The sequence below is a fragment of the Micromonospora sp. NBC_00389 genome, from assembly GCF_036059255.1.
Lineage (GTDB): Bacteria > Actinomycetota > Actinomycetes > Mycobacteriales > Micromonosporaceae > Micromonospora.
On the sequence record NZ_CP107947.1, the window covers coordinates 4,101,584 to 4,332,269 of the forward strand.

Annotated in this window: 202 protein-coding genes, 1 tRNA gene, 2 rRNA genes and 13 pseudogenes (2 of these 218 cut by a window edge); 119 read left to right on the forward strand and 99 right to left on the reverse strand. The window is 68.9% G+C overall.

Going from position 1 to position 230,686, the window contains the following annotated elements; all coding sequences use genetic code 11:
* A 23S ribosomal RNA gene (locus OG470_RS19475) occupies positions 1 to 573 on the forward strand; it begins 2,538 nt to the left of the window's first position.
* Between the two features lie 84 nt (positions 574 to 657).
* Positions 658 to 774, forward strand: a 5S ribosomal RNA gene (gene rrf, locus OG470_RS19480).
* Positions 775 to 864: 90 nt separating this feature from the next.
* On the opposite strand, the gene OG470_RS19485 is transcribed toward rrf, so the two are convergent.
* Positions 865 to 2,772, reverse strand: a complete 1,908-nt coding sequence (locus tag OG470_RS19485; protein ID WP_328414222.1) for a hypothetical protein — start codon at positions 2,770 to 2,772, stop codon at positions 865 to 867.
* On the opposite strand from OG470_RS19485, the pseudogene OG470_RS37265 reads away from it, so the two are divergent.
* Positions 2,761 to 3,397 (forward strand): annotated as a pseudogene (locus tag OG470_RS37265) (hypothetical protein); the annotation flags it as partial. The gene OG470_RS19485 and the pseudogene OG470_RS37265 overlap by 12 nt on opposite strands.
* 442 nt (positions 3,398 to 3,839) lie before the next feature.
* A complete protein-coding gene (locus OG470_RS19495; RefSeq protein WP_328414224.1) occupies positions 3,840 to 4,865 on the forward strand; it encodes an HAD-IIA family hydrolase in 1,026 nt (341 codons plus the stop codon).
* A 67-nt stretch (positions 4,866 to 4,932) separates the two neighbouring features.
* Here the strand turns inward: OG470_RS19495 and OG470_RS19500 are convergent, their stop codons facing one another.
* Positions 4,933 to 5,271, reverse strand: a complete 339-nt coding sequence (locus OG470_RS19500; protein ID WP_328414227.1) for an SCP2 sterol-binding domain-containing protein — start codon at positions 5,269 to 5,271, stop codon at positions 4,933 to 4,935.
* A gap of 111 nt (positions 5,272 to 5,382) precedes the next feature.
* Here OG470_RS19500 and OG470_RS19505 point away from each other — a divergent pair, with 111 nt between their 5' ends.
* From OG470_RS19505 to OG470_RS19525, 5 genes are all read left to right on the forward strand, one after another.
* Positions 5,383 to 5,967: a phasin family protein gene (locus OG470_RS19505; protein WP_328414229.1), complete on the forward strand. Its 585-nt coding sequence runs from the start codon at positions 5,383 to 5,385 to the stop codon at positions 5,965 to 5,967.
* 28 nt (positions 5,968 to 5,995) lie between these two features.
* Positions 5,996 to 6,316, forward strand: a complete 321-nt coding sequence (locus OG470_RS19510; RefSeq protein ID WP_328414231.1) for a hypothetical protein — start codon at positions 5,996 to 5,998, stop codon at positions 6,314 to 6,316.
* A gap of 38 nt (positions 6,317 to 6,354) precedes the next feature.
* Complete coding sequence (locus OG470_RS19515) at positions 6,355 to 7,215, forward strand: TlyA family RNA methyltransferase (RefSeq protein WP_328414232.1); 861 nt, start codon at positions 6,355 to 6,357, stop codon at positions 7,213 to 7,215.
* A gap of 106 nt (positions 7,216 to 7,321) precedes the next feature.
* Complete coding sequence (locus OG470_RS19520; protein ID WP_328414234.1) at positions 7,322 to 8,206, forward strand: NAD kinase; 885 nt, start codon at positions 7,322 to 7,324, stop codon at positions 8,204 to 8,206.
* A gap of 218 nt (positions 8,207 to 8,424) precedes the next feature.
* Entirely contained in the window at positions 8,425 to 12,153 is a 3,729-nt protein-coding gene (locus tag OG470_RS19525) for a S8 family peptidase (RefSeq protein ID WP_328414236.1), read from the forward strand.
* A gap of 51 nt (positions 12,154 to 12,204) precedes the next feature.
* On the opposite strand, the gene OG470_RS19530 is transcribed toward OG470_RS19525, so the two are convergent.
* The gene (locus OG470_RS19530; RefSeq protein ID WP_328414238.1) at positions 12,205 to 13,218 is read right to left on the reverse strand and encodes a helix-turn-helix domain-containing protein; all 1,014 of its coding nucleotides are present in this window, start codon (positions 13,216 to 13,218) and stop codon (positions 12,205 to 12,207) included.
* A gap of 101 nt (positions 13,219 to 13,319) precedes the next feature.
* Here OG470_RS19530 and recN point away from each other — a divergent pair, with 101 nt between their 5' ends.
* The 3 genes from recN to OG470_RS19545 all read left to right on the forward strand — a co-directional run bounded on the left by recN (position 13,320) and on the right by OG470_RS19545 (position 17,344).
* Positions 13,320 to 15,077, forward strand: coding sequence for a DNA repair protein RecN (recN, locus tag OG470_RS19535; protein ID WP_328414239.1), 1,758 nt, complete (start codon positions 13,320 to 13,322; stop codon positions 15,075 to 15,077).
* Positions 15,078 to 15,196: 119 nt separating this feature from the next.
* Positions 15,197 to 16,375 carry a putative cytokinetic ring protein SteA gene (steA, locus tag OG470_RS19540; RefSeq protein WP_328414240.1) on the forward strand — a complete coding sequence of 393 codons (1,179 nt, stop codon included), beginning with the start codon at positions 15,197 to 15,199 and terminating at the stop codon, positions 16,373 to 16,375.
* 27 nt (positions 16,376 to 16,402) lie between these two features.
* Positions 16,403 to 17,344 carry a copper transporter gene (locus OG470_RS19545; RefSeq protein ID WP_328414242.1) on the forward strand — a complete coding sequence of 314 codons (942 nt, stop codon included), beginning with the start codon at positions 16,403 to 16,405 and terminating at the stop codon, positions 17,342 to 17,344.
* An 80-nt stretch (positions 17,345 to 17,424) separates the two neighbouring features.
* Here OG470_RS19545 and tnpB read toward each other — a convergent pair whose 3' ends face one another.
* Entirely contained in the window at positions 17,425 to 18,876 is a 1,452-nt protein-coding gene (gene tnpB, locus OG470_RS19550) for an IS607 family element RNA-guided endonuclease TnpB (RefSeq protein ID WP_328414243.1), read from the reverse strand.
* A pseudogene (locus OG470_RS19555) lies at positions 18,873 to 19,298 on the reverse strand (IS607 family transposase); the annotation flags it as partial. The gene tnpB and the pseudogene OG470_RS19555, both read right to left, overlap by 4 nt.
* A 47-nt stretch (positions 19,299 to 19,345) precedes the next feature.
* Between OG470_RS19555 and OG470_RS19560 the strand changes: the two are divergent.
* The 6 genes from OG470_RS19560 to OG470_RS19585 all read left to right on the forward strand — a co-directional run bounded on the left by OG470_RS19560 (position 19,346) and on the right by OG470_RS19585 (position 28,107).
* Positions 19,346 to 20,212, forward strand: coding sequence for a hypothetical protein (locus OG470_RS19560; RefSeq protein WP_328414245.1), 867 nt, complete (start codon positions 19,346 to 19,348; stop codon positions 20,210 to 20,212).
* A 1-nt stretch (position 20,213) separates the two neighbouring features.
* Entirely contained in the window at positions 20,214 to 21,920 is a 1,707-nt protein-coding gene (gene murJ / locus OG470_RS19565; RefSeq protein ID WP_328414247.1) for a murein biosynthesis integral membrane protein MurJ, read from the forward strand.
* A complete protein-coding gene (locus tag OG470_RS19570) occupies positions 21,917 to 23,101 on the forward strand; it encodes a glycosyltransferase family 4 protein (RefSeq protein ID WP_442930915.1) in 1,185 nt (394 codons plus the stop codon). Before murJ ends, OG470_RS19570 begins: the two co-directional genes overlap by 4 nt.
* Positions 23,101 to 25,590: a hypothetical protein gene (locus tag OG470_RS19575; RefSeq protein ID WP_328414249.1), complete on the forward strand. Its 2,490-nt coding sequence runs from the start codon at positions 23,101 to 23,103 to the stop codon at positions 25,588 to 25,590. The genes OG470_RS19570 and OG470_RS19575 overlap by 1 nt, the downstream gene beginning before the upstream one ends.
* Before the next feature lie 163 nt (positions 25,591 to 25,753).
* Positions 25,754 to 27,505, forward strand: a complete 1,752-nt coding sequence (locus OG470_RS19580; RefSeq protein ID WP_328414251.1) for a CTP synthase — start codon at positions 25,754 to 25,756, stop codon at positions 27,503 to 27,505.
* Complete coding sequence (locus OG470_RS19585) at positions 27,502 to 28,107, forward strand: NUDIX hydrolase (RefSeq protein ID WP_328414253.1); 606 nt, start codon at positions 27,502 to 27,504, stop codon at positions 28,105 to 28,107. Before OG470_RS19580 ends, OG470_RS19585 begins: the two co-directional genes overlap by 4 nt.
* Before the next feature lie 95 nt (positions 28,108 to 28,202).
* Here the strand turns inward: OG470_RS19585 and OG470_RS19590 are convergent, their stop codons facing one another.
* Positions 28,203 to 28,460 carry a TM2 domain-containing protein gene (locus tag OG470_RS19590; RefSeq protein ID WP_328414254.1) on the reverse strand — a complete coding sequence of 86 codons (258 nt, stop codon included), beginning with the start codon at positions 28,458 to 28,460 and terminating at the stop codon, positions 28,203 to 28,205.
* Positions 28,461 to 28,753: 293 nt separating this feature from the next.
* Here OG470_RS19590 and ald point away from each other — a divergent pair, with 293 nt between their 5' ends.
* From ald to OG470_RS19635, 9 genes are all read left to right on the forward strand, one after another.
* Positions 28,754 to 29,869, forward strand: coding sequence for an alanine dehydrogenase (gene ald, locus OG470_RS19595; RefSeq protein WP_328414256.1), 1,116 nt, complete (start codon positions 28,754 to 28,756; stop codon positions 29,867 to 29,869).
* Positions 29,870 to 29,889: 20 nt separating this feature from the next.
* Positions 29,890 to 30,873, forward strand: a complete 984-nt coding sequence (locus OG470_RS19600; RefSeq protein ID WP_406081793.1) for a site-specific tyrosine recombinase XerD — start codon at positions 29,890 to 29,892, stop codon at positions 30,871 to 30,873.
* Between the two features lie 181 nt (positions 30,874 to 31,054).
* Complete coding sequence (locus OG470_RS19605) at positions 31,055 to 31,978, forward strand: ParA family protein (RefSeq protein ID WP_328426481.1); 924 nt, start codon at positions 31,055 to 31,057, stop codon at positions 31,976 to 31,978.
* Between the two features lie 41 nt (positions 31,979 to 32,019).
* Positions 32,020 to 33,093, forward strand: a complete 1,074-nt coding sequence (locus OG470_RS19610; RefSeq protein WP_328414258.1) for a segregation and condensation protein A — start codon at positions 32,020 to 32,022, stop codon at positions 33,091 to 33,093.
* Positions 33,086 to 34,120: an SMC-Scp complex subunit ScpB gene (scpB, locus tag OG470_RS19615; protein WP_328414260.1), complete on the forward strand. Its 1,035-nt coding sequence runs from the start codon at positions 33,086 to 33,088 to the stop codon at positions 34,118 to 34,120. The genes OG470_RS19610 and scpB overlap by 8 nt, the downstream gene beginning before the upstream one ends.
* The gene (locus OG470_RS19620; protein ID WP_328414262.1) at positions 34,107 to 34,877 is read left to right on the forward strand and encodes a pseudouridine synthase; all 771 of its coding nucleotides are present in this window, start codon (positions 34,107 to 34,109) and stop codon (positions 34,875 to 34,877) included. Before scpB ends, OG470_RS19620 begins: the two co-directional genes overlap by 14 nt.
* Before the next feature lie 195 nt (positions 34,878 to 35,072).
* Positions 35,073 to 35,753 (forward strand): (d)CMP kinase, encoded by a 681-nt coding sequence (cmk, locus tag OG470_RS19625; protein ID WP_328414264.1) that lies wholly within the window; start codon positions 35,073 to 35,075, stop codon positions 35,751 to 35,753.
* A complete protein-coding gene (der, locus tag OG470_RS19630; RefSeq protein WP_328414265.1) occupies positions 35,750 to 37,153 on the forward strand; it encodes a ribosome biogenesis GTPase Der in 1,404 nt (467 codons plus the stop codon). Before cmk ends, der begins: the two co-directional genes overlap by 4 nt.
* Before the next feature lie 196 nt (positions 37,154 to 37,349).
* Positions 37,350 to 37,423: transfer RNA gene (locus OG470_RS19635), tRNA-Pro, on the forward strand.
* A gap of 69 nt (positions 37,424 to 37,492) precedes the next feature.
* Here the strand turns inward: OG470_RS19635 and OG470_RS19640 are convergent.
* From OG470_RS19640 to OG470_RS19665, 6 genes are all read right to left on the reverse strand, one after another.
* The gene (locus OG470_RS19640) at positions 37,493 to 38,626 is read right to left on the reverse strand and encodes a site-specific integrase (protein WP_328414267.1); all 1,134 of its coding nucleotides are present in this window, start codon (positions 38,624 to 38,626) and stop codon (positions 37,493 to 37,495) included.
* Positions 38,623 to 38,841: a helix-turn-helix domain-containing protein gene (locus OG470_RS19645; protein ID WP_328414269.1), complete on the reverse strand. Its 219-nt coding sequence runs from the start codon at positions 38,839 to 38,841 to the stop codon at positions 38,623 to 38,625. The genes OG470_RS19640 and OG470_RS19645 overlap by 4 nt, the downstream gene beginning before the upstream one ends.
* A 67-nt stretch (positions 38,842 to 38,908) precedes the next feature.
* Positions 38,909 to 40,459 (reverse strand): replication initiator, encoded by a 1,551-nt coding sequence (locus OG470_RS19650; protein WP_328414271.1) that lies wholly within the window; start codon positions 40,457 to 40,459, stop codon positions 38,909 to 38,911.
* Positions 40,449 to 40,739 (reverse strand): hypothetical protein, encoded by a 291-nt coding sequence (locus OG470_RS19655; RefSeq protein ID WP_328414273.1) that lies wholly within the window; start codon positions 40,737 to 40,739, stop codon positions 40,449 to 40,451. The genes OG470_RS19650 and OG470_RS19655 overlap by 11 nt, the downstream gene beginning before the upstream one ends.
* Positions 40,739 to 41,170 (reverse strand): hypothetical protein, encoded by a 432-nt coding sequence (locus tag OG470_RS19660; RefSeq protein WP_328414274.1) that lies wholly within the window; start codon positions 41,168 to 41,170, stop codon positions 40,739 to 40,741. The genes OG470_RS19655 and OG470_RS19660 overlap by 1 nt, the downstream gene beginning before the upstream one ends.
* Entirely contained in the window at positions 41,167 to 41,565 is a 399-nt protein-coding gene (locus OG470_RS19665; RefSeq protein ID WP_328414276.1) for a hypothetical protein, read from the reverse strand. The genes OG470_RS19660 and OG470_RS19665 overlap by 4 nt, the downstream gene beginning before the upstream one ends.
* A 343-nt stretch (positions 41,566 to 41,908) precedes the next feature.
* Between OG470_RS19665 and OG470_RS19670 the strand changes: the two genes are divergently transcribed.
* Together OG470_RS19670 and OG470_RS19675 are read left to right on the forward strand one after the other, a co-directional pair.
* Positions 41,909 to 42,751 carry a sigma-70 family RNA polymerase sigma factor gene (locus OG470_RS19670; RefSeq protein ID WP_328414278.1) on the forward strand — a complete coding sequence of 281 codons (843 nt, stop codon included), beginning with the start codon at positions 41,909 to 41,911 and terminating at the stop codon, positions 42,749 to 42,751.
* The gene (locus OG470_RS19675; RefSeq protein ID WP_328414280.1) at positions 42,751 to 43,557 is read left to right on the forward strand and encodes a hypothetical protein; all 807 of its coding nucleotides are present in this window, start codon (positions 42,751 to 42,753) and stop codon (positions 43,555 to 43,557) included. Before OG470_RS19670 ends, OG470_RS19675 begins: the two co-directional genes overlap by 1 nt.
* Before the next feature lie 40 nt (positions 43,558 to 43,597).
* Here the strand turns inward: OG470_RS19675 and OG470_RS19680 are convergent, their stop codons facing one another.
* Both OG470_RS19680 and OG470_RS19685 read right to left on the reverse strand, forming a co-directional pair.
* Positions 43,598 to 44,362 carry a hypothetical protein gene (locus OG470_RS19680; RefSeq protein ID WP_328414282.1) on the reverse strand — a complete coding sequence of 255 codons (765 nt, stop codon included), beginning with the start codon at positions 44,360 to 44,362 and terminating at the stop codon, positions 43,598 to 43,600.
* 684 nt (positions 44,363 to 45,046) lie between these two features.
* The gene (locus OG470_RS19685; RefSeq protein WP_328414284.1) at positions 45,047 to 45,892 is read right to left on the reverse strand and encodes a hypothetical protein; all 846 of its coding nucleotides are present in this window, start codon (positions 45,890 to 45,892) and stop codon (positions 45,047 to 45,049) included.
* A 296-nt stretch (positions 45,893 to 46,188) separates the two neighbouring features.
* Here OG470_RS19685 and OG470_RS19690 point away from each other — a divergent pair, with 296 nt between their 5' ends.
* Positions 46,189 to 46,344: a hypothetical protein gene (locus OG470_RS19690; protein WP_328414286.1), complete on the forward strand. Its 156-nt coding sequence runs from the start codon at positions 46,189 to 46,191 to the stop codon at positions 46,342 to 46,344.
* 79 nt (positions 46,345 to 46,423) lie between these two features.
* Here the strand turns inward: OG470_RS19690 and OG470_RS19695 are convergent, their stop codons facing one another.
* Both OG470_RS19695 and OG470_RS19700 read right to left on the reverse strand, forming a co-directional pair.
* Positions 46,424 to 46,894: a hypothetical protein gene (locus OG470_RS19695; RefSeq protein WP_328414287.1), complete on the reverse strand. Its 471-nt coding sequence runs from the start codon at positions 46,892 to 46,894 to the stop codon at positions 46,424 to 46,426.
* Positions 46,895 to 47,016: 122 nt separating this feature from the next.
* On the reverse strand, positions 47,017 to 47,697 hold the full coding sequence (locus OG470_RS19700; protein WP_328414289.1) for a polymorphic toxin-type HINT domain-containing protein: 681 nt from the start codon (positions 47,695 to 47,697) through the stop codon (positions 47,017 to 47,019).
* On the opposite strand from OG470_RS19700, the gene OG470_RS19705 reads away from it, so the two are divergent.
* Both OG470_RS19705 and OG470_RS19710 read left to right on the forward strand, forming a co-directional pair.
* A complete protein-coding gene (locus OG470_RS19705) occupies positions 47,684 to 48,157 on the forward strand; it encodes a YxiG-like protein (protein WP_442930916.1) in 474 nt (157 codons plus the stop codon). The two genes, OG470_RS19700 and OG470_RS19705, sit on opposite strands and share 14 nt — an antisense overlap.
* 443 nt (positions 48,158 to 48,600) lie before the next feature.
* A complete protein-coding gene (locus OG470_RS19710; RefSeq protein WP_328414293.1) occupies positions 48,601 to 49,023 on the forward strand; it encodes an FAD:protein FMN transferase in 423 nt (140 codons plus the stop codon).
* Between the two features lie 245 nt (positions 49,024 to 49,268).
* Here the strand turns inward: OG470_RS19710 and OG470_RS19715 are convergent, their stop codons facing one another.
* Positions 49,269 to 50,510 (reverse strand): IS110 family transposase, encoded by a 1,242-nt coding sequence (locus tag OG470_RS19715; RefSeq protein ID WP_328414295.1) that lies wholly within the window; start codon positions 50,508 to 50,510, stop codon positions 49,269 to 49,271.
* Between the two features lie 297 nt (positions 50,511 to 50,807).
* On the opposite strand from OG470_RS19715, the gene OG470_RS19720 reads away from it, so the two are divergent.
* Positions 50,808 to 51,497 (forward strand): IS6 family transposase, encoded by a 690-nt coding sequence (locus tag OG470_RS19720; RefSeq protein ID WP_328414297.1) that lies wholly within the window; start codon positions 50,808 to 50,810, stop codon positions 51,495 to 51,497.
* A 315-nt stretch (positions 51,498 to 51,812) separates the two neighbouring features.
* Here OG470_RS19720 and OG470_RS19725 read toward each other — a convergent pair whose 3' ends face one another.
* Both OG470_RS19725 and OG470_RS19730 read right to left on the reverse strand, forming a co-directional pair.
* Positions 51,813 to 52,418: a DUF1345 domain-containing protein gene (locus OG470_RS19725; RefSeq protein WP_328414299.1), complete on the reverse strand. Its 606-nt coding sequence runs from the start codon at positions 52,416 to 52,418 to the stop codon at positions 51,813 to 51,815.
* A gap of 182 nt (positions 52,419 to 52,600) precedes the next feature.
* Complete coding sequence (locus OG470_RS19730) at positions 52,601 to 52,948, reverse strand: hypothetical protein (RefSeq protein ID WP_328414301.1); 348 nt, start codon at positions 52,946 to 52,948, stop codon at positions 52,601 to 52,603.
* 116 nt (positions 52,949 to 53,064) lie between these two features.
* Between OG470_RS19730 and OG470_RS19735 the strand changes: the two are divergent.
* Positions 53,065 to 53,268: pseudogene (locus OG470_RS19735) on the forward strand (helix-turn-helix domain-containing protein); the annotation flags it as partial.
* 67 nt (positions 53,269 to 53,335) lie between these two features.
* Positions 53,336 to 54,118: an IS630 family transposase gene (locus OG470_RS19740; RefSeq protein ID WP_328414303.1), complete on the forward strand. Its 783-nt coding sequence runs from the start codon at positions 53,336 to 53,338 to the stop codon at positions 54,116 to 54,118.
* Positions 54,119 to 54,359: 241 nt separating this feature from the next.
* Here OG470_RS19740 and OG470_RS19745 read toward each other — a convergent pair whose 3' ends face one another.
* Entirely contained in the window at positions 54,360 to 54,692 is a 333-nt protein-coding gene (locus OG470_RS19745; protein ID WP_328414305.1) for a hypothetical protein, read from the reverse strand.
* A gap of 873 nt (positions 54,693 to 55,565) precedes the next feature.
* Between OG470_RS19745 and OG470_RS19750 the strand changes: the two genes are divergently transcribed.
* Together OG470_RS19750 and OG470_RS19755 are read left to right on the forward strand one after the other, a co-directional pair.
* Positions 55,566 to 56,063, forward strand: coding sequence for a DUF2199 domain-containing protein (locus OG470_RS19750; RefSeq protein WP_328426483.1), 498 nt, complete (start codon positions 55,566 to 55,568; stop codon positions 56,061 to 56,063).
* A 220-nt stretch (positions 56,064 to 56,283) separates the two neighbouring features.
* Positions 56,284 to 56,556 (forward strand): hypothetical protein, encoded by a 273-nt coding sequence (locus OG470_RS19755; protein WP_328414307.1) that lies wholly within the window; start codon positions 56,284 to 56,286, stop codon positions 56,554 to 56,556.
* Between the two features lie 1,044 nt (positions 56,557 to 57,600).
* Here OG470_RS19755 and OG470_RS19760 read toward each other — a convergent pair.
* The 3 genes and pseudogenes from OG470_RS19760 to OG470_RS19770 form a co-directional block, all read right to left on the reverse strand.
* Entirely contained in the window at positions 57,601 to 57,945 is a 345-nt protein-coding gene (locus OG470_RS19760) for a hypothetical protein (protein ID WP_328414308.1), read from the reverse strand.
* Between the two features lie 453 nt (positions 57,946 to 58,398).
* Positions 58,399 to 58,509: pseudogene (locus tag OG470_RS19765) on the reverse strand (ADP-ribosylation/crystallin J1); the annotation flags it as partial.
* Between the two features lie 172 nt (positions 58,510 to 58,681).
* Positions 58,682 to 59,323: a DUF7003 family protein gene (locus OG470_RS19770; protein ID WP_328414309.1), complete on the reverse strand. Its 642-nt coding sequence runs from the start codon at positions 59,321 to 59,323 to the stop codon at positions 58,682 to 58,684.
* A gap of 287 nt (positions 59,324 to 59,610) precedes the next feature.
* Between OG470_RS19770 and OG470_RS19775 the strand changes: the two genes are divergently transcribed.
* Positions 59,611 to 59,895, forward strand: coding sequence for a hypothetical protein (locus OG470_RS19775; protein ID WP_328414311.1), 285 nt, complete (start codon positions 59,611 to 59,613; stop codon positions 59,893 to 59,895).
* Here OG470_RS19775 and OG470_RS19780 read toward each other — a convergent pair.
* The 8 genes from OG470_RS19780 to OG470_RS19815 all read right to left on the reverse strand — a co-directional run bounded on the left by OG470_RS19780 (position 59,869) and on the right by OG470_RS19815 (position 66,330).
* On the reverse strand, positions 59,869 to 61,377 hold the full coding sequence (locus tag OG470_RS19780; protein ID WP_442930917.1) for an ISL3 family transposase: 1,509 nt from the start codon (positions 61,375 to 61,377) through the stop codon (positions 59,869 to 59,871). The genes OG470_RS19775 and OG470_RS19780 overlap by 27 nt on opposite strands.
* 616 nt (positions 61,378 to 61,993) lie before the next feature.
* A complete protein-coding gene (locus tag OG470_RS19785) occupies positions 61,994 to 62,614 on the reverse strand; it encodes a GNAT family N-acetyltransferase (RefSeq protein WP_328414313.1) in 621 nt (206 codons plus the stop codon).
* Positions 62,615 to 62,622: 8 nt separating this feature from the next.
* Positions 62,623 to 63,285, reverse strand: a complete 663-nt coding sequence (locus tag OG470_RS19790) for a GNAT family N-acetyltransferase (protein WP_328414314.1) — start codon at positions 63,283 to 63,285, stop codon at positions 62,623 to 62,625.
* An 18-nt stretch (positions 63,286 to 63,303) separates the two neighbouring features.
* The gene (locus tag OG470_RS19795) at positions 63,304 to 64,797 is read right to left on the reverse strand and encodes an APC family permease (protein ID WP_328414315.1); all 1,494 of its coding nucleotides are present in this window, start codon (positions 64,795 to 64,797) and stop codon (positions 63,304 to 63,306) included.
* A 39-nt stretch (positions 64,798 to 64,836) separates the two neighbouring features.
* The gene (locus OG470_RS19800) at positions 64,837 to 65,538 is read right to left on the reverse strand and encodes a GOLPH3/VPS74 family protein (protein ID WP_328414317.1); all 702 of its coding nucleotides are present in this window, start codon (positions 65,536 to 65,538) and stop codon (positions 64,837 to 64,839) included.
* Between the two features lie 32 nt (positions 65,539 to 65,570).
* On the reverse strand, positions 65,571 to 65,804 hold the full coding sequence (locus tag OG470_RS19805; protein ID WP_328414319.1) for a hypothetical protein: 234 nt from the start codon (positions 65,802 to 65,804) through the stop codon (positions 65,571 to 65,573).
* Positions 65,801 to 66,076: a hypothetical protein gene (locus OG470_RS19810; RefSeq protein WP_328414321.1), complete on the reverse strand. Its 276-nt coding sequence runs from the start codon at positions 66,074 to 66,076 to the stop codon at positions 65,801 to 65,803. The genes OG470_RS19805 and OG470_RS19810 overlap by 4 nt, the downstream gene beginning before the upstream one ends.
* On the reverse strand, positions 66,073 to 66,330 hold the full coding sequence (locus OG470_RS19815) for a hypothetical protein (protein WP_328414323.1): 258 nt from the start codon (positions 66,328 to 66,330) through the stop codon (positions 66,073 to 66,075). Before OG470_RS19815 ends, OG470_RS19810 begins: the two co-directional genes overlap by 4 nt.
* Positions 66,331 to 66,721: 391 nt before the next feature.
* On the opposite strand from OG470_RS19815, the gene OG470_RS19820 reads away from it, so the two are divergent.
* The 4 genes from OG470_RS19820 to ribD all read left to right on the forward strand — a co-directional run bounded on the left by OG470_RS19820 (position 66,722) and on the right by ribD (position 70,256).
* Positions 66,722 to 67,648, forward strand: coding sequence for a helix-turn-helix domain-containing protein (locus tag OG470_RS19820; protein ID WP_328414325.1), 927 nt, complete (start codon positions 66,722 to 66,724; stop codon positions 67,646 to 67,648).
* Entirely contained in the window at positions 67,645 to 67,839 is a 195-nt protein-coding gene (locus tag OG470_RS19825) for a DUF397 domain-containing protein (RefSeq protein ID WP_328414327.1), read from the forward strand. The genes OG470_RS19820 and OG470_RS19825 overlap by 4 nt, the downstream gene beginning before the upstream one ends.
* Positions 67,840 to 68,127: 288 nt before the next feature.
* Positions 68,128 to 69,372: a hypothetical protein gene (locus OG470_RS19830; protein WP_328414329.1), complete on the forward strand. Its 1,245-nt coding sequence runs from the start codon at positions 68,128 to 68,130 to the stop codon at positions 69,370 to 69,372.
* Positions 69,372 to 70,256, forward strand: coding sequence for a bifunctional diaminohydroxyphosphoribosylaminopyrimidine deaminase/5-amino-6-(5-phosphoribosylamino)uracil reductase RibD (gene ribD, locus OG470_RS19835; protein ID WP_328414332.1), 885 nt, complete (start codon positions 69,372 to 69,374; stop codon positions 70,254 to 70,256). Before OG470_RS19830 ends, ribD begins: the two co-directional genes overlap by 1 nt.
* A gap of 395 nt (positions 70,257 to 70,651) precedes the next feature.
* Here the strand turns inward: ribD and OG470_RS19840 are convergent, their stop codons facing one another.
* The 3 genes from OG470_RS19840 to OG470_RS19850 all read right to left on the reverse strand — a co-directional run bounded on the left by OG470_RS19840 (position 70,652) and on the right by OG470_RS19850 (position 72,785).
* Positions 70,652 to 71,092 carry a hypothetical protein gene (locus OG470_RS19840; protein WP_328414334.1) on the reverse strand — a complete coding sequence of 147 codons (441 nt, stop codon included), beginning with the start codon at positions 71,090 to 71,092 and terminating at the stop codon, positions 70,652 to 70,654.
* A gap of 219 nt (positions 71,093 to 71,311) precedes the next feature.
* Positions 71,312 to 71,827: a polyketide cyclase gene (locus tag OG470_RS19845; RefSeq protein WP_328414336.1), complete on the reverse strand. Its 516-nt coding sequence runs from the start codon at positions 71,825 to 71,827 to the stop codon at positions 71,312 to 71,314.
* A 223-nt stretch (positions 71,828 to 72,050) separates the two neighbouring features.
* On the reverse strand, positions 72,051 to 72,785 hold the full coding sequence (locus tag OG470_RS19850) for a hypothetical protein (protein ID WP_328414338.1): 735 nt from the start codon (positions 72,783 to 72,785) through the stop codon (positions 72,051 to 72,053).
* 545 nt (positions 72,786 to 73,330) lie between these two features.
* On the opposite strand from OG470_RS19850, the gene OG470_RS19855 reads away from it, so the two are divergent.
* From OG470_RS19855 to OG470_RS19870, 4 genes are all read left to right on the forward strand, one after another.
* Positions 73,331 to 76,285 carry an ATP-binding protein gene (locus tag OG470_RS19855; RefSeq protein WP_328414340.1) on the forward strand — a complete coding sequence of 985 codons (2,955 nt, stop codon included), beginning with the start codon at positions 73,331 to 73,333 and terminating at the stop codon, positions 76,283 to 76,285.
* 80 nt (positions 76,286 to 76,365) lie between these two features.
* Positions 76,366 to 76,518 (forward strand): hypothetical protein, encoded by a 153-nt coding sequence (locus tag OG470_RS19860; RefSeq protein ID WP_328414342.1) that lies wholly within the window; start codon positions 76,366 to 76,368, stop codon positions 76,516 to 76,518.
* 13 nt (positions 76,519 to 76,531) lie between these two features.
* Complete coding sequence (locus OG470_RS19865; RefSeq protein WP_328414344.1) at positions 76,532 to 82,714, forward strand: S8 family serine peptidase; 6,183 nt, start codon at positions 76,532 to 76,534, stop codon at positions 82,712 to 82,714.
* A gap of 1,285 nt (positions 82,715 to 83,999) precedes the next feature.
* Entirely contained in the window at positions 84,000 to 86,933 is a 2,934-nt protein-coding gene (locus OG470_RS19870; protein WP_328414346.1) for a M20/M25/M40 family metallo-hydrolase, read from the forward strand.
* Between the two features lie 269 nt (positions 86,934 to 87,202).
* Here the strand turns inward: OG470_RS19870 and OG470_RS19875 are convergent, their stop codons facing one another.
* Positions 87,203 to 88,471, reverse strand: coding sequence for an MFS transporter (locus tag OG470_RS19875; protein WP_328414348.1), 1,269 nt, complete (start codon positions 88,469 to 88,471; stop codon positions 87,203 to 87,205).
* 57 nt (positions 88,472 to 88,528) lie between these two features.
* On the opposite strand from OG470_RS19875, the gene OG470_RS19880 reads away from it, so the two are divergent.
* Positions 88,529 to 89,506 carry an ArsR/SmtB family transcription factor gene (locus tag OG470_RS19880; protein WP_328414351.1) on the forward strand — a complete coding sequence of 326 codons (978 nt, stop codon included), beginning with the start codon at positions 88,529 to 88,531 and terminating at the stop codon, positions 89,504 to 89,506.
* Positions 89,507 to 89,858: 352 nt separating this feature from the next.
* Here OG470_RS19880 and OG470_RS19890 read toward each other — a convergent pair whose 3' ends face one another.
* A complete protein-coding gene (locus tag OG470_RS19890; RefSeq protein WP_328414353.1) occupies positions 89,859 to 92,087 on the reverse strand; it encodes a HelD family protein in 2,229 nt (742 codons plus the stop codon).
* A 429-nt stretch (positions 92,088 to 92,516) separates the two neighbouring features.
* Here OG470_RS19890 and OG470_RS19895 point away from each other — a divergent pair, with 429 nt between their 5' ends.
* The gene (locus tag OG470_RS19895) at positions 92,517 to 92,948 is read left to right on the forward strand and encodes a hypothetical protein (protein WP_328414355.1); all 432 of its coding nucleotides are present in this window, start codon (positions 92,517 to 92,519) and stop codon (positions 92,946 to 92,948) included.
* A gap of 36 nt (positions 92,949 to 92,984) precedes the next feature.
* Complete coding sequence (locus tag OG470_RS19900; RefSeq protein WP_328414356.1) at positions 92,985 to 93,161, forward strand: hypothetical protein; 177 nt, start codon at positions 92,985 to 92,987, stop codon at positions 93,159 to 93,161.
* A 40-nt stretch (positions 93,162 to 93,201) separates the two neighbouring features.
* On the opposite strand, the gene OG470_RS19905 is transcribed toward OG470_RS19900, so the two are convergent.
* The 3 genes from OG470_RS19905 to OG470_RS19915 form a co-directional block, all read right to left on the reverse strand.
* On the reverse strand, positions 93,202 to 93,960 hold the full coding sequence (locus OG470_RS19905) for a transposase family protein (RefSeq protein ID WP_328414358.1): 759 nt from the start codon (positions 93,958 to 93,960) through the stop codon (positions 93,202 to 93,204).
* 285 nt (positions 93,961 to 94,245) lie between these two features.
* Positions 94,246 to 95,082, reverse strand: coding sequence for an IS5 family transposase (locus tag OG470_RS19910; RefSeq protein ID WP_328414360.1), 837 nt, complete (start codon positions 95,080 to 95,082; stop codon positions 94,246 to 94,248).
* Between the two features lie 484 nt (positions 95,083 to 95,566).
* A complete protein-coding gene (locus tag OG470_RS19915; RefSeq protein WP_328414362.1) occupies positions 95,567 to 95,989 on the reverse strand; it encodes a MarR family winged helix-turn-helix transcriptional regulator in 423 nt (140 codons plus the stop codon).
* 134 nt (positions 95,990 to 96,123) lie between these two features.
* Here OG470_RS19915 and OG470_RS19920 point away from each other — a divergent pair, with 134 nt between their 5' ends.
* Together OG470_RS19920 and OG470_RS19925 are read left to right on the forward strand one after the other, a co-directional pair.
* Complete coding sequence (locus OG470_RS19920) at positions 96,124 to 97,071, forward strand: quinone oxidoreductase family protein (protein WP_328414363.1); 948 nt, start codon at positions 96,124 to 96,126, stop codon at positions 97,069 to 97,071.
* A 142-nt stretch (positions 97,072 to 97,213) separates the two neighbouring features.
* Positions 97,214 to 98,068: a transposase family protein gene (locus OG470_RS19925; RefSeq protein ID WP_328414365.1), complete on the forward strand. Its 855-nt coding sequence runs from the start codon at positions 97,214 to 97,216 to the stop codon at positions 98,066 to 98,068.
* Here the strand turns inward: OG470_RS19925 and OG470_RS19930 are convergent.
* Positions 98,004 to 98,864, reverse strand: a complete 861-nt coding sequence (locus tag OG470_RS19930; RefSeq protein WP_328414367.1) for a hypothetical protein — start codon at positions 98,862 to 98,864, stop codon at positions 98,004 to 98,006. The genes OG470_RS19925 and OG470_RS19930 overlap by 65 nt on opposite strands.
* 80 nt (positions 98,865 to 98,944) lie before the next feature.
* The gene (locus OG470_RS19935) at positions 98,945 to 99,277 is read right to left on the reverse strand and encodes a PadR family transcriptional regulator (protein WP_328414369.1); all 333 of its coding nucleotides are present in this window, start codon (positions 99,275 to 99,277) and stop codon (positions 98,945 to 98,947) included.
* Positions 99,278 to 99,656: 379 nt separating this feature from the next.
* Here OG470_RS19935 and OG470_RS19940 point away from each other — a divergent pair, with 379 nt between their 5' ends.
* A complete protein-coding gene (locus OG470_RS19940) occupies positions 99,657 to 100,001 on the forward strand; it encodes a VOC family protein (protein ID WP_386990657.1) in 345 nt (114 codons plus the stop codon).
* Here OG470_RS19940 and OG470_RS19945 read toward each other — a convergent pair.
* On the reverse strand, positions 99,953 to 100,900 hold the full coding sequence (locus OG470_RS19945; RefSeq protein ID WP_328414371.1) for an SDR family NAD(P)-dependent oxidoreductase: 948 nt from the start codon (positions 100,898 to 100,900) through the stop codon (positions 99,953 to 99,955). The genes OG470_RS19940 and OG470_RS19945 overlap by 49 nt on opposite strands.
* 110 nt (positions 100,901 to 101,010) lie before the next feature.
* Between OG470_RS19945 and OG470_RS19950 the strand changes: the two genes are divergently transcribed.
* Complete coding sequence (locus tag OG470_RS19950) at positions 101,011 to 101,676, forward strand: TetR/AcrR family transcriptional regulator (RefSeq protein ID WP_328414373.1); 666 nt, start codon at positions 101,011 to 101,013, stop codon at positions 101,674 to 101,676.
* A 410-nt stretch (positions 101,677 to 102,086) separates the two neighbouring features.
* On the opposite strand, the gene OG470_RS19955 is transcribed toward OG470_RS19950, so the two are convergent.
* A complete protein-coding gene (locus OG470_RS19955) occupies positions 102,087 to 103,325 on the reverse strand; it encodes an MFS transporter (protein WP_328414375.1) in 1,239 nt (412 codons plus the stop codon).
* A 410-nt stretch (positions 103,326 to 103,735) separates the two neighbouring features.
* On the opposite strand from OG470_RS19955, the pseudogene OG470_RS19960 reads away from it, so the two are divergent.
* Positions 103,736 to 104,128: pseudogene (locus tag OG470_RS19960) on the forward strand (alpha/beta fold hydrolase); the annotation flags it as partial.
* A gap of 57 nt (positions 104,129 to 104,185) precedes the next feature.
* Here OG470_RS19960 and OG470_RS19965 read toward each other — a convergent pair.
* Entirely contained in the window at positions 104,186 to 106,618 is a 2,433-nt protein-coding gene (locus OG470_RS19965) for a M14 family metallopeptidase (protein WP_328414377.1), read from the reverse strand.
* 410 nt (positions 106,619 to 107,028) lie between these two features.
* Entirely contained in the window at positions 107,029 to 107,283 is a 255-nt protein-coding gene (locus OG470_RS19970; RefSeq protein WP_328414379.1) for a LysE family translocator, read from the reverse strand.
* A 228-nt stretch (positions 107,284 to 107,511) separates the two neighbouring features.
* On the opposite strand from OG470_RS19970, the gene OG470_RS19975 reads away from it, so the two are divergent.
* On the forward strand, positions 107,512 to 108,090 hold the full coding sequence (locus tag OG470_RS19975) for a hypothetical protein (protein WP_328414381.1): 579 nt from the start codon (positions 107,512 to 107,514) through the stop codon (positions 108,088 to 108,090).
* Between the two features lie 30 nt (positions 108,091 to 108,120).
* On the forward strand, positions 108,121 to 110,640 hold the full coding sequence (locus tag OG470_RS19980; protein WP_328414383.1) for a S8 family serine peptidase: 2,520 nt from the start codon (positions 108,121 to 108,123) through the stop codon (positions 110,638 to 110,640).
* Positions 110,641 to 110,707: 67 nt separating this feature from the next.
* On the opposite strand, the gene OG470_RS19985 is transcribed toward OG470_RS19980, so the two are convergent.
* A complete protein-coding gene (locus OG470_RS19985) occupies positions 110,708 to 110,935 on the reverse strand; it encodes a dienelactone hydrolase family protein (protein ID WP_328414385.1) in 228 nt (75 codons plus the stop codon).
* 33 nt (positions 110,936 to 110,968) lie between these two features.
* Between OG470_RS19985 and OG470_RS19990 the strand changes: the two genes are divergently transcribed.
* Positions 110,969 to 112,216, forward strand: a complete 1,248-nt coding sequence (locus tag OG470_RS19990) for a putative N-acetylmannosamine-6-phosphate 2-epimerase (RefSeq protein ID WP_328414386.1) — start codon at positions 110,969 to 110,971, stop codon at positions 112,214 to 112,216.
* Here the strand turns inward: OG470_RS19990 and OG470_RS19995 are convergent.
* Positions 112,190 to 113,263, reverse strand: coding sequence for a LacI family DNA-binding transcriptional regulator (locus OG470_RS19995; protein WP_328414388.1), 1,074 nt, complete (start codon positions 113,261 to 113,263; stop codon positions 112,190 to 112,192). The two genes, OG470_RS19990 and OG470_RS19995, sit on opposite strands and share 27 nt — an antisense overlap.
* Before the next feature lie 343 nt (positions 113,264 to 113,606).
* Here OG470_RS19995 and OG470_RS20000 point away from each other — a divergent pair, with 343 nt between their 5' ends.
* Positions 113,607 to 116,546: a glycosyl hydrolase family 28-related protein gene (locus OG470_RS20000; RefSeq protein ID WP_328414390.1), complete on the forward strand. Its 2,940-nt coding sequence runs from the start codon at positions 113,607 to 113,609 to the stop codon at positions 116,544 to 116,546.
* Complete coding sequence (locus tag OG470_RS20005; RefSeq protein ID WP_328414391.1) at positions 116,533 to 117,597, forward strand: glycoside hydrolase family 26 protein; 1,065 nt, start codon at positions 116,533 to 116,535, stop codon at positions 117,595 to 117,597. The genes OG470_RS20000 and OG470_RS20005 overlap by 14 nt, the downstream gene beginning before the upstream one ends.
* Positions 117,598 to 117,690: 93 nt before the next feature.
* On the opposite strand, the gene OG470_RS20010 is transcribed toward OG470_RS20005, so the two are convergent.
* Positions 117,691 to 118,065 (reverse strand): diacylglycerol/lipid kinase family protein, encoded by a 375-nt coding sequence (locus tag OG470_RS20010; protein ID WP_328414393.1) that lies wholly within the window; start codon positions 118,063 to 118,065, stop codon positions 117,691 to 117,693.
* Positions 118,066 to 118,847: 782 nt separating this feature from the next.
* A pseudogene (locus tag OG470_RS20015) lies at positions 118,848 to 119,183 on the reverse strand (integrase core domain-containing protein); the annotation flags it as partial.
* A 321-nt stretch (positions 119,184 to 119,504) separates the two neighbouring features.
* Between OG470_RS20015 and OG470_RS20020 the strand changes: the two are divergent.
* Complete coding sequence (locus tag OG470_RS20020; RefSeq protein ID WP_328414395.1) at positions 119,505 to 121,646, forward strand: sialate O-acetylesterase; 2,142 nt, start codon at positions 119,505 to 119,507, stop codon at positions 121,644 to 121,646.
* Positions 121,647 to 121,705: 59 nt separating this feature from the next.
* Here OG470_RS20020 and OG470_RS20025 read toward each other — a convergent pair whose 3' ends face one another.
* The 4 genes from OG470_RS20025 to OG470_RS20040 all read right to left on the reverse strand — a co-directional run bounded on the left by OG470_RS20025 (position 121,706) and on the right by OG470_RS20040 (position 124,346).
* Positions 121,706 to 122,074: a hypothetical protein gene (locus OG470_RS20025; protein WP_328414397.1), complete on the reverse strand. Its 369-nt coding sequence runs from the start codon at positions 122,072 to 122,074 to the stop codon at positions 121,706 to 121,708.
* Entirely contained in the window at positions 122,071 to 122,544 is a 474-nt protein-coding gene (locus tag OG470_RS20030) for an endonuclease/exonuclease/phosphatase family protein (RefSeq protein ID WP_328414399.1), read from the reverse strand. The genes OG470_RS20025 and OG470_RS20030 overlap by 4 nt, the downstream gene beginning before the upstream one ends.
* A gap of 187 nt (positions 122,545 to 122,731) precedes the next feature.
* Complete coding sequence (locus OG470_RS20035) at positions 122,732 to 123,406, reverse strand: cytidylate kinase family protein (RefSeq protein WP_328414401.1); 675 nt, start codon at positions 123,404 to 123,406, stop codon at positions 122,732 to 122,734.
* 472 nt (positions 123,407 to 123,878) lie between these two features.
* On the reverse strand, positions 123,879 to 124,346 hold the full coding sequence (locus OG470_RS20040) for a transposase (RefSeq protein ID WP_328414403.1): 468 nt from the start codon (positions 124,344 to 124,346) through the stop codon (positions 123,879 to 123,881).
* A 181-nt stretch (positions 124,347 to 124,527) separates the two neighbouring features.
* On the opposite strand from OG470_RS20040, the gene OG470_RS20045 reads away from it, so the two are divergent.
* Complete coding sequence (locus OG470_RS20045) at positions 124,528 to 125,865, forward strand: MFS transporter (protein ID WP_328414405.1); 1,338 nt, start codon at positions 124,528 to 124,530, stop codon at positions 125,863 to 125,865.
* Between the two features lie 50 nt (positions 125,866 to 125,915).
* Here OG470_RS20045 and OG470_RS20050 read toward each other — a convergent pair.
* A pseudogene (locus OG470_RS20050) lies at positions 125,916 to 126,416 on the reverse strand (site-specific integrase); the annotation flags it as partial.
* On the opposite strand from OG470_RS20050, the gene OG470_RS20055 reads away from it, so the two are divergent.
* Positions 126,348 to 126,749 carry an IS110 family transposase gene (locus OG470_RS20055; RefSeq protein WP_328426485.1) on the forward strand — a complete coding sequence of 134 codons (402 nt, stop codon included), beginning with the start codon at positions 126,348 to 126,350 and terminating at the stop codon, positions 126,747 to 126,749. The pseudogene OG470_RS20050 and the gene OG470_RS20055 sit on opposite strands and share 69 nt — an antisense overlap.
* Before the next feature lie 45 nt (positions 126,750 to 126,794).
* Here the strand turns inward: OG470_RS20055 and OG470_RS20060 are convergent, their stop codons facing one another.
* On the reverse strand, positions 126,795 to 127,508 hold the full coding sequence (locus tag OG470_RS20060) for a class I SAM-dependent methyltransferase (protein ID WP_328414407.1): 714 nt from the start codon (positions 127,506 to 127,508) through the stop codon (positions 126,795 to 126,797).
* Between the two features lie 788 nt (positions 127,509 to 128,296).
* On the opposite strand from OG470_RS20060, the gene OG470_RS20065 reads away from it, so the two are divergent.
* Together OG470_RS20065 and OG470_RS20070 are read left to right on the forward strand one after the other, a co-directional pair.
* The gene (locus OG470_RS20065; protein ID WP_328414409.1) at positions 128,297 to 128,482 is read left to right on the forward strand and encodes a hypothetical protein; all 186 of its coding nucleotides are present in this window, start codon (positions 128,297 to 128,299) and stop codon (positions 128,480 to 128,482) included.
* A 322-nt stretch (positions 128,483 to 128,804) separates the two neighbouring features.
* Positions 128,805 to 129,410: a YdeI/OmpD-associated family protein gene (locus tag OG470_RS20070; RefSeq protein ID WP_328414411.1), complete on the forward strand. Its 606-nt coding sequence runs from the start codon at positions 128,805 to 128,807 to the stop codon at positions 129,408 to 129,410.
* Between the two features lie 429 nt (positions 129,411 to 129,839).
* Here OG470_RS20070 and OG470_RS20075 read toward each other — a convergent pair whose 3' ends face one another.
* Positions 129,840 to 130,058, reverse strand: a complete 219-nt coding sequence (locus tag OG470_RS20075) for a hypothetical protein (protein WP_328414413.1) — start codon at positions 130,056 to 130,058, stop codon at positions 129,840 to 129,842.
* A 561-nt stretch (positions 130,059 to 130,619) separates the two neighbouring features.
* Here OG470_RS20075 and OG470_RS20080 point away from each other — a divergent pair.
* The 3 genes from OG470_RS20080 (at position 130,620) to OG470_RS20090 (ending at position 133,523) form a co-directional block, all read left to right on the forward strand.
* Complete coding sequence (locus tag OG470_RS20080; RefSeq protein WP_328414415.1) at positions 130,620 to 131,150, forward strand: hypothetical protein; 531 nt, start codon at positions 130,620 to 130,622, stop codon at positions 131,148 to 131,150.
* Between the two features lie 246 nt (positions 131,151 to 131,396).
* Positions 131,397 to 132,509, forward strand: coding sequence for an RNA-guided endonuclease InsQ/TnpB family protein (locus tag OG470_RS20085; protein ID WP_328414417.1), 1,113 nt, complete (start codon positions 131,397 to 131,399; stop codon positions 132,507 to 132,509).
* A 249-nt stretch (positions 132,510 to 132,758) separates the two neighbouring features.
* Complete coding sequence (locus tag OG470_RS20090) at positions 132,759 to 133,523, forward strand: DUF427 domain-containing protein (RefSeq protein WP_328414419.1); 765 nt, start codon at positions 132,759 to 132,761, stop codon at positions 133,521 to 133,523.
* Between the two features lie 224 nt (positions 133,524 to 133,747).
* Here the strand turns inward: OG470_RS20090 and OG470_RS20095 are convergent, their stop codons facing one another.
* From OG470_RS20095 to OG470_RS20110, 4 genes are all read right to left on the reverse strand, one after another.
* The gene (locus OG470_RS20095; protein ID WP_328414421.1) at positions 133,748 to 134,779 is read right to left on the reverse strand and encodes an aldo/keto reductase; all 1,032 of its coding nucleotides are present in this window, start codon (positions 134,777 to 134,779) and stop codon (positions 133,748 to 133,750) included.
* Positions 134,780 to 134,850: 71 nt separating this feature from the next.
* A complete protein-coding gene (locus OG470_RS20100; protein WP_328414423.1) occupies positions 134,851 to 135,294 on the reverse strand; it encodes a hypothetical protein in 444 nt (147 codons plus the stop codon).
* A gap of 50 nt (positions 135,295 to 135,344) precedes the next feature.
* A complete protein-coding gene (gene mgrA, locus OG470_RS20105) occupies positions 135,345 to 136,370 on the reverse strand; it encodes an L-glyceraldehyde 3-phosphate reductase (RefSeq protein ID WP_328414424.1) in 1,026 nt (341 codons plus the stop codon).
* 31 nt (positions 136,371 to 136,401) lie between these two features.
* Positions 136,402 to 137,274, reverse strand: coding sequence for an aldo/keto reductase (locus tag OG470_RS20110; protein WP_328414426.1), 873 nt, complete (start codon positions 137,272 to 137,274; stop codon positions 136,402 to 136,404).
* Between the two features lie 126 nt (positions 137,275 to 137,400).
* Between OG470_RS20110 and OG470_RS20115 the strand changes: the two genes are divergently transcribed.
* Positions 137,401 to 138,318 (forward strand): LysR family transcriptional regulator, encoded by a 918-nt coding sequence (locus OG470_RS20115; RefSeq protein ID WP_328414428.1) that lies wholly within the window; start codon positions 137,401 to 137,403, stop codon positions 138,316 to 138,318.
* A 38-nt stretch (positions 138,319 to 138,356) separates the two neighbouring features.
* Here the strand turns inward: OG470_RS20115 and OG470_RS20120 are convergent, their stop codons facing one another.
* The 3 genes from OG470_RS20120 to OG470_RS20130 form a co-directional block, all read right to left on the reverse strand.
* A complete protein-coding gene (locus tag OG470_RS20120) occupies positions 138,357 to 138,770 on the reverse strand; it encodes a helix-turn-helix transcriptional regulator (protein ID WP_328414429.1) in 414 nt (137 codons plus the stop codon).
* 188 nt (positions 138,771 to 138,958) lie between these two features.
* The gene (locus tag OG470_RS20125) at positions 138,959 to 140,758 is read right to left on the reverse strand and encodes a glycoside hydrolase family 15 protein (protein WP_442930920.1); all 1,800 of its coding nucleotides are present in this window, start codon (positions 140,756 to 140,758) and stop codon (positions 138,959 to 138,961) included.
* A gap of 481 nt (positions 140,759 to 141,239) precedes the next feature.
* A complete protein-coding gene (locus OG470_RS20130) occupies positions 141,240 to 141,734 on the reverse strand; it encodes a hypothetical protein (protein ID WP_328414431.1) in 495 nt (164 codons plus the stop codon).
* A gap of 953 nt (positions 141,735 to 142,687) precedes the next feature.
* Between OG470_RS20130 and OG470_RS20135 the strand changes: the two genes are divergently transcribed.
* From OG470_RS20135 to OG470_RS20165, 7 genes are all read left to right on the forward strand, one after another.
* Positions 142,688 to 143,650 (forward strand): LCP family protein, encoded by a 963-nt coding sequence (locus OG470_RS20135; protein ID WP_328414433.1) that lies wholly within the window; start codon positions 142,688 to 142,690, stop codon positions 143,648 to 143,650.
* Positions 143,651 to 143,875: 225 nt separating this feature from the next.
* The gene (locus OG470_RS20140) at positions 143,876 to 144,526 is read left to right on the forward strand and encodes a DedA family protein (RefSeq protein ID WP_328414435.1); all 651 of its coding nucleotides are present in this window, start codon (positions 143,876 to 143,878) and stop codon (positions 144,524 to 144,526) included.
* A gap of 356 nt (positions 144,527 to 144,882) precedes the next feature.
* The gene (locus tag OG470_RS20145; protein ID WP_442931201.1) at positions 144,883 to 145,596 is read left to right on the forward strand and encodes a response regulator transcription factor; all 714 of its coding nucleotides are present in this window, start codon (positions 144,883 to 144,885) and stop codon (positions 145,594 to 145,596) included.
* Positions 145,597 to 145,676: 80 nt separating this feature from the next.
* Positions 145,677 to 147,050, forward strand: a complete 1,374-nt coding sequence (locus tag OG470_RS20150) for a HAMP domain-containing sensor histidine kinase (protein ID WP_328414437.1) — start codon at positions 145,677 to 145,679, stop codon at positions 147,048 to 147,050.
* A gap of 50 nt (positions 147,051 to 147,100) precedes the next feature.
* Positions 147,101 to 148,483, forward strand: a complete 1,383-nt coding sequence (locus tag OG470_RS20155) for a ferredoxin reductase family protein (RefSeq protein ID WP_328414439.1) — start codon at positions 147,101 to 147,103, stop codon at positions 148,481 to 148,483.
* A gap of 107 nt (positions 148,484 to 148,590) precedes the next feature.
* Positions 148,591 to 149,097 carry an FMN-binding protein gene (locus OG470_RS20160; protein WP_328414441.1) on the forward strand — a complete coding sequence of 169 codons (507 nt, stop codon included), beginning with the start codon at positions 148,591 to 148,593 and terminating at the stop codon, positions 149,095 to 149,097.
* Complete coding sequence (locus tag OG470_RS20165; protein ID WP_328414443.1) at positions 149,094 to 149,876, forward strand: FAD:protein FMN transferase; 783 nt, start codon at positions 149,094 to 149,096, stop codon at positions 149,874 to 149,876. Before OG470_RS20160 ends, OG470_RS20165 begins: the two co-directional genes overlap by 4 nt.
* Before the next feature lie 107 nt (positions 149,877 to 149,983).
* On the opposite strand, the pseudogene OG470_RS20170 reads toward OG470_RS20165, so the two are convergent.
* The 3 genes and pseudogenes from OG470_RS20170 to OG470_RS37275 form a co-directional block, all read right to left on the reverse strand.
* A pseudogene (locus OG470_RS20170) lies at positions 149,984 to 150,303 on the reverse strand (IS110 family transposase); the annotation flags it as partial.
* Between the two features lie 36 nt (positions 150,304 to 150,339).
* Positions 150,340 to 150,507, reverse strand: coding sequence for a hypothetical protein (locus OG470_RS37270; protein WP_442930921.1), 168 nt, complete (start codon positions 150,505 to 150,507; stop codon positions 150,340 to 150,342).
* Positions 150,508 to 150,532: 25 nt separating this feature from the next.
* Positions 150,533 to 150,652, reverse strand: coding sequence for a LysR family transcriptional regulator (locus OG470_RS37275; protein WP_442930922.1), 120 nt, complete (start codon positions 150,650 to 150,652; stop codon positions 150,533 to 150,535).
* A gap of 581 nt (positions 150,653 to 151,233) precedes the next feature.
* On the opposite strand from OG470_RS37275, the gene OG470_RS20180 reads away from it, so the two are divergent.
* Both OG470_RS20180 and OG470_RS20185 read left to right on the forward strand, forming a co-directional pair.
* Positions 151,234 to 152,238 (forward strand): LCP family protein, encoded by a 1,005-nt coding sequence (locus tag OG470_RS20180; RefSeq protein WP_328414445.1) that lies wholly within the window; start codon positions 151,234 to 151,236, stop codon positions 152,236 to 152,238.
* Between the two features lie 134 nt (positions 152,239 to 152,372).
* On the forward strand, positions 152,373 to 153,494 hold the full coding sequence (locus tag OG470_RS20185) for a PQQ-dependent sugar dehydrogenase (protein ID WP_442930923.1): 1,122 nt from the start codon (positions 152,373 to 152,375) through the stop codon (positions 153,492 to 153,494).
* A 380-nt stretch (positions 153,495 to 153,874) separates the two neighbouring features.
* On the opposite strand, the gene OG470_RS20190 is transcribed toward OG470_RS20185, so the two are convergent.
* From OG470_RS20190 to OG470_RS20200, 3 genes are all read right to left on the reverse strand, one after another.
* Positions 153,875 to 154,066, reverse strand: coding sequence for a hypothetical protein (locus OG470_RS20190; protein ID WP_328414449.1), 192 nt, complete (start codon positions 154,064 to 154,066; stop codon positions 153,875 to 153,877).
* A gap of 337 nt (positions 154,067 to 154,403) precedes the next feature.
* Positions 154,404 to 154,859 carry a GNAT family N-acetyltransferase gene (locus OG470_RS20195; protein WP_328414451.1) on the reverse strand — a complete coding sequence of 152 codons (456 nt, stop codon included), beginning with the start codon at positions 154,857 to 154,859 and terminating at the stop codon, positions 154,404 to 154,406.
* A 152-nt stretch (positions 154,860 to 155,011) separates the two neighbouring features.
* Entirely contained in the window at positions 155,012 to 155,332 is a 321-nt protein-coding gene (locus OG470_RS20200) for a DUF4190 domain-containing protein (RefSeq protein ID WP_328414453.1), read from the reverse strand.
* A 599-nt stretch (positions 155,333 to 155,931) separates the two neighbouring features.
* Here OG470_RS20200 and OG470_RS20205 point away from each other — a divergent pair.
* The 4 genes and pseudogenes from OG470_RS20205 to OG470_RS20215 all read left to right on the forward strand — a co-directional run.
* Positions 155,932 to 156,024: pseudogene (locus tag OG470_RS20205) on the forward strand (transposase); the annotation flags it as partial.
* Between the two features lie 176 nt (positions 156,025 to 156,200).
* Positions 156,201 to 156,929, forward strand: a complete 729-nt coding sequence (locus tag OG470_RS20210) for an LPXTG cell wall anchor domain-containing protein (RefSeq protein WP_328414455.1) — start codon at positions 156,201 to 156,203, stop codon at positions 156,927 to 156,929.
* A 164-nt stretch (positions 156,930 to 157,093) separates the two neighbouring features.
* On the forward strand, positions 157,094 to 157,249 hold the full coding sequence (locus OG470_RS37280; RefSeq protein WP_442930924.1) for a hypothetical protein: 156 nt from the start codon (positions 157,094 to 157,096) through the stop codon (positions 157,247 to 157,249).
* A 37-nt stretch (positions 157,250 to 157,286) separates the two neighbouring features.
* Positions 157,287 to 158,140 (forward strand): IS5 family transposase gene (locus OG470_RS20215; protein WP_328414457.1). Its coding sequence is split into 2 segments (ribosomal slippage): positions 157,287 to 157,677 and positions 157,677 to 158,140, totalling 855 coding nucleotides; the frame shifts between segments, so codons are not numbered across the junction.
* A gap of 6 nt (positions 158,141 to 158,146) precedes the next feature.
* On the opposite strand, the gene OG470_RS20220 is transcribed toward OG470_RS20215, so the two are convergent.
* A complete protein-coding gene (locus OG470_RS20220) occupies positions 158,147 to 158,878 on the reverse strand; it encodes a putative quinol monooxygenase (RefSeq protein WP_328414459.1) in 732 nt (243 codons plus the stop codon).
* Between the two features lie 413 nt (positions 158,879 to 159,291).
* On the opposite strand from OG470_RS20220, the gene OG470_RS20225 reads away from it, so the two are divergent.
* The 3 genes from OG470_RS20225 to OG470_RS20235 all read left to right on the forward strand — a co-directional run bounded on the left by OG470_RS20225 (position 159,292) and on the right by OG470_RS20235 (position 162,886).
* A complete protein-coding gene (locus OG470_RS20225; protein ID WP_328414461.1) occupies positions 159,292 to 160,404 on the forward strand; it encodes an RNA-guided endonuclease InsQ/TnpB family protein in 1,113 nt (370 codons plus the stop codon).
* Between the two features lie 367 nt (positions 160,405 to 160,771).
* Positions 160,772 to 161,719: an NmrA/HSCARG family protein gene (locus OG470_RS20230; protein ID WP_328414463.1), complete on the forward strand. Its 948-nt coding sequence runs from the start codon at positions 160,772 to 160,774 to the stop codon at positions 161,717 to 161,719.
* 90 nt (positions 161,720 to 161,809) lie between these two features.
* Positions 161,810 to 162,886 carry an MBL fold metallo-hydrolase gene (locus OG470_RS20235; RefSeq protein WP_328414465.1) on the forward strand — a complete coding sequence of 359 codons (1,077 nt, stop codon included), beginning with the start codon at positions 161,810 to 161,812 and terminating at the stop codon, positions 162,884 to 162,886.
* A 106-nt stretch (positions 162,887 to 162,992) separates the two neighbouring features.
* Here the strand turns inward: OG470_RS20235 and OG470_RS20240 are convergent, their stop codons facing one another.
* On the reverse strand, positions 162,993 to 163,850 hold the full coding sequence (locus OG470_RS20240) for an oxidoreductase (protein WP_328414467.1): 858 nt from the start codon (positions 163,848 to 163,850) through the stop codon (positions 162,993 to 162,995).
* On the reverse strand, positions 163,847 to 164,704 hold the full coding sequence (locus OG470_RS20245) for a helix-turn-helix transcriptional regulator (RefSeq protein WP_328414469.1): 858 nt from the start codon (positions 164,702 to 164,704) through the stop codon (positions 163,847 to 163,849). Before OG470_RS20245 ends, OG470_RS20240 begins: the two co-directional genes overlap by 4 nt.
* 153 nt (positions 164,705 to 164,857) lie before the next feature.
* Here OG470_RS20245 and OG470_RS20250 point away from each other — a divergent pair, with 153 nt between their 5' ends.
* Positions 164,858 to 165,571: an SDR family NAD(P)-dependent oxidoreductase gene (locus tag OG470_RS20250; protein ID WP_328414471.1), complete on the forward strand. Its 714-nt coding sequence runs from the start codon at positions 164,858 to 164,860 to the stop codon at positions 165,569 to 165,571.
* Between the two features lie 617 nt (positions 165,572 to 166,188).
* On the opposite strand, the gene OG470_RS20255 is transcribed toward OG470_RS20250, so the two are convergent.
* The gene (locus OG470_RS20255; protein ID WP_328426853.1) at positions 166,189 to 166,551 is read right to left on the reverse strand and encodes a hypothetical protein; all 363 of its coding nucleotides are present in this window, start codon (positions 166,549 to 166,551) and stop codon (positions 166,189 to 166,191) included.
* Between OG470_RS20255 and OG470_RS20260 the strand changes: the two are divergent.
* A pseudogene (locus OG470_RS20260) lies at positions 166,471 to 167,118 on the forward strand (sensor histidine kinase); the annotation flags it as partial. The gene OG470_RS20255 and the pseudogene OG470_RS20260 sit on opposite strands and share 81 nt — an antisense overlap.
* Positions 167,119 to 167,132: 14 nt before the next feature.
* Here the strand turns inward: OG470_RS20260 and OG470_RS20265 are convergent.
* A complete protein-coding gene (locus OG470_RS20265) occupies positions 167,133 to 167,690 on the reverse strand; it encodes a DM13 domain-containing protein (protein WP_328414473.1) in 558 nt (185 codons plus the stop codon).
* Positions 167,691 to 167,873: 183 nt separating this feature from the next.
* Here OG470_RS20265 and OG470_RS20270 point away from each other — a divergent pair, with 183 nt between their 5' ends.
* On the forward strand, positions 167,874 to 168,557 hold the full coding sequence (locus tag OG470_RS20270) for a hypothetical protein (RefSeq protein ID WP_328414475.1): 684 nt from the start codon (positions 167,874 to 167,876) through the stop codon (positions 168,555 to 168,557).
* 267 nt (positions 168,558 to 168,824) lie between these two features.
* Here the strand turns inward: OG470_RS20270 and OG470_RS20275 are convergent, their stop codons facing one another.
* Positions 168,825 to 169,007, reverse strand: coding sequence for a hypothetical protein (locus OG470_RS20275; RefSeq protein ID WP_328414477.1), 183 nt, complete (start codon positions 169,005 to 169,007; stop codon positions 168,825 to 168,827).
* A 53-nt stretch (positions 169,008 to 169,060) separates the two neighbouring features.
* On the opposite strand from OG470_RS20275, the gene OG470_RS20280 reads away from it, so the two are divergent.
* Both OG470_RS20280 and OG470_RS20285 read left to right on the forward strand, forming a co-directional pair.
* On the forward strand, positions 169,061 to 169,420 hold the full coding sequence (locus OG470_RS20280; protein WP_328414478.1) for a DUF1801 domain-containing protein: 360 nt from the start codon (positions 169,061 to 169,063) through the stop codon (positions 169,418 to 169,420).
* A 238-nt stretch (positions 169,421 to 169,658) separates the two neighbouring features.
* Positions 169,659 to 170,114 (forward strand): hypothetical protein, encoded by a 456-nt coding sequence (locus tag OG470_RS20285; protein ID WP_328414479.1) that lies wholly within the window; start codon positions 169,659 to 169,661, stop codon positions 170,112 to 170,114.
* 12 nt (positions 170,115 to 170,126) lie between these two features.
* Here the strand turns inward: OG470_RS20285 and OG470_RS20290 are convergent, their stop codons facing one another.
* Together OG470_RS20290 and OG470_RS20295 are read right to left on the reverse strand one after the other, a co-directional pair.
* Positions 170,127 to 170,342 carry a hypothetical protein gene (locus OG470_RS20290; protein WP_328414480.1) on the reverse strand — a complete coding sequence of 72 codons (216 nt, stop codon included), beginning with the start codon at positions 170,340 to 170,342 and terminating at the stop codon, positions 170,127 to 170,129.
* A 123-nt stretch (positions 170,343 to 170,465) separates the two neighbouring features.
* A complete protein-coding gene (locus OG470_RS20295; RefSeq protein WP_328414482.1) occupies positions 170,466 to 171,752 on the reverse strand; it encodes a S8 family peptidase in 1,287 nt (428 codons plus the stop codon).
* A gap of 316 nt (positions 171,753 to 172,068) precedes the next feature.
* On the opposite strand from OG470_RS20295, the gene OG470_RS20300 reads away from it, so the two are divergent.
* Both OG470_RS20300 and OG470_RS20305 read left to right on the forward strand, forming a co-directional pair.
* Positions 172,069 to 172,947, forward strand: coding sequence for an IS5 family transposase (locus tag OG470_RS20300; protein ID WP_442930925.1), 879 nt, complete (start codon positions 172,069 to 172,071; stop codon positions 172,945 to 172,947).
* A gap of 940 nt (positions 172,948 to 173,887) precedes the next feature.
* Complete coding sequence (locus OG470_RS20305; RefSeq protein ID WP_328414486.1) at positions 173,888 to 174,361, forward strand: hypothetical protein; 474 nt, start codon at positions 173,888 to 173,890, stop codon at positions 174,359 to 174,361.
* 507 nt (positions 174,362 to 174,868) lie between these two features.
* Here OG470_RS20305 and OG470_RS20310 read toward each other — a convergent pair.
* The 4 genes from OG470_RS20310 to OG470_RS20325 all read right to left on the reverse strand — a co-directional run bounded on the left by OG470_RS20310 (position 174,869) and on the right by OG470_RS20325 (position 177,409).
* A complete protein-coding gene (locus tag OG470_RS20310; RefSeq protein WP_328414488.1) occupies positions 174,869 to 176,206 on the reverse strand; it encodes a hypothetical protein in 1,338 nt (445 codons plus the stop codon).
* Between the two features lie 303 nt (positions 176,207 to 176,509).
* Positions 176,510 to 176,938 carry a helix-turn-helix domain-containing protein gene (locus tag OG470_RS37285; protein ID WP_442930926.1) on the reverse strand — a complete coding sequence of 143 codons (429 nt, stop codon included), beginning with the start codon at positions 176,936 to 176,938 and terminating at the stop codon, positions 176,510 to 176,512.
* Positions 176,856 to 177,053 (reverse strand): helix-turn-helix domain-containing protein, encoded by a 198-nt coding sequence (locus OG470_RS20320; RefSeq protein ID WP_328426492.1) that lies wholly within the window; start codon positions 177,051 to 177,053, stop codon positions 176,856 to 176,858. Before OG470_RS20320 ends, OG470_RS37285 begins: the two co-directional genes overlap by 83 nt.
* Before the next feature lie 98 nt (positions 177,054 to 177,151).
* Positions 177,152 to 177,409, reverse strand: a complete 258-nt coding sequence (locus tag OG470_RS20325) for an integrase core domain-containing protein (RefSeq protein ID WP_328414490.1) — start codon at positions 177,407 to 177,409, stop codon at positions 177,152 to 177,154.
* On the opposite strand from OG470_RS20325, the gene OG470_RS20330 reads away from it, so the two are divergent.
* Positions 177,402 to 177,671: a hypothetical protein gene (locus tag OG470_RS20330; RefSeq protein ID WP_328414491.1), complete on the forward strand. Its 270-nt coding sequence runs from the start codon at positions 177,402 to 177,404 to the stop codon at positions 177,669 to 177,671. The two genes, OG470_RS20325 and OG470_RS20330, sit on opposite strands and share 8 nt — an antisense overlap.
* Positions 177,672 to 178,276: 605 nt before the next feature.
* On the opposite strand, the gene OG470_RS20335 is transcribed toward OG470_RS20330, so the two are convergent.
* Complete coding sequence (locus OG470_RS20335; RefSeq protein WP_328414493.1) at positions 178,277 to 178,789, reverse strand: hypothetical protein; 513 nt, start codon at positions 178,787 to 178,789, stop codon at positions 178,277 to 178,279.
* Positions 178,790 to 179,588: 799 nt separating this feature from the next.
* Here OG470_RS20335 and OG470_RS20340 point away from each other — a divergent pair.
* Both OG470_RS20340 and OG470_RS20345 read left to right on the forward strand, forming a co-directional pair.
* Positions 179,589 to 182,969, forward strand: a complete 3,381-nt coding sequence (locus OG470_RS20340) for a ThuA domain-containing protein (RefSeq protein WP_328414495.1) — start codon at positions 179,589 to 179,591, stop codon at positions 182,967 to 182,969.
* A gap of 74 nt (positions 182,970 to 183,043) precedes the next feature.
* Positions 183,044 to 184,351: a sugar phosphate isomerase/epimerase family protein gene (locus tag OG470_RS20345; RefSeq protein WP_328414497.1), complete on the forward strand. Its 1,308-nt coding sequence runs from the start codon at positions 183,044 to 183,046 to the stop codon at positions 184,349 to 184,351.
* A gap of 109 nt (positions 184,352 to 184,460) precedes the next feature.
* Here the strand turns inward: OG470_RS20345 and OG470_RS20350 are convergent, their stop codons facing one another.
* Positions 184,461 to 184,742, reverse strand: coding sequence for a hypothetical protein (locus OG470_RS20350; protein WP_328414498.1), 282 nt, complete (start codon positions 184,740 to 184,742; stop codon positions 184,461 to 184,463).
* 436 nt (positions 184,743 to 185,178) lie between these two features.
* Here OG470_RS20350 and OG470_RS20355 point away from each other — a divergent pair, with 436 nt between their 5' ends.
* Both OG470_RS20355 and OG470_RS20360 read left to right on the forward strand, forming a co-directional pair.
* Entirely contained in the window at positions 185,179 to 186,240 is a 1,062-nt protein-coding gene (locus OG470_RS20355; RefSeq protein ID WP_328414499.1) for an integrase core domain-containing protein, read from the forward strand.
* A 243-nt stretch (positions 186,241 to 186,483) separates the two neighbouring features.
* Positions 186,484 to 186,900, forward strand: coding sequence for a hypothetical protein (locus OG470_RS20360; RefSeq protein WP_328414501.1), 417 nt, complete (start codon positions 186,484 to 186,486; stop codon positions 186,898 to 186,900).
* On the opposite strand, the gene OG470_RS20365 is transcribed toward OG470_RS20360, so the two are convergent.
* Positions 186,877 to 187,965 carry an ISAs1 family transposase gene (locus tag OG470_RS20365; protein WP_328414502.1) on the reverse strand — a complete coding sequence of 363 codons (1,089 nt, stop codon included), beginning with the start codon at positions 187,963 to 187,965 and terminating at the stop codon, positions 186,877 to 186,879. The genes OG470_RS20360 and OG470_RS20365 overlap by 24 nt on opposite strands.
* 89 nt (positions 187,966 to 188,054) lie before the next feature.
* On the opposite strand from OG470_RS20365, the gene OG470_RS20370 reads away from it, so the two are divergent.
* Both OG470_RS20370 and OG470_RS20375 read left to right on the forward strand, forming a co-directional pair.
* Positions 188,055 to 188,972 (forward strand): polymorphic toxin-type HINT domain-containing protein, encoded by a 918-nt coding sequence (locus tag OG470_RS20370; protein ID WP_328414504.1) that lies wholly within the window; start codon positions 188,055 to 188,057, stop codon positions 188,970 to 188,972.
* Positions 188,973 to 189,028: 56 nt separating this feature from the next.
* Complete coding sequence (locus tag OG470_RS20375) at positions 189,029 to 189,763, forward strand: hypothetical protein (RefSeq protein ID WP_328414506.1); 735 nt, start codon at positions 189,029 to 189,031, stop codon at positions 189,761 to 189,763.
* 219 nt (positions 189,764 to 189,982) lie between these two features.
* Here OG470_RS20375 and OG470_RS20380 read toward each other — a convergent pair whose 3' ends face one another.
* The gene (locus OG470_RS20380; protein ID WP_328414508.1) at positions 189,983 to 190,180 is read right to left on the reverse strand and encodes an integrase core domain-containing protein; all 198 of its coding nucleotides are present in this window, start codon (positions 190,178 to 190,180) and stop codon (positions 189,983 to 189,985) included.
* Between the two features lie 224 nt (positions 190,181 to 190,404).
* A complete protein-coding gene (locus OG470_RS20385) occupies positions 190,405 to 190,935 on the reverse strand; it encodes a hypothetical protein (RefSeq protein WP_328414510.1) in 531 nt (176 codons plus the stop codon).
* Positions 190,936 to 191,211: 276 nt separating this feature from the next.
* Here OG470_RS20385 and OG470_RS20390 point away from each other — a divergent pair, with 276 nt between their 5' ends.
* The 3 genes from OG470_RS20390 to OG470_RS20400 all read left to right on the forward strand — a co-directional run bounded on the left by OG470_RS20390 (position 191,212) and on the right by OG470_RS20400 (position 194,279).
* A complete protein-coding gene (locus tag OG470_RS20390; protein WP_328414511.1) occupies positions 191,212 to 193,407 on the forward strand; it encodes an EAL domain-containing protein in 2,196 nt (731 codons plus the stop codon).
* Positions 193,404 to 193,730 (forward strand): hypothetical protein, encoded by a 327-nt coding sequence (locus OG470_RS20395; RefSeq protein ID WP_328414513.1) that lies wholly within the window; start codon positions 193,404 to 193,406, stop codon positions 193,728 to 193,730. The genes OG470_RS20390 and OG470_RS20395 overlap by 4 nt, the downstream gene beginning before the upstream one ends.
* 348 nt (positions 193,731 to 194,078) lie before the next feature.
* Positions 194,079 to 194,279, forward strand: a complete 201-nt coding sequence (locus tag OG470_RS20400) for a hypothetical protein (protein ID WP_328414515.1) — start codon at positions 194,079 to 194,081, stop codon at positions 194,277 to 194,279.
* A gap of 298 nt (positions 194,280 to 194,577) precedes the next feature.
* Here the strand turns inward: OG470_RS20400 and OG470_RS20405 are convergent, their stop codons facing one another.
* Positions 194,578 to 195,327 (reverse strand): FadR/GntR family transcriptional regulator, encoded by a 750-nt coding sequence (locus tag OG470_RS20405; protein WP_328414517.1) that lies wholly within the window; start codon positions 195,325 to 195,327, stop codon positions 194,578 to 194,580.
* Between the two features lie 195 nt (positions 195,328 to 195,522).
* Between OG470_RS20405 and OG470_RS20410 the strand changes: the two genes are divergently transcribed.
* The 5 genes from OG470_RS20410 (at position 195,523) to OG470_RS20430 (ending at position 202,105) form a co-directional block, all read left to right on the forward strand.
* Positions 195,523 to 197,139: an ABC transporter substrate-binding protein gene (locus tag OG470_RS20410; RefSeq protein WP_328414519.1), complete on the forward strand. Its 1,617-nt coding sequence runs from the start codon at positions 195,523 to 195,525 to the stop codon at positions 197,137 to 197,139.
* Positions 197,140 to 197,221: 82 nt separating this feature from the next.
* Complete coding sequence (locus OG470_RS20415; protein ID WP_328414521.1) at positions 197,222 to 198,181, forward strand: ABC transporter permease; 960 nt, start codon at positions 197,222 to 197,224, stop codon at positions 198,179 to 198,181.
* Positions 198,181 to 200,145 (forward strand): dipeptide/oligopeptide/nickel ABC transporter permease/ATP-binding protein, encoded by a 1,965-nt coding sequence (locus OG470_RS20420; RefSeq protein ID WP_328414523.1) that lies wholly within the window; start codon positions 198,181 to 198,183, stop codon positions 200,143 to 200,145. The genes OG470_RS20415 and OG470_RS20420 overlap by 1 nt, the downstream gene beginning before the upstream one ends.
* On the forward strand, positions 200,142 to 201,176 hold the full coding sequence (locus OG470_RS20425; protein WP_328414526.1) for an ABC transporter ATP-binding protein: 1,035 nt from the start codon (positions 200,142 to 200,144) through the stop codon (positions 201,174 to 201,176). The genes OG470_RS20420 and OG470_RS20425 overlap by 4 nt, the downstream gene beginning before the upstream one ends.
* Positions 201,173 to 202,105, forward strand: coding sequence for a dihydrodipicolinate synthase family protein (locus OG470_RS20430; protein WP_328414528.1), 933 nt, complete (start codon positions 201,173 to 201,175; stop codon positions 202,103 to 202,105). Before OG470_RS20425 ends, OG470_RS20430 begins: the two co-directional genes overlap by 4 nt.
* A gap of 4 nt (positions 202,106 to 202,109) precedes the next feature.
* On the opposite strand, the gene OG470_RS20435 is transcribed toward OG470_RS20430, so the two are convergent.
* From OG470_RS20435 to OG470_RS20445, 3 genes are all read right to left on the reverse strand, one after another.
* Positions 202,110 to 203,102, reverse strand: coding sequence for an acetylxylan esterase (locus OG470_RS20435; RefSeq protein WP_328414530.1), 993 nt, complete (start codon positions 203,100 to 203,102; stop codon positions 202,110 to 202,112).
* An 86-nt stretch (positions 203,103 to 203,188) separates the two neighbouring features.
* On the reverse strand, positions 203,189 to 205,132 hold the full coding sequence (locus OG470_RS20440; protein WP_328414532.1) for a sialidase family protein: 1,944 nt from the start codon (positions 205,130 to 205,132) through the stop codon (positions 203,189 to 203,191).
* Positions 205,133 to 205,280: 148 nt separating this feature from the next.
* Positions 205,281 to 205,979, reverse strand: a complete 699-nt coding sequence (locus OG470_RS20445; protein WP_328414533.1) for a FadR/GntR family transcriptional regulator — start codon at positions 205,977 to 205,979, stop codon at positions 205,281 to 205,283.
* 214 nt (positions 205,980 to 206,193) lie between these two features.
* Between OG470_RS20445 and OG470_RS20450 the strand changes: the two genes are divergently transcribed.
* Positions 206,194 to 208,185: a beta-galactosidase gene (locus tag OG470_RS20450; RefSeq protein WP_328414534.1), complete on the forward strand. Its 1,992-nt coding sequence runs from the start codon at positions 206,194 to 206,196 to the stop codon at positions 208,183 to 208,185.
* A gap of 68 nt (positions 208,186 to 208,253) precedes the next feature.
* Here the strand turns inward: OG470_RS20450 and OG470_RS20455 are convergent, their stop codons facing one another.
* The gene (locus OG470_RS20455) at positions 208,254 to 209,468 is read right to left on the reverse strand and encodes a sialidase family protein (RefSeq protein WP_328414536.1); all 1,215 of its coding nucleotides are present in this window, start codon (positions 209,466 to 209,468) and stop codon (positions 208,254 to 208,256) included.
* Between the two features lie 489 nt (positions 209,469 to 209,957).
* Positions 209,958 to 211,808 carry a sialidase family protein gene (locus OG470_RS20460; RefSeq protein WP_328426494.1) on the reverse strand — a complete coding sequence of 617 codons (1,851 nt, stop codon included), beginning with the start codon at positions 211,806 to 211,808 and terminating at the stop codon, positions 209,958 to 209,960.
* A gap of 541 nt (positions 211,809 to 212,349) precedes the next feature.
* Here OG470_RS20460 and OG470_RS20465 point away from each other — a divergent pair.
* The 3 genes and pseudogenes from OG470_RS20465 to OG470_RS20475 all read left to right on the forward strand — a co-directional run bounded on the left by OG470_RS20465 (position 212,350) and on the right by OG470_RS20475 (position 215,676).
* Positions 212,350 to 214,707, forward strand: a complete 2,358-nt coding sequence (locus OG470_RS20465) for an SGNH/GDSL hydrolase family protein (RefSeq protein ID WP_328414538.1) — start codon at positions 212,350 to 212,352, stop codon at positions 214,705 to 214,707.
* 622 nt (positions 214,708 to 215,329) lie between these two features.
* Positions 215,330 to 215,473: pseudogene (locus OG470_RS20470) on the forward strand (IS3 family transposase); the annotation flags it as partial.
* Positions 215,474 to 215,547: 74 nt separating this feature from the next.
* A complete protein-coding gene (locus tag OG470_RS20475; RefSeq protein ID WP_328414540.1) occupies positions 215,548 to 215,676 on the forward strand; it encodes a hypothetical protein in 129 nt (42 codons plus the stop codon).
* 62 nt (positions 215,677 to 215,738) lie between these two features.
* Here OG470_RS20475 and OG470_RS20480 read toward each other — a convergent pair whose 3' ends face one another.
* Positions 215,739 to 216,815, reverse strand: a complete 1,077-nt coding sequence (locus tag OG470_RS20480) for a YeiH family protein (protein ID WP_328414542.1) — start codon at positions 216,813 to 216,815, stop codon at positions 215,739 to 215,741.
* A 71-nt stretch (positions 216,816 to 216,886) separates the two neighbouring features.
* On the opposite strand from OG470_RS20480, the gene OG470_RS20485 reads away from it, so the two are divergent.
* From OG470_RS20485 to OG470_RS20495, 3 genes are all read left to right on the forward strand, one after another.
* The gene (locus tag OG470_RS20485) at positions 216,887 to 217,798 is read left to right on the forward strand and encodes a LysR family transcriptional regulator (protein WP_328414544.1); all 912 of its coding nucleotides are present in this window, start codon (positions 216,887 to 216,889) and stop codon (positions 217,796 to 217,798) included.
* 547 nt (positions 217,799 to 218,345) lie between these two features.
* A complete protein-coding gene (locus OG470_RS20490) occupies positions 218,346 to 218,582 on the forward strand; it encodes a hypothetical protein (protein WP_328414546.1) in 237 nt (78 codons plus the stop codon).
* Positions 218,583 to 218,585: 3 nt separating this feature from the next.
* A complete protein-coding gene (locus OG470_RS20495; RefSeq protein ID WP_328414548.1) occupies positions 218,586 to 219,326 on the forward strand; it encodes a pyridoxal-phosphate dependent enzyme in 741 nt (246 codons plus the stop codon).
* On the opposite strand, the gene OG470_RS20500 is transcribed toward OG470_RS20495, so the two are convergent.
* Entirely contained in the window at positions 219,281 to 220,600 is a 1,320-nt protein-coding gene (locus tag OG470_RS20500) for a discoidin domain-containing protein (RefSeq protein ID WP_328414549.1), read from the reverse strand. The two genes, OG470_RS20495 and OG470_RS20500, sit on opposite strands and share 46 nt — an antisense overlap.
* Before the next feature lie 113 nt (positions 220,601 to 220,713).
* A pseudogene (locus tag OG470_RS37290) lies at positions 220,714 to 221,346 on the reverse strand (beta-N-acetylglucosaminidase domain-containing protein); the annotation flags it as partial.
* On the opposite strand from OG470_RS37290, the gene OG470_RS20515 reads away from it, so the two are divergent.
* A complete protein-coding gene (locus OG470_RS20515; RefSeq protein ID WP_328414555.1) occupies positions 221,228 to 221,512 on the forward strand; it encodes a helix-turn-helix domain-containing protein in 285 nt (94 codons plus the stop codon). The pseudogene OG470_RS37290 and the gene OG470_RS20515 overlap by 119 nt on opposite strands.
* Positions 221,513 to 221,737: 225 nt before the next feature.
* Here OG470_RS20515 and OG470_RS20520 read toward each other — a convergent pair whose 3' ends face one another.
* Complete coding sequence (locus tag OG470_RS20520; protein ID WP_328414556.1) at positions 221,738 to 222,334, reverse strand: TetR/AcrR family transcriptional regulator; 597 nt, start codon at positions 222,332 to 222,334, stop codon at positions 221,738 to 221,740.
* Between the two features lie 69 nt (positions 222,335 to 222,403).
* Here OG470_RS20520 and OG470_RS20525 point away from each other — a divergent pair, with 69 nt between their 5' ends.
* Entirely contained in the window at positions 222,404 to 222,778 is a 375-nt protein-coding gene (locus tag OG470_RS20525; RefSeq protein WP_328414558.1) for a nuclear transport factor 2 family protein, read from the forward strand.
* A gap of 77 nt (positions 222,779 to 222,855) precedes the next feature.
* Here OG470_RS20525 and OG470_RS20530 read toward each other — a convergent pair whose 3' ends face one another.
* On the reverse strand, positions 222,856 to 224,169 hold the full coding sequence (locus OG470_RS20530; RefSeq protein WP_328426496.1) for an ISL3 family transposase: 1,314 nt from the start codon (positions 224,167 to 224,169) through the stop codon (positions 222,856 to 222,858).
* A gap of 183 nt (positions 224,170 to 224,352) precedes the next feature.
* Between OG470_RS20530 and OG470_RS20535 the strand changes: the two genes are divergently transcribed.
* From OG470_RS20535 to OG470_RS20545, 3 genes are all read left to right on the forward strand, one after another.
* Positions 224,353 to 225,267: an NADP-dependent oxidoreductase gene (locus OG470_RS20535; protein WP_328414560.1), complete on the forward strand. Its 915-nt coding sequence runs from the start codon at positions 224,353 to 224,355 to the stop codon at positions 225,265 to 225,267.
* A 61-nt stretch (positions 225,268 to 225,328) separates the two neighbouring features.
* Positions 225,329 to 225,793 carry a MarR family winged helix-turn-helix transcriptional regulator gene (locus OG470_RS20540; RefSeq protein ID WP_328414562.1) on the forward strand — a complete coding sequence of 155 codons (465 nt, stop codon included), beginning with the start codon at positions 225,329 to 225,331 and terminating at the stop codon, positions 225,791 to 225,793.
* A gap of 195 nt (positions 225,794 to 225,988) precedes the next feature.
* The gene (locus OG470_RS20545; protein ID WP_328414564.1) at positions 225,989 to 226,600 is read left to right on the forward strand and encodes an NADPH-dependent FMN reductase; all 612 of its coding nucleotides are present in this window, start codon (positions 225,989 to 225,991) and stop codon (positions 226,598 to 226,600) included.
* 364 nt (positions 226,601 to 226,964) lie between these two features.
* Here the strand turns inward: OG470_RS20545 and OG470_RS20550 are convergent.
* Positions 226,965 to 227,170: pseudogene (locus OG470_RS20550) on the reverse strand (site-specific integrase); the annotation flags it as partial.
* On the reverse strand, positions 227,154 to 229,091 hold the full coding sequence (locus tag OG470_RS20555; RefSeq protein WP_328414566.1) for a hypothetical protein: 1,938 nt from the start codon (positions 229,089 to 229,091) through the stop codon (positions 227,154 to 227,156). The gene OG470_RS20555 and the pseudogene OG470_RS20550, both read right to left, overlap by 17 nt.
* Before the next feature lie 1,187 nt (positions 229,092 to 230,278).
* Between OG470_RS20555 and OG470_RS20560 the strand changes: the two genes are divergently transcribed.
* Positions 230,279 to 230,686, forward strand: partial view of an AfsR/SARP family transcriptional regulator gene (locus OG470_RS20560; protein WP_328414568.1) — the beginning only. Its footprint extends 1,302 nt past the window's final position; 408 of the gene's 1,710 nt are visible here — the first part of the coding sequence; its start codon is at positions 230,279 to 230,281; the stop codon falls past the right edge of the window.

Consider the following 230,686-nt stretch of genomic DNA (forward strand, 5'->3'; position numbering starts at 1 on the left):
ACACAAGGGAGCTTGACTGTGAGACTGACAGGTCGAGCAGGGACGAAAGTCGGGACTAGTGATCCGGCACTTGCGAGTGGAAGCGGTGTCGCTCAACGGATAAAAGGTACCCCGGGGATAACAGGCTGATCTTCCCCAAGAGTCCATATCGACGGGATGGTTTGGCACCTCGATGTCGGCTCGTCGCATCCTGGGGCTGTAGCAGGTCCCAAGGGTTGGGCTGTTCGCCCATTAAAGCGGTACGCGAGCTGGGTTTAGAACGTCGTGAGACAGTTCGGTCCCTATCCGCCGTGCGCGTAGGATACTTGAGAAGGGCTGTCCCTAGTACGAGAGGACCGGGACGGACGAACCTCTGGTGTGCCAGTTGTCCTGCCAAGGGCACGGCTGGTTAGCTACGTTCGGAAGGGATAACCGCTGAAAGCATCTAAGCGGGAAGCCTGCTTCAAGATGAGGTATCCCACCCCACTTTGTGGGGGTAAGGCCCCCAGCTAGACGACTGGGTTGATAGGCCGGAAATGTAAGCCCGGTAACGGGTTCAGTTGACCGGTACTAATAGGCCGAGGACTTGACTACTAAGCTGCTACGCGTCCACTGTGCAACTCTCGATAAACGAACAACAGACCACATGTGTGGTGTTGTTTGACATGTCGATAGAGTTACGGCGGTCATGGCGGAGGGGAAACGCCCGGTCACATTCCGAACCCGGAAGCTAAGCCCTCCAGCGCCGATGGTACTGCACTCGTGAGGGTGTGGGAGAGTAGGACACCGCCGGACAATCTTCCAGTCGAGGGCCGCCCCATCCGGGTCGGCCCTCGACTGCGTAGCGCCATTGGTGGCGCAATCAGGAAGGATGTACCTGTGAGTTCAGGACCGCAGGGCGGAGACCGTCCCCGTCGCTACGAAGACCGTACTGACGGCCCGGGTGGGCGCGACCGCGGCCCGCGCCGCGAGGACCGCGACCGTCCCCCGTACCGGGGAGACCGGGACAGCAGCGCTGGCGGCACCCGAGGCGGATACGCCGGCGGCCGCGACGGTGGCTCCCGTGGCGGTGACCGTGATGGTTCCCGGTCGAGCGCGCCTCGTGAGGGCGGCTTCCGTGGTGGCGACCGCGACGGCTCCCGCTCGAGCGCTCCGCGTGAGGGTGGCTTCCGCGGTGGCGACCGTGACGGCTCGCGTTCTGGCGCGCCTCGTGAGGGTGGCTTCCGTGGCGGTGACCGTCGTGAAGGCGGTTTCCGTGGTGGCGACCGTGACGGCTCGCGCTCCGGCGCGCCTCGTGAAGGCGGCTTCCGTGGCGGTGACCGTGATGGTTCCCGGTCGAGCGCGCCCCGTGAGGGTGGCTTCCGTGGTGGTGACCGTCGTGAAGGCGGTTTCCGTGGTGGCGACCGTGACGGCTCGCGTTCTGGCGCGCCTCGTGAGGGTGGCTTCCGTGGCGGTGACCGTCGTGAAGGCGGTTTCCGTGGTGGCGACCGTGACGGCTCGCGCTCCGGCGCGCCTCGTGAAGGCGGCTTCCGCGGTGGGGACCGTCGTGAAGGCGGCTATCAGGGTGGTGGTGACCGCACCCGTTCCGGCCCGTCCCGTGAGGGCGGTTTCCGCGGCGGCGACCGCGAGGGTGGTTTCCGCGGTGGTGACCGTCGTGAGGGCGGCTTCCGCGGCGGCGACCGCGAGGGTGGTTTCCGCGGCGGCGACCGTGACGGTTCCCGGCCGAGTGCTCCACGTGAGGGCGGCTACCGGGGCGGTGACCGCGAGGGCGGTTTCCGTGGCGGCGAGCGTCGCGAGGGTGGCTTCCGGCCCGGTGCTCCGCGTGAGGGCGGCGGTTTCCGCGGTGGCGACCGTGATGGTTCGCGTTCGGGTGCTCCGCGTGAGGGCGGTTTCCGCGGCGGCGACCGCGAGGGTGGTTTCCGTGGTGGTGACCGTCGTGAAGGCGGTTTCCGTGGCGGCGACCGTGATGGTTCGCGTTCGGGTGCTCCCCGTGAGGGCGGCTTCCGCGGCGGCGACCGCGAGGGTGGTTTCCGTGGTGGTGACCGTCGTGAAGGCGGCTTCCGTGGCGGCGACCGCGACGGCTCGCGTTCGGGTGCTCCCCGTGAGGGCGGCTTCCGCGGCGGCGACCGCGAGGGTGGTTTCCGCGGTGGCGACCGTCGTGAAGGCGGTGCGCCGCGTGAGGGTGGCGGTTTCCGCGGTGGCGACCGTCGTGAAGGCGGTGCGCCCCGTGAGGGTGGCGGTTTCCGTGGCGGTGACCGTCGTGAGGGCGGCTACCGCGGCGACCGTGACGGTTCCCGGCCGAGCGCTCCGCGTGAGGGCGGTTTCCGCGGCGGCGATCGCGACGGTGCGCGTTCTGGCGCGCCACGTGAGGGCGGCTTCCGTGGTGGCGACCGTCGTGAAGGCGGCTACCGCGGCGACCGTGACGGTTCCCGGCCGAGCGCTCCGCGTGAGGGTGGCTTCCGCGGCGGCGATCGCGACGGTGCGCGCTCTGGCGCGCCACGTGAGGGTGGCTTCCGGGGTGGTGACCGCGAAGGCGGCTTCCGCGGTGGCGACCGTCGTGAGGGCGGCTACCGCGGTGGCGACCGTGAGGGTGCTTCCCGGGCTGATGACCGGCCGCGTCGCGAGGGGGAGTTCCGCCGCGACGACCGCGGCGCGGCCTCCGAGTCGTTCGAGGGCGGGCGCAGTTCGGCCCCGGCGTTGCCGGACGAGATCGTCGCGACCGACCTGGACAAGGACGTTCGCGCTGAGCTGCTCTCGCTGAACAAGCCGGTCGCCGAGACAGTGGCCCGGCACCTGGTCGCCACCGGTCAGCTGATCGACGAGGACCCCGCCGAGGCGCTGGCGCACGCGCTGGCCGCCCGGCGGCTCGCGTCGCGCATCTCCTCCGTCCGTGAGGCGGTCGGCCTGGCCGCTTACCACGCGGGGGAGTGGCAGACGGCGATCGCCGAGCTGCGCACGTACCACCGGATGACCGGGTTGCAGAGTCACCTGGCCGTGCTCGCGGACTGCGAGCGCGCCCTGGGTCGGGCGGAGCGGGCCATCGACCTGTTCCGCGGCGCCGACCGGGAGAAGCTGGACCAGGCCGTCGCGATCGAGCTGCTGATCGTCGCCGCGGGCGCCCGGGGCGACCTCGGGCAGAAGGACGCCGCGGTGGCGATGCTCCAGGTCCCGGACCTCACGAGCGAAGCCACCGTGCCGTGGACCGCCCGGCTGCGCTATGCGTACGCCGACGCGCTGCTCGCGGTGGGCCGGCGCGAGGAGGCCCGCGAGTGGTTCTCCCGCGCCGCCGACGTGGACACCGAGGGCGAGACCGACGCCGCGGAGCGGCTGCTGGAGCTCGACGGCGTGGTCATCGAGGGTGACGACGAGGACGAACCGGCCGAGGACATCGCCGCTGGCCCGGGCACTCCCGGTGCGGTGCCGGCCCGACCGGACACCGACCTGGCCGCTGGTGACGCCGACGAGGACGACGACGAAGACCTCGACGACGACGACGACGAAGACGAAGACGACGAAGACCTCGACGACGACGACGACGACGAAGACGACGACGAAGACGACGACGACGACGAAGACGACGACGAAGACGACGACGAAGACGACGACGACGAAGACGACGACGAAGACGAAGACGAAGACGACGACGACGACGAAGACGACGACGACGAAGACGACGACGACGAAGACGACGAAGACGACGACGAAGACGACGAAGACGACGAAGACGAGGATCGCCACCCGGGCGAGAGCGCCGAGGCGGACACCGCTGGCGAGCGGGCAGTGGCGGCCGGCGACGGCGACGCGGTGAACACCGACCGGACTGCTCCGGCCCGGGGCGACGAGTCGGAGTCGACGCAGCGGTGAGCGCGGACGCCGGGGAGCGGCTGATCGACGGGTACACCCTGGTCGTCTTCGACCTGGACGGGGTGATCTACCTGATCGACCGGCCGATCCCCGGCGCCGTCGAGGCGGTGGCCCGGCTGCACGCCGAGGGACGGGCGGTGGCGTACGCCACCAACAACGCCTCGCGCCGGTCCAGTGACGTCGCCGACCTGCTGACCCGGATGGGTGTGCCGGCCCGGCCGGAGGAGGTTCTCACCTCCGCAGCGGCCTCGGCGGAGCTGCTGCGCGACCGGCTGCCCGCCGGCGCGCCGGTGCTGGTCGTCGGCGCTGAGGCGTTGCGCGCCGAGCTGCGCGCGGTCGGGCTGACCCCGGTCTCCCGGGCGGACGAGAAGCCGGCTGCGGTGGTTCAGGGCTACGGTCCGCAGGTCGGCTGGGCCGATCTGGCCGAGGCTTCGGTTGCCGTGCGGGCCGGCGCGATCTGGATCGCCACCAACACCGACCGGACCCTGCCCAGCGGCCGGGGACCGCTGCCGGGCAACGGCGCGCTGGTCGCTGCGCTGCGTACCGCGCTGGAGCGAGACCCGGACGTGGTGGTCGGCAAGCCGGAGTCGGCGCTGTTCGAGACCGCCGCCCGGCGCAGTGACGGCGGCCGGGCCCTGGTCGTCGGCGACCGGCTGGACACCGATATCGAGGGTGCCCGCCGTGCCGGGTTGGACAGCCTGCTCGTGCTCACCGGAGTCAGCGGCGTACCCGACCTGCTCGCCGCCGAGCCGAAGCGCCGTCCGACGTACGTGGCGCGGGACCTGGCGGGGCTCTTCGACCCGGCTGCGGCGGTGCGGGTCCCGGGTCCGGCGGACGCCGGTGGCTGGTCGGTGAGCGAGCACGACGGCACGCTGGAGTTGGGCGGCTCGGGTCGGCCTCTGGACGCGCTGGCGGCGCTCTGCGCGGCGGTCTGGTCGGCCCCGACGCCTCCGCGGATCCGTCCCGGGGGCAACGACGCGGGCCGCGCGCTGGAGAGCTTCGGTCTGCCCACGGACGGGTGACCCCGACCCTGGTCGTCTGGGCGACCGGCGTCGGCCGACGCCAGGTACCCGGCGGGGCCGGCGCTCGTCAGAGCAGCTTGCGCAGTTTCATCAGGTCGAAGGGGTTGGCCTTGATCGACACTCGGCGGGAGGCCACCGCGCCGGTGACGTCCAGGTCGCCGCGCACCAGGGCGAGCAGGTCGTCGCTGGACGTGCTTAGAGCGATCTTGGCTTTGGGGTCGTCGCCGTCGGTCAGCTCGAGCAGCCGGCCGTCGCTGATCCGGCCGTGGAACGCGGTGTCCAGGTCGGTGATCCGGCAGGCGAGCGTCCGGTCCAGGTCGATCCGTTCGCGGACCGTGTCGGCGTTGTGATCCAGCCGGGCGGCCAGCTCCTGCAATGCCTGTCGGCACTCGTCCACGCTGGCCACGTCTCCCCCTCGCTGATCGCCACGCCGTCCCCGGCACCGTACCGCACAGGACAGTCCGGGGTGCCCGGTAGCGTGACACCTGCACACCCCGCCCCGCGGAAGGACTCAGGCATGCAGGACGCGTGGCGCGCCTATCTCGAACTGGCCATGGGCCTGGCGGAGGCGCCCCGGAAGAAGGCCCAGGACGTGGCGCGTCGCCTCGTCGGCTCGGGCGGCGCGACCGCCGCCCAACTGCAGGCTCTCGGTGAGGAGCTGGTCACCACCGGCGCCGCCAACCGGGAGGCGCTGACCAAGATTGTCCGCTTCGAGGTCGACCGGGCTCTCGGCGCGGTCGGCCTGGCCACCGCGGACGAGGTGGCGGAGCTGACCCGACGGGTGCGCGACCTGGAACGGCAGTTGCGCGAGGCGCGGGGCGCCGAGCCGGCCATCGCGCCGCCCGCCGCTCCCACCCCGCAGGCCGCGCCGCCGGACGCCGGTCTGGTGCCGTCGGACGGCCCAGCGGGCGCCCCGGTCTCCGCGCCGGTGGCCAAGAAGGCGGTCGCGAAGAAGGCCGTGGCGAAGAAGGCGGTGGCCAAGAAGGCCATCGCGAGAAAGCCGCCGGCGACGATCAGCCGGACCAGCGACGAGGCCCCGACGCCGTCGGACATGCCGGCCAAGAAGGCGGTCCGCAAGCGGCGGCCGGACGTCACCCCGTGAACGTCGCGCCGACCTGCCGGAGCCCTCGGTGACCGGCGACGACCGCCCAGGCCCGCCGTCCGACGCCCGCCCGGGCCCGCCGCCGGGCATCCGGCCTGGTTCGCCGCCGGGTATCCGGCCCGGTCCGCCGGCGGGCGGGGCGTTCGCCGTCCGGCCGAGCCCGCCGTACGGGGCCGGCCCGGGCCCGCAGCCGGACGTCGGGGACGACACGGCGCGGCACCCGGCCGTTGACGCCGCCGTGCAGGCGATGGCCAACGCGGCGACGCTCGCCCCGGCCGACCAGATCGCGCAGTACGAGGCGGCCTACGAGACGCTGCGGGAAACCCTCGCCACCATCGACCAGACCTGAGCGGGACCACCAGGCCTGAGCAGACCGGAGAACCACCCATGGCACGTCGCAACCGGCTGGACGCCGAACTCGTCCGCCGCGGTCTGGCCCGTTCCCGCGAACAGGCCGCCGCGCTGGTGGAGGCCGGCCGGGTCCAGCTGCGGGGGGTGCCCGCGCGGAAGGCCGCCGCGATGGTCGACCCCGCCGATCCGCTGCTGGTCACCGGCGCCAACCCGACCGAGGAGTACGTCTCCCGGGGCGGGCACAAGCTCGCCGGTGCGCTGGCCGTGTTCGCGCGCGGTGGGCTGAGCGTCGCCGGCAGGCGCTGCCTGGACGCCGGCGCGTCGACCGGTGGCTTCACCGACGTGCTGTTGCGCGCCGGGGCCGCGGAGGTGGTGGCCGTGGACGTCGGCTACGGGCAGCTCGCCTGGTCGCTGCGCACCGACGAGCGGGTCCGGGTCCTGGAACGCACCAATGTCCGTACGCTCGATCCTGACGCGATCGACGGGCCGGTCGACCTCACGGTGGCCGACCTGTCGTTCATCTCGCTGCGGCTGGTGCTGCCGGCGCTGGCCGGCTGCACCCGCGATGACGGCGACCTGGCGTTGATGGTGAAGCCCCAGTTCGAGGTGGGCAAGGAGCGGGTCGGCGCCGGTGGTGTGGTCCGCGATCCGGCGCTGCGCGCCGAGGCGGTGCTCGACGTGGCCGCCGCGGCGGCGCAACTCGGCCTCGGCCTGGCCGACGTGGCGGCGAGCCCGCTGCCCGGGCCGAGCGGCAACGTGGAGTTCTTCGTATGGTTGCGCCGGGGTGCACCACCGGCCGACCCGGAGCGGGTGCGGACCGTGGTGGCAGCCGGGCCGGACGGCCCGACGACGGCCGGCGAGGCGCCGGCCGCGGCGGCGGAGGAGGTCGCAGGGTGAACGCGTGCAGCAGCGAGGGCTCCGGCACGGCACGCGGGACACGCGGCCGCACCGGGGCAGGGGCAACGACGGCTGAGCGCCCGGACGCGGCCGGGCGGTCGGTCCGATGAGCCGGACCGCGCTGCTGGTGACCCACACCGGCCGTCGGCGCAGCACCGAGCACGCCCGGGCGGTCGCCGCCGACCTGATCGCCGCGGGTTTCGAGGTCCGGGTGGTCGCCGAGGAGGCCGACGACCTCGACCTGCCCGGCGTGGTGCCGGTCGCCGGTCCGGAGGCCGCCGAGGGCGCCGAGATCGTCTTCGCGCTCGGTGGGGACGGCACCTTCCTGCGCGCGGCCGAGCTGGCCCGACCGGCGAAGGCGCCCCTGCTGGGCATCAACCTCGGCAAGGTGGGCTTCCTGGCCGAGGCCGAGATCGACGATCTGGACACGGCGGTCCGCGACGTCGTCGGGCGCAACTACACCGTCGACGAGCGGCTCACGCTGGACGTCACGGCCGAGTTCGACGGTGGCCCCACCATCGAGTCCTGGGCGCTCAACGAGATCAGCGTCGAGAAGGGCGAGCGGGCGCAGATGCTCGAGCTCCTCGTCGACGTGGACGGCCGGCCGCTGTCCCGCTACGGCTGCGACGGCGTGGTCTGTGCCACCCCCACCGGCTCCACGGCGTACGCGTTCTCCGGCGGCGGGCCGGTGGTCTGGCCGGAGGTGGAGGCGCTGCTGCTGGTGCCGATCAGCGCGCACGCGTTGTTCAGCCGTCCGCTGGTCACCGCCCCGACGTCCACCTTCGTGATCACCGTCGACCCGTTCACCACCCTCGCCGTGCTCTGCTGCGACGGCCGGCGGGTCTACGACCTGCCGCCCGGTGCCCGGGTCACGGTGCGTCGGGGCGCCCTGCCGGTACGCATCGTGCGGCTGCGGGCCCGCCCGTTCACCGATCGGCTGGTCGCCAAGTTCGGGCTGCCGGTGCACGGCTGGCGCGGCTCTCGTCGCTGACCACCGCCGCTCGGCACGGCACCGCCCTCGGCAGGGCCTGAGAAACCCGGATACCCGCCGGACATCCGCCGGCCCCGCACCCGCCGCCTGGATGTCCACCTGGCGACATGTCGCCGGTGCGGCGTGCCGCAGCTAGTGACCATTCGACGCGTTTCGTCGCAGACTCCGATCGGTTGATCTCCCTGAGACCGGCCCCCTGGAGTAGAGGAGCGCATCTCATGCACTGGCCCCCACGCTGGCTCAGCGCCGGCGCGGTCGGCGCGTTGGTGGTCGGACTCGCCGCACCGGCGTCCGCCGAGCCGCCCGCCCGGCCCACCGGCCCGAGCCCGGGCACGTCCGCCCCGGGCACCGCGCCCGTCCGCATCACCCTGATCACCGGTGACCAGGTCGACCTGGTGCCGTCCGCGCCCGGCCGGGTTGCCGCCACCGTCCGCCCCGGCCCCGGCCGCGAGCGGATCACCTTCCACACTGTGGAGGCCGACGGCGGGCTGCGGGTGCTGCCCAGCGACGTCGTGCCGTACGTCTCCTCCGGGGTGCTCGACCCCAACCTGTTCGACGTGCAGGAGTTGGCCGCCGACGGGTACGGCGATGCCGCGCAGAGCGCGCTGCCGCTGATCGTGCGTTACCAGGAGCAGAGCGCCGGTCGGGTCCGGCCGCTCGCTGGTGCCACCGACGCCCGTGCGTTGGAGAGCATCAACGGCGCGGCGATGCGGGTCGGCAAGGGCGACCTCGGTGGCTTCTGGACGACGCTGCGTGGCGCGCCGCTGGCGCGTACCGCCGCTGGTTCGCCGGCCCGGCTCGGCGCCGGCGTCGCCCGGATCTGGCTGGACGGGAAGGTTCACCCGACGCTGGAGCACAGCGTGCCGCAGATCGGCGCACCGACGGCCTGGGCGGCCGGCCGGGACGGCAGTGGCGTCCGGGTGGCGGTGCTCGACACCGGTGTCGACGCCACTCACCCCGACCTGGCCGGCCGGATCGCCGAGGAGCAGGACTTCTCCGGTAGTGGCAGCGCCCGGGACGGGCACGGCCACGGCACCCACGTGGCGGCGACCATCGCCGGCAGTGGGGCCGCCTCCGGCGGGCTGCGCAAGGGCGTCGCGCCCGGTGCGCGGCTGCTGATCGGCAAGGTGCTCGACGACGGCGGCTCCGGTTACGACTCGTCCATCATCGCCGGCATGGAGTGGGCTGCCCGCTCCGGCGCCAAGGTGGTCAGCATGAGCCTCGGCGGTTCCGCGACCGACGGCACCGACCCGATGAGCCAGGCGGTAAATGACCTGACCGCCGAAACTGGGGCGCTCTTCGTGATCGCCGCCGGCAACGAGGGCGCGCCGCGTACCGTCGGCACGCCGGGAGCGGCCGCGGCGGCGCTCACCGTCGGCGCGGTGGACCGCGACGACAACCTCGCGGAGTTCTCCAGCCGCGGTCCGCGTATCGGCGACAACGGCCTGAAGCCGGAGATCACCGCGCCGGGCGTCGGCATCATCGCCGCCCGGGCCGCCGGCACCACCATGGGTACGCCGGTGGGCGACGCCTATACCCAGGCGTCGGGCACTTCGATGGCTACTCCGCACGTGGCCGGCGCGGCTGCGATCCTTGCCCAGGAACACCCCGACTGGGTCGCCGGAAAGCTCAAGGACGCGCTGGTCAGCACCACGAAGGCGAACCCGGAGCTGACGGTGTTCGAGCAGGGCGGCGGTCGGGTCGACGTGGCCCGGGCGCTCGGCCAGCGGGTGTATGGCACCGCCACCGCCGACTTCGGCCGGCTGAGCACCGGTGGCGTGGTGGCCGAGCGGTCCGTGACGTACACCAACAGCAGCGCGACCCCGCAGACCCTGCGGCTGGCCCTGGAGCTGCGCAACCTGGACAGCGGCACGGCCGAGCCCGACGGGGTCACCGGTGGTGGCGGCGAGGTGACCGTGCCGGCCGGCGGCAGCGTCGCCGTGCCGCTGCGCGCCGACCCGGCGAAGCTGGGCCGTGGTGTGCACAGCGGGTGGCTGGTGGCCACCGGCGCGGACGGCATCGCGGTGCGTACCGCCGTCGCGCTCACCCTCAGCGGCCCGGTGCACACCCTCACCATGAAGGTGCTGGACATGCAGGGTCAGCCGGGCGTGTCGCCGGTGTTGACCCTGTTCGGCGAGCAGCCCGAGTCCGACTACCTCGGCTGGAGTGCCGGCGAGACGCAGGTGCAGGTCGAGGAGGGCCCGTACCTGCTGGAGGCGCTGATCGAGCACGGCGCCCCGTTGGACGAGCAGATCACTCTGGTCACCGACCCGGAGCTGATGGTCGATCGGGACATGACGGTGATGCTCGACCCGCGGAAGGGCACTCCGGTGCGGATCGAGACGCCGAAGCCGGCCGAGCAGCGCGCGACGATCAGCTTCTACGAGCACCGGGTCTTCGGCAACGGCCGGCAGGTCGACCACGGCGTGATGACCTTCAGCACCATCCAGCAGGTCAACGTCACGCCGACCCGGCAGGTGCGCCAGGGCGAGTTCGAGTTCTCCTCGCGCTGGCAGCTGGTCGCACCGATGGTGGACGCCCGGATCAGCGGGGTGTCCGGTCCGCTGGACATCAACCTGATGGGCTACTCGCCGGCACCCACCGACCGGCGGAAGCTGCCGCTGGTCTGGGCGGGCACCGGCACCGCGGCCGAGCTGGCCCGGGTGCGCGGCGCTGCGGCGCTGCTCACCGAGAGCCCGGACGTCTCGGAGGAGGAGCAGATCGCGGCGGCCGCGGCGGCCGGTGCGAAGATGGTGCTCATCGTCCGGGCTGCGGACCGGAGCGCGTGGACGGTCTGGACTCCACTGGGGGACCGGCTGCCCGTACCCGCGCTGGCGGTGGCGTACGACGACGGGCAGCGGTTGATCGCGGAGGCGCGGAAGGGCCGGGCGACGCTGGACCTGACGCTGACCGTGGACAGCCCCTACCTGTACGACGTGTGGCAGGTCTCGAAGGGCCGGGTGCCGGAGCGGATCGTGCACACGGTCACCGCGAAGAACACCGCCGAGGTGACGGCCCGCTACGGCGACGTCGGTGGTTCGGAGTGGGCCACCGAGCAGCGGTTCAGCTGGCGTCCGTGGCAGGAGACCTCCTGGAACGACGACCAGCGGCTGGTGCGTACCGGCACCACCCGGCAGGAGTTCGTGAGCGCCGGGGACGCCTGGTGGCAGCACCGGGTCCTGCACAAGATGATGTTTTCGAACTGGGGGAAGCTGACCGGTGGTCTGACCCAGCAGCCCCGGCGGTATGCCGCCGACGACCGGGACACCGAGACCTGGCACGCCCCGGTGATCCGGCCGGCCGTGCCGGCCAACGCCGGGCTGCCGGTGCCCAGCCGCACCGGTGACGTCCTGGACCTTCGGGTGCCCGAGTTCGTCGACGCCGACGGTCACTACAGCCCGGCCGGCGGCAGCGAGGAGTCGGACACCGTGCAGGCCCGGCTCAGCCGCGACGGGAAGCAGATCGCCGACCTCGCCGGTGGCTGGGCGACCGTTCCCACCACCTCGGAGTCGGCCCGCTACCGGCTCGACCTGACCACGCAGCGGTCCTCGGACGAGTGGCGCTACGCCACCCGCACGGAGACGGCCTGGCAGTTCACCTCGGCCCGCCCGACGGGGGACGCGGCTCGGCCGCTGTCGCTGCTGCAGGTGGACTACCGGGTCCCGGCCGACCTGCGCGGTGAGGTGGCCGGGCGTCGGCCGCACCAGCTCGGGTTGACGCTGCGCCAGCCGGCGGGTGTGTCGGCGCCGGTTGGCACCAGCCTGAAGGTCGAGGTGTCGTTCGACGGCGGGCGCACCTGGCGGTCGGCGCCGGTGCGCGGATCGGGTACCCGGTTCACCGCCGAGGTGCCAGCCGGGCAGGGCACGGTGTCGCTGCGGGTGCACGCCCGCGACCGGGCCGGTAACACCGTCGACCAGACCGTGGTCGACGCGTACGGGCTGCGCTGATCTGAGCGGGGTGGGGCGGCTGTGGGCCGTCCCACCCCGATCGGGTCCGACTCAGATCCAGCCCCGACGGGCGACCTGGAAGGCCAGCCCGGGCCGGGTGTCCACGCCGGCGACGGCCATCAGGTCGGCGAGTCGCCGCTGCACGGTCCGCCGGCTCACCCCGAGCTGGGAGGCGATGGACTTGTCCGGTACGCCGGCCACGAACAGCGACAGCAGCCGCGCCTCGTCGGCGTCCGGCTGGTAGCCGTCGGCGGGGCGATCGTCGGCCCGCTGGCCGTCGGTCGCCGGTTCGGTGAGCGGGTCTTCCAGCCGCAGCCGGGTGGCCACCCGCCAGTGGCTCTCGAAGAGGGCGATCAGGGCGTCGAGCAGTTGACTGCGGCCGATCACGGCGGCGCTCGGCTCGCCGCCGTCGCGGTCGGGTACCAGCGGGCAGATCGCGGTGCGCGCGTCCACGATGGCCAGTCGGACCGGCAGCCGGTCCAGGACCCGGGCGTGTTCGCCGGCGGCGATCCCCTTGGCCAGGTCGACCAGCGCGCCCGGCTCCAGCAGCATGTCCCGCTCGTAGATGGCCCGGTAGCTCACCCCGCGGGCCAGCGCGTCGAACTCCTCGACGTTCTCCGGGCCGGCCATGGCCAGGGGGTTCGCCCGGCAGAACCAGAGCACCTCGGTACGCGCCGAATTCTGCAGATCGCGCAGCCGGTCCCGGAGCACCCGGGTACCGGTGATCACCTCGACCAGGTGATCCACGTGGTGCCGACGCAGCCCGGACCGGTACTCCTCGGCCAGTTGGGTGACCCGCCGCCGGGCCGCCTCCAGGTCCTCCTGCCGGCGCAGCAACGCCGCGCCGAGGGCGACATCCGGGGCGGTCGGGCGCAGGGGAGCGTCCGGGTCGGTGTCGGTGGGCTGCACCAGACCCTTGGCCCGCAGCGCCTCGACCTGGGCGACGACCTGCTCGCGCGGCCGGTGCAGCCGGTGTGCCAGCTCGTCGATTCGGGCCGTGGTGAGCTGGAGCAGGCAGCGGTAGAGCTCCTCCTCAGCCGGGGTCAGGCCGATCACGTCCAACACGGGGCAGAACTGTACGTCGGCCAGGTCGTGGCCGTACTGCGGCCCGTCCGCGGGCCGGTCGGCTGGTCAACTGTCGGGCCTCGCGTCTACTGTCGGGTGCTGTGCTGGAAGAGCTGCGCATCACCGGACTGGGCGTCATCGAGGACACCACGCTGCCGTTGACCGGCGGCATGAACGTCATCACCGGCGAGACCGGTGCGGGCAAGACGATGGTGGTTACTGGCCTCGGCCTGCTCTTCGGCGGCCGGGCCGACGCCGGGCGGGTTCGTGCCCAGCCTGGCCGGGCTGTGGTGGAAGGCCGGCTGCGTCTGGAGGGCCGCGTCGCGGACGCGGTGCACGCCCGGATCACCGATGCCGGCGGCGAGCCCGACGAGGACGGCTCGCTGCTGCTGAGTCGCACGGTGACGGTGGAGGGCCGGTCCCGCGCCCATCTCGGTGGCCGGAGCATGCCGGTGTCGATGCTCGGTGAGGTCGGCGAGCAGGCGGTGGCCGTGCACGGCCAGTCCGACCAGTTGCGGCTGCTGCGTCCGGCCGAGCAGCGGGCCGCGTTGGACCGCTTCGCCGGCCCGGCGCACGAGAAGCTGCTCGACGCGTTGCGTGAGGCATACACCGGGTGGCGGCGGGTGGTCGACGACCTGGCCGACCGACGGCGCAACGCCCGTGAGCGCAACCAGGAGGCTGACCTGCTGCGGCTCGGCCTCGACGAGATCACCCGGGTCGATCCGCAGCCCGGTGAGGATGACGAGCTGAAGACCGAGGCGCAGCGGCTGGAGCACGCCGAGGGGCTGCGCACGGCCGCGCAGGTGGCTCAGCAGTGCGTGGCGGGCGGCGCGGAGGCGGCCGACGAGACACCGGACGCGGCGGTGCTGCTCGGCACCGCCCGGCGCACCCTTGAGGCGCAGGCCGGCACCGATCCGGCGTTGGGCGAGCTGGCGGCCCGGCTGGAGGAGGCGGCCACCCTGGTCACCGACGTCTCCGCCGAGCTGTCGGCGTACCTGGCGACGCTCGACGCGGACCCGGCCAGATTGCAGCACGTCTACGAGCGGCGTGCCGCGCTGCGCGCGCTGACCCGCAAGTACGCCGACGACGTCGACGGGGTGATCGCGTGGGCCGAGCGGGCCCGCACCCGACTGTCCGACCTGGACACCTCCGATGACCTGCTCGACGAGTTGGAGCGCGACGGTCAGCGGTTGGCCGGTGAGGTGGCCGACCTGGCCGGGCGGGTGTCGACCTCCCGACAGGAGGCGGCGGTCCGCTTCGCCGACCAGGTCACCGTCGAGCTGGCCGGGCTGGCCATGCCGCACGCCCGGATCGAGGTGGCGGTGCTGCCCCGCCCGGCGGGGCGGGCCGAGCCGGCCCTGTCGGTCAACGGCGTCGAGGTGGGCGTCGCCCCGGACGGCGGCGACGAGGTGGAGCTGCGGTTGCTCGCCCATCCGGGCGCGCCGTCGCTGCCGTTGCAGCGGGGTGCCTCCGGCGGTGAGCTGTCCCGGGTGATGCTCGCCATCGAGGTGGTCTTCGCCGGCTCGGGTGGCCCGCCCACGCTGGTCTTCGACGAGGTCGACGCGGGGGTCGGAGGTCAGGCGGCGGTGGAGATCGGCCGGCGGCTGGCCCGGTTGGCCCGCAGCCACCAGGTGCTGGTCGTCACCCACCTGCCGCAGGTTGCCGCGTTCGCCGACCGGCACCTGGTGGTGGCGAAGGACACCGGTGGCGCGGTGACCACCAGCGGGGTGCGGGTGGTGGAGGACACCGAACGGGCCCGGGAGCTGGCTCGGATGCTAGCTGGTTTACCCGATTCGGATCTGGGTATCGCCCACGCTGAGGAGCTTCTGGCCGTGGCGGCGAAGGAAAGGCGTCCGTGACGCCGCGTATTGTGATGGCAAGCACACCGGCGTGCGCCGACGTGTGCTTCCCTGGGTAGGCGGCCCTGCTCAGGCATGTCGCGACAGAAAAGCCTGCCCCACATGCCAGGATGGTCACGATGCGTCTACCCACGTTGCGCCGGCACCGGAACGCGGAGCCGGGCAGAGTCCTCGGCACCGCGCGCCTTGATCGCCGGACAAAACGCCTGGTCGGCCGGCTGCGCCCGGGTGACATCGCGGTCATCGACCACGTCGACCTGGACCGGGTGGCGGCCGATTCGTTGGTCGCCGTCGGGGTCGCGGCGGTGCTCAACGCCAAGCCGTCGGTCTCCGGCCGCTACCCCAACCTCGGCCCGGAGGTGCTGATCGCCGCCGGCATTCCGCTCCTGGACGACCTCGGGGAGGGCGTCTTCGAGCAGATCCGCGAGGGCGACCAGGTCCGGATCGAGGGCAACACGGTCTTCGCCGGGGACGAGCCGGTGGCGCACGGCAGCCTGCAGGACGCCGAGTCGGTCGCCAAGGCGATGGCCGACGCCCGGGAGGGGCTGTCGGTCCAGTTGGAGGCGTTCGCCGCCAACACCATGGACTACCTCCGCCAGGAGCGCGACCTGCTGCTCGACGGCGTGGGCGTGCCGGAGATCCAGACCCAGGTCCAGGGCCGGCACTGCCTGATCGTGGTGCGCGGCTACGACTACAAGGCCGACCTGGACGTGCTGCGCCCGTATATCCGGGAGTTCAAGCCGGTGCTGATCGGCGTCGACGGCGGCGCGGACGCGCTGGTCGAGGCCGGCTACACCCCCGACATGATCATCGGGGACATGGATTCGGTCACCGACGACGTGCTGCGCTGCGGCGCCGAGGTGATCGTGCACGCCTACCCGGACGGGCGGGCGCCCGGCCTGCCCCGGGTCAATGGCCTCGGTGTCCCGGCCGTGACCTTCCCGGCCGCGGCGACCAGCGAGGACCTGGCCATGCTGCTGGCCGACGAGAAGGGCGCCTCGCTGCTGGTCGCGGTCGGCACCCACGCCACGCTGGTCGAATTCCTGGACAAGGGTCGCGGCGGAATGGCCTCGACGTTCCTGACCCGGCTGAAGGTCGGCGGCAAGCTGGTCGACGCCAAGGGCGTGAGCCGGCTCTACCGGCAGAGCATCTCCGGTTCGTCGCTGCTGCTGCTGGTGCTCTCGGCGATCGCGGCGATGGCTTCCGCGGTGGCCGTCTCCACCGTCGGTAAGGCTTACCTGGGCGTGGCCGCCGAGTGGTGGGACAATTTCGTGTTCCAGCTGTACCGGCTTTTCTAGTTCCCGACCGATCAAGAGGCTGCAAGCGTGATCAACTTCCGCTACCACGTGGTGTCCCTCACCGCGGTCTTCCTGGCTCTGGCGATCGGCCTGGTGGTCGGCACAGCCGCCCTCAACGGCCCGGTCGCCGACTCGCTCAAGGAGCAGGTCACCGGGCTGCGCAAGGACAACCAGCAGTGGCGCCAGACGGTCAACAACATGGAGAAGCAGCTCGGTCTGGAGGAGGAGTTCGCCGAGGAGATGTCCCAGGTCGTCCTGCCGGGCACCCTCGCCGGGCGCCGGGTCGTGGTGCTCAGCCTGCCCAACGGGCGTGACCACACCGACGGCGTACTCAAGAAGCTCCAGCTCGCCGGGGCCACCATCACCGGCCGGGTCGACCTGCAGGACAAGTTCATCAACCCGGACAACAACTCCAACCTCCTGGAGCTGGCCGTCACCGCCGCCCGGCCGACCGCGCAGACCACCGGCCTGCCGGGCAACGGGCACGGTGTGGAGACCTCCAGCGCGCTGCTGGCCAGCGTCCTGCTGGACCGGGCCCAGGGCGCCGCACCGGTCAGCGACGCCGACCGGCGGGCGGTGCTCGCCGCGTACAACAACGCCGGTTACCTGACCACCGACAACAACAAGGTCACCGGCTCGGCGGAGGCCGTCGTCGTGGTCAGCGGCCAGCCGTACGTCGACAAGGACTCCGAGAAGCGGGACGAGTCGGTCGTCAAGATCGCCGAGCAGTTCGACCGCACCGGGTCGATCGTGGTGGGCGGCAACGGTTCCGTCGGCGGCAACCTAGTGGCCGTGGTCCGCGGTGACCCGGTGCTGGCCCAGACGATCTCCACCGTCGACAACGCCAACACCGTGCAGGGCCAGCTGGTCACCAGCCTCGCCCTCGTGCAGCAACTCACCGAGAAGAAGGCCGGCCAGTACGGCGTCGGCGACAACGCCGCCTCGCTGCTGCCTAGACTGCCCCAGTGAGCGAACGACGTACCCGTTGCTGATCCCATCGTCAGGTCTCAGCAATCCGTGCGTTTCCGCAGGGAAGGTCCGTAACGGTGTCACCACAACGTGAGGGTCGCGGCGTCCTGATGACGGTCTCTCGCTTCCGCCTGCCGACATGTCGGCAGGGTTGCGCCACCTGCCCGCCCCGCCCCAACCTTTCGGCCGGGGCGGGTGGCGCGGGTCTTCTGGTCGGCTCCACGAGGGTTCGGCGCTTGCGCGCCCCGGTCTCCGGCCACTGCGGTACCGGTCGAGCTGGCCGCCGCGAGGGCGGCGAGGTTGCAGGCGGCGTTAGCGTCCCGGTCGGCGACCAGGCCGCACACGTCGCAGCGGAAAGTGCGCACGTGCAGCGGCAGCTTGGCTTTCACCGCGCCGCACGTGGAGCAGGTCTTCGAGGAAGGGAACCAGCGGTCGGCGACGTGGATCCGTCCACCGTTCCAGCCGGCCTTGTACGTCAGTTGCCGCCGGATTTCCCCGAATCCGGCGTCGGCGATCTTCCGCGCCAGGCGCCGATTGCGCAGCATCCCAGCGACGTTGAGGTCTTCGACCACAACCGTGCCGTACTCGGCGCTGATCTTGGTGGTGAGTTTATGCAGCGCGTCGCCGCGCAGGTTCGCCACCCGATGGTGCAGCCGGTTTCGTTCCGCGTTGGCTTTCAACCAACTGCGGGAAGGGGTCTGGCCGGTGCGCCGGTTCGGTCCTCGGCGGCGCGAGACGCGGCGGGAGAGCCGCTTGAGCTGTTTGACCGCCGCGTCGTAGTGCCCGGGGTTGGGCACATGGCGGATCTCGCCCTGGCTGTCGGCGAGGACGGCGAGGCATTTCACGCCCAGGTCCACCCCGACGGCGACGTCCTGGCGGGTCGGGGTGCGTGCGGCGCGTTCGACCTCGACCTGGAAGGAGACGAACCAGCGCCCCCGCTCGAACCTGACCGTTGCGCAGAGGATGCGGGCGGTGTCGACGGCGATACGGCGCTCAAGCTTGCGTGTGGATTCGTGGGTGCGGATCGTGCCCAGTCTGGGCAGGGTGACATGCCGACGATCGGGCTCGACGCGGATGGCGCCGGTGGTGAACCGGCACGACAACCCCGCCCGGTGCTTGGACTTGCGCCGCGGCATGCCCATCCGTCGGCCCTTGCGCTGCCCGCGCTTCGACTTCGCGTAGTTGTCGAACGCGGCGGCGGCGTTGGCCAGCCCGGTGTTGTAGGCCTCCTTGGAGTTCTCCTCCCACCAGCCAGCAAACCGCGGGTCGGTCTTCTTGACCTGGTTGAACTCCTTACGCAGGGCGATCAGCGACCACGGCCGCCACTCGGTCAACTCCGGCTCGGCCAGCCCGTAGGACGCCTCGGCGCGGCGCTGCCACCACGACGCCGACACCCAGCCCACCGCCCAGTTGTAGGCGGCGCGTGCCGCGCCGCAGTGCGAGCGCAACGCCCGCTCCTGCGCGGCGTTGGGGTCCAGGGCGAACCGGTACGCCTGCACCACGAAGCCCGGCCGTGGCCGGAACTTCTTCACCCCACATCCCCCGCGGCCTCAGCCGCCCGCAACGCAGCGTCGGCCCGGTGTCGGGCCGAGCCGCGGCCGTACAGGCGGGCACACATCAAGGTCAGCACCTCGCTCATGTCCCGCACCGGGTCACCGCTGGCTTCCTGCGCGTCGAGGACGATCAGGCGACGCCCGGACGCGGCGAGGGCGGCCTCCAGGTGCTCCACACCGAAACGGGCCAGGCGGTCGCGGTGCTCCACCACGATCACCACCGCTTCGGGGTCAGCCAGCACGCGGGCGAGTTTGCGCCGCCGGCCGTTCAGCCCGGAGCCGACCTCGGTGACGACTTCGCCCACGGCAAGCCCGAGCTTGGTCACTCCCACAACCACACGGGCAACCTGCCGATCCAGGTCTGGATTATTCCAAGCGAAAGTTGATAGGCGATGATACAACGCGCGACTGTTACAAACCCCGTGTCCGAAACCGACGAGGCGTCGGCGTGAGTGTGCTGGGCCGGCTGCTGATCGCCGGCGCCGGTGCCGCCGCCGCCCGCTACGCGCTGCGCGAGGTCCGCACCGCCCCGGTCGCGCCCGCGCTGGGGCGCACCAACTTCCGCGGCCGGACGGTGACCCTGGCCGCCGGGCCGGCGCTCGCCGCCGGTGCGGCCGCCGCCAGCGCGTTCGGCTCCACCAGCGCCGCCTCCGGTGGGGCCGCCCTGGTCGCCGGCCTCGGCGCCGGCGGCGTCGGGCTGTATGACGACGTGGTCGGCGCGCGGCCGGAGCAGAAGGCGTCCAAGGGCTTCGCCGGCCACCTCGCCGCGCTGCGCGAGGGGCGGGTCACCGCCGGGCTGATCAAGGTCGTCGGCGTGGGCGCCGCCGGGCTGGGAGCCGCCGCGCTGCTCGCCGCCGACCCCCGGGTCGCCGCGCACCCGCGCCGCCAGCGCCACGGCGCGTTCGGCCGCGGCGTGGACGTGCTGCTCGGCGCCGGGGTGATCGCCGGCACCGCCAACCTGCTCAACCTGCTCGACCTGCGGCCCGGCCGGGCCCTCAAGTCCGGGCTCCTGCTCGGCGCGCCACTGACCACAGGCCCGCACGGCGGGATCGCCGCGGGCGCGGTCGGTGCCGCCGCCGGCCTGCTCCGCGATGACCTGAGCGAGGAGGTGATGGTCGGCGACAGCGGCGCGAACGCGCTCGGTGCGCTGCTCGGCGTCGCGCTCGCCGCCCGGACCGGCCCGCTCGGCCGGGCGGGGCTGCTCGCCGTGCTCGCCGGTCTCACCGCCGCCAGTGAGAAGGTCAGCTTCACGTCGGTGATTCAGCGGACCCCGGGGCTGCGGGAGCTTGACGCACTGGGCCGGCGCGCCGACTGACGTGACCACACCGGCACCCCTCGCCGGCGCCGGCCGGCTGGCCGGGGCAGCCGCGCTCATCGCCGTCCTCACCGTGTTCAGCCGGCTCGCCGGCTTCGGCCGTACCGCCGTGTTCACCTGGAGCCTGGCGCCCACCGACCTCGGCGGCGCCTACGTGGTGGCCAACGCGGTGCCGAACTTCATCTTCGAGATCGTCGCCGGGGGAGCGCTGGCCAGCCTGGTCGTACCGCTGCTGGCCGGTGCGGTCGCCGTCGGCGACCGCACGGCGGTGGCCCGGACCACCGGGGCGTTGCTGAGCTGGACGCTGGCCCTGCTGGTGCCGCTCGCCGTGCTCGTCGTGCTGTTCGCCGGGCCGCTGATCGGGTCGCTGGGCGACGGCCTGACCGCCGCCCAGCAGCAGAGCGGCGCCCGGATGCTGCGGGTCTTCGCCCCGCAGTTGCCGCTGTACGGCGTCGGCATCGTGCTCACCGGGGTGCTCCAGGCGCACCGCCGCTTCGCCTGGCCGGTGCTCGCCCCGCTGCTGTCCAGCCTCACCGTGATCGTCGTCTACCTGGGGTTCACCGCGACCCAGGGCCGACTGGCCACCGTCGGCGGGGTGACCCCCAGCGGCGAGCTGCTGCTCTCGGCCGGCACCACCCTCGGCGTGGTGGTGCTGTCGCTGTCGCTGCTGATTCCGGTCCGGCGGCTGCGGCTGCGCCTGCGGCCCGGGTTCGGGTTCCCCGCCGCCGCGCGGGCCCGGGTCGGCGGCCTGGCGGTGGCCGGCGCGGTCACCGTCAGCGCGCAGCAGATCGCGCTGATCGTCAGCCTCCACCAGGTCACCTACGGCGCGCAGACCAACCCCGGGGTGTACAACCTGGCGCAGACCGTCTATCTGCTGCCCTGGGCGGTGCTGGCGGTGCCGCTGGCCATCGCCGCGTACCCGACCCTGGTCGCCGCCCAGGCTGCCGGGGATGAGGACACCTACCGGGCGACCCTCGCGCCGGCCGTGCGCGGGGTGCTCCTGTTCAGCTGCCTCGGCGCGGCCGCGCTGATCGGCACCGCCGGGCCGATCGGGCAGTTTTTCTTCAACAACGCGTCGACCGCGTCGACCGCCGCCGCCGCAATCATTGGGTTCGCCCCGGGTCTGCTCGGCTACGGCCTGTTCGCGGTGCTCACCCGGGCGCTCTACGCCCGGGGGGAGACCCGGGCGGCGACCGTGGCCACGGCGGTCGGCTGGCTGGTGGTTCCCGCCGCCGTCCTGCTGCTCGGCGTGCTGCTGCCGTTGCGGGAGCGGGTGCTCGCGGTGACGGCCGCCAACTCGGTGGGCATGCTGGTGCTCGGGGCGCTGCTGGTCGTGGCGGTGTGGCGCAGCGCCGGCCGTCCGGCGTTGGCCGGCGCGGCTCGGGCCGGGGCGGCCGGTGGCCTCGGTGGGGTGCTCGCCGCGCTCGCCGGGCTTGGCCTCACCCGCTGGCTCGACACGCCGGGCGGCGGCACCCCGACGATGGCGGCGGCACTCGGTCAGGGCATGCTGTCCGGGGTTCTGGTCGGGGCCGTGTTCCTCGCCGTGGTCTGGTTCGTCGACCGGCGGGACGTACGGCCACTGCTCGTCGGGGTGCTGCGGCGCCTGGGCCGGGCGGGCCGGCGGGGGTCGCGGGACCGGGCCGGCACGCCGCCGCCGGGCACGGTCCCCCCGGAGCGGGGCGACGGGAAGGAGACGGTGTCTCGGTGAGCGCGAGGAGTGAGCCGGGTCTGCCCATTCTGCCCACCGGATGGTCGGGCACCATTGCGCTGCTGCTCGCCTCCAGCACCGGCGGAGTGGGTCAGCACGTCCGTTCGGTGGCGCGTGGTCTCGTGGCGGCCGGCGCGAGCGTGCTGGTCTGCGGGCCGGCGGCGACGCAGGAGCAGTTCGACTTCGCCGGTGTCGGCGCGCGTTTCCAGCCGGTGGAGATCCCGGCCAGCCCGACCCCGGCCGACGCGCGCGCGGTGCTCGCCCTGCGCCGGACGCTCGCCGCCGAGCAGGTCGATGTGGTGCACGCGCACGGGCTGCGGGCCGGGTTGGTGGCCGTGCTGGCCCGCCCGTCCGCCCCGCTGATCGTCACCTGGCACAACGCGGTGCTCGCGGGCGGGCTGCGGGGCGGTGTGTCCCGGCTCGCCGAGCGGGTGGTGGCCCGGGGTGCCCGGGTGGCCCTCGGCGCCTCCGCGGACCTGGTGCAACGGGCTGCCGCGCTGGGCGCCGCCGATGCCCGGCTCGCCCCGGTCGCCGCGCCGGCGCTGCCCGCGCCGCGCCGACGTCCGGCCGCCGTCCGGGCTGAGTTCGGCGTCCGCCCGGATCAGCCGCTGATCGTCTCGGTCGGTCGGCTGCACCCGCAGAAGCGCTACGACGTGCTGATCGACGCGGCGGCCCGCTGGCGTACCCGCACACCGCCGCCGGTCGTGGTGATCGCCGGGAGTGGCCCGGCCTACCTGCCGTTGGCCGCCCGGACGTCCGCGGCCCGCGCCCCGGTGACCCTGCTGGGGCACCGCACCGATGTGGCCGACCTGCTCGCCGGCGCGGACCTCGCGGTGGTGACCAGCGACTGGGAGGCCCGGCAGCTCTTCGCGCAGGAGGCGCTGCGGGCCGGCGTACCGCTGGTGGCCACCGCGGTCGGCGGGCTGCCGGAGCTGGTCGGCGACGCCGCCACGCTGGTCCCCGCCGGCGACGTGGACGCGGTCGACGCGGCGGTGCGCGCGTTGCTGGACGACCCGGCGGCCCGCGCCGAGTTGGGCCGGCGCGGCGCCGAGCGGGCGGCGACGTGGCCCACCGAGGCGGACACCGTCGCGGCGCTGGCCGCCCTGTACGGCGAGTTGGCCGCGGACCCTGCCGGTCCGGCGGCCCCGGACTCCGACGCCCCGATGACGGGACACCGGTGATGCTGCGCCGACTCGCCCCCGCCCTGTTGACCGTGCTCGTGGTGGCGCTGGGCATCACCGCGTTGGCGGCCCGCCCACCCCAGGGCACCCCGCAGCGCACCGCCGACTTCGTGGTGCTCGCCGGGATCGCGGGGCTGCGCTGGGAGGACGTGGATCCGCAGAGCACCCCGACGCTGTGGCGGATGGCCCAGGACGGGTCGATCGGTTCCCTGTCGGTGCGCTCCGCGCACCGGCCCACCTGCCCCGTGGACGGGTGGTTGACCCTGGGCGCGGGCAGCTTCGCGGCCTGGAACGGCAGCCGGACGGCCGGCGGCTGCCCGGCGACGGGGGTGGCCGTCGAGCAACCGGACGGCATCGGCGCGAACCTGCCCGACCAGGAGAGCGTGGTCCACTACAACCAGCAGGTGCTGCCCTGGGGCACAGTGCCGGGGTCGCTGGCGGAGTCGGTGCGCTGCTCGGTCGCGGTCGGCCCGGGCGCGGCCGTGGCCGCCGCCCGCCCGTTCGGCCGGGTCGACCGGTACGCCTCCGCGCTGCCGGAGGATCCGCGTGGGCTGCTCGGCTCGTGTGTGCTGAGCATCGTCGACCTGGGCACGGTCGACGGGTCCGACCCTGCGGTGCGCGCCGAGGAGGCCCGTGCGGCGGACGCTCAGCTGGCTCGGGTGCTGGCTGCCCGGCCGCCGCGGTCGCTGGTGCTGGTCGCCGGGATCTCCGACACCGCCCAGCCGTCCCGGTTGCACGTGGCGGTCGCCGACGGGCCGGGCTGGGAGCGGGGCTGGCTCACCTCGGCCAGCACGGGGCGGGACGGGTACCTGCAACTTGTCGACCTCGCACCGACCGCCCTGGCCGCGCTGGGTCGGCCGATGCCGGAGCGGCTCTTCCTCGGCCGGGCGGCGGTGAGTACGGACGGTCGTCCGGCCGACCTGGCGGAGGCGATCAACGCTCCGGCGGACGCCGACCGGGAGGCGGCCGCCCAGCGGACGGTCTCCGGTGGGTTCTTCACCCTGCTCGCCGGGGTGCAGGTGCTGCTGGCCCTCGCGGTGCTGCCGCTGCTGCGCCGGGCACGCCCGCACGCGGGCCCGAGTGGGCCGACGCCGGTGTCCGGGCGGGTCATGTCGGTGGCGGAGCTGGTGCTGGTGGCGGCGGCGTTGACCGTGCCGGCCGCGCTGCTCGCCGACGCGGTGCCCTGGTGGCGGGGCGAGCACCCCGGTTGGATCTTCGCCGGTGTCACCGCGCTGCTGGTGGCGGCCGGCACCGCGGCGGTCCGGTTCACCCCCGGGTACGCCGGCACCCTCGGCCCGTTCGGCGCGGTGGCCGGCCTCACCACCCTCGTCGTCGGGCTGGACGTGCTCACCGGCGCCCGCCTGCAGCTCAACGGGGTGGTCGGCTACTCGGCGTTGCAGGGTGGCCGGTACGCCGGCCTGAGCACGGTCGGGCTGGGGGTGTTCCTGGCCGGCGCGCTGTTGAGTGGTGGCTGGCTCGCCCAGCGGGTGCACCGCGGTTGGCGGCCGGCGGTGATGGTGGCCGTGGGTGGGCTCGCCGTGGTGGTGGTCGGGAGCCCGTATCTGGGTGCCGACCCGATCGGTGCGATCGCGCTCACCGCCGGGCTGAGCGTGGCCGCGGTGATCAGCGCTGGCGGTTGGTTGACGATCAGCCGGCTGGCCTGGGCCACCATGGCCGCCCTGGCGGTCGGCATCGGCTTCGCCGTGGTGGACCTGCGCCGTCCGGCGGCGGAGCGGGGCAGCCTGGGCCGGTTCCTGTCCGCCGTCGGCGACGGCACCGGCGGGTTCGCCATGCACCGGTCCAGCACGGAGAACTTCGAGACGTTGGTCAACAGTCCGCTGACCGTGCTGGCTCTGGCCGGGGCGCTGTTGGTGTGGTTCGCCCTGTTGCAGCCGTGGGGCGGGCTGATGCGGCTGTTCGGCATCTACCCGGCCGTCCGGGCCGCACTGGCCGGCACCGCGGTCGCCGCGGTGCTCGGTGGCGTGCTTGACGGCGCGGCGCTGGACGTCGCGGGCGCCGCCGCCGCGTTGGTGGTGCCGATGGCCGCGCTGGCCTCGCTGCGGGTGCTCGGGCACGCCGCCGACCGGACCCGTCCGGGCGGGAGCCGCGCTCGTGACGACGGTGCCGACGACGATTCTGGCTCCGGCTCCGGCGGCGCTGGTCCGGCCGGTGGTGGTGACGGCCCGACCGGCGGTGGTGGGCCCTTGGGCGCGGTGCACCCCCGTCCGATCAGCGGCGCACCCGCCGGTCCACCACGGCCGGTCGCGTCACCCGCGGTTCCCGACGTGCCGGCTGACCGGGTCAGCGACGGCTCCAGCGCTGACGAACCGGTTGAGCCGCCCTCGGGAGGGCCGATGCCGAACGCCCCGGCGGGGTCGCCCGTGGCGCCGGCGCAGCGACCGGCCGATCCGTCGGAGGAGGTCACCCCGACGGTGGCGGGGCCGCCCCGGGAGGGCACCCGGTCGTCGAGCGAGGTGGCCGCTCCCTGAGCGTCGGGCGTCGTCGTGATGGCCCGTTGGTGTCCCAGCCGGGTGCGGCCTTCGAGTACCCGCTCGGGAGGTGTTACCGTGGAATCCCGTGGATCGCGTGATCAATTTTGCTGATCAAGCACGGCGGTCTGCATGACCGCGACAGACGACACGGGAGCAGGCCTTGGCCCCATCAGCACGGACGACCAGGCACATTTTCGTCACCGGGGGCGTCGCCTCCTCGCTGGGTAAGGGCCTCACCGCCTCCAGCCTCGGCAACCTGTTGACCGCGCGCGGGCTGCGCGTGGTGATGCAGAAACTCGACCCCTACCTCAACGTCGACCCCGGAACGATGAACCCGTTCCAGCACGGCGAGGTCTTCGTCACCGAGGACGGCGCCGAGACCGACCTCGACGTCGGGCACTACGAGCGGTTCCTGGACCGGGCGTTGTCCGGTAAGGCGAACGTCACCACCGGCCAGATCTACTCCGACGTGATCGCCAAGGAGCGGCGCGGCGAGTACCTGGGTGACACCGTCCAGGTCATCCCGCACATCACCAACGAGATCAAGTCGCGGATCGTGGCGATGGCCGACCCGGACGACGACGGTCACCTGCCCGACGTGGTGATCACCGAGGTCGGCGGCACGGTCGGCGACATCGAGTCGCTGCCGTTCCTGGAGGCGATCCGTCAGGTCCGCCACGACCTGGGCCGGGACAACTGCTTCTACCTGCACGTTTCGCTGGTGCCGTACCTGGCGCCGTCGGGTGAGCTGAAGACCAAGCCGACCCAGCACTCGGTGGCGCAGTTGCGCAACATCGGTATCCAGCCGGACGCCATCGTGCTGCGCTGCGACCGGGAGATCCCGCAGAAGCTCAAGGAGAAGCTGTCGCTCTACTGCGACGTCGACGCCGAGGCGGTCGTCGCGGCGCCGGACGCGCCGAGCATCTACGACATCCCGAAGGTGCTGCACCGTGAGGGGCTGGACGCGTACGTGGTGCGCCGGCTCGGGCTCTCCTTCCGGGACGTGGACTGGGCCAGCTGGGACGACCTGCTGGAGCGGGTGCACCGGCCCCGGCACACGGTCACGGTCGCGGTGGTCGGCAAGTACGTCGACCTGCCCGACGCGTACCTGTCGGTGAGTGAGGCGATCCGGGCGGCCGGCTTCGGCCACCGGGCCCGGGTGCAGCTGCGCTGGGTGCCCAGCGACGAGTGCGTCACCCCGGCCGGCGCCGCGGCGGCCCTGGCCGGCGTGGACGGCATCCTCATCCCCGGCGGCTTCGGGGTACGCGGCATCGAGGGCAAGATCGGCACCGCCCGGTACGCCCGGGAGAACGGCATCCCGCTGCTCGGCCTCTGTCTCGGCCTGCAATGCATGACCATCGACGTGGCCCGCCACCTGGCCGGCCTGGACGGCGCCAACTCCCTGGAGTTCGACGAGCAGGCCAAGCATCCGGTCATCGCCACGATGGCCGACCAGGAGGACATCGTCGCCGGCAAGGGCGACCTGGGCGGCACCATGCGGCTCGGGGCGTACCCCGCGACGCTGACCGAGGGCTCGATCGTCGCCGAGGCGTACGGCAGCACTGACATCAGCGAGCGGCACCGGCACCGCTACGAGGTGAACAACGCCTACCGCGACGCGCTGACCAAGGCCGGCCTGCACATCTCCGGCACCTCGCCGGACGGTCGGCTGGTCGAGTTCATCGAGCTGGACCGGGGTCTGCACCCGTTCTTCGTGGCCACCCAGGCGCACCCGGAGCTGAAGAGCCGCCCCACCCGCCCGCACCCGCTGTTCGCCTCGTTCGTCAAGGCCGCCGTGGCGTACTCGCAGGCCGACCAGTTGCCGGTCGACCTGGACGCGGCCACGGAGGCCCCGACGGCGCGTAAGGCCGCCCGCAACGGCGCCGCGACGAAGGCAACGTCCGCGTCGTGAGCGCTGTCGAGCACCGCTACGAGGTGCGCTCCAGCGAGGAGCGTTACCGGGGCCGGATCTTCACCGTGGTCAGCGAGGAGGTGACCATGCCGGGCGGCGGGACCGCGCGGCGGGACCTCGTGCGGCACGTCGGGGCGGTGGCCGTGGTGGCGCTCGACGACGCCGGCCAGGTGGTGCTGATCCGGCAGTACCGGCACCCGGTCGGGCGGCACCTGTGGGAGCTTCCGGCCGGGCTGATGGACGTCTCCGGCGAGGAGTTGCCGGCCGCCGCGTTGCGGGAGCTGGCCGAGGAGGCCGACCTCACCGCCGGCCGCATCGACGCGCTGGTCGACCTGCACAGCTCACCCGGGTTCACCAACGAGCTGGTCCGGGTCTACCTGGCCCGGGAGTTGGCCGACGTGCCGGCCGATGAGCGCCACGAGCGCAGCGACGAGGAGGCCGACCTCCAGATCGTCCGGATCGACCTGGACGAGGCGGTCGGCATGGTCCTGGCCGGCGAGATCACCAACGCCTCCGCGGTGGCCGGGCTGCTGGCCACGGCCCGGGCCCGGGACACCGGCTGGTCGGCGCTGCGCCGCGCGGACACGCCGTTGCCGCGCTGAGAGTCGCCGGGGCCGCACACGTGGCACCGGCGAGGAGTACGCGCAGAGGGGCCCCGCGGCACGCCGCGGGGCCCCTTCGCTGTTGGTCCGGCGGGTCAGTCGCGCAGCGGCCGGCCCTGCGCGTCCGTGCCGCCGTTCACCAGGATGAGGATGCCGTCGATGACGCCCCAGAGCGCCCCGACGCCACAGGTCACGAGGCTCACCACGAGCTGCAGCACAGCGATCTTGGTGTGTCCGGTGTAGAACCGACCGGCGCCGAAGGTGCCGAGCAGGATGCCGAGGATGCCCGCGACGACCTTGCTCTTGTCGGAGTAACCGGGGGCGTACCCCGGCTGGTATTGAGGAGTGGTCATGGGCCGACACACTAGTGATCCACTCGCTCCTTGTCCGCACCGGTATCCGCCAGATGGGACGATAATGGGCGAACATTGTCCTGTCGGCTGAGGTGGCCTCCCACCGCCGGCCCGGTCGGTCGCCCTGACACTCCGTCAGGACACCCGGGCACCGATTGCCACTGTGCTGGCTCGCGGCGGCGCCGGGCGCGCCTAGACTGCCGCCGGCGGGACCGGTGGACCGTGGTGGCAATGGGGCCATCGCGGCACCGAGCAGTCGGGGGAGAGCAGCCCCGAAGAGAGGTGTCTGCATCGTGAAGGTCGGAATCCCTCGCGAGGTCAAGAACCACGAGTACCGCGTGGCGATCACGCCGGCGGGCGTCAACGAGTTCACCCGCAGCGGTCACCAGGTCTTCGTCGAGTCCGGCGCCGGGGTCGGCTCCAGCATCACCGATGAGGAGTTCGCCGCGGCGGGCGCCAAGATCCTGGCCACCGCCGACGAGGTGTGGGAGACCGCCGAGCTGGTGCTCAAGGTCAAGGAGCCGATCGCCGAGGAGTACCACCGGATGCGCGAGGGGCAGGTGCTCTTCACCTACCTGCACCTGGCCGCCTCCAAGGTCTGCACCGACGCGCTGGTCGACCGGAAGGTCACCGCCATCGCGTACGAGACCGTCGAGCTGCCCGACCGGTCGCTGCCGCTGCTCGCCCCGATGTCCGAGGTGGCCGGCCGGCTCGCCCCGCAGGTGGGCGCCTTCTACATGATGCGTACCGGCGGTGGACGCGGCGTGCTGCCCGGCGGCGTCTCGGGCGTGTACGCGGCCAAGACCGTGGTCATCGGCGCCGGTGTCTCCGGCATGAACGCCGCTGCCATCGCGCTGGGCCTCCAGTCCGAGGTGCTGCTGCTGGACAAGAACGTCGCCCGGCTGCGCCAGGCCGACGCCATCTACCGCGGCCACCTGCAGACCGTCGCGTCCAACGCGTACGAGATCGAGCGGGCCGTGCTCGACGCCGACCTGGTCATCGGCGCCGTGCTGGTGCCCGGTGCCAAGGCGCCGACCCTGATCTCCAACGAGTTGGTCTCCCGGATGAAGCAGGGCAGCGTTCTCGTCGACATCGCCATCGACCAGGGCGGCTGCTTCGAGGACTCGCGCCCGACCACGCACGCCGACCCGGTCTACAAAGTGCACGAGTCGATCTTCTACTGCGTGGCGAACATGCCCGGCGCGGTGCCGAACACCAGCACCTACGCGCTGACCAACGTCACCCTGCCGTACGCCTTGGAGCTGGCCAACCAGGGCTGGCGCGAGGCGCTGCGCCGCGACCCGGCGCTGGCGCTGGGCCTGAACACCCACGACGGCCAGGTCACCTACGGCCCGGTCGCCGAGGCGCACGGCATGAGCGTGCTCCCGCTGGCCGACGCGCTGGCCTGAGCGGTGGCGGGCTGACCGGCATTGCGGCCCCGGCCGGCGCGGGCGAGCAGCCCGCGCCGGCCCTGCGCCGTGCCGTGCGCGGCTACCTCGACCACCTCACCGTCGAGCGTGGACTGTCCGCGAACACCCTGGCCTCGTACCGCCGGGATCTGGACCGTTACCTCGCGACCCTGGTCGATGCCGGCGTCGCCGACCTCGCGTCGGTCGGCGCCGGCGTCGTCGAATCGCATCTGGCCCGGCTGCGCGCCGGCGACGACGCGCACCCCCCGCTGGCGGTCTCCTCCGCCGCCCGCGCGGCCAGCGCGGTGCGCGGCCTGCACCGCTTCGCCCTGCGGGAGGGCCTGGCCGGCGCCGACCCCAGCCGCGACGTCCGCCCGCCCACCCCGCCGCGCCGGCTGCCCCGCGCGTTGCCGGTCGACGACGTGGTCCGGCTGCTGGAGACCGCCGGCCCGGTCACCGCGACCGGTGACGGTGCGCCGCTCGCGCTCCGCGACCGGGCGCTGCTGGAGTTCCTGTACGGCACCGGCGCGCGGATCTCCGAGGCGGTCGGCGCCGCCGTGGACGACCTCGACACCGACGAGGGCACCGCGCTGCTGCGCGGCAAGGGCGGCCGGATGCGGCTGGTGCCGATCGGCGGGTACGCCGTCGAGGCGGTGCGCGCCTACCTGGTCCGGGCCCGGCCCGGGCTGGCCGCCGCCGGCCGGGGCACCCCGGCGGTCTTCCTCAACGCGCGCGGCGGAGCGCTGACCCGGCAGGGCGCCTGGGCCATCCTGCGCCGCGCCGCCGGCCGGGCCGGGCTACCGGTCGACGGGCCCGCCGCGGTCTCCCCGCACACCCTGCGCCACTCCTACGCCACCCACCTGCTCGACGGCGGCGCCGACGTACGGGTGGTCCAGGAGTTGCTCGGTCACGCGTCGGTGACCACCACCCAGGTCTACACCTTGGTCACTGTGGAGCGGCTGCGCGAGGTGTACGCCACCGCCCACCCGCGCGCCCTCGGCTGAGCCCGGTCGGGGTCGGTCCCGACACGCCGGGCCGGTGCCGAACCCCCTGCTGGTCGGTGGCGTACAGTCGGCATCGGCGCGGACCTCCTGGGGCGACACGACCGGGGTGCGCAGCGGCGCCGCGAAGGACGTCGGACGGCTCCGACGCCGGGTGGGTCGTCGGGAGGGGGCAAACGAGGACATGGCTGGCAACGGTGACCGTGCCGAGACCTGGACGTCGGAGCTCCGCGAGCAGCAGGCCACGCTCGGTGCGGACCTGGGTCCGGCGGATCCGGCGGCCTACACAATGCGCAAGCCCATCCCCGAGCCGATGCCCACCGATCGGCACGGCCCGGCGCGCATCATCGCGATGGCCAACCAGAAGGGCGGCGTCGGCAAGACCACCACCACCATCAACCTGGGCGCGGCGCTGGCCGAGTACGGCCGCAAGGTGCTGCTGGTCGACTTCGACCCGCAGGGCGCGCTCTCGGTGGGGCTGGGGGTCAACCCGCACAACCTCGACCTGTCCATCTACAACCTGCTCATGCAGGACGACATCCTCGCCGAGGACGTCGTGATCAAGACCGACGTGGCGGGCCTGCACCTGCTGCCGGCCAACATCGACCTCTCCGCCGCCGAGATCCAGCTCGTCAACGAGGTGGCCCGGGAGATGGCCCTGGCCCGGGTGCTGCGCACGGTCCGCAAGGAGTACGACTACATCCTGATCGACTGCCAGCCCTCGCTCGGCCTGCTGGCGATCAACGCGTTGACCGTCGCGCACGGGGTGCTCATCCCGCTCGAATGCGAGTTCTTCAGCCTGCGCGGTGTGGCGCTGCTGCTGGACACCATCGACAAGGTGCGCGAGCGGCTCAACTTCGACCTGGAGCTCGAGGGCATCCTCGCCACCATGTACGACAGCCGCACCACGCACTGCCGGCAGGTGCTCCAGCGGGTCGTGGAGGCGTTCGGCGACAAGGTCTACCAGACGGTCATCACCAAGACGGTGAAGTTCCCCGAGTCCACCGTGGCCGGTGCTCCGATCACCACCCTGGACCCGGCGTCCTCCGGGGCGCGCAACTACCGTCAGCTGGCCCGTGAGGTGATCGCCGCCCAGTCGGAGCGGTAGCCGGAACGCCCGGTGTCCGTCTCGTGGACTACGGTCGTCCGGTGACCGCGCCACCCCTCGACCCGCCGGCCGGGCCGCCCGAGGCCACCGCCCCGACGGTCGCCGCCGAGCTGGCCGCCGAGGTCGACGGTGTGCTGCCCGCCGGAGACGCCCCCGAGGTCAGCGGCTTCACCGTCCGGCTGGCCAACTTCACCGGCCCGTTCGACCTGCTGCTGCAACTGATCGGCAAGCACAAACTCGACGTCACCGAGGTGGCCCTGCACAAGGTCACCGACGAGTTCATCGCCTACATCCGAGCCATGGGCGACAAATGGGACCTGGACGAGGCCAGCGAGTTCCTGCTGATCGCCGCCACCCTGCTCGACCTGAAGGCCGCGCGGCTGCTGCCCGCAGCCGAGGTGGAGGACGAGGCGGACCTCGCCCTGCTGGAGGCGCGGGACCTGCTCTTCGCCCGGCTGTTGCAGTACAAGGCGTACAAGGAGGCGGCGGCGCACATCGCCGAGCTGGAGGCGGTCGGCGGTCGGCGGTACCCACGGGCGGTCAGCCTGGAGCCCCGGTACGCCGAGGCGCTGCCCGACCTGGTGCTCGGCATCGGCCCACAGCGACTGCTGAAGCTGGCCGTGAAGGCGATGACCCCGAAGCCGGTGCCGGAGGTCTCCATCGCCCACGTGCACATGGTCCGGGTCAGCGTCCGGGAGCATGCGGCGATCCTCGCCGCCCGGCTGCGCCGGGCCGGCACGGCGACCTTCTCGCTGCTCTGCGCCGACTGCGAGGCCACGCTGGAGGTGGTGGCCCGCTTCCTCGCGCTGCTGGAGCTCTACCGGGAGGGCCTGGTGGAGTTCGTGCAGGAGCAGGCCCTGGAGGAGCTGACCGTACGCTGGACCGGCCCGGCTGACGGCGACACCGAACTGCACGTCGACGAGTACGCCGGCACCCCGGCCGAGCAGGAGTCAACCGCCGCGCAGGTGGTGCCCATCGACCCGGAGCCGGATGGCGTGCTGACGGGGGTGGAGCCGGAGGCCGTGCTGACGGAGCAGGAGCCGACCGACGCGTTGGTGGGCGAGGTCGGGGGACCGGACGGGACGGAAACGACGGAGGGTGAGCGGGATGAGTGACGAGGAACGCCAGGACTCCCTGGCCGACCAGGCCGCCGCCTGGGTCCCCCCGTGGGAGCGCCCCCGCCCGCCCGCTCCCACCTCTCCGGAAGCCGACGAAGACCCCGCGGCCGAACTGCCGCCGGAGACGTCTGTCACGACCCCAACGCCCGCTGCGGAAGATCGTGGAGGGCAGCCACCCCTCCAGGGGCCGGAATTTTCCAAGATCTCTGCCGAGTCCGACGAGTTTGGCGTGGCAGATGAGCCCGCCGAGCCCATTGAGCGCGACGAGGCGGCTGAGCGCGATGCGTCCAGTGAGCCCGATGCGACAGAGACCAGTGCGGTGGCCGGCGCCGATGAGGCCAAGCCCCGTCAGCCCGATGAGGCTGGAGAGGGCGAAGCGGGCGCGGCCGTGGGGGAGAGCGGCGCTGGGGACGTACCCCATCGGCTGGCGGCGGGGCGGCGGCGGGCGCCGGTCGTGCCGGAGCCCGCGCCGGAGCTGTCCGACGCCGAGCTGCGCGGCGCGCTGGAGGCGATCCTGCTGGTGGTCGACGAGCCGGTCAGCGAGTTGATCCTGGCCCAGGTGCTGGAGCAGCCGGCTGAGCGGGTCGGGCCGATGCTCGACGAGATCGCCGCCGGCTACACCGCCGCCGGGCACGGGTTCGAGCTGCGTAGGGCGGCTGGCGGATGGCGGCTGTACACCCGGCCGGAATACGCGACCTATGTCGAACGGTTCGTGTTGGACGGGCAGTCCGTACGGCTGACCCAGGCGGCGCTGGAGACGCTCGCCGTGGTCGCCTACAAGCAGCCGGTGACCCGTTCGCGGATCTCGGCCATCCGGGGTGTGAACTGCGATGGGGTCATCCGTACGCTGGTAACTCGCGGCCTTGTCGAGGAGTGCGGCGCCGAACCGGACAGCGGGGCGTTCCTCTACCGGACCACCACGCTGTTCCTGGAAAAGCTCGGGCTGAACACCGTCGACGAGCTGCCGCCACTCGCACCCTTCCTGCCCGACGACGTAGAAGAGCTTGCTGATGCGACCCGATAACCGTTCCCCCAAACCCGACGCCCCCGTCTACGAGGGTGCCGAGCGCCTGCAGAAGGTGCTCGCCGCCGCCGGCGTGGGTTCCCGGCGTGCCTGCGAGGACCTGATCTTCCGCCGCCGGGTCACCGTGGACGGGCGGGTGGCCAAGCTCGGCGACAAGGTCGACCCGGCCACCGCGGTGATCCACGTGGACGGCGAGCGCCTCCAGGTCGACACTCGCCTGGTCTACGTGGCGATGAACAAGCCGCGCGGGGTGGTTACCACCATGGCGGACGATAAGGGACGCAACGAGCTGGCCGAGTTCATTGGCAACCGGGTGGAGCAGCGGGTCTACCACGTCGGGCGGCTCGACGCGGACAGCGAGGGCCTGCTGCTGCTCACCAACGACGGCACCCTCGCGCACAAGCTCATGCACCCCTCGTACGAGGTGCTGAAGACCTACCTCGCCGAGGTGGTCGGGCCGATCCCGCGCAACCTGAGCAAGCGGCTGCTGGCCGGCGTCGAGCTGGAGGACGGGCCGGTCAAGGTCGACTCGTTCAAGGTGATCGACACCCTGGGCAAGACCGCCCAGGTGGAGCTGAGCCTGCACGAGGGGCGCAAACACATCGTCCGGCGGTTGCTGGCCGAGGTCGGACACCCGGTCACGCGGCTGGTACGTACCTCGATCGGGCCCATCCGGCTGGGTGACCTGCGGACCGGGCGGATCCGGCGGTTGACCAACGCCGAGGTCGCCGCCCTGTTCAACGCGGTGGGTGACTGACCCCCGGGTTCGGGGTACGGCTTTCGGTAGGCTCCCCGACGGCCCGGACGCCGGCCGCGCGGGTGGCGCGGGTCGCGTCGCGCGGCACCGCGCGCGGTGCGCGGCGAGCTGCGGGCATGATTGATGACGATAAACAAACCGCTTGCGGCGCCGGAAGGCCGGCGATCCGTGAGGTACGGGCTGAGGAGGACGACGGTGGAGGAAAACGTACGGGCCGGGCGATGTGTGGTCGCCGTGGACGGGCCGTCCGGTTCGGGTAAGTCCACCGTCTCGCGGCGGCTCGCCGTCAGCATCGGTGCGCGCTACCTGGACACCGGGGCGATGTACCGGGCGATCACGTGGGCCGTGCTGCGCTCCGGCGTCGACCTCACCGACGCCGCGTCGGTGGCGAAGGTCGCCGGCGAGGTGGATCTGCGCGTCGGCACCGACCCGCAGGGGTACGGCGTGACCGTCGACGGGGTGGGCGTGGACGCGGAGATCCGCGGTGCCGAGGTGACCGGGGCGGTCTCCGCCGTCGCCGCGGTGCCGGCGGTCCGCGAGCTGCTGGTCGGCCGGCAGCGCGAGATGATCGGCAACGCCGGCCGGATCGTGGTCGAGGGCCGTGACATCGGTTCGGTGGTGGCGCCGGACGCCGACCTGAAGGTCTTCCTGACCGCCTCCGAGGCGGCCCGGGCGGCCCGGCGCAGCGCCGAGGACGCCGCCGACGTGGCGGCCACCGCCGCGGACCTGGCCCGCCGGGACCGGCTCGACTCGACCCGCAAGGTCAACCCGCTGGCCCAGGCCCCGGACGCCGTGGTGCTGGACACCACCGAGTTGGGCATCGACGAGGTCGTGGCCCAGCTGCGGGACCTGCTCACCGAGCGGAGCGTGGCATGAGCGAGGGTGCAGGGTGGGTCGAGCTGCGTGAGCCCGACATCGCCGTCGAGGAACCGACCGGCCCGCAGCCGGTGGTGGCCGTGGTCGGCCGCCCCAACGTGGGTAAGTCCACACTGGTCAACCGGATCATCGGCCGACGGCAGGCGGTCGTCGAGGACATCCCCGGGGTGACCCGGGACCGGGTGCCGTACGACGCGCAGTGGAACGGCCGGGCGTTCACCGTGGTGGACACCGGCGGTTGGGAACCGGACGCGAAGGACCGGGCCGCGGCCATCGCGGCGCAGGCCGAGACGGCGGTGGTGACCGCCGACGTGGTGCTCTTCGTGGTCGACGCGATGGTGGGCTCCACCGACGTGGACGAGGCCGCGGTGAAGATGCTGCGACGCAGCGCCAAGCCGGTGATCCTGGTGGCGAACAAGGCCGACAACACCTCCATCGAGATGGAGGCGACGTCGCTCTGGTCGCTGGGCCTCGGCGAGCCGTTCCCGGTCTCCGCGCTGCACGGACGGGGCTCGGGCGACCTGCTGGACGCCATCCTCGCCGCGCTGCCGGAGGCGCCGGCGATCGTGGAGAACCGGCCGCGCGGGCCGCGCCGGGTGGCGCTGGTCGGGCGGCCGAACGTGGGCAAGTCCAGCCTGCTCAACCGCTTCTCAGGCGAGGAGCGGGCGGTCGTCGACTCGGTCGCCGGCACCACCGTCGACCCGGTGGACAGCCTGGTCGAGATCGGCGGTCAGACCTGGCAGTTGGTGGACACGGCCGGGCTGCGCAAGCGGGTCGGCCAGGCCAGCGGCACCGAGTACTACGCCAGCCTGCGCACCGCGGCGGCGATCGAGGCCGCCGAGGTGGCCGTGGTGCTGCTGGACGCCAGCGAACCGATCAGCGAGCAGGACCAGCGGATCCTGTCGATGGTCACCGAAACCGGCCGGGCGCTGGTCATCGCGTTCAACAAGTGGGACCTGGTCGACGCCGACCGCCGGTACTACCTGGACAAGGAGATCGACCGGGAGCTGCGCCGCATCCCCTGGGCGATCCGGTTGAACCTGTCGGCGATGACCGGCCGGGCGGTCGACAAGCTGGCCCCGGCGCTGAACAAGGCGCTGGCCAGCTGGGAGACCCGGGTACCGACCGCGCACCTCAACCAGTGGCTGACCGCGTTGGTGCAGGCCACCCCGCACCCGATCCGCGGTGGGCGCGCGCCGCGCATCCTGTTCGCCACCCAGGCCGGAGTGGCACCGCCGCGATTCGTGCTCTTCACCACCGCCCCGCTGGACGCCGGCTACCAGCGCTTCGTCGAGCGCAAGCTCCGCGAGGAGTTCGGGTACGAGGGCAGCCCGATCGAGATCTCGGTCCGCCCCCGCAAGAAGCTCGGCCCCGGCGGCCGAGGCAAGGCACACGGCTGACGTTCTCTCTGCAAAGTGCCGGATGGGTCCTAGCCCATCCGGCACTTTTCTCCCCACCCTCCCACCTATCCTCCTAGGACGCTCTAGGGGTTGTGCCGTGCTTCGGTGATGCCGCGACCCGGGTGGGGCCTGTGCGGAGGGCCGAGGGCTGCTGCGCTACGCTGTACCGGCTGTCGCGGGCGAAAGCACGCGGGGGCGGGACGTGGCGCAGCTTGGTAGCGCACTTGACTGGGGGTCAAGGGGTCGTCGGTTCGAATCCGGCCGTCCCGACGTAGGTGAGGGGCCATCTCGGAAGATTGAGACGGCCCCTTTGTCGTACCTGGGTGACTAACTGAGTGACTATGCCTCAGCGTCGAAGATCCGGTCCATGGCGACTGCGCCGCTCAGGAGCACCGGCCGCAATTGGTGCCGGTAGACGCTTTCGGTGACAGTCGTACCGGAGTGGCCGCAGAGGTCCGCGATTTGTTCAAGGCTCATGCCGCTGTCCGAGAGCAGGGACACGAAGCTGTGCCGCAGCTCGCGGGGAGTCCAGTCGCGCGGGTCGAGGCCCGCTTTGGCGACGACGGGGCGGAAGGCCCGAAGCACGTTGTGCCGATCGAGGGCCGTGCCGGTGGCGGAAGCGAAGACAAGGCGATCAGCGGCAGGCTGATCCTGGCGATCCCGGTGGGTGGTGAGCGCGGTGACGCACCGGGCCGGCAGAGCCAGGGTGCGACGTGACTTCTTGGTCTTGGTGTCTCCGTCGGAACGGACCGAGCGCCAGACCTGAATGGATGGCGGCACCGGGGGATCGTTGTTCGGCTTGCCGGTGAGGTTGACGTGTGCCCAGGTGAGGGCGCGCAGTTCCTCGGTGCGAGCGCCTGTCAGCAGTGACAGCACGATGTAGGCGTGCAACGAGCTGCCCTCGGCAGCGATCAGAAGCGCCTTGGCGTGGTCAAGCGTCAGCGACTTCGATGGACGGCCGCCGCGACCTATGGGCACTTCGCAGAGTGCCACGACGTTGCGCTTGACTCTGTCTCGCGCCATGGCTCGATTGACCGCGCGGTTGAGCAGCGAGTGGAGGAGCCGCAGTGTGCGGGTGCTCAGGTGTTGGGCTTTGCCCATGAGCCAGCGGTCGACATCGGTGGCGCTGAGATCCCGTAGCTTCCTCGCGCCGAGGTCGCTGATGATGTGGGAGCGCACAAGGATGGTGTAGTTGGTCTTCGTGCTCTCGGACTGGTTGCTCAGGCCGTAGGTGAGCCAGTCGGTGAGAGCGTCGGCCACGGTGTGTCCGTCCTGGACCAGGGCGAGGCCGTCTTCGTAGTCGCGGATCTTCTCGCGGAGCTTGGTGCGGGCTTCGGTTTTGGTTCTGCCGCTTCCTTTGCGCACGATGCGTTTGCCGGCCGGGGTGTAGCCGACGGTGATGGTGGCGATCCAGCGTTGCCGGGCTTCGTCCCAGTGCAGGCCGCCTTCTCCTCGGGCGCGGCGGGTGGTCATCGGGTGCCTCCTTTCTGGGCTTCGTGTTCGAGCAGGGCGACGTAGGCGGTGATCGCAGCGGCAGGTACCAGGCGGGTGCGGCCCTGGGTGACGGTGCGAAGCCGCTTGGCGCGGATCTGTTCGTAGATCACGGAGCGGGACAGGCTGAGCAGGGTCATGGCTTCGGAAATGCGGTAGAGCGCCTTTCTCTCGGGTGCGGTCAGGGTGGTGGGCAATGGGCTTCCTCTCCTCGGTTCGGTGGTTGACCGTCAAGCCGGTCTTGACGGTGAATTCGTGGGTGGGTCAGGCCACGGCGGCGAACTCCTCGCGGGCTACCTCGTGCCTCTCGCGGGCCATGGCGGCGGCGGTGTTGGCGAGCAGTGCGTCTCCGGTGGTGCGCCAGCCGGATCCGGCGTAGGTGAGGAGGCCGACGGTCAGCGTCGTCTCGTCTTCGGGTTGGTCGGGGTATTCGTGGCCGGTTTCGGTGCGTCGCCAGATGACGCGTGCGTCGCGCAGGATGCGGAAGGTGGTGGAGTAGCGGCGGCTCTTGGTGAGGAAGTGGCCGCCGAAGCCGAGCATGTGTGCCCACCGTCGGAGGTGTTGCCAGTCGCGGTCACGGCCGAGGGTCCAGCAGGCGTCGATGAGCCTTTCGGGGTGGCTGCCCTGGTGGTTGGCGTAGAGGTCGATGACCTCGCCGTCGAGGCGGCGGGACACGTGCCCGGTGGCCTCGGTGGACTTGGTGGCGTACTTGGCGAGGTACCCGGCGACTTTGCCGTCGGTGATCTCACCGTCAGCGGCGATGGGGCGTACGTCGACCTGCTCGCCCCAGGCAATGCGCCAGCCCGCCGGCTGTGCGGGGTGCGGTCGGGTGGTGAATGCGACGGTGGCGGCGGCGTGTTCGGCGGCGGCGACCAGGTCGTCAACGCCGAAGGCTGCCGGTGGTGGGATCACGGCGTCCGGGTCGGTGGGGTGGATGCCGTCGAGGCGGATGATGGCGTGGTAGTGCACGACGGCGCGGCGTTGCATCTCGGCGACCTTGCCGAACGACGGCTTGGCCGGTGGTACGCGACGCAGCCGGCCGGAGGCGGTGACCTGCTGCACCCAGGGCAGCCCGAGCTGTCGGGCGCGGGTGCGGAGGTTGCGGGTGATGGCGATAGTGGTGCGGCGCCACAACTCCGGGGCGGAGTGGTTCCACACGACCTGGGCGCCGTAGTCGTAGCAGTCCAGACACAACGGCTGGCCGAGCCGAGGATCGGTTTCGTCGTGACGCGCCCAGCAGACCGTGGGGTGGTCGTGCTCGCAGGGGCGGGCGGTGGGGTCGGTGGCGCGGCGGGGGTGGCAGGGTTCGGGCCGGCAGTCGCAGCGGCGGCGGTTGCCGCAGGTGTGCCGCTTGACGACGCGGGTGTGCACGGTGCCGAACGACGGGGCGGTGAAGGTGACGAACACCGCCGGATGCCCGGCCACGCTCGCGGGGATGCCTTTTCCGCCGGCGAGTCCGGCGCGCAGCAGCTGGTAGGCGTCGCGTTGGTAGGTGCGGGCGCAGGAGGGGCAGACGGCGTGGCGGCGGTTGCCGCACGGCTTGTAAATTTCCCCGTCCGGCATGTCCTCGGTGCGGGCGGCGGACAGGAGTTGGCCGGTGGCCCGGTCGACGGTGGCGACTTCCCCGGCGAGGCGGATGGGGTGGGAGCAGCCCGCGGCTGCCTTCACATGGTCGAGCCAGTCGAAGACGTTCGGGTCGGTGGCGCGGTAGAACGCGGACTCGTCCCGACCCATGAAGCCGGTCGACGCGGTGGGCCGGTGCCCCGGACCAGAGCGGATCTGATCCGGGGCAACGGCGATGAGGTCAGCGGCCACGGGTGCGGGTCGCCTTCATCGGGAGATGGGTGATGGGGCCGGTGGCGAACGGGTTGGGTCCGTCGAAGATCCGGCTCAGCAGGGAGGCCACGGGTGCGGGCAGGTCGGCCCGGTGGTGCTCCCACAGGTAGATGTCGCGGACGAGTTGGTAGGTCTTCGGCAGCTCCACACCGTCGCGAGCGGCGAGGATCTTCAATCGGCCGATGAGTTGGACCGGTTCCCAGCCTCGGACAAGGCGGGGTTGACGCCACCGGTAGGCGGCAGGGGTCGAGGTGGTCATCAGGCCACCGCCGTAGCGGTGCGGGTGCCGCTGGTGAGGGCGGCGTGCCAGCGGTGGGCGACCGTGTGTGCGGTCAGCGGGGCCGGGTGGTGCGCCATAGCGCGTAGGAAGACCCCGGCGTTGGTTTTGGTCCAGTTCCACCGGTTGGTGTCGGGGAACAGATGGCCTTCGAGCTGGTAGTTGCGGGCCAGCAGAGCGTGAGCGGCCAGGTCGCCAACCTGGCGGATGAGGTCGATGCCGAGGTCATTGATCACGGCGGTGATCGTGGCCATCATGCGGCCGATGCCCCCGTCAGGAGACGTGTCGTCGTTGTAGGTGCGGTGGAAATTCGCGGCGTAGAAGATGACGCGAACCTCTGCCTCGGTGAGGGCTTCGAAGTCGACCGGTGTCGTCGTGGACCGGCTGTGCGGGCGGATCGGCGTGACGGTCATGCCGTCACCTGGCCGCGCTCGATGGCGCGCTTGAGGCGGTAGCCGAGGCCGACCGCCGTGTCTTCCCGCCGGGCAGAGCCCCAGAGCCGGCGAATGCCGTCGCGGTAGACCTTGTCGCAGTCGGCGCGGTTGACGGTGCGCCACTGCTCGTTGATCCGGTAGATCTCGGCCACGCCGAGGTGGGCGATACCGGCGACCGCGAGGGCCTTGATCTGCTCGACGGTGAGCGCGTCGGCCTTGGCCGGGATGCCGGCAGCGTAGATGGCGATGGCGAGATCGCCGTAGTTGAGTCGGTCCAGTCCGATCGGTGTCGGCATGGGGTAGCCGGTGGTGGGGGCGGGGGTGTTCGTAGTGAGCACGGACAGGGCATCCAGCAGCGCGGCACGATCGAGCACCGCAGGCAGGTTCAGCGCCTTCCCAGGGGCCAGCGCGTCCCGAAGCGTCGCCAGAGCAGAGAGCAGGCGAGCATCAGACAGCGCCGGAGAGTGGCCCGAGGCGCACAGAGCAGGGTGAACGGTAGGCTGGACAGGCATCGTCATTCCTTTCGCAGAGGGCCGATGCACCGGGCCTCGACGGGCCGCAATCCCGTCGGGGCCTCTTTGCGCTCCCCATATCCCTTGTAAAGGGGGGTTGCGCATCGATGTGTGGCCGAGGTTACGCAACCCCCCTTGCTTGGGTCAAGCCCCATCGTGAGATAAAGTGCGTTGAACGTTGGACGCACCGGATCGGAGGGGGACCGTGGAGATCAGCCCGCACGGCCTGGCTGACATCCAGGACCCGAGTGAGAGAGCGCGCAAGGCCAGTGACCTGATCGATGAGCACCAGGGGGCCGTCAACGAGCTGTCTCGGCTGCGCCGCGAGGCGTTGGACGAGATGGTGTCGCAGGGGATGACCCACGCGCAGATCGCCCAGGTCGTCGGCATGACACGCGCCCGAGTTGGTCAGCTCCTGTCGTCGGGACCCCGGCCTGAACGGGCGATGCTTGGCACTGGCCCGCTCACCGTCGCGGTCGGCGGCAAGTTCGAGGCGGGCAAGACGAACCCGTACGCGGTCGTGTCCGCCGAGATGCTCGCCGCGTACGAGAAGCTGTCCAACCTCGCCCGGGGACTCGGCTTGAAGACGGAGTACGAGGTGGTGCCGCCACCGGGCATGGTCGACCTGAACCGCACCAATCTGGTCGTGGTCGGCAGCCCTCGGATCCTGCCCTTCGTCGGGCAGGTGCTCGCGTCTGACCCCAAGCTGGGCTTCGGCAAGGACGACAACGGCGTCTACCTGGTAAACCACCAGACCGGCGAGGAGTTCCGCTCTCCATCGGACAGCGGCGAGCCGGTCGACTATGGGTACCTCGGCAGGCTTCCCCGCCCGGACGGGCGCGGCACGTTCCTGTACCTCGCCGGCATCCACGCCATGGGCACCCTTGGCGTCACGCAGTACCTGGAAGACCACCTGGACGATCTGTACCGCGAGGTGAAGAACCGCCGGTTCTCCCTGCTGGTGGCCTGCACCTACGATCCCGCGAAGCGTGCCGTGAAGAAGGTCGACGCCCTGACGCCGATCTACCGCAGCGAGGGCGTGGCTTGATGCGCGTCTCGACCGCATCCGAGGCCGGCAACCCGAAGTCGCCCAACGAGGACTGGGCCATGGCCAGCGAGAACCTGATCGTGGTTCTCGACGGAGCCACCGCCCGCACCGGCACCGGGTGTACTCACGGCATCGCCTGGTACGCCGCGAAGTTGGGTTCTGCCCTCGCAGGCCTGGCCACCGACCGCGACTCCGAGCTGGCCAACGCGCTCATGTACGGGATCCGGTTTACGGCCGACCAGCACCGTGACACCTGCGACCTCAGCCACCCCGGCACGCCCTCGGCCGCCACGGCGTTGCTGCGGCTAAAGGACACCGCGTTGGAGTACCTGGCGCTTGGTGATGTCACAGTGCTCATTGACACCACCGATGGCATCCAGGTCATCACCGACGACCGCGTGGACAAGACCGCACGCGCCGAGCGTGAGGAAGCCGACCGGCATCCGTTCGGGTCGGCCGAGAAGCAGGCTGCGTTGCTGCGGATGAAGCACGCCGAGTTAGCCGCCCGTAACCAACCCGGCGGTTACTGGGTGGCAGCGGCGGATCCGTTCGCCGCCCAGCACGCCATCACTGGTGAAGTCCCACTCGACAGCGTCCGACGGGTTGCAGTGCTGACCGACGGAGCTGCCCGACTGGTGGCCCTGTTCGGTCTGCTCGACTGGCCTGACGTGTTCGACGTTCTAGAGCAAGACGGCCCGACCGAGCTGATCAGCCGCGTCCGGGCCATTGAGGCAGCCGACCCGTCCTGCATGAAGTGGGCACGCAACAAGCGCAGCGACGACGCCACCGCCGTCTACGCCGCCTAGGCGTAGCGAGCCACTCAGGCATCGAAGCGAGACCGTCAGACTAAAGGCCAAATGCCTGGTCCCACTCCCGGTTAAAGGCATCGGCGGCTTCTTCATACTCACGAATCGCAGCCGCGTACTTAAGGTTAATTCTTTCGTGCAACCACTTGTCGAACCCGCCGGCAATCCGGGCATAGCTGTCGACCATGGGAACAATTTCTAGCTCATCGTCCTGGGCCGCAAGCCATCCTCTGGTGTCGCTGTTCCACCTCGACCACTCCAGCAAGGGTTGGCGCAAAAGTACAAATGTCACCGAAAAAGATTGCTTGGAGAATGTCTGGCGGCTCTGGGCCACGGGCAGACGGTGATGCGTCAGGTAGTTGCGAAGACCTCGTAGGAAGGCTGCTGGGGCGTAGCCATCAAAGTCCGACTTTATTCTTGCAGAGTATTCGGCAGTGAGCGCGGTGTCTGTGCTGAAATGCTCCTTCAGAAAAACGCGCTGCTGATCGATTCGGGTGCTCAGTGCCATGAGGACGTTATGGAGTAGACGTTCGACCTCGGACAAAAGCTCATCATGTGCACGAGGGTTCGATATGTCGAAAGCAGCTAGCACGTGCGTCGGGTCCTGTACCTGAGCGACGAGTGCGTTGTACTGGGCAACGTTGCCCTGGAAGACGTACCCGATGCGACGGATGTAGTCCATGAGGGCGATAGCGTGATAACCCGGAGAAGCATTGAGCTCGTCCTGCCAGACGAGTAAGCGGGGACGGCCAGCCGGATCGTCGACATCGGGCGCGTGGGCAGAGACCTCATCCTCCATCGGCATTCTCACATGCTCGCACGCCGGGCCGGCAGGCCAAACTGGCCGCCGCCGTGTGATCCGACTACTGATGTGCGACGTAGCCCTGCCAGGTGATGCGCGATGGATGTTGGACATCAGCCGACGGAGGACAGCCGGCCACCGGCCGAGGTGGTGAGAACTTTCTGTACGTCTTCAAGGCGACCCGAGACGGGCCGCAAGCGCCGCCGCCTGGGCGCGCGTCCGTCGCTCCGCTGGCGCTCCGACTCCGGCCACGCAGAACGCCCGGCGGCTGGCGCGGAGAGCGGAAAGCCCGGGGGCCGCCGCAGACGGTGGCGGCGAGAGTGGTTGAGGTTCGTGGGCCGGCAGCCGGCCGGGCCGCGCCCGAGCGGCGCGGCGCAGGGAAGTGCACGCCGGGTCCGGACGGCGGGTCGCGATGGCGGATCGGTCGCGGTTACCGCGCCTCCGGCGGGGGCGCAACGACTCCGAGATGGCCGGGGGTCCGTCGGCGCGTCGCGGTCGGTGGGTGGTTGCGCAGGGCCACCCCGCCAGCCGACGACCCGGGCGAGCCGAGCAGACCACCACCCGGCCCGCCAGCGTCCGAACGTGCGTCAAGGCCGTCTTGACGTGGCGGACCGGGCGTCGGCCCGCTCCCCAGGAGGGCGGGTCGGCGGCAGACGGGATGGCAGCATTGGATGGGTGCTGCTGCGATCACTGAGACTGGTCTTGAACCTCCATCCACAGACGGACTCGCCCGTCGATACGTGGACTTGATGACGCTTCTCCCAGTATCTTGGCCCGTTCGCTTCGCCACCAGTCATGCCGCTGAGCCATCTCGTCCGTGAATAGGAGCACCCGGCCGCCGCCGAATAAGCAACTTCCACGTATCTCCCGCAGCAGGTCGGTTTGAACTTCCCGTGAATTGTGATACGCCTTGGCTATCTCAATGTCGATGACAAATAAATCGTACTGGTGGCGGTGAAAAATGGCGCGTCCAGTTTCGGGCGAGAAGCCACGAAGTCCAGCAATTCCCTCGCCCTTGCCGAGATCTTCGGGGGAGTGGATCAGGCTGCGTCCGGCCAGGTACCAATCGCTTAGGGCGGCCACGTCTGAAGGCACGTATAGAGCCCGATCTAGCCACTCGTCGATGTGCTCAAGGCTGTTCCTGACTCTGCCTAAATCGTAAAGCGGGTAGTCCTCATTGTCGGGGAGCGCAAGTAGCCGGCGCAGTTCCTTGATCCGGGTCTTCTTGGCGTCCTTAGCCAACTTCCGGGCCTCACCCTTGGTGCCTGGCCATCCGTCCGGCTTTGGATCCTGACCGTAGGTAACCATCCTGCTCACGATTATCCCGGCAAACATCGCTGCCTGAATATTCTTCCAGGCATCGGCGTTGCTTCCAGCGGTGGCGGCTTCGACGGCCGACTCGAAGGAGTCGTTGAATATTTTTGCTTGACGTTCGATCTCGATCAGATAGAAGAGCAGTTTGAGGTTTTGCGTAGAGGTATCGTCGCCACCCTTGATTGATTGGACTGGAATTCGCCGGTGCTCTATCACCATGCCACCGCCTCAGCCGTGATCCTTCGACCGTCCAGGTACCCGTGCCCGTAGCGTGCCCGACGCAGCGGTCAATCCCGGGTAGCGATGGGCCTGCTACGGACGACGTCGACACGCTCCGTGTTCAGTGGGTTTAGGATGCCGCTACAGAGCGTGCAGATCAACCTGATTCCCAAGCTGACAGTGCGCGACCGCCCCCGCCAGGGGCAGGGTTCCGGCGGGTGGTAGAACGGGGCGTGGAGATCGCGCAGCTCAGCCAAACAACCCTCCACGCTTCCAGGGGATTGACACTTCGATCAATGCGATGCCTTGGAGAACGCGGCTTCGCGATCCTCACCGGCCGCTGGCGCACGCTGCACCACAGCACCGCCAGCCCTCGAAACCTCGGCGACATCGTCCGCGCCGCCCTCCACCTCACCCACTTCGAATACCGCTACCTACACGAATCTTGTTGAGATCACTTCACTGGACAGCCAGCTCAGACCACACGGACCTTTCCGCGCCTATGATTAGTTAGCACCACTCATGTCTGCGTCAATCCACACTTGACCGCGAAGGTGGCTCAATATCGCGATAGACCGCAATCCAATCCTTAACTGAATTCTTCGCACTTGTATCATTCAGCTGATGCACCATTGATTCCAATTGAGGCATTAACTTCTCGAAGTCCTGCACCAGATGCATTTCACTATCAGTCACTCGCTGCGTTCCATCACCGAACAATTCACAGTTGCGCCGATACCCAATTGAACGCATCTCCTCCGCGCTAAATGAAAAGCACGCCAGCGTAAGCCTGATCGCACCATCTGGAGTCATGTTGAGGGGGATGGGAGTACAAGTTCCATCGATGTTTTCGACAATAGATGACAACCGCAGACGCCAATAGCATGTCTGAAGTATCTCGCCAGTGCTTGTCGCCGCTAAGCCAAGAACTAAGTCCGCAAAATCAAGAGCACTCCCGAACCCTCCGCCAGCACGGATATCCCGCATGACCTCGGTTTCCACGGAAACTATGATCGAGAACCACCACTGTGTAGGCCTGCCCTCTGGATGTCGCTGCTGAATCCAGGCAGCCAGCTGGGCCAGCGGAAGCTCGCGCATCTCCCGATACTCGATCGAAGTTGTCATCAGCCTACCCCTCCGAAATCTCGCCAGACCCTGAATGGAATGTGAATTCCTGCCGCCATAAATGCATCAGACCCCCTCTGCAAGAAGGTTTTAGCACAAGCGCATGTCGGCGTGTAGTGCCCAGTGAAGTTGTCGAATGAGGTCACCTGGCCATTTCTGATAGTTAGCTGACCCGCCCCCAGGACCGCATCTCCGCCGGTAATGACAGTGTGATGGATCTTGTTTGCGGCAGGCACAATACCAAGATTTCCGGACTCACCCAACGCCCAAAGATAGGTGCCGTCCTGGCCCATCGCGGCGGCGAATTCACCGCTGCCGGCAGAGGCAGGCTTAATTCCTTGGAAATCTGCTTCCATCAACTCAATCGGCAACTCGTCAGGATGCTTGTTCGCAACAGGATCGCAGTTGTGCACGAGGACCGGCGTGTTGCCAGCGATCACATAGTACGTGTGGATGTCGGCGACGGTGAGGTCGCGCATGTTCTGGGCGCCGGTGTGGTTGCGGACGGCGGTGACGGTGACGGTGTCTCCGTCGGTGGTGCGTAGTTGGTGTCCGACGGTGAGGTTGGCGGCGTCGACCCATTGTTGGTTGGTCTGGTCCCAGAACGGGTGGTGCTGGGTGGTGTACAGCACCGTCACTGTGCTGTCGTCGGTCCCGTCGGCTGGGGTGGTGTCCTCCACGCGGTTGGATGACATCTTCGACGGCGCGATCGTGCATCACGGGTACACCGACTACATTCGCGATTACGAAGTCATCGCCTACGTCACCGCAGACCCGCGTACCGGCATCCCACCCGTCCACCTCCGCTACCTGTTCAAGTACTGCGTCGCAGCCGAGGTGCAGACGGCGGTGAGTCCCGATATCTGGCGTTGCTCGCTCGACGAGCGACTGACCGACCGGGAGATCGGTCCGGACCTGGACGGCTTCGTGTGGGCAGTGCGCTGGCAGCCGCTCTACCCAGGTGCGGAGGTGGTGGCGGACTCCGAGCGTGCGCGGTCGTGGACTGACAAGATCGGCATTCCCTTCCACGAGGTCCGCTTCGAGATGAACGCTCACGCCATCACTCTCGTCTTCAGCGACCTTGACGTGACGGAGGTGGGGGAGGGCTACGCGCCCTTCACAGTCACCGAGGACGACTGACGCAAGGATCTTGCAACTCGCGTGGGTGACTAACTGGGTGACGATCGGGACGGACGCCAGCGGACGAGCAGGGATACTGATGGACGGTTCCAGCAGTTCAACGCCCATGAAACGGCAGGCCAGAGCCCCGTGTTGGTTGCCTGGGGGTCAAGGGGTCGTCGGTTCGAATCCGGCCGTCCCGACAGACAAAAAGCCCTGACCAGCGGAGACGCTGGTCAGGGCTTTAAGTTTGTCTATCGGGTTTTGAACCTCCCCCGAAAACCCCCCATTTACCGGGGTCGGCAACCAGGTTTGTCATCCATGTGCATGGTTGGACGCCGCGGGTGCGGGACGCCCCCCGCGGTCGGCACCGAGTCGCTCAAGGATGTCCGAGACGTCCGGGGCTTGAGCCGGCTTGGCGATGTAGTACGTGTCGGTCACCTCCTCGCTGGAGTGCCCAAGCTGTGCTGCGGCGGGCCGGCCGGTTGCTCGCCGAGCGGCCGGTGGCCGACTTCAGCCTCAACGCCGGTGGGGACATCATCCTGCGGACCGGGCCGGGCCAGCCGGAGTGGCGGGTCGGAGTGGAGGACCCCGCCGACCCGCGCCGGCTGCTGGCCGTGCTGCCGGTACGCCGCGGCGCCGTCGCCACATCCGGTACCGGTCGCCGGGGCGCCCACATCCTCGACCCGCACACCGGCCGGCCGGTCAACGCCCTGGCCTCGGTGACCGTGATCGGTCCCTCCTTGACCTGGGCGGACGTCTACGCCACGGCTGCGATCGCCGGAGGTTCCCGCAGCCTGTCGTGGCTGCGGAGGCAGACGGGTTACCGGGCAATGGCAGTCGATGACACCGGCGAAACCGGGTCATCGACGTTAGTCCACCTTTGAAGGCAGTCGATGGGTGCGCCGGCGTCCTGAGAAGGTGGAGTTCACGACTAGACCTCGCCGGGCGCTGGCGATGCTGAACGGGCGATTACCCCGGGGCCTTCGCCTGGATCACGGCTGGACGTGACCGCAGTGGTCGCACAGCTGCGGGGTGATCCAGTCGCCGACAAACCTGTCGTGCAGGCACCGTTGCATTGAGCCTTGGCAAGATCGAGGCAGGCTTGAGTTGCCCTGTGTCAACCCCTGGGTCAGGCGGCTGTTGGTTGGTTTTGGTTGAGGAGGGTTTGGAGGGTGCCGTGGGTGGCTGGGTTGTAGGGGACGTTGTCCTGCCAGCAGCGCCAGATGATGTGTGCCCAGGCGCGGGCGAGGATGCGGACGGCGTGGGGGTGGTCGCAGCCGCGGGCGGTTGCTTTTGCGTATAGATCGGCGGCCCAGGGGTTGGCGCGGCGGGAGTCGCCGGCGAAATCGCAGAGGGCGTCGCGCAGTTGTTTGTCGGCGCCCCAGCGGAGCATGACGGTCTTGACCTTGCCCGATTGTCGGGTCGAGGGGGCGACCCCGGCGAGGCAGGTCAGCGATTCGCGGGTGGGGAACCGTCCGCGGGCGTCGCCGATTTCGGCGAGCAGCCGGGCGGCCCGGACGCTGCCGGAGCGGGGCAGGGACGTGAAGATCGGCGCGTCGGGATGCGCGTCGAGTTGTTCGCCGATGCTGGCGGCCAGGATCTGGATCTGGGCTGTCAGGGTTCGCAGGACGGCGACCAGCGCGGTGGTGGTGCCCGCGTGGATGCCGGCGGGCTCGCCGGTGACGCCGCGGGGTGCGGCAAGCAGCCGGGCGTGCAGCACGGCCGGGTCAACGCCTCCGCTGTATGAGACGGAGCGCAGCCAGACGGCGAGGCGTTTGGGCGAGAGCCAGTCCGCGGCCTGCTGGGTGGTGAACCGGCCCAGGAAGGTCAGAGTGATCGGCGAGTCGATGTCGGCGAACAGCGTTGCGGCGGCGGGGAACACGATCTGCAGGTGTGCCCGCAGCTGGTTGGCTGCGGCGACCCGGTGGGTGACGAGGTCTCGGCGGGCGCGGACGCTGCCGCGCAGCGCGGTGGTCTGCTCGCTGTCGACAACCATGGGTCGCAGCCGGCGGACGTCGGTGCGGACCACGTCGGCCAGGACGTAGGCGTCGAATCGGTCGTCCTTGTTCCCGGCCGATCCGTACCGGCTGCGCAGGTTCTTCACCTGACCGGGCGGGATCACGTACACGGTCAGTCCGGCCCGCATCAGGGTCTGGACCACCGGTCCGTCGCCGCGTTCGATGCCGACCTGCTCGACACCGGCGCGCAGCAGCCGGGCGGCCATCCGCTTCAACCCGGCCGCGTCGTGCGGCACGGTGAACCGGTCCAGGACCTCCCCTTGATCGCCGAGCACGCAGACGGCGTGGTCGTCCTTGGCCCAGTCCACCCCCGCCGTGACGCGCATGGCAGTGGGGTTGGGGTTGATACTCACAGTTGTCTCCTCGCTGTTGCATCAGTGGGAAGACACCCGGTGGTCCCGGGACACCGCAGCCGGTCGCTCACTGATCGGCGCTCATTGGCGCATAGCCCTGTAGCCAGTCGGGGTGTCCTGGGCCGCCGGGCCTCGCAGAACTCAAGCTGGACCTCGAAGGTCGAGCAGTGATGGCGATGGCACGGCGGGGACCAGGGGTGCACCCGAACCCTCCCACTCAGCGATCAAACGGGCGACTCGGATACAGGGATGCTGCACCAGTGAGCAGTGAAGCCATCGACCCGCTCTCGCCCATGGTTGCCTCCGACGTCGGCGTTCGCCGGGTTCCGGTTCCCGACCGAGGTGATCGTGGTCGCGGCCCGCTGGTATCTGCGCTTCAACCTCTCGTATCGCGACGTGGAGGAGCTGCTGGTCGAACGTGGGGTCGAGGTCGATCACGTCACCGTCTACCGGTGGGTGCAGCGGTTCACGCCGCTGCTGGCCGACGCCGCCCGATTCTCCCGCCACTCACCAGGCGACAGGTGGCATGTCGACGAGACCTACGTCAAGGTCAACGGCGTGTGGCGGTACGTGTACCGGGCGATCGACCAGTATGGGCAGGTCATCGACGTGCTCGTCATGGCCCGCCGGGACGCTGGCGCCGCCCGGCGGTTCTTCCGACGCGCGTTGTCGACGTTGAAAGTGACACCCAGCGAGATCGTCACCGACGCCGCGCCGGTCTACCCTGCCGTGCTCGACGAGCTGATCCCGTCCGCGTGGCACCACGTCGAGCAGTACGCCAACAATCCGATCGAAGCCGATCACAGCCAGCTCAAACACCGGTTGAGACCGATGCGCGGGCTACGAACGGACACGGCAGCACAAGTGATCATCGCTGGCCACGCGTTCATGCAGAACCTGCGCCGCGGACACTACGAACTCGCCATCGACACCCCGCCCGCTCGGCGGGTCGCAGCGGCGTTTGCCGAACTCGCCCAAGCGATCTGACCGCCCACCCGGCACAGCCTTAACGCGTCTTCCGATCCCACAACGCAACTGCCCCCTTGCCCTTCCCCGTCAACGACCAGGGAGTCGAGTTCGGCGATCTCCGCGGTGATCATCCCGTACCGGTCGTGGTCACGGACCGCGACGTCGACGTGATGGTAGGTGGCGGTCAGGTCCAGGCCCGTCCGGCGGGCGTTGCGGTAGGCGGCCAGAGCGATGGAGGCGAGCACCACTGCTCAGTCCGCAGCAGAGGTGCCCTTGCCCTTCCCCGTCAACGACCAGGGAATCGCCGACTCACTGAAGCCCCCTCACTGCCGGTCAACGGGCCAGCCCAGCGATGAGGTTGACACCACCCGCCACGATCACCACGCCGAATACGTACGACAGGATGGCATGGGAGAGCACGGTGCCTCGGATCCGAGGATCGCTGATGGCCGTGTCGGAGACCTGGTAAGTCATGCCGATCGTGAAAGAGACGTAGGCTAGGTCGCGGTAGGTAGGCCGCCCTTGCACAGATTGGCCGCCGAAGCCGATGCCCCCGGCTGTTGACGCGAAATGCAGGTCGGCGTAGCGCAGAGTGAAGACCGTGTTGATGACGGTCCACGAAAGCAGGACGGTCAGCGTTGCGACGCCGATGAGCAGCATCCGCACTGAGCCGCTCTGCCGGCCGGCAAGGCTGAGTGCGAAGCCGACCCCCAGCAGGCTGGTGACGCCTGCCCCTACCAGCAGCACTGCAGCGGTTCCCCGCGTCGCGTCCTCCCGGGTGGCGAACATCTCAGTATGCGAGCCGTCTGCTCGGACAATGATTGGCCAGATGATCACGAGGAACGCGAGCGCGGCGGCGTCCCAGCCCCCGACCGCGGCCAACTCCCAGGCCATCAAGGGCAGGAGCGCGAGAGCGACGATCAGCCCGATGGAGGCCACGATGACGGCTCGCCGCAGGGCGGGGGCGTGCCAGCCCAAGGAGCGGTGAAGGAACGATCTCGTGGGGATACCTTTCATCGTCCGAGTGTCTCCGACCACATCGCATGGCGGGCTCATGGCCCGCGCAGCGGAACCCGGAGATTACCTGGACGGCCCACTGAGGGATCTAGTGCAGCACCGCGTTAATCCTTCGGGGGTGCGGGTTCGGGGGTGAGGTCGGCGAGGTAGAGCCCTGCGGCGCAGTCGATGGCGTCTTCGGGGGTGCCGGTGGGCCAGCCGGTGGGCAGGATGTTGACCTCGTAGCCGTCGCGGCTGGCCAGGTAGGTGGCGAACTGCCAGTGGTCGTGGTGTCCGTTCCAGCGCAGCCGGCACAGCTGCCAGACCTCGCTGTCATCGGTGACCGCGTCGATGTAGGCGTAGTCGCCGCGCCAGCGCACGGTCAGGTCGGCTAGCTGTGGCCAGCGCAGCTTGTGGTGCTCGGCGACGCGCCGTTGCAGGGTGGTCTTGGCGGTGGCGGGCATGCGGGCCATGACGTCATCGTGCCTCGCCCGGCGTGTCGGGCTGGCGTCGACCCGCCGCCACCGGTAGGGCTCGTCCTCGCGGTCGGCCCGTGTCCCCTCCCGCCGACCGCGGGAAGGGCGATCAGATGGCCACCGCGACCGCATCGACCGTTGCCATCGACGATGATGCGCGTGGTCGGCTGACCGCGCTGGCCCGTTCCCGCACCGCACCCCACCAGCAGGTTCAGCGGGCCCGTATCGTCCTCGCCGCGGCGGCCGCCACACCCAACGCGGTGATCGCCCGCCAGCTGTCGATCAGCCAGGACACCGTGCGCACGTGGCGGGATAGGTTCGTCTCTTACGGCTTGGCCGGGCTGACCGGCCGGCCGCGTCCGGGCCGCCCGCTACGGCCCGGACGTGCACCTGCGGATCGTGGCCACCGTCACCGGGCAGCTGCCCGAAGCCGATTCGGCGTGGACACACCGGCTGATCGCCGAGCATCTGAGCGAAGACGGGATCTCCGCCTCACAGGTCGGACGGATCCTGGCCGATCTGGACCTCAAACCCCGCCGGGTCCGTGGCTGGCTGACCCGCCCCGCCGACCCGGACTTCTTCAGCAAGGCCGCCGACGTGTGTGACCTGTACCTGCACCAACCCCAAGACTCAATCGTGGTATGCGTCGATGAGAAGACCGCGATCGGCGCCCGCAGCCGCAAACACCCTGAGCAGCGCGCCCAGCCAGGCCGCGTGGCCCGACGCGAGTTCGAGTACATCCGCCACGGCACCGTGTCAATCATCGCCGCCCTCGACGTGCACAGCGGGCACGTCGTCACCGAACAAATCGCCAAGAACGACTCCGCGACGTTCATCGCGTTCCTGACCACGCGCGACGCGCACGTCGATCCGGCGCTGACGATCCACCTCGTGCTCGACAACGGATCGTCACACACATCGAAGGCCACCACGAAATGGCTGGCCGCACATCCTCGCTTCCAACCCCACTACACACCCAAACACGCGTCCTGGCTGGACCAAGCCGAGCTGTTCTTCTCGATCCTGACCCGCAGGCTGCTACGCCGCGGCGAGTTCACCTCCCGCCAGGACCTCGCCGACAAGATCGAAAACTTCACCATCGTCTACAACCGCACCGCCAAGCCCTACCGGTGGACCTACGACGGACGACCCCTCAAGGTCACCTGACCCCCGAAGAACTAACGCATTGCTGCACTAGCAATCGTCGTCCCTCTGCGCCCGTCACGCTCCGCGAGCCGACTGCACAGCCGCGACGAAGCGTCGGACACGTGCTGCTTGCGGGCGGACGCCGACGACCGGTCCATGGCCCGCCGGCATCTCCACCAGGGATCAGTTTCGGGATGGTGAGGGAGGGCCTGCGGCTGGGTAGTCTGGTGAGGAATTCCAGTGGCGGATACGGCGATCTGAGTCAGTGACAGGCGGGCAGCTGGCGGCCGGCACTGAGGACGGTGCCGTCGGGACGGACGATCGCCACCCGGGCCCCACCTGTCCTCAGCCACTGGTGTAGCTCGCCGCCGGGTTCCGCAGTCACGAGAACTGCTCCACGCCGTTCGATGTCGGCTCGTTGGGTGGCGGGCGGCTCGGTGGACGTGACGATGGCGAATCGGCCTGCGGCCACGTCGTCGAAACGGCGCTCGCCGTCGAGGATCGCGTTCGGGCACAGGCGGCCCGCGAGGGTGCGGCGCAGGCGTGGCCGGATCACCAGGTCGGACCGGTGGGGCGATGGGTCGTGTCGCCCCACCGAAACGAACCTTCATGCCTGCTGTAGGCGGGTCGCGATAGGTAGGAGCACGTCGTTCTCGTGGTGACGGGAGGTCCCGATGGCGGGGGAGCGGGGCGCGGTGGGACCTGGCGACGTCCTGTCGGCCTGCCCCCGTTTACCCCCCGAAAACCCCCGCCTGCGGTTGACAACCAGTGACAAGAACCGATCATTACTTGGTCGTGTCTGTGCAGCTCAGCGCCTATTTCTGACGGTCAATGACAAGTCGGGGTGGCTACGATTGGTAACAAGGGGTCGTCGGTTCGAATCCGGCCGTCCCGACGCAGGTGAGAGGGCTGATCCGGAAAGCGGGTCGGCTCTTTCGCCGTTTTGGGGACCAAGATCAGTCAAGTTGGAGTTGTTTGGCGCTGCTTGACCGTCGGTCAAGCTTCAGCGGCCAGTGTGGCCAGTGTGGTTGATTGCCGAATTCTTCTCTTGCTGTATCAAGGCGGCCCGCGAAGCGGGCCGCGCCGGCCCGGCCCCGGCCTGCTGGCGACCTCCGGCCGGCATCGGCCGGGCCGGCCGGCCACGTTGACGGACGACCAGGACCCTGAAGACCTCGGGGCTCCGCCCCGAACCCCGGCCCTCCTCAGAGATCTGCCGGGGATCTCCTCGACGTGCACCACGAGGGCTACCAGCTTCCCCGGACGGGGACAAGGTGGAGCGCCCTACCGGACGAACGACCTTGGCCCCGTCCGGGGAAGCTGGTAGGTCTGGCGACTGCCCGACGAGGAGATCTCGCTCCCTGCGGTTGGTACGCTGCGCGCCCACAAGAGGGGGAGGGACGTTGTGGGCAGATTCCTTGACCGGTTCCGCAAGCGCGCTGACCCGGTTGATGCCGAACCCGCAGAGGGAATGCGGCACACCACCAAGCTGTGTTCTTGCTGCGGGCAGCCAACGGATGTCCATGACCGGCAGGCCCGGTTCCGGCTGCCTGATCCTGTCCTTGACACGCGCATGCAGCACCGGGCACGAGGCGCCTGGCTGAGTCATGCGACCCCGGACGCTTCGGTGATGATGCAGGTTCCCGGGGTGGGCGCCTTCGTGCGGGCACTGCTCCCCGTGCAGCTGACCGGTGGCTTCAGCGCCACATTCGGGGTGTGGGTCGCCCTCGATCCCGCTGACCTCCAGCGCGCGTCCGCAGTGTGGTCGGAGCCGGAGTATCAGGACCTACGGCTCCAGGGTTGGCTCGCGAACGCCCTGCCGGTTTGGGGCCTGCTCACTGCCCCAGTCGAGTTGGAGGTGCGTGACCCGGAGCAGACGCCGTACTGCGCGCACAGTTCTGACCCCGGTCTGGCCAAGGTGCTCGCTGAGGTTTGGCCGCATGAGGATGTGCTGCCGAGGCTGCCATGAACTTCGTGGCGTCGACAGGGGAGCGGTCCGCATCTGGTCCGCCTAGCCCAGACTACGGACCGGACCAGAGGGCGACGGTGTGCCATCCACGTGCCAGTAGCCGGTACCCCGGACGGTCGCGAGCAGGCACGAACGAACGGTCACGCACCTGCTGGCTTGACGTGGGGCACCAGGCCCTTGTCGGCCATGATCTTCGCCCTTCCAAACTGAAGGTGTGAGTATGCGGTTGATCGACTTGGTGGAGCGCCTAGACCAGCTCCCCGATGAGGCGACGATCTACGCCGGCCGACCCTGGTCCCCGGAGGTACGCGCGGAGGCTGTGGTGGACGATGAGAACCAGCGCTCTGACTACCTGCTTGAAGTCAGCCTGGCGCGTGAGGTGCTTGAGGTCTGGTCGACGTGGCGCAGTGGCCGAACACCAAGCCCAGCCGAGGCGTGCGCTGCCGTAATCCACTACGCGGAATGGGACGCCTACTTTGCGGTGGAGGAGTAGCGGTCGCGCCCCCTTCACCGAGCGGTCCGCATTTAGTCCGCAAGAGGTCGACGGACAGCGGGGGAGCAGTGTGAGATGTCGAGAAGCATTTCCGCTGCTAGACCCCTACGCGCGCAGGTCGGCGGGGCGGGCATTTTGATCTCATAATCCCTCGGTTGCGGGTCGAGTCCCGCCCGCCCCACCACGCACCCCCTGGTCAGGCATGCTGCCCGCGACCCGTGCGAACCGCGCCGAGGTCCGGGCCAACGCCGTCAGTCCGCACACGCCAGTGACCGAACTACAAGCGGCCCTGGGAAGCTAGCGACGGCGCTGACGAGGCTCCTTCTGCACGTGATCAATCCGCCAAGTCATCCTCGGCGAGATAGCCAACACCGTCGCAGGTGGGGCAAGGCCCGAAAACGCTTCCCATTCCCTTACCCATGCCCGTGGTCTTCACCATGCCTGGAAGCCGCGCAACACCTCGGCATTCCGGACATCGACGATGAACGCCTTTGGCGCGAGACGAAGGCCGCTGTTCGTCCTGAAGATCTGGCTCCACCTCACGGATCATATGGCCGCAAGCGTGGCCCGTCTCAGTCCTCATCCGGTCCTCAAGAGGTCGAGCCCTGGCCGCTGACGCTGAGAGAGGCCGAGAGGGGTTTCCGCAGGCCAGGCGGGGTTGGGGCAGGTGGACCGTGGGTGGGTAACTTGATCTCGTAATGCGTAGGTCGACGGTTCGATTCCGTCAGGCGGCTCGGTACGGAAGCTTAGGTCAGAGACCTGGGCTTCGCCGTTCCCGAGGTCGACCAGGCTGCCGCCGCTGGTGCCAGTCCGCATCCCGCGCCGCGACCGCCTCGTTCGGGCGGTTGGCGACCGCGTTCAGGTCGTCACCGACCAGGCCCCCGTACAGTCCAGCGTTATCGACGCCGAGGCGTGCCCGAGCTTCCGCTGCACAGCCTTGACGTTCGCGCCCGCCGCCACGGCCAGACTCGCCGCCGTGTGCCGAAGATCGTCACGAGGGTTCCTCCGCTCGCCCGGTTTGGTCGCGGTCCAGGCTTCAGGTGTTCACCGGCCCACGGGCGCTGGGCTTCCATAAGCCATGACACGCAGGAAGACCACCACGATCAACAGAGGAACGATCACCCCGCCCACCATCCCGACGCCGAAGGGCCTGCGGCGTCGGCTGACGCAAAGCACCGCACCGGTGATCAGGAAAGCGGCCAGAATGCAGGGCGACAGCATGATGTAGAAGAGCCCGGTGTAGGCGGCGGCGCTGTCTGGTCCTGGGTCCGGGTCTGCCCTCTGCTCGGCACCGGCCTGGGCAGCGGCGAAGTAGACGTACGCGCCGCATGCGATGTATCCGAGAACAGATACGAAGAATCCGCCGGCTACCTTCGCCCACGTAGGCATTGACAGAGTATGACCCGAGCCGGCCGGGCCGACCGCCCCGGGCACAGCCGGCAGTATGCCAGGGGCGGTGCCCACGAGTGACCGTCCGAACGTCTGACCACGGACGACACCGGATCGAGTATGAAAAGCGAGCACGAGGTTGTACAGCCTTGCGTACAGCCAAGACGGCCGATGGTCGGGGATAAGAAGCGGCGGCAGCCGACAAACCGAGCAGGTCAACCGCAGCAGCCGACGCGAGCCGACATACCGCATGATCTTTGCAAGGCCGGGGCCGGGGCCGGTGCCCGTTGCGTTCCCGATTGGACGGTCGGCGGGAGTCAGCTGCGGTCAGGTTCGGTGCAGGGACCAGGGCGGGTAGCGCCGGCCAAGCCTGGTGATGGACCCGCGATGCGGCAGCGTATCGGCACTTCCTAAACCGGGGGCTGCCGTCGCCAGGTTCCGACATCCGACGCACGGCTCGGCGTTCAGATCTGGTGGCCAAGCCCGCCACCCCGACGCCGCCACGAGGTCAAGTTCGGCCTGCCCGGTGGGCCGCCACAGGGTGATCGTGCCGGAGTTGTCGATGGTCTACTCCTCGCCAATCGTGGTTGCGGGGTGGCCGTGCGAGCCACGCGTCCAACATTCTGGTGATCGGCCCCGAGCGTCGCCGTGGCCCGGCCGGCTCGGCCATCCGAAAGGCGTGCGCGAGCGGTCCCGCATGCGCTCATCTGCCGCTGTCGGTGCGCGATCGGCCGGGCTACAGGTTCCCGGACTCTGGCCAGTAGGACCAGTGCGTGTTGGGCGGCATGTCTGGTGCGTACCGTCTCACATCTCCTGTCGTCAACACGTCGGCGAGCTGGCGGCAGGTCATTGACTGACTGGGAACTGTGTCCTGGAGAAGGTCTGGGTGGTGCCACTGATCCAGCCGCATGATCTCTGGGATGTCGGCCGGGATCCGCCGCCGCAGCTCGACTTCGTCGGCCAGGAGCAGGTCCCGGTGGTCCGGGACGAGCCGGCGAAGCACGTCCACCAGATCCTCACCCCGCTCGGCGGCTACCGCGATCCGCCGGCCTCGTACCACAATCGACGTTCCGTGATAGATCTCAGGCTGGTCAACGTCCTCGATCTCGTCCCAGTTGTCGACCCGGCTCAGGAAGTCCTCGTTGCCGTAGCCCGGTTCGCCCTCGGTCAGACAGTTGCTGAAGACGTGAAGGACGTCGATGAGGTTGCCAGCCCTGGGCGAGTATCCCAACGCCTCAACGATGAGCGCCCAACGCTGCGCGTCTCGGTAGGCGTGAAGCCGGGCATCAACCGCGTAGTAGTAGCCGTGGCCCAGGTCCGGAAACATGAAGTCTGCGGCCGCGGTGTCGAGCTGGTCGAGAATCTCGGCGGAGCGCATGGTCGTGCAGTGTAGCCACGGGTTCTCCACCATGATCGGTGCGCGCATCTGCCGCTGTTCGAGTGGCGTGCACGGGGGCTGGCCTAGGGGGACGAGATTGGGTCATGGTGGGACCGAGCAGTATGCGCTCCCGCTGTCTGGCGCTAAGTTGAGACCTGGGATTCCGAGGAGGATTAAAGTGCCCAAGCGCGTCAACAACGGGCCGGGAGACGACCCGGACGAGTACTGGTTCGAGTGCGAGGACTGCGAGGGCACGGGGACCATAAACGTCCCAGGCGGACGGTGCCTTGCCATACCTGCAAGAAAATAGGTTCAGCGCGGACTATGAGCTACTCGAGCGGTTCGATGCAGTAGAAATTGAACGCGACTTCGAGTTGATCGCATCGTGGACCCTGTCGGCCGGACCCGGCGTTCCTGATCAGGTGACCACGACGTTCGGCCAGGACCACGCCGCTGCCCGCGCTGAGGAGGCTCGGATCGATGCGCTCGAAGGGGTCTGTAAGAAGAACGGCTCTGGCGCAGAAACGGTGGTCGGGGTGATTGGTCTACGCGAGCAGGATTCGCTGTCGTAGGAGGGCGAAGCCGGCTCGGCCGTACATTTGCCGTTTCAGGAGTTTGACCTTGGTGTTGGCGCCTTCCATGGGGCCGTTGCTGTAGGGCAGGGTCAGCCCGGCCACGACGGCGGGCAGGTCCATCCGAAGGCCGTGGACGAAGCCGTGCAGGGCAGGCAGGGCGTCGGCGTCGACAGCGGTCATCCACGCGTCGAGGTCCTCGCCGCGACGTCCGGCGAGCAGGGCGGCGAACTCACCGACCCTGCGGGCCAGCACGCTCAGTTGAGGGCAGGTGGCGAGCAGGTCGTGCAGGTGGCTGTGGTGATGAGCGGGAAGGTTCTCGGGCCTGGTCATGAGCCAGGAGACCAGGCGGCGCGGTGATGGCGGGGTGCGTTCGGCCTCGGCGCGGCCCTGGTTGAGGTAGCGGACCAGCAAGTTCGCGCTGCCGGCATAGCCGAGCTCGCGGATCTCGTCGAGCAGCCGGGTCACCGCAACCTTCGGGTCGTCGGCGCGCCGGCGGCGCAGATGATCCCGGAACGGGTCAACCAGCGTCTGCCGGTAACGCGGCGGCCGCTGCAGATCATCAGCGGTGCTCGCCCGGGCGTAACGCTTCACGGTGTTCAAGGCCCAGCCCAGCCGGCGGGCACACTCCAGCAGGCCAACGCCCTGGTCGAGCAGGGTATGCACGGCCGCATGCCGCTCGCGGGTGCGCTGATCCAGGGCCTGGCCTGGGCGGGCTGGGATGTCGTGCCAGCAGCGGCTGTGGGCGATGACGGTCTTCTCGACCGCCTTGGCCAGGTTGTTCCACAGGTGCCACCGGTCGCTGACCTGCACCGCATGCGGCGCGCCATCGCGGATGGCTTCGGCATAGGCGGCGGATCCGTCGCGGCAGACGACCTTCACCTGCGGATGCTCCCGCAGCCACGCGGCCAAAGTGGCCGCCTTGCGGTCAGGCAACACATCGACACGGCGATGGGTGACCGCGTCGATCAGCAAGCTCGCATAGCGGCGGCCCCGGCGCAGCGCGAAGTCATCCACACTCAGCACCGCAGGCACCGGAGCCTGCGAGATCGGCATGGCCATCAGCACGCGCAGCACTGTCGAACGTGAGATCCGCACGCCCAGCCGCGACAGCACCGCCGATCCTGCCCGGCCGGCCGCGACCACAGCCAGATCACCGACCAACCCGGTCAACTCACGGGTCCGCCGCGCCCACCGGTAGGTCAGCGCGGGCACCTGCTCCCGAAACGTGCGTTGCGGGCAGGACTCGGTCGGGCACAGCAGCCTGCGCACACGCAGATCGATGATCACACCCCGACCGCCGACGGGCAGATCCGCCAGCCGTCGTCGGTGATAGGCGTGCACCCGTTCCGCCGGCTGGCCGCACTGCGGGCACGACACCGCCACCGTCGGCGTCCGGGCCCGCACCCGCAAGACCGGGCCCTGATCCACCACCTCATCAATGACCAGCGAAGTCAGCTGCGGGAACAAGGTCTTGATCAAGTTACCGACACACCGGCGTCAGCCTTCCGCAAAGCGACAGACCACAATGGACCGGCCCACCACCGTTTCTGCGCCAGAGCCGTTTTCTTGACAGACCCGTTGCCCAGGGTCCGCCTGCGGCCTGTGCGAAGAGTTTCTGCTCGTCGCGGCCCGGCTGATGGTCGACGCCGAGTAGGTCGGGGAGACGACGGGTGATCTCTTGGCCAGAGCCGTCGGCGTCGTGGCGCCACCGCCGCAGGTCCGTGCGAGTGATCATGTTGGTCGCCCGGGCCCACGTCTGGATGTGCAGGTAGGTGTACGGCAGATCGGTGGTGCCGTCGGCCTGTGTGGCGTCGATGCTTTGGGCCAGGGCCGATCGAGGGCACGCTCGGCGTGGCCTCGAGTTGATTCCCCGGTGCTGGCGGTGCGGCTGGAGCCGGCGTCTGGTCCATGGGCGTGCCCGGCTGGCAGCCGGTGAGCAGGATGCTCCCGAGAAGACTCACGGCCATGCGGGGGATGGTGGCGATAGATCTGACCATAGGTCTCTGACTCCTTGCTCGTGTAAGGGCAGGTCGGGCCTGGTATAGGGGGGCATTGCACCGCCGAAGCGGCTCTGGTGTCGGGCGATATCGGGTGCTCAGCCGATCCGGCTCGACGTTGTAGGGCGGACGGCGACTGGGCGGGCGATGCGGCGCAGTGGCCAGAGTCGGGGCCCACTCGGCAGGTGCAGCGGCAGGCCGGCGAGGTAGCCGTTGGCCTGCAGGAAGTCCCGGGCGGGCTGATTGGTCACCACTGCGTCCACCGGGTAACCGAGCTGGTCAACGACTTCATGGTGACGAGCGAGCAGCTTCGCGCCGATGCCCTGCCTGCGGCGGTCCCGCGTCACGTACAGCCATGCCAGCCACTGATGCGGGGCATCGGACTGGTAGCTGCCCACCAATGCGCTGAGCTGCTGGAACCGGGGTAACGCCCGCCTCGTGAAGGTGCCCAGGTGGTGATCCGACAACACGGGCGCGTCGTCGGCTGGATGTCGACGCCACACCGCGACGCCGCTCATGTCCGGCAGCAGGTCGACGTCGCCCCACTCAACGGAGTGGTCGACTTCCATTGCCAGTAGTCCCTGGAAGACGGCTTGCCGCTCTGCCGGGTCGGGAACAAGCCACTCGGCCACCGGATCATCGGCGAGGCCTTGGGCCAGAAGAGCGGTGACCGCTGCCACATCGCCGGGCTGCCCGGGTCGTACGAGCAGGGTGTTCACCGCGGGGGTCACAGGGCCCTCCGGCGTGGGAGCGGTCCGCTCTCGGGAAAGCCCGTAGGCCGGGCGGCGTCGGGTTGCCCGCGCCACATCCGCCAGATCGTCGGCCCGGTGGTGGGAAGGATCAGCGGTGGCCCTGCTCGGTACCCGAGTCTGACGTACAACTCGCGGTTGCGCAGGTTGCTGGCCTCCAGGTACGCGGGCATGCCGAGCGCATCGAGCTGGCGGTGGTGGTGGCCAAGCAACGCGGCGCCGACCCCGCGGTTCTGCTGCTCGGGGCTGACGGCGACGTAGGCGAGGTAGTGATGTGGCTCGCTCGGGTGATACGCCTCGAACACCGCGTCGAGGAGGGAGAACTTTGGCGCGTTCACCCCGGTGGCCGCTTCCAGCACTGCCGGATGCTCCAGTGAGCCATTGGGCGGGGGTTCGGGGCGCGGGTACCAGATCGCGACGGCGGATAGGTCTGCGGTGGTGTCGACGTGGCCGTTGTCGAAGCCGTGGTTCAAGACCAGCTCGAAGTAACGGCGGTAGACGGCGCGGCGGTCGTTGTGGCCAGGGACCAGCCAGTCGGCTACGGGCCCGTCGAAGAACGCCTCGGCGAGGACGGAAATCAAATCCTCCGCGTCGCTGCGGCCTGCCTGGCGCACCGTGACGCTGGTGCCGATGTCGGTCATGGTCACTCCTGATGTAGGTCAGGCCGGCTGACGGACGGCGGCAGGGCTGCGGAGGGACGCGGTGGCGCTCTCCGCGCCGAGGCCGATGGCGTTGTAGACGTCCGGCTTAGCGGTGCGAAGGACCAGCGCCCAGGCCGCGCCGAGGAGGGCGACGATGGCGTACGTGGCAGGGAAGAGCCAGCGCAGCGGCGAGTGTGGGTGAACGCCGAGGAGGGTGTCGAACTCCTGCACGGTGACGGCGAGGATCGCCGCCAGCGCGATCGTGGCCATCAGCGGCGCGACGACGGCCCGCCAAGGCCCCTCGGTGTGTCTGATCCGGGCGAAGAAGCCGACCACCGCGGCAGAGGTCACGGTCATCAGGGCCAGGACGCCGAGGCCACCGGTCACTGTGACCCAGAAGAAGAGGTGCACGATCGGGTCGGCGTTCGCCACCGCGTAGCCGACGAGTACGGCCACCGCGACGACGCTCTGGACGATCGAACCGACCTTCGGCGCGCCGGTGCGGTGGCTGGTCCGACCCAGCGCGGCGGGGAGCACCCGCTCACGCCCGAGGGCGAACAGGTACCGGGCCACGGTGTGGTGAAACGACAGCAGGGCGGCGAACAAACTGGTGATGAAGAGGACGCGGCCGATCGTGACGAAGCTCGTGCCGAGGTGCGGCGCGACGAGGTTGAAGATCAGATCGGTCCCGTCCGCGCGGGCGGCTTCCACGATCCTGTCGGGACCGGTGGCGACGGACATGGCCCACGCCGACAGGCCGTAGAGCAGACCGGTGATCGCCACGGCGATGTACGTGGCACGCGGTACGGTCCGGCGCGGGTCCTTGGTCTCCTCGCTGAAGACGACGGTGCCCTCGAAGCCGACGAAACCCGTGATCGCGGTGACCAGTGCGGCGCCGATTCCGGCGGCGAAGATGTGCGACGGGGCGAGGGTGTCGAAGGTGACCGTCCCGCTGGCGGGGCGGCCGACCATTACCGCGTCGAAGACGAGGGCGACGGCGCACTCGGCGATGAGCATGACCGCCAGCACCTTGCCGTTCAGGTCGATGCGCAGCAAACCGAGAACGGCGACGACGGCCCAGGCGATCAGAGCGCACAGCCACCAAGTGGTGTCCCAGCCGTACTGGCTCTGCAGGAACTGGGCGAGGACCGCCCCGAACCCGCCGTACAGGCCGATTTGCATGGCGTTGTAGGCCAGTAGCGCAACCATGGCTGCGGCGACGCCGGCCGGGCGGCCAAGTCCCCGGGTGACGTAGGTGTAGAAGGCGCCGGCGTTGACGATCCGCCGGGACATGGCGACGTAGCCGACCGCGAACAAGGCGAGCACGGCGGCGACGACCAGATACGACACGGGAATGCCCGCCACACCGGTAACGGCGTACCCGGTGGTTGCTCCGCCGGCGATGACGGTGAGTGGCGCGGCCGCGGCGATCACGAAGAACACCACGGACGGGATTCCGAGTCGGCCGCGTGCCAGGACAGCCGTGACCGTGTCAGGTTTCGAGTGGGGCATGGTTTCTCTTTCGCCTGGGGGTGGTTTGTGAATCGCACATCAGGAGGTGCGGTGGCTGAGAACGCCTGCGCCGATGACGCTGTTGAGGTCGGCGAGGAGGTCACGTAGCGGTAGCCACGATTGATTGACCAGTTGGCGCAGGTGCGCCTGAGCGCTGTACGGCGCGCCGTCGAGCAGGGCTGTGTCCAGCTGGGTATGCAGCGTCAGGCCGGCCAGCGCGATGTCGAAATGGTCGAGCTGCCGGTAGTTGCGTACCTGCTGCGACAGTCGTGCCCACGACCAGGCGGCAGTGTTGATGTCGGTCGGCACGTAGACGGTGCGCTGTCGCCAGAGCCGGCTGACTTGCTGCTGTCGGAGGAGCCCGACCTGCCACATGCGTGTGGCGACCTGCTCGTAGGCGGTGGTGGCGATAAACGTCAGCCAGGTCCGGGTGTCGGTGTGCTGCGGCTGAGCGATCAACCGGTCGAGGACGAAGTGTTGCAGCCAATCCTTCGGCGGAAAGGTGTGGAGGACTTGGACCTTCCCGTGCTCGAACGTGATGCGGCGTTCGTAGTACAGCTCGATGAGCAGCGCGGCGGCGAGGCCCGAGGCCAGTCCAGTGTCGTAGAGCCGGGGCCGGCCGGTCTGGTCGTCGTGGGCCATGTAGAAGAACTCATCGGCGATGCGCGGGGATATTGCGGCAGCGGTACCGACGGCTTTCACAGGCCGATGTGGCGGTACTGGCTCGCTGTGGGCGGGCATGGCGTGCTCATCGGCCGCGCCTGGGGGTCTGTTCACCGCAGCTGGCCTTCCGGGAGTGAGTGGCTGGCGGCGGGAAGCAGCCCGAGCCGGCAGAGGAGGAATCGGCCTCCGGCGTGGCGGGTGAGCTCCTCCACCGCCCAGGCGTGCTGCTGGCATTCGTTGTCGCTGCAGTGGAAGCAGGCGCGGTCATCGACGTGCTGGATCACCGTCAGGCGGGCTGACTCGAAACGGTCGACGGGGCGAGCGCTTTCGTCGGTGCTGGTCACGGCGTCTGCGCAATCCGGCGTAGCGCGGCGACGCTGACGCGTAGCTCCATACAGGGCGGGTGTAGATCAACCTTGGGGTAGTCGCATTGGGGTCGGTGGCCGCGTACCCACATCCACTTTTCGCTGAGGTGCGCGAGGTCGGTGCGGAGCCAGGCGACGACGACGTCGACGTGCGGGCCAGGGGTTAGGTCCCGGCCGAGAGACCAATCGTCGGGGCCAAGCCTCAGCAGCGTCCCGGGCTCGGCGGTGGGCAGATTGCCTGGGTCGTTCATGGTGCGGGCTTCTCGTCGCCCTGAGGGTTGAGACGGATCTGCCAATCGGCAGGCACCCGATCAAGACCCGCCCAGAAGGCACGGTTTTCCGCAGCGAGCTCTTGAGGGGAGGGCTGGTCCGGGCCGGCCGCGCGGGTCCGGTTCCATCCGCCGTGGTGACCGAACAACGTCGCCGCGCCTTCGCAGTCGATGCCGAGCGGCCTGTACTGCTGACCGTCCTGTGCCGCGACGAACCACTTGATCCGTTTCGCCACCGTCATCTCCCCTCACTGGGTGGGTGCGCGGCCGGACCGTCCGGCCCTGGCCGCGCACCCGTCCGGCGGGTGCAGGGACCGACTCGCGCGGGGGACGCGACGGGCCCCTGCACCCTGCTTGCCTGGGTAGTGCCGAAGCAGGCACCTGTCCAGCTGGATCTCGGGCGATTGAGCAACCGCTTGGTGGGTCTGGCCCACTTGCGAACAACTGATTGCGAGTCAACGATCACGGAATGCTGTACGACTGGGAATGCCGACCTCTGGTCCGACCTCGTGTACCGACCTCCGTTCCGACCGCCCTCTGAGCTGCGAATTCATGGTTGTTTTGGAACCTCCTTCAAGATCCTTTCGCCGTTTGTCGGGGTTACATTGAGATCACCGAGCCGGCCGCATGGTCGACCGGCTTGAGACGAAGCCGTGGAGGCTGACGGTGACCAGACCCAGTCCGTACGTCCGGCGACGATGGCTTGGGCGCGAGATCAGGCGCCTGCGTAACGAGCACGGACTGGCCGCTGGACCACTCGCGCGCGCCGTTGGGTTCCCGCGGCAACAGCTCAGTGCCGTGGAGAATGGACACCTCGGCCCCGACATCGATCTGGTCAGCGCGATCTGTGACTATCTGGCCGTTGGCGCCAACCGGCGGACAGCCATCATGGACGCGGCGACCGACGGCTGGGCGCAAGGATGGTGGATGGCCGACGCGGAACGAATGGGTGCCCGGCAAGCCACCTACGCCGACCTGGAGAGCGGCACCAGAACTATCACGGAGTATGCCCTGGCGCTGGTTCCCGGCCTGCTCCAAACGACCGGGTTTGCCGATGCTCGGTTGCGCAGTGACCCTGCCCGTCACGCCGAGACCTTCGACCCCGCCGCAGCGGTCGCTGCCCGAGCGCACCGACAGCAACTGCTACTCGCCATCGGCGGGCCGCGCTACGACGTCGTGCTCGACGAAATCGCGATCCGACGCTGTGCCGCCGAACCACACATCGTCGCCGACCAGTTCCGGCACATCGTCGCCGTCTGCGCTGCACACCCGACCGTGACCGTCCGCGTGCTACCGATCGACGCCTCCATCAAGGGCCACAGCGCGCCCAGGTCCGCGTACTCGATCTACCGCTATCGCGACACGCCGGAATCCGTGGCTGTCGCCGCCGACATGCTCACGAGTGATCTGATTTACACCGAGCCGGATGAGGTCCAGCCCTATCTGAGCCTGCACAGCCGGCTGAAGGCCGCCGCGCTTGCACCTGACGTCAGCATTCATCTGCTCCGTGTCGCGGCGCAGGACCTGTCACCCATCGAAGGAGTTTCCGCATGAACTCGCGAAATACGAGGTGGCGCAAATCCACCCGCAGCGACGATGGCAACTGCATCGAGGTCGCCGACGCAGGCGACGGCACCGTCGGCGTGCGCGACTCGAAGGACGTCACCGGCCCGATACTGGAATTCCGACCCGCTACTTGGAGCGCCTTCACTGGCGGCATCCGGGCCGGCAAGTTCAGCCGTTGACCCTGGCCAGAGTGCGCTGCAGCGCCATACGGTGTGGCTCGACCTTCGACTCGAGGGCTTGATCCCAATGGAACCGTGGCCCTCTGGGCCCGATGTTGGCAACCTGGACATCGAATCCACATGGCTTCGAGTAGCCGACCAGCAGCAGCGAAGCGCCCGCTACGGGTGGACGTGAAAGGGGGAGCCAGTGTCACGTCATCCCGATACCGTTGTCGAACTCGGTCGGCAGCCCAGAGGTGACGGCGACGAAGGTCTCAGCCTTCACCTGCGAACGCGCCGGGACCGGTAGTGCCCCGCCACCCGGATACGGTAATCAGCCCGAACACCCTGCTCAGCGGTGCCCGCCGGCGTCTAGCCTCACCTCGGCGGCCGGGTCAATCACTGTCGCGCAGCGAGCTGGCCGACGCCGTCAACGCCGCTCTTGATCGGCTCTACCCCGGCAGGGTCCTCACCGCGCACTACGTCGACGCTCGCTGGATCGGCAAGCTCGAACGTGGCGAGCACCGTTGGCCCAGCGAAGAGCGTCGCGCCGCTCTTCGCCACGTTCTCGGTGTCGCCAGCGACGGCCAACTCGACCTCTACAGCCCACGGCGTACCGACGTCACCACTACCGCCAAACGGGGCACTGAGCAGCCGATGCCGGGAAGCTGGGATGAGACGATCTATCAGCTGCGAGCCCAATGGCACCTGCTGGTCCAGAACGACAAGCTGTTCGGACCGCAGTACGCCCTGATCGGGGTCACGGCTCAGCTCAATCTGCTCGACCGGCTGCTCAACAACGTGCCATCGTCGTTTCGCCCCAGCCTCGTACGCCTCGCGGCCCAGTACGCCGAATCGGCAGCCTGGTTGAACCACTCGCTCAACGACGCCCCATCCGCCCAGCATTGGACCCGGAAGGCGCTCAACTGGGCAGATCAGATCGCTGATCCAACCATGACAGCGTGGGCGACGTACCGCAGCAGTCAGCACTGGCTTATCGCCTCAAAGCCGCACCGTGCTATCGAAGTAGCCGAAGCTGCGATGCTGCAGGACAAGAAGGTACCCAGCCCGGTGCGGGCGGCACTCCGCGTGCAGCATGCCCACGCGCTCGCCACAGTCGGCGAGCATCGCAAGGCCATGCAACTCCTGGACAACGCGCATGAGTGGGCTGCGGACCGTGGCCCAGGTAAGCCCGAAGGCGAGCACGCCTCCTACTGCACAAGCGGCTACATCGAGGTTCATCGAGGCACATGCCTGAGAATCGGGCGTCGGCCAGACGAGGCCATTGCGGTGCTCGACGCCGCGTTGCCGTCGATCCCATCGCTCCACCGCCAGGATTTCACTGCAGCCCTGCTGACCAAGGCCGCAGCCCATGTAGCGGCTGACCAGCCTGAGCAAGCCGCCGCCACGGCGCATATCGCCCTACCGATCGCTCGGCGAGCTGGATCGCGCCGGATCCTGCACCAACTCGGTCAGATCGGCTCCGCTGTTGACGAGCACCGCCACTTGGCGGACGTCCGTGCGTTCCTCGACGACCTTGTGGAGACTGCCTGATGGCGTCAGACCTCGAGCTGTCCGCGATGCGGCATGCCATCACCCTCTCCGCTCTTGGGCTGGGCACCACGAGCCCGAACCCGCCCGTCGGGTGCGTGATCTTGGATCAGCATGGAACGGTAGTTGGTGCGGGGTTTCACCGCCGCAAAGGAGAGCCGCACGCCGAAGCTCACGCTCTCAACGCGGCGGGAGGTGCGGCTCGCGGCGGTACGGCTATCGTCACGCTTGAACCATGCAACCACGTCGGAGTCACGCCGGCGTGTCGCCAGGAGCTGATCAACGCCGGTGTCTCTCGGGTGGTCATCGCCGTCATGGACCCAACGTCCCGCGGTGAAGGTGGCGCCTCGATGCTCGCCGCCGCAGGCGTCGAGGTCGAGACCGACGTGTTGCGCGACGAAGCCCTGACCGTCCTTGAGCCGTGGCTGACCGCGACCGTGCGCCGTAGGCCGTACCTGACTTGGGCGTTTGCAGCAGATGGCGGGCATCAATCGGCGGCGGAAGAACGGCTCCTGCTCGACCTTCGCGCGAACGCTGACCTCGTCATCGCGGGCAAGACCCTCGACGAGGGCATCCCAGGAGGCCACGCTAGCGCGCACTTCGCACTACCCGGCGATGCCGACATCGATGTCGGCCTCTGGCAGTGGCCGTCAGCCGCCTACGAAGCCGGCGTACGCAGCCTGCTTGTAGTCGGCCACGAGCACGGTGCCGCGTTGCGACCGCACCTGCACGCCGTCGACGAGCTCGTCGTCTCTGTGCCGCGAACTGACCCGTCTCAAGCGTTGGACGTGGTCCAATCCGACCTCATTCCGATTGGCTTCCGACTGGTCGAAGTCGCGGCTCACGCGGACTCGTTGACGTCCCGCATGCGACGCCTCAGCGTGTAGCGCGGAATAGGACTCGCATCTGGAGACTTGCTGATCATCGCGCAGTATTAACCGGCAGGCACAACAAGACACGTCACGCCGAGAGTTGCGTGTCCGCGTGCGGGTTCGTGTCCATTTAGGTCCTAGCAAGACGCGTAGGCGTGTGTCGCCTGCCAACTATGACGGCCTGAGTTGGCCGCACCAGGACGGCTGCAACTGGCTCCGCCGCGAGAACGATCGGGACTGTCCTCGACACGGTGAGTCTCCGCAGCAGACGGGCCCATGCCTTCGCCGGCCAACGCCGCCGTCCGTGCGAACTCATCCTAATCTGCCGAGTTGAGTGAGTCAGCCGGTCCGTCGGAACCCGAGGCGTTCGGCCCGATCGACGTGGTTTTGCCCATCCATCTGGTCGATCGCTACGCCGCCGGCGTTAGCAGGATTCGGTGGGTCCACTCCAGCAGTCGGGTCACGCGGAACGGGCCGCTCCAGCCGACCGAGGGCGCATTGTCCTCATACTCGACCGCCGACCAGCAGTCGTCGAACGCGACTGTGTACTCGCGGTTGCCTGGGAAAACGTTGGTGACGGTTCCCACGACAACTTCGCCCTCGGGGTACCGGCGGGTGATCGCGGCCCATTCCTCACCCGACCAGCGCGAGAAGCGGGTCCTACGACTGCGCATCCCGGCGTCCAACGGAAACAGCCGCACCTGGCCGGGCCGGTGTTGCAACACCTCAAAGAGTCCAGCCTTGCCGACCGCGGGCCAGTCGGTCGGGTCGTCCGGCAGGTGCAGGACGTCGACCCACCCCTGCGGCGGCCGACCAAGGTCTACCAGAACCCCTGCCCGTCCCGCACCCATCGGGACGGCACACACGGTGCCTCGCACCCGGTCGCCCACCGGGAAGGCGAAACGTGCCGCGAACAGCTCATCAACGTTCGTCATCAACCGGCAGTCCTCGGTTTACGGCGGGTACCCATTACCTGCGTTATCAATTGCCCCTGCCCTTCGTTGCAGATGCACTCAACTGCCGCTGACCGCGCCCCGCCAGCGTCCGCTCCTGCCGATGAGGCTTGATCCTCAATCCTTGGCCGTGCCCTGGTGGTGGTGACGCTCGGCGAGTTGCTTCAGGTTCAGTAGCTGACGTCGAGCCATGATCAGGTCGCCGACGGACAGCCCGAGGGCGGCCCAGCGGGTGGTCTGCATGACGACCTTGAGCAGCAAGCGCGTGTCGTGCTCCTGGGGCACGAGGACGTAGGACATGAAGGCGCCCATGATGGTGCCCGTCAGCTGTTTCCCCGGGTCGACCGAGACGATCCTGCCCAGCTCCCGCCCGCCAGCAGTAGTGAATCTCTCTCCGACTTGCGGCTCGGGAAGGCCTACGAGCTCTCGAGGTGAACGGCAGCCGAGGTTGTCGATCCAGTCATAGGAGTACGGCGCAAGCCGCACTTGTGCAACCCACGGCCACACCACCTCGGCAGACGCCTCGACGCGCACACCCCGCCACGCCTGCAGCGCGGGTGAGACGACGAAGTCGTCGCACGGATAGCAGCGCAATTTCTCGCTGTCGGTCACGCCCCACCGGTCACCGATCATGCACCCATCCTCCACCAACGCCCGGCATCCGGATCTGCCGCGAAGCGCGCGGTACTGGGGGCCAGGTCAAGCCGTCCTGGTGGGGCTAACGCTGGCCGTTGGGTGTCAGGGAGCAGGAGACGCTCGGGCCTATGGCTACGGGTGGTGCCGAAGGTTGTGAGGCGTCAGCACTCCCGCCGTCTGTGGTTCGGGTTGCAGTCGGGGAGGTGTTCGCTTGCGTCCGTCAGAGGCGGTGGAGGCCTTTTCTCAGCTGGTGGATGACTTTCCACTGTGCTTGGTCGGCGGTGGGTCGGGGGAAGCCGCCGTGCCGGAAGGCCCAATTCAGGTAGGCCACCAGAGGCATGGCGGCCTCGCCCACGAAGTGCGCGTCGGCGGATGCGTCGGGAAGGATGATGCCGTAGGGGCCACCGCCGCTGACGTTGTCCTTGTGGAAGTGGTCGGGCGCGACGGGCAGTAGGAATGGATCGTCCTGGTCTTCCTGCCACGCCTCGATCTCTTCCGCGAAGTACTCGCGGATGTCGCTGTCCGGGTAGCGGGAACCCGCCAACTCCAGCACGAGCGGGTCAGCCGCTGCGGAACTGGGCCACTGCGGGTGCGTTCCGACCAGCCACACGTCGCCCACGATGCGGATCCACGACGACAGCGCCATCGGAAGTGGGCCGAGACGCTGTTCCAGCCAGTGAAGGTGCTCTTCCGCCATGGAACCGGGTGGCGTGTATGGCTCCGTCGAAGTCTGGTCGTCGTTGTTCTCGTGGAATCGGTAACCCTGCTCGCGCAGTCGCGCGACCAGTGTCTCGATGTTGCTCCGGGCTCGGCGGGCCATCTCGTCGCATACCGCCTGCGCCTCCGAGGCGAAGGCTGGCTCACGGACGCCGCTGCCAAGCTGCCGCATCTCATGCCATACCCGATCTTGTTCCCCGGCGACGTAGCGTTTTACCCAGTCCAGGTGCTTACTCATCGCGATCATGGTGCCGCAGGTGATCTCTTGAAGCAACGGTCCGTGCGACACGGCGCGCTCAGTCTCGCGGGACCCATCCAGTCCGCCGATCGATGTTTGGTGGAGCCGCTGACGGTCGCGCAAGGGAGGAGTTCGTCCGGACTGCCTGGCATGGGAAGCGTTTGACGATCCGCGGTAACGAGCCCGGTAACGGAGGGGATCGCAACGGGCGGATGAGGCGGTGAGCCACGGCATGGAACGGCATGGAACGGCATTTGAGGGCGTCACTCTTGTCCGTTTCTAAGGATGTTTCAACCTATCCTGGCGTGGTGTGACGGAATCGCTGTAGAACTGGAGGTCAAGGGGTTGTTGGTTCGATTCCAGCCGTCCCGACAGACAAAAGGCCCCGAAGGTCGGCGACGTCGTCAAGATCACCCGGTTGAGTGACTGGCTCCACAAGATCGCGGCGATCCGCCGTAACGCGAACTCGCCGGAGACCCGACGACAGTGAGGATCCCAACTGGCGGGTAGTTGCGCCCGAGCATCGAAAAGCGAGATCATCACGCATGCTCGACCCCTCGCCCGAGGACGACGGGACTTCACCGACCGTTTCTACGCCGCATTTCGTGGGTCGTGATCGGGAGATGGCGGCGCTTCGGGTCGCCTTGGCCCGGCCACCGGCGATCGTGCTGGTAGAGGGCGAGGCGGGGATCGGGAAGAGCCGACTGCTGCGAGAGTGGTTGGCCGCGCCGGACCAGCGCACTGCCTTGGTCTCGGTGTGCCCACCGCTTCGCGATTCGCTGACGTTGGGGCCGATCGTCGACGCGTTCCGTGGGATCGACCGCCCGGTGTCGCGATTGCGGCTCACCGAGCTTGCGGGTGCGTTACGGCCCCTGTTCCCTGAATGGTCCTCGGACCTGCCGCCCGCATTGCAGCCCTTGGACGATGCGAAGGCGGCACGGCATCGCCTGTTCCGCGCCCTGGACGAGCTGCTGCGGGCTCTGCGTGTCGACGTTCTCGTGCTCGAGGACGCTCACTGGGCCGACGAGGTGACCTTGGAGTTCCTGCTGTTCGTCGCCTCCCGACAGCAATCGCACGGGCCGAGCCTCGTGATCTCCTATCGGCCGGAGGAGGTGGACGTCGGATCGCTGTTGCTGCGGCTGACGTCCCGGTTGCCTGCTGGCGTGACCCAGCTGAGGATCGCCCTGGCGCCGATGCGACCCAACGACACGGCAGCGCTGGTGTCCTCGATGCTGGACGGCAACCCGATATCGCAGGAGTTCACGACGTTCATGCACGAGCGGACCGGTGGCGTTCCTCTGGCGCTGGAGGAGTCGGTTCGCCTCATGTGCGACCGCGCCGACCTCGTCTTCCGCGACGGACAGTGGGTCCGGCTGAAGCTGCGCGAGCTACAGGTGCCGCCAACGGTGCGCGACTCCACCCGGGAGCGGGTGGGCCGTCTGTCGCCGACGGCGCAGCAGGTGTTGCGAGCCGCGGCTACGTTGGCTGAGCGGTCATCGGTGGCCACGATCGCGGTGACCGCCGGTCTGTCACCAGCTGCGTGTCGAGGCGCTATCGCGGAGGCGGCCAACGCCGGCGTCCTGGACGGAGACGACCGCGGCCAGTGGCGATTCCGGCATGTGCTCGCCGCCACGGCTGTCTACGAAGCGATCCCGTTGACCGACCGCAGACACTTCCACCTGCTGGCCGGCCGGGCCTTGGAGGACATCCATCCGCCGCCTGTCGCACGCCTTGCCCACCACTTCCGTGAGGCGGGCGAGACGCAGTCCTGGGCGCGGTACGCCGAGCAGGGTGCCGAGCTGGCGATGGCCTCGGGTGACCACACCAAGGCGGTCGACTTGCTGGTCGATCTGTTGTCGTGGGCCGTGTTGCCGCCGACGGATCGGGCACGAGTCGCGCGCATCGCCGGAGTTGCCGCACTGGGCCGTCGTGAACCGGTCGACGAGGTCTATCACCGCGTGATCCGTACCTTGCGTTCGGTGCTGGAGACACCCGGTCTCTCCGCGCGCCAGCAGGCCGAGATCCGCAACCCCCTGGGTCGGCTCCTGATCACCGGGGGTGAGGCGCAGGCCGCACTCAGCGAGCTCGAGCAAGCGGTGGTCAACCTCGACCATGAGCCGGTCGAGGCGGCTCGGGCAATGACCTATCTGGGATGGGCGTATGCGGGGCCGTGGCCGGCGTCGACCCATCGGCGTTGGCTGGATCGCGCCGCTGAGCTCACCGCCGAATTCGATTCTCCCGCAGAGCGGCTGAACCTGGCCGGCAACCGAGCTGCGGCGTTGCTCATGCTCGGCGAAGAGGAGGCCTGGGACGTCGTCGCCGGCCTGCCCATCGACGGCGCGACCTCGGTGGAGCGTCTCGACGTGGCCCGCATCCACGCAAATGTCGGGACCGGCGCACTGATCTGGGGTCGGTACGCCGACGCGGAAGAACACCTCGCCGTGGCCATGCGCCTTGCCGAGGCCGAGCAGGCGTCCCGGTTGCAGCACAACGTCCGACTCGAACAGGCCAACCTGGCGTGGCTCACCGGCCGGTGGGAGGGTCTCGCGGAGCGAAGCGCGGCACTCGCCGACGCCGACAGAGACCGGCCGGCGCACTACCTCGGCAGTATTCGCCTCGCGGCCCGGCTGGCAGCCGCAGCCGGACGGCGGCGCGCTGCGGAGGAGCAGTTCCGGCTGGTCCTCGAGGAGTCTGCCCGTCTCGGCGCAGCCGACGACACGATGGAGGCCGCCGCTGCGCTGGCCAGACTGTGGCTGACGGACGGAAACAGCGGCCGGGCGCTGCAGATCACGAACGAGCCGATGGACACCGTCCGGAGAAAAGGCATCTGGGTCTGGGCGACGGACCTCGTCCCCGCCCGGATCGAGGCGCACCTCGCCGCGGGCGACCTGAAGGCCGCGACACGCCTGGGCGACCAGTTCGCCAGAGGACTGCGTGGCCGTACGGCGCCTGCGCCTCGCGCCGCCCTCACCGTATGCCGCGCCCTGCTGGTCGCCGCAGCCGGAGACCACGCCCGCGCGGCGACGGCATACGACCGGGCGGCGCGCGCCTGGAGCGCGTTGCCGCGCCCCTACGACGCCATGCTCGCCCGCGAGCGTCAATCCGAGGCGCTCATAGCGCAAGGCCAGATCGAACAAGGTCGAGAGCTGCTGGCCGCACAGTACGAGCAACTGTTCAGGCTCGGAGCCCGCGGCGACGCAGACCGTGTCGCACAGCGGCTTCGCGAACACGGCGCCGAGGTTCCGCGACTGTGGCGCGGCGGCCGACGAGGGTACGGCGACCAACTCTCACCGCGCGAGCTCGACGTGGTCCAACTCGTTGTCGCCGGCAAGACGAACCGGGAGATCGGCCGGATCCTGGCCAAGTCGCCGGCCACGGTGGATCAACAGCTGCGTGCGGCGATGCGCAAGTTGAAGGTAACCTCCCGGACCGCGCTCGCGGTCAAGGCGGTAGAGGCCGGAGTGTTCGCAGAAGAGGACTCCCTCGACGACCCGTCGTGAAAATTGACGTATCCGCTGGATAGCGACGGCCACTCGTCCCCTCGAGCATGACTCCATGATTCATAGCCGTAGGGCAATGTATGCCTGAGCGACCAGTCGCGCGTGACGACGCCGCCATCGAGCACCCGCCACCACCCGAGCTGCCCTGCGAGGCGCGCGTCAGCGCCCCCGACGCCGACGGTGCCGACGGTGCCGATGACCACAAGAACCACGACCCCTATCAACCCCTGTAGGCCAAGGACTCATATGAGACTCAAAGCCCTCGCGGCTTCGCTGGCCGCAGTGGTCAGCTTGAGCTTGATCCAGCCGTCACCGGCGTCCGCCGCTGAGCCGGATCCTGGCGCTGCCGCCAACAAGATCGCGTCGAACCTGAAGGACCGCTTCCGCACGGAGCCGGCGTCCGACTTCTGGATCACGTTTGACACCAAAGCCGACCTCGGGCCGGCGAAGAAGATCACCGACTGGACCGCTCGTGGTCAGTTCGTCTACGACGCGCTGACCGCAGCGGCGAAGAACTCCCTGGCATCTGTCTCCACCGAACTCGACCGGGCAGGCGTCAAATACACCTCCTACCCGATCGCCAACACCGTGTTCGTCAAGGGGGGCACCGAAAAGCTCGCCCTCGACGTGGCCTCGAGGGTGCAGGTCGCCGAGATCTACGCGACGCCGCAGGTCGCGCTGGTCGAGCCCGTGGACAAGAAGATCCCAGCTGACCAGGCTGCCCGCCCCGCCGCCCCGAAGGCCGCCGCCGAGGATGGCACCGTCTCGTGGGGTCTGGACGCCATCCACGCCCCCCAGGCGTGGGCCATGGGCGCCACCGGTGCGGGCATCACCGTGTCCAACCTCGACTCGGGCGTCCAATTCGACCACCCCGCCCTGATGCACCAGTACCGCGGCACGAAGCCCGACGGCACCGTCGACCACAACTACAACTGGATGGCCACCCGGGGCACGTGCACTGGCGCACCGTGCGACGACAACGGACACGGCACGCACACCATGGGCACCATGGTCGGCGACGACGGCACCAACCACGTCGGCGTCGCGCCGGACGCGCAGTGGATCGCGGCAAACGGCTGCTGCGACAGCAGCGGCGTCGAAACGCTGCTCCAGTCCGGCTGGTGGCTGCTCGCCCCGACCGACGTGCATGGGAACAGCCCTGACCCGTCCAAGCGCCCGCACGTCATCAACAACTCGTGGGGTCAGACCGTCGAGCACAGCTTTGACGACTTCTTCCAGGCCATCGACGAGGCCTGGAGCGCCGCGGGCGTCTTCAGCGTCTGGTCATCGGGCAACACCACGCCGTACGCGGCCTGCGACACCGTCTCCTCGCCCGGCTCCGCCGAGAGTGCCTACTCCGTCGGCGCCTACTCATCGGACGGCACGCTCGCGTCGTTTTCCCGCAAGGGCGAGGGTGAAGGTGGCCGGATCAAGCCCGAGATCTCCGCTCCGGGCGTCGCTGTCCGTTCGTCCTACCCGAACAACAGCTACACCGAGATGTCCGGCACCTCGATGGCGGCCCCCCACGTGGCCGGCGCCGTCGCGGCGCTGTGGAGCTACGACCCGACCCTCATCGGGCAGGTCGAGGAGACCCGCCGCCTGCTCGGCGAGTCGGCCGTCGACGTCGACGACACCGAGTGCGGCGGCACCGCCGACGTCAACAACAAGTACGGCGAAGGCCGGCTCGACCTCGTCCGCCTGCTCGAGCTCGCGCCCCGGCAGGGCGGCACCCTCACCGGTGTCGTCACCGCCAACGGCGTCCCGGTCCCCGCCGCCGAGGTGACGATCAGCGGGCCGTTCAGCCGGTCGATCGGAACCGACAAGGACGGCCGGTTCACGACGAACCTCCCGGTCGGCGACTACCAGCTCAGCACGAAGGTCTTCGGCTACCTGACCGCGACCGCCAACGTCACGATCTCCCTCGGCCAGGACACCGCCGTCAAACTGCCGCTCACAGCCGCCGCTAGGCACGACATCAGCGGCAGGGTTGTCGACGACAAGAAACAGCCCGTCCCGAACGCCGACGTCTCCGTCAAGGACACGCCGCTGAAGCCGGTACGCACGGATGCCAACGGCGCGTTCACGATCGCCGCTGTCCCCGAGGGCGGGTACACGCTGGGCATCAAGCCCAACGCCTGCTTCTCGCCCACAACGGTCCCGCTGACCGTCGGCGCGCAGAACGAGTCGCGCGAGATCCCAGTCGGGCTCGTCGTCGACAAGGGCGGCTACAACTGCGCCGTCTCCGACGGCGAGTACCAGCGCGGCACCGACCCGGTCGCGTTCACCAGCGGCGTGTGGGCGACGGTGAAGCTGCCCTTCCCGATCGCGCTCTACAACGGCAGCCACGACACCCTCGGCATCAGCCTGCGCGGCGTGATCTCCCTGGACACCTCCACCGGACCCGGCAGCGGCGGTGCGGGCATCTTCCCGTTCTACGTCCAGACCCCGGTCGAGTTCGCCCCCGGCGGGGGAGTCTTCACGGCAGCCACCAAGGTCAACGGCGAGGACGCGTTCGTCGTCGAGTTCCGCAACGCCAAACTCTGGGCCTATCCGGACCGGTCGGAGTACACGGAGCCGGTCAGCTATTCGGCCACGCTCACCCGCTCCGGCACGGTGATCTTCGGGTACGGCGACGGCATCGGTACCAACGACCCGGTGACCGCCGGCGCGCACGCCATCACCGGCATACAGGGCTGGGCCGGCGTCGACGGCATCCGGTTCTCCGACAGCACCCCGGTGCTGCGCGACGGGATGATCGTCACCTACGACATGCCTGACTTCGGGTACCTCGACGCGACCGTCGTCGACCAGAACGACGGGCTGCCGGTGGCCGGGGCCAAGGTCTCCTTCACGAACAAGAATGGGCTCGTCGAGACCGTCACGACCAACGGGACGGGCATCGTGCATCGCCAGCTTCCGGTCGGCGACTACACCATGACGGTCGACGCGCCGAACTACACGACCGCGGCATACCCCTTCTCCCTCGACAAGCTCTACGCGAACGCCAAGATCGACGCGCGTCTGACCACGGGTGTCGCCGGCCTGAAGGCTGACGGCCTCGACACGCTGTTGGGCACCGACCAGAACGGTGTCGGCTCGCTGACGCTGGCCAACAACGGTTCCGCCCCACTCACGTACAACCTGGGCGAGGCCGCGCGCCACCCCGACCTTGACGCCGCCGGCGCCACCGGGCGCACCGGGAAGGGTGCGGACAGCACGATCGACCTCACCGCGTGGAAGGCCGGTGCGAGCGGCATGAAGCCGTCGAACGTCGACGGCAAGGCGGCGACGGCGAGCGCCGCGGAAGCACAGGCGGCTGGCAAGGTCGGCGCGACCTCCGGCGGTGAGGTCATCACCCGGATCGCCATCCCGGGCAAGATCGAAAACAAGGAGCCCTCCGGCATCGGGTACGACGGCGACGTCTGGGTCCACGACTACAACGCGCGGACCAACACCGCCTACACGGTGACGGGCAAGCCGACCGGGAAGGTCTTCGACGCGTCGTGGAACCCCGCGTACCGGGCGTTCGACATGGCGCTCGACACGAAGACCGGTGACATGTGCCAGATGGAGGACAGCCCGGCCAGCTACATCCACTGCTTCGACCGGGAGACCGGGAAGGAGACCCGGCAGATCAAGGGTGACTGGTCCACGCTGCAGCTGACCGGACTCGCCTACAACCCGACGGAGGACGTGTTCTACGTCGGCGGTCGAAGGAACGGCATGATCGGAACCGTCGCCGGGACGTCGCACGACAACGCGGGTGCGCTGCTGTCCTTCTGCGCCCCGCCGCTGCCCGAGGTGATGGGCCTGGCCTACAACCAGGCGTCCGACACCATCTGGTACACCGACCTCACCTCGAACAGGCCCACCCGCCTGCTGCAGGTGGACCCCGACGACTGCTCGCTGGTGAACGCGTGGTGGTTCCCCGGCCAGAAGGCGGGCCAGGGCGGCGGCCTCGAGACCGACTCGACCGGGGCGCTGTGGGCGGCGGACCAGGTCGCCGATGACGTCGTGCTGGTCGACGTCGAGGACGACCTGCTCACCGACCTGCCGTGGCTGTCGCTCTCCTCGACCGGCGGCACCCTTGCCCCGGGCGAGTCGACGACCGTCAAGGTCTCGATCTCCTCGAAGGACACCAAGCCAGGAGTCCTCGGTGCGAACATCGTGGTGAGGTCCGACTCCGGACGCCAGTCCAAGACCTACGTCCCGGTGACGCTCACGACCACGAAGTACCAGGTCGGCGTCAACGCCGGCGGCCCTTCGTTCACCGACGGCTCCGGCTACACCTGGTCCGGCGACCAGGCCGGCGGCAAGGGGGCGTGGGGCTACGAGGGGAAGACGGAGGTCGCCTCCACGAAGGCCGGGATCGAAGGCACGACGGACGACGCCCTGTTCCAGTCGCAGCGCACCACGCCGGACAAGCAGTTGTTCTACCGCTTTCCCGACGCGCCCAAGGGCACCTACGCGATCGATCTCGGGTTCGCCGAAATCGAGAAGGTGGCCAAGGGCAAGCGGGTGTTCGACGTCCTCGTGGACGGAACGCTGACGGAGTACGCGTACGACGCGGCCGCGGCCGTGGGGCCGAACGCCGCCGACTGGCGCACCGCCGTCGTGAAGCATGAGGGCGGTCCGCTGACCGTGGAGCTGCGGGGTTCGAAGGGCCTACGGGCCCCGACCATTGCCGCGCTGCGTGTGACGCTCGACCCGCGCGCAGACACGGCGGAGCCGGAGCCCCAGCCCGAGCAGCCGGAGCCGGGCCCCGTGCCGGTGGCCCCCGCCGGTCGCTCGTACTCGATGAAGGTGACCGACGGGCTCTACCGCCAGGGCACGGAGGAGTCCGGGTGGCACGGCGATGACCTCTGCGGCGTGCTGTGGTTCGACTCCAGCTTCCTGCAACCGTTCTACGACACGGCCTGGGACGGGGTGTGCGTGACGACGAACGGCACGCTGACCTTCGACCGCGCCAGCACGCTGGGGAACAACACCGCACTGCCGTCGCCCAGTCCGATCGACGCGATCTATCCGCTCTGGGACGACCTCATCGTCGACGACGAGGCAGGCATCTACTTCGGCACGACCGAGGTGGACGGGCTGGCGGCGCAGGTTATCGAATGGCGCAACGTCACCTTCTACAGCGACCGGACGGCTCGCGTGAGCTTCTCGGTCACCCTGATCGCGGACGGACGGGTCCAGATCGGATACGGCGACGGCGTCGGCGGCGACAACCCCCTCACCCGAGGGTCGTCGGCGACGGTGGGCCTGGAGAGCCTGAACCGCAACCCCGCGAGCCAGTACTCCTTCGACCAGCCCATCCTCAAGGCCGGCCTGGGGCTGGAGTACACCCTCCCGGCTGCGGGCACGATCGAGGGAACGGTCACCGACGCGAACGACCGCAAGCCGATCGCGGGCGCGATCGTCACGCTCAAGGGGCCGAGCGGTGAGCGGGTCATCACCGCCGACGAGAAGGGCCGGTGGAAGGCCCAGGCGCTGGTCGGCGAGAACACCGTGGAGGTGTCGGCGCCGAACTATGTCACCGCCAGTCACCCCGTGACCATCGCCAAGAAGGATCAGGCCGAGGTGGTCGACACGGCGTTGACCACGGGCGTCGCCACCGTCACCGGAGGTGACTTCGACTGGCTCCTCGACAAGGACCAGAAGGCGACCGCCGACGTGACCGTGACCAACACCGGCTCCGCCCCACTCGAGGTGCGGCTCAGTGAGCAGAAGCGCACCAGCGACGACGGGCACGAGGCCGCCGACCTTCCGTGGCTGACCCTCACGGGCGCGGCCGCGGCCGGCACGGTCAAGCTGGCGGCCGGCGAGTCCACCACGGTCACGGCGACGGCCGACAACGCGAACGTCGAGCCCGGCGTGCTCGTCGGGGACGTGCTCGTGGCGTCGAACGCCGGCAAGGGCGAAGCCCAGTTCAAGCCGGTCCGCCTGGCGACCTCGGCTTACTGGAAGGGCGTCGACGCTGGCGGGTCCGGGTACGTCGGTGCCGACGGCTTCGTCTGGTCGCCCGACCAGCAGCTCGGCTCGCGGCCGTGGGGCTACGTCGGCGGCAAGGCGCGTGCCACCAAGGCCGACATCGCCGGCACCGAGGACGACGCGCTGTTCCGCACCCAGCGGACCGGCGAGACGTTCAGCTACGTGTTCAAGAACGCCCCCGCCGGGACGTACCGGATCGGCCTCGACTTCGCGGAGATCGAGAAGGTCAAGGCCGGCAAGCGTGCCTTCGATGTTCTGGTCGACGGCAAGGTCGTGCTCTACGACCACGACGTGCAGGTGGGTGCGCTGACCGCGGACGTGAACACGGTCACCGTCGAGCACGCCGGTGGCGATCTGAAGGTCGAGCTTCGCCGCGAGATCGGCGAGAGCGACCCAATCCTCAACGCCCTGAAGGTCCAGCAGGACCCGCGCCTATGAGATAGCCAACCTATCCGCCAGCAGTGGGCAGAGCCTCCTCGGAAAGGATCACCGGGGAGGCTCTGCCCACGACTACCGAGTGTGCGGCTTCGGACCGTACTCGCGCACGTGGTGGCAAAGAATCCGAGTTCCTCGTCAGTGGCGACGCGCCAGACGACGAAGCGCGTTGCCCGCCACGCCAGAGCCCTTCGCCACCGTCGCCCGCGCCCTCGCCCCACCGCCGCCGGATAGCAGCAGTTGCTGTCCTGGCTGCGTCCTTCGGCCGGGTCGTGAAGGTTGGGGTGGAGGGCACCGGTGCCTACGGCGCTGGCCTGGCGAAGTGCTTGAGCGTGTCGGGCTCCATCGTGGTGGAGATCGACCGTCCGGACCGCAAGACTCGCCGGAGCAAAGGCAAGTCCGACCGATGCCCTCGCCGCCGCCCGCGGCCCTGTCCGGGCAGGCCGCTGGTGTCCCGAAGATCCGGACCGGTCGAGGCGATCCGTGCCCTGCGGGTGGCCCGTCGAGGAGCGGTTAAGGCCCGGATCGCCGCCCTCAACCAGCTGCACGGTCGCAGCGCCAGCGTCATCACGCTCTCGCCGTACTCGGCCAGTCGCGTTGTCGCGGCCACCGGGTCGACGCCTCCTTGCGCCGCGCTGACCATTGCGTCGATCCACGCGGGCGCCTCTTCCGGTGTCGCCACCGATGTTGACTGGGACAGGCGGCGCTTGGTCGTCGCGTCGACCCACCGAACCCGCGCCCGGCGGGGATGTTCCCGGCCGGCCCGAACCTCCATATCGGAGGCAAGCGGTACGCCGATCGATGGCTGACGGTGTGTCGGGCGACGGTCGGCCCGCAGCGTTGACTACAGGGCCGCGCAATGGGGCGCGCGGTGGCTGTCTGCTCTGCGCAGCCGTCGAGAGGGCCGCCCCGATTCATGGGAGGCCATCGAAAAAGAGGCAACCATCTATCTTGAAGCCCTTGAATGAACGAGGTGACCCCCTAAGAAATATCGATGGGAGGCCTTGAAAAGTATCAATGGGGGGCTGGGTGGGTGCCCCCTTGAAAACCTTCGATGGGGGTACATCGAGGATCCCCCTGTTCAGTCACCCCTTGAAAAGTATGGATGTTTGTGTCCGCCGCTCGTCGTCCTCCACTTCGGACACGACCTCACCGCACCACCTGGTCACGCAGCGCTACAACCGTTGCTCAGAAAGGCTCATTGACAAGCTGGGAAGCGCCTGAAAGTGTCTCGCGTACAACGAAATTCATCCGACGTTTTTTGGTCTGACCATTCAGGGAGATCACGGTGCTGCGGAAGAAACCTCTTGCAATGACACTTGGCATGTCATTGCTCCTGTCCATGGGTGTAGCGGCTGACGCGTCCGCGACCAGCGTCGGCGAGGAGCGCTTCCAGCCGAGCGCCACCTACGATCTGTCGGTGACCGACGCCGAGCGCGACGCGATCCACGCGGAAGTCGAGGCGTTGGCTGGGCGCGTCAACAGCGCGCGGGCGGGGGACGGCACCTACGACCCGCTTAGTCTGATCGGGGCGATGCTGGACGGGTCGAGCTACGACTCCATCTCCCGAGGCGGCACGGCCGCGACGGCGTACCCCTTCCCGGTCAGCAACACCGAAGCCAACCAGAACGAGTACGACCGCAAGGTCGCCAAGCTCGCCTGGGTGGTGAAGCTGGCCACCGACCTGGGTTTCCCGGTGGTCGTCCAACGCCAGCCCGACAAGTACGTCTACGCAGAGATCGGTGACCCGGACGCCCCGGAGATGGTCATGGCGTTGAGCCACCTCGACTCGCCGACGGCTTCCGTTTCGCCAGCCCAACTGGCGCGCTGGCGGGACGCCGATGGCAACCTCGGCACTCCTGGTGCGTACCACTCGCCCTATGTCCAGGACGGCTGGGTCTACGGGGCGGGCCTGCAGGACGACAGCGGCCCGACGCTGGCGACGCTGCTCGCGGCCAAGGCGCTGCTCGAGGCGGGGTTGCCCCTCGACCGACGCATCCGCATCGTCATGGGAATCTACGAAGACGGCGGTCCCGGCACGCCCTCGACGACGAACACCGCCACCTTCCAGTCCATCCCGTACAACTCGAACCCGAGCTTCTACGACAACTGGGCCTACAAGAACCTCAACCGGGAGGAGATCCCGATCGCGGGCTACACCTCCGACTCGCGGTTCCCGGTCATCGTCGGCAACTCCGGATCGGTGACCCCGTCGGTGTTGATGAGCTTGTCCGCAGACAGCACCAAGGCCTTCCGGTTGACGGATGCCACAGCTGGCGTCACCCGGCGCGAAGGCGACCCGACGCTCAAGGACATCGCCTACGGCAGCACCACACAGATCGCCTCGCGGGCCATTTTCACCCTCGACGTTGCGGGGGCCGGCTCCGCCGTGCGCGACCGATTCGTGTCGGCGATCACCGCTGCCGCGACCACGAAGGGTTGGCTCCCGGCTGCTCCCCGCACCACGCCCAAGGTGCAGACCACGATCACCGGCGACTCGCTCACGCTGGAGATCAACACCGATGTGGCGATGGAGATGCCGACCCCGCAGTACGGCAAGAATGCCATCGTGTGGGGAATGTTCCTCCTCTCCAAGGGACTCGGCGCATTGGGAACCACGGCCGCCGACATGCAATTGAAGAAAGCCGCCGACGGCATCGCCGACCTGTTCTTCCGCGACGGTGTCGAAGGCGAAGCCTATATCGGCAAGTACATGGGCATCCCGGCGAGCCTGTTGCGCAACCCGAGCAACGGCACGCCGAACCTGACCTTTGCCCTCATGGGGGGCATCAATTCAGAGACCCCGACGAGCTTTTACACGGACGCCTCCGGCAGTCTCAGCATGCCGATGTATGTGCGCAGCATGCACGTCACCGCGGCTGACTCCGGCCAGGCAACGGCGGCGGTCACGGCCGCCTTCCAGGCGAAGGGGTTCACCATCGGCAACCTCGGCTCGCCCGTCGGCGCCGGGTTGTACGTCACTCACGACAACCCGCTGACGGCTCTTCAGTTCGGGAGCTACGAAGCCTCGATCAACCGCAATCCGGCGGAGTTCGCGGATCCCTATTCCCTCAGGGACGTGGTCTATCCGCAGGGCACGACCGGTGGCACCCTGGCCAGCAGCTTCCGCAATAAGATGACCGCCTTCGGCGCCGTCATCCCGGGTAACGAGCGCTGGTGGCACACGGCCAACGAGCGGATGAAGGTCGACTCGGCAGTGCAGATGACCAAGATCATGGCCGATGGCATGCTGGAGATGGCCCGGTACTCCGGGCCCGCCGGTGCCAAGTTCATGTCGGCAAGCATCCCTGGGCTGAACGCCGACCGGGCGGACCTCGACCTGCTCGACGTCACGGTCGGAACCTACAAGGACGCGTCGGCCGCTGTCGGCACGAGCCAGTTGGGCACCCAGGCCCTGCTCGGCGCCACCTCGTTCAACATCCCGATGTGGAACGGGCGCGGCAACTCGGCCCCGACGGCGTCGGCTTTCGCACTGGGGCACGCCCCGGGAGGGGTCTACTTGCCCCTGACCGACACCGAGTACCTGAACAACACGTACGTGGCGCCGATGCGTCTGGAGTTCAAGGTGGAGCGCCCCGACCACATGTCGGACGCGGCTTGGGCGAAGTTCGTCGCCGGCGGCTACGGCGACTTCCAGTTCAACATCCTCGTCGGCGACGCGGTTGTCCCGCTGGCCGTTCCTGCGGGGCAGAGTGCGGACAAGTACTTCTCCTCGCGCATCTCGGCCAACAACCCCGACGCCATCTACCTGTCGGTCAACCTCGCGATCACCGATGCCCCGTACACCGGGGTGCAGGGCATCCTCGCGGATTCCAAGACGGACCTGTACACGGTCAATCCAACGTACTTGGCTTCAAACCCTGATCCGTTCCCCGGGCGCGGAGCCATCGAACAACGGGGCTTCTTCACCTTCGGTGATGGGCAGAAGAACGCGGAGTTCTCTTCACCCGACGCGGTCTACGTGACAGTCGCCAACGCCGTCACCGATGCGAAGCCGTCGGCGGTGGTGAAGAAGTTGAAGGGCAACAAGAACGAGTTGACCATCACGGTGAACCAGACCCACATCGACGGCAGCGAGTCTCCTGTGACGACCACGTTCACCATCGACAACAACGCTGCTGGCACTTACACCGTCGGCGATTACAAGGTATACGTCGAAACCAAGGGCAACACCCAGGTGCGGTCGATCTCCATCGTGTGACGCGTGTGAACCGGAAGTTCAGCGCGCGGACGAGAGGGCATGCGCGGTGCAGGGCCCCGGCAAGGTCGTGAGGGTGCCCGGCTTGATGTGGTTGGTGTAGACGCGCCCGTGCTGGTGGTAGCAGGCGGGCATGACCGGTTCAGATGATCACCGAGGTTCCTACGCCTTATCGATCGTCCGAAGTGAGTCATGCCCGCGCTGCCATCAACGCTGATCTCGTCCTTGTCCGACGCACCGGCTGTCACCGTGCCCGATTGGGCCGCGCTGATTCATGCCATGCGGCCTTCGCGAGCCCTGATAAGCGCCTGGGTCATCAGCGCTGCGGCAAGAAAGACGGCGGCGAGGATGGCCCAGCCCGCCGCGCCGTATTCGATGGCGGCGGTGACGACGAGGGGCGCGAGCATGGCACCGAGTGCTGCGCCGGTCTGGCTGACGCCCTGGTAGGCGCCAGCGTTGGCAGGGTCGGCCAGTTCGAAGGCGAGTGTCCAGCTGCCGGCCTCGGAGAGGATCTCCGCGAGACTGTGCGCGATGGCTGCGAGGACCAGGACGGCCACGGCGATCACGAGTGAGCCGAAAGCGGCGATGGAGTACAGGGCGCAGGCGAGCGCCAGGAGTGCGCCGGCCTGCGCGATTGCGCGGCCGGAGGAATGCAGGTCGGTTGTTCGGTGCGCCGCCCAGAGCTGCAGGACCGACACGATGGCAGTGTTCGCGGCCAGCAGCACCGCCACGGTCACCGCTGGCGTCTGGGTATGGCCAACTACCCACAGTGGCATTCCGACCGTCAATAATCCGAACTGCATGGATAAGAGCGCGTAGAGGGCGGTGATCGCCAGATAGGTGCGGTCTCGCAGCGGTGAGCGCCGCATGGACCGACCGGACTGGGTCCGCCGTCTAGGGTCGGTGTCTACGGGGGCCGCCTGGGGCTGCCACCGTGCCCGGACGAGCGTGTAGGCGGCGACGAGCGTCAACGCTCCGGTGGCCAGCATGGCCACCTGGTACGCGGGTCTCGTGTCGATGGCGAGGGCGATCGCCGCCAGCGCGGTCCCCAGGGCGATGAAGACATTCATCACGACCCGCAGCCGGGCCCGCACGGCGAGCCGGTCTGCCGCGGTGAAGGACTCCGCAATCATCGTCGTGAGTGCGGTGCGCTGCATGGCCTGTCCGCAGACCGCGACGCTCGCGACGACGACGAACGCAGCCGGCGTCCGGGCCAACAGGTAAGCAAGCAGCGCTATTCCCTGTCCGGCGGTGGCCAGAACCATCACCTGCCGCGCGCCGATCGCCCGGGCAAGGTAGCCGGCGCCCAGTGCCGCTCCGACCCCGAGGCATCCGGCCATGGTCAGCCCGAGCCCGACGGTCGTGGCGGGGAAGCCGGCCACGCGCGTGAAGTACAGCACGCTGACGCTGAAGAACACGCCCTTTGACAGTGAGGACGCGATCGTCGACCAGGTCAGCGCCCGGGCGGTTGGGTCGACCGGGTTCAGGTATGGGGCAAGCCACTCCGTGATGGATGGCCGCCGGACCGTTGCGGGAAGCATGATTGCAGTTGTCGCACTGTCCGGTCCCTTGCCGCCAACGATGTAGCGTTGTGCTTCATGGTCCGCTATGAGTTGGTCGATAACGACTTGGCTGATGTCCGGTTCGCGGTGTCGCCACTCAACGAAGTGGTGCTGTCGCTGCGGGCGTGGCGAGACCCGGGTCGGTATCCCTTGCATTTGCGTTGGGTGCGCTCCGTCAACGAGTCGCGAAGCGCGCTGGACCACGAGACACTGCTGGCCCTGACTGATTCGAGACTTTGGACGCCTGACTTCCTCAATCCCCGGCCGTCCTCCCCGCTGACCCACTTCGATGACGAACTGGCGAGGCTGGCCACCATCGACCCGGCCGTGGTCGTCCGCGACCTGCGGGCCGTGCACAGTGCGGGGTCGCTGCCCCGCGCGTTGCGTGGTCCCGTCCCTCGGGTGCTCTCCAGGATCATCGATGCCCTGGCCGGCTACTGGCGGCACTGCTTTGCGCCGCACTGGCCGCGCATGCGGGCTCTACTTGAGGGCGATGTGACGTTCCGCGCGCGGCAGATCTCCCAACACGGACTTGCGGCAATGTTCAACGGGCTCTCGCCTGCAGTCCGGCTCGTCGACGCGACCGTCGAGGTGCGGCTGCGATCCCGTCTGCAATACACGCGGGCCACCAACGGCGGCCTGACCCTCGTGCCGAGCCTCTGGACACTCAACGCATCGACGCCGGCCTCCGAAGCCGAACCGCCGATGATCATCTATGCGGGGCGTGGGGTGGCGACGCTGTGGGAGCCGCAGCCGCTGGCCGCGCCGGGCGCGTTGGCGGCTCTGCTGGGCGTTGTCCGGGCCGGTCTGCTCGTCGCGTTGGAGACGCCGGCGTCATCCACCGAACTCGCGTCCCGCCTCGGCGTCACGCCAACTGCGGTCAACCAGCACCTGCGCGCGCTGCGCGACGGTGGTCTGCTTGTCGGGGTACGCGACGGCCGGTCCGTGCTCTACCGCCGTTCCCCGCTCGGTGACCGCGTGGTAGCGCCCGACCCTGCCTCCTGGCCGGGGTGAACTGTTTTGGGGTTTGGGCCACCCTTGAGCGCCCGAATGTGCGTGCCGTCGATCACCGCGCGGGACATGTTCAGCTGCTCGGCGGCTCTCAGCTTGCCCAGCAGCACTTCGTGCAGGCGTTGCCGCACGCCGGCGTCGGTCCAGTCGAGCAACCGCCGCCAGCAGGTCATGCCCGACCTGAAGCCCAGCTCCTGGGGTAGGCACCTCGCGGTCATCACGGGGCTTTTGACCAGGGTTAGCGGCGCAGCCGTGGTGGTCGAGGCGGTAACAGCGGCGCGATCTCGGCCCACAGCTCGTCAGAGCCGATCCACGGCGGCTGCTCACCCCTCCTCACGTTCAGACAGGACGATCCTCACGTCCCGAGGGCACGCCCAGTATCCGGAGATGTTGTCCCAGGGTGTGGCGATTGCTGCGTGAGCATCAGCTGTCCGAGTTCCTGGGTGCATCGGGTGAGCGCGACGTAGAGGCCGTTCCAGCCGCGCGGTTCAGCGGCGATGCCTTGGGGGTCGATGAGTAGCGTCGCGTCCCATTCCAATCCCTTGGACTGGGTCGCGGTGAGCACTGGCACATCACTCAGCACGGCTAGGAGTTCGGCGATGCGGTCCGCGGGGGCGATGACGCCGACCATGCCACCCTGCCACCGTTGCTGCAGTTGTCGCACAGCTTGGGCGGCGGCGTCGGCGAGCTCGGCGGACGTGATCGTGAGCTCCCAGGGGGCGATGCCGGAGGAGCGTACCGCCCGTGGCGGCGCGTTGTGGCTGCCAGCTTCCTTCAAGACCGGTTCGGTGAGGTCCATAACCTCACGCGGGGTCCGGTAGCAGATGGTCAGTTCCGCGGCGGTCCAGCGGTCTCCGAAAACAGCCTGCACCGCTTGTGCCCAGCTGGTGTGCCGGTGCGCCGCCTCCGCCTGGTCGATGTCGCCAACGGCGGTGATGGATCGACTAGGACAGCGCCGTACGGCCATGTGCCACTGCATCTCGGACAGCTCTTGCGCCTCGTCGATGACGACGTGGCCATACACCCAGCCGCGCTGTCGGCGAGCGCTGTCGGCGACGAACTCGCCCTGTGGTTGCGGGGCGTCGACCTCGCCGAGCAGGTCGGCGAGGGCGTCGAGCAGGGGAATGTCGCTCGATGCCCATGGGGCGGGCTCGGCCGAGACAGCGGTGATCTCCTCCGGGGACAGTTGCGGGGCGAACCGGGCCAGCAGGGTGCGGTCGGTCAGGAGATCACCCAGCAGGGTTTCGGCGTCGAGGGTGGGCCACCATGCCTTGATAAACCGGGCGATGGTGGCGTTCTCGGCGATACGAAGACGGAGGTGATCGATCTCTTCCTCGGAGAGCAATCCGTCGATGTCACTGCCGGTGGACGTCCTGCCGGAGTGGTGGTCATGCCGCATGCCCCTGTCGACGCGGGCGAGGATGTCCTCGAAGCCTTCCTCCATCTCGTTCATCAGCGCCTCGCGCTGCTCGACGACGACTTCGGCAAGGAGGTGGTGCAACTGCTCGGCGAACGCCGCGCGGGCGCGGTGGTACGGGCGTCCCTGCACCGCCGAGGCGAGCGCCTGCGCCACTGTTGCGGCTGTGACGACGTAGAACTCGCCCTCCCAGCGCAGCTTCAGCTCGCGAGGCCGGGGGAGCAGCGATGTGACGTAGTTTTCGAGCGCGGGCTGCCAGAGGGCGCGGCCCTTGATTTCGGCGAGAAGCCGGCTCTCGTCGCGGCCCACGCGGACCTCGGTCAGCAGAGTGTCGCAGGTCGCCGAGACGACGGCGGTCTCACCGAGCGCGGGTAGCACCTGGCCGATGTACTGGAGGAACCGCGGCGAGGGGCCGAGGACCAGGACCGCTTGGTCGGCCATCTTCCGGTGGGCGAACAGCAGGTAGGCGACGCGGTGCAGAGCAACCACGGTCTTACCGGTGCCGGGACCGCCCTGAACGATCAGCGGGCCGGTCGCCTCAGCCCGGATGATGTCGTCCTGTTCGCGTTGCAGCGTGGAGATCGCCGTCGACATGCGGCCGGTGCGCCGCTGGTCGAGGGCGGCAAGAAGAGCGCCTTCACCGACGAGTTCCGCCGTTATGGTCCCGTCCAGTGGCTCGTCGTCCACGCCGACGACGGTCGATCCCGTCGTGCGTATGTGACGGCGCCGTGCCTGACCTTGTGGGTCGACAGCCGTCGCGGTGTAGAACGGCCGAGCTGCGGGAGCGCGCCAATCGACCAGCAGTGGCTCACTGTCCTCGCCATCGTTGCGGAGACCGACACGGCCTACGTGTCGCACGGTGCCATCAAGGCCGTCGAGGCGGCCGAAGACCAGCCCTTCCCGTGCTCGCCGCAGCTCTTCGTACTGCTGGCGGAGCATGCGCTGCCGGGCCCGTTCCAACGCGTCCAGGGCCTCTGACGAAAGCTCGACCTGCAGGTGGTCGGCCAGCCTGTCGCGCCGGGCCGTGGCCAAGTCGAGAAACGCCTGTTCCTCGGCGACCGCGGATCGGCGCGCGACGCCCTCTGCGGTAGAGGTCGGCGGTTCGCCGTCCGGTGTTATTTCGCTGACGCCAGCAGTGTGGTTGTTCAGAGCAGACTTCCGGCGCATTCGCAAGTCCTTGTATTGGTGTTCCCCTCGGCCCGGATGAGCCGCAGTGCATTCGGCGGCAAGCATAGGGCTGGTTTCCCTTGTCGGCCAGGAACTCCGCCGGCAGAGATGGGGATCTCAATGCCTTGCAGTTCCGGGTCGCTTGTGGCCTTACCCAATCTTGATTCGCTTATTGACAGTTCGGTCCTTATCTGATCTGCGGGTGGCCCTTCGACCAACCACACTGCACCCACGATGCGGATCCACGACGACAGCACCATTGGGAGGGGCCGAGACGTTGTTCCAGCCAATGAGTTGATCTCAGCAACGCGAGTCTGCTGATTGGACGGCACGGACAAAATGCCCGAAGTTGACGGGGCGGGATATGGGCCCGGATTCCCTCGCAGGGCTCCGGAGGCAGTGCCCTTGAGTGCCCGTAGGATGCGCACCGTGGGTTACCTAGTATGGCCTTCAGGCCGCCTGAACCTTCCGCAGTCGGACGACGCCGCTGCCGTCGCCACCGCCAAGGCCGCCATGGCTGAACGAGGTGGTTGGTTCGCCCCGGATGAGTCTGCCGCAAGCGACACACTGGCCGACATAGCGGAGGCGGCGAGAGCCTCGATCAGCCGCGCCGGAGACTGGATCGAGTTTGGTTACGACGATGCGGGCGATCCCAAGTGGTCGGATCAAGCTACGGCCTTCTACGTCGCGATTGCGCCGTTCGTTCGCTCGGGAGTCGTCCATATCGAGGGCGAAGACGGTGCCCGCTGGTCCTATTCCTATGCTGATGGGCAGGTCACTCAACAGGGTTGGAACGGTTGGGATGGATCCATCGAGCCGTTTGGCGAGTATGTGGAGCACCCTCTGCCCGACCAGCTTTAGGCGTCAGCGGCGGCCCCTTCTGAGGTAGAAAGAGTCATGAACTGGTTGCGACGGTCCCGCACTGCCTCCTATGCGGTCGACGGTGTCGAGCCGTGGCGTAGCAGCGGCGGCTGGGACATCTTCGACGGCGACGCTCTGGCCTGGCTGCCCGCGGTTGCCGAGGCCGCCGCGCGCCTGCCGCAGGACCCCGCAATGGAGGACCTGCCGGACTAGCTGGCGGTCTGCACGAAGAACGGCCGGGAGTGACGTGATCTCAACATGAATCCGGTAGGTATCGGTATTCGAAATGGGTGAGATGGAGAGCGGCGCGGACGATGTCGCCGACCTGTCGTGGGCTGGCGGTGCTGTGGCGTAGTGTGCGCCAGCGGCCGGTGAGGATCGCGAAGCCGCGTTCTCCGAGGCATCGCATGGATCGAAGGGCAGCGTTGTAGGTGCGGTTGTCGACCGCGAGGCGGCGGCCGTCGGCGGGTTGCTTGTACGGGGTGTGGATGCCCTGGCCGGCGCCTTCGTAGCCGGAGTCGGCCAGGGTCGGTAGATCCAGCGCCGACGCCGCCCAGTAGAGCGCGCCGGTGATGTCCAACTGTTGGGCGCAGGCCAGGTCGTGAAGGTGTCCGGGCATCGCACTCGAGGTCCAGACCGGTAGTCCGTCCGGGCGCATGACCGCTTGGATGTTCGCGCCGAAGTCGCGGTGTTTCCCGGAGTACCAGGCGTCGATCGTTTTGCCCTTGACGCTGGTGGTGGTCTCGGCGAGCCGGTCGGTGTCGAACAACTTGCCGTCGAGGATCACGTGGGACCAGCCGTCAGCCGCGACCTGGGTCAGGGCGTCGTGCAGGGTGGGGGTCTGCGCGGCGAGGACGCGCACGGCCTCGGCGACGTACCGGTAAGCAGTTGCCCTCGGCACCCCGAACCCGACCCCGAGGGTCGTCTTGTCCTCGCCCTTGCGGAACCACACCAGCACCAGAAGCGCCTGGTAGAAGCACGTCAACGCCCGGGCTCGGCGGCGGGTTCTCACCGCCCGACGCTCCGCGTGTAGCAGACGCGCCACGTGACGCACGAGTTCCCTGGGGACGTCGAGCCTGGCAGAATAGGTGATCACGTGGAGCCCTCTCGGAGACTGATTCTGTCGCAAGAACCTGTCTACCGATGGCTCCACGTCCTTATCCCACACTGTCCGCTATGGACGCTACGCCCGTGCCATCCCGAATCCCGCCCGAATCCTTGCTGAGATCACCTCAATGAAGGTGCTCTTCCGCCTTAGAGGACGTCTGATTCACGTATTTTGCGGGTGATGCTGCATTCAGTCGTCTCGCCAGGTTGGGGTGGTTTCGGCGGTGACGCGTTTGGCGAGGTTGTCGATCATCGCGATGCGGATCATGCTGGCGGAGTTGTCGGGTAGGGCTTCGTAGTCACGGGCCAGGCGCCGGTGCAGCATGATCCAGCCCAGGGTGCGTTCGATGACCCAGCGGCGTTTGACCACCGAGAATCCTCGGACGTGTGGATCTTTGGCGACGACCTCGACATCGATGCCGAGGGTGGCGCCGTGTTCGATCACCCTGTTCTTGAAGCCGGCGTCGACCCAGGTCTTGGTCAGGGCGGGGTGGGTGGCTTTGGCCTGTTCCAGCAGGTTGATGCCGATGGTGTTGTCGCTGGCGCTGGCGGCGGTGACGATGACCGCGAGCAGCAGGCCGAGAGTGTCGGTGACGATGCCGCGTTTGCGTCCGACGATCTTCTTGCCGGCGTCGATGCCCTGGCTGGCCAGTGGTGCGTTGGTGGAGGTCTTCACGCTCTGGGTGTCGATGACGCAGGCCGAGGGCTGGGTGGCGCGTCCGGCCTTGGCGCGTGCCAGGCCGGTGAGGTCGTAGTTGAGCTGGGCGAAGAGGCCGTCGCTGGTCCAGGCGGTGAAGTAGCCGTAGACGGTCTGCCATGGCGGGAAGTCGTGGGGCAGGTAGCGCCAGGCGATGCCGGTGCGGTTGACGTAGAGGATCGCGTTGAAGATCTCCCGCAGGTCGTGGGTGGCGGTACGTCCGCCGATCCCGGCGTCGGTGCGGGCCTGGCGCCAGGCGGTCAGCCGTGGTGCGATCAGCGCCCAGCGGGCGTCGGACAGGTCGCTGGGGTAGGCGGGTCGCTCGGCCACGCGATATGTCTACTGTGGACTACATGGTGGATCGCAGTTGGGTCCGACGATTCCCGAACTTTCGGAACCAGACACGATCTGCAGATCAAAGCAGGGCATCTCGCATCGGCATCAATCAGGTGAACCTGGTCCCAGTGGTGATCATTCGACCCTGCCGACGCCTTGCCGACTAGGCCCACGAAAGCAGCAATACGTAGTGGGAGTGATCAAAACGCCCAGTTAGAGCGTGTTTGAGATGGGCTGATCAGGTCCAGTGAAGGTTCGGCTGGCTTGTTGTTGGGCCGGCGGCCGGGTACTGGCCGACCAGCATAGACATCCCACGGGCTTGAACGCACACAATCCAGGACAGAAGCGCGCTCATGCTCATCGTCGCAGGGCGTGCAACGTCGAGGTCCGCAGCGTGACGGCGAACAAGCAGAGACTGCTGCAGCACGCATGAAGCCGTTTGAGGTCCATTTTGATGGGGTGGGGCTGCGGGTGCGTGTCAGCCCAGTGCTTTGCGCAGCAGTGCCGTCAACTGGTCCTGTTCGTCGGGTGAGAGTCGTCCGACCGCCGTGCGGGCGAAGGTGAAGGCTGTTGTGAACCGGTGGTTGATCTCGTCTCCTCGGGGGGTTCGCGCGACGAGTCGTGCGCGGCGGTCCTGGGGATTCGGTTCGCGGGTCACGAGGCCGAGCGCTTCGAGGCGCGCGACGATCTGGGTGATGTTGGAGGCATCGCAGCCGAGCTCCTCGGCCAAGGCGCCCATGCCGCGTCGCTCATCGAGTCGCCCGAGCACACATGCCTGGGCCGGGCTGAGCGACAGTTGGGCTGCGGCCGCCTCGTAGGCGCGGTCGTATACGTCGACCAGGTCGAACAGGACGGCCTCGGCCTCGGACGAGGTGGTTACGGGTCCGTTTGGCAGTGCCATGGCTCCCAGCCTAGAACAGTTACTTGATCCGCTCAAATAGCTGTGATCCAATGATCCTTGATTCACTCAAGCAACAAGGAGGGGCAATGGAGAGCAGAGTCGAGCGCACAGCGGGCGCGATCGTGGTGCCGCAGATGATCGCGGTCGTCCTTGACCGGTTCGGCGGTGTCGACGAACTCTCGTCGCGCCGCGTACCGCTTCCGGAGGTCGGCGACGACGACGTCCTCATCCGGGTGGAGTTCGCAGGGGTCGGGTCCTGGGACGCGGGCGAGCGGGAGGGGGACTACGACGGCATTTTCGGTGTCGCGTCGACCTTCCCCTATGTCCTCGGCTGGGACGCGGCGGGCACGGTGGCCGCGGTCGGACGCAACGTCATCCGGTTCGACGTGGGTGAGCGTGTTTACGCTGCGTCGATGCCGGTGCCGCGTGGCGGCTTCTACGCCGAGTACGGCGTCGTTGAGGCGGAGTTCGTGGCTCGCGTGCCTGACCGGGTGCCGACCGAACAGGCCGGCGCAATGGCTTGGGATGCCCTGACCGCACTGAGCGGCCTCGATCTGCTCGGCCTGCGGCCGGGCGAGACGCTCATGGTCTTCGGGGCCAGCGGGGGTATCGGGCACATGGCCGTGCAGCTGGCGCGGCACAGCGGCATCCGGGTGTTGGCCGTGGCCTCTGGTGACGACGGTGTCGCCTTGGCCCGGCGGCTGGGCGCTGACGACGCCGTCGACGGTCGCAAAGACGATGTGTTGGCTGCGGCGTTCGAGTTCGCACCAGGCGGGCTCGATGCGGCTCTGGTCACCGTGGGAGGCGAGACTGCCGAACGGTCTCTTCGCGCGATCAAGAATTCGGGACGGATCGCCTGGCCGAACGGTGTCCTGCCCGCGCCTGTAACGTCGCCGGACGCGACGGTGTCCTACTACGACGGGGATCGAAGCCGCGCCGCCACCGATCGGCTGAACGCGACCATCGAGGCCAGCTCCTTCGAGGTCCACGTCGCCCGGACCTTCCCGTTGGAGCGAGTCAAGGATGCGCATCGCGCCCTAAATGATCACTATGTCGGGAAGCTGGCCCTCAAGGTCGGATAGAACGCCAACAAACGGCCCGAGGCTCCGGCTGTCAACGGCATCAACGCCGCTCAGCCTTCCTGACACGCAGGTAGCGGTCGAGGGACCAGGCGTTCAGTTCCAAATCAGCGTGAAGATTGGCCTGGGTCATCTGGATGGTGGCGTGGCCGAGCCAGAGCGCATGCTGGCGGTGCTGGACGGGGTGTGGCAGCCGGTTCGGGGCCGGCGCCGGGTGCTGGGCCTGTACTGGGCCGTCGTGCTGACGCTGTTTCTCATGCGCCGCAATGAGTCCCAGGCCGTGGCCGGCGAGTTGTTCGGCTGCTCGCAGTCCACCGTGTTCCGGATCGTGTGCCGGTTGCGGCCGCTGCTACGCGCGGCCACCGCCGAGGTCGCCGGCCAGGTACGGCTTCAGGCGAAACGCTCGGCGGTGCTGGTTGACGGGTTCCTGGCCCCGACCGATAACCGCACCGGCGTGAGCGACCTGTTCTCCGGCAAGCGCCATACCTGCGGGTTGAACATCCAAGCCGTATCGGACCTTGCCGGCCGGCTGGTCGACACCGGCCTACCGGTGCCCGGTGCCCGCCACGACAGCAAAGCCCTGGCCGAGTCCGGCATCGCCGACCGGTGGGCCAGCCACCTCGAACCCGGCGGGCCCGGCATGCTCGCCGACCTCGGCTACCTGGGCGCCGGCGCGATCACCGGCATCCGCAAACCCCGCGGAGCCGACCTGACCGGCGTCCAACGCGCCTGCAACACCGCCATCAACAGCGCCCGCGCGGCGGGGCCATCGCCCACCTGGTCAACTGGAAAGTCCTCGACACCGGCTGGCGCGGACGCCTCACCGACTTCCCCGAAGTACTACGCACCGTCACCGGACTCGAAATCTACCGAACCTGGGCTTTCCCGACGACTAGCCTGTCGCCACACCCGACACCGATGTGGCGCGGGGCCTGCTAGGCGCGGGCTTGGCGGCGGAGGCCGAGGGCACCGGCGGTTAGCAGGGCGATGGCCCCGATGACGACCGACCAGAACCACGTGGCGCCGAGAACCTCGGGCTGACCCCAGGCGCCCAGGGCTCTGAGCGACAGCATGGCGATGATCAGTGGGATGAGGAGCACCCCGGCCGCGATGGTCGCCCGGGCATCGACGGCAACCCATAGCAGGAAACCGGCCATCACGACGACGGTGGCCCCCGGTTGCAGGCCGATCGTCACGTCGTAGTCCGTGGGCAGCAGAAACACCGCGACCGGCACGGCGAGCAGCCAGGCCACTGGCCGCCGCGTGCCCGGCGCCGGCCAGAGGATCAACGGCACGATCAACAGCACGGCGAGTGGCAGCGGCCAGAGGGTCGAGTCAGTCATGGCGACTTCGCGGATGAACTCGATCGGCGGATAATGGCGCTCACCGGTGACGCTGTCTACGCCGACCAAGGCGAGGCGCAGAACGACCAGCGCCGCAGCGAGCGCGCTAAGCGTTGCCAGCAGGCCCAGTACGTATCGGCCGCCGGCTACCGCGACGACCGCCGAGGCGGCGATGACGGTTACCAGTGGATAGGTGAGCTCAGGCGGGTAATCCACGCCGTCGGTGACGATGCGGGGGAGGACTCTGCCGGTCTCGGCCAGGCTGCCGGCCGTGGCATACACCAGCAGCAGGAGCACAGCCAGGCGCAGCGACCCACGGAAGCCCTGGCTTGTCGAACGTGCGTCGTGCGTCCTGGCACGGGTCTGCAATCCCCGTAGGACCAGCATCGCCCCCTCCCGCGCCGTTGGGCGCTGCTGATCAGGGCCGGCCGCCTCCATGAGCGTGCCGATCATCTCAGCGCCGCGCTCACGCCGGTAGCGCTTCGGGTACGCCCACAGCAGCAGCCGGTACCGCGCCTCAAGTACCTCCTGAGTCATGCCGGTCTCACCGTCCGAACGCGCAGCGCCGGTCGGTCGATCACCACGCGCGCAGCCTGGATCATCCGATCGGCCTCGGCGCGGAGCACGGCAACGCCCTCGTCCGTGAGGTTGTAGTAGCGCCGGGCACGCCCGTTGACCACCTCCTCGTCAGCTACGCGTAGAAGCCCTTCGGCGCTGAGCCGGTCGAGTGCCGCATAGAGGGTGCCAGCCGCCATGCGTACCCGACCGCGCGACAGTTCCTCGGCGCGTTTAATGATCGCGTATCCGTGGAGTGGGCCGTCCATCAGCGCGGCGAGCGCAAAATAGCTCTGTTCGCGGATAGTCATGACATCAGAATATTCAGTCAAGGTGAATACAGCAAGGTTGCGCGGCAGAGTGGGAGCGCCACGCTCGGGCCGCCTCCTCGGCCCGCGGCCCTCAACTGCCGCTACAGCGACATCGGCGGAAGTGACCCCAGTGGACCCAACCGCCCGCAAACGAGCAGGACTGGTACGGCAACTCCGCACGCCCAGTCGAGGCCAGAAGGGTTCGGCCATGACCAAAGACAGCACTTATGATCCATTGCACAACTGGCGTGGTCCGTGGGGCTGTACAGCCATCCGTACAGCCAAGCCGACCTACGGACGCCGTCCGAGGCCGACTGCGGACGACAGGACGAGCAGGCTAGCAGCAGCCATGGGCACCAGCCGACAGTCGTCTTGATCTTTGCAAGGCCGGTGCCGTCTGGTCCGAGTTACTCCTGCGCCACGGCGTCCCGGTGGAGCAGCACAACACCCGATCGGCCCTGGAGGACCCCCTGAGGGCGTACGTCCTCGGATCTTCTTTCAGCAGGTCCCCGAGGGCAAGACCGCCAAGTGCCGCCTGCACCTGGACGTACGCGCCGCACCCGGCCTGCACGGCGACGAGCGGATGGCCGCCCTCGAAGCGGAGTGCGAGCGCCTCGTCGGTCTCGGCGCCACCCGCTTGCGCCGCGACGAGCCGGCGCCTCCTACCAGCGCGGGCTACATCGTGATGGTCGATCCGGAGGGAAGCGAGTTCTGCTTGGACTGAGCGACGGGGAACTTCACCCCGGTGAGGTCTTCGGAGACGGCCCACAGCCGCTGCTGGACGGCTACCTCGTACGAGTCTGGGCTGGAGGTGACCAGCCGGGGGTGGCCCATGACCTCGTTGCGTCCGCCGGGACCGTAGTACTGGCCGCCGAGCGCGGCGGGGTCGGTGGCGGCGCGCAGGGTCGGCAGCGCGCCCATCGCTGGCGTCTGGGTGATCAGCGGCGCGAGCCAGGTGAGCGGAAGCCGGAGGGCCGCGGGGGTGTTGCGGGCGAGCTCGGTGCTGGACATGCCGGGGTGCGCGGCCATCGCGACGGTGGTGCCGTGCGTGGCGAGCCGGCGCTGCAGCTCGTAGGTGAACATCAGGTTGGCCAGCTTGGACTGGCCATAGGCGGCGGCCCGGCTGTACGACCGCTCCCACTGCAGGTCGTCGAAGTGGATCGCGGCCCGGATGCGGTGGCCGGTGCTGCTGACCGTCACCACGCGGGAGCCGGGCACCGGCAGCATCAGGTCCAGCAGCAGCCCGGTGAGCGCGAAGTGGCCGAGGTGGTTGGTGGCGAACTGCATCTCGAAGCCGTCGCGGGTGGTCTGCTTCGGGGTGTACATCACGCCGGCGTTGTTGATCAGCAGGTCGATCCGGTCGAGCCGGGACCGCAGCGCCGCCGCCGCGGTCCGGACGGAGTCGAGCGAGGTCAGGTCCAGCGCCTGCACGGTCACGTCGCCGGTCATGCGGGCCGCGGCCTGCTCGCCCTTCTCGACGTTGCGCACGGCGAGGACGACGGACGCCCCGCGCTCGGCGAGCGCCTTGGCGGTCTCGTACCCCAGTCCGGTGTTGGCCCCGGTCACCACGGCCACCCGTCCGCGCTGGTCCGGAATGTTCGCCGTCGTCCACTTCTCGCTCATGTCAGGCTCCCAACGTAACTAACGTACCAGAGGTATCTTGTGCCGACGACGTTAAAGTACTTTCGGTACGTTGTCAACGTACCGCAGGTACCTAAGTTAGGCTGGTGATCGTGACTTTCCAGCGGGCGCGAACCGAAGAGCAGCGGGAGATCCGCCGACGGGCCATCCTCGACATGGCATCGGCGATGCTCAACGAGATGCCCGTGGCCGCGGTCACCCTGAACGAGCTCAGCCGCCGGGTAGGCCTGGCGAAGCCGAACGTGCTGCGCTACTTCGAGTCTCGCGAGGCGGTGCTGCTAGAACTGCTGGACCACTTCCTGCAGGAGTGGCTGACGGAACTGGCAGGCGAGTTGGCTGCCGGCATCGACGAAAATCTACCCATGGCCGAGCGAGCGGCAGCAGTGGCCGAGATCCTCAGCCGTTCGCTCTCCGGCCGAGTGGTGCTGTGCGACCTCTTCGGCGCACAGGGCAGCGTCCTGGAACACAACGTCTCCGTCGAGGTCGTAGCACGCTACAAGCGCGCCTCCCTGGACCGCCTGACAACCATGACCGCCCTGATCCAGAAGTACCTGCCGGAGCTGGGCGAGAACGCAACACTGTTCAGCCTGCAAACCATGGTCATGGCCGGCGCGCTGTCGGCGTACAGCACACCCCCACCCAGCCTGCAGGCGGCCTACCAGGCCGAGCCCGACCTGGCCCGCTTCCACCTGGAGCTGAAGGACTACTTGAAGCTGGCCCTGACCGCAACCCTCCTGGGCGTGCTACCCCGCCGCTGACCTGCGTTGCACTGGACAGGCCAAAACCTCTGCATTTCTCGCGCATCGATGCGGAGTGACCGGGTTCGGCTGGTTGTCGGCGCCGACATGGACCCCGCTCTGGTGTAGCGCCAGTGCTGCGGGCAGCTGTCCCGGGGCGTCGAGCTCGATCGGCGTGATGCGGCCGTCGGCAGGACCGCCCGGGAGCCATGCCTCGGTGTCTGGCATCAATGATCACCCACCATTTTGACGACTGCCAGCAGACCAGCTATCGCGGTGATGAGGCTCGCCGACGCGCTGGCGTCCGCCGCGCGCTGGCGGCGACGTCGGGCTGCACGTACTCGAAACGATGACCACCCTGATCCAGTCGGCAGCCGAAGGCCAGCGGATCGAGCTGACGACGGTGGTGGAGCGGCCCGCACCAGTTCCGCTCACTCCGGTCGAGGACTGGAAGGCGTACGACGCATACGGACACTGAACGAGGGTCGGGTGGCGGTCGGCGCTGGCCCGGCGGCGCGGCCCCGCCGCGCGTCTACGGCGAGCAGTGTGAGGGCGACCAGCGTGAGCAGCCCGCCGACGAGTGCCAGCGAGCGTGCCCCCGAGGTGGGCAGGAGGGCACCGCCGAGCAGTGATCCGCCGGCAATGCCGGCGTTGAAGGCGGTGCTGACGCCGGCCGACGCGATGTCGGTGCTGCCCGGAGCCAGTTGCAGCATCCGGTTCTGCACGGCGGAGCCGAACGCCGCGTAGGCGAGGCCGATCCCGGCGAGGAGTGCGACCGCGCCGGGCCGGAGCGCGCCGAGCGCGTACAGGCCGAACAGCGAGGCCGTGCCGATGCTCAGCGGCGTCAGCAGGGAAGCGATCGGCCGGGTGTCCAGGGTCCGGGTCGCGGCCAGGGTGCCGACGACGCCGGCGGTGCCGGCCGCGAACAGCAGCGGCGCCAGCACCGCGTCGGCGAAGCCGCTGACGTCGAGCAGGAACGGTGTGACGTAGGTCTGCAGGGTCATGAAGCCGCCGATGCCGAGGGCGGTCGCGATCAGCAACAGGGCGAAGCGCCGCCCGTCCGGTGCGGTGCCCCGGGCGGCGCCGCCAGCGGCCGGGGGATAGGAAGGAAGGAAGACGAGCACCGCAGCGACGATCGCCAGACCGACCCCGGCCAGCGCCGCGAACGCCACACGCCAACCGGCCTGCTGCCCGAGCCAGGTGCCGAGGGGTACACCGAGCACCGGGGCGAGCGTCGCGCCGGTCGCGAACAGCGCTATCACCCGGCCGCGCACCGCGACCGGGAATGGCCCGGTCACGGTCGCCGTGGCGATGGACCAGAACAGCGCCTGGGCGAGGGCGGTCACGAGGCGGGAGCCCGCCAGCACGGCGTACGTCGGCGCGAGCGCGGCGGTGGCGTTCCCGGCGGCGAACAGGAGCATCGTGACGCCGAGCAGTTGACGCCGGGGTATCAGCTGGGTCAGCCGGGCCAGCGGCACGGACGCCAGCACGACCACGACGGCGTACCCGCTGACCAGCAGACCTACCTGCGAGCGGGACCGATCGAGATCGGGTGCAATGTGGGTCAGCAGGCCGACGGGCAGCAGTTCGGTCGTGATGAACGCGAACGCGGCAAGGGAGAGCGCGACGAGCACGGCCCTGGCCCTTCGCGGCGACACCTCCGGAGCCATGGCCCACCCCCATTCATGGTCACCGTAATCGCGGGGCCCGACCCCCGCTGCAGCCGGCCAGCCGCTGACCCGGGAGGCATTCTCCGCGGAACTGTTCGGCATCACCGGACTCCTGCCACGACACGACACAATGGACGGCGAGTCGCGGATGCCCGGTGCGGCCTGGTCGCTGCCTCACTCGGCACTGGACATGTTGGGGTCGTCGTTGTGGTGATGGTGCAGTTCCGGGTGCTGGGTCCGCCGGAGATCGTCCGGGACGGGCGGGTGGTGCCCCTCGGGGGGCCCGGCACCCCGACCGCGTCGGTCGTCTCGCGCTGATCACGCCCAGTCCGCGGCCGGTCGACGTGGAGGTCAGCGACCTGGATCGCCGGGAGCTGGCCTAGCTCCGACGGGGAGAGCCCTGGTTCCCGGCGGCCTTCGCCGCCTTCGAACGCATCTGGTCGGGCCAGCCCACCGCCGCCGACTGGGAGGCGATCACACCGTTCACCCACGGCCGGTGGGACGCCGACCGCCGGGCCCGGGTCGCCGGGGAGGCGGGGCAGCGCAACGACGACGCAGCGGCCGTCTACTACTCGGCCGGGGCCGTCGACCCGGAGGCTGTCAGGTCCGCCCTCGGTCACCTTCAGGCGCCGGTCTTGCTGCTCGCCGGCGAGTACGACGTCGGGCTCCCGCCGAAGCGCGCCGCCGAGTACGCCGGCCTGTTCCCGCGGGCCGAGTTGGCGGTGCAGCCGGGCGCCGGGCACTATCCGTGGCTCGACGATCCGGAGTGGTTCGTGGAGACGATGGCCGGATTCCTGCGTTGAGCGGTGACGGCCGCGGCGCCCAGGAGCGCCGCGGCCGTCCCTACCTGCCGTGATTCGTCAGCTGGTCGGCAGGACCGCCTGGCCCTTGCGGTAGTTCTTGCCGCTGCCGTCCGGGGTGTAGTTGTTCTCGACGTTGCCGGCCGAGTCGACCGAGAACCAGTTGATCCGGGTACCGGCCGGGATCGTCAGGGTCTCCCCGCCCTCGCGGATGCCCGCCGAGCCGTAGAGCGTCGACGAGTACGTCGGCGTAGCGCCGTCGAGGGTGTAGAAGACCGAGGCGGGCTCGGAGACGCCGAAGGTCACGTTCACCATGCCCGGTGTCGAGCTGGGGGCGACCGTGAGGGTGCTCTCCGGGCGGGTCCGGTCCTTGGCGAAGTCCCGGGCCACCCGCATCAGCTCGACCAGGCCATTGGAGAACTCCATCGCCTCGGCGTGCGCCTCCTCCCAGTCAGGTTGGAAGGACGTGCCGACCTCGAAGTTCCAGGCGTAGATGCCGTACTTGTACCAGAGCATGTCGCCGGAGTTGCCCGCCGCCGAGTAGAGCACGTCGGAGATCGGGCCCGTTCGGGCCGGGGTGACCGCCATGTTCCGGTGCTGCTTGATGGCGGTCAGGATCCGCGAGGACGCGCCCCAGAAGGCCGACTCCTCGGCCAGCGTCGGCCGCGGCGCCGAGGTCCGGTCCGGCAGGGCGTACGCGCCCGGCGACCACATGAAGTAGTTCCCGGAGGAGTGCAGGTTCATCGAAAACTTGATGTTGGGGCGGGCGGCCAGCCAGTCGACGTTGCGGTTCTCCGGCTCGGAGAGCTCGCTCGGCCCGGCGTAGGTGCCGCTGGTGCAGCTGCTCGACGCGCCCGAGTACCCGTCGAAGAGGCTGTACTCGGTGTAGTTGCGGTTGTTGTCGACGCCCCACGAGTCCCGGCCGAGGAAGTCTGCGGCCCCGGTCGACGGGCAGTGGTTGGTCATGTTCTTGCGCTGGGAGTTGAAGTCGTAGAAGGAGTAGTGGCCGCCGTCCGGGTTGACCGACGGAGCGATCCAGATGTCCAGGTTGTTCAGCAGCTGCTTGGTCTGCCCGTCGTGCGCGTAGTTGCGCAGCAACCGCTCGGCGGTCTCGACGGTGACCAGCGGCGGCACCCACTCCCGCGCGTGCTCCTGCGCGTAGGCGAGCACCCCCGGCTTCGAACCGTCCCGAACCTTGCCGATCCGGATCGCGTACACCGGCTGCGGATCGCGGGAGACGGAGGCCGGCGCACTCAGGTCGTCGGTGAGCAGGGTCCGCGCCGCCGGCGCGACCACGCCGCCGCCCGGGCTGCCGCGATAGGTGTACGCCTTGACCAGCGACCCGGCCACGGCGTTGAGCGCCGCGACGACCTCGGCCGCGGTGCTGGTCACCGCGCCCGCTCCGTCGGTACCGAGGGCCACCCGGATGGCCTTACCGCTCACGGTCACCGCCAGCGCCGCGTTGCCGACGCCCGGGTTCACCAGCTCCACCGAGATGTCGTTGCCACCCTGGTGCCCCCAGGCCAGGGAGTCCACCGCGACCCGGCTGGCGTTGGCGCTGCCGAGGACGGCCTGGGCGTGCCGCCGGTAGCCGTTCGTCTTGTACGGCAGCTCGACGATCTCGGCCAGGTTGGGGAACTCGGCGGCGAGCTGGTGGATCCGCGCGTACAGCTCGGTCGGGGTGAGGTAGCTGGTGACGAAGTCCTTCTGGTAGCCCGGCCCCTCCGGGCTGGTCTCCGGCGTGGGCAGCCACTCCTGCACCTTGACCTCGGCCACGTCCCCGGTGGGGCTGGTGATCCGGATACGGTCCGGCCGGCTGGTCACCGCCGAGGCACCACGGTGGTAGAGGTAGACGCCGGCGTCGACAAAGCGGGAGATGGTCTGCGTGCCGCCGGAGCCGATCGCGGTTCCCGGCCCACTGTCCCGCTCGACGGTGAGCGTGTTGCTGGCTGTCTGGCCCTGCGCCCACTTCGCCTCGATGGAGAGGACCTGGCTGGTCCCGGAGGTGTAGTAGTCCGCGCGGATGATCTTGATGTCGGAGACGTCCGGAGCGGTCGGGTCGGCCGCGGCGGCGGCGAACTCCCGGTTCTCGGCGAGGTGCGCGGCGATGGTCGACTCGCGCTCCTCGACGCGGGCCCGGGCGTCCTCGGGGCGATGCAGCACGTCGCCGAGGGTGAAGCCGGCCGCGGTCAGCCGGGCGGCTTCGCTCGGCGTGAGCACCGCGTGCGCGACCACGCCGTTCTCCGAGCGTTCGACATGGTGGTCGAGGTCCACTCCGGTGGCGACCAGCGCGTCCAGCTCCGCGGTGCCGGCGAGCAGCACCTCCACGACGTTCGCCGGCTCACCGGCGACCGGGCCGGAATCGGCCGGTGCGCCGGCGTCCGGCGCGGTCGCCGAGGCCGGACTGACCAGCAGCACGACGGCCATGGCGGCGGCCAGCGCCGCCGGGACCGGGAGGCGGCGTCGCCACCGCGCGGGTAGGGATTTCGGCATGGTGATGTCTGCCCTTCTGGCTACTCGGCCTGATGGCCGTAGGAGATGGCCGAGGGGCACGCCCGGGGTACGCGGCTCCATCCGTTGGGTCGCGTGCGGTCGTTGCGGCAACCGAGCGCGCGACACGCTGAGAAAGGGAAGGTGACGTCGTCCGGCTCCGTCGCCTCGACAGGACCCGCATCGCCGAAATGCGGGGTGTCGAACGATGGTGACGGAGGTTCTCCGGTGACAGTTGTGGACTGAGGCAATCCTCAGCTGTCACAACGTGAACTGTCAATCCTCTGCTGGGCCCGTTGACTCTCGGGCGGTAGTCCTCACCGAACACGCCGAAGAGGTGGGGTAGGTGGGCAGGTCCCGCGCCAAGCCTTCCTGAGCCCAGAAGGCGTCGACGGACCGCCTGCTGTCTCGGGTCAGTTCACCGCGGAGCGGACGCCGAGGCCGATGAGGACGGTGCCGGTGAGCCGGTCGAGGGTACGGCGCACGCGTGGGGTGCGCAGCAGCCGTGCGGCTGCGCCGGTGACCGCGATCCAGCCGGCCAGCCAGAAGGTGTGCAGCAGGGCGTGTGCGGTAGCGAGCACCAACATGGGGACCAGCACCGGCCCGGACGGGTGGAGGAACTGCGGGGCGAGGGTGAGGTAGACGGCGGCAGCCTTGGGATTGAGCACGTCCGACACGGCTTACCGACCGCGGCAATTCCAAGTTGGTCGTCGGTTGTCGAGTTCTGCAGTTGACCTGCCCGAACGCCAGCAATCGATGATCGCCGCTTGTCACTGATTGTCGTCCGTCCACCGGGGTTTTCGGGGGGTAAACGAGGGGTGCGATCTTGACAAGAACGATACGACCACCCGTCCGATGGTCACGGTCGCTACGGCGTCATCGACAGTACCGAGGCCATGAACGAGTACTTCCGGGAACGCATCGGCCTCATGGTGTTCACCCGTACCTCGGGTGCCAGGGCGTGGGAGCTTGTCCAGTCGTCGGCGATACTCGACCGCAAGCCGGCGCGGACCTCGCGCGGATACGGCACAACGCATGGGTGTCCGCGCGCAGCAACCCACGTCCAAGCCGCCGGGACACTCCTGCTGCTGGCCAGCGGCGGCTGGCTGATCGCCCGTGGTGACATCGGCATCGGCGGCTTCGCCATGGCGTACGGGTACATGTCGCGCCCCGCCAAGGTGCTGTGCGACTGGATGAGCTGGCACCGCGAGGCGGGCGAGGCGACGGAGCGGGTCCGGCGGATCGGCACCCTGCTCCATGAGCCGGAAGACGGTCGCTCAAACCGCTTCTGGTGGATAAATGTTGCCCTCTTGACGAGGCACTTCTGTCGCAGTCTAATTGGTGATCATGTAGGGAGGCCACGCGTGGGAGAGTTCCAGTTCGCCGTTCTGACGTGGCAGGGTTTCCTTATTTTGTCTCGACCGGCGCGTGTAGATCATGGGGCTGAGACGCAACAGGCCGCCCCGGTCCGTTAGAGATATCGACCCATCGGGAAGGAGACGGAGATGAGCATGAGGTCCACGAGTCGGCGGCAGTTCCTGCGGCGACTGGGAGGCACCCTTGCTGCCGGAGTAGGCATCGCGTTTTTTCCGGCTGGGTTCGCCTCGGCATCGTCCAAGACCGGTCCGACATCGACCCCTGGCCATACGGGCGGCGGGCCGGCGTACCCGGAAGACCCCGGCTTTGTCGCCACGGGTCCAGGGGAACTAGATGCCGCTAAAGCCAGTTGGGAAACGCCGGAATATGGTTATTATACCGGCCATAATCCTTCTACTCCTGGCACAGCGGTCAATTCCCCATGGCAGCTCGTCGCGGTAAACGCGTCCACCGCCTACGCCCTAGGGTACTGCGGGCAGGGCGTCACGCTGGGCATGATGGATTCGGGCTACAGGGCTACACACGAAGCATTTCAGACCGGGCTGATCGCTTCGGTGAGAGCGGAGGGTGTCTACGGCACGTCCGGCTTCGGGTATCGTAACGCAGCAACCCCGGCGAACCCGTTTACTGCGGGCGAGCCGTTCACTGTGGCCGGTGATCAGGCGAGAACAAGTGACTACGGGCACGGGACCGGTATGCTTGGGGTTACCTCCGGCATGCGCGATGGTAAAGACCAGCACGGCATCGCCTTTGGATCGAAGATGTATGTTGCCAAGACCGGCGGTTCCGATACCCAGTCCCACGGTCCCTTCCACGATTACGTGTACTGGCATACAGCCAATAAGGCCCTGGTCGACGCAGGCGCCCGGGTCATCAACAGCAGTTGGGGCTCTTATGTCCAGACTATTGACAGAACCCGCTTTGACGGCTTAGGAAACGACCTTGGAGTCAACGGCAACCTCGCCAACGCTTACCAACTGCCTGGCAAAGACAGCGCCAGCGCCACGGCAATGGCGACCATTATCCCCAACGAGTACCTGAAGGATCTGGAGTACCAGTATTTCTTCTTCAAGAAAAGCTATTCGGAAGGCGGCATTCAATACAATCCGAACTACCCCGGACGTTCTTTTATGGACGCCATCTGGGACGCCATCAAGGACAGCGGTACCGTCAACGTAAGGTCGTCCGGCAACAACGACTGGAGCAACCCGTATTTTCGCCCGGCGTATCCCTTCTTCAATTCCTTGGCGGAAAAGCAGTGGATAGCCGTCGGCGGGGTGCAACCGCCCTCTGCGGCCAATCCCGAATACACAAAGCAGTTCGGGTATAACGAGGCGGCGCTCGCCAAATGGTGGACCGTGTCTACCCCTTCAAACAGCGTTCGGACCACGAACAGCGGTGGTGACACTAACTATTCAAACTCAAGCGGCACGTCACCGGCAACGCCCGTTGCGACAGCGGTGATGGGGGTTCTGCTCTCCCGCTATCCGAACATGGACGCCAAGCAGGTGCGTGAGCTGATGTTCACCACGGCGAACAACAAGATGTCCGACGGCGTGAGATTCCTCGGCACCGGGCAAACCTCCCCCTCCGGGGCATCCATCGCCTGGACCGCTCCCGACGGTCTTCCGGACGAACGCTGGGGCTGGGGGATTCCCGATCTGGCCAAGGGCATGTACGGCCCCGGCCAGCTCCTGAGCCCCATGACCTACAACATGGATAAAGCGCCCCTGGACGTCTGGTCGAACGACATCAGCCAGATCGCGATCAAGGAAAGGGAAAGGGAAGATCTGGAGTGGCTGGCGGGCTACAAGGAGCAAGGCATTGCCTACGCCGGTGAATTCAGCCCCAACGTGCTGAACCCGGACGGCACGCTTAACGAACAGGCCTTCATGCTTCAGGGCATTTTGGCTGATCCTTACATCCAAGCTATCACTAACGGCCATCCCGAGTTGTACGACAAGATCACCTATGAGGACGCCGTCAAGTGGCGCAAGGAATGGATGGACGAGCGCGCGGCCTACATTCAGAACAACATCGACAACAACCTCTACACGGCTTCTCTGACCAAGCAAGGCCCCGGGACGCTGATCATGACGGGCGACGACACCTACGAGGGCGGCACGACGGTTGAAGGCGGTGAGCTTTCGATCACCGGCTCGCACGCAAGCTCGATCGACGTCAAGGGCGGCACGCTCGGCGGCAGCGGTTTCGTGGCAGGCAGCATCGATGTCGACAGCGGCGTGCTGCAGCCCGGTCTGTCGTCCGGGGAAGCGGCGTCCGCGGCGTCCATCACCCTCACCGACGTCGCGCCCGGCAACGTCCTGAACGTCGGCGGCGACGTGACCGTCAGCCGAGCGGGTCGCCTCGCCATCACCATCTCCGGCGACCACGACTACACGAGCGTGCGGGCCGCGGGTGACCTGGTGCTGGACGGCGAACTCGCCCTAGACATTCGCGCGCCCCTCACTGCGGGCACGGTACTGACGATCATGCGGGGCGACTCGATCCAGGGCAACTTCCATTCCCTGCCGGAACGGCGGATCCTGAACGCGGGCCACCACATGTTCAGGGTGTCCTACCAGGACGGCGATGTGACGCTGACCGTCGTGCGGACGCTGCCCAGGGCAGGGTCCGGCGGCGTCTAGCCGTACGTGGCCTGGCCAGCCAGGCTCAGGTTCGCCTGAGCCTGGCTGGCCAGGCCTTCGCCCAGGTTCAGCCGCCCCGACCGCCACGGTCGACAAACCTGCCGAACCAGTACAGAACCCGGTCGTAGGCCTGCGCCGCGGCGTTGGCGTTGTGGTTCGGGCCGGTGTCGTTGAAGAACGCGTGGTTCACACCGGGGAAGACGACCATCTCGTGTTCCAACCCGGCGGCCTCGACGTCCAGATGGCGACCGCACATCAGCCTCGCGTACGCCAACACCGACGGTGCCCCGGTCAAGCCCATCGTGTCGGGTGCCAAAACCTGCTTACCGTGGTTGACCAGGCGCGGTGGTCCGCACTGCTGTCCGGCAGGACCATTGCCGTGTCGCTACGCATGCTCTACCTCATGTTCTGCCGCCTCGCCGAATGGCTGACCCTGCTCGCCAAGACCAGTGCCGCGAAGGACATGGAGATCCTCGTCCTGCGTCATGAGAACGCGGTGCTACGCCGGGCCAACCCGAGGCCTCGGTTGGATTGGGCCGACCGGGCCACGCTCAGCGCTCTGATCAGGCTCCTTCCCCGCGCTGTGAGGATGCACCGGCTCGTCACTCCTGCCACGCTCCTGCGTTGGCATCGGCGGCTGGTCGCCCATCACTGGACCTACCCGAACCGGCCGGGACGCCCACCGATTGACGCGGCTATCGTGGCCCTGGTTGAGCAGATGGCCCGGGACAATCCCGGCTGGGGCTACCAGAGAATCCAAGGCGAACTACACGGCCTCGGTCACCGGATCGGCACCTCCACAATCCGTCGTATCCTCAACCGCCTGGGCATACCACCGGCCCCGCAACGCCGCGACGAGATGATGAGTGTGTTCGACGATCTGGCCGGCGGCCTCGTGATCTCCTGCCAGCCGCTGCTGAACGAACCGGACGACCCGATGCGTGACCCGTACGTCCAGGCCCGGGTGGCTGCGGCGGTGGTACGCGGCGGCGCGGTGGCCGTCCGGGTCAACGGCACCGCCGACGTGGCGGCAATCCGCGCCGCCGTCGACGTACCGGTCATCGGGTTGCACAAGCACGGCGTCGACGGGGTGTTCATCACCCCGACGGCGGCGCACGCGCTCGACGTCGCCGCGGCCGGGGCGCACATCGTCGCCGTGGACGCCACCGACCGCCCCCGTCCGGACGGGCGGAGCTTCGCCGACACGGTCCGCGCGCTCCGGGAGCACACCGACGCGCTGGTCCTCGCCGACGTCTCCACCGTCGAGGAGGGCGTGGCCGCCGTGCGGGCCGGTGCGGACGCCGTCGCCACCACCCTCTCCGGCTACACCCCGGCCAGCCCACCGACCGACGGACCGGACCTGACGCTGGTGGCCCGGCTGGCCGGCGCGCTGGCGGTGCCGGTGATCGCCGAGGGGCGGTACCGCGACGCCGAACAGATCGGGCAGGCGTTCGCCGCCGGCGCCCACTCGGTGGTGATGGGCAACGCGGTCACCTCGCCGCTGTGGATCACCCGTCGCCTGGTACCGGCCACCCCGGCGGCAGCCGGTTCACCTGACGCCGCCGCCGGACCGTGACCGGGTGCGGGCCGGTGCTCCTGTGGTGGCGCCGGGCACGATGGTGCAGGGCAGGCTGCGCCGGAGCGCGTCGGCGGGCAGCAGGGTGGGGCTGACCAGCTGTTCGAAGAGGAGCCGCACCGCCGCCGCGCCCATCTGCTCGCGAGGAATCCGAAACCCGGTCCAGTCGATGTCGTCCGGGCTGCCGTCCTCGACGTCACCGAGCTGTGCCAGCGACAGATCGCCGGGTACGGACATCCCCCGGGCCAGCGCCGCCGCCCGGATGTCCGGGGCCAACCCGGACGGCCAGACCACCGCCGCAGTGAGCCCGGTTTCGCCGATCAGGTCGAGCGCCTCGCCGCCGGTCAGCCCGGTCCCGTTCAGCACGACCGGACGGCTCCCGGCGGCCCGTACCGCCTGGTGGTAGCCCTGCGCGCGGTCCACCGACGGCTCGTCCCGGCGGAGGTCACCGACGAATCCGACCCGTTCGTGGCCGAGGGCGAACAATCGCTCGACCACCTCCCGGGTGGCGGTCACGTAGTCGGCTCCGACGTACGGCACGGTGCCGGCGTCGGACTCCCGACGACCGATGAAGGCGAAGGGGAAGTCGCGGCTGAGCAGGTCAGCCAGGTCGCGCTTGTCGTCGTGCCGGCCGAGCAGGACGCAACCGTCGGCGATACCGAGCCGACGGGAGCCGGCACCGAGCAGGCGCCGCCCCTCCCGCGACGGGGTGCTGGTGAAGAAGAGCAGGTCGCATCCGAGCTCCTCGGTCTGCGCCTCGACCCCGACCAGGAATGGGTGGTAGAAGTCCCGGCTGTCGCGCGGGAAGACCGGCTCGTAGGTGAAGACGCCGATGATCCGGGTCCGTCCCCCGGCCAGGCGTTGGGCGGCCGGGTTCGCGACGTACCCGGTCATCCGGATGGCGTCGAGCACCCGCCGACGGGTCTGCTCACCGGCCCGTCGGCGGCCCGTGTCGCCCCCGTTGAGGATCAGGGACACGGTCGCCTGGCTGACCCCGGCAACCCGGGCCACATCGGCCTGGGTGGCCCGTCCGTTGGCGCCTGGCATCGTCGTCACCTCCGTGTCCCCGCCGGTGGCCGGGGCCCGCTCCCGGGCCGTCGCCCCGGCTGGTCATGCGCATGACCACACGATCGCGCACGGCAACGTCTCGGGAGCGGGTTGGCGTGAATGGTCGGCCCATCAGCCGCATTTTGTCAATGTTACGCGGCGGTTTCAGATTCTGGCGGACCGGCTATTGACACCTGGAGGCTGCGGAAACATTCTGGTTATGCGCATGACCACATGGTCGCCGACCGGTCCCACCAGGGCAGGAAAGGCGTACCAGATGATCCAAGCTCCACCCCGGCAGGCAGCCGGCCGCCGACCCTTACCGGGCCGGGCATGGGTCGGCATGCTTGCCGGTTCCCTCCTCCTGGCCACCACGGCGATGGCGCCGGCAGTCGTCTCCCAATCGGCGACAGCCGCCACCGAGCCGGCCACCTCGACCTCGGTCTACCAAAGCATGCCGGCCGACCCGACCGCCGTCGTCCTCGGCAGCGCACAGTTCCCGGTGCACGGCGACGGAATCGGTGACGACACGGCCTCGGTGCAGGCCGCCATCGACGAAGCGTCCCGCCGAGGCGGCAGGAACTGGCTGGGCAACATCGTCGGCGGGGCACGCGACGTCACCGTCGGGGACGGCGGTGGTGTGGTCTTCGTGCCGGAAGGGCGTTACCGCCTCTCCCGGCAGGTGGACCTGCACGCCTCGGTACGCCTGGTCGGGTTCGGTGCCGAGCGGCCCGAGTTCGTCCTCGGCGAATCCACCCCCGGCTTCCAGGACGGCAACCAGTCCTTCCTCTTCGCCGCACTGCGCCGGCCGTTCCAGCCGGACACGCCCCGCAGCTTCGGCAACAACGACACCTTCGGCACCGGCCTGATCAACCTGGACATCCGGATCGCGCCCGGCAACCCCGCCGCAGTGGCCGTACGCTTCAGCGGCGCGCAGATGTTCGTCCTGCAGGACCTCGACATCCACGTGGGTACGGGCTACGCCGGGATCGACCACAACGCCAACCTGATCCAGCGGGTCAACGTGCACGGCGGCACGGTCGGCATGCTGGCCTTCGCCGCCTCGCCCGGCTGGCAGACCACCCTGCTGGACACCACCTTCACCGGCCAGCGCGAGGCGGCCATCAAGCTGCACACGGACAGCAAGCTCAGTCTGATCCGCAACCGCATCGCCGACTCGCCGACCGGCATCGTCGCCACCCCCGACCAGACCCAGCGCCTCTACGTGCAGGACTCGGTCTTCCAGAACATCAGCGGGTCGGCGATCACCCTCAACGACAGCGAATCCGTCCCGGGTGGCGGCGAGCCGGAACTCGTCCGCGCCCAGAACCAGCTCAACGTGGTCGACACCGGAGTCACCGGGACCGGCGCGCTGCTGACCACCGTGCCCAGCGGGCGTACCTGGGCCGGACCCGGCGCGTCCTATCTGGTGCGGGACGCCACGCTCGGGCTTCGGGTCGACGACGCGCTGGGCGCCGCCGAGCGGCGCAGCGACGGCGTCCTGGTCTCGGCGACACCGGCCGCACCGGCGAGCTTCGCCCGGCTCCTGCGCTCCGACGCGCCCCTGCCACCGACCACCGGCGGTTGGGTCAACGTGGTCGATTACGCCGCCGCCAGGGGCGTCACGGTCGGCACCGGCACCAGCGACGACTACGCCATCTTCCAGCAGGCCATCGACGAGCACGACACCGTGTACGTGCCGATGGGGCAGTACCTGATCGGGAACACCCTGCGGCTCCGGCCACAGAGCAACCTGATCGGCCTGCATCCCCGGCAGACCTGGCTGAAGCTGCCGGACAGTGCCGCCGGATTCACCGACCCGGACCAGCCGAAGGCGATGATCCAGACCCCCCTCGGCGGGAGGAACCAGGTGACCGGCCTCGGCCTGGACTCCGCGCAGCAGACCGCGGGCTCGGTGCACGTGCACTGGCGCTCCGGCGCGCAGAGCTACCTCGCCGACATCGCCACGCAGTTCGTGAAGTGGCATCCGGAGCGGACCGAGCCCGGCGATCCCGGCGCCGGTGACCCCGGTTACCAGTACCGCGGCAGGCACAAGTACAGCTTCTGGGTGCAGGGCGGTGGCGGCACCTTCGCCAACATCTGGAGCGTCGCCGGCTGGGCCGACAACGGCTTCCTGGTCGAGGACACCTCGGTGCGCGGCCAGATGTACGAGGTCTCCGTCGAGCACCACGAGCACCGCGAGGTCGTGCTGCGCCGGGTCCGCAACTGGGAACTGCACGCGCTCCAGACCGAGGACCACATCTACGGCTGGCGCTCCCAGGCCGTCGAACTGGACGACGTGCACGATGTCCTGTTCGGCAACACGGTCTTCTTCCGGGTGGCCACGGTGCAGGGCCCGTACCCGTACGCGGTGGGGCTGCGCAACAGCACCGGGATCGTGATCCGGGGCACCCGGGGCTACCGGCCGGACAACGTGGTCAACACCCGGTGGGGCGCCACCATCGCCGACGTGGCGACCGGCCGGACCGTACCCGAGATCGAGGTGGCGTACCTGGGGGTCGGGGTGACCGGTACGACGCCCACCCCGGCCGGCGCCCACATCGCGCTGGACACGCCGGAGATCCGGGTCCTGCCCGGCCGGTCCGGCAGCACCGTGCTGCGGGTACGCAACGACGGCCCCGGCCCGGTCACCGGCCTGGCGGTCGACGCCGAGGCGCCGGCCGGCTGGCAGGCGCAGGCGCGCCCGGAGGCCACGAGACTGCCCGTGGGCGCGACCACGCCGGTCGCGGTCAGCGTGCGGGTCCCCACCGACGCGGTGACCGACGGCACGGTCCGGTTGACCGTCTCGTTCACCCGGGGCGGTGAGCGGCAGGAGATTCCGCAGACCCTGCGGGTGCGCGTGACCGGGGAGAACCTCGCCCGGGGCGCCGCCGTGCAGGCCAGTTCGGTCCTCTCCGGCAACGTCGCGGGCAACGCGGTGGACGGCAACCGGACCGGAGCCCGCTGGATCTCTGGCTCAGTGGACCCGGCGCCGACGCTCACCCTGGATCTCGGTGGGCCGGCGGACCTCCAACGGCTCGACCTCTACAGCGGAGTGGCCGGCTCGGAGAGCCTGCGGGTGCGGGCCTTCCGGGTGGAGGCCCTGGTCGACGGGGCCTGGACGACCATCGGGTCCGCCGGGGCGAACACCGCCAGCCCGGCCCAGGTCGACCTCAGCGGCGCGCCGGCCGGGATCCGGCAGGTCCGCCTCGTGTTCACCGAACCCAGCCCGACCGACGGGTTGGCCCGAGTCTTCGAGGTGGAGATCCATGGCATCCGCTGAACCGTGGCGAACCAGCCGGGTAAGCCGGCGCGCGATCGGCCGGGGTCTGCTGGCCGCCGCGGCGGGATCGACGCTGTTACCGGCGCTTCCGGCCACCGCCGGCGCGACCGACCCGACCACCGGCGGAACCGCAGCAGGCACCGACCCGATCGGCGTCGGTCCGACTACGGTCGATCAGTCGGAGGTGGTTCCGGCGGCGTCGCTCGTCCCGGCTGCCGGGGCCCTCTTCGGCGCCTTCGTCAAGCACGATCCGGACCGCGACCCGGGGATCTCCGAACCGGAGGCGCTGGAGTCGGTGACCCATGAGCTGCTCGGCATCGACCACTCCTTCCAGCACTGGGACCAGACGTTCCGCACCGACCGGCTCACCGACGACATCGCCCGAGGGCGTACCCCGCTGCTCTCCTGGGGCGCCGGCCCGCAGAGCGTGCTGGCCGCGACCGCGCAGGGCGTCAACGATGAACTGGTTCGGCAACAGGCGGGATGGCTGCGGGCCCTGCGGCAGCCGGTGCTGCTGCGCTTCACCTGGGAGATGGACCTGCCGCAGCGCGGCTACACCCCGGCGACCTTCAAGGAGGCGTGGCGCCGGGTCCGGACGATCTTCCGGGAGGAACGCGCCGACAACGTCGCGTTCGTCTTCTGCCCGACCTGGCTGGCCTTCAGGACCGGGCGGGTCTCGTCCTTCTGGCCCGGCGACTCGATGGTCGACTGGGTCGGCGCCGACGGGTACGCCCGCCCGAGCAACGATCACGCACCGCTGACCGAGCTGTTCCCCTGGTTCTACGACTTCGGGATCCGGCACGACAAGCCGATGATCCTCGCCGAGGTCGGCGTCAACGACACCGCACCCGGGGTGCAGGCTGACTGGCTGCGCCAGGCCCGGACGGACCTGCGGACGACGTTCCCACTGGTACGGGCGATGGTGTACTTCGATTCCAGGGGCAGTGGCGAGACCGACTGGGTCCTGCCGGGCAATCCCCGTACGGAGGCCGCACTGCGCCAGCTGGTGCACGACCCGTACTTCCTGCCGCGCCCGGGCGCCCGCCGGTAACCGGTGCGGTCCCGTCGGGGCGGGCCGGTGCCGACGAACGGTCGACGCCGGACCGCCCCGGGGCTCAGCAGACGGGTCCGGGGCAGCAGAGGGTCAGCGCGCCGGGCACCACCCGCACCTTGAGCCGGGTGGTGCCGCCGCGGCGCCGCCGTCCAGCTCGTACGTGCGCGGCGCGGCGAGCCGGACCTTGATCTTGCGGCCCCGGGTGATCCGTACGAACGGCGACTCCTCGGTGCGGCCGGCGGCCATCCGGCCGAGGGTGCGCGTCCAGTCCACCGCGCCGTCGGCGGTGGACACGCCGATCTCCAGGCAGCCGTCGTCGGGACGGGAGTCGTCGAACGCCCGGATGCCGCCGGTGATCGTGCCCACGTTGCCGAAGAGCACGCAGCTCGCCTCGCCGTCGAACCAGTCCGCGCCGTCGACCGTGATCCGGGTGCGGACGAGTTCGCCGCGCACAGGCCGGGGCACTGGCCCGCGCCTCGGTACGCCGGTCCGGGTGCACCAGCAGCATGTCGATGCGGCGGTCCTGCTGGCGGCCGCCGGTGCGGCGGTGACCTCGGTCAGGATCGCCCACCGGCCGGTGAAGTGCTGGTAGAGGGCCCCGGCAGTCGTGCAGCTTCTGCCCGACGGGTGCGGGTGAGAAGCGGCGGCAACCGACAAGCCGTGCAGGTCAACGGCCGCCATCGAGGCCAGCCGACAACGGGCTTGATCTTTGCAAGGCCGGTGCCGTGCCCGATTGGGCGGTCGGCGGGAGCCAGCTGCGGTCAGGTTCGGTGCAGGGGACCACGGCGGGTAGCGCAGGCCAAGTCTGGTGATGGACCCGCGATGCGGCAGCGTATCGACACTTCCTAAACCGGGGCTGCCGTCGCCAGGTTCCGACATCTGGGGACCACACGTGGTGCGCGATGCTAAGCGGTGCGCCGTCGGGAGCACGCCTTGATCATGGGCATAGCGTGTTTGACGTGCATGGGCGTGTGGCGAATCGTCCTGGGGGTCAAGGGGTCGTCGGTTCGAATCCGGCCGTCCCGACAGACAAAAAGCCCTGACCAGCGGAAACGCTGGTCAGGGCTTTAAGTTTGTCTATGGGGTTTTGAACCGCCCCCCGAAAACCCCCCATTTACCGGGGTCGGCAACCAGGTTTGTCATCCATGCGCATCGTTGGGCAAGGCGGGTGCGGGACGTTGCCACCTCCCGTGGTCGGTGCCGAGTCGCTCGAGGATTGTCAAGCCCCGGGTTTGATGGAGACGGGATTATCTGGTTTTCGGGGTTGCGTTGACCGGACGGGTCATCGTGTGTAGGGCTCCGTACTCGGCGGGCGGGACGTGCCCGAGCTCGCCGTGTAAGCGTCGGTTGTTGTACCAGTCGATGTACTCGACGGCCGCGATCTCCAGGTCGTCGATCCCACGCCAGGGGCCCTTGTTGCGCACGAGTTCGGCCTTGAACAGAGAGTTGAACGCCTCGGCCATCGCGTTGTCGTACGAGTCGCCGACCGAGCCGACCGACGCGACGGCGCCAGCCTCGGCCAGCCGCTGCGTGTAGCGAATCGCCCGATATTGGATACCCCTGTCGGAGTGGTGGACCAAGCCGGCCAGGTCGGCGCGCCGGGCCATCCGTCATGAGAAGGACAGCTCCGCAGGGACCGCTGGATGGGTGAGGAGCAGCGCTCAGCGGGCTCCGTCGTCACCTCGTCGGCGCTGCCGTCTGCGGTCATCGCGCTCCTGACCCACCCGGTACGCGCGCGCCAGACCGGGCAACCGGTCACCCGCTCGTCGCCTTCATGTGCCGCTCCGCCGCGAGGATCCAACCGTTCGTCGCAAATGCATTGCCGATTATGAATATCGACAGCTAGGCATGAGCCACGCCGTTCCGGCGGACCCGACCTACCCGACCTGCTGGAGGTCCGAGTCATGCCCCATCCACACCGTCCCCAACGGACGCGCAACGCGCGCCGTGCCGCCACCGCTGCAGCCAGCCTCCTCCTGTCCACCGTCGCCGTGATCTTCGGCCAACCACCCGGCGCCAGCGCCAGCCCCGCGCCCACCGCCGACACGCCGATCGACGGCACGTCGTGTGCCGCCAACGTCGACGGCATGGCCGACTTCACCCCCGTCCTCGGCCTGGACCTGCCCGAGCGGGCCAGCTGGCTCAACCAGACCCCGCCGTACACGTTTGACCGCACGGCAGACGTCGCCGCCGGCTTTGACCGCGTCGGGTACTGCCTCGAGCTGACCACCCCGGCCGGTCCGCAGTGGGTGTGGACAGCCATGACACCGTTCACCACCGACGCGCGCCGGCTCGGCCTGCCGACCCGCAGCGGGGAGATCACCCGACAGCGGGTCAACGACCTGGAGGTCGCCTCCAACGTCCCCGGCGTCACCACCGGCACCGACCTGGCCGGCTACGTGGAGATGTGGCCCCACACGTACAGCACTGGCGGCTCCCGGCAGATCTCCGGTGCCTCGCCGAGCGCCTACGACGCCGACGACACCGTGAACTCGTCCGGCGGGTACGGGTCGTTCCAGGTGCACCAGGTCGGCGCCACCCGCCCGTCCCCGGCGGCGCCCCGCACCGTCTTCGCGGTTAACACCTTCACCTCGACCGGCGCGCCGCTCTCGCTCGGCATCGGCTCCGCACCCACCGGGCACCCGGACTGGACCTTCGCCGGGAACGCCGGCACCTTCACCCAGCGCCGGCTGACCGTGTACGCCCGACCCTCCGTGCTCACCCTTGACCAGCGCCCACGGGACCGCCAGCTCTACCCGCGGGACGCCTCGAACACCGCCACCGTGCCGGTCTCCGGGATGATCAGCGATCCACGGGTCAAGGCGGTACAGCTGAAGGTGACCAGCGGCGCCGACGAGTGGACGTACACCTCGCCGGTCACCGACCGGCGGGACTTCTCCTTCAGCCCGCGCATCGATGCCGCCCTGCGCGAATACCGGTTCGAGCTGCGCGCGCTCGGCTCCGGCGTGACCCGCCGGGCCGGCCTGTGGGAGGGCGTCCTGGCGGGCGACGTCTACGTCATCCAGGGCCAGTCCAACGCGGTCGCCGCCGTGTACCGGGGCTCGTCCGCAGGGGAGGAGTCACCGTTCATCCGCAGCTACGGCTCACCCACCGCGGACCCCGTCCTGTCTACGGCGGAACGCAGCTGGAACTACGCCGGCAGCGAGGTCACCAACCAGCCCGGTTCCATCGGCCAGTGGGGCATCCGCATGACCCGCCGGATCGTGGACACCTACGGCGTGCCGGTAGCCGTCGTCAACGGCGGCCACGGCGGCCAACCGATCTCGTTCTTCCAGCGCAACGACGCCAACCCCGACGCCGTCACCACCAACTACGGCCGGCTGCGGCAACGGCTGGACGCCGCCGGGGTACGGGCCGACGTGCGCGGGCTGCTCTGGTACCAGGGCGAGTCCGACAGCGACAACGCCGCCGTCCACGTCACCGGGTTCACCGCGCTGCTGACCGACTGGCGCAGCGACATCGGCACCGGCATCGCCGACGGCACCCGGTACTTCGTCTACCAGGTCCGCACCTCCCCCTGCAGCAACAGCACCACCGGCGCACTGCGGGAGGCGCAGCGGCAGATGGGCGACACGCACGGCGTGACCCTGCTCTCCACCAACGGCCTGTCCGGCCACGACGGGTGCCACTACGCCTGGGAGCAGGGCTACCGCGAGATGGGCGACCACACGTTCGCCGTCGTGGCCCGCGACCTCTACCACGGCCCGAGCGAGGGCGTGGCACCACCCAACCCGAGCGCCGCGACGTTCTCCAACCCGGAACGCACCGAGGTGACCGTGCACCTGCGCAGCGACGACCCGCTCACCGTCGACCCCGGCGTCGCCGCCGACTTCCGGGTCAACGGCAGCACGGCCACCGTCACCGGCGTCGAGTACCGGGCGGGCGGCCGGCTCGTGCTGACCCTCTCCGCGCCAGCCGACGGGGCGACCGGCGTGAGCTACCTCAGCCACCTGCGCGCCGGCCCGTGGATCGTCAACGCGACGGGCAGCGGCCTGCTCACCTTCCACAACCTGCCACTCACCTAACCGGCAGCCGATCGGATGGAACGGCGCGAGCCACCGGGTGGTGGTCCGCGCCGTTCCTCCTACGACCGGCCGGAAGACCGAAGGGATGCGCCGAGGGTGGTCGACTCGAGGTAGCCGGGGTCGAGCCCCTGCAGATACGCGGCGTAGGAGAGCACTTGGGCAACCACCGCGCGTCGCGCCTCAGGGTTCCCGGCGAGCTTGACCTCGACGACGACAAGCCGGCCTGAAGACTCCACGGCCACGATGTCAGCGCGGCCAGTACCGAGCTGTACCTCCGTGCCGAGTACGGTCAGGCCCGGTGCCCCGGACAGTGGAAGCATCTGCGGGCCTTCAGCGACCAGGTCGTGCAAGGCCTGCTCCGCCGGGTACTGACTTGCCGCAAGTGGCTGCCAGTTGCCGGTCGCGTCGGAGCCCCAGATGGCGGTCACGCGGGGCCGTTAGCACCTACGCCGGCAGGCAGAATGCCCGCCGGCTCCGTCAGCCTCAAGCTCGAACGGTGCTGCTTAGGCGTGGAAGCGGGCGATGACGGGGGCGTGGTCGGGGACGGTGGCGGGGCGTCGGGTTCGGTGGATGCGGTGATCGAGCCGATGTCATCGACGAGGCTGTCGACGCTGGCGAGTCGTAGCCGCAGGTCGCGGGAGACGAGGATGTGGTCGATGAGTTCGCCTCGTCCTTGGTAGATGCGTGAGTATGCCCGTCCGGGAGGTAGGAGCGGGGCGAGGTTGTACAGCCGGACGGGGTCGCCCTTGTCGGGCCGGTCGATGTCTCCGTCGTCGGGGCCGGCGAGCAGGGTGGTGGTGACGGCGTCGGGCCCGTCGTTGAGGTCCCCGCAGACGACGGTGGGTGTTCCGGGTTCGCCGCTGGTGGCGGAGGCGGTCATGACCTTGTTGAGCTGCACGCGGACGGCGACGGCTTCGGCGGCGCGCCGCAGCAGGGCGTATCCGGCGCCCCGGGCGCGTTCGTCTTCGTACTTCGGGTACCGGCGGCCGTTGGGGTAGGTCAGCAGCTTTGACTTGAGGTGGCAGGTGAGCAGCCCCAGGCCGCCGCCGACGTCGACGTGGACTAAGTAGCCGAACGGAGCGCGGTCAGTGTGTTTGGGTTTCCCAGACCGGCTGCTGGGGCTCGTCGTTGTGCACGATGATGTTGGCGTGATCGGTCGGGCGGACCGTGGCGAAGTAGAGCTGTTGGGAGGGGATGTAACGCTCGCGCCAGCGCCGTTCGACGTCGGCCCGAGTTAACACCCGGCGCTCTCGGATCACGGCACGATCCACAGTCTTGTCGAGGGCGGTCGACACGAAGATGCGCAGGTCCCACCGATCAATCAGTTCCGGGCGCATGAGGAAGACGCCGTCGAAGATCAGCACGGCGTCGGCGGGGGCAGTCATGACCGGCGGCGACAGCGCAGTATCCGCGGTGCGGTCGTAGACCGCGTGTTGGAAGCGTCGATCTCCGCTTGGGCCGAGCGGATCGAGCAGAACCCGGTTCAGCGCGTCGTAGTCGTGGGCGTCGAAGTAGCAGCCTTCGGCCGAGTACTCGCCGCGCGGATAGCGCTGTGCCCGTGGGAAGAGGAAATCGTCGATCGTCGCGCGGATGACGTCGCGACCCTGTATGCGCAAGGCGACGGCCAGTTCGTCGGCGAGCGTCGTCTTGCCTGCGGCGGGCGGTCCGTCGATGGCAACCCGCGTCGGATGTGGGACTGTGACGGCCCCGACTGCCTCAGCCAGGCGGCCGAGCAACTCGTCGCGGCTGCCTTGGTCCATGTCCTGCTCCGTCCTAGTCTCGCGAAGGTCGCCATGTCGAGCCGACCTTATGCGCGCCAGGTTCTTCGCGCGCGCCACTGTCCGAGTGAGCGAGATTGCCGCATGTGGAAGTGGCTGCGGTCGCGGCGCACAAGGACTGTCATGCCGGCGCTGGTCGCCCGGCATAACGTGACCGGTCATGTTGTGAGGCGCGGTTGTCGCCTCGCGATCATGTCAAGCGTCGTCCGAGGCCACGACGTCAAGCATCACCCGGCACAGGACACCGCCGAATTGTTCTCTCGACGTATCAAAGGCGGCCCGCAAGCGGGCCGCGCCGGCCCGGCCGGCCACGCTTCGGAAGACCAAGGCCCCGAAGACCTCGGGGCTCCGCCCCGAACCTCGGCCCTCCTCAGAGATTCGCTCTCATCGACCTAGGAACCGCGGGATGGCGTCACGAATCTTCCGGTACGGGTCACGAGGCCTAGGGTCAGGGTCAGAGAACGGGGGCCAGCAAGGAGTTCGGCCAGCACCGAATCACCTGGTCAGCAGGCCCTGCTAGCGTCAGCCGCACACAGGCCGCCCACCGGATCATGTCCTCGGATGTCTCCGGCCGGCGTTCGTGGTCGCGGGCCAGCCGGCGGTGGCCCATCAGCCAGCCCATACTCCTCCCGACCACCCACCGCCTGGGGTGGACAGCGAATCCCTTCTGATCAGCGGGTTCCCGGACGATGTCCAACGTCAGGTTCAGCATCGCGGCGGCCCAGCCGACGAGCCGGCCGGCGAAGCCCTGGTCGGCGAACACGTGCCGCATCGGGGTGGCCGCCACTGCGGCGAGCAGCGCGCCCTTGGCACCGTCGCGGTCCTGCCAGGACGCGGCCAGGATCCAGACCGTGACCAGCAGCCCGAGGGTGTCGGTGACGATGAACCGATTCCGGCCGTTGACCCGCTTCCCCTCGAACACGCCCGCGGCGTCGTCGGCCCCTGAGCCGGCCGGTTGCGACACCAGGGACGGGTCGACGGCGCCGGACCGGGACCGGGTGACGAGAAATGCGCCGCACCGACGCGATCACGTCCGGGCCCTGACCCGCTAGGGTGTGGAAACAGCGTTTCCATTCGTGCCACAATAGGGCAGAGGGGTCAACGTGCAGCGCAGCCAGGAAGACACCGCCGCCGCGCCGGAGGCCGGCGAGCAGACCACCACGTTCGGCCCACTCCGGCTCTCACCGGGCACGACCCGGACCAACATCAGCGGGTACTACTGGCTGGCGCTGACGTCGATCATGACGTTCACGTTCATCCCGGCCGCGCAGACCGCGCTACTCACCTCCATCCTGGGCGTGCCCAAGGGTGAGCAGGGTTCGATCGTGGGCACCGCTGGGCTGATCAGCGAGATCGTCCTGATCGCGGCGGTCGGCCTGGCCGGCGCCTGGTCCGACCGCCTCGGACGGCGCCCGATCGTGGTCGGCGGCTACATCCTGCTCGGCCTCGGCGTCGGCATGGCACCGTTCCTCGGCTCGGTCCTGCCCTACTACCTGGCCCGGGGTGTCGCCGCCGTCGGCATGGCGATGGTCACCGTGATGCTCACGGCCGTGGTCGCCGACTACGTCCGGGACACCACCCGCGGCAGGGCCAACGGCATCCTCGGCTTCTGCAACGGTCTCGGCGCGCTCGTCACGTTCTTCGTGCTGATCAAACTGCCCGACATCTTCGAGGGCATCGGGATGGACGCGACCGCCGCGCTGCGGGCGACCTACCTCATCGTCGGCGGGCTGGCCCTGCTCACCGCGATCCTGATGCGGCTCACCCTCCGGGGCGGCCTGGCGACAACGCACTCCGAGCACACCCCGATCCCCAGGCTGCTGCGCGAGGGCGTCGCCGAGATCCGGCGCCCCGGGGTCTCCTTCGCTTACCTCAGCGCCTTCGTCGCCCGGGCCGACCTGGCGCTCGTCGGCGCCTACCTCACCCTCTGGGCACAGCAGTACGGCACCCAGCACCTCGGGCTCAGCGAGGCCGAGGCGCTGGCCAAGGCAGGTCTGTTGCTGGGAGTGGCCAACGGCGTCGCGCTGATCGGGGCACCGGCCATCGGCATCATCGCCGACCGGCTGTCCCGCACCGACGCGGTGCTGATCTCCCTGGGGACCGCCGCCCTCGGCTACACCGCCACGATCTTCGTCGGAGACCCGTTCAGCCCGCTCGGCTACGCCGTCGCCGCGCTGATCGGGCTCGGCCAGGTCAGCGCCGTCATCTCCAGTCAGGTGCTGATCGCCGAACAGGCTCCCAGCCGTACCCGGGGCTCGGTCATCGGAACGTTCGCGCTCAGCGGCGGCATCGGCATCATGATCGCGTTCGCCGCCGGTGGCACCCTGTACGACAACTGGCGCCCCGCCGGCCCGTTCGTCCTGTTCGGCATCCTGGCCGGGCTGGCCTGCCTGTACGGCCTGGCCGTCCGATCGAGGATCCCCAACCACCCGGTGGAATGAAAGTCCCAGCGGTGGGTGTCAAATTCGTGACTTGTGGTACTACGGCAATGGGACACGAAGCTGTGCCGCAACTCGCGGGGAGTCCAGTCGCGCGGGTCAAGGCCCGCTTTGGCGACGACGGGTCGGAAGGCTCGAAGCACGTTGTGCCGATCAAGGGCCGTGCCGGCGGCAGATGCGAAGACGAGGCGATCAGTGGCAGGCTGGCCCTGGCCATCCCTATGGGTGGTCAGCGCGGTGACGCACCGGGCCGGCAGAGCCAGGGTGCGACGCGACTTCTTGGTCTTGGTGTCACCGTCGGAACGGATCGAACGCCAGACCTGAATGGATGGCGGCACCGGGGGATCGTTGTCCGGCCTGCCGCTGAGGTTGACGTATTCCCAGGTGAGAGCGCGCAGCTCCTCGGTGCGAGCGCCGGTCAGCAGTGACAGCACGATGTAGGCGTGCAACGAGCTGCCCTCGGCAGCGATCAAAAGCGCCTTGGCGTGGTCAAGCGTCAGCGACTTCGATGGACGGCCGCCGCGACCTGTGGGCACTTCGCAGAGTGCCACAACGGGATCGCGCAGCTACTAGCTGCCGCCGGCGAGGATGTCGACGATGTCCCAACCACTCTCGCCGCCCGAGCTCGGCTACTGGACACCGGCGGCAGCCGCAAGACCGACGCCGCGGACGCCGCCAGCGTCGCGCACGCCGCCATACAACACAAGCGGCTGCGCCACGTCGTCGCCGAGAACGACCACACCCGACTGCGGCTGCTATCCGAACGCCGCGACGACCTGGCCCGCGAACGCGTCCGGCTACTCAACCGGCTCCACGTGCTGCTGCGTGACCTGATCCCCGGCGGCGCGGCGCTGGACCTCACCGCCATGATCCAGGTGGAGCGATGATCGATGTTGATGGGAAGTGACCGCACCGTGGATGGGAGCGAGCCGTCAGTACACGGCAGCGGATGCGAGGAGGGCGGCAGTGGACAACGCGAGTAGGCCGTCGGAACCGCGGTAGGCGGCGGTGAGCCGGTCGTACTGATGCCGGATGCGGCCGATCGTGCTCGGCGACTGGCATTCCATGAGCAGCCCGGGGGTACCGATGCCGTTGGCAGGTCCGCTCCACCAGTCCTCAGGGTCGGTGCGGTGCGTCCAGGTAAGGGTGTCGCAGCGCACGTCGGTGAGCCCCACGTGGCGCAGAAGGCTGGACAGCCCTTCGGCGGTGCGGGGGAAGTCCTTGTCCGCCGCCAGCTTGGGCATGGTGGTGGGGCGCTCAACATCGGCGGCGTCGAAGATCTGACCCCATAGCTGTTGTGCGGGTGGTGCGGGGTAGGGCCAGATCGTCACAGCGATGCGGCCGCCGGAGCGCACAACGCGTTGAAGCTCGGTGAGGGCGGCCGCTGGGTCTCCGACATGGTTGATGACGAAGTTGGCCACCGCTGCGTCAAAGCATCCGTCGGTGAACGGCAGATCCGGAAGGACTGCGTGACGGACTTCGGCGGCGGGGACGTGGCGGCGTGCTAGGTCGAGCATGCCGGGTTCGGCATCGACGGCCACGACCGCGGCGCCGCGGGAGCACGCCAGGGCGGCGACGGTTCCCGGACCGGTTCCCGCGTCCAGCAGCCGGATGCCGGCTTCGACACCGGCGGCATCCAGCAGCACCTCTGCCGGATAGGTGCATAACGTGGCGAAACTACCGTGATATGCCGCTGCGCGTCCTGACCACCGCGACCGCTCGTGCGCGTCGAAGCCTGTCGTCATCACTGGTCCCCGCCCTTCGCCACCAAGCTTGATCGACAAAGCTAGCGGATCGTGATGTGAGGCGTGATCAGGTGTCGTTGCGTTCGGCTCGAGCGCGGGTCCGGGCCAGGTGGTAGGAGTCGGCGCCGCACGCCGAGCGTCGTGGAGCGCAGCCGACTGGCGGGTGGCGACGCGCGCACGTGCCGAATTGAGCATGTCCACCGTGGTCGAAGGCCAACCACAATCCGACTCGCCCGCCGCCCGCGAGCACTAGGCCATCAGTTCGGGGCGCATGCCGCTGGTGGCGGTCGTGCCAAGTTGGGTGTGCCCGAGAATTCGAGCCTCCCTCTAGTGAGGGAGATGAGTCCCCTCAGGATGGGAGGCGCCATGGCGCCCGAGGGGACGATCTTGATGATATGAGAGTTCACGGCAGCCCTCGTTGGGCGTACGGCACGTTCGCGTGGCTGATCTTTTTCGTCGTGTCCCACGTGGTAGCGGTGTTCCTCCCCGGTAACGATCCGACCGGCGACGGACCTTGGGGCCTAAGGGCGTACGTAATCTTCAACATCACTCTCATCCTCATGTCGGCCGTCGGGGCGGCTGTCGTTGTAGCCACCGTCCGGCCATGGGGACGACGCGTCCCTCGGTGGGTGCTCCTCACGCCGCTGTGGTTTGGCAGCGCGCTACTCGTCGTCCGAGGGGTTCCCGGGATGGTCGAAAACCTGCTGATGGCTACAGGCATCCGCCGAGGCGGCTTTGTGGGGGCGGAAGACATCTCCACGGCTGAGCTGTGGGCCGGCCTTGGGATCAACACCTATTTCTTTATTGGCGCGGTGCTGCTCGCCGTGACGACGGTCTCCTACTTCCGCCGATCACGGGGAGACAATCACCGCTGATTGCCACACCTCCCACAGCCAGGTCATCCTCAACTGCCGCAGATCGAGCGGGTGAGGTGCGCGGCTGGATCGCCGGGCGTCGTCGGCTCGTACGGGGCGCTGTTGATTGTCAGAGGCCCGTGGTCGTGGACGACGCTCGCCGTACGCGGCGCGGCGCGTGCACGTGGAGTCTCACACATGCCGGCCCGGCGTCGAGATCGTCCTGAGCCTCGAGGTCCTGCCCCTGACGGTCCGCCGGGCTGCCTGCGCGCCGGCAGCCCAGCGAGTCGGGCCGGCCGACGGGCAGAGGCTGCGGCCACGGCGCAGCGGTTAGCCTGCCGTTATGGCGAGCGCCGAGCTGGATGAGTTGATCGTCGCGGACGCCGAGGCGCTGCGCGCGTGGTTGTCGGCCAACCACGCCACGTCGCCCGGCGTCTGGCTGGCCCTGACCAAGAAGGGCGGCATAGTCACCACGCTGACCTGGCAGCAGGCGGTCGACGAGGCCCTGTGTTTCGGCTGGATCGACGGGCAGACCCGGAAGCGGGATCAGGAGACCTCTTGGATCCGGTTCACCCCTCGTAGACCCCGCAGTTCCTGGTCACAACGCAATGTCGCCCACGTGGCCCGGCTGGAAGCACAGGGGCGAATGCTGCCCCCAGGCCGCGTCGCGGTAGAAGCCGCGAAGGCGGACGGGCGGTGGGCGACGGCCTACGCCCCGCCGTCGGAAGCCGAGGTGCCGGCCGACCTACTCGCCGCCATCGCCGCCGTCCCGGCCGCCCAGGCCATGTTCGACGTACTCACCAAAACCAACCGGTTCGCTCTCATCTACCGCGTCAATGCCGTCAAACGGGCGCAGACCCGCGAGCGAAAGATCGGCGAGTTCGTCGCCATGCTGTCCCGCCACGAGACGATCTACCCGCAAAAGGCCAAGCCTCCGAACTCGCCGTAATCGGCATCTTCATGATCATGTGCACCCATCTGGCACCCCTCTGTGTCAAGAGGCGGCGAGGAGCGGTGCTCCAGGCTGGGGTTCGGCGGGTCCGGGAAGTGACTGTTCCGAAGTGTCGATCATGGGGATCGGGTCGGCCCCGCTGGATTGAAGAGTCGTCCCCACGTGTCCTCCCGGGCCCGTCCCAGCCTTGTTAGCGTCTTTGATCATTTGCTTGTAGACGACGTCGGACAGTCGGCGCTTGAGTGCGCGCATGGCCTCCATCGGCGTTTTGCCCGCGGGGATGTTCGTACTCATCGGCCTCAAGACGCTGATGTAGACCGGCGAATCACTGGGTTACTCCCCGTTCCGGGACGCCTGAGGCACGAGAAAAACGGCGCAGGGGGCTGCCGCCTCAACCTTCCGATGGCGTCAGCCCCGGTGTCCGCGTCAGCTTGCCAATTGGGAACGAAGGAGCTCCTTCGCTCGCTGGGCCCGGTCCCGGTCATTCGACTGCACGTCCTTGAAGAACTGCGCAGCCGCCGGATCACCACTACGTTGAGCATCGTCGATGTACTGCTGTAGCGTGTCGGCTTCCTGCAAGGTGTGGTACAAGAGGCTGATCACGTTGTAGTGGACGTCATGAGTTGCAGTGGCGCTAGCGGTCATCGTCTGCTCCCTTCAACTGTCGCTTGTCTGTGCCGCGGTTACCCGCCATGTGCGCCTTGAAAAGTCCCAGGACATTCGCAACGGCGCTATGGAGCCTCGACCCCAATGGTGACTACGAAGGCCATGCACCACGTGTCGTCCCGCAATGGAGGAAACCCCCCGAGATCGTCTCCGGCCGTACGGCTTGAGCTTGTCCGCGCCGACGGCGGCCTCCGATCACTCCGGCACCGGCAGGCTCCCGCCGCCGAGTGAGGTGTTCCGTCCGATCCCAACGCAGCGGGACGACTGACCCGAACGGGCCGGGTAGCGTCCTAATCGTGCTCGAGTGGGCCGGCGACCGGCTCGGGTTGGCGTGGTGAGCGCCGCCGTCGGTCTGCTGGTGTTGGCCGCGGTGCTCGGCTTCGCGGTAGCCCCGCCGCGCGGGCTGCCGGAAGCGGTGGCCCCGACGCCGGGCCGCTGGTCGCGTTGGGCTGGTCTCGCGGCCACAGGTGCGCGGCGAACTGGTGGCGCTTGGGCCGACGGTGGCGTCTGCTGCGGCTGATCTTCGTACTCGCCTCGATCGTGACCGCCGTGTTGAGCCTCGACGCCACGGTGGTGCTGCTGACCCCGGCGGTGCTGGCCACCACCGCTCGGGTGGGGGTGCGGCCGAAACCGCACCTGTACGCCTGCGGGAACCTGGCCAACTCCGCGTCGCTGCTGCTGCCGATCTCCAATGTGAGCGACCTGCTCGCCTTCGCCGTCAGCGGGTTGAGCTTTACCCGGTTCGCGGGGCTGAATGGCCCTGCCGTGGCTGGCGGTGATCGCCATCGAGTATGCGATCTTCCGGCGGGTGTTCGCGGTCGACCTGGCCACCCCGGCGTAGGCACCGCCATTGGCGCCCCTTCCCGCCCGCCGCAGTACGCGTTCGCAGTCGTGGGCGGCACGCCTTGCGGGGTTCGCGCTGGCCAAACCGATCGGTGGGCATCCGCATGGACCGCAGCGGCCGGGGCCCTGGCCTTGGCGGTACCCCGCCTTCGCCGGGCGCCCGGGCGCGAAGGCGTACCGGCTGCTGCGGGCTCAGCCCTGGCGGTGTCGGTCCGGAGCATCAGGTGAAAGCCCATCGCTCATCTCCTTCCGCCCCGTGTAGACGACTCCGGTTCGTGGAAACGATGAAAGGCCCCCGCAGGGGCCTTTTCTCGTGGGCCGGATATTGCTCATGAGAACGCTCCTCCAGTAGCCTCCGGCCGAACGTTCTCATCGGTGTCGCGGCGTGGATACCCCTGCCTTCAGGCGGGGGAGGAAACGCCGCTCCCTCCCTTCAAGTGCAGACTCACATAGGCAAATGCTAGAATGTGAGGCATGGGTGAGGTGGTGAAGCGGGCGTACAAGTACCGCTTCTATCCGACCCCGCAGCAGGCTGAGCAGTTGAATCGCACCTTCGGGTGCGTGCGAAAGGTCTACAACCTGGCCTTGGAGGCGCGCACCCGTGCGTGGGCGGTTGACCGGCGGCGCAGCACCTATGTGCAGTCGTCGGCGTGGCTGACTGAGTGGAAGCGTACCGAGGAGCTTTTGTTCCTCAATGAGGTCAGTTCCGTGCCGTTGCAGCAGGCGCTGCGGCATCTGCAAGCCGGGTTCGCCGGGTTTTGGGGTAAGCGGTCGCGGTATCCGCGTTTCAAGTCCAAGCGGAAGTCTCGGGCGTCGGCGGAGTACACCCGCTCGGCGTTCCGCTGGCGTGACGGGCAGCTCACCCTGGCCAAGATGGACGCGCCGCTGACCATCGTGTGGTCCCGGGCCCTACCCGACGGCGCCGAGCCGTCCACGGTCACAGTGTCCCGTGACGCGGCCGGTCGCTGGTTCGTGTCCCTGCTGGTGGAAGACCCCACCGTCGAGCCCCTTCCTCCGCTCAGCACTGCGGTGGGGGTGGACGCGGGCATTACCAGTCTGCTCACCTTGTCCACCGGGGAGAAGGTCACCAACCCGCGTTATGAGCGCGTTGACCGGCGCAAGTTGGCTAAGGCGCAACGCAGCATGGCCCGTAAGGCCAGGGACTCCGCCAACCGGGCCAAAGCTCGCCTTGCGGTGGCTCGGATTCATGCCCGCATCGCCGACCGGCGGCGGGATCACCTGCACAAGCTGTCGACTCGACTCGTCCGTGAGAATCAAACGGTCGTGATCGAGGATCTCAGTGTGGGCAACATGCTGCGCAACCACAGTCTGGCCCGCGCCATTTCCGACGCGGCGTGGACGCAACTGCGCGGCATGATCGAGTACAAGGCCGCCTGGTATGGGCGGACTGTGATCGCCGTTGACCGCTGGTATCCGAGCACGAAGACCTGTTCGGCGTGCGGGCGGATCAACACGGCCATGGCTCTCGGCGTTCGTGTCTGGACGTGTCCCGGCTGTGATGCCGTGCATGACCGGGACGTCAACGCCGCGAAGAACATTCTCGCCGCCGGGCTGGCGGAGAGGTAAAACGCCTGTGGAGGGACGGTGAGACCCGACCCGCGAAAGCGGTGAAGGCGCGGCCCGGTGAAACAGGAACCCCCTCGGGCGACCGAGGGAATCCCCGCCCTTCAGGGCGGTGGAGGATGTCAAGGGTAGACGGTGACGCTGTACGAACTCGTACAGGTCGGCGCGTCACCGAACCGGCGAGACACCCACGCCTCCTGATCGTTGAGCCAATATCCCCAAACGGGGGCTGTTGCTGAACTGGAGGACAAGGTGCCGGACTATCCGAAGGCGATCGCGCCGGACGACCGCGTTGAGCCGGTGCCCCGCCGGATCCGCGCCTACTTCGCCGGCGAACTGGTGCTGGACACCAGGCGGGCGCAGTACGTGTGGGAGTGGCCCTTCTACCCCCAGTACTACATCCCGATCGCCGACGTGAACCGCAGCCTCCTGGTCGATGAGCACCGCACGGAGCGGATCCGATGTGGAACCGGGCGGGTGCACGGGCTGCGCGTCGGCGAGACTTCCCGTCCTTCGTCCGCCCGGTGCTACGGAGACGACGCGCTGCCCGGGTTGGCGGACACTGTCCGGTTCGACTGGGCCGCCATGGACAGCTGGTTCGAAGAGGACGAAGAGGTCTTCGTGCACCCCCGGAATCCGTATGCCCGGGTGGACGCACTGCGGTCCACCCGCCGCGTACGGGTGGAACGCGACGGGGTCGTGCTGGCCGAGTCGGCGTCGCCGGTGCTGGTCTTCGAGACCGGTCTGCCGACTCGCTACTACCTCAACCGGACTGAGGTGAACTTCGGGCACCTCGTGCCGTCAGAGACGACGACCTCCTGCCCGTACAAGGGCCGGGTCAGCCGCTACTGGTCCGTGCGTGTCGACGGCACGGTCCACCCGGACCTGGCCTGGTCGTACGACTTCCCCACAGGCCCGCTCCTGCCGATCGCCGGGCTGATCGCCTTCTACAACGAGAAGGTCGACCTGATCATCGACGGGGAGCGACTCATCCGGCCGCAGACCCACTTCTCCTGAGCGGGAACGGGGCATCGTCGGGATCACCCGACGCCGACGCCGACACCGGGCGGCGCCGGCATCGGCGAGGCAGAGTGGTTGGGGTGTCGGTAGTCGTGGTCGAGCACCAGCCGCACCGGCGCCACGGTGGGCAGGTCAAAGGTGTACCGCAGCTCTACGCGTCCCGGTCCGGAGACCGGGCGCAGCCACGGTGACGCTGCTGAGCCCGGGGCCGTTGGAGTCGCTCAGATGGAGAGGGGCAGGGTACGCGAGCGTTGCTGGACGCCCGGTGCGCCGTACGGATAATCGGACACGCTCGGCGAGCTTGCCTCGGTGAGCAGAGCTGTCTCCTTCTCCGACAGGTGCAGATCGGCGGCGCCGAGGTTGTCGTCGAGCTGTTCGAGCGTGCGTGCGCCGAGGATCACCGACGTGACGGCGGGGCGGTCCGCGACCCAGGCCAGCGCCACCTGTGACATGGATGCACCACGCCCCTCGGCGACCTGCCGCACCGTGTCGATGACCCGCCACGTGCGTTCCTCTGCGTTGCGTGGGGCATAGGCCTCCATGCCACGCTTCGGGTCCTCGCCGAGCCGGGTCGCGCCGGTCGGCACATGGTCACGCGTGTACTTTCCGGTCAACCAGCCACCGGCCAGCGGGGACCACGGCAGGATCCCGATGTTCTCGTTGCGGCACACATCCGCCAGTTCGAACTCGATGTCGCGCACCAGCAGGTTGTACTGGGGCTGCAGCGTCACGATTGGCGCGAGCCCGCGGAACTGGGTCAGCAGCGCTGCTTTCTGCAACTGCCAGCCGAGGAAGTTGCTGACGCCCGCGTATCGGATCTTGCCGGCGCGCGCCGCGTCGTCAAAGAAGCCGAGGGTCTCCTCGATCGGGGTCAGGGGGTCCCAGGCGTGCGCCTGGTAGAGGTCGATGGTCTCGACCCCGAGCCGGCGCAGGCTCGCTTCCAACGCCCGGGACAGGTTGGTGCGGGTGAGGCCCGCATCATTGGGCCCGTCCCCCATGGGAAAACGTCCCTTTGTCGCGATGACCAGCTGATCCCGTACCCCCCGCCGGGCCGCCAGCCAGCGGCCGACGATCTCCTCGGACAAGCCTCGGGAGTACACGTTGGCGGTGTCGATGAAGTTCCCGCCGCGTTCGGTGAACCGGTCGAGCTGGGCGTGCGACACCTCCTCGCTGCTCTCGTTGCCGAACGTCATCGTGCCCAGGCACTGCGAGGACACCACCGTGCCGGTGTTGCCCAAGGTGCGGTATTCCATCGGTCTGCCTCCCTCGAGATCCACCCGAAGTCTGATTGACCCGGATTGAGCTGTCCAACAGAAGGAACTGATCAGTTCGATCGCTGAGCGCGATGAATCTTGCCGGCGCCTGTGAACCTGACCCGCTGTCGGTGCTGCTCTGTAGCGTGCGGGCCCTGGACGAGACATCGAGAACCCGAGGCGCTGTGCGCGCTTACGTAGCGAGCGCCGAGCAGCGCGACTGGCAACGGCTCAGCGATCTGCTGACTGAAAACATGGTGTACGAGCTGCCGCAGAGCCGTGAACGGATTCAGGTCGGCTTTGATGCAGTGCAGTAAGGAATACGTGAGGACTGGCATCTTCAGGTACGTCGCATCGCCGCCGATGGCCACCATGCGGCGGTGTGGATCGATGCATGCGTCGGCAATGAGCACCAGGACGCGTGCATGTGGTTCGAGCTTTCCGATGACGAACTGATCATTCGGCTCGGCGACTACTGACCGGAGTCGTCCGACCCGCCGTAGGGCCGTGAGCATCTGGAGGAGCGTTGGTGGGCCTCACCTTGAAAGGACGCCTCGGGCGGGGACTACTCGCTGCTGGAACGCGCCCAGAGATTGATGCCGGACTCCGTGGCGAATCTGTCGATCTCGGTCAGTTCGTCCTCGGTGAACGTCAGGTTGTCGAGGGCAGCCACGTTGGCCTCCAGTTGTGCGACGCTGCTGGCCCCGATCAGGGTCGAGGTCATTCGCGGATCGCGTAGCGACCAGGCGAGCGCCATCTGGGCCAGCGTTTGTCCACGTCGTGCGGCGATCTCGTTCAATGCCCGGATCTTGGCGAGGTTCTCCTCGCTCAGCGCTTCCGGCGACAGCGAGCTGTCTCGGCTGGCACGCGAACCTTCGGGCACGCCGCCAAGGTAACGGTCGGTAAGCATTCCCTGGGCCAGCGGCGAGAATCCGATGCAGCCGACACCCTCCTGCTCAAGCACTCTGAGGAGATCCTGCTCGACCCAGCGGTTGAGCATGGAATACGAGGGCTGGTGGATGAGCAGCGGCGTGCCGAGATCCTTCAGGATTGCGGCCGCTTCGGCGGTCTTGCCGGGTGAGTAGGACGAGATCCCGACGTGCAGAGCCTTGCCTTGCCGTACGGCGGTGTCCAAGGCTCCCATTGTCTCTTCAAGTGGGGTCTGCGGGTCGAAGCGGTGCGAATAGAAGATGTCGACGTAATCCAACCCCATCCGCTGCAGGCTCTGATCAAGGCTGGCGAGCAGGTACTTTCGCGAGCCCCCTTCGCCGTACGGGCCGGGCCACATGTCGTACCCGGCCTTCGTCGAGATGACCAACTCGTCGCGGTACGGCCGAAAATCTTCGGCGAGCAAGCGTCCGAAGTTCTGCTCAGCGGACCCGTAAGGTGGGCCGTAGTTGTTCGCGAGGTCGAAATGCGTAATCCCGAGGTCGAAGGCGCGACGCAGAATCGCGCGCTGGCCCTCGAGCGGCCGATCGTCCCCGAAGTTGTGCCACAAGCCGAGCGACATGGCCGGTAGGCGAAGCCCGCTGCGTCCGCAGCGGCGGTAGCTCATGCTGCCGTAGCGGGTGGGTTCGGCGGTGTAACTCATCAGAAAGTTCCCCAGGTATGAGTAGTAACGGTCAGGCCGCTGCGCCGGCGGCGTCGAGATCAGCGATTACCTCGTGGGTGAGGACCAGGTCCACCGCAGCCGCCGAGTCGCGGATCGTCTGGGGTCGGCTGGCTCCAGGGATCGGCACGACCATCGGCGACTTGGCCAGCATCCAGGCGAGGCAGACCTGCTGTGGACTCACGTCGTGCTGCCGGGCGACCCGCTGGAACGCGGTGAAAGTTGTGCCGAGATCGTTGGCTCGGGCGATGCCGCCCAGTGGGCTCCATGGCAGGAATGCGATACCCAACTCGCTGCACAGCCGCAACTCGGGCTCGCTGCTCCGGAAGGCCGGCGAGAACTGGTTCTGCACTGACGCCAGCCGTCCGTCCAGCAGCTCGTGCGCCTGGCGAATCTGCTGCAAATTCGCGTTCGAGATCCCCGCCATCCGGATCTTCCCCTCCGCCAGCAGATCGCTCAGCGCACCGATGGACTCGGCGTAGGGCACCGTCGGATCTGGGCGATGGAACTGGTAGAGGCCGATCGCCTCCACGCCGAGCCGCTTCAGCGACGCCTCGCAGGCCCGCTTGATGTGGGCCGGAGATCCGTCCACCGTCCAGGATCCGTCGCCGGGACGCAGATGGCCGCCCTTGGTCGCCACGAGGGTTGCGCTGGTGTCACCGGGGTAGGTGGCGAGCGCCTTGGCGATGAGGAGCTCGTTATGGCCGACCTCGTCGGCACCGACGTGGTAGGCGTCGGCGGTGTCGATGAGCGTGACGCCCACGTCCAACGCGGCGTGAATCGTGGTGATGGAGCGGCGTTCGTCGGGACGGCCCTCGATCGACATGGGCATGGCACCCAACCCGATCTGCCCTACCTGCGCCTCGCCGATGTGGCGGGTCTGCATATGACAACCTCTGATTTCACAGTCCACTGGCCCACTCGTCAGAGCGGCAGTCACCAGACTCACCCACCCACATCCTGCCGTCCAACAGCAAAAACCGCTGAGATTAAGCAGATATGCTGCTCAATCATGGAGCTGCGACACCTTGAATACTTCATCGCGGTCGCCGAGGAGAGGCACTTCACCCGGGCCGCGGAACGCATGCGCGTCGCCCAGTCGGGCCTGTCCGCGTCGATCCGCACGCTGGAACGGGAGCTTGGCGCGGACCTGTTCATCCGCAGCACCCGCCGCGTCGAGCTCACCGAGGCGGGACGGGCGCTGCTGATCGAGGCGCATCGCACCCTGGCCAGCGTCGACGCCGCGCGGGATGCCGTCGCTGCTGTGCAGGGGCTCCTGCGGGGCACGGTGTCCGTCGGCACCGAGCAGTGCCTCGGTGTGATCAACCTCCCCCCGTTGCTAGCCCGCTTCCGGCGCACCTATCCAGGAGTAGAGATCCGGCTGCGGCACGGCGGGTCAACACACCTGGCCGATCAGGTTCGCCTGGGACGCCTCGATGTCGCCTTCGTCGCCTTGCCGGGGCAACCACCAGACGGTGTGACGCTCATGCCGCTGGCGACCGAGCCGATGCTGCTGCTCTGCCACCCGGAGCACCCGCTGTCGGCCCGTGACACCGTCGACTGGGAATCGCTGCGTAACGAGTTGTTCGTCGACTTCTCCCCGGACTGGGGGGCCCGCCAACTCACCGACCGGGCCTTCACCGCCGTCGGCCTCGAACGGCAGGTACCTCTGGAGGTGAACGACGTACACACCCTGCTCGAATGCGTCGAGCAGGGACTTGGCGTCGCAATGGTCCCAGCCCCCGTCGCCCGCAAGCCATCCGCGAAGCGGCTCCATGTCGTCACCCTCAGCGACCCGGCCGCCCCCAGGTGGCAGGTGTCCGTCGCCGTCCCCGCGGCCGCTCCGTCGAGCCCAGCCAGGGATGCACTCCTCAGAATGGTGCTGCCGACGCCCAAACCGGCGCGACCATCTGTTACCGCGATTCCGTGACCCCAAAATTGCTCCCGGTCCGATACTGACCGCTGGATTTATTCGGCCGGGGGGACTGCGCCATGGCCGCCCCGAGTTTGGCGCGGCTGGAGATGCCCAGCTCGGTAGACCCCGGCGAGGTTAGCCTCGACGGTCTTCGGGCTGATGAACAGCGCGTCGGCGATGGCCCGGTTGGTGCGGCCCTGCGCGACCAGTCGGGCCACCCGATGCTCGGTCGCGGTGAGCGTGGTCGGCGTGGGCGTTCGGCCGCCGATCCGGGCGAGTTCCGCGTGCGCCCGACGGGCGAAGGCAGGGGCCGAGCGCGGCGAACTCGGCGGCCGCCGCGCCGAGGACCTCGCGGGCCTCCCGTCTGCGCCGTGGCGGTGTGCCAGACCGTCGACGGCGACGAACTCCAGCAGCCGGCGCGTCGTCTCCGGGACGTCGGCCAGCGCCTGGTACACCCGGCGGGTCAAGCTCTAGGTGTCGATGCGCTCCTCGAGCCGGGCGATGGCGGACGCGTCCAGCAGGCGGCGCCCGGCGATGCGGCGGGTGGCGGCCGTCTCCCGGCGAACCTCCTGGGTGACCCTGGCACTGTGCTCGTCGGTGAGCTCGTGATCTTGAATCCTGAGGACCGGCCTGCGCGTGCCACGCCCCGAGTTGATCAGAAGTGCATGGTCGGGTCAGTGAGCCGGGCGGCGGCGATGATCTGGCCTATGTGCGACAGCGCCTGGGGTGTATTGCCCAGGTGTTCACCCGTCACCAGGTCGATCTGCTCGGCGAAGATGCCGAGGTCGTTGGCTTTGGTGCTGGTGCGCTCGAACAGCTCCGTCGCTCGTTGGTTGTCGCCGGCGAGCACCAGGCAACCCACCAGCCAAAACGAGCACCACACGAAGCCGGCGGGTTCGTTCGCCGAGCGCCGGACGACGCCGTCGGTGGCGAGTTCCCGCTCGATGGCCTCGATCGTCGCCCGCATACGCCCATCGGTGGCCGGGAGGAAGTTCACCAGCGGCATCAACAGCACCGAGGCATCCAACTCGTCCGACCCGAAGGCGCCCGTGAAGGCCTCAACCCGTTCGTTCCAGCCCTGCTCCAGCACCGTCCGGTGGATCTCGTCACGGGCCGCGGCCCACCGCCGAGGGTCCGCCCCCTCCCCGAGCCGCGGCGCGAGCCGCACTGCCCGGTCCAGCGCCACCCAACACCCCACCTTCGACGACGTGTAGTGCCGCTGCTCCCCTCGGATCTCCCACATGCCGGCGTCGGGCCTGTGCCAGATGTCCACCGTCTGATGAGCGAGATCCACCAGCATCTGCCGCAGCTCCTCGTCGAACTGCCCCAACCGGTCCCGGAGCAGGTAGGCGGCCTCGAGAACTTCGCCGGGCACATCCAATTGTCGCTGCCGCCAGGCGTCGTTTCCGGTGCGTACCGGCCGGCTGCCCGCGTAACCGCCTAGATGATCGAGGACGTGTTCGGACAGGTCCCGTTCACTCCCGACGCCGTACATGATCGGCGCGGGCTCTATTCCGAGGCGGCCAGCCGAGCGGACCGCCCAGCCGAAGTGCCGCGATGTTTCCTCGGTGCAGGCGGCGACCCACAGCGCGTGCAGGGTGTACGAGAAGTCGCGCAGCCAGGCGAACCGGTAGTCGTAGTTGCGGTCGCCGCCGAGCTGCTCGGGCAGCGAGGTGGTCGCGGCGGCCACGACCGCACCGCTGGGCCGATAGGTCAGGCCCTGCAGGATCACGGAGCTGCGGCGGACAAGATCGGGATAGCGGCCGTCGTAGTGATGGCTGTCCTGCAAAACCTGCCACGCTTCGACGGTTTCGGCGATCGCCGCGACCGGATCCAACTCTGCAGCCGGCGGGCCACCGAACGACGGGGCGTACGCCAAGTCGAACCCGACCACTTGGCCGGCAGAGACGTCGAAGTCAGCGTGGGCACGCCCGCGCTCGCAGGTCAGCGGTACGCCTGCCCGTAAGGTCAGGCTGACCGGTCCGGCGGCTGCCACAACTCGGTCCGGCTGGCTGTGCAGGAACGGCGTGAGCAGGCCGTATTCGGGGCGGGGCACGAAGTCGGTCGACATGCGCACCCGGCCGCTCAGCCCCTCGACCGTGCGCAACAGCACCGCGGGTGACGCGGAGCCCAGGTCGTGGCCGCGGGCACCCGGCTCGGTGGCGAGCGCCTCGGTGACCGCGACGCTGCCGCCGTCGGTCTGGTGCACGGTGCGCAGCACGAGGCTGTCGCCGATGTACGCCCGCTCGATGCGCCGGCCGTCCCGCTCGCCGCTCGGGCGCAGGACCCAGTGCCCGGCGTCGGAGTCGAGGATCCGGCCGAAGACCGACGGGCTGTCGAACCGCGCCGGGCACCACCAGTCCACCGAGCCGTCCCGGCTGACCAGCGCCGCCGAGCGACAGTCGGACAGAAAGCCGTAGTCGGCAATCGGCGGCCCCCCCACGCCGCCCTGCATACCCAGATCTTCGCCAGTCAGACCCGCCGTGCCCGTGACCGCTCGGCTGCTCCCCGGACAGGCCACGTTTGCCTATCGATGACATCGGGATTACTGCAGGCGGCAGACGCAGAACAGAGACCGGCGACCGACCCACCGAGCATCATTCGAGCGAATGCGTCCGCAAGACCGGTGGTGGGTTCGGCTGTCGGTATTGATCAACGAGTATTCGCAGGCAGCGTAGCCAGACCGACAATACGAGCCCCACAGGTTCAGATTCACCCGCCGCCGACAGTCCACCGGTGTCCAGGGGAACTCGTGTCTTGAGGGGAAGGGGGCGTAGGAGCGGCCCTGGGCGGTTTGGGGGGAAAGCACATCAGGCCACCGCGCCGGCCGGGGGCAAAGCCAAGCAGACCACCGCCCGGGGCGCGAGCGTCCCTATTGTCACGGTCCACTTCATGGCGCCCGGTCGGCGGCGCGCTCCAATCGTGCGGGTCGAGGGCTACTCGGCGCCCATGACGTGGAAGTCCTGGTCGACGAAGATGTGGTGCGGCCAGTTGACACCGATGTAATGCACTTCGTACTCGCCGCTGCTCAGCTGCACCACGCGGTCGACGACGCCTCCCGGGTAGGCGGCCAACGCGGCTTTCGTGGCGTTGTCCGCTGCCGTTCCGTCGACGACCGTTCCTGAACCCTCGGTGTAGTTTGCTGGGACCTGGCCGAGCTGCTTCGGCGTGCTGGGTGCGCCACGTTGGAAGGGGACCACATCTGCGGCGGAGGCCGTCGCAGATCCCTCGCCGGCAGCCGGTTGCACGACGACCTGGGTGGCCGTGATCGTGGTTCCGCTGGTCGTCCCGAGTACGAGCACAGGCTCACCCGTGGTGAGGGCACTCGCCGAGGATGAGGTCGTCCCCTTCTGGTACGTGGTGGAGGCTGTCTCGTTGACGGTCACCTTCTGACCCGCTGATGTCGCAATGGTGAAACCCGGCGTGGACACGCTGTCGACCGTGCCGATCGATCCCCCTTCGGCCGGTCCGGATCGGGCGTTGGATCCCGCGCCAGCGGGTTGGGGACCGCCAGCGGGGCCGCTGCCGGGGGCGCCTGACTCGGCGGTCGCCGTGGGGGAAGCGGCTGTCGCCGGGGAGGACGTAGCGGTAGACGTAGCGGTACAGGCGGAGAGTCCAATCACCGCAGACATCAGTGCGGCGCCCGCAATCCAGCCACCCTTCCTGCTCGGCAGCAACCGCCAGACCCTCGAGCGGCCTGCCTGTCCTGCAGGAGGCGGCGCAGCGCCCCCGCCTGAACATCCAGCGGCCGACGGTCCTGATGTGGCGGTCGTAACCGGGCCAGCGGAAAAGGTTTCGTGTGAGTGTGTCGACTTGTGCTCGTTCATCATCGCGCTCCTCTCACTCGGACAGCCAGGCAAGAGTCACTGCCGTTCCTGTGCGGCACCTATGGGCGGGCCCTGAACCTCCTGAACAGGCGATCCGACCCCGGCGAGGAGGTGATCCGGGCCGCGACGACGGCGGCGGCGACACGTCCGTCTCCGAGCCCAGAAGCGCGAGTGTCGCTGGCCCCGGCCCCGCCTCCGGGTCCGCTCGTTGTGCCGGCCGTCCGCTGGGCTCTCTCGGTCCGGTCGACGTGCAACCGTTTCTTGCGGATCACCCGGTCGAAGGCTGTGGTCGTCCGCCGGCGCTACCTTTGACGGCCCGGCGGCCGTCAAACTGCGCTCGGCCGGATGGGCTGACCGAATTTGCCCAGGCTTTCGGTTGAGCAACGTCCGCGGTCAGCAGGGGTTCGGTTGAGATCTGCTGCGCGCTACAACAACGCTAAGCCGCCTCCCAGCTTTCCCCATTACGTTGGGTAACCATCGAACACGGGGTGGTTCCCCCGCTGGGGCGTGAAGGGTTGGAGCGAGTGCAACGACGATTACGACGGATTCTGATCGCTGTGCTGGCGGCACTGCTGGTGCTCGGCGGTGGTGCGATGATCGCCATCGGGGCGTACGGGCGTTCGCTCGACGGCAACCTGGCGCGCACCGACGCCTTCGCCGGGCTTCCGGAGAGCGCCCGCCCCGCCGAGGCGGTCACCGGCGCGATGAACGTGCTGCTGCTCGGCCGCGACTCCCGCGACCCGGACAAGACCGCGGATTCCCGCACCGACACGATCATGGTGCTGCACCTCGATGCCGACCACCAGAAGGCCGAGGTCATCTCCATTCCCCGGGACACCTGGGTCTTCGTGCCGAAGTCGGCCGACGGGCGGCACGGCAACACGATGGCGAAGATCAATTCCGCGTACGCCTGGGGCGGCACCCCGCTGACCGTGCAGACCGTGGAGTCCTTCACCGGTGTGCACATCGACCACGTGGCGCTGGTCGACTTCGCCGGCTTCGCGCAGGTGGTCAACGCCCTGGGCGGGGTGGACCTGACGATCGAGAAGACCATCACCTCGATCCACGAGCCGCACCGGACGTTCCAGAAGGGCGTCCGGCATCTGGACGGCGCGGCGGCGCTGGACTACGTGCGCCAGCGCTACCAGTTCAGTGACGGCGACTTCAGCCGGGAACGGCACCAGCGGGAGTTCCTGCAGGCGCTGCTCGATCGGGCGGCCAGCGTCGGCACGCTGTCGAACCCGGTCAAGCTCAACTCGTTCCTCCAGGCCGTCACGAAGTCGGTGACCGTGGACGAGGACTTCAACCTGGTCAACGTGGCGCTGGAACTGCGGGACCTGCGCAGCGACGACCTGACCTTCCTGGGCAGCCCCAGCGCGGGCACCGCGGTGAAGAGCGGCCAGAGCGTCGTCCTGTCGGACACCGCCAAGGCCAAGGCGCTCTACCAGGCGGTCGTGGACGACACGGTGCAGGAGCACCTGGGGGTCGCCGCGCCACCCCGACGCCCAGCGCCAGCCTGACCCCTGGCTCCCCCTTTCCATGGCGCCACTGCCGCCGTCGCCGTCGGCAGCCGGAAACCGAGGGCTCCGTTTTCGCGAGTCCCCCGGCAGACGCCCGGCGGGCCACGGAAAGGGCACCTCATCACGGCTTTGGAGGATCAGCCGGTCACCTGGGCAATAGCCCGACGACGGGAGCTTGACCAACCGACGCCCGGCGCTTCCGGTTTAAGCGGATGGAGTAGCTGAATGAACGTCCTGGACCCGCAGTGGCTCATTTCCACCTTCGGCCTCGTCGGCATCCTCGCGATCGTGTTCGCCGAATCGGGACTGTTGCTCGGGTTCTTCCTGCCCGGCGACTCGCTGCTGTTCACCACCGGGCTGGCGGTCGCCGGCAGCCATTACCTACCGTATCCGCTGTGGCTGGTGTGCCTCCTCGTCGTGGTGGCGGCCATCGCCGGTGACCAGGTCGGCTACCTGTTCGGACGCCGCGTCGGACCGCGGCTGTTCCGACGCCCGAACTCCCGACTGTTCCGCCAGGAGAACCTGCACCGGGCGCAGGACTTCTTCGACCGGTATGGAGCCCGCTCCATCATGCTGGCCCGGTTCGTGCCGATCGTGCGCACCTTCACTCCGATCGTCGCTGGCGCGAGCCGGATGCACTACCGCAGGTTCGTCGCCTACAACATCATCGGCGGCAGCCTCTGGGGAGCCGGGGTCACCGTGCTCGGCGCCCTTCTCGGTCAGGTCACGTTCGTCCGCTCCCACATCGAATTCATCCTCATCGGCATCGTGCTCGTCTCGGTCGTACCCATCGCCATCGAACTACTGCGCGCCCGGCATCGCGCGCATGCCTCCGCACCCGGCGTGCTACCCGGGCCGGGCGGCCCCGGGCGCTGACCGGCCGCCGCTTCGCAGCGTCGATGACGCTGGTCGCGGTGCCGTGGATATCCGCGTTCCCCATGGTCATGATCCGCGCGCTGCTGGCTCCCTGTGCGGTCGGATTGACGAACCCGTGCGCCGGCTGACCGGCCGGCGTGGCGTGGGTTGCCGGCCGGGTAGTGAGCGGCTCCGGGAGCCCGCGTCGTCTGCTGGTCGTACGAGCGAGGCCGTCGGAGATTGCACCGCCCGCCCGCCCGCCCGCCCGCCCGCCCGGACGGCCGAGTGCCGAGCCGGGCGAGCGATCGGCGCACACAGGCAACTCTCATCTGGTTCTCATCCTCGTGAGCTATGACGGCTACCAGGGCTTCTACGAGATGGCGGGGCTACTCGTGCGGATCTTGGTTGTGGATGACGATGCGGCGGTGCGTGATGCTCTGTCCCGTATGCTTCGATTCGACGGATATGAGGTTGGCCTGGCCGCAGATGGGGTGTCGGGCCTGCAGGAGGTACGTGACCGGGGACCGGACGCGGTGATCCTCGACGTCATGATGCCGCGCCGGGATGGTCTGGAGATGTGTCAGGCGCTGCGGGCCGACGGGAACCACGTACCGGTGTTGATGTTGACCGCTCGGGAGAGCGTCGGCGACCGGGTCGCCGGGCTCGACGCCGGAGCCGACGACTATCTGGTGAAACCGTTCGCGTCGCAGGAGTTGCTGGCTCGGATCCGCGCGCTGCTGCGCAGGTCGGCGGGCACCGACGCGAGCGCCGGCCGGGATGCGGGCCCACCGCTGCGGTATGGCGACCTGTGCCTGCACCCCCTCACCCGGGAGGTACGCCGGGGCGCTCGCGAGATCCAACTGACCCGTACCGAGTTCACGATCCTGGAGGTGTTCCTGCGGCACCCCCGTCAGGTGCTCACCCGCGCGGTGCTGTTCGAGCAGGTGTGGGGCTACGACTTCGGCGCCGCTTCCAACAGCCTGGACGTCTACATCGGCTATCTGCGACGGAAACTGGAGGCCGAGGGGGAGCCCCGGTTGCTGCAGACCGTGCGGGGCGTCGGCTACGCGCTGCGCACCGGGACGCAGTGAGTAGGCCGAGCCGGGGTCGGAGAGGCGGCCGCCGGGGCCGCCTGCGGTGGCGCCGGCTGTCTCTGCGGTCCCGCATTGCGGTGGCGTCCGCGACCGCGGTAGCGATCGCGGTGGTCGCGGTCTCCGCGGTCGTCTTCTTCGTGGTCGCCAGCCAGCTCCATCAGCAGCTGGACAGTCAGCTCGTGACGGACGCGCACGCGGTCGCCGAGCGGCCCGGACACCCGTGGAACGGCAGCGACGATCCGGACGGCGACCACGACGACGACATAGGTCCTCGGGCGCAGCTGCTCGACGACGGGGGCCGGCCGATCCTGGCGGCGGGCGGGCCCGCACCGCTGCCGGTCACCCCGGCGGCCCTGACCGTGGCGCACGGCACTCAGGGGAAGACCTTCGAGGAGATCCACATCGGTGGCCAGGAATACCGGATGCTCACCACCGCGGCCGAGCATGGCGGGACCGTGCAGGTCGCGATCAGTACGGCGGGGGTCGAGCACTCGCTCGCCCGGATCGGCTTGGCGCTCGTGCTGGTCAGCACCTGCGGGGTGGCGGCCGCCACCGCGCTCGGCTTCCTGGTGGCCAGGACCGGACTGGCGCCGGTACACCGGCTTACCGGGGCGGTGGAGCACGTCGCAGCGACCAACGACCTGAGCAGCCGGATCACCGTTGACGGCCGCGACGAGATCGCCCGGCTGGCGCAGGCCTTCAATGTCATGCTCGCCGCGTTGCAGTCCTCGCGGGCCGCGCAGCGGCTGCTGGTGGAGGACGCGGGTCACGAACTGCGGACCCCGCTGACCAGCCTGCGGGCCAACATCGAGCTACTCATCCGGGCAGACGGGCCGGCTGGGGCCGGCCGCACGCTGTCCGCGGAAGATCGTGCGGGGCTGCTGCGCGACTTGGACGCCCAGACGACCGACCTGACCCAGCTGGTGGGTGAGCTTGTGGAACTCGCCCGGGAAGACAGCGGTGCCGAGCCGGCGGAGCCGGTCGACCTGGCCGATCTGATCGGGTTATCGGTGCATCGGCTACGCCAGCGCTGGCCGCGGGTTGACTTCGCTACCGACCTGGCCGAGGTGACGGTCACCGGCCGGCCTGCGTCCCTGGAACGCATGGTCACCAACTTGCTCGACAACGCGGCCAAATGGAGCGCTGAGAGCGGACTGGTCCGGATCCGTCTGCGCCCGGTCACCGGTCTTCCGGGTACGGGCCAGCCCAGGACTCCGCCCTGGGCGGAGCTGACCGTTGCCGACTCCGGGCCCGGCATCGAGGAAGCGGACTTGCCCCGGATCTTCGAACGGTTCTACCGGGCCACCGCAGCCCGCGCCATGCCCGGTTCCGGGCTCGGTCTGGCGATCGTGGCCCAAGCTGTGGAGCTCCATGGCGGCACTGTGGCGGCGGGCCGGTCGGAGACCGGGGGCGCCCTGCTCACGGTACGTCTGCCGGCGTTCACAAGCTGACCACAGCGGCTCCTCATCGACTTCTTAGGTTCCGCCGTCAGGCTTGCAGCGTGATCGGTCGACACACGGCGGAACGGCTGCGAGAACCGGCCCGGTGGCGGGCGGACGCGGTAGGCGCCGGAGCAATCGCATCCCTGGTCGTGGTGCTCGCGCTGTGGCTGCACGGCACCGGACTGCAGGCACTGACCATGGGCGGCGTCGCGGCAACGTCGTCGCTGGGCCGATTGACCGGCCTGCTCGCCAGTGACCTGCTGCTGATCCAGGTCCTCCTGATGGCCCGGGTGCCTTGGGTGGAGCGCGCCTTCGGCCAGGACCGGCTGACTCGGTGGCACCGGTACACCGGGTTCAGCTCGTTCTGGTTGATGCTGGGGCACATCGTGCTGATCGTCGTCGGTTACGCCGGAACCGGCCAGACCAACGTGGTGTCCGAGTCCTGGCAGTTGACCACCACCTACCCTGGGATGCTGCTCGCGGTCGCCGGCACCGTTCTGTTGATCGCGGTGGTGGGCCTGTCCATCCGGGCGGCGCGGCGCAGGCTGCGCTACGAGTCCTGGCATCTCCTGCACCTGTACGCCTACCTGGGCGTCGGCCTGGCCCTGCCGCACCAACTCTGGACCGGGGCCGAATTCATCGGCTCGCCGGCCACCCAGGTCTACTGGTGGACCAGCTACCTGCTCTGTGCGGGCAGCGTGCTGGTGTTCCGCCTGGGCCTGCCGCTATGGCGCAGCCAGCGGCACCGGTTGCGGGTGCGGCAGGTCACCTGGGAGTCGCCCGGGGTCTTCTCGGTCCACATTTCCGGTCGCGACCTGCACCGGCTGCCGATCCGCGCAGGGCAGTTCCTCAACTGGCGTTTCCTCACCGGTAGGGGCTGGAGCCGGGCACACCCGTACTCGCTGTCCGCCCCAGCTGGGGGAGACCTGCTCCGGATCACCGTACGGGCCAACGGCGACGACGCGGACCGCATCACCCGCGCCCGCCCCGGGACCCGTGTCCTCATCGAAGGCCCATACGGGCGCCTCACCAGCGCCGTACGCAGCCGGCCGCAGATCCTGCTGCTCGCCGCCGGAATCGGGATCACCCCGCTCCGCGCGCTGCTGGAGGATCTGCCGTACCAGCCCGGTGAGGCCGCCCTGGTGTACCGCGCCACCCGCGCGGACGACTTCGCCCTCCGCGCTGAGCTGGACGCCGTTGCCCGCCGCCGGGGCGCGTCGGTCCATTACCTCGCCGGTCCGGCGCTGGCCCGCGGGTCGTGGCTGCCCGCCGGGCTGGCGCACCTGTCCGACCAGGAGGCATTGCTGCGCATAGCGCCCGACGTGCGGGAGCGCGACGTCTACCTGTGCGGCCCGCCGCAGTGGATGGCCGCCGTACGGGCCGCATTGCGGGCGGCCCGCGTGCCTGCCAAGCAGATCCATTGCGAAGCATTCGCCTGGTGAGCCGGACGCCCGCCAGGTCAGATGCCGTGGGCCTCAAGGAAGGCGGGCCTGCGCCGAGGCAGACATTCATCCGGTGATGTTCGCCGGGGAGACGAGGAGAAAGTGGCATGAGGCGAATCACGCTCGCCCTGGTCAGCACCGTCGCCGTACTGGTGCTGCTCTTCAGCTACCGGACCAGCACGTCCGGCATCCCCAACGGATCAGGTACCGCCCCACCTGGCATCGTCGGCCCGGCCGTACCGGCCGAGGCGCCGCCGACCGGTTCGAGTGGCACCGCGTCACCGGGCGGTGCCGCCCAAGGCGGTGCGGCCCCGGCTCGGCCCACCGACACGGTGACGGTCAATGGAAGCGTGGTCGACAACGGGTACGGCCCGGTCCAGGTGCGGCTGCAGGTCACGGCGGGCCGGATCACCGACGTGACGACGCTGGCGTTGCCCGAGGACGGCCATTCGCGGCGGATCAACTCCTACGCGGTGCCGCAACTGCGCCAGGAGGTACTCAGCGCGCAGGACGTGCAGGTGGACACCGTCAGCGGCGCCACCGCCACCACCGACGCCTACCTCCAGTCGATCCAGGCCGCGTTGGATGCGGCGCACCTGGGCGGTGGATCGTGACGACGTCTGGCCTGGAAGCCGCCGCTCGGCGGGCGTGGGTCGAGCAAATCATGGGCATGCCGATCTCGGTCCACGTACGAGCCGGGGCGGACACACCGGGCATTGCCGCCGCAGTGGGCGCAGCGTTCGACGATTTGCGGGCGGTCGACCGGATGTTCAGCACGTACCGGCCGGACAGCCAGATCAGCGAACTGAACCGTGGTCTGCGGCGCCTCGCGGACTGCGACCAGCCCGTGCGCGAGGTGCTGGAACTGTGTGAGGAGGCCCGCTGGCGCACCGACGGCTACTTCGACGCGATGCTGCCCGGCGTCGACGGGCGGATTCGATTCGACCCGTCCGGCCTGGTCAAGGGCTGGGCGGTGGAGCGGGCCGGCTGGTTGCTCGCCGAGCGGGCGGTGGCCGACTTCAGCCTCAACGCTGGTGGGGACATCATCCTGCGGACCGGGCCGGGCCAGCCGGAGTGGCGGGTCGGAGTGGAGGACCCCGCCGACCCGCGCCGGCTGCTGGCCGTGCTGCCGGTACGCCGCGGCGCCGTCGCCACATCCGGTACCGGTCGCCGGGGCGCCCACATCCTCGACCCGCACACCGGCCGGCCGGTCAACGCCCTGGCCTCGGTGACCGTGATCGGTCCCTCCTTGACCTGGGCGGACGTCTACGCCACGGCTGCGATCGCCGGAGGTTCCCGCAGCCTGTCGTGGCTGCGGAGGCAGACGGGTTACCGGGCAATGGCAGTCGATGACACCGGCGAAACCGGGTCATCGACGTTAGTCCACCTTTGAAGGCAGTCGATGGGTGCGCCGGCGTCCTGAGAAGGTGGAGTTCACGACTAAACCTCGCCGGGCGCTGGCGATGCTGAAGGGGCGATTACCCCGGGGCCTTGGCCTCGATCACCGGCGACCGGGCGTAGCTGATGCCGGTCGGTGCGCACCATGTCGGCCAAGGCGTGCGCGTCACCGGCGTCGCTCTTGGCCCCCGAGACGGCGTGCCGTTCCCGATACCGGGCCACCTGCAGCGGGTTGATCGCATACACCTGGTAGCCGGCAGCGATCACGCCCTGCACCCACGGACCCCGGTCAGTCTCGATACCGACCACCACCTGCGCGGCTCATCGTTAGCGCCGACATGCTCGCCGATCAGCGCGTGCAGCCGAGCGATCCCCGCGATCCCTTCCTCAAGTTTCGCCTTGCCCAGCCGCCGGCCTGGCTGATGCCGTCGGGGAGTTGGCGGGTTCCGGCGGAAGTTCTACGACTTGCTTGACCGCTCGGGCTGACGCCTTGTTCGACCGCGCAGCAGTCCCTGCACCGCGGCGACCGCGTCCATGGCGGCGGCAACGTTGGCGAGTGCGTGCCGCGCCTGGGTGAGCAGTGCCTGTCCTTCGTTGGTCAGCTCGACGTTGCGCGTGTTGCGCACGAACAGGCTCTCGCCGGGCTCGCGCTCAAGGGAGCGGATCGACGCGGAAAGGGCCGGACTGCGCTACGTGCATCCGCGCGGCGGCCCGCGTGAAGTGACGCTCCTCGGCGACCGCCACGAAGTACTCGAGCTGGCGTAGCTCCACGATTAATCACCAAAGCTGATTGCTCGCATCTGACTCTTCTGTTGGACAGCTTAACCGCTGTAGCGGAGGGTGGCATCAGTGACTTTCGCCGCGACGCCACCCGACGCCGCGGCCCGAATCCCGAGGGACCACCATGACCCCCCTAGTCCCCTTCCTGATCAACGCCGGCTTAGCCGACCTGGCCCGCTCCGCGCTGCCCGACGCGCCGGTACGCCCCGACCCACCCAGGCGCCACTGGCGTCTACCGCGCCGGCGCGAGAGCGACCTGCAATGCCACGACCGCGACGGCAAGCCAGAACAGGAGCCTGCGAGCCCATCTCTCTCAGGTGACCGGTCCAAGGCTGTGGTCGCCCGTCGGCGCCACCGTTGGCTGCCCGGCGGCCGTCAAACTGCGCTCGGCCGGAGAGGCTGACCGAGTTTGCCCAGGCTTTTCGTTGAGCAATGTCCGCGGTCAGCAGGGGTTCGGTTGTGATCTGTAGCGCGCTACAGCGACTCTAAGCCGCCTCCCAGCTTTCCCCATTACGTTGGGTAACCATCGAACACCGGGTGGTTCCCCGCTGGGGCGTGAAGGGTTGGAGCGAATGCAACGACGATCTCGACGGATTCTGATCGGCGTGCTCGCGGCACTGCTGGTGCTAGGCGGTGGGGGCATCATCGCGGTCGCCACCTACGGCCGTTCGCTCAACGGCAACCTGTCCCGCACCGACGCGTTCGCCGGGCTTCCGGAGGAGTCCCGCCCGACCCGGGCCGTCACCGGCGCGATGAACGTGCTCCTGCTCGGCAGCGACTCCCGTGACCCGGACCGGACGGCGGATTCCCGCACCGACACGATCATGGTGCTGCACCTTGACGCCGACCACCAGAAGGCGGAGGTCATCTCCATTCCCCGGGACACCTGGGTCTTCGTGCCGAAGTCGCCCGACGGACGGCACGGGAGCACGATGGCGAAGATCAATTCCGCGTACGCCTGGGGCGGCACCCCGCTGACCGTGCAGACCGTGGAGACCTTCACCGGTGTGCACATCGACCACGTGGCGCTGGTCGACTTCGCCGGCTTCGCCCAGGTGGTCGACGCCCTCGGCGGGGTGGACCTGACGATCGAGAAGACCATCACCTCGATCCACGCGCCGCACCGGACGTTCCAGAAGGGCGTCCGGCATCTGGACGGCGCGGCGGCGCTGGACTACGTGCGCCAGCGCTACCAGTTCGCCGACGGCGACTTCAGCCGGGAACGGCACCAGCGGGAATTCCTCCAGGCCCTGCTCGACCGAGCGGCGGGCATCGGCACGCTGTCGAACCCGGTCAAGCTCAACTCGTTCCTCCAGGCCGTCACCAGGTCGGTGACGGTGGACGAGGACTTCAACCTGGTCGACGTCGCGATGGAGCTGCGGGACCTGCGCAGCGACGACCTGACCTTCCTGGGCAGCCCGAGCGCGGGGACCGGGATGAAGAGCGGCCAGAGCGTGGTGCTGCCGGACACCGCGAAGGCGAAGGCGCTCTACCAGGCGGTCGCCGATGACAACGTCCAGCAGTACCGAGGCACTGCGGCGCCATCCCCGACACCCACCGCCAACCTCAGCCCCTAGCTCCCCGTTCTAGGGCGCCAACTGCCGCCGTCGCCGTCGGCAGCCGGAAACCGACGGCTCCTTGTTCGCTGGACCCCGGCAGACGCCCGGCGGGCCACGGAAGGGGCACCTCATCACGGCTTCGGAGGATCAGCATGACAGTCGTTAGGGCAGGCAAACGGTGGCAACGGGTATGCGCGGCTCTATTGGTATTGGGCGCCGTCGCCGGGTGTGGTGGCGCCGGCGACCGAGCTCACTCTCCAACGGCCACCGCCACCAATATGGCGGCCAGCATCCGGTCCGGAACGCCGGATCTGGACGCCGGCGAAGAGATCGCGCAGGGCTTCGACGTCCCGTGGGGCCTGGCGTTCCTGCCAAACGGCGACGCCTTGATCGCCGAACGGAACACCGGCTTGGTGCTGCAGCTGACCCCCGGCGGCGGCGCGCCCCGGCAGGTCTACCAGGTGCCCGGTGTGGTGGCAGGCGGTGAGGGCGGCCTACTCGGCCTTGCCGTGTCGCCCCACTTCACCGAGGACAACCTGATCTACGCCTACTACACAGCCGAGCAGGACAATCGGATCGTCCGCTTCCACCTCGACGGCGGAGAGCCTGAGGTGATCTTCAGCGGTATCGCCAAGGGCGGGAACCATAACGGCGGACGCATCGCGTTCGGCCCCGACGGCATGCTGTACGTCGGCACCGGAGACGCCGGCGACACAGGCCGGTCGCAGGATCCGGCGAGCCCGAACGGCAAGATCCTGCGCCTGACACCCGACGGCACGCCGGCGCCGGGAAACCCGACCGCCGGATCACCGGTGTACAGCCTCGGGCACCGCAACGTGCAAGGTCTCGCCTGGGACTCCGACGGCCGGTTGTTCGCGGCCGAGTTGGGGCAGAACGAGCTTGACGAGGTCAACCGCATCGAGCCGGGACACAACTACGGCTGGCCCCAGGTGGAAGGCGACGGCGACAGCGACGGGGGGCGGTACACGAACCCGGTCGTCACCTGGCCAGTCAGCGACGCCTCGCCGTCGGGCATCGCGATCGCCGGAGACACGGCCTACGTGGCCGCACTACGAGGCCAGCGGCTGTGGGCCATTCCCCTCAACGGCGACACGGCCGGTGATCCCTCCGCACAGCTGGTAGGACGCTACGGCCGCCTGCGGACAGTGCAGATCGCCCCGGACGGCGCGCTCTGGCTGACCACGTCCAACACCGACGGCCACAGCGACGTACGCGATGGCGACGACCGCATCCTGCGCTTCCCCGCACGCTAGCCCAGACCGACGAGGGACGCCTGACCGGCCGACCCGGAGGGGCTACCGCCCGCGCAGAACCTAGGCAGACGCATATTGATGGGGGCGAAGGTCGGCGCGGACCAGCGATGGGAGCCAGACGCGCCGGCGGAAGTTCGACCGGCGGAGCCTGGGGAATGACCGGGCACGACATCACGTCAACACGGCGCGTACCCAGCATCAGCCGAGCCCGCCCTGTCAACCGTCAACCTAGGCCGCCGCTCAACTATCAGACGGAGTCGGAAACCTGCGCTACCTGCGCTACCAGCGGGCGGCGGCGGCCCTCGTTGTCGTCGGTGGGCGTTGTGGAGTCGCCAGAATTCGCCGGCTGCCGGCGATGTCGGGCTAGCGGCTGGCGGCGGCTAGAGGAACTGCTCGTCGAGGCGATTGAGCGCCCTCTCGGTGGCCTCCGAAGCGACCTCGCTGTAGATGTTCATGGTCACGGCGATCTGGCTGTGCCGAGGGATCTTCATGGTCACCCGAGGGCCGACGTCGAGGGCCACCAGCAGGGAGGCGCAGGTCCGCCGGGTGGTGTGCACGGAGATCTCCCGCACGCCGGCCCTCCGGCAGCGGGTCTTGAACTCGGTGGAGGTTTCCCCGGCTCGACCGGCGTGCCGATCCGGCTGGTGAAGACCAAGCCGTGTCGTGCCACGCTCCTCCGGCGTGCGCGCAGCGCTTGTCCTGGTCGACACGGCGAGCGCGCAGGGCCGTGGCGCGGACGGCCGGCAGGGGCAGGGTCGCCTCCGACGACTCGGTGATGGTCTCCCCGAAGCGGTCAGCCTGCCGTCCGAGACCCCCTGGCCGACTGTCGGGGCCGATCAACCTCTTCACCGTAAGGTGACTGGGTTCCCCTTCGGACACTCATGATCAGGTTCCTCATGACTCGCTCGCCTAGAGATCCTTCGACATCTTGCGGCCGGTCTCTACGTAGCCGAGTTGCTCGTACAGGCTGCGGGCGCCATGGTTGTGGGCGAAGACGTGCAGGCCGATGGTCGCGGCGCCGTTCGCTCGGCTCCAGCGATCGGCGGCTTCCATGATGGCGCGGCCGTAGCCCTTACGGCGCTGGTCCTGCTCGACGGCGATGTCGTACACGAACGCGGCCGTGCCGGTGAGCTTCAGCCAGAGGAAGCCGACCCGGCGGTCGCCCTCGCAGGCGTACCAGAAGTGGTGCCCGGCCGTCCCGGCGCCGTCGGGGAGCAGCCTCGCGAAGGTCTCGGCGGCCTCCGCCGCCGCGGCCTCGGCCGGTACGCCGGAGCTGGTGACGCTCTGCGCGTAGTGCGCCTCCGCGTCCGCCTTCCAGGGTCCGAATTGTTCCTCGGTCATCGGTTCGAGCCGCACCTCCACCATCGCCCCAGCTTAGGTCCTGTTCGGAATGGGGGCCGGAGCGAGGCGACGCCGCAGCCCGTCTCCCATTCCGAAACAGGACCTAGGTGTTCTGCCCGGAGAGGTTGGGGACGCGGCTGGCGGGTGGGCCGCCGAGCAAGGCCAACGACTGGACGTCAGCCAGCCAGCTGCGACAGGGTCCGTGCGATAAGAGACGCGATCACGAGTCCGATTGCGCCAAGCGCGCACCCGGCGATCGCCAGGCCGCGGCCATGTTGCCCGTCTGTCTTGATCTTCTTTAGTGCCATCCCGCCCAGGACAACCGCACAACCGCTGACCAGCAGCGAGATCAGCAGGGGGTTCATGGTTGTGACTGGCAGCGGTATCAGCCCCATCGCGGCCGCGGCAATGACTAGCAGCGACACCAGACCCACCGCGCATGCCGCAACGGCGAGGTTGTTGCGCCCTTGCTGATTCTCAGAGAGCTGGCCCGTCATGGCATCTCCAGTCGTTCGAGCCACTCGGATGTGCTGGGCCTCAGCGCCGCGAAGCCCGCAACCGTGAGAATACAAAGGGGTGCCGCCATCTGCACTGCGTGCCGTCGTTCCTCGGCGAACAGCTACCAGCTGGACGCGCTCGAAGGCTCACCGACGGGGGCGCCACTTGCTCTGGTGCGAGGCAGGCAGCGGGCGATGTTTGATCTGTGCTGACATGCCCACTTTGCTCCAGCGACGTCGAGCCATGTGGGCCTGCCGTGATCCGGTTCCGGCGGGATAACGCATGGAGCTACATGTGGCAGCCGTTCGTGGAGGACCTCCGTACAAGCCGGCGTGATGTGCTGCGCGACGAAGAGCACCATGCTCGCGTACAGCGGTTCCGGCGGCGAAGCGAGCCGAGAAGGCGCCGTCCCGACTTAGAGTTCCTAACAAAATGATCTAGGTGGTGGGTCTTTCATCCCTTGTGGAGGGACTTGAGCAGCGACCGCTCGTCGTACAGGCGCGCCGGGCGGCATCGCCGACGCCGTTCTTCACCGGCTGCGGCAGCGCCCGGCCGAAGCGGGACCGCCAGTAGGCGACGGATTCGCCGCCCCTCGGCCCGGTCGGACCAGCGCACGAAAGGCGAGGCGTAACTGCGTGGTCTGCTTCTGGACGGGCGGCGTAAGTCGATGCAGCCGATGGCAGAAGGTCTTGGTGTGGATCATCACGGGTTGCCGGTGCGACCCAGACCGCCGTGCCGGGCTTGATGAACAGCTTCTGCGCCGCGGTCTTGCTCATTGCGCAGTCTAGGACGTCCATCCCTTCTTGCTTTTCCGCCCACTGACGGTAATATCTCCATGTTTTGGCTTGCAACGGGGAGGAAGACCACATGCGATGGAAGGTCCCGGCCGGCGCCCTAATGGCGCTGGCCTTTCTGATTCCGGCGGCACCGGCGGTGGCTCAAACCGAATCGCCCGGGCTGAACGAGGCCTGCCAAACGGTCGAGCGCAAGGTGTACAAGGATATCCGCGAGCTTGTCACCATCGACCTGGATACCGCCACCGATGTACAGGTGCGGGTGTTGGCCGCCCAGATCCTGGCCACGGCAAACGCCGACTCGTTGCCCGTTTTGCCTCGCGTAATACAGGAGCGGCTGAACGGCACCGCGGATGATCTCCGCGCATTCCTCAAGGCGGACGTGCAGAACGCCTGGTCAACGGATCTGCGGATCACGGTGGTCCGGACGTTGACGGGCGCTGGCGCCAACGTGAAGGCGGCTGCGCAAAAGGTGCTCGACGACGGGGCCATCGATGCCTACCTGGCTTACCTGAACAACGGCCTGTACGCCGCACGTGCGCTTGACTGCGCGTCTCAGCCCACACCGACACCGACGTCTCAGCCCACACCGACACCGAGCGCCACGCCCAGCGCCACGACGACCGTTGCGCCGACCCCTACTACCTCCGCCAGCCTGGGCGCCCCCGGCGGCGAGGGCGGTGGGCTGGCCGTGACCGGTGCCGACACCGCGACCGTGGCCGGCATTGGCGGTGCGCTTCTGCTCCTCGGCGGCGCGGGCTACCTGATCGGACGCCGACGCCGTTCCCGCTTCGTGGCATAGCTCACTCGACGCGCCCGGCTCGATGCTTCGTCGGGCCGGGCGCGATCAGCGCTGTGCTTGGCGAGGTTCGTCGCGGCCCGAAGGCGTGATGCCAGCTTCGGGAGCAAGCCGCAACGTATGTGTGCCAACGGGCCGGCGGCAATCCCCGTACCGCCGAGGGCATCGTGACAATGATGGAAACGCTTTGGAACGCCCAACACTCGCGTCACGGTGGAGGACCGAACTCGCGACGCCAGAACCAGGACGAGGCAGAGGCCGCGGTCAACCTGGCGGTATTCCTGGTTCAGTGGCTCTCCACGGGTGTGCTGCGGAAGGCTTAGAACTCCTAACAGAATGATCTAGGGGCGTTCGTCCTTGATGGATGGTCGATTTGAGTGCTTGGGCGTGAGGAGGGGTGAGCAGCCGCCGTGGATCGTCTCGGACGAGTTGTGGGCCGAGATCGCGCCGTTGCTGCCACCTCGAGCACCACGTCGGCGTCGCTATCCCGGCCGTAAGCCGCTGGATGACCGCAAGGTGTTGTGCGGGATCTTGTTCGTGCTCTACACGGCGATCCCGTGGGAGCACCTGCCCCAGGAACTGGGGTTCGGGTCGGGGATGACCTGCTGGCGCAGGTTGCGGGACTGGAACGACGCCGGCGTGTGGCAGCAACTGCACGAAGTGCTGCTGGGCAAACTCCGGGCCGCCGGGCAGCTGGACATGTCCCGGGCGGTGATCGACGGCTCCCACGTCCGGGCGCTCAAGGGCGGCCCAAAACCGGCCCGAGCCCGGTCGACCGCCGCAAGCCAGGCTCGAAACACCACGTCATCACCGACGCGGGCGGCATCCCCCTCGCCGTCAGCCTGACCGGCGGCAACCGCCATGACGTCACCCAACTGATGCCCTTGATCGACAAAGTCCCGCCGATCAAGGGCATCCGCGGCAGACCCCGGCAACGGCCCGACCGGATCTACGCAGACCGCGGCTACGACTACGACATCTACCGCCGCCAGCTACGGACCCGAGGCATCACACCCGTCATCGCCCGACGCGGCGTCGACCACGGCTCCGGACTCGGCGCCCGACGCTGGGTCGTCGAGCAGACCATCGCCCTGCTGCACTGGTTCCGCCGCCTGCGCATCCGCTGGGAGATCCGCGACGACATCCACGAAGCCTTCCTCACCCTCGCCTGCGCCATCATCTGCTGGCGCCGACTCCAACACTCAAAGAGTTAGGACCTCTTAACGTCCTCCCTCCGATGCGGTCCGGCTCGTTACCGGGGGAGGCTGGCTGATCATCGCCATCATGTGCGCGGTCCACGGGACAACCAGGCGCCCGTCGACCTCGCCCCGCACATAACGAAGAAAGTTCGGCGTGTTCATGTGCCTGGCGAGCGCATCCTGGTCAGTCCAGTTCTCGTAGAAGAACATCACCCGCGGGTCCTCCCGGGTCTGGTACAGGTCATAGTCGAGACAACCCGGTTCAGCCCGGGTCGGCTCCACCATCGCCAGGTGGGCCTGGCGTACCACGTCGACCGCACCCGGACTGATGGTGAAGAACGGGACGAGGGTCACTTGGGCGCTGGAGTTCGCGGTCGCCCGCGGACTGTCCGGTCTGGTGTCCGGGCTGGAAAGTAGCCGCGCGGAGCGCACCATGGGCGGAGCCACCAGCTCTGGCACAGCCTGCTCGCGCAGCAGAGTCTGTACGTGCGGGCTCGCCATGTGCCGATCGAGGGCAGACTGGTCCGCCCAGTTGGCCAGAAGGTAAAACGCCGCTGGATTGTTCTTCAGCCGATGCAGGTCGTAGCTGAGGTTCCCTGAATCGGCGCGCGAGGGCTCGACCAGGTGCAGTAGAGGGTCACACACGTCGGCTTCCCGGCCGGGCTTCGCGATGAATTGGGCGAGTACGGCGACCTGGTCGGGTGCCGGCGAGGGTGACGTCTCGTCCGCTCCGGCGGTTACGCTCGCATCCATCTGATCTCCTTGCCGGTGCTGTACTGCTGGCAGACTTCGCGTCGGGCCCGCGGCTTGTTCCCATTAGCCGAACGGGCAAACGACCGTTGGTCCCTGACTCAGGCTTCGGGGTCGGAACAGCGAAGACGCTGATAGCCGATGCTCGCCCGGCTCACGGTCTGCTCCACGTCCTGTCATCGGCCCACTCCCGGTGGTGTTGACCTGCGTCGCGAGTGCGGCGAGGTTTCGGGCGGCGTTGACGGCTCGGTCGAGGGTCAGTGCGCAGGTGGTGAAGGTGTAGGTCCGCTCGGACAGGGTCAGCTTGGCTTTCATCGGTGTTGCGGCGTGGATACCCCTGCCTTCAGGCGGGGGAGGAAACGCCGCTCCCTCCCCTCAGGGATAGACTTACATGAACTACTGGTAGGATGTGAGGTATGGGTGAGGTGGTGAAGCGGGCGTACAAGTACCGCTTCTATCCGACCCCGCAGCAGGCTGAGCAGTTGAACCGCACTTTCGGGTGCGTGCGAAAGGTGTACAACCTTGCCCTGGATGCGCGCACCCGCGCGTGGGCGGTTGACCGGCAGCGCAGCACCTATGTGCAGTCGTCGGCGTGGCTGACCGAGTGGAAGCGCACCGAGGAGCTCTTGTTCCTCAATGAGGTCAGTTCCGTGCCGTTGCAGCAAGCCCTGCGGCACCTGCAAGCCGGGTTCGCCGCGTTCTGGGACAAGCGGTCGCGGTACCCGCGTTTCAAGTCCAAGCGCAAGTCTCGGGCGTCGGCGGAGTACACCCGCTCGGCGTTCCGCTGGCGTGACGGGCAGCTCACCCTGGCCAAGATGGACGCGCCGCTGACCCTCGTGTGGTCCCGGCCTCTGCCCGACGGCGCCGAGCCGTCCACGGTCACGGTGTCCCGTGACGCGGCCGGTCGGTGGTTCGTGTCCCTGCTGGTCGAGGATCCCACCGTGACGCCGCTCCCGCCGGTCGACACGGCGGTGGGGGTGGATGCGGGCATCACCAGTCTGCTCACCCTGTCCACCGGGGAGAAAATCACCAACCCGCGCCACGAGCGCGCTGACCGGCGCAAGCTGGCCAAGGCGCAACGCACCATGGCCCGTAAGGGCAAGGACTCCGCCAACCGGGCCAAAGCCCGCCTGGCGGTGGCCCGCATCCATGCCCGTATCGGCGATCGGCGGCGGGATCACCTGCACAAGCTGTCGACTCGACTCGTCCGCGAGAACCAAACGGTCGTGATCGAAGATCTCAGTGTGCGCAACATGCTGCGCAACCACAAACTCGCCCGCGCCATTTCCGACGCGGCGTGGACACAACTGCGCAGCATGATCGAGTACAAGGCCGCCTGGTACGGGCGGACCGTGATCGCCGTCGACCGCTGGTATCCGAGCACGAAGACCTGTTCGGCGTGCGGGCGGATCAACACAGCGATGACTCTCGGCGTTCGTGTCTGGACGTGTCCCGGCTGTAATGCCGTGCACGACCGGGACGTCAACGCCGCCCGCAACATTCTCGCCGCCGGGCTGGCGGAGAGGTAAAACGCCTGTGGAGGGACGGTAAGACCCGACCCGCGAAAGCGGTGAAGGCGCGACCCGGTGAAACAGGAACCCCCTCGGGCGACCGAGGGAATCCCCGTCCTTCAGGGCGGTGGAGGATGTCAATCCGCCACAGCCTGAGCAGGTTCCGCCGCGGGTGGCCCTTGCGGCTGTCGACCGCCGACCACCGCCATTCCCGGCAATGCGGACATTCCTGCCGCTAGCCGTGCCCAGGCTGTACCTGGTTGGTCGTCCACCGGCACGCGACGCTGGACCCGTGGCGGGCTGACACAGCACACAGCTCCCCGTCGCCCGTGCGCTATCCGGCGCATGGGTTTCGCGCAAAGACCCCGACACGGGAGGAATTGGCATGTCCGAAACGAAAACCATCGCGGTGGTGGGCGCCACCGGCGCGCAGGGCGGTGGCCTGGCCAACGCCATCCTGGCGGATCCGCGCGGTGAGTTCACGCTCCGGGCGTTGACCCGCCGGCCGGACTCCGATGCCGCCCGTGAGTTGGCCTCCCGTGGCGCGCAGGTGGTCGAGGCTGACCTCGACGACGAGTCGAGCCTGCGGCGCGCGTTCGTCGGCGCGTACGGCGCCTATGTGGTGACGAACTACTGGGAAGGCATGTCGGCGCAGACCGAGTTGGGCCACGCACGCAACGCGGCCCGGGCGGCGAAGCAGGCCGACCTGCGGCACGTGATCTGGTCAACGCTGGAGGACACCCGCGAACGACTCCCGGTCACCGATCCCCGGGTACCGGTGCTCGACGGCTCCTACACCGTGCCGCACTTCGACGCGAAGGCGGAGGCGGACCGGTTCTTCCTCGACCTCAGTGTGCCGACGACGTTCCTGCGCACCACCTTCTATTGGGAGGCGTTTCTGCAAGGGTTCGGGCCGCTCCGCGACGAGTCCGGACAGCTGGTGCTCACGCTGCCGATGGGTAACAGCGCGTTGGCCGGGATCGCCGCCGAGGACATTGGCCGCACCGCGCTCGGCATCTTCGCCGCCGGCGAGGACTACCTCGGCGCGACGGTCAGCATCGCCGGCGAGCACCTGACCGGCGCGCAGATCGCGGCCGTGTTCGCCGACGTACTGGGCGAGCCGGTGGCCTACCGGCCGCTGACCCACGACCAGTTCCGAGCTCTCGGCATCCCCGCCGCGGCGGAGATCGGAAACATGTTCCAGTACTACACCGAGGCCGCCGGCACCTTCACCGGCGCCCGCGACCTGACCGTGGTGCGCGCGCTGCACCCCGGACTGCGCACATTCCACCAGTGGCTGCTCGAACACAAGGACGCCGTCAGCGTCGACTAGCCAGCGGACCCCGTCCACCGCAGGCCGTCCGCTATGGACGGCTTGCGGTGGACTCGCGAAGCTCAGACCATCACGTTCCAAGGAGTCACTGTGACACCAACCAATACCGACCGGTCCGGTACGAGCCGGCGGTCGTTGCTCGCCCGCGGCGCGGCGCTCGCGGCGGCGCCGTCGATCGGCGCCATCATGGCCGCGGTGGCGGGACCGTCGCCGGCCGAGGCCGACTCGGCCCTGCAGGACTACGCGCCCGTACCCCCGTCGGCGCTCGGACCCGCCCTCAACAGTCAGGGTTACTACGTCGGACGGGTGGAGCGGAACCTGTACTGGGTCACCGATGGCACCTACCAGTCCGCGTTCCTGACCACCCGCGACGGCGTCGTGCTGTTCGACGCGCCGCCGACCATCGGCCACAACCTCCGGCGGGCCGTGGACGAGATCTCCGCCGCCAACGGCGTCAGCAACAGGGTGACGCACCTGGTGTACTCCCACCACCATGCCGACCACATCGGCGCGTCGGCGTTGTTCGGCAAGCATGTCGTGCGCGTCGGCCACGCGGAGACCCGCCGACTGCTGCTGCAGTACAACGACCCGGCCCGACCCGCCCCCGATGTCACCTTCCAGGACCGTCGCACCCTGCGCGTCGGCGGGGAACGCGTCGAGTTGGCCTGGCGCGGCTCTAACCACGCGCCAGACAACATCTACATCCACCTGCCGGACCACGACACCCTCATGCTCGTCGACATCGCGTTGCCCGGTTGGGTACCCATCTACAACCTCAACCTCAGCGCCGACATACCCGGATTCATCGCCGCCCCCACCACCGCCCTTTCCTACCCCTGGAAGCACTACATCGGCGGCCACCTGGGCCGGCTCGGCACTCGCGCCGACATCGGCCTGCACCAGCAGTACGTGACCGACATCGTCGACAACGTGAAGACCGCGCTCGCCACGGTCGATCCGACGCCATACTTCGTGAAGTACGGCCCGAACCCGTGGGCCGCGGTGAAGACCTACCTGGACGCGGTCACCGACCAGGCCGCCGCCCCCGTCATCGCGAAATACACCGGGGTGCTGGCTGCGGCCGACGTTTTCACCACGAGCAGCACCCTGACCATCCTCGAATCCGTCCGTCTCGACCTCGGCTTCGGATCCCAGATCCATCCCTGAACTATGCCCGCCGCAACGCCGCTCTCCCCGGGCGCCGGCCAGCCGCCGGCTCCCGGGGTCGCGGGACACCGGGGCCTTCGGCGGTAGGTCCCAGCCGCCCGGCCGCTCAGGCGAACGCCGAGTCGAGCTGGTTCGTGGCGTCCCGGTCCAGCTCGATGCGATCCACCGCGAGGTTCTCCCGCAGGTGCCGCAGCGAGGCGGTGCCCGGTATCAGCAGGACGTTCGGGGACAGCGCGAGCAGCCATGCCAGCGCGATCTGCGCCGGCGTGGCCTGGTACCGGCGGGCGAGGCGGTCCACCGCCGGGTTGTTGAAGATGGCCTCGCGCCGATCTCGCGGCCAGCCCAGCGGAACGTAGGGCACGAACGCGATGCCGCGCCGCGCGCACTCCTGCAGCACCGGCATCGAAGCGCGGTCGAGCAAACTGAACGAGTTTTGTACGCACACGATCTCGGCGACCGCGAGCGCCCGCCGCAGGTGGGCGAGCGAGACATTGCTGAGACCGATTCCGTCGATCAGACCTTCCTCTCGAGCCGTGACCATCGCGGCCAGTTGGGCATCGAACCGGCCGTCTGGAGGTGAGTCGCCCATCAGCCTGAGGTTGACCGCGGCAAGGCGGTCGACCCGCAGCGTCCGGAGGTTGTCCTCGATGCCCCTGCGCAGCTCGTCGGGCTCGTCGTAGGGCAGTACCGCACCCGCGTCGTCCCGCCGGGCCCCCACCTTGCTGACAATCGCCAGCCCGTCCGGGTACGGGTGCAACGCCTCCCGGATCAGCTCATTGACGACCCGGGGTCCGTAGTACTCGGCGGTGTCGATGTGGTTCACACCGGTCTCCACCGCGGTCCTGAGTACGGCGATGGCATCGTCACGGCTGGCCGGTGGGCCGAACACACCGGGCCCGGTCAGCTGCATGGCGCCGTACCCGACTCGCGCGACCGGAAACGGCCCCAGCCGGAACGTCGTCACTCGGTGTCCACGGCAACGCTCATGTCCTGGGTGCCGACCACCGACAGCAGGCGCAGTGCGTCATGGGAGGGGCTGCCCCTCTGAGCGGTTAAGCAGACGAGATACTGGTCGCGCATGGGCACGGCGAGCGTGTCGCAGTTCAGCTCAAGGGTGCCCACCATCGGATGGTGCATCGTCTTGCGGTGGTGGTGTCCGGTCTCCACATGGTGGACGTCCCACAGCTGCGCGAACTCGGCGCTGCCCCGGTACAGCGTGTCGACCATTGCGTGGATCTGCGGGTCGGTCGGGTACCGGCCAGCCGCCGCTCGCAACTGACCCACCGCCAGCCTGCCGAACTCCTCCGCGCCGCTCATCCCGTAGTGCCGCGCGGCGGGGTCGGGGTGCAGGAAGTGGCGGTAGATGAGGTTGCGGCGGGCCGGTGGAACCGCGGAGAAGTCCTCGAACAGGGCCGCGGCCAGGCCATTCCACGCGATCACGTCGTAGCGGGCGTTGACCACGAACGCCGCGACGTCCGTCATGTGCTCCAGCAGGTTCAACACGGTCGCCGGGACGTCGGAGCGGGGTCCGGCCGCCGATTCCGGTGCGACACCGGCAAGGTCGAACAAATGGTCGCGTTCGTCCGCGCTCAGGCGCAGAGCCCGGGCCAGCTCGCCGAGCACCCGCCGGGACGGGCTGGACCCGCGGGCCTGTTCCAACCGCGTGTAGTACTCGACCGAGATGTGCGCGAGCCGGGCGACCTCCTCCCGGCGCAGCCCCGGGGTCCGGCGCGCGGTGCCGGCCGGCAGGCCGACGTCCTGCGGTCGCGTTTGCTCCCGCTTGCTGCGCAGGAACTCGCCGAGCTCGGTACGGTCCATGGTCGCAAGTATCGCCCGTGCTCGCCCAGCTGCCAGGTACAAACGGTACCTGGACGAACCAGACAATCGGCCGTACACCACCCGAAGGTGCCCGCCGAGACTGGTACTGGCTGGGCCTGTCGCCCGGCCCACCCCGCCGGGCAGCCTCGAGCCATGGCTCACCACAGCAAGATCGCGCTCGTGACCGGGGCAAACAAGGGCGTCGGCCGGCACATCGCCCGGCAGCTGGCACAGGCAGGGGTCAGCGTGCTGGCCGGCTCCCGCGACACCTCGCGCGGCCAGCGCACGGTCGACGAACTGCGCGCCGAAGGGCTCGACGTGCAGCTGCTCCAGCTGGACGTCACTGACGCCGCCTCCGTCGCGGCTGCCGCCGTGCATGCCACGGCGTTGGACATCCTCGTCAACAACGCCGGCATCAGCAGCGGCTACGACACCCCGTCCCGGACGTCGCCGGAGGACCTGCGCCGCACCTACGAGACGAACGTGTTCGGCGTCGTCGCCGTCATCAACGCCTTCCTGCCCGTGCTGCTGCGCTCCCCGTCACCGCGGATCGTCAACGTGTCCAGCGAGGTCGGCTCCCTCACCCTGATGAGGAACCGGATACCGATCAACGTCGGCGCGTACCAGTCGTCGAAGGCCGCGCTGAACGCGCTGACCATCCTCTACGCCAAGGAACTCCGCGACACGCCCGTAAAGATCAATGCAGTCACACCCGGGTACGTCGCGACCGACCTCTACGGCGGCACGCCGACGCCCGGTGCCGGTGACGCCGCCCACGGCGCGGCCGTCGCCGTACGGTTCGCGCTGCTCGACGACAACGGTCCCAGCGGCGAGTTCCACGACGCGAGCGGCATCCTGCCCTGGTGACCGGCACCCGATTGCGACGACGGTGACTCGGTCCGGAGTTCGCGCTTATCCGCGGATGGTTCGGCCGGTCTCCCAACCGGCAACTGACCGGCGGGAGGAGTTTGGGCAAGAACCGGCAATGAGGAACGCGTCCCGTCGCGGCGCGGTCCTGCCGGCGCTCGTCGTGGCAGCGCTCGCCATCGCCGGGCTGGTCTGGCCACGGCTGCCCGGGCCGGTTGGATCAAGCGGGAGGAGCGAAGGGGTTCGGTCGATCTCAGGCAGTTGGCGGAGCGCGCGGGCCGTGGAGTGCGAGGGCTCGGTGGTGTGAAGAGGACCGGCCTGATGGCAGGACATTCTGCATTCCGGCCAACGCCTCGCGATCTTCTACACCAAACTCAACGACCGCCTCCTACGCCCACTCCTGGGCGGTTCTGGTACGGACTGTGTCGAGGGCGCTGAGTTGACCAGAGTGGTCGCCGTGCGTGCTTCGAAGGACCCGGCGGGCCTTTGCCCGCCTTTGAGCGGCCGCCTGGTGCCAATTTCGTTAGGCGGCATGGCGGCATGGCGGCATGGCGGCATGGCGGCGTCGGCTCGCGGCCCGCTGACCGGCGCGGACTCGCGGTTCCGGGGCCTGCGCCTCACCGTCGGTACGGGTCGATGATTTCCTTCGGGCGGAGCGCCGGGGCGGCGAGATCGCGGAGCGTCGGCGAGGCGAGGTAGAACCTGCCTCGGGTTTCGCCGTGCTGTTCGAGCATGCCCGCCCGGACCAGGGCGCGAAGGTCGCGGGTTGCTTGGTCGTCGGTCAGGTTCTCGTCGCGCTGATAGACGGTGCGGCGCACTCGGCCGCCGGTAGCGGCCAGGTGCAGGGCGCTGACCACCCGCTCAGGCAGCCCGTTGCGCCGGACCCAGGTGTCGAGCAGCCGTTGGCCGGGCTGCGGGCGATGGCCGAGGCGCTGGAGGACCAGGTGGTCCGCGACCCTGAGACGGTCGGCGAGTACCACCGGCGGATCCGGCTGGAAACTGATCGGATGGCGCGGCTCGTCGACGACTTGTTCGAGCTGTCCCGGATCAATGCCGGAGCGCTGCGACTGTCGCTGTCGGCGGTGCCGCTCGGCGACGTGGTCTCCGACGCACTGGCTAGCACCGAACCGCTGGCCGCCGCCCGGCGGATCCGACTGGTCGCCGCCGAGACGGGCTGGCCCACCGTCGCCGCCAGCGAACCGGAGCTAGCCAGGGTGGTGGCCAACCTGCTGCTCAACGCGGTCCGCTACACCCCCGACGACGGCACGGTACGGATCGAGGCCGGCCGGGCACGGGAGACCGCCTGGTTGTCGGTGGCCGACACCTGCGGCGGCATTCCCGAGGCGGATCTGCCCCGGGTCTTCGACGTGGCGTTCTGGGGTGAGCCGGCCCGTACCCCGCGGCAGGGTGGCGGGGGCGCCCCTGGTGCCTCGGGAGGTCTCGGGCTGGCGATCGTGCACGGCCTGGTCGAGGCGCACGGCGGCAGTGTCGACGTCCAGAACACAGGCGACGGCTGTCGGTTCATGGTCCGACTCCCCGTCGCCTAACCCGGCACCTCATTTCAGACCGTCTTCAGAGCCGCCGCGCCGAAGGACACCGCGAAGCGCTTGCACCAGATGGACACGCTCCGGAACTTGTCCGGGTCCACCGATGCCGGCAGCTCGTACACCTGGTCGCCGCGATTGCCCTTGAGCCTGGCGAGTTCGACCCATTCGCCGTCGTCGAACACCCGCCAGCCCGCCGTGCCCCGGAGCACCGGCTGGTCGGTCAGCCACACCCGCAGGTCCGGACCGTTCGACGTGTCCAGCTCACGGATGACGAGTTGGTGGCCCCCGTCGGCGAGCCGGACGATCTCGGCGCTGCCGGTCGTTTCGTGCTCATGGGTGATGAACTCGCCAACGGCCAGAATCTGAGGGCCGGCCGGTGTGGCGGCCGACGGAACGGCTGACGAGGAGCCGGATGGGCCCGGCGTTACCTCGACGACGGGTAGCGCCTCGTCGACGTAGGTATCCGTGAACAGCTTCCACGGCTGGAACCAGTGGAGGCCGGCCCCCGCCACGGCGCTGACGAGGAAGAGACACGCCCAGGCCACCGGCGACCGGAAGATCGATTTTCGCACCTGTGGAGCGTACGACGATCCTGGGTGGCGAGCCGCCGACGGAATCTTTCGAGACTCTTACCGTCTCCTGGTCGGTGGGAAGTTCTTACGGAAGTGGAACGGGTCCCCGCCGGGCATGGTGATCCAGATCTTTCACGGGTTAGGTCAACCCATGCAGATCATTCCGATGGACGGGGAGACCGAATGGCGCGCCTGAAGCACCTGATCCAGAGCCTCTCCGCAGGGTTGCTCACCGCCGGCCTGCTGGTGGTCACGGTCGGCCCCGCACACGCGCGGGTCAAGCCCAAGGACGGGGTCCAGGCGGTCCGCGAGCTCCGGTTTGACCCGCAGGCGGCAGTTGAGGGTACGACGGTGACCGGCACCGTGGTGCTGACCAGTCCCGCCCCGGCGGGCGGTGTCAGCGTCGAGGTCTGGAGCAACACCAGCTACGGCCCGAACGTCTCCGTCCCCCGGTGGGTGACTGTCGCGGCCGGGCGCACGACCGCCACCTTCCCCGCTACGGTCTACAGCGCCAGCACACCGTCGGTGGTACGGCCGTCGGCGTACCTGGGCGCGTCAAGGGCGACTGGCAAGCTGATAGTGGTACCACCGACCTTCGCCACCGGACCGACCTGGGTACGCCACGGCGCGGTCACCGAGGCCGCGGTCGGGATCGGCACCGCACCGAACTCGGATGGCGTCACGGTCACGTTGTCCACCGGGACGCCGGGGGTGTCGGTGCCCGCGACGGTGTTCATCTCGCCCGGCAGTCGAGGAGCCGTCTTCCCGGTGACAGTGGATGGCTCGGCTTCGCTATCCAATCCGGGCGCGATCACCGCGACCTGGAACGGCATCGAGGTGCGGACCACCTTCTACATCGGCTATTGAGCGATGTGCGGGCTCCGCCGGTCCTTCGGCGTCGAGCCTCGACGGTTGACGCGTCAGGGGCCGGGCCATCGTTGGCCCGGCCCCTGACGTCCGACTCACCTCCTCCAGTGAAGTCTCTGCTGCAGGAGTGCCTGCTGTGCGGCGCGGTGAGCTCCAGTGCGCGGCGATCGGCGGCTTGGGCTTGGGCGATGTGGCCGAGGTCGCGAAGGAGTTCGGCGCGGGTGGCGTGGTAGAGGTGATGGCGGTCCAGGGACGTGTTGAGGGTGTCTACTTCGGCCAGCGCCGCTGCGGGGCCGCGCCGTAGCGAAGCGCGATCGCTCGGTGCAGCCGGGTGACGGGTGATGGCGCGAAGAGGAGCAGCATGTCGTAGAGCAGGACGATCTGTGGCCAGTCGGTGTCCTGCCAGCGTGGGGCTTCGGCATGGCAGGCGACGATCGCGGCCTGCGGCACTCGACCCTCGGCTACGACACGTTCTATAGACCCGTGCTTTCCAGCGAACAGTGATGAAGGAGAAGACCGTGGTCGACGATGTCACCCAGTACATCAACAAGACGCAGCCGTGGCAGATCGACGTATGTGAAAAACTACGTGCGATGATCGACCAAACCATTCCAGGTGCCGAGGAACGGCTTCAGTACGGCAAGCCGCACTACATCAAGAACGGCCACTACGCGGCCGTCATCGCGGTAGCCAAGTCCAAGGTCTCGTTCATGGTCTTCAACGCAACGGACATCCCTGAGGTCAAGGGGTTCCTCCGGGCAATGGGCAACGGTGAACGCAAAACCGTCGACATCAAAGAAGGGCAAGACGTCGACTACGGCGCACTCGCCAGCATCCTGGGAAAGACCACGGCTGCCTTGTAGTTGCCAGCGTGTCTGCCGTGGCAGGGAACCCCACAGGTAGCCCCTGTCGGCGGCGGATCGCCGGTCCGGCGGGCCCGCGTCGCGATCGTTGTTGGACCCCGCTGCGGCAAACAGGCTACACCCGTCGCGGAGCGGTGAACTCGCTCGACCCGAGTGCCCCGCGACCCGGAGGGCACGGTCTCGCCGGGCGCCATTCGGGGTAGCGCGGCTCCCACGGGACCCGCTAGCCTCCGCCCTCATGGCTACCTCCAACAAGATCAGCGAGTGGCGGACCAAGATTTTCGTCTGGATCGGCCTGCCCGTCATCGCCATCGCGGGGCTGATGTTCGGCGCTTTCGATCTGGTTCCGGCATGGCAGGCGAAGGCCGGCCAGGGTATGCCGGGCACCTTCACCGCGGTCCGCGAGGACTGTGGGCGGCGCAGCTGCACCTGGTACGGCGACTTCGCCGCTACCGAGGGTGGTGGCCAGCGGACCGACGTCATCCTCTACGACGAGCCCGATGGGCTGGCGGCAGGCGACACCGTTCCGGTGCGCGACACCGGTGCACGCAACGGCGTCTTCGCCACGGCGGGTGGGTCCACCTGGCTGCTGCTGACGGGGTTCGTCGTCGCGAGCGTGATCGCGGCCGTGGCCTGGGTCATCATCCTGGTGCGAACGGTCAGCCGGCGACGCGCGCCCGCCCCGGCCGTCTGACATCTGCTCAGCTCATCCCGGCTGGACGGCCGCTCCCGTCGATTGGGAGCGGCCTTCGCGTTCCAGCTCGCTCAGATCAACCACGTGGTCACATCCGGCCTGGTATCCCATCGTGTACGGCTCGAACACGGAAAGGCAGATGAAGGTGTCACAGTGGTCCTGCGCGTGCTGACCGTCGTCGTCACCGTGCACGCCGCTGCTCCGGGTGGACGCCCCCATGTCGCGCACCTGGCGATCTTAGGGGCGTTTCTCTTCCTCGCCGTACACACTGACCGGCCCCGGAACAGGGGATCGCCCGGCCTTCCGGCCGGGTGATCCCCTGTCTGATTCATCGTGTGGAACCAGACTTGCTCACTTCACCACGTTGTAGGCGTTGACCTCGCCGGCGCCGTAGAAGCTGTTACGTGCCCCGCCGCTGCACGTCGCCTCGAAGCCGGCGAGTTTCGGCACCGGGTTGTAGACGCCCGCCGGGCACGGCAGCGCGTCAGCGGTGCGCTGCAGGAACGACGCCAGCGCGGCCGGCTGCATATTCGGGTGCGCCGAAAGCGCGAGCGCCGCGACACCGGCCGCGTGCGGGCCGGACATCGACGTGCCCTGCTTGTAGCCCCAGCCGTTGGTCTTCGTCACGGTGTTGAAGGTGGTTGACAGGATGGCGTCGGACAGCGTCGAGGGCGAACCGCCGGTGCGGAATCGGGTATCCCCACCGGGAGCGGTCACCTCCACGACTCCCTGCCCGTAGGAGGAGTAGTAGCTCTTCTGCTGCGTCGGGCCAACCGCTGACACGGTCACTACGCCCGGCGCCTCAGCCGGCAGGTCGACGCAGGCACCCGTGATGGTGCGGTCCTCGACCGGGAAGCTGCCGTCGTTGGGGCTTCCGCTGTCGATGAACTTGTGCTGCAGGTTGACGTTGGAGTTGCCCGCGGAGGCGATGTTCAGCACGCCCTTGTTCTGCGAGTAGCGGATCGCCCGCTGCACGGCCTGCCACACCGGGCGCTGGCGCGCGTCGTTGCGGCAGTTGAACTCCCAGGGGTCGATGAAGTAGCTGTTGTTGGTGATCTGCATGCCGTGCTCGGCGGCCCAGATGAAGCCGCACACCGCCGCCTCGGGGTAGATGAAGCCGTCGTCGTTAACGACCTTCACCGAGGCGACCTTCACGCCGGGCGCCACGCCGGCGACGCCGACACCGTTGATCGCGGCGGCGATCGTGCCGGCGACGTGGGTGCCATGGTCCGACGTGGTGGGATTCCAGGCGGCCTCAGCCGTGTCGATCATGCCGCCGAGGCAGGAAGTGCTCTTGTCCTTCGCAATCTGCGTGGCCAGATCAGGGTGGGTGCTGGAGATGCCGCTGTCGAGCACGCCCACGACCACGTTGGGGCTTCCGGTGGTCACTGCGTGCGCCTCGGGCAGGTGGATCTGCGGCATGTCCCATTGCAGGCCCCACAGGGGCTCGCCGGTCGGGTTGCCCGTCGCCGCCTGGGCCGTCGCGTCCACTGTCTCGAGAGTGCCGCCGTCGTCGAGTTGGGTGCCGAGGCCGGTGGTGGAGGCGACGGACTCCACGCCTGCGCCGGCCACCGCGTTGGCGAAGTCGGGGTTGGTCGTGCGCGCCACGAGCACGCCAATCTGGCTGTAGTTGGCCACGACGGTGCCGTGGGCGGCGGCGACCCTCGCCGCTGCCTTGGCACTCGAGCCACCCTGCGGGGCGAGGACGATGTAGGTGGTGTCCGCTCCCGCCGCCAATGCCGACGGGGTTAACGCGGCATTGACAACGACCCCGGCCCCGAGTGCCAGGGCGGACGCTGCGGCCAGTGTCTTGCGACGAACTAAGGCGTGTTTCAAAAGTGGAGTCTGATCGAAGTCACCGCGTGGCGGTGATCGACAGCTGAAGAGGTCTCCGGTAACTGGTTCTGCGACCAAGCAAGAACTTCATACCGGAGACCTCGTGCCCAGCGTAGCGGTGACGAGGCGGCATGACCTGACCGACGGGCAGTGGGCTGTTCTGGCTCCGTTGCTGCCTGCCGTGCCGAGGACGGGTCGTCCGCCGAAGTGGAAGAAACGACAGCTCATTGACGGGATCCGGTGGCGGATCCGGATCGGTGCCCCGTGGCGTGACGTCCCGTCCGAGTACGCGCCCTGGCCCACCGTCTACGGCCTGTTCCGCCGCTGGCAGCGTGACGGAACCTGGGACAAGATCCTGTCCGCGCTGCAAGCCGCTGGCGACGCGACCGGCCGGATCGGTTGGACGGTGAGCGTGGACTCGATGACCAGCCGCGCCCACCAGCACGCCGCCGGAGCCCGCACCGACGGGCATCTGCAGAAGGAGCCGCCCGGCGGGGTGCACGACGAGCCGGCCGATCACGCGCTGGGCCGATCGCGCGGCGGGCTGACCACCAAGACTCATCTGGCCTGCGAGCAGGGACAGAAGGTCCTCTCCCTGATCGTGACCGCCGGGCACCGTGGTGACAGCCCGCAGTTCATCCCCGTCCTGCGCCGCATCCATGTGACCCGCCTCGGCGTGGGTCGACCCCGCACCTGCCCCGACCTGGTCTTGGCCGACAAGGCCTACACCAGCCGCGGCAACCGCAGTCATCTGCGCTCACGCGGGATCCAGGCCTGCATCCCCAGCAAGACCGACCAGGACGCCCATCGCAAGGCCAAAGGCTCCAAGGGTGGCCGCCCACCCGCGTTCGACAAGGACCTCTACCGGCTACGCCACGCCGTGGAGAACGGCATCAACCGGCTCAAACGCCACCGCGGCGTCGCCACCCGCTACGACAAGCTGGCAGTCCGCTTCCAAGCCGTTCTCACCATCACGATCATCACCGAGTGGCTCTGACCGGCTTATGAAACACGCCTTAGTCTCACGAGGGACTCCCATCGGAGGTGGGCTGACCAACACCGATATGTGACATCGGTCTCCCGCAACCTACGGGCTGGGTCACATCAGAACAACCCCCGGAGCCGACGGCTGGCGCCCCTGGCTGGTGGAACCAGCTCGTTGCCCAAAGGCAACGTCAGTAATGATCTTCCGAAACCAGATCATCACCAAACGCCCGGCACAACACCTACGACCTCACCGGCGACGGCCTGCGATTCGCAATCTTCTACACCAAGGTCCACAACCGAGTCCTGCGCGCCGCCGACCAGCCCCAAGCCCCGCCCCTGATCCGCGACGCCCTGCCCACCATCGACCAACACCTCACCGACCAACTCGCCCACGCCCGGCTACTGGCAGCCCGCCTGGCACATTGCTCCACTGCCAAAGTTCTCGCCCGCAAGGGGCGCTAGTCTGGCGACTCATTGCCTGTGTCTACCCTGCAACGGTGACACTCACCGCCATGCCGTCAACGTCATGCTCCGGGCGGCCGACCACCTCTTCGCACATCGATCAGCACCACCGGTGGATCGCCGGTACGTTCCCGGATTGTTCGGCGCGGTCGAAGAGGGTCGAGCAGAGCCGCCGCACGAAGCTCGGCTACCGCATCCGGTCGGTCATCGTGGTGCCGTCCCTCCTTGCCCTCGCGGCCGCGGGGTGCGCCGACGCCTCGCCCGCCGAGGCCGGCACCTCCTGGGAGACACCGGCTTCCCTGTCGGCGGCCGATTCTCCGGGATCCGCCCCCGCCCCCGCGGCCCCCGCGACGCCCGCCACCCGCCCGACCCCGACACCCAACCCGCGCCCATCAGAAACGCGCCGCACCTCCGCCGCCGCACTACGGCCACCCGCTCCCGCCGGCAGGGCCAGCCCGGCACCGGAATACCCCGGGGGCTACACCCTCGTGTCGCAGACGTGTGCCCTGCGGGTTGGCGAGCGGGTATACACCTCCCGCAGCGGGAAGACGAAAGGCAACTTCGCGTTCTGCACCCAACGCCTACGCAAGAACGACACCGGCGCCTACTACCTCAACCCGTACGTCTTCGTCGAGCCCTTCTTCCTCGATGCTGGTCAGTGGCTTCCGGACTCGCGGGAACCCTTGACGCTGACGATCACCTGCCGGGTCAGCCGGCAGGGCGAACAGGACTACTCGCTCACGGCGTCGTCGCCGAGCGGGAACGGGCCCGGGCACACCGCATCCTGCGGCCGGCAGGTACCGCACGCGGTCACGCCGACCACCGACCTCGACGCTTACACGATCAAATTCACCGGTTACACCATGGGCGGACGCGCAGGGCCGCTCGCCTTCGACACCGAAGTGCACTTCCCCGGCGCCGGCAAGCCGACACCGGAACAGCAGGTGACGGTGCCCAGGTAGACAACGCGACCGGCTTGGCGGACTTGCGCGCCCGCCACCGGGACTCCGGCAGGCGCACGGCCAGGTGGATCGTCCCGGCCACGCTCGGTGGTGGGCGGTGCCCGGCTGGGCTCCCGCAATCTGCTCATGGAAACGGCAGACGCAGTTCGTGACCTTGGTCGGGCGGGGCTGAAGAACAGGACGTAGATCCGCTCGAGGAACACGGTGTCGACCGTGAAGAAGTCGCACGCCAGGATCGTGTGCGCCTGGGCGGTCGGGAACTGCTTCCAGGTCGGTCCGGACCGGGCGTGGTACCGGGTCGATCCCGGCCCGGTGGAGGATCTTCCAGACCGTACTGGCCGCCACCTGATGACCGAGATTGAGCAGTTCGCCCCTAAACCGGCGGTGCCCCCACGTCGGGTTCTCCGCCGCGAGTCGCAGCACCAGGTCACGGACCCGGCGCCGCGCTGTTCTCCCTCGCGCTCGCCGTGCTGGTGACGATCCTCGCCGTTCGGCTGACTGTCCAGGTCAATCCTCGAAGATCCGCCAGCAGGCGTCCCGTGCCGCGGTCAGCTGCTCCGGCTCGAGGCCGGCAAAGAGCCACACGTACCGGTCCGCCAGGGGTCGTACCGCGCTGCCGGGGACACCGGAGAGCGCCTCGGCCACCATCGGCCCGCCCTTGACCAGCGCCAGGCCGGTTTCCAGGACCGGTATGAGCTTCGGCTCCACCACACCCGGTGCGCGTTCGCGGATATCCGCGGCGTAGAGGTGGCCGTCCTCGTCGGGGACCAGGTTCAGGCCGACTGAGCGGGGACGCCGCCCGGCGGCCACCAGGTTGGCGACCATCGTCAGGCAGGTGTGCCGCACCATTTTCAGCTGCCCGGGGTCGAGCCGACCGAGGACCGGCGCGAGCCGGGCCGCGACCATGGTCGGTGCCGGACGCCGGTCGGCCGGGTCCGGCCGGGCGCTGACCAGTTGCTCGAGTGCGTGGCCGGCGGCGGCGATGGCGGCCACCGCCTCGTAGCCGGCAACGAGCTCGGGAGGCAGCAGGAACTCGGCCACCTCCCGGACGGCGGCCGGCCCGGACGGGAGCGGCCGGGTGTCCGGTGCCTCATCCGGCTCTACGGCGACGGCCGGCGGCTCGGCCTGCGGCTGCCAGACGACGCTGACATACCAGTACACCGGCGAGTGGGTCGACCGCGCCTCGGACTGGTACAGCGTCACGCTTCCCCCGGCGCCGTCCCGCCACAGCGTGTACCGGACGGTGCCGTCGCCGGCGAGCGGCCGGGGGACGACACCGAACGTGCAGCCGTAGGCGCGTAGCCGATCGAGGTATCCGGTGAACGGGCCGGTCGACCGGCGCCACGCCGCGTGTTCACCCGTACCGTCCCGGGAATGCCCGGCCTGGACGAGAGTGGCCTCCTCCGGCACCGGGAAACCGTCGGGGAAGCCGGATGGCAGCCCGCGCGCGTCCAGTTCGGACAGCGGTTCCATGTCCGCGAACCGGGCGGCCCTCGGGTCGTATTCGAACGGATCCTCCGGCTGCCGCTTGGGTTCCAGTTTTCCGTCGGCCCCGGCGGCAGCCAACGCGTGGAGGACGATCCGGACGATCAGGGCGGCGTACCGGATCTCGTCTTTCATGTCCAAATGCAGGACGGGTACGCCGTCCTCATCGAGCACCTCGCACCAGTTCGGCAGGCTCCACTTCGGCTCGGCCGGGTGGGGGATCTGGGAGATCTCCGCCGCCGCGGCCTGCAGCGCGGCACGGGCAACGGCCGAGTCGGTCGCGTCGTAGACGGCGAGCGCGACTCCGGAGGAGTTGTCTGCGACGTAGACGACGAGCGCTGGTTCATCGGGATGCGGCACGCCGAGGATGCTGCCACATACGCACGCATCTGCCGCTTTCCGCGCGCCGAGCCCGCAGCCGCTGACGGACGTAACGGTCGCGGCCGGTCAGTAGCGGATCAGCCGGCGCAGCCGGAGGAACGTCTCGCTGAAGCCGAGCGCCGGCCAGGCTGTGCGGCGTCGAGCAGCCGGATGTAGTCGGTTTCGGCGAAGCTGCGACGTTCGCCTTTGCGTCCACGCTGGACGGTGGTGCGGTAGATGAACCGGCTGCGCCGGCCGGGCTTGACGCAGACGAGACCGGCGATGGAAATCCGGCCGGATCCCTTACCCGACACGGGAACCACCGGGGTCGGCCCCAGGTGCGGGCCTTCGGTGGGCGCAGCGTCTGACCGGCCTCGTCCTGGAAGCAGATCCAGGCGTCGCGCTGCGTCGATACCGTTTTCCCGCCGGCCACACCTCCCGCCACCAGGTCGCAATCGCCGCCTCGTCACGTTCGACCGCACGATGCCGCGGGACCTGCACCGACCAGCCCATCCGGTGCAACAGATACCCGGTGCCGCGCAGCGTGTAGCGGGTGTGAAACATCCGCGCGATCAGATCCGACACCCGGGCCAGGGTCCAGCGCTGATCCTCGCCGAAGCCGTGCACGGCCGGGCCTTCGTCCAGGGCATCAGCCAGACGACACAGCCGGGAGGCGTCCAGCCGGGGGCCGAGATCCGCCAGGCCCTCTCGACGCCAGGGCCTGCTCACCACCGCGCCGCCAACGCTGCTGCCAGCCGTACACCGCGGTCCGTGATACCCGCAGCCGGCCCGTCACCTCGACCACCGGCACACCTTCGGCGAACCAGGCCGCCGCCTGCAACCGCACCGCCTCCCGCTTGGCCCTGTGCGGTGCCAAAATTCGATGCAGGGCTTGTGACCTGGGACTTCGTCGATCAGGTCAGGCTGCCCGCCCGTACTCGTTGATCACGCCGTGCAGGATTCGTTGGCGTCGGATCGGGGCGTTGATCGGGATGACCACGGCTGGGTCGTGGTTCGGTGGATGTTGAGCGAGGCTCTGATGTGGTCGGTGTCCGTTGAATGAGCAGCGTACTCGTGGAGCACGGTGCGGGCGTGGCGCTCGTTGTAGAGCAGGATCCGGTCGGTGCACTCCTGTCGAACGCTGCGGATGAACCGTTCGGCGTAGCAGTTCGCCCGAGGTGTTCGTGGCGGAGTTTTGACCACGTCGACGCCTTCGGCGGCGAAGACCGTGTCGAAGGGCCGGATGAAACTTCGCGTCGCGGTCGCGGATCAGGAACCGGAACGACGCGATCCGTTCGTCGAGGTCCATGACCAGGTTGCGGGCTTGCTGGGCGGTCCAGGCCGCGGTCGGATGCGCGGTGACGCCGAGGATGTGCACCCTGAGGGCGGCGACCTCCATCACGAACAGGACGTACAACCGCCGCAGCGTCACGGTGTCCACATGAAGGAAGTCCGTTGCGAGTAGCCCGGACGCCTGGGCGCGCAGAAAGGTCCGCCAAGAGGTGTCGACGCCGCGTGGGGCCGGGCCGATCCTGGTACGAGCGAGGATCCGGCGGATCGTGCCGACACCAACCTGGTGCCCGACCCCGACGAGTTCACCCTGGATCCGGCGATGCCCCAGCCAGGATTCTCCCGAGCCATGCGCACGATCAGATCCCTGACATCGTCACCGATCGGGGGACGGCCCGCCCGGCTCGGATGCGTCCAATGCCGCCCGACCAGGCGACGATGCCAGGCCAGCAGGGTCGCCGGGGTCACGATCCGGTGCTCCCGCAGCACGCGGGGCAGTAGCCGCGTCAGCGCGGACAGCACCGCCCGATCCGGCCACGACGGTCGTGCCCGACCAACCTGACGGCGCAGCACGGCGACTTCATGCCGTAGCACGAGCAACTCCGCGGTCTTGGCCGCGTCGCTTCGGGTGAGCAGCGTCAGCCAGCCGAATACCCGAACCATGATCAGATATAGCATCCGGACCATCATCAAGCGATCGTGCAGCAGCCAGGCGAAGCCACAGCTCACAGCCGGTGCGTCTAGTTTTGGCACGGCACAGGCAGTGCTACGACCCTTCAGCTACTTCTCGCAGCGCCCGCTGGCCCGACCCTCGGCGATGACCTTGTCCACGCCCTTGGCGTAGTCCGCCATCGACTCCGCGTCCGGCTGATAGCGCCACTGGCCGTCCACATACCGGATCTCGGACGTGCCGGCCACGATCGACCGCTTGTAGTTCACGATCGCAGTGTCCTCGCCCTCCAACCGGGCCGTCGTGATCTCGAAGGTCAGGCCCGTGATGGTCTTGCACTCGGCGTTCAGCCGGGCGTACTCGTCACGCGAAATCGCCGCCTTGCCCACACTGGTCCACAGGTCCCACGCACCCTTCCAATCCCCGGAGGCGTACGTGTCGAACTCTCGCTGGGCCAGGGCCTTGGCCGCGTCCACGGTCTTCGGCTCGGTAGCAGCCTTCGTCTCGGCGGCAGCCGCGCCACTCGCGGCCGGTTTGGCCTGCTCGGGCTTGGTCTCGGTGCCAAACGCCGTGGCAAGCAGGGCGACCCCGATCGCCGCGACTGCAATGATGGTCTTACGCACCGTGTGATATCTCCTCAGTGGTTATATAGCGATGCCGGTGGCGCCGGGGCTGCCGCGGTAAGGGCGGTCCCGTCGCCACCCAACCAAGGCCGCGGGTGATCATGACAGGGGACTACGACAGGTCATCTCGCGCAGTATGCGGCGGAGGTCCGCTCGAATCGGCAGGGCGAGTCAAGAGCGTTACCTGTCGGCTGGTGTCAGCACCTCCAATTACGCCTCGGCGAAGCCAGCATTAGCGAGCCTGGCAGGCAGGGACGGCGCGCGGCGCAGCGCGCCGATCGCGGTGACACGAGTGTTCGCGGGGGATCACCGCAACAAGGGCGCTGGGGTCAGCTCCCCAGGCCCTACGCTCTCGTGCCGCTGCGGTGAAGCCTCGCGGACGCGTACTTCCGGCATGTGCGGATTCCGGCAGATTGATGTGACGTTGCCGCTCGGTACGACGCCGTTAGCAAGCCAGCCTTTATAGAGGCCCAAAAAGGAAGTGAATCGCCAAAAGTTTCAGCGCATCAACCTCTTTATTTGTTGGAAACGTCCTCGTATTGTTTCAACCGCTAGGGCCCGGCACACCCATCGCAACCCTCATCCGGCCTCGAGCGGGCGCATATTCGGCGATGTCGCCTCGCTTCACTGATCCACTGACGCCGGTCTTCGATTGCGCGCTGCGCGGCGGCAGCCGATCGGACCGGCAAGCGAACTCTCCGTACGGCAGCAGCTCCTGGTCGTCCGTCGACGGCCGGATCCCGGCTGCCCCGAATTGGCGCGCGGCCCGTCCGCCGTGCCACGCCTGGAGGACACGCTGATGCGATCACGTCCCTTCGTCGACCTCGTCCGCCGCGCGGCAACGGCCGCCGGCCTGCTCGCCCTGACCACCACCAGCGTCGTCGCCGGCCCCACGCCGGCCGTGCTGGCGGAGCCGGCGCCCGTCAGCACCGGCAACCAGTTCAAGGTCCTCGTCTTCACCAAGACGACCGGACCGGTGTCCGGCTCGACGGCGGCTGGCGTCGCCGCCATTCGGGAGCTCGGCAAGCAGCTCCGGTTCGCGGTCCAGGTGACCGACGATTCCAGGAAGATCGACCGCCCGCACCTGAGCCAGTACCGCGCGGTGGTCTTCCTCAACACCGTGGGCGACGTGCTCACCGACGCGCAGCAGAACGCCTTCGAGGACTACTACCGCGACGGCGGCGGCTTCGTGGCAGTCCACTCCGCGATTGAGGCGGAGCCGAGCTGGTCGTTCCTGACCGACGTCCTCGGTACCCGGGCCACCGGCGCGGTCGACGTCACCGCCGCCACCATCAAGGTCGCCGACCGGGTGCATCCCGCGTCGGAGACGCTGCCGGAACGGTGGAACCGCACCGACCGGTGGTACAACTTCGCCGCCAACGTGCGAGGCGTTTCCCACGTGCTGGCCACGGTCGACGAGACCACCTATGCCGGCGGTGCGATGGGCGCCGATCACCCGATCACCTGGTGCAAGGACTACCAGGGCGGTCGGTCGTTCTACACCGGCCTCGGCGGCACCGCCGCCAGCTTCGGCACCACCGACCTGCGCGCTCACCTCGGTGGCGCGATCCGCTGGGCGGCCGGCACGACCGACGGCGACTGCGGCGCCACGGTGCTCGCCAACTACCAGATGGACTACGTGGCGGCACCGCCGAACGTGAACGAGCCAATCGGGTTCGACGTTCTGCCGGACGGTCGCGTGGTGCAGACCGACCGCCGCGGCGGCGTCCGCCTGCACGATCCGGCGACCAACACGACCCACCTGCTCGCCCAGCTCCCGGTCTACATGGCCAGCGAGGACGGCATGTACGGGCCGGCGGTCGACAACGACTTCGCCACCAACAAGTGGGTTTACCTGTACTACTCGCCGCTCACGATGGAGGCACCGTTCCCGGAGAGCACCCCGACGGCGAACGCGCCGAGCACCGGCGTCGACCCCAGCGTCTGGGATCCGTGGAACGGCTACTTCCAGCTCAGCCGATTCAAGTTCGTCGACGGGCCGACCCCGACCCTCGACGTCGCCTCGGAGCAGAAGATCCTCAAGGTGCCGGTCAACCGCGGCGCGTGCTGTCACGTCGCCGGCGACATCGACTTCGACTCGCACAACAACCTGTGGATGGTCACTGGCGACGACACCCCCGCCGGCGGTGGCAACTCCGGCGGCTTCTCCCCGCACAACGACATGCTCACGGCGACCGGTCTCTACAATGCCCCGTTCGTCGACGCGCGCCGCTCGTCGCTGAACACCAACGACCTGCGCGGCAAGATCCTTCGGTTCGCCGTCCAGCCCGACGGGTCGTACACGATCCCGGACGGCAACCTCTTCAGCGGCGACGAGGAGGGCGGCGGCAAGACCCGGCCCGAGATCTACGCGATGGGCTTCCGCAACCCGTTCCGGATCACGCTCGACGACGACGACATCGCGTACGTCACCGACTACTCCCCGGACTCGCAGACGCCTCAGGCGTTCCGCGGCCCCGCCGGCACCGGCCGGATGATGGTCGTGCGCGAGCCGGCGAACTACGGCTGGCCGCTGTGCTACCAGCCCGACCTGCCCTACTACCGGTGGAACTTCACCACCTCCACACCGCTCGACGGCCCGCCCCAGGCGTACGAGTGCGGCGACCCGACCCGCGGTCCGGCGAACACGTCCCGCTGGAACACTGGCCTGACCTACTCGCCGCCGATCCACCGGTCCGAGCTGTGGTACTCCTACCAGGACAACAACGCGGCGAACCCGCTCGGAACCCCGTGCGCGGCGTCGTACACCCAGAGCCCGCAGGGCACCTGCCCGCAGCTCTTCCCGGAGATGGGCACCGGCGGGATCGGGCCGCACGGCGCCGCCAAGTACGACTACGACCCGGCCAATCCCAACCCGACGAAGTTCCCGGAGTACTACGACGGGGCCATTTTCTTCGGCGAGTTCACCCGCGACTATCTGCGCGAGATCCGGCTCGACTCGGCCGGCGATGTCCTGAAGATCAATAATTTGCTCAACTGCGGCCCCGCCCCGACCACGCCGACGCGCCCGTTCATCTGCGACAACCCGATGGACATGATGTGGGGCGACGACGGCAGCTTCTACCTGCTCACGTACGGCGACGGCTTCTTCGCCCCCAACCCGGACGCCGCGCTGGTGAAGTTCAGCTACGTCAAGGGGACCCGCGCGCCGATCGCGGTGATGGGCGCCACGCCGACGGACGGCGTCGGCCCGCTGACCGTCGCCTTCTCCAGCGAGGGCTCGCGCGACCCCGACCCGGCCGACTCGATCAGGTTCGAGTGGGACTTCGACGGCAACGGCACGACCGACTCGATCGACGCGAACCCGACGTTCACCTACACCGCCAACGGCGTCTACACGGCGCGGCTGACCGTCACCGACTCCAGCGGCAAGACCGCGTCGGCGAACACGACCATCACGGTCGGCAACACCTCGCCGACGGTCGACGTCACGGTGCCGGTCGACGGCGGGCTGTTCGCCTTCGGCGACACGATCCCGTTCGCGGTCAACGTGAGTGACCTGCAGGACGGGCCGATCGACTGCTCGCGCGTCGAGGTGACATTCGTGCTCGGCCACGACTCCCACGGGCACGCCGAGTCGACGGCGACCGGCTGCTCCGGAACGCTGCCGACCTTCGCCGAGGACGTCTCCCACGGCGGGAACGTGTTCGGCATCATCAGTGCCTCGTACACCGACCTCGGCGGCCCCGGCGGGGTGCCGGCGCTGACGACGGTGGACCAGGTCTCGATCCTGCAGAAGAAGCAGGAGGTCGAGTTCGCGGTCGAGCAGTCCGGTACGAACACCGCAACGTCCGCCGACGTCGGCGGCGGCCTGCAACGCGGCAGCCTCGGCAACGGCGACTGGATCGCCCTCAACGGCACCTACAACCTGCAGTACATCGACTCGCTGACCTTCCGGACCTCGGGCGGCAGCGGCGCGGCTGGCACCGGCGCGGTCGAGGTGCGCCGCGACGCGGTCAACGGGCCCATCCTCGCCACCGTCACGATCGTGCCGACGGCGGGCGCGACCACGTACGCAAGCCAGACGTTCCCGATCAGCGATCCGAGCGGGGCGCAGCGGCTCTACCTGGTGTTCCGTCCCGTTGCGGGCGGACCGACAAACAACTTCTTCAACCTCAACTGGGTCGAGTTCGGGGGACAGGGCGTGAGTGCGCCCTAGCAGTACGGGCCGGGCGCCGCCACCGCCGCGCCCGGCCAACATCGCCACCGCCAACGGTACGAAAGGAATGGATCATGGTTCTGTACAGGAACATCAATCGACGCCGCTTCCTCACCGGCGCGGGCGTGACGGCGGCCGCCGCGCTGACGCCGCTCGGCCCGGCGTCCGTGTTCGCCGCCTCCCCGGCGGGCGCGGCCGGCGGTCGGCTCATCCCACGCGGGAAGATGGGCACCATCACGTACACCCAGCGGGACGTCCCGACCCGGGTCGGCATCGCGGCGAGCGCGGCGCTGGGCGTGGCGCCGACGATGGGTTACCTCGGCGGCCCCGACTTCCCCGCCGACCCGACCGACCTGGGCCCGCTGGTCCCGCTGCCGGGTGGCTGGCGGGAACTGCTGGAGGCCCTCGCGAACCTCGGGTTCAAGCAGATCGAGTTCGCCGGCTACGGGCAGAACGCCGCCAACCCCGGCGGCGCCGCGCCCAACCCGGCGCCGGGCGGCGTGGTCACCGCGGAGTCGCGCGCGGCCTACCTCGCGTACGCTCGGACCCTGCGTGGCTTCCTTGACGAGTTCGGCCTGGAGGCGGTCGGTAACCACGGCTTCATCCCGAACACGTGGCCGGGCCAGAGCAGTCCGGGCGGCGCGATGTCGGCCGCCGACTACGCCCGCTTCCAGTTGGAACTCGAGTTCGCGTCGGTCCTCGGCATGCCGTACATGGGCACGGGCAACGATCCGACCAGCGCCAACAACCGCAACATCGAGCCCTGGACGGTGGCCGGCCAGAAGTGGGAGGCGCTAAATGTGCTCAGCCTCCAGTGGGGGATCCACCTCTACCCGCACAACCACTCGCCGGCGTACAACTTCCTGCAGGATGGCCCGCTGGTCACCGTGACGGAGGACCGCATCACCGGCGCGCCGATCGCGCCGACCGTGGTCCGCGGCGAGTCCGGCAAGCGACTCATGCAGCACTACCTCGACATCACCGACCCGGCGCTGTGCGTGGTCGAACTGGACATCTTCTGGGCGAACGTCGCGCAGCACCAGCACCGCTGGCGCTACGACTGGGAGGGCAACCGCGTCGAGGACATCTTCGACCCGCTCGCCCAGGTCGCCCGGCAGACCAAGCGGTACGCGCTGTTTCACGCGAAGGACGGCGACCGCACCGCGGAACCCGCCGGCGTGGGTAACGGCTACAACATGATCCCCTTCGGCGACCCGCGTAGCGACATCGACTTCGACACGTTCTTTAGCGACATGGGCGCCAAGGGATACCACAACCCGAACTATGAGCAGGACAACGCACCCGGTGGTGCCGCCGACCCGGGACAGTCCCTGCGGTTCAGCAAGATCAGCGCGTCCGGCATGGGGGCCCTACGGGGCTGACAGCCAACGCTGGCGATGCGGGCGGCCCGGCGGAGAATCCGCAGGCCCGGCTCGTTGACGGCGGGCGGGGGAGGGCGATGCTCTTCCCCGCCTTCCCGCCAGACCGCGATCACGCGTGCAGGTGCTCATAGTCGCAGCGCCGGGTGGCGACCTCGATGAGTTCGCGCGAGGCCCTGCGCGGACTGTCCGCCCAACCGAGCCTGAGATTGCGCTTGTCGGAAAACAGCCAGTCGACAGCGGTGTCGCCGGATCTCGCCGCGGTGAACTTGCGGCATGCCAGGAACCGCAACTCGTCGGCGTCGCTGTCGGCGAGCGGCCGGATCATCGCAACCGTTTCACGCGGCTGGAGCACCGCCAGCCGGCGCAGGCCCTTCTCAACGCGGCCGAACACCGCGTCGTCGATCCCGTGGTCATCGCCGAGATTTCAGTACCTCCATCGGCTGCTGACCGGAGTCCATCTGGCCGGCGCAGCTCGGCGGTGGCGTCGACGACGCCGACGATGTAGGGCAGGACCTGATTGACGAACTCCGCCGGTGCTGCCGCGGCAACCTCGCTAGTCGTCGAAGCCCCGCCGCTCCGCGTCGAGGTGGTCGAAGGCGAACGGGTCGGCGCTGCCGTCCGCCCTGGCGCGGGTGAGTGCGCGACGTAGGTATGCGCCGATCAGCCGGGCCGCTGCCGTCGGGGTCGTCGGTCTTCAAGCCGTAAAGGATCGACCACCGGTTTACCGACGTGTTCTACCGACAGTCCCGGCCCAAGCCTGTGCCGTGCCATAACTCGTCGCACGGGTTGTGAGCTGCCGTTTCGCCGGTCGGACGCATGCTCGTGTGATGGTGTTCCGGCTGCTGTATCTGATCATGGTTCAGGTGTTCGGCTGGCTTGCGTGGCTATCGCGCAGCGACGCCGCCAAGACTGCGGAGCTGCTGGTCCTGCGGCACGAAGTCGCCGTCCTGCGCCGGCAGGTCGGCCGGCCGCGACCGTCGTGGCCGGACCGGGCGGTGCTGTCCGCGTTGACGCGGCTGCTCCCCGGCCGGCTGCGCTGGCATCGCCTCGTTACGCCCGCCACGCTGCTGGCTTGGCACCGCCGGCTGGTCCAGCGCCGGTGGACGCACCCGAACCGGCCAGGCCGGCCGCCAATCAACACCGAGATCCGCGACCTGGTCCTGCGGCTGGCACGGGAGAACCCGAACTGGGGACACCGCCGTATCCAAGGCGAGCTGGTCGGTCTCGGGTATCGGGTCGGTGCCGGCACGATCCGTCGGATCCTGGCCGGTGCACGGATACGACCGGCGCCGCGCGGTGTGGATACCAGCTGGCGGCGCTTCCTCCGAACCCAGGCGCACGGGCTGTTGGCTACCGACTTCTTCCACCTGGACACGATCGCGCTGCGGCGGATCTATGTGCTGGTCGTGATGGAAGTGGTCACCCGCACGGTCCACATCCTCGGGGTCACCGCCAACCCGACCGGCGAATGGACCACCCAGCAAGCCCGGAACCTGATCGTCGACCTCGGTGAGCGGGCAAGCTCATTCCGGTTCCTGATCCGAGACCGTGACAGCAGGTTCACTACCTCGTTCGACGCGATGTTCACCGCCGAGGGCATCGAGGTGGTCAGGATCCCCCCGCGGACACCACGGGCGAACTGCTATGCCGAGCGGTTCATCGGTAGCGTCCGCCGCGAATGCACCGACCACCTCTTGATCTACAACGAACAACACGCCCGCACCATCCTCGACGGCTATGCCCGGCACTTCAACGACCATCGTCCACATCAGAGTCTCGACCAGCATCCACCCCGCCACGAACCGGTCCTCGTGATCCCGCTCGACCGACCGGTGCGCAAACGCCGAGTCGTTCATAACCTGATCAACGAGTACAGCCGAGCAGCCTGACCGCAGCGGGAAAACACCAGCTCGCAGGCCCTATGCAGAGGATTGGCACGGCACAGGGTTCCGGTTCCTCCTCAAGGGCGGATTGAAGGATCCGCTCCTGGAGTACGAGGAAGCCTTCTCGGGGGCGGGGGATGACGCGGAGATCTGCCACCGGGCCGGCGAGAGGGTGGCGTCGGCTGCGACGTCGCTAACGTCGTTTGGTACCTCGAGGAAAAGGACTACGCCAGCGCTGCAGTAAGTGCCGTGTCCATTGCCCCCGGCGTTGATTTTCTCTGCAAAATCAAAGCTTTCTGCAAGAAAGCTGCGGACTTCATTCTGGACAAGGCGAAGAAGCTCGTTAGCAAGGCGCCGACAGGCAAGGCGCCCAGCATCAACCCGGCAAAAGAAGCCGAAGAAATGGCCGCCATCAAGGCCGACGCACGCACAGCGACTACCGCCCCCGCGCCCAAGACGCCCAAACCGCCAACCAAGGACCCCACCCCAGCCACCAGAGGCAAACCCGGCGGCAACGGAGGCGGCGGCGCACCACGAGCCAAGGACGGCTGCGCGAAACACAGCTTTGATCCAGCCACCCCCGTGGTCATGGCCGACAACACCAGCCGCCAGGGCTCCGGCAAGGTAGTCATATGCCGGACTTCAGGTGAGTCCGAGGAGTTGTAGCGGTCGGTAGGGGTTTCGGCTGTTGCGGCGGAGGGCTTGGGCGATGGTGGTGATGCCGGCGAGGCGGAGCAGGCTGATCGCGGTGTTGCGCAGGGTGGCCATTGCGCGGGGTGCGTTGCGGGTGCGCAGGCGGCTGGCGTCTTCGCCGTAGGTGGTGTCGCGGATGTGGTGCAGGGTTTCGATGGCCCAGTGTCCGCGTAGCCCGTCGGCCAGGTCGGCGGGGTTGGCCTGGGCGGCGGTCAGGTTGGTGATGGCGTAGACGGTGACGGTGGACCAGCGGCCGGTGCTCAGGTTGAGTCGGCGGCGGCGGATCCGCAGGGCTTGGACGGCGTGTGGGAAGTCCAGGGCGAGCGGCCCGGTGCAGGTGACCGCTTGTAGACGGCGGATGTCGTAGCGGCCGTGGCCGCGTTCGCCGGTCTCGTCTTGGACCGGGACCTTCGTCCAGGGCAGGGCTTTGAGCTGCCGATACAGACGCGGCTGGTTCTTCTTCACGGTGAACAGGTAGCCGGCGTGCTTGGTCTCGGCGAGCCAGCGGGCATGCTCGCGTTGGGTGTGTAACGCATCAGCGGTGACGAGCGCCGCGCTCAGGTCGAGGGCGGCCAGCAGCGGCTGGAAGCGGGTGATCTCATTGGTCTTGCCGGCCACGTCGACTTGGGCGAGGACCGCCCCGGTGCGTTGGTCCAGCACGGCCAGCAGGTGCACCTGCGCTCCGGCCGGTCCGCTGCCCCGCAGGGTTTTGCCGTCCACGCTGTACACACGCCGCCCGGTCGGGGTTCCTGCCGCCGGCCCGGAGGCGATGAGCCACCGGCCGACCGCGTCGTCCAGGGCGTCGGCGTCGACGCCAGCCAGGATCCGCCGGAATGTGGACTCGTCCGGCGCCCGATACACCCCGGTGAGCGGGTCTCGGAACACGCCCAACTCGGCGAGGACCTGCTGCGGGACGTCGCCGGCCCATTCGGCGACGGCCGCCGCGGACCGGGCGCCGGTCAACACCGCCGCGACCGCGGCGGCCAGGACCCCGGGCAGCGCATGGACGACACCGCGAGGGTCTCGCCGGTCCGGCACCTGCCTCAACGCCGTGACCAAGCTCGTCCGGCCGCCTGTCAACGGCTCGTCCAAGCGGTCCGCGTGCACGGCCAACACGTCAATCAGCGATGATGTTCCCAACGGGCGCGGTCCTCTTTGATCTTCCCAGCTTCGACACCTGGATGATCATCGAAAGGCCGCGCCTGTCCTCATACCGTGATGATCAGGAGCGTCTGCACTCAAACGGCCAGACCGGTCATATCGCTACCTTGCCGGAGCCCTGCACCAGCCGCCCCATCGGCGACATCGCCGAGGGCGACAAGGTACTCGCACATGACCCACAAACCGGCGAAACCAGCGCCCAGACCGTCGAGAAACTTCACAACAACGTCGACCAAGCCCTGACCGACCTGACCGTACGCACCGCCGACGGCAACTTCAGCACTCTGAAGACAACACAACACCACCCCTTCTGGAGCGTCAGCAGGAGCGACTGGGTCGATGCCAAGGACCTTCGACCGGAAGAGTGGCTGAAGTCAACCTCCGGCGACCCCGTGATCGTTGTCAAGGTTCACAGCTTCGTCGGGCTTCAGGCTATGCACGATCTGACAGTCAGCAAAGTCCATACGTACTATGTGATAACCGGCGATGCACCGGTTCTTGTCCACAACTGCGACACCAGTTTGACTCAAGCTCAAGCCGACACATTGCGGGTGGGACCGCATGCGGATGTGAGTATTCCCGCTACTGGGCCAACCGTTACTACTTCGCAAGGCGCCGCGATGCAAGGATTGCCGTGTCACACCTGTGGAGCGGTCAATCCGAACGTTACGATGGTTGGCGACCATCAACCTCCCTCAGGGCTGTCCCCGATCGGTGGCCAACAGCGCCTCTTTCCTCAATGCCCGGGTACCTGCAGTGCCGGTCAGGCAACAGCGGTCCAAAGGGGCCAACAGATACTTCGGAATCACGGAATATATAATCCGAATGCGCCGGGAGCGTATGAGAGACTATTGGAACTCTTGCCCGGTCATACACGGGGCTGATCAAACGCTCGCGTCCTTAGCTCGCCCACCGATCGGGTTCCTCCGAAAGGAATGAAATGAAAATCGGCTCTGCGGATGTTTACGCGAACCACCCGATCATCGTGGTCGGCTCGGCAGGCAACGTTGATGATCGTCTAGCGCTAAACGGTGCAGATGCCGCGGCATCGGGTGCTCATGTTCTGATCGCTACACGGGGACAAGCTGCGCTAGTCAGGGTATCGCTATGGAAAGGGGTCGGTCCGCGAACGGGGAAGATCGTGTTCGATGATGATCTCATTTTGGCCGATCAGGCTATCGCGGTCTTCGATGTCGAAGGTCTGACGCGGTTTAGTTCGACCGTTGGTATCCGTGGTCGTCATCGTGTAGCGATTTCGGTGGATGACCCGGGTTTTGCGTCCCGCGTCGATGTCATCGTTGATGCCGGACAAGGTGCGCATGCGCTGACGGCTGTGGCTGGGCTTGGCTTGTTCGAAGTTTGTGGGGCGGTTGGCGGTGAACTCGAACCTTCCGATGAGCTAGCGTTGATACTGTCGGGACACGACTCTCCAATGAATCGCCTGGCGGCTGCGATCAAGTTGATTGGCGAGTCTCCCGCTCCCCGCCCGGCAATTAGGTCCTTCTGGATTCGAATGGTGGTTGAGTGGATACGGTGGCTAAGTCCTGGGCTGTCGCTCACTGATAGTCGGATGTTGGGCGCAATGATCGAGGAACGGCTACAGAGGGAAGTGCTTGACTCAATTGATGCCGTCGCAGTCGAATTGGCGTCGGAAATTCTCCGACGAGCTGCATGACTTCGTGATCGGCTCGCCGAGCCCGACCTCCGGACCGGGCGAGGATGGCAACGGGTCAACGTGAAGTCGCTGTGACAGCGGGGATCCTCGCCCGGTTCTTGGACCGGGCGAGGGTCGCAGCCTTAGCCACCCCCGGCCTGCTCGAGCACGGTGGCGAGGCTGCCCCCGGTCCCCGGACCAGGCACAAACCATCGTGTGGGGCTCGTAAATCCAGTTTGGCTACGCTGCCTGCGAGTATTCGTTGATCAGTCCGCCGAGGATCGGGCGTCGTTGGACCCGGGCGGCGGTGAGGTCGACGACCTGCGGTGGCGGGTTGGGCGGTCGTTGGCCGAGTGATCGGTGTGGCCGGTGGCCGTTGTAGTGCTCGGTGTACTCGGTCAGGACCTTCGTCAGGTGCCATTCGCCGAGGATGAGCATCCGGTCGGTGCACTCGCGTCGTACCGTGCCCGACCCAGCGCTCTGCGAAGGCGTTCGCCATCGGGGCTTGCGGAGGTGTGCGGAGTACGTCGATACCCGCCGCGGTAAAGACCGTGTCGTACGCGGCCGTGAACTTCGCATCATGGTCACGCAGCAGGAACTGCAGCCCGTCTGCCCGCTGGTCGAGGCCCATCAGCAGGTTCCGTGCTTGTTGCGCCACCCAGCTACCGGTCGGGTGCGCGGTGACACCGACGACGTGGACCTGGCGGGTGGCGAGTTCGATAAAGAAGAGCACGTAGATTCGTTTGAGCAGCACGGTGTCGACGGTGAAGCCACAGTTGCACTTCGTGCTGTTCGAGCAGCGGCATCAGGTTCAGCAGTTGGTTCCCTGAGAAGGCTCGTTCGTACTCGCCGACCACGATTGCGTCGAACCCGCGAAGAGGATCGCCGAGCGTGGCCAACAGGGCAGCGGATTGCGGGCGGTGCCGCCAGCTTCGGCGGCGGGAGCAGCCGACGTCAAAGTACTTGGCGACGATCGCTCCGTGACCGGATACGAGTTCGGTGGCGCAGTCCACCTGCCAGTGCCGGGACGTCACCCGGTCCTGGTGCTCAACGGTCGACATCCGACCGTAGAACGCGAACCGCAGACCGCCTGGCCGTCGGGCTTGCGGATGCGCAGGGGGCTTTGACTGCTCGTTCAGCCATCGGGCCAGGGGATCCTCTTCACCTTGGTCATCTGACACGTCGACCTTCATACCGAGGGATCCTCGTGGCGAAGACGCACAGGCGGTCCGTCTCCACCGGGTGCAGCCTGCCGGCCGCACGGATGGCGGCGGCATCGATCGGGCCGTCGGAACCCTCCGGTTTGAACCGGAGCCGGGCTCGATGGCCTTGTGCGCTGTCGCGCTTCGGCGCCTGACGGAAATCTGACCGATCGCTCAGGGCGGTGGGTACGCGGAATTGCCGATAGTGTCACTCCCGGCATCGAGCCGAACTCACGCTGTTATCACAGAGGATCGCCTGGGGGGTTGATGGCGCCGAGCAGACGTTGGGCAGTCCTGATTGGAGTCGACCACTGCGGCCGTGATGTCCAACTACCACCGCTCCGGTACGCCGAGAGCGACGCTCTCGCACTGCGGGGCGTTTTGTTGGACCGAGACATTGGCACCTTCGACGACGGTGCGGTGAAAATGTTCGTCGGTCCGCAAGCCACCTGGCGCGAGATCAAGGTGTTCCTGCGTGATCTGGCTCTGCAATCCGCACCATCGGATGTCCTATTCGTCTACTTCGCCGGTCATACGCTTGTACCGCAATGGAGCGATCAACTCGATGCCTATCTAGTCACGGCAGACCTTGATCCGGCGATGCTTGCTCGCGAACCCGACAACGGATTGCGAATGTCCTTCCTCAAGCGGGACATCTTCGACGCCTTCGCGGGTGCCTCGTTCCTGGTGCTCGACTGCTGCCACGCGGGTGTCTACGCTGATGCCGATCGACGCAACATCAAGGTCTTGCAGTCATACGCGGAGGCGGTGGACCGACCTCGGCACAATGCCCTACTCGCCTGCCCCAGCGGATCGGTGACCCGGGAAAACGCCGAACATGAGCACGGAACGTTGACTCACCACGTGCTGCGGGCGTTGCGGGGCAGGGCAGGCGACGAGGCCGGACGGGTCTCGTTCGCGCAGATGGCGACGTTCGTCGCGGAGCAGGGTATGGATCCGCCACCGGTGCACACGGCGCACGTCTACGGGGCCACCACGGTGCTGACCCAACCGCCCATGTCCCGGCACGACCGCCAAGCGCTCAACAGCCCGGCGAATCCGGGCATCACACGCCCTTGCCTCAACCCGCTTGAGGACCAGACAAGCTCGATCCGGCAGCTGCTCGATCGGATGTTCCGCGTCGACGTGCGCTCAGCGGACCAGTCAAATCCGGGCGAACGAGACGGTCGGGTCGAACTCATCCGGCACGCGCTCGATGCGGAATCGGCTGCGGTCGTGGAGTTCGCCGGCAGTGGCGTCGGTGTGGTGAACCGCACGGCACGGTTCGACAAGGACATGCTGTCGCCAATGCTGGAGACCGCGGCCATCGACGGTGTGAAGCATCCGAAGGCGACGCCGGGTTACGTTGTGTCGCATGGCGTCGGCCGCCGGATGCTCTGCGTGCCCCTCTCGTTCGCCGGTGACCGTACTCTTACACTTGCGGTGGTCGACCCGGCCCTTGCCCAGCTGGACATGGGTGAGCCGCTGGCCGTCATGCTTCGAGCGGTCTGGGAATCTGACCCGGCGGCTGATCCCATGCAATCAGAGATGACCGTCCTGACCGCCCTGCGCACCTCTTTCGGCCGACTGCCATTCAAGCTGTACGGCGATGCCTTCAGCCTCTACCAACAGCTGATCGGGTCGATGACCATGGTGTTCCAGCCGGTCGTCGAGCTGGACCAGCGCGCGACTGGTGTAAGCGTCCAGAGTTTCGAGGCGTTGGCCCGGCGCAACGACGGTGAGCTGCGCGCTCCCTGGTCCGCGCTGCGGATGGCTCACGACTGGGGTGATCGTTTTGTCGTCGAACGCGATGCCATCCTCGTAGCCAAAGCAATCCACTCCTATGCCGAAGCCGACGCAGCCTCCGGATGGCAGGGAACCAAGCCGTTGTCGGTCAACGTGGCGGTCCGCTCACTGCTCAGCGACGCGTACCTCGGCCAGGTGAGCAAGGCGCTCACCGAGGCGGGGTTGCATCCTCGAACCCTGACACTGGAAATCTCGGAGCAGGACCCGATCAAACCGGAGCCGGGCGAGCGATGGCCGCAGGAGCCTCTGGTCTACTTCCACAACCGGCTCACCACACTCGCGAGGGAGCTGCGGATCAGCTTCGCGGTCGACGACTTCGGAGTTGGTTACGCATCGCTGGCGCGTATGGCCGAGCTGCCGCTCACCCAGATCAAGGTCGATCGGGCGATCCTGCACCACCCCATGGCGTTGGAGGAACTGGCGCTCGTTGCGCGCATCGCTCGCTACGCCAGCGACCAGGGACAGACCGGGCAGTCGAGGACAGTCATTGTCGAGGGCTTCGACGACGACGCACCAGTAAGTCTGTACGAGATTTTCCGCTTGGGCATCCATCACGTGCAGGGCTACTTCAGCGGTGCGGTCGCCTCGTCCACGCTGCGCGAGCTGGACCCAGCCGCGCAGGAGCGGATCGCATCACTCGTGAGAGGGGAAAAGTGACGAGCGTCAAGCTACTGCTACCGCCTGAAGTGATCGAGGAACTCGACCTGCCCTATGAGGGGGTTCGCGACAGCGGTGCGATCACCGTGGCGATCGAGGGGATTGCCGTGCTGGCGAACCTCGCCACCCTGGCCACGCTGCAGCCACAGGCGGAGGCGCTGGTTTCCTCGATACGCAACTGGCGCCTCCGCAACCATCAAAGGCCCGCGGTACTGACGGTCGAGGGGGCAAACATCAGCCTGCGGATCGAGCTACCGTCCAACGTCAACCGAGCGACCCTGCTTCGGCAACTTGAACCACTGCTCGATGAGGAGAGCCGGTAGACGCCGCACATCCCAGAATCAGTGCGCCAGCGAAGGCTCTGACCGACGAGATGCTGGTCAGGGCCTTCCCCTCACGACCCACGACGCAGCCGCTGGCTCGGCGACCGGTAGTCCGGCTCTTGCAGTGCCTCGTGCTGCTCGGTGGTGCCGAGCTGGCGTCGACAGTCGACAGTCCAATCCACCGTGACCAAAGCGAGGAGCGTAGCTAGGCAAGGTCCGCAGTGTCCAAAAAAGCTCGCTGGTGCCCGGCTGTTATCGTCGACATTCAATTGTCACGTCATAGTCGCTGCATCGCGATGGTGGGGTTGCGGTATCGATCGCTCCTCGGATACAAACCATCACTCCACGGTGCGCGCTGAGATCCACTGCAGCGCGCACCGTTTGCGTTTCGGCCTGGTAGGTGAGCTGGAGGCCTGGCTGCCGGTAGACCTCGGCTCTGTCGTCGGGGTCGGCGTCGCGCAGTACGTTGACGATGTCGCCGAGCCCTCGGACCAGGTCGCGATCTGGGAGCGGCTCATCCGGCGTGGCTTCGTCTGCTGGGTCGATTGAAGATCGGCTTCGGCTCGTGCCCGTTCGGCCTGCGTCTGGGTAATCCAGTCGGTGACCACTGCGGGATCTGCGCCGGCGTCGAGGGCGGCCCGGTACTGGGCGAGCTTGTGTCACAGGTGGAGATGGTGGCCTCGGCTGCGGCAGTAAATGGCGTGAGTTGGTCCAATGGCTGAGCGTTGGCCGTGGCGGTGATCGTTTGGTCGAGGTGGTCTGGGGCGATCGAGGCGCTGGGCGCGACCGTCGCCGATATGATCGACCCGGAGTCGACCCGCTGAACGACGGCCGGGGTGCCGGCGGGTCAGGAACGGCCGCGCAGGCGTGCCAGCCGCTCGCGTACGCCGTCGAAGTGGGCCTGCACCGCGGTAACCGCTGCCTCCTTGTCGCCGGCGACCACGGCCTCGTGGATCACCCGGTGCCGGTGCACGACCTCCTGCGGCGACTCGGTCGGCGCGCCGAGGTCCAGCCGTAGCTGGTGGTACACGTCCCAGAACGCGCCCAGCAACTGGCCGACGAGGGGGTTGCGCAGCGGAAGATAGAGCACGTCGTGGAAGAGCCGGTCGATCTCCGGTGAAACGGCACCGAGGCGGGCCTCGGCCTCCATCTGGTCCAGCACCTCGACCGCGGCCGTCAGATCGGCCTCGCGGTGCCACTGGATGAGCTGGATGACCAGGCCGCTCTCCAGCGCCTCCCGGACCTGCATGAGGTAGCCGAGCTGGTGACCGCCGCCGGCGGGGGTTATCCGGCCGTGGAAGGCCAGTTCGTCGACCAGTCCGCCCAGGGACATCTGCCCGACGAACATGCCGAAGCCGTGCTTGATCTCGACAATGCCCACGGCCTGCAACGCCTTGAGTGCTTCCCGGACGGAGTTGCGGCTGATGCCGAGCTCCCGCATCAGCTCCGACTCGGTGGGCAATGCGTCGCCCACGCCGAGGCCTCGGTCGAGGATCAGCCGTTTCACCGCCTCTCTGGCTTCGGCGGCGCGACTCGTTCGAGGGCGGACGGGACGGTCGGCAACACTCATGGTCAGGCTCAACCTTCCGCTGGACATCCTATGACTCGCAGGCCGGCCGACGGTCGCCGACCGGGCCGGACGAGGTCGAAACCTCCGGGAAACCTGTCCGACTCATTCCCTTGACCCGGTCGCGACGGCCACTCTAGCCTCCATCCTAACCGAGGAGGTGGGATGTGGAACGTCCCACGTCCTAGCAGTAACGTCAGTCACCTAAACTCGGTAGGAGGCACCGTGAGCGCCCCGGTATCCCGCGCCCACCACAGCCGCCGCGACTTCCTGCGCTTCAGCGGGATGCTCGGCGCGGCGGCTGTCGTGACCGCCAACATCTCCGCCTGCCAGTCCGGCCCGGCGTCCACCAGTTCGGTGGGCGCGGGCACCGACAAGGACCTGGTCACCGCGGTCATCGGCTACGGCAACGACCAGAGCTGGGACCCGACGATGACGGCGTCGGCGTTCTCCATGGCCGCCAACAACCACATCTACGAGGGGCTGGTCGAGACCGACCCGGTCAGCCGCGAACCCTACCCCGCGCTGGCCACCGCGCTGCCCACCGACACCGCGGCCACCACCTGGCGATTCACTCTGCGCGAGGGCGCGAAGTGGCACGACGGCCAGCAGGTCACCGTGGACGACGTCCTCTTCACCTTCGACCGGGTGCTCGACAAGTCCACCCTGGTCAGTTCCTTCTTCCGCTCCTGGCTGAAGGAGGTGAAGCGGGTCGACGACCGGAACGTGGAACTCGTCTTCCACTTCCCGTTCCCCGATGCCCTGCGCCGCCTCTCGATCGCGAAGATCATGCCGAAGCACGTGTTCGGCGCCGCCGGCGGCTGGGACGCCGCCAAGAGCGGCAAGGCGATCGGCTCGGGCCCCTACCGACTCACCGCGCACAACCCCAAGTCGAACACCACCTTCGAGGCGTTCGCCGACTACAACGGGCCTCGCAAGGCGCTGTTCAAGAAGATGAACTGGCTGTCGATCGTCGACAGCTCCGCCCGGGTCGCGAAGATCTCCGGCGGGTCCGCCGAGGCGCAGATCGCGGACAACATCCCCTACGCCAACATCGACCAGCTCAAGAAGTCCGGGCTCACCGTCGAGGGCGGCAAGGGCATGAACCACATGTTCCTGATGTTCAACACCGGCGCCAAGCCGTTCGACGACGTGCGGGTCCGGCAGGCGCTGCTCTACGCCATCGACACGCGGAAGATGATCGACGTGGCGCTCAAGGGCCACGGCAGCGCGTCCACGAGCTTCCTCAACGAACAGAACCCCTCGTACGCCAAGGCGAAGACTGTCTACGGCTACGACCCGGCGAAGGCGAAGTCCCTGCTCGCCGCGGCCGGCGTCACCAATCTGTCGGTCACCCTCATGGCGGTGAACGTCAGCTGGATCGCCGACTGCCTACCCACCATCGCCAACTCCTGGAACGCGATCGGCGTCAAGACCACCCTCCAGCCGCAGGACACCAGCGCACTGTTCACCAAGATGGATCAGTCGCAGGACTACCAGGTCGTCGCGGCCGCGTCGAACCCCAACCAGTTCGGCCTCGACGCCGACCTCATCCTCCGCTACAACTACACCCCAGGCGGCACCTGGATGAAGTACACCAAGTGGGACAGCAGCGCCGAGGCCAAGAACATCTTCGCGCTGATGGACCAGGCGACCCGGGAGCCGGACCAGACCCGCAAGCTCGCGCTGACGCACCAGTACCTGGACGTCATCGCCGAGCAGGCCGTCCTCTACCCCGTGGTGCACACCGAACTGATGACCGCCTGGGACCCGAAGCGGCTCACCAGCATCCGCCCGCAGGCCTACCCGGGCATCAACCTGCTCCAAGCGGAGCGCGTCTGACGGCGGGGCGGGCGGCGGCCGGACCGTCGCCGCCCGCCCCGCCGCACCTCCGGCCCGGTCCCACCCGCCGAGGAGTCACACCGTGGCAGTCATCGCCAGAATGCTGGTCCGCCGCCTGCTCATCCTGATCCCGCTCCTGCTGGGCGTGATCCTGTTCGTCTTCATCGTCATGCGGTTCTCAGAGAACAAGCCCGAGTACGCGTACTTCCAGGGCGCGAACCCCACACCGGAACAGGTCCATCAGTTCCAATTGGAGAACGGCCTCCTGGATCCGCTGCCGATCCGCTACCTCCGGTTCGTGGGCGAGCTCGCCCAGGGCGACATGGGCACCAGCGTCCTGACCAAGTCACCCGTGCTGGACTCGGTGCTCACCGCGCTGCCGCTGACCCTGCAACTGACCTTCCTCGGCCTGCTGATCGGCGTGGTCACCGCCCTGCTCTTCGGCGTCACCGCGGCGATCTTCCGGGACCGCTGGCCGGACCAGCTGATCCGGGTGCTGTCGCTGACGGGTGTCGCCGCACCGTCGTTCTGGCTTGCCCTGCTGATGATCCAGTACCTCGCCGTCGACGCCGGCCTCTTCCCCACCGGCGGATACATCAACCCGGCCGACTCCTTCACCGGCTGGTTGCGTTCGCTGACCCTGCCGGCACTGGCCCTGTCGCTACCCGTCGCGGCTCAGCTCACCCGGATCGTCCGGACGTCGATGGTGGAGGAGCTGGACAAGGACTACGTACGCACCGCGATCGGCAGCGGCCTGCCGCCCGTCGTCGTGGTCGGTCGGAACGTGCTGCGCAACGCGCTGATCAATCCCCTCACCGTGCTCGGCCTACGGGTCGGCTACCTCCTCGGCGGCGCGGTGGTCATCGAGACGATCTTCTCCCTCCCCGGCATGGGGAAGCTGATGATCGACGGAGTGACCAACGGCGACCCGGCCGTGGTGCAAGGCGTCGTGCTGACCATCGCCACCGGCTTCGTCGTGGTCAATCTCGTCGTCGACGTCCTCTACCTACTGGTCAACCCACGCCTGAGGAGTGCCGGCTGATGCGTCGACGACTCACCGAACGGCTGGCCCGATCGGGCATCGGATTCCGCCGGCTCCCGCCCCTGTCCTGGGTCGCGCTCGGGGTCCTGGTGGTGGTCGCCCTCGCCGCCATGCTCGCCCCGATCATCGCGCCGCACTCCCCGCTGACCCAGCACTCCGCCGGCGGCGGCCCCTCCGCCACCCACTGGATGGGCCTGGACAGCGCCAACCGGGACATCTTCAGCCGCCTGCTGCACGGCGCCCGGTGGTCACTGCTCATCGGGCTCGGCGCGACCAGCCTGGCGCTGCTCGCCGGGTCCGTGATCGGGGCCCTCGCGGCCACCTCCCGCAAGTGGGTGGACGAAGGGGTCATGCGCGTCCTGGACGTCATCATGGCCTTCCCCGGCATCGCCCTGGCGGCCGTCCTGGTCGCGGTCTTCGGCGGCGGGGTCGGCGTCCTGGTGGCCGCGATCGGGTTCCTCAACACCCCGCCCGTCGCCCGCATCGTCCGGGCGAACGTGCTCGCCCAGTACGGCGAGGACTACGTCGCCGCCGAGAAGATCATCGGCGCCCGTACGCCGTACATCCTCGTCCGGCACGTGGCGGTCAACTGCGCCGCACCCATCCTGGTCTTCTGCACCGTCATGGTCGCCGACGCGATCGTGTTCGAGGCGTCGCTGTCCTTCATCGGCGCCGGCGTCCGCCCTCCCGACCCCTCCTGGGGCAGCGTCATCGCCGACGGCAAGAACCTGGTGCTGCTCGGCGGGTGGTGGGCTACCGTCTTCCCCGGCCTGCTGATCCTCCTCACCGTGCTGGCCCTGAACATCCTGTCCGAGGGCATCTCCGACGCCTGGGCCACACCGGCCGCCCGCCGCCCACCGGCCCGGCGCCCCGGCGACGTCGACACGATCGAGCAGGCCCGACCCGGATCGGGCGAGGTCACCGAACTGCCCGGGCTCGCCGAAGCCGCCCGCCGGCTCGCCGAACGGGCCCGCCCACTGCCCGACGGCCCACCGATCCTCGAGGTGGACAACCTCGCCATCGGCTTCGACGGCCGACATGACGGGGTGGACATCGTCGACGGGATCTCCTTCGACGTCCGACCCGGAGAGGTGCTGGGGCTCGTCGGGGAATCCGGCTGCGGCAAGTCACTGACTGCCCTGACCGTCATGGGCCTGCAACCGCGTGAGGCCCGGATCCGCGGCACCATCCGGTTCGCCGGTGCCGACCTGCTCCGCATGCCCCGCACGGCGCGACGGCGGCTGCTCGGCCACGACCTGGCCATGATCTATCAGGACGCGCTCTCGTCGCTCAACCCGGCGATGACCGTCCGCGCCCAGCTCAAGCAGCTGATCCGGCGGGGCGGCCGGCGTACCGCGACGGAGCTGCTCGAACTGGTCGGGCTCGATCCGGACCGCACCCTCTCCGCCTACCCACACGAACTCTCCGGCGGCCAGCGCCAGCGGGTCCTCATCGCCATGGCCCTGTCCCGTGACCCCAAGCTCATCATCGCCGACGAACCGACCACCGCGCTGGACGTCACGGTGCAGGCACAGGTGATCCAGCTGCTGCTGCGGCTACGCGCGGAACTCGGCTTCGCGCTGATCCTGGTCTCGCACGACCTCGCCCTGGTCGCCGACGTGACCGACCGGGTCGTGGTGATGTACGGCGGGCAGATCGTCGAGACCGGCGTGACGGCCGAACTCGTGGGCACACCCGCCCACCACTACGCCCGGGGGCTGCTCGGTTCGGTGCTGTCTCTGGAAGCTGGGGCGTCCCGGCTGTCCCAGATTCGCGGCGTCGTCCCGTCCCCCGCCGACTTCCCGGCCGGCTGCCGGTTCGCCGACCGCTGCCCCATGGCGACCGACGTGTGCCACGCCGTCGCCCCCGACCTGGTCGGCGACCAACGCTGCCACGCGGCGGCCTGCCACCACCCGGCGATCACGCTCACCCAGCCGCTGACGGCGGGAACGGAGGCCCGGTGAACCCGACCGAACCGACAGGCACCCCCCTGCTGGAACTCGCTGACGTGCACGTCGTCCACCGGGCCCGTTCGGGTGGCCTCTTCGCCCGCGACCGGGTGTACGCGCTGACCGGCGCGGATCTCATCGTCGCGCCCGGGGAGACGGTCGGGATCGTGGGCGAGTCGGGCTGCGGCAAGTCGACGCTGGCCCGCGTGCTGGTCGCGCTGCAGCGCCCGACCGCCGGGACCGTCCGCTTCCGGGGCGAGGACGTGTGGGCAACGCCGGAGTCGCGGCGCCGCCGGATGATCGGCGCCACGACCGGCATGGTCTTCCAGGACCCGTCGACCGCGTTGAACCGCCGCCTGTCCGTCCGGCAGATCCTGCGGGACCCGCTGGACGTGCACCGGCGCGGGGCACCGGGCGAGCGAGAGCGGCGGGTCCGTGAGCTGCTCGACCTCGTCGGACTGCCGGCCAGCTCCGCCGACCTGCTGCCCGGCCAGCTCTCCGGCGGGCAGAGGCAGCGGGTCGCCATCGCCCGGGCCCTGGCGCTGGAACCTAACCTGGTGGTGGCCGACGAGCCAACGAGCGCGCTGGACGTGTCGGTGCGGGCCCAGATCCTCAACCTGCTGCTGGACCTCAAGGACCAGCTCGGGCTCGCCATGGTCTTCGTCTCGCACGACATCCAGACGGTACGGCGGATGAGTGACCGGGTGGTCACCATGTACCTCGGGCGGATCGTGGAGCAGGCACCCGCCCGGTCCGTGCCCGGGCAGGCACGGCACCCGTACACGCGGGCGCTGTTCTCCGCGACCCCGGGCCTGCTCTCGCCGATCGACCCGATCCCGCTGTCCGGCCTCGTCCCCTCGGCGACCCGGCCGCCGTCCGGGTGCCCGTTCCGCACCCGATGTTGGAAGGCGGACGACGACACCTGCGCGCGTGAACTCCCCGCGGTGCAGGGCCGGACGGACGGGCACCTGTTCCGCTGCCACCACCCCGTACCGGTCGGCGCCACCGACCTCGAACTGATCAGCCAAGCACAGGAGCGTCCATGACCATCGCCGCCGCACTCACCGGCGTCATTCCCCCGGTGTGCACCCCGCTCACCCCCGACTTCGAGGTGGACATCCGGTCGCTCACCCGGCTCGTCGACCACCAGCTCCGGGGCGGGGTGGACGCGCTGTTCGTGCTCGGCTCCTCGTCGGAGGTGGCCTTCCTGCCCGACTCGCACCGGCGGATCGTGTTGGACACGGTGATCGGTCACGTCGCGGGTCAGGTGCCGGTGCTCGCCGGCGTCATAGACATGACCACTCCACGGGTGCTGGACCACGCCCGGGTCGCCGCGAAGGCCAGGGCGGCGGGACTCGTCGCCACCGCGCCGTTCTACGCCCGCACCCACCCCGTGGAGATCGACACGCACTACCGGACCATCGCCGACCGGACCGGCCTGCCGCTGTACGCGTACGACCTGCCGGTGTCGGTGCACACCAAGCTCGGCGCGGAGCTGGTGCTCGGGCTGGCCGCAGACGGGGTGCTGGCCGGTGTCAAGGACTCCAGCGGCGACGACGCCGGCCTGCGGGGGCTGCTCCTCGGCCGGCGGGACCGGCCGGACCTCACCGGATTCAGCGTGCTGACCGGTTCGGAGCTCACCGTCGACTCGGCTTTGTGGATGGGCGCCGACGGTGTCGTGCCCGGCCTGGGCAACGTCGACCCGGACGGCTACGTGCGGCTGTACCAGTCCGCGGCCAAGGGTGACTGGGTGGCGGCGCGGACGGAGCAGGAGCGGCTGTTCCGGATGTTCGAGCTGGTGTTCGTGGGAGCGCACCGGATGGGGATGAGTTCCTCACCGCTTGGCGCGTTCAAGGCGGCGCTGCACCTCCGGGGGATCATCGACCATCCGACCACCGCCCTGCCGCAGGTGCCGCTGAACGGCGAGGAGACCGCCCGGGTCGGCCGGTACCTGGCCGACGCCGGGCTGCTCTGAGTCGTCACGGGGTCGAGGGGCCGCCAACGGGTACCCGCTTGCCGAGCCAGCGCAGCTGCTCCGCCCGCTGGAAGCCGGCCCCTCCCTCGTGCCCGTTGTAGGGCCAGACCACGATGTCCTTGTCCGCGCTCGCGCAGTGGTGGTACGCGGCGAAGACGGTCGACGGGGGGCAGATCCGGTCCATGAGCGCCACCGACAGCAGCGCGGGGGCCGTGATCCGGGACGCGAAGTTGACCCCGTCGACGTACCCCAGGGTGTTGAACACCCGGTCCACCTCACCGCGGCGGGTCTGCAGGTACGACGCCAGTTCCGCGTACGGGCCGGCGTCGGTTACGTCGATCGCCCGGCGGAAGTGGCACAGGAAGGGCACGTCGGCGAGCACTCCGGCCAGGCCGTCGACCAGCCCGGCCGCGGCGAGCGCGATGCCACCGCCCTGGCTGCCCCCGGCGACGACGATCCGGGTCGGATCGACCTGCGGGAGGAGCCGGGCGGTCGCCACGGCCCGCACCGCGTCGGCGAAGACCCGGCGGTAGTAGTAGCTGCCGGGGTCGGTGACTCCCCGGGTGAGGAAGCCGTTGCCCTGGGGCGCCCCGGACGGGTCCGGGTCGGGAGTGTCCCCGGCCAGCGAGCCGGCAGCGCCCTGGCCCCGGGTGTCCATGACCAGGTGGGCGTAGCCGGCGGCGCTCCAGAAGAGCCAGTCGTGCGGCAGGCCACGGCCGCTGCCGTAGCCGATGTACTCGACCACGCAGGGCAGCGGGGCGGGCCGGTGGCGGGGCAGCAGCAGCCATGCGCGTATCGGCTGGCCGGCGTAACCGGCGAAGGTGACGTCGTACACCTCCACCGCGGCCAACCCCGCGTCGTACGGGTCGAGACGGGCCGGCCAGGCGGCGGCCGCGGCCTCGCCGATCGTCGCGGTCCAGAATTCGTCGAAGTCGTCGGGTTCGGTCCGGGTGGGCCGGTAGTCGCGCAGCGTGTCGAGTGGCCAGTCGGTGAGCACAGCGTCCTCCCCTATCGGTTCGTCCTCGGGCGCACCGCGGCGCCCACCGGATGGTGGGCGCCGCGGTGCTGGTCAGCGGCAGCTGGTCAGCGCACGGTGTCCAGCGGGAGCCGCAGGCCGAGTTGGCCGCCGATCGGCAGGTTCCGCTCGCGGATTAGCTCGAGCTCGGTGGGCGACAGCGCCCGGCGGTACAGGCGGGCCTCGTCGAGCGTGCCGCGGAAGCGGTCCACGCCGTCCACCCGCTGCCCGAGATGGATGCCGTGCACACCGAACTCCTTACCGGCGGTGACGGATCCGGGCGGCACCGCCGCCGCGGCCACCTCGGCACCGTCGACCCGCAGAACCAGCCGGCCGTCGACCCGTTGCAGCACCACATGGTGCCACTGTCCGTCGTTGTACGCCTTCGGCGAGGAGACCGAGATGTTGAAGCGGTCCACCATGATCAATGCGCGGATCCGGTTGCTGGCCGGCTCCGCCCTCAGCCAGACCTGCGGCGTCGTGCCGCCACCGGTGCGGTACGCCCACATGATGGCGTGCGAACCCTTCGTCTCCGCGTACCGGATCCAGGTCGCGAACGTGAAATCCCCACCCCCGAGGTCTACCGAGCGGTCGAACGGCACCTCGATCCGGTCGTCCACCCCGTCCAGCGCCAGCCCGTCGCCGTAGCGCCCCGCCGTCGGCTGTGCCCCGCCGCGGACGTACGCCGGGTTGTGGTGGGGCGAAGTGTCAGGGGTGGTCGGGCCCGGCGCCGGCGGGCCCGGGATCCCCGGCGGCGTGCCGTTCGGGGTCGCCAGGTAGGCCTCGTTGAACCGGGCGTACCGGATGGTCTCGTACGGGCTGGCCTGCCCCGCCTCGTACAGCAGGGCCGCCTCGTCGCCATCCAGCCGGACCAGGTCCGAGTACGCGCTCGGCCCCCAGTGGAAGACCTTGCCCTCGTCCCAGTTCTGCCAGCGCCGCCCCTCGTCGAAGGAGGAACGAACCGTCATCACCTCCCGCGCCACCGGGTGGGCGGGAGACGAGAGCAGGATCCGGTTCCGGCCGTCGCCGGCGTCGGTCGCGCCGAACCGCAGCAGCGCGGCCTGGACGTCGGGCGTCTCCAGGTCGGGGATGGTCCGGAAGGGTGCGTCAAACGTCTGCCCGCCGTCGCTGCTGACCGCGTACGCCCGATGCCCCGGGTCGGTGCCCCGTTCGCGGGCCAGCGCGTAGATCCGGCCGTCCGTCCGCTCGACGACGGTCACCTCCTGGGCGATCACCGAACCGTCGTCCCGGGACGTCTCCGCGCCGATCTGCCAGGTCAATCCACCGTCGTCGCTGTAGAGCAGGTGCGTGCCGTAGACGTGCGGGCTCACCCCGTCGTAGCTCTCGAAGCTAGCGCCGACCACCAGCCGCCCAGCGTGCGGGCCACGCTCAAGCTGGATGCCGTGCATCGGCCCGGTGGCGTACCAAAAGTTCCACTCCGGGCGCTTGGCCTCGGTCAGCTCCCGTACCGGCGACCAGGTCGCACCGTTGTCGTCGCTGGTGACCAGGTAGGGGTCGCGGTCGCAGCCGTTCGGGCACGGGGCGGGGCCGTTGCTCGTCCCCACCACCACGACCCGCCCGGTGCGCTCGTCGACGATCGGCACCGGGTTGCCCCGGGTTCGGCCGTCGCCCTGGACGACCACCTGGAGCGGCCCCCAGGTGCGTCCGCCGTCGGCGGACCGGCGCAGCACCAGGTCGATGTCCCCGTCGTCGCCGCAGTCGTCGACCCGGCCCTCGGCGAACGCCAGGACCATGCCGTTCGCCGCCCGGACGACGGCCGGGATCCGGAAGCAGGCGTACCCGAATTCACCCTGCCCGTAGAGCACCTGCTCGTCGACGAACGGGGCGGCACCTGGCGCCCCGGGCCGCGCGCCGCCCGCCTCGGCCGCGCCCGCCGGGAACGGCGCGGTGAGCGTGCTGGCGAGCAGGCTGGCCACGGCCAGCAGGACGCCGGCCTGGCGGCGGTACCCACGCCCGCCGGCGGGGTGCCGTGTTCGATGCCCTTCTCTCATGTCGCGCCCTTCAGGTCGACGGTGATGGTGCCGGTCATCCTATGTGGGACGTGGGATGTCCGGAAGGGGCAATTCACCATCGACCACCGGGACGCGCGCCGACGAGTCGGGCAGCCGGGGCCGGCCGCCCCGAACCGCACCGGATGGATCAGCCCGGCTGTTGACCCGCCTCGGCGAGCCAGCGCTCGGCCCGGGTGATCCTGGCCTTGACGTCGCGGAAGTGCCGGCGCATCGCCTCCTGGGCGCCGCTACCGTCGCGGTTGCGCAGCGCCTCGACGATCCGCCGGTGATTGGCGACGATGTCCGCCGCCCGGTCCTCGGGTGGCCCGAGCGCCGGCTCCGCCTCGTGGTAGACGTCCCAGAACAGCCCGATCAACTGGAGCACGAGTTCGTTGTCACAGGACTCGTAGAGCAACGAGTGGAAGGCCCGGTCCGCCTCCTTGTCCCTGGCCATCGCTGTGACCAGGGCGTCCAGGGCCGCCAGGCGGGCCTCGCTGACGTCGAGTGCCACCGAGGCGATGAGCCCCGTCTCCAGAATCTCGCGAACGGCCACCAGATCGTGCAGCGCCCGCACGCCGTGCCCGGGCCGGGTGCGCACCCGGAACGTCAGCGACGGGGTGAGGACGTCCAGCGGCGCATGCCCCACGAACGTGCCGAAGCCGTGCCGGATCTCCACGATGCCCAGCGCCTGCAGGGCGCGGATCGCCTCCCGCACGCTGTTGCGGCTGGCACCGAGCAGCTCCATCAACTGCGGCTCGGTCGGCATCGGGGCGCCGGGCGCGAGTTGACGATCGTGAATGAGGGCGACGATGCGGTCCTGCAGGGTCTCCCTCGTGCGTGCCCGCATGCTGCCTCCCACACTCCGCATGTCTTCTCGCGCTCCGAACATCCCACGTCATGGCCCTGACGAAGCGGGGCGGTGGGCCGGAATTTACACCCGCCCCGCCTTGACGGTCACCACGCCCCCACCTAATGTGCCCGGTTGACGGATGACATCCCATGTCCGCCTCGCCCGAATCGGGACATCTGGCGGCACCGCGGCGACGAGGAGTGGAGTCAGGATGACCATGCCCCGAATCATGTTCGGCGGTGACTACAACCCGGAACAGTGGCCGGAGGACGTCTGGGCCGAGGACATGAAGCTGATGGTGGAGGCGGGCGTCTCGCTGGTGTCGGTGGGCATCTTCGCGTGGGCCCGGGTGGAGCCCAGGCCCGGCGAGTATGACTTCGGCTGGTTCGACCGGGTGCTGGACCGCCTGGCGGAGGCGGGCATCGGCGCGAGCCTGGCCACGATGACCGCCTCGCCACCGCCCTGGTTGTCCCGGCTGCACCCCGAGGTGCTACCCAGCAGGGCGGACGGCGTGACGCTCTGGCCCGGCGCCCGCCAGCACTACTGCCCGTCCAGCCCGGTCTACCGGGAACACGCCGCCCGGCTGGTCGAACAAGTCGCCACCCGCTACGGCGACCACCCGGCCCTGCGGCTGTGGCACATCGGCAACGAGTACGGCTGCCACGTGCGGGCCTGCTACTGCGACGTGTCCGCGGCGGACTTCCGGCGCTGGCTGCGCGAACGCTACGGCGACGTCGACAGGCTCAACGCCGCCTGGTCCACCACCTTCTGGTCCCAGCGCTACGACGACTGGTCGGAGGTCCTGCCCCCGCGCACAGCGCCCACCTTCGGCAACCCCGCCCACAAGCTCGACTTTGCCCGCTTCAGCAACGACGCGATCCTCGCCTGCTACACCCTGGAACGCGACATCCTGCGCCGGCACACCCCGGACGTCCCGGTGACCACGAACTTCACCGGCGTCGTGCACAAGCCGATCGACTCCTTCCGCTGGGCCGCCGAGCAGGACGTCGTCAGCCTCGACAGTTATCCCGACCCGTACGACCCGCGCACGCACATCGACGCCGGGTTCGGCTACGACCTCGTCCGCTCGGCCCGTCGAGGGCAACCCTGGCTGCTCATGGAGCAGGCACCGAGCGCGGTCAACTGGCGGGAGCGCAACGCCCCCAAGCCGCCCGGAGTGATGCGGCTGTGGAGCTGGCAGGCGGTCGCCCACGGCGCCGACGGGGTGCTGTTCTTCCAGTGGCGGCAGGCGGCGGGCGGCGCCGAGAAGTTCCATTCAGCGATGCTGCCGAACGCCGGTGCGCACACTCGGACCCACCGCGAGGTGCGCGACCTCGGCGCCGAGGTCGCCGCCACGGCCGAACTGGCCGGCACCCGGGTACGGGCCGAGGTGGCCCTGCTGCACGACTGGCCGAACTGGTGGGCGGTGGAGGGCGAGGCTCACCCGGCCCCGCTGGACCTCTTGGCGGCCCACCGGGCGCACTACACGCCGCTGTTCGACGCCCACGTCACCTGCGACGTCGTGCCACCCGATGCCGACCTGGCCGGATACCGCCTGGTGATCGTGCCCAACCTGTACCTGCTGTCGGACGCGACGGCCGCCGCGCTCCGCGAGCACGTGGACCGCGGCGGGGTTCTGCTGGTGTCCTACTTCACGGGTGTGGTCGACGGCACCGAGCGGCTTCATCCGGGGGGCGCGCCGGGGCCGTTGCGGGACGTGCTCGGACTGCGGGTGGAGGAGTTCTGGCCCCTACCCGCCGAGGGCACGATCGGCCTGGACGTCGGCGGCCGGCAGGGTCGGGGCCTGGAATGGTCGGAATGCGTCGAGCCGGCGGGGGCGCAGGTGATGGGGAGGTTCACCGAGGGCGAGTTGGCCGGCCGACCCGCGGTGCTCCGGCACCGCCACGGAGCCGGGGCCGCCTGGTACCTGGCGACCCGCCCCGACCCGGCGCTGATGCGCACGGTGCTCGACCAGGTCCGAGCGGAGGCCGGAGTCGCACCGGTCCTGCCCGACCTGCCCGACGGCGTGCAGGCCGTCCGCCGCCACGGCGACGACCGGTCGTACCTGTTCCTGCTCAACCACGGCGACACGCAGGCGACAGTGGCGCTCCCGTCCCCGGCCGTCGACCTGCTCGGTGACGCGGACCGCCCGACCGAGCGCGTCACCCTGCCGCCGCGCGGCGTCGCCGTCCTGCGCTCCTGACCGGAGCCGGGCGCCGCCGTTGACCGGGAGGTGTGCGCCGCGGCCCCGGCCGCGGCGCACACCCCGGTTCACCCTCGCGGCTTCAGCTCGCCGGTGGGGATCCGGCGGAAGGTAATGGTCTCGTACGGGCCGAAGTTGCCGGTCTCGTAGAGCACACCGACCGTACGCGCGTCCATCTGCACCAGGTCGGAGTAGCCGGCGGGAAGGCCGGACAGCGCCAGGGCCGGCCACCAGGTGGCGCCCTGGTCCGTGCTGATCCGCAGCGTCATCGCGGCCCGGCTGGCCGGATCGGCGGGCCCGGAGAAGAGCAGTGGCGCCTTCGGGCCGGTCACCTGCAGGACGCTGGCCTGCACAACCGGCCCCACCAGCGTCGCCTGCGGCCGGTACGGCAGCACCAACGACTGGCCGCCGTCGGCGCTGTAAGTGTCGGCCCGGTTCCCCGGCCCGCTGCCGTTGTGCTCCCGAGTGTTCAGGTAGAGCCGGCCGTCCGGCAGCTGTGCGGCCGTGGACTCGTTGACGTTCACGTAGCCGTCCGGGTTGTCGTCGACCGCCCCGATCTGCCAGTTCACGCCGTCGTCGTCGCTGTAGAGCAGATGGCCGCCGTAGTACTTGGCCTCGGTGCCGAGATCGGCCGAGCCGGCCGGCGGCGCGATCGAGTGGTTGGCGGGCACGACCAGCCGGCCCCGGTGGGCCGTGCCGGCCAGGCGCAGAGCGTGGCCCGGCCCCGTCGCGTACCACCGCCAGTTCTGCGCCTTCGCCTGCCCGGTGATCTCCCGAGGAGCGGACCAGGTGGCTCCCTCGTCGTCGCTGTGCTGGACGAAGACCCGGCGGCTCTGCTCGGCCGTGACCTCACCGCGCATGATCTCGGCCTCCGACGCGTCGGCGGAGTTGGTCGTGGACAGCAGGACGAGACGGCCACTCGCCGTCAGGACTGGCGCGGGGTTCCCGGCGGTGTCCGGACCGCGGTCCTGCACCACCTGCAACGGCCCCCAGGTGCATCCGCCGTCACCGGACCGCTTGAGGACGAGGTCGATGTTGCCGGCATCGGCCAACGAGCCGTGTCGCCCCTCGGCGAAGGCGAGCAGGATGCCGGACCGGGTGGTGACGACGGCCGGGATCCGGAATCCGGTGTAGCCCTCGGTGCCGGAGACGAACGGCACGGAGGTGTCGCATCGGTGCGTGGGTGCCGCCGGTTCGGCCGTCGCGGGCGGGGCCCCGACGACCAGGGAGGCGGCGAGCGCGACAGCGCCGAGAGTGATCATCGAACGGGGTGACCGGGACATGCGCGCCTCTTTCGTGGTGGTGGGGGGCACTTCGTGGATCCTGCGTATCGTTCGGAGATACGCCTGGTCGGGCACGAGGTAGGACGTCCTCTGTCCGAACCAGACGCTAATGGTGGAGTTCGATGTGGTCAAGGTCGATGACAACGGCCCGTCGGGCAGGGTGACGGTTCGGCGGGGATGGCGTGGGAGGGGATGACGATGCGGTCGACGCGGCTGCGGTGGTGCTCAAGCGGGTGTCAGTACCAGATCGTTTTGAATGACGAATAGGAACCTCCAGTCGGCGTCGCCCCGCGCACTCCAGGCCGCACTCGCCGACTGGAAAGCCGCCCTGCATCGACGCGCCTGGCCGAAGCTCACCGGCTCCGCGCCTCTCTCCGAGTACCTGGCGGCCCTCGACGAACACCGCTATCGACGCGTGACCTGTGAATACATTCGGCGCAGGTGGTAGTGCCCCGCCGGACCACCGCTGGCGGGGCACCGACGCTGCGGCTACTGCTGGAGGTTGATGGTCGTGAACGGGAGGCGGAGCCGGAGCTGGCCGGCGATCGGGACGTTGTGTTCCCTGACACCCCGCAATTCCTCAGGCGTCAGGGCGCGGCCGTAGATGCGGAACTCGTCGAGGGCGCCGCGGAACCGGTTGACGCCGTCGATCCGTTGACCGAGGCAGATGCTACGGATGCCGAACTCCTTGCCGGTGGTCACCGAGCCGCGGGGAGCGGCCAGGTTGGCAACGGTGACGCCGTCGATGAGGACCGTGACCCGGGTCGCCGTGCGTTGCATGGCGACGTGGTGCCAAAGCCCGTCGTTGTACGCGCCCGCGATGGTGATGTTCGCGTCGCCCTGGCCGGTGCCGACGACACCCCGGATGCGGTTGCTCGCCGGTTCGGCTCGCAGCCAGATCTGCGCGGCTCCCGTACCCACCTGGTGGAACCACCAGATCACGTGGCTGCCGGTGGTTTCGCTGTACCGGAACCAGGTCATGATCGTGAACTGGTTGTCCTCAAGGTCGACATCCGGGTTGTACGGCACCTCCACGTGGTCGTCGACGCCGTCGAGCGCGATTCCGTCGCCGAACCGCCCCTCGGTCAACGTCGCGCCGCCGCGCACGTAGGCGGTGTTGTCGTAGCGCGGCGCCGCGTCCGGGGTCGCCGGTCCCGGCTCCGGTGGCGGCGGCAGGTCCGGCGGTGAACCGTTCGGGGTGTCGAGGTACGCCTCGTTGAACCTGACGAACTGGATCACCTCGTACAGGGCGGCCGTGCCGCCTTCGTACAGCACCCCGGCCACGGGGCCTGTGACCGGGTCGGTCTCCGTCTTGACCATGTCGGAGTACCCGCCCGGACCCCAGCTGATGACCTTGCCTTCCTGCCAGGACTCCCAGGTCTGGGCCTCGTCGTACGAGGACCGGATCGTCAGGGCCTCGCGCTTGCCGGGGTTGGCAGGTCCGGAGAAGAGGATGCGGTCCCGCGCGTCACCTTCGTCGGTGGCGGTGAGGCGTAGCAACGCTCCCTGCACAACCGGCATCGTCAGCTCAGGCACCATCTGGAACGGCGCGTCGTAGCTTTCGCCGCCGTCGCTGGAGATTGCGTACGCCCGGGTGCCCTCAGCCGTGCCGGCTTCCCGCACGTTGACGTAGATCCGCCCGTCGGTCAACTCCACCAGCGTCGACTCGTTGACGAAGATGTCGTCGGCGGCGCCACCGGCACTGGCGCCGAGGTGCCATGTGTCGCCGCCGTCGTCGCTGTACCCAAGGTGGATGCCGGCGATGTGCCGCCCGTCGGGTGCGAAGGACTCATGGTTGGCGCTCATCACCAGCCTCCCGGTGTGCGGGCCGCGTTTGAGCTGGATGGCGTGCACCGGACCGGTGGCGTACCAGGCGGTCCACTCCGGCAGCATCAGCTCGTTCATCTCCCGCGGCGCGCTCCAGGTCGCTCCGTGGTCGTCGCTGACCTGCAGGAACGGATCGCGGCCACCGCTTCCGGTGCCCGGGTTGTGGGTCGTGAACAGCACGACCCGACCGGTCCGTTCGTCCACGACCGGCATCGGGTTGCCGTGCGTGTCGCCGTTGCCGCGCGATACGACCTGTAGCGGCCCCCACGTGCGACCGCCGTCGTGGGACCGCTTCAGGACCAGGTCGATGCCGCCCCTGTCGTCACAGTTGTTGATCCGGCCTTCGGCGAACGCGAGCAGGTCCCCGTTGGTGGCCTTCACGATCGCCGGGATCCGGAAGCAGAAATACCCGTCCGTGTTCGCCGTGTAGACCGCCTGCTCCTCGTGGTACGGCTCCGCGGCATGCGCGGTGCCGCTCGTGAGCAGGGCGGCAGCCATCGCGGCGACCACCATAGTGGACAACAGTCGACGGTGTCTTTGGCTGTGTCTCTGTCTCGTCATGAAATGCGATACCTCCACTGGTCACCGCTGGGGCGGCTCGTGTCGAGCGGCAGGTGGATCCAGGGCTGCCGGTTGTCGCACCTGTTGCGCTCCCGGATCGTCGGCAGCTCTGCCCGTACCGCCCACCTCTCGCCACACATTCGAAAGGTTGGCGGACATCCTATGTCCGGCGCCGCGCGACGCAAGCCCTCCGGCGGCATGTCGGCCGGCTTGGTCGACACCTCCCTCCCCGGGGCTCTTCATCCAACGCGGCATGAGGCGGTTCGACATCACCCCCCAATCGGGCGGCGTTGAAGGGCCGCAACCCCTTATCCCCTGCGAGAAGTCCACCGGGGGCATCTATCTGCATCGACCCCTCTCCGCCCTCGTGGTGCACTCCAAGAACAGGCTGAGTCGCGACCGGATCGAAAGCCGGAGAACTGTTGACCGCGACGAGGGTGGGTAGCAAACTCGTTTGCGACGACGAGGAGATCCCATGTCCTATGTCCAAAGAATGACGCAAACCGCCGGTACCGCGCTCGCGCTGGTGCTCGGCCTGACAAGCCCGGCCTTCGCGGCCGGCCAGGACGCCCGGCCGACGGCGCCGCCGGATGACTGGGTCGGCACCTGGTCGTCCTCGGCTTCCGGCACCGTGCCCAACCTCCCCACCGGATATGCGGACCGGACCATCCGCAACGTCGTGCACACCAGCGTTGGTGGTTCGGGTGTCCGGGTCTCGCTGACCAACGTCCTCGGCACAGTGGCGGTGCGGATGGACGTGGTGACGGTCGCGGTCGCCGATGCGCCCGACGCGCCGGACGCAGTCGCGGGCACAATGCGAGTGCTCACCTTCGGCGGCGCACCGGCGGTGACCATCCCGGCCGGCGGCGAGGTGCTGAGCGACCCGACTTCTCTTGCGGTACCGGAAGATGGCGACCTCCTGGTCAGCGTGTACACCCCGGTGTCGTCCGGGCCGGTGACCTATCACCAGGTGGCCAACCAGGCCTCGTACCTGTCGCAAAATGGTGATCACGCGGCCGACGAGTCCGGCGCGGCGTTCACCGAGACGGTCACTTTCTGGCCGTACGTGAGCGGCGTGGACGTCCTGGGACATGCCGACGGCGCAGTGGTCACGCTCGGCGACTCCATCACCGATGGAAACAACTCGACACGGAACGCGAATCACCGCTGGCCGGACTACCTGGCCGACCGATTGATCGCCGAGCCAGGGCCAACGCGGCTCGGCGTGCTCAACGCCGGCATCAGCTCGAACCGGTTACTCAACAGCACCTGGAACCCCAACGCGCTATCCAGGTTGGACCGTGACGTGCTGACCGCGACCGGCGCGCGCTCCGTGATCGTCATGTTGGGAATCAACGACATCGGTGGCCAGCCGCAGCACAACGAGCCGTCGAAGATCATCGCAGCGCTGGGCCAGATAGCTGCTCAGGTCAAGGCGAAGGGGCTGCGGGTCACCGGTGGCACGCTCACGCCGTTCGGCGGGTCGAGCAACTACACCGAGGAACTGGAAGGTGTGCGGCAGGCGGTCAACGACTTCATCCGCGACGGCGGCGCGTTCGACGCGGTGGCCGACTTCGACGTCGCGCTGCGGGACCCCGCGGTGCCGAACCGGTTAGGGGCAGAGTACGACTCCGGCGACCATCTACACCCGAAGGACGCCGGTTACCAAGCGATGGCGGCGGTCGTTAACCTGGACAAGCTCGACACCCGCCCGTCCGGCCACTGGGTCCGCACCTGGCAGACGGCCATGGCGCGGACGACGCCCGGTGCCGACCAGGGCATGCCGAACCACTCGATCCGCAACGTGGTGCACACCAGCGTGGGTGGCGACGCGGCTCGCGTGCGCCTATCCAACGCGCTCGGCACGGCGCCGGTCCTGATGGGACGAGCGACGCTGGCGGTGGCGGCTAGTCCCGACGCACCGGATGCAGTCGCCGGCACAATGCGCGAGCTGACCTTCGGCGGCGCGTCGTCGGTGACCATCTCGGCCGGCAGCGAAGTGCTCAGCGACCCGATTTCCCTTGCCGTGCCGGCGGACGGCGACCTGCTGGTGACCGTCTACACCCCGACGCCATCCGGTCCGGTGACCGAGCACCCGCGCTCGTACCAGACGTCGTTCATCACGGCGGACGGCGACCACGCGGCGGACGAGCAGGGCACCGCGTTCACCCAGCCGACTACGGCGTGGTATTACGCGACAGCCGTGGACGTCCGGTCCTCCACCGCGCGCGGCGCGGTGGTGACCTTCGGCGACTCGATCACCGACGGGGACAGATCGACCATCAATGCGAATGTGCGGTGGCCCGACGTCCTCGCCGACCGGCTCGCCGCCGAGCCGGGACCGACCGCGCTCGGCGTGGTCAACAGCGGCATCAGCGGCAACCGGATCCTGGACAGCAGCACTGGAACCGGGATCGGTGGCCCGAACGCGTTCGCCCGCCTGTCCCGGGACATGCTGACCACGTCCGGGGCGCGCACGGTCATCGTGCTCGAGGGCGTCAACGACATCCTCAACCTCGATCACCCCGACCCGGAGACCCTGAAACTCGCCCTGCGGCAGATCGCCGCCCAGGCACACGCACAGGGCCTGCGGGTCGTCGTCGGAACCATCACGCCGATCAAGGGATGGCGCTCCTACACCGAGGAACGGGAGAACGTGCGGCAGGCCGTAAACCAGTTCATCCGCACGAGTGACGACTTCGACGCGGTCGTCGACTTCGACGCGGTAGTGCGTGACCCGGCCGACCCGCAACGGATCAACCCGCCACACGACTCGGGCGACCACTTGCACCCGTCGGACGCGGGCTACCGTGCGATGGCCGAGGCCATCGACCTCGGCACACTCCGCTGAGTGCTGACTGCGTGCGGCCCACCCAGGTCGGCACGCAGCCACCCGCCGGCGCGGTCACGCGCGGCGAGCGGCCAGCAGGGCCGCCTCGGCGCGCTGAGCAACTCCGGCACGGCCGAGGACGGCCAGCGGCCATCCAGGGGAGCGGTACACCAGGCGAGGAGGTGGTCGGCGAGTACGTGGACCACTTCAACAACCACCGTCCGCACCAAGGACGCCAGCACAGGCCACCGAACCACGACCCGACCGTCGTCATTCCGATCGGTGCTCCCGTGCGTCGGCGACGACGCCTTGGCGGACTGATCAACGAGTACCACCGAGCAGCCTGAAACGATCATCGAAGTGCCAGCTCACGGCAACGACACGAGTTTTGGCACGGTACAGGACCAGGACGACCACCCGGCCGCCGCAACACCCACCCCACCCCGCGCTACGACGTCCACACCGCGACCACCACGAACGCCAAGACAGCAGCTGCAAAAAAGCCGAAGCCCGTCAATCCCCGCCCACGCCGCACAGGTTAAAAATCAAGCTAGGCGTAGGAACCCTCATGATCACTGATGCCTGTGCCCGTCTTCTTCCCGCCCGGTCCTCACCGACCTATTTGCGTGGCCTCTAAAGGCAACGGTTCTCGACTCGCACCAGAGCACGATTCGCCGTCGCTGAATACATCGAAGTCTTCTACAACCGGCAACGCCTGCACTCCACCCTCGGCTACCGCACCCCAGCCGAAGCCCTCACCGACCACAGACTGCGTACCGCAGCCTGACCAGCAAACCCCCAGACACTGTCCAAGATCCTTGACACGGCTCAGTCCGGCTGCTGGAGGTCTACCGCGCGACGATGGAGGCCAACGGGCCGAGCAGCCCGCCCGGCTACGGCCCGGCCGGCGCCGGCAAGGCCGTGTTCTCGGTCAGCTCGTTCATGGATAACCTTCCCGCCGAGGAGAAGCCAGCGGGCGCCCCGGCCTGACCCGCCGCGGTCTCCCGCCAACCGGACGGGAGACCGTCGGACCGGGAGACCGTCGGACCGGATCAGGTGACCGCGAGGACCCCGACCAGCGAAACACCCGCGACCACGGCCGTCGAACCGGACGCGAGCAGGAACGGCCTGACGCCGACGCGGCTGAGGGTCTGGATGCGCACGCCGCAGCCGAGGGCGAACATGGCGGCGGCCAGCAGTGTGGTCTGGGCGGTCCTGGCGCCCGCCAGCACGGCGTCGGGCAGCAGTCCGGTGGTCCGGAGCACCGCCATCGCCAGGAAGCCCACTACGAACAGCGGGATCAGCGGCGGGCGCTTCGCACCGGCCGGGAGATCGGCGCGCACCCGGCGCCGGCGCCAGCTGAGCACCGCGATGACGGGGGCGAGCAGGAGTACGCGGGCCAACTTCACGACCACCGCCAGGCCGAGGGCGGCGCCGCCGACCGTACCCCCCACGGCCACCACCTGGGCGACCTCGTGGATCGAGCCACCGGCCCACAGGCCCGTCTGGGTCGTGGACAGTCCCAGCGCCTCGGCGGCCAGTGGGACCGCCGGGATCATCAGCGTCCCGAAGATCACCACCAGCGCGACGGCTGTCACGACCTCTTCTTCCTCGGCGTCGACGACACCGTCGGCTGCGGCGACGGCGGCTGCTCCGCAGATGGAGAATCCGCAGGCGATCAGCAGCCGCTGCGTGACACCGATGCCGAGCAGCCGGCCGATGAACATGGTGCCGACGAGCCCCGCCAGCACGGTGACCACCACGACGGCGATCATTCCGGAGCCGAGTCGGAGGATGTCCGACAGCACGAGCTGGAGGCCGAGCAGGACGATTCCGAGTCGGAGCAGCTTCCTGGCGGCGAAGGCCAGCCCGCGGCTGAACACGGCCGGCAGCGGGACGACGTTGCACAGGGCCGGCCCGAGCACGATCGCGATCAGCAGCGGGCTCACCGTGGGTAGGAGGAGGCCGCCGGCGAGCGCCAACCCCGCGGCACCGGCGCACAGCGCCACGCCCGGCCCGAGCGCGACCCATCGCCGGCGCCACGACGGGCGGGGCTCCTGCGCCGGGTAGGGGGTGGGGCCGGTGCCCACCGGGACCGGCGCCTCTCGTGAAGCGGTTTCATTCAGCACGTCCGCCACGCTGCCACGGCCCCGGGGCCCGCAGTAGCTCCGGATCCCGCATCGGCCCATACACTTTTGATATGTCCGCGCAGTGGCCCGACCTGGCCGTACTGGAACTACTTCTGGCAACGGCGGAGCACGGCAGCCTCGGCGCGGGCGCACGTTCGGTCGGCATGGCGCAGCCGAACGCCAGCCGGGCGCTGGCCCGGCTCGAACACGAACTCGGTCTCGCCCTGATCCGCCGGACGCCCCGAGGGTCCACCCTGACGGCGCACGGGGCCCTGGTCGTCCAGTGGGCCCGCGCGGTGCTGGACGCCGCGGGGCAACTGGTCGAAGGCGCCACGGTGCTGCGCGCCGAACAGGACGTCCAGATCAACATCGGCGCCAGCATGACCGTCGCCGAGTATCTGCTGCCCGCCTGGTTGGGCGAGTTCCGGCGCCAGCAGCCCGACACCAGGGTCCATCTGCAGGTGCACAACTCCCACGACGTGTTCGCCGGGATCCGGCAGGGCAGCTTCGACGTCGGTTTCGTCGAGTCGCCCGGCGTGCCACGGGATCTGCGCAGCGCGGTCGTTGCCCACGACCGGCTCGTCGTCGTGGTCGACCCCGGCCATCCGTGGACGCGCCGCCGCACCCCGGTGGCGATCACCGAACTGGCCGCCACCCCGTTGGTGGTGCGAGAGCCCGGCTCCGGCACCCGGATCACCCTCGACGCGCTGCTGGACGCATACCACCCCGTCGCGCCGGCACTGGAGTTGACCAGCAACGCCGCCGTACGGGTGAGCGTGACGGCCGGCGTCGCACCCGCCGTACTGAGCGTCCTGGCGGTCGAGGCGGCGCTGCGCACCGGCGAACTGCGGGCCGTGCCGGTGGACGGGCTCAACCTGCAACGGCGGCTGCGGGCGGTCTGGCTGGCGCCGGGGCGCCTGAAGGGCCCGGCTGGACGGCTCGTCCAGATCGCCCGAACTGCGGCCCAGCGCCTGCCGGACTGACTAGACCGGCGCGGCCGTGTTGCGCCCATACACGACCGGGCCGCGGGAGGCTCCCGCATTCGCGCCGACAGGTCCAACTTTGTTGCCATGACCGAGCCGACCAAGATCCTGCTCGACGAGGCCGAGCTGCCCCGTCGCTGGTACAACATCGTCGCGGACCTGCCCACCGCGCCGCCTCCGGGCACCCTGGAGCCGGTCGGCCCGGACGACCTGGCGCCGCTCTTCCCGATGGACCTCATCCTGCAGGAGGTCACCACGGACCGGTACGTCGACATCCCTGAGGAGGTCCTCGACGTCTACCGGTTGTGGCGGCCGTCCCCGCTCTTCCGGGCACACCGGCTGGAGAAGGCGCTCGGCACCCCGGCCAAGATCTTCTACAAGTACGAGGGGGTCTCGCCGGCCGGGTCGCACAAGCCCAACACTGCGGTCCCGCAGGCGTACCGCCGCCGGCATCCGGCGGCTGACCACGGAGACCGGCGCCGGCCAGTGGGGCACCGCGCTCGCCTTCGCCTGCTCCCAGTACGGCCTGGACTGCGAGGTCTGGCAGGTGCGCGCCTCGTACGACCAGAAGCCCTACCGGAAGATCATGATCGAGACGTTCGGCGGGGTGATCCACCCGTCCCCGTCGGACCTGACCGCGGCCGGACGCGCGGTGCTGGCGAAGGACCCCGACTCCCCGGGCTCGCTGGGCATCGCGATCTCGGAGGCCGTCGAGGTGGCCGCGCAGAACGCCGACACCAACTACGCGCTGGGCAGCGTGCTCAACCACGTCCTGCTGCACTAGACCGTGATCGGCGAGGAGGCCATCGCCCAGCTCGCCAAGGTAGGCCTGACGCCCGACGTGATCGTCGGTTGCACCAGCGGCGGGTCCAACTTCGGCGGCCTGGCGTTCCCGTTCCTGCGCGAGAAGCTGGCCGGCCGGATGGACGTCACGATCCGCGCGGTGGAGCCGGCGAGTTGCCCGTCACTGACCAAGGGCGTCTACGCGTACGACTTCGGCGACACGGCGGGCATGACCCCATTGATGAAGATGCACACCCTCGGGCACGACTTCATCCCCGACCCCATCCACGCCGGCGGGCTGCGCTACCACGGCATGTCCCCGCTCATCTCGCACATCTACGAGCTGGGGCTGATCGAGGCGGTGGCCAAGACCCAGCGGGAGTGCTTCGAGGCCGGCGTCCGTGTCGCCCGCACCGAGGGGATCGTCCTGGCGCCCGAGCCGACCCACGCGCTGGCAGCGTGTGTCGAGGAGGCGCTGCGGTGCAAGGAAACCGGGGAGGAGAAGGTCATCCTCACCGCGCTGTGCGGTCAAGGGCATCTGGACCTCGCCGCGTACGGGGCGTACCTCGCCGGCGACCTCGTGGACCACGAGCTGTCCGACGGCCAGATCGCCGAGGCGAGGGCCTCCCATCCGTCCCGGCGTGACGTGCCGGGGTCCCGGGCTTCGGCCCGGGACCCGCTCGCACCGTCTCCCGACCGTCAGCACCAGCCGTTGATCGGGCCGCTCATGCCGGTCCACAGGTAGGCGTCGGTGACCCAGGTGCCGTCGGTGAGCCTTTCCACAGCGACGTGGTACCCCACCGTCCTGTGTGCGAGGTGCCGTAGGCGGAGCAGGCGACGTTGACAGTCGTGCCGTCCGCCACCGACCCGACGATCGCGTAACCGGTGCCGGGTACCGACCGCTTGTTGACCGTGGTGCCGCCGTTGGCGTCGACGATGCCCTGGGTGAAGCAGAGCGCGCCGTAGTTGTAGAGGGATCCGCCGACGTTGACCCACGTGGAGCCGTGCAGGGCGTACCCCTGGTAGGTGGCGCCCCCGTATATGATCACCCACTTGCCGAAGTGGTGCCCGCGGATCGGCACGGAGGCGGGTGTCGACGCCGCCGTCACCCGTCGCGACGGTGGCCGTGGTGGTCCAGGTGGCACCGTCGGAGGAGGTCTCAATCCGGTACGCCTTGCCGTACGCCGCCTCCCAGCGCAGCACGACCTTGCCGATCCGCCGCGGCTGCGCCAGTTCCACCTGCAGCCACTCGTCGTCGTTGTAGTTGGACGACCAGCGGGTCGAGCGGTCCCCGTCGATCGCGTTCTCCGGCGTGAACCGCGGCAGGCTCAGCTTGGTGCTCGACGCCGTCGCGATGCCCCCGTTGGCGGCCAGGCCCACGTTGGTGTCGCCGGTCATCGGATAGACGTGCACCGTCAGGGTGGCGCGGACCGGCGAGCCGCCGGTCGGGACGAAGGCGACGTGCACCTCGTACGGCCCGCTCGGCGTCCCGGCCGCGGCCGTGACGGTCACCGGGATGCCGGTGTCCTGGCCGCGCAGGACCGTGGTGTCCTGACTCGCCGGCTGCACCGTCAGCCCGGTGGGCGCGGTGACGGTCAGGGTGCCGGTGACGTCCTCGGCCCGGGTCGAGGCCAGGCGCACGGTCGCCGTCGCGGGCTGTCCTCCGGCCTCGGCATCGGTGCTGGCCGGGTCGACGGTAACGTCGGCGGGCGGGACGTCGGCGAACCAGGGGATGATCTCGTTGACCTGCGGTGCGGGCGTGCCGTCCGCCCAGGCCAACCGGACCGCATCGGCCCGCACACGCCGCGCGTCGAGTTGGGTGTGGCCGTCGGCCAGGTCGCCGATGGTGATCCAGTCGCCGTCGACGGGGCGTACCTGCACCGCCGCCTTCGCCGGGCCGCCCGTCTGAAGGACCACCACCTGGTCCACCGGTCGGGGCGCGGAGAAGTCGACCTGGAGCGACTCGCCGGGCTGTGCCGCCCGGCCGGCGACGTAGGCGGTGGCCGCGTCGCCGTCCACGGCCCGGCCCGGGCTGGATCCGGCGGCCGCCGGCTGGAGGAGTAGTTGTTATCGGCGAAGACCTGCAGGGCCGGCCAGACGGCGCCGCCGAGGTCGCGCAGCGCCGCCGACCATGCCGCCGCCGGGTCGTACGCCCTCGGGTTCCAGAAGAACGCGCCCGAGGTGAACTCCGCGATCTTCGACGCCTCGGCCTGGTTCATCGGGTTGGCGGTCACGCCGACGAGGTGCTGCTCGACACCGGGCGCCCGGCCGACGTACGGGCCGAGCAGCAGCCGGTCGGCCACGTAGTCGTTGACCGGGTAGTTGTCCCACACCAGGATGTCGTGGCCGAAGACGTCCCGCGCGCTCCTGGCCTGTGCGGCGGTGATGACCGGGGCGACCACCCCCACACCGGTCCACTCGACGATGACCGCCGAGTCCAACTTCGTCCGCAGCGCCGTCTTGTACGGCGAGTCGCCGACGTCGTAGTACTCCGTCGGCACCATCTGCAGCCGCTCGGCGCCCGGGTGGGTGGCGACGAAGTCCCGCTGCACCCGGTTGAGCAGGAACGCCTGCGCCGCGCCGGCCGCGCCACCGCCGGAGCCGAACACGGCCGCGTCCTGCGGGCATTTCCACGTCGTGTAGCTGATGTGGTCCAACGGGATCGCGAACGACCGCGCCCCGCAGCGGGCCCGGGCCGAGTTGCGTGCTTCCGGGGATGCCGCGCCGGCCAGGACCGCTGGGCAAGACGCGCTTGGCCGTCTCACGCCGCAGGAGTTGCAGATCGTCCGGCTCGCAGCCGAGGGGGTGAGCAACCGCGACATCGCCGCGCAGATGTTCCTCAGCCACCGGACCGTCGAGTACCACCTTTACAAGGCCTATCCCAAGCTCGGGGTCGGTTCCCGGACCGAACTCGCCCGATTCCGGTGGTGACTACCGTGGCGCCACGGATTCGGCCCGATGCCGGCTCTGCGAAGTTAACGGGGTCAGCCAGTTCTGCAGCTATCTGTCGCGGGCTTCGGTAACCGTCGCGGCCGGGCCTTGGCGTGAGCGGCGGCCCGTGGCCTCTCGACCGCAGCATTGAGGTTCGTGTGCTGGCGGGCTGGGTGCACCGGTGAACATCGAGTGGACCCGGGAGTGGCAGGAGACCGTCGCTGATCAGGGCTCGCGGGCGCCGTAGAGGCGCAGGATGCTGTGGCGTAGCGCTGCCGCGGTCTGCGCGGTGGTCATGCGGCCGGCGGCGACTTCGCCGCCGGCCGCATGTCCGAGCGCGATGGTCGCGGAGACCAACCAGGCCGGGCTGAGGGTGCCGTCGAACTCGCCGGTGGCCTGGCCGCGCCTGATCAGCCGCTCCAGACGCTCGTTGACTGCGGCATGCTGACGTTCGGAGTCCGCCTGGTTAACGGCGGTCGCCGACGGGTGCAGGAGCAGCGGGTACCGGTCGAACAGCCGCCAGGTGACGTCCAGCCAGCGCATCAGCGCCTCGGTGACGGTGCCGCTGTCAACGTCGGCGGCGTCGAGGGCGGCAACGGCTTCGGCGGTGATGTGGTCGATGACCGCGGCCACCAGCAGCGGCCGGGACGGGTAGTGGGCGTAAACGGTTTGGCGGGTGACGCCAGCTGCGGCAGCGACCTGTTCCACCTTCGCGTCCGGATGCCGACCGAGCACCTGGACGGCGGCGTCGAGTACAGCGGCGGCGCTGCGCTCGGCGTCCGAACGCCGCCGCCGGCGCCGACCACCCGTTATCTCTGACATGTTGTCTAATCTACCGCCCGGCATTATGGTAGACACCCTGTCAAAGATAAGGCGATTCAGGGAGATCAAATGACGCCCCGTACCGATCTGACCAGCTATCTAATCCACTATCCGCAGGAAGCGGGGCTGGGCGACGAGGATCCGGCGACTGTGCTTGACCGCTACCACACGCCGGACTATGAGCTGGTCAACGACGGCGTGCTGCTGGACCGGAAGCGGCTGCTGGATCACATCCGTCCGGCCCGCAAACGGGCAGCTGGTCTCCGTGTCGAGGTGGAGCAGGCGCTGGTGGACGGCGACCATGTCGCCGCCCGGTACCGGCTCATCGCGGAGCTACGTAAGGGCGGCACCATCACTACGGAGATCTACATGTTCGGGGAGTTGGCTGCCGACGGTCGGCTGCGCCGGGCCATCCAAGCCACCCGGACGATCCCATCCGAATAGTTCCACAGGTACGTCAAGCGGCGCCTCGACGCTGATGACCTCAGTGAGGTTCGTGCCCGCCCAATTGGGGCTCTGGCTTACCGGGCGTTGAGGTGTCCGCGGGCTTTGCGGGTGGTGGCGCAGCGGGTGCGTAAGCGCTGGTTGTTGGGGTTGCGGAAGCCGTAGGCGTCGCGGGCCACGGTTTTGATCACTCGGTTGGTGCCTTCGGAGCCGGCGTTGGTGATGCCGGCGTGCAGGAACGCGAGAATCTGCGGCCACCACACTTCGACGGTGGTGGCGAGGCGCTCGAGCTCGGGCACGTCGGCTTCGGCGCACTGGCGGTAGAACCGATACAACAGCCGGCAGATCTGTTCGCGGTCGGGGTGGGTGCTTGCGGTGGCGAGCAGGTCGAGGAGGTCTTCCTTGGCGTTCCACGCGGCCAGGATCGGGGCGCTGATCGGCGTCGGTAAGGCGGACAGGTCATCGACCAGGGCATCGACGTGCTCGCCCCGCATCCGTGCGGCGGAGCGGGTGAGCCGATTGCGCAGTTCCCATTCCCGGTTGCCTTTGCGGCCGCGTCGGCCACGTTGCTGCACGGTGACGCGACGGCGGGCCTCGGTGACGGCCTGGTTGGCCAGTTGAACGAGGTGGAAGTGGTCGACGATCAGGATGGCGTGCGGCAGCGCCCGCCTCACCGCGGACTTGAAAATCGTGGACATGTCGATCGCGACGTAGCGAATCTGCGCTCGCCAAGCCGGATCACGGTCGGCCAGCCAGTCGATGACCGCCTGGGCGGTGCGGCCTTCGACCTGCCCGAGCAGACCTTGGCCGCCCGCGAGGTCCACGAAGCCGACGTGCCACCGGTCGACCGTGGTGCGCCACGTGTTGGTGGTCTCGTCCCACTCGAACTGGGGACGGCCTCGGCGGATCTCGTCGATACCCAACGCCCACACCGGCCCAGGCTCGGACGGCAGCACCGCCTTGGCGTGAGTGGTGAACGCTGACGCGGCCACCGGCCACGACACGTCGTGATCGCGCGCTGATTGCATGATCGTTCGGCCGCCGTCGGCCACCGCCGCGCCTGCGGCGGCCCTCAGCCGGGTCGTCAACCGGTGCCGCGCCGGCACCTGCCGTATCGCCTCGGTAAACGACCGGCGTCGGCACTCGGGCTGGTCACATCGCCACCGCCGCTTGGTCCACACCAGCTGCGGCCGTCTGCCGCCCACCGGCAGGTCCCGTGGGCGGGTCACCCGTCGCCCCTTCGACCTCCGTGCCCTGGTTCCGCACTCGGGGCAGTTTCGGGCGTTCTCGTCAGCGGTGACTACCTGAACAATGGGCCCGTCCGGCCCGTCTTCTACTCCGACGACAGCCAGGCCGTCCAAGCCCAGCAACCGGGAAGTATCGTCAACCATGCCCGTGGCTCTTCTGTTGTGATCGGCTTGCCTAGACAACACGCATGATCACTGAGGGCCACGGGCACCCTCACGTCGGGGTCCACACACGACAGCTACCGGACCGGCGGACCCCCGCTAGGTTCGTAGAGCCCCGATGCCACTGGCCCCTAACGTCGTGATCGGTGACGAAAGGAGCTCAAGGTGAGCAAGGCGATCGGGTTCTTTGAGCCGGGCGGCCCGGAGGTTCTGCAGCTGATCGACGTGGAGGGACCGCAGGCTGGGCCGGGACAGGTGCGTATCCGCGTCAAGGCCGCCGGTGTGCAGCCGTACGACGTCGCGGTGGTGGAGGGCTGGATCCCTGCCGGGGTGAACCCCGGCTTTCCGCGGATACCTGGCAACGAGTTCGCCGGACTCGTGGACAGTGTTGGTGAGGGAGTAACCGGTTTCTCACCCGGGGACGAGGTCCTCGGCTACGGCCAGCTCAACTGCTACGCCGAAGATCTGGTGGTTCCCGCCGACCAGATCACCGGCAAGCCCCACAACATGCCTTGGGACGTGGCGGGCGGCTTTCCCGCCGGGGCGCTGAACGCCCACGTCGCGTTGCAGGAATTGGGTGTGGGCACGGGCGAAACCGTGTTGATCCACGGCGCTGCCGGGGCCGTCGGCACCATCGCGGTGCAGTTGGCCCGTCTCTGGGGCGCGACGGTGATCGCCGCGGCCCGCGAAGCACAACACGACTACCTGCGTTCCCTCGGCGCTCTCCCCGTCGCCTACGTCGACGGGTTCGCGGGTCGAGTGCGGGCCCTGGCACCCAAGGGGGTAGACGCGTCCCTGGACGGAGTCGGGGGCGACGCCCTCGACGCCACCCTCGAGTTCGTCAAGGACCGAGGCCGCATCCTCACCCTGGTCGAGCACGGGCGGGCACGGGAACTCGGCATCCGCACCAACCCGCACAAACGCTCGGCGGCCCGGTTAGCCGAACTCGCTGACCTGTACGCCCAGGGCAAGCTGACTGTCCACGTCCGTGAGACGTTCCCGCTGTTCCGGGCGGCCGACGCGCTCAGGGCCTACAAGGCCGGCAACAGCCGCGGCAAGATCGTGATCCTCGTCGACTGATTCGGCCGCCACCCAGTACGAAATCGCCGGACGAGGTCCGGCAAGACAGCAAGGACAGAGCATGGAGAACACCGACGCCGAACTGGCCGCACAACCAATCGGCTACTGGTCCGGAGCTGCCCACCGGGCGATCATCGCCTACATACGAGGCCAGTTGGCCCCCCTCGGCCTCTCCCAGCCGCAGTACTGGCTGCTGCGTCATCTGTGCGCGAACGACCTGTCGCCAGACGGCCGAGGCCTGACCCTCACGGAGCTGACCGACAGGATGCGGGCCTACCTGGACGACGGCGACGACCTGGAGTCCGACGCCGCCGACCTCCTTGGGCGCGGCTGGATCACGCGAGATGCGGATCATCGACTGTGGATCACCGAGGCTGGAGAGAAGGGACACGCCCGCGTGAAGGAGCACGCACCAACCGTACGGACACGCATTCACGACGATATCGACGATGCTAACTACGTGACCACACTGAAGGTGCTGCGCCGCATGATCAAAAATGTCGGCGGCGACCCGGACGCATCGTAGGTTGAAGCAACGTCCTGGTTGCGACCAGCAGGGCCTTGCCCCCTTCATCGCTCGTGGCCACTGGCCTCCGGTGGCCCGCTTGGCGAGGACGCCCAGGCCTTTGCGAGGTGCGACCCTTGGCAGCCGTCCCCGATCCGCCGCACCTTCTGGAAGCCGGCTCCGACACTACCCACGCACTCGAATGGGAAGTCCATCATGCTTGAAAGCGCCGCCGGAAGCCCTAAACGGTTCAGGCTCGCCGTGATCGTCGGCAGCGTCCGGGAAGGCCGGTTCGGTACGACCGTCGCGACCTGGTTCGTTGGCCAGACCGCGAATCGCCCAAACTTGAGCGTCGACGTCGTGGACCCCGTTGAGGTCGGGCTGCCATTGACCTTCCCGGCGTTCGGGGAGCCACCGGCACCGGAGACGGCCCGCGTGCTGGCGAGGGTGACGCCGCAGCTAGCCTCGGCCGACGCGTTTGTCGTGGTCACCCCGGAGTACAACCACAGCTTCCCGGCGTCGCTGAAAAACTTCATCGACTGGCACAACGAGGAGTGGCACGCCAAGCCGGTCGGGTTCGTGTCGTACGGCGGTCTTGCTGGCGGCCTCCGCGCCGTCGAGCAACTCCGCGTGGTCTTCGCCGAGCTTCACGCGGTAACCATCCGTGCCACTGTCAGCTTTCACAGCGCCTGGAACCAGTTCGACGGCGAAGGGATGCCAACCGAACCGGCCGGTTGCAACGAGGCCGCGAAAACCATGCTCGACCAGCTCGTCTGGTGGGCTCACGCACTGCGCGACGCCAGGACGGCCCACCCATACATCGCCTAATGCTCGCCGCCGACGGCTACTGCACGATCGTCGCGCCTCGGGTGAGTGCTACGCGTGTCGGACGCAACGATAAGGCAGACGACCGGCGACGCCGGGCTACCCACCGGCAGGTCGGGCAAGAACCGGCAATGAGAAACGTGTCCCGTCGCGGCGCGGTCCTGTCGGCGCTCGTCGTGGCACTGACCGGTGAGGCGTGGGCAGTGGTCGCCCAGCCCGCCGCCAGGTACGCGATGAGTGCCTGCGCCGCGCGGACCACGTCCCGGGGCGGCAGCCCGGCCTCCGAGAGCGCCGTGATGATCGCCGGGGCGCTACCGCAAGCGGTGGGAGCAGCTTGTGGAGCTGTTGGCTGTCATTGTGCTGGCGATACCAGTGTGCCGCAGATCGTCAGGGTGGGACGTTCGGCGGCGACGTCTAGGTCCTCCCAGCGCAGGGCGAGGATCTCACCGATGTGAGCGCCGGTGGCGAGCATGAGGTCGACGATGTCGGCCAGTCGTCGGTGTGCCGAGGTCCGGGCTTGCCGGGGATTGGTCGCTGCCAGTCGCGGGTCGTCCTTTCAGCCGCCCGGACGGTCAGTGACGCGGCCCAGCGCTGTTCCAGACTGGGCGAAGGCGAGCCGCAGGGTGTGTCCGGTGAGTCGGATGCCCCACCAGGTGAGGGCGGCAAGGTAGCCGACGATGAGGGCGCTGGTGGTGTCGACGGTGAATACGAGGGCGTAGCCGATGGCGAGGCCGGGTGCGGTGATGGCGCGGATCGTGCGGCTCCGGCTCATGGTTAGGGCGGTGGCTACGCCGAGAAGGGCTGCGCCAATGCTGCCGGCGATGCCGGCGATGTTGTTCGTGTGGATGGGCGTCGTGAGGGTGAGTGCTGCGCGCATGAGGTAGATACCCGCGGTGGCGGTGATCGCGTGGGTGATGGCGGGACGGGCCATCGCGAGCCAGCTGGGTAGGTCGTCAGCGGAAATGCGGGGCGCGGTGGCAGCGACGAGGGCGGCGCACGCGGCCAGCGGCAGGGCCGCGCCGAGGGTCCATTTCAGGTAGGGGGTGTAGTCGAATCTGACGGCGGTGCCGGTGGCGAGGCCGTAGAGCGCGGCGGTGATGGCGCCGCCGACGGCGGCGGTCAGGTATCCGCGTCGGATGAGGCTGCCTGTTGTGGGTTCGGGCGTTGAGGCGGCGGATGTTCCGGCGAGCCAGGTGGTGGGTGCGAGGTGCGCCACGGCGAATGCAGTGAGCATGACGAGTGCGCCGGCGGCGCCGAGTTGCGGTAGCGAGGTGCGGACGCCGACGACCCAGGTGCTGTAGGTGGAGATGTCGGCGGTGAGCACGGCTTGCAGGAGCAGGGCCAGGGAACAGGCACCGAGGAGTAGGGCGCCGGTGAGGTCGCCGACGCGTAGGCGGACGCGGGGTAGCCGTGCGGCGGCTGCGGGTCCTGGTTGGTGGGTGGTGGTGAGGGAGAGGGCCCCGTCAGCGAGGGCGTGGGGGTGGTCGATGAGCGTAGGGGTGATGCCGGCGGCTGCGGTGAGGGCTTCGGCCAGCGTGGGCACGCCGAGGGCGGGCCTGAGGATGACGTTAGCGAGGTGCGTTTTGTCGATGTCGGCTGCGTCGAGGAGTTCGTCGACTGCGCCGGGGATCTGGTCGAGGAGGGGCTGTGCGGCGACCGTGACGTCGTCGCGGGTGATGACGGCGGGTTGGCGGGGCGCGGGTAGCAGGATCGGCGCTTGGTCTTGGGTCGCGAGTAGACGCCTGGCGGTCCGGACAGATTCCAGGAGGGCAGGTCCGCAGTCTGCTTCGTTGGTACTGGGCGCGGTCGTCACCGCTCGGAGCGGGTCGGAGTCGGCGGTTGCCGTCCGGATGATGTGTTGGGCGATGTGGTGGTCGAGGCCTCGGTCGAGATTGATCTGCTGTGTTGCCAGTTCGCGGTAGCCGTCGGCGACGGTCTGCAGGACGGTGAGGATCGCCGGTTCGGGGTCTGCCTGACATATGAGCACGCAGGAGCCTGTCGGCACGGTGACGCCGAGCGTCGTGGCGTAGGCGGCGAGGGCGGCGGGTGCGGTGACCAGGGCGGGAGGTGGAAATCCCGCGCGGTTTGCTGCCTCGCTGACGTGTCCGCAGCGGCGTGGACCCCAGCTCGGCGGAACGGTCACGGTGAGCGCGGTGATCGGCCCGTTGACTTGGACGGCAGCATGATGGGTGACGTGCCGCAGCACGGCGGCGAGCAGATCCACCGGGTCGGGTTGCGCCCCAACTGCGGCGTTGGTGGGCCGGCCGAGGAGGTCAGTCGGGTTATCGACGAAGCGATGGTCTGCCGGCAGAGACATCGCGGCCGTGGTGTCGAGACCGAGGTAGATCTCCCCTGCGGGGCCGATGGCGGCGCCAGGCGGCATGACGAGGCGACCGTCGATGAGGATGGGGATCTTCAGGCCGTAACGGCTGACAGTGGCCGCGATGGCCGACGAACTTAGGTCGATCGACAACACGGTGCCCCCGCTTGGCATGAGGGGCAGTCTCGCCCGTGAGGGCGAGCGGGTGTCAACCGTGATCCGCTGAACGTGACTCTTTGTGCGCAGATGGTGAGAATCCTTTCGACGGGATAGCCGGAGACACTCACGCTCGTGTATTCGGAGAAGATCGAGGATCAATCGCAGGGGGACAGGTGCCGCAGACGCGCCGGGGCAGAGGCGACAGACTTGCCGAGTACGGTGCACGAGCCACCGTCCGCGTTCCACCCGATTCGCTGCCGCGCCGCGCGCGGCCGTCCATAGTGGGGGCTGTTCGCGGCGTCATCGGTGCCGGCCTCTTCTTCGTCGCCGTTCCGGCACTGCTGTGGGCTACGGGTGGGAACCCTCTCCGCCGGCTGCCGGCCTGGTCGCAGATCCCAGACTGGTTCGAGCGCTCTAGCGGACGGTTCACCCCGGACTTCCTCATCGGTGCGGCCGTCTGGGCGATGTGGCTGCTGTGGGGCGTGTTCACATTGCTCCTGCTCGCCGAGATCCTCGGGGCGGTGACCCGCTGGCGCATCCCCATACTCAGGCTGCCTGCCCCGTTGCACCGGCTCGTGTTCGGTTTGGCCGGCACCGCCGCGCTCGCCGTCACCCCCGCCGGCTCCCTCGACGCGGCGGTGCCTTCGGATCGGCCGGCTACACCCGTCGCCGCGACCGAGCGCGCCGATGTTCCCCGGCAAGCCACGGCCCGTGGGCCCGCCGTCATCCACGTGGCCGACCAGCGCTACCTCTACACCGTCGAGCGACACGACACCTTGTCCAAGGTCGCGAAGGAGTGGCTCGGTGATGCGGGTCGGTGGCCGGAGGTCTGCCGCCTGAACAAGCACCGCCATTTTCCTGTCGGCGGTGTCCTGCGTGACTGCGACCTCATCTACCCCGGCTGGGAGCTTCGCCTACCTGCCGATGCCCGCCCACCACAAACCGCCAGACGAGCGACGCCCCCCACGCCCCGGTCGGGTCGGCCTGCGACACCGCCCTTATCGCCGAGTGCCGCACCGGATCAGCCCGATCCCGCCGTGCCGCCGCCCGCGCCCGAGCAACCAGCTGCCGTTCCCACCACCACGCGGTCGGCAGCCCCAAGCGGGTCCGTTTCGTCGCCAGCGCCGTCGTCCGGGGCCTCCAACCTTGCGGCGCCGCCGCCCGTCACGCACAGCCCTACGGCGGCCACAGATGACCGGGGTGTGGATCTGTCGGACTCCGGTTGGCTGCCCTGGTCGCTCGCTGCCGCCATCAGCGCCGCCGCCGCAATGGTCTGGCTCCAACGCCGCCGTCGATACAACGGCGAGCCTGACGCTGATCCGCCCACCGAGCTGCCTCCGCCGGTGGTCCAGGTCCGCCGTGCCGTGGCCGCCCGCCATCTTGAGCCGTCGAATGCGAGCAGCGGCGACGGCCCGCCGCTCGCTCTCGTACCCGAGCTCGCGTCACTGCCGACCGGCGGATGCGGAGTCGTCGGCGACGGCGCGCCCGCTGCCGCCCGCGCCGCCCTCGTCGCCGTGCTGGCCTCCGGCGGCCCGCACCACCCCGACGCCCGCGGCGAGGTCGTCATCGACGCCGCCAGCTTGAATACGCTGCTCGGCCCGGACGTGGTG

What these genes read in the sequence shown, in the direction of transcription:
- OG470_RS19505 (WP_328414229.1), top strand. Translation starts at nt 5,383, where the DNA reads ATGCAGGACGCGTGGCGCGCCTATCTCGAACTGGCCATGGGCCTGGCG.
- OG470_RS19515 (WP_328414232.1), top strand. Translation starts at nt 6,355, where the DNA reads ATGGCACGTCGCAACCGGCTGGACGCCGAACTCGTCCGCCGCGGTCTG.
- OG470_RS19520 (WP_328414234.1), top strand. Translation starts at nt 7,322, where the DNA reads ATGAGCCGGACCGCGCTGCTGGTGACCCACACCGGCCGTCGGCGCAGC.
- OG470_RS19525 (WP_328414236.1), top strand. Translation starts at nt 8,425, where the DNA reads ATGCACTGGCCCCCACGCTGGCTCAGCGCCGGCGCGGTCGGCGCGTTG.
- steA (WP_328414240.1), top strand. Translation starts at nt 15,197, where the DNA reads ATGCGTCTACCCACGTTGCGCCGGCACCGGAACGCGGAGCCGGGCAGA.
- OG470_RS19575 (WP_328414249.1), top strand. Translation starts at nt 23,101, where the DNA reads ATGCTGCGCCGACTCGCCCCCGCCCTGTTGACCGTGCTCGTGGTGGCG.
- OG470_RS19590 (WP_328414254.1), bottom strand. Translation starts at nt 28,460, where the DNA reads ATGACCACTCCTCAATACCAGCCGGGGTACGCCCCCGGTTACTCCGAC.
- OG470_RS19605 (WP_328426481.1), top strand. Translation starts at nt 31,055, where the DNA reads ATGGCTGGCAACGGTGACCGTGCCGAGACCTGGACGTCGGAGCTCCGC.
- scpB (WP_328414260.1), top strand. Translation starts at nt 33,086, where the DNA reads ATGAGTGACGAGGAACGCCAGGACTCCCTGGCCGACCAGGCCGCCGCC.
- OG470_RS19620 (WP_328414262.1), top strand. Translation starts at nt 34,107, where the DNA reads ATGCGACCCGATAACCGTTCCCCCAAACCCGACGCCCCCGTCTACGAG.
- der (WP_328414265.1), top strand. Translation starts at nt 35,750, where the DNA reads ATGAGCGAGGGTGCAGGGTGGGTCGAGCTGCGTGAGCCCGACATCGCC.
- OG470_RS19640 (WP_328414267.1), bottom strand. Translation starts at nt 38,626, where the DNA reads ATGACCACCCGCCGCGCCCGAGGAGAAGGCGGCCTGCACTGGGACGAA.
- OG470_RS19655 (WP_328414273.1), bottom strand. Translation starts at nt 40,739, where the DNA reads ATGACCACCTCGACCCCTGCCGCCTACCGGTGGCGTCAACCCCGCCTT.
- OG470_RS19660 (WP_328414274.1), bottom strand. Translation starts at nt 41,170, where the DNA reads ATGACCGTCACGCCGATCCGCCCGCACAGCCGGTCCACGACGACACCG.
- OG470_RS19675 (WP_328414280.1), top strand. Translation starts at nt 42,751, where the DNA reads ATGCGCGTCTCGACCGCATCCGAGGCCGGCAACCCGAAGTCGCCCAAC.
- OG470_RS19680 (WP_328414282.1), bottom strand. Translation starts at nt 44,362, where the DNA reads ATGCCGATGGAGGATGAGGTCTCTGCCCACGCGCCCGATGTCGACGAT.
- OG470_RS19685 (WP_328414284.1), bottom strand. Translation starts at nt 45,892, where the DNA reads ATGGTGATAGAGCACCGGCGAATTCCAGTCCAATCAATCAAGGGTGGC.
- OG470_RS19690 (WP_328414286.1), top strand. Translation starts at nt 46,189, where the DNA reads ATGCGATGCCTTGGAGAACGCGGCTTCGCGATCCTCACCGGCCGCTGG.
- OG470_RS19730 (WP_328414301.1), bottom strand. Translation starts at nt 52,948, where the DNA reads ATGGCCCGCATGCCCGCCACCGCCAAGACCACCCTGCAACGGCGCGTC.
- OG470_RS19750 (WP_328426483.1), top strand. Translation starts at nt 55,566, where the DNA reads ATGCGGCACACCACCAAGCTGTGTTCTTGCTGCGGGCAGCCAACGGAT.
- OG470_RS19755 (WP_328414307.1), top strand. Translation starts at nt 56,284, where the DNA reads ATGCGGTTGATCGACTTGGTGGAGCGCCTAGACCAGCTCCCCGATGAG.
- OG470_RS19760 (WP_328414308.1), bottom strand. Translation starts at nt 57,945, where the DNA reads ATGCCTACGTGGGCGAAGGTAGCCGGCGGATTCTTCGTATCTGTTCTC.
- OG470_RS19770 (WP_328414309.1), bottom strand. Translation starts at nt 59,323, where the DNA reads ATGCGCTCCGCCGAGATTCTCGACCAGCTCGACACCGCGGCCGCAGAC.
- OG470_RS19790 (WP_328414314.1), bottom strand. Translation starts at nt 63,285, where the DNA reads ATGACCGACATCGGCACCAGCGTCACGGTGCGCCAGGCAGGCCGCAGC.
- OG470_RS19795 (WP_328414315.1), bottom strand. Translation starts at nt 64,797, where the DNA reads ATGCCCCACTCGAAACCTGACACGGTCACGGCTGTCCTGGCACGCGGC.
- OG470_RS19800 (WP_328414317.1), bottom strand. Translation starts at nt 65,538, where the DNA reads ATGCCCGCCCACAGCGAGCCAGTACCGCCACATCGGCCTGTGAAAGCC.
- OG470_RS19810 (WP_328414321.1), bottom strand. Translation starts at nt 66,076, where the DNA reads ATGAACGACCCAGGCAATCTGCCCACCGCCGAGCCCGGGACGCTGCTG.
- OG470_RS19820 (WP_328414325.1), top strand. Translation starts at nt 66,722, where the DNA reads ATGGTCGACCGGCTTGAGACGAAGCCGTGGAGGCTGACGGTGACCAGA.
- OG470_RS19825 (WP_328414327.1), top strand. Translation starts at nt 67,645, where the DNA reads ATGAACTCGCGAAATACGAGGTGGCGCAAATCCACCCGCAGCGACGAT.
- ribD (WP_328414332.1), top strand. Translation starts at nt 69,372, where the DNA reads ATGGCGTCAGACCTCGAGCTGTCCGCGATGCGGCATGCCATCACCCTC.
- OG470_RS19840 (WP_328414334.1), bottom strand. Translation starts at nt 71,092, where the DNA reads ATGGGTGCGGGACGGGCAGGGGTTCTGGTAGACCTTGGTCGGCCGCCG.
- OG470_RS19845 (WP_328414336.1), bottom strand. Translation starts at nt 71,827, where the DNA reads ATGATCGGTGACCGGTGGGGCGTGACCGACAGCGAGAAATTGCGCTGC.
- OG470_RS19850 (WP_328414338.1), bottom strand. Translation starts at nt 72,785, where the DNA reads ATGAGTAAGCACCTGGACTGGGTAAAACGCTACGTCGCCGGGGAACAA.
- OG470_RS19855 (WP_328414340.1), top strand. Translation starts at nt 73,331, where the DNA reads ATGCTCGACCCCTCGCCCGAGGACGACGGGACTTCACCGACCGTTTCT.
- OG470_RS19860 (WP_328414342.1), top strand. Translation starts at nt 76,366, where the DNA reads ATGCCTGAGCGACCAGTCGCGCGTGACGACGCCGCCATCGAGCACCCG.
- OG470_RS19865 (WP_328414344.1), top strand. Translation starts at nt 76,532, where the DNA reads ATGAGACTCAAAGCCCTCGCGGCTTCGCTGGCCGCAGTGGTCAGCTTG.
- OG470_RS19875 (WP_328414348.1), bottom strand. Translation starts at nt 88,471, where the DNA reads ATGCTTCCCGCAACGGTCCGGCGGCCATCCATCACGGAGTGGCTTGCC.
- OG470_RS19880 (WP_328414351.1), top strand. Translation starts at nt 88,529, where the DNA reads ATGGTCCGCTATGAGTTGGTCGATAACGACTTGGCTGATGTCCGGTTC.
- OG470_RS19890 (WP_328414353.1), bottom strand. Translation starts at nt 92,087, where the DNA reads ATGCGCCGGAAGTCTGCTCTGAACAACCACACTGCTGGCGTCAGCGAA.
- OG470_RS19900 (WP_328414356.1), top strand. Translation starts at nt 92,985, where the DNA reads ATGAACTGGTTGCGACGGTCCCGCACTGCCTCCTATGCGGTCGACGGT.
- OG470_RS19915 (WP_328414362.1), bottom strand. Translation starts at nt 95,989, where the DNA reads ATGGCACTGCCAAACGGACCCGTAACCACCTCGTCCGAGGCCGAGGCC.
- OG470_RS19920 (WP_328414363.1), top strand. Translation starts at nt 96,124, where the DNA reads ATGATCGCGGTCGTCCTTGACCGGTTCGGCGGTGTCGACGAACTCTCG.
- OG470_RS19930 (WP_328414367.1), bottom strand. Translation starts at nt 98,864, where the DNA reads ATGATCGGCACGCTCATGGAGGCGGCCGGCCCTGATCAGCAGCGCCCA.
- OG470_RS19935 (WP_328414369.1), bottom strand. Translation starts at nt 99,277, where the DNA reads ATGACTATCCGCGAACAGAGCTATTTTGCGCTCGCCGCGCTGATGGAC.
- OG470_RS19945 (WP_328414371.1), bottom strand. Translation starts at nt 100,900, where the DNA reads ATGAGCGAGAAGTGGACGACGGCGAACATTCCGGACCAGCGCGGACGG.
- OG470_RS19955 (WP_328414375.1), bottom strand. Translation starts at nt 103,325, where the DNA reads ATGGCTCCGGAGGTGTCGCCGCGAAGGGCCAGGGCCGTGCTCGTCGCG.
- OG470_RS19965 (WP_328414377.1), bottom strand. Translation starts at nt 106,618, where the DNA reads ATGCCGAAATCCCTACCCGCGCGGTGGCGACGCCGCCTCCCGGTCCCG.
- OG470_RS19975 (WP_328414381.1), top strand. Translation starts at nt 107,512, where the DNA reads ATGAACGAGTACTTCCGGGAACGCATCGGCCTCATGGTGTTCACCCGT.
- OG470_RS19980 (WP_328414383.1), top strand. Translation starts at nt 108,121, where the DNA reads ATGAGCATGAGGTCCACGAGTCGGCGGCAGTTCCTGCGGCGACTGGGA.
- OG470_RS19995 (WP_328414388.1), bottom strand. Translation starts at nt 113,263, where the DNA reads ATGCCAGGCGCCAACGGACGGGCCACCCAGGCCGATGTGGCCCGGGTT.
- OG470_RS20000 (WP_328414390.1), top strand. Translation starts at nt 113,607, where the DNA reads ATGCTTGCCGGTTCCCTCCTCCTGGCCACCACGGCGATGGCGCCGGCA.
- OG470_RS20005 (WP_328414391.1), top strand. Translation starts at nt 116,533, where the DNA reads ATGGCATCCGCTGAACCGTGGCGAACCAGCCGGGTAAGCCGGCGCGCG.
- OG470_RS20020 (WP_328414395.1), top strand. Translation starts at nt 119,505, where the DNA reads ATGCCCCATCCACACCGTCCCCAACGGACGCGCAACGCGCGCCGTGCC.
- OG470_RS20035 (WP_328414401.1), bottom strand. Translation starts at nt 123,406, where the DNA reads ATGGACCAAGGCAGCCGCGACGAGTTGCTCGGCCGCCTGGCTGAGGCA.
- OG470_RS20065 (WP_328414409.1), top strand. Translation starts at nt 128,297, where the DNA reads ATGGTCGAAAACCTGCTGATGGCTACAGGCATCCGCCGAGGCGGCTTT.
- OG470_RS20070 (WP_328414411.1), top strand. Translation starts at nt 128,805, where the DNA reads ATGGCGAGCGCCGAGCTGGATGAGTTGATCGTCGCGGACGCCGAGGCG.
- OG470_RS20075 (WP_328414413.1), bottom strand. Translation starts at nt 130,058, where the DNA reads ATGACCGCTAGCGCCACTGCAACTCATGACGTCCACTACAACGTGATC.
- OG470_RS20085 (WP_328414417.1), top strand. Translation starts at nt 131,397, where the DNA reads ATGGGTGAGGTGGTGAAGCGGGCGTACAAGTACCGCTTCTATCCGACC.
- OG470_RS20095 (WP_328414421.1), bottom strand. Translation starts at nt 134,779, where the DNA reads ATGGAATACCGCACCTTGGGCAACACCGGCACGGTGGTGTCCTCGCAG.
- OG470_RS20100 (WP_328414423.1), bottom strand. Translation starts at nt 135,294, where the DNA reads ATGCTCACGGCCCTACGGCGGGTCGGACGACTCCGGTCAGTAGTCGCC.
- mgrA (WP_328414424.1), bottom strand. Translation starts at nt 136,370, where the DNA reads ATGAGTTACACCGCCGAACCCACCCGCTACGGCAGCATGAGCTACCGC.
- OG470_RS20110 (WP_328414426.1), bottom strand. Translation starts at nt 137,274, where the DNA reads ATGCAGACCCGCCACATCGGCGAGGCGCAGGTAGGGCAGATCGGGTTG.
- OG470_RS20115 (WP_328414428.1), top strand. Translation starts at nt 137,401, where the DNA reads ATGGAGCTGCGACACCTTGAATACTTCATCGCGGTCGCCGAGGAGAGG.
- OG470_RS20125 (WP_442930920.1), bottom strand. Translation starts at nt 140,758, where the DNA reads ATGCAGGGCGGCGTGGGGGGGCCGCCGATTGCCGACTACGGCTTTCTG.
- OG470_RS20140 (WP_328414435.1), top strand. Translation starts at nt 143,876, where the DNA reads ATGAACGTCCTGGACCCGCAGTGGCTCATTTCCACCTTCGGCCTCGTC.
- OG470_RS20145 (WP_442931201.1), top strand. Translation starts at nt 144,883, where the DNA reads ATGGCGGGGCTACTCGTGCGGATCTTGGTTGTGGATGACGATGCGGCG.
- OG470_RS20160 (WP_328414441.1), top strand. Translation starts at nt 148,591, where the DNA reads ATGAGGCGAATCACGCTCGCCCTGGTCAGCACCGTCGCCGTACTGGTG.
- OG470_RS20180 (WP_328414445.1), top strand. Translation starts at nt 151,234, where the DNA reads ATGCAACGACGATCTCGACGGATTCTGATCGGCGTGCTCGCGGCACTG.
- OG470_RS20185 (WP_442930923.1), top strand. Translation starts at nt 152,373, where the DNA reads ATGACAGTCGTTAGGGCAGGCAAACGGTGGCAACGGGTATGCGCGGCT.
- OG470_RS20195 (WP_328414451.1), bottom strand. Translation starts at nt 154,859, where the DNA reads ATGGTGGAGGTGCGGCTCGAACCGATGACCGAGGAACAATTCGGACCC.
- OG470_RS20200 (WP_328414453.1), bottom strand. Translation starts at nt 155,332, where the DNA reads ATGACGGGCCAGCTCTCTGAGAATCAGCAAGGGCGCAACAACCTCGCC.
- OG470_RS20210 (WP_328414455.1), top strand. Translation starts at nt 156,201, where the DNA reads ATGCGATGGAAGGTCCCGGCCGGCGCCCTAATGGCGCTGGCCTTTCTG.
- OG470_RS20220 (WP_328414459.1), bottom strand. Translation starts at nt 158,878, where the DNA reads ATGGATGCGAGCGTAACCGCCGGAGCGGACGAGACGTCACCCTCGCCG.
- OG470_RS20225 (WP_328414461.1), top strand. Translation starts at nt 159,292, where the DNA reads ATGGGTGAGGTGGTGAAGCGGGCGTACAAGTACCGCTTCTATCCGACC.
- OG470_RS20230 (WP_328414463.1), top strand. Translation starts at nt 160,772, where the DNA reads ATGTCCGAAACGAAAACCATCGCGGTGGTGGGCGCCACCGGCGCGCAG.
- OG470_RS20245 (WP_328414469.1), bottom strand. Translation starts at nt 164,704, where the DNA reads ATGGACCGTACCGAGCTCGGCGAGTTCCTGCGCAGCAAGCGGGAGCAA.
- OG470_RS20250 (WP_328414471.1), top strand. Translation starts at nt 164,858, where the DNA reads ATGGCTCACCACAGCAAGATCGCGCTCGTGACCGGGGCAAACAAGGGC.
- OG470_RS20270 (WP_328414475.1), top strand. Translation starts at nt 167,874, where the DNA reads ATGGCGCGCCTGAAGCACCTGATCCAGAGCCTCTCCGCAGGGTTGCTC.
- OG470_RS20280 (WP_328414478.1), top strand. Translation starts at nt 169,061, where the DNA reads ATGAAGGAGAAGACCGTGGTCGACGATGTCACCCAGTACATCAACAAG.
- OG470_RS20285 (WP_328414479.1), top strand. Translation starts at nt 169,659, where the DNA reads ATGGCTACCTCCAACAAGATCAGCGAGTGGCGGACCAAGATTTTCGTC.
- OG470_RS20340 (WP_328414495.1), top strand. Translation starts at nt 179,589, where the DNA reads ATGCGATCACGTCCCTTCGTCGACCTCGTCCGCCGCGCGGCAACGGCC.
- OG470_RS20345 (WP_328414497.1), top strand. Translation starts at nt 183,044, where the DNA reads ATGGTTCTGTACAGGAACATCAATCGACGCCGCTTCCTCACCGGCGCG.
- OG470_RS20355 (WP_328414499.1), top strand. Translation starts at nt 185,179, where the DNA reads ATGGTGTTCCGGCTGCTGTATCTGATCATGGTTCAGGTGTTCGGCTGG.
- OG470_RS20370 (WP_328414504.1), top strand. Translation starts at nt 188,055, where the DNA reads ATGATGTTCCCAACGGGCGCGGTCCTCTTTGATCTTCCCAGCTTCGAC.
- OG470_RS20375 (WP_328414506.1), top strand. Translation starts at nt 189,029, where the DNA reads ATGAAAATCGGCTCTGCGGATGTTTACGCGAACCACCCGATCATCGTG.
- OG470_RS20380 (WP_328414508.1), bottom strand. Translation starts at nt 190,180, where the DNA reads ATGCTCATCCTCGGCGAATGGCACCTGACGAAGGTCCTGACCGAGTAC.
- OG470_RS20385 (WP_328414510.1), bottom strand. Translation starts at nt 190,935, where the DNA reads ATGAAGGTCGACGTGTCAGATGACCAAGGTGAAGAGGATCCCCTGGCC.
- OG470_RS20390 (WP_328414511.1), top strand. Translation starts at nt 191,212, where the DNA reads ATGGCGCCGAGCAGACGTTGGGCAGTCCTGATTGGAGTCGACCACTGC.
- OG470_RS20405 (WP_328414517.1), bottom strand. Translation starts at nt 195,327, where the DNA reads ATGTCCAGCGGAAGGTTGAGCCTGACCATGAGTGTTGCCGACCGTCCC.
- OG470_RS20420 (WP_328414523.1), top strand. Translation starts at nt 198,181, where the DNA reads ATGCGTCGACGACTCACCGAACGGCTGGCCCGATCGGGCATCGGATTC.
- OG470_RS20430 (WP_328414528.1), top strand. Translation starts at nt 201,173, where the DNA reads ATGACCATCGCCGCCGCACTCACCGGCGTCATTCCCCCGGTGTGCACC.
- OG470_RS20440 (WP_328414532.1), bottom strand. Translation starts at nt 205,132, where the DNA reads ATGAGAGAAGGGCATCGAACACGGCACCCCGCCGGCGGGCGTGGGTAC.
- OG470_RS20445 (WP_328414533.1), bottom strand. Translation starts at nt 205,979, where the DNA reads ATGCGGGCACGCACGAGGGAGACCCTGCAGGACCGCATCGTCGCCCTC.
- OG470_RS20450 (WP_328414534.1), top strand. Translation starts at nt 206,194, where the DNA reads ATGACCATGCCCCGAATCATGTTCGGCGGTGACTACAACCCGGAACAG.
- OG470_RS20455 (WP_328414536.1), bottom strand. Translation starts at nt 209,468, where the DNA reads ATGTCCCGGTCACCCCGTTCGATGATCACTCTCGGCGCTGTCGCGCTC.
- OG470_RS20460 (WP_328426494.1), bottom strand. Translation starts at nt 211,808, where the DNA reads ATGGTGGTCGCCGCGATGGCTGCCGCCCTGCTCACGAGCGGCACCGCG.
- OG470_RS20465 (WP_328414538.1), top strand. Translation starts at nt 212,350, where the DNA reads ATGACGCAAACCGCCGGTACCGCGCTCGCGCTGGTGCTCGGCCTGACA.
- OG470_RS20475 (WP_328414540.1), top strand. Translation starts at nt 215,548, where the DNA reads ATGGAGGCCAACGGGCCGAGCAGCCCGCCCGGCTACGGCCCGGCCGGC.
- OG470_RS20485 (WP_328414544.1), top strand. Translation starts at nt 216,887, where the DNA reads ATGTCCGCGCAGTGGCCCGACCTGGCCGTACTGGAACTACTTCTGGCA.
- OG470_RS20515 (WP_328414555.1), top strand. Translation starts at nt 221,228, where the DNA reads ATGTGGTCCAACGGGATCGCGAACGACCGCGCCCCGCAGCGGGCCCGG.
- OG470_RS20520 (WP_328414556.1), bottom strand. Translation starts at nt 222,334, where the DNA reads ATGTCAGAGATAACGGGTGGTCGGCGCCGGCGGCGGCGTTCGGACGCC.
- OG470_RS20525 (WP_328414558.1), top strand. Translation starts at nt 222,404, where the DNA reads ATGACGCCCCGTACCGATCTGACCAGCTATCTAATCCACTATCCGCAG.
- OG470_RS20530 (WP_328426496.1), bottom strand. Translation starts at nt 224,169, where the DNA reads ATGGTTGACGATACTTCCCGGTTGCTGGGCTTGGACGGCCTGGCTGTC.
- OG470_RS20540 (WP_328414562.1), top strand. Translation starts at nt 225,329, where the DNA reads ATGGAGAACACCGACGCCGAACTGGCCGCACAACCAATCGGCTACTGG.
- OG470_RS20545 (WP_328414564.1), top strand. Translation starts at nt 225,989, where the DNA reads ATGCTTGAAAGCGCCGCCGGAAGCCCTAAACGGTTCAGGCTCGCCGTG.
- OG470_RS20555 (WP_328414566.1), bottom strand. Translation starts at nt 229,091, where the DNA reads ATGCCAAGCGGGGGCACCGTGTTGTCGATCGACCTAAGTTCGTCGGCC.